This is a genomic window from Moraxella sp. CTOTU49097 (assembly GCF_032064105.1).
Lineage (GTDB): Bacteria > Pseudomonadota > Gammaproteobacteria > Pseudomonadales > Moraxellaceae > Faucicola > Faucicola osloensis_B.
The window spans coordinates 171,635-346,629 of the sequence record NZ_DAMBOA010000001.1 but is presented as its reverse complement, the minus strand read 5'-3'; the positions used below and the strand labels follow the sequence as shown (position 1 = coordinate 346,629).

The window sequence follows — 174,995 nt, the reverse complement described above, 5'->3', positions numbered from 1 at the left end:
TTGTATTATACCAATTTAATGAACTTTTGTGTGTTTATTCGTGCAAAGGTTTCTAAAATAAAATGCGCTAACAAATTTCACGCATGGCTTTACCCGTTTACGTTTTAAAGACTTGGTAACAGATAATAGCAATAATAATTTGGCAAGTGGGTTATTATTGGCGATGATTTCACTGAGTTTTGGTATACTCAGTGCGGCTTGTATCACCTGTTATATCACCTACTGAACACAATAAGGAAATGCTATGTTTAAGTTTCTTACCCCATTATGCTTTTCATTAAGTTTATTTGGTTGCCAAGCTGTTAGCCCAGCTCAACAAAACCCCCAACCTATGCCTCAGCCCATCAAGAAACCTGAGATGATGTGCACCATGCAATATGATCCTGTCTGCGTCAAAACCATCAATAATGGCATCGTCCACTATCAAACCTATGGCAATGCCTGTATGGCAAATAATAGCGTCAATGCTATGGACAAGACTATGAGTATCACCAAGGGTGCTTGTGAGTCAGAGACTAGCAAGTAACTGAGTTAGTAAGTGACTGATCTAGCAAATAACTGGGCTATCATAAGTTAGCCCGCCATAACGTCTGCACTAGCTTGTTTGCCATAGCTTACTGACGACAAAATGAGCGAAGTGTTATAATCCCCTCTAATTACTTTGTGTTAAAGGTTTTGCATCTGTATGGCATTAGCGCTTATTATTGATGATGAAGTAGATTTGTGTCGCTTGATGCAGATGACACTCAAAAAAATGGGCATTGAAACCAAAGTCGCCTATGACTATGCCACTGGCATCAGCCATCTTCAAGCGTATAATTTTGATTTTTGCTTAACCGATCTCAAACTTCCTGATGGCACAGGACTTGATATCGTTAAATTTATCAGTAAAAATTATGCCAAAACCCCCGTGGCAGTGATTACCGCTCACGGTAGCATGGATTTGGCGATTGAAGCGTTAAAATTGGGCGCCTTTGATTTTGTCAATAAGCCACTTGAGCTATCACGGCTGCGCCAGTTGGTCGAAAACGCCTTGAAGGTGGCGGAAAATGCCAACAAACTCAATTGTAAAGAAGTCTATGATCCTTTTAGCAGTCGCCTAATTGGACAATCTAACGCCATTGCCCAGCTCAAAACCACCATCCAAAAATTGGCGCGTAGCCAAGCGCCCGTATTTTTGTGGGGTGAGTCGGGTACCGGTAAAGAAGTCGTTGCCAAGCTGATTCATGATTTAAGCCCGCGCTGCTCTGCCAATTTTGTGCCTGTTAACTGCGGCGCCATCCCATCAGAGTTGATGGAAAGCGAGTTCTTTGGGCACAAAAAAGGCAGCTTTACTGGCGCTACCGCAGACAAAGAAGGGTTATTCCAACAAGCAAATGGCGGCACGCTATTTTTGGATGAAGTAGCGGACTTGCCGATTTCCATGCAAGTCAAATTATTACGCGCGATTCAAGAAAAGAAAATCCGCCCAATTGGGAGCACCCAAGAAATTGCCGTGGATGTGCGGCTTTTATCCGCTACCCATAAAAATTTGGCTAAGCTTGTCGAAACGGGTGAATTTAGACAAGATTTATATTATCGTATCAACGTGATTGAAGTAAAATTACCAAGCCTCAATGAACGGCGTGATGATATTTTACTGTTGGCCAATCATTTTATCGCTTTGATTGCAGACGATTGGGGACTATCGCAGCCACCGACATTATCGAATGAAGCCGCTGTTCAATTGGCAAACCATCACTTCGCAGGCAACGTGCGTGAATTAAGAAATATCTTAGAGCGCGCGATTACCCTAGCTGATGGTAATGTGATTGAAGCCAATCATTTGAATTTGCCATTATCTGCCGCCAACGTATCGCCTGACACTCCTAGAATCCATGAAATCCAAAAAACTCATGAAATCACAGAAACCCCCAATCAATCCGTGTTATCAATACCGAGTCAACCGAGCGCGCCAAAAGTTACGCCCTTAGCCGAGCCTAAGTCCATCGCAAATAGCCCCATCAATACTTTCTATAGCAGCAACTTGTTTGCAAGTGGTTATAAAGTCAAACCCAATATTCAATTTGCGCCCACACCGATCCAATCCACCCATGAAGCGTTAACCTTAAATGCGCCGACAGCGGGTATCAATGCGCCTAATTTAGCCCAGCCCTCTGCTGAAGAAGATCAACTGCCTGAAGAAGGGCTGGAAGAATATTTGATGAATCAAGAACGAAAAGTCATTATCACAGCGCTCAACTGCAGTGGTTGGAATCGCACCCAAGCCGCTAAATTATTAAATACAACGTTTCGCTCACTGCGCTACCGTATGAAAAAATTGGGCATTGATAATGACAGTGATATTCATAGTGATAGTGACAGCGATGAGGATTAAAAACTTCGAATAAAGGACAAATCGATATTTTTTGATAAATCTACTATCCCTACTTGGTCATAACAAGCCAGTGGAAACCGACGGCTGATGCCTAACCACTGGTTTGCTGATTTAGCAAATAGTACGAATCGATTGCCTTTTTCATCAAGGTTTCGGTCGATATTGTCAATTTGATGCAAACATTTTACTGCAATGATATCGATGTCTAACGTAACAGCGGGTTTTTGGTACAGAAGTCTGTCTTGTTGCTGTTCAAACTTCTTGGTGAGTTGTAGCCATTGCCAATAATCTATTGGCTGCGCAAATGCTAAATAAGCCACTTGGTTAAAATAAACCGCTGTATTGGATGTTTGCTTGTTTAAATCGTTGTTTAAATTGTTCTCGATACGGATATCTTCACTACTATGAATCGCGCTGAGGGTCAAAGTGCCAAAGTTTTGCAGCCAGTCTTTGGCTTTTTCTAAATAATAAAGTTGTTTGACATTACTGGCTAACGACAAAACGCAGGCTTCGATGACTATGACATCACGCGGTGGTACACTCATACTCAAATGCTCAAATAAACATATTTTTTGCTTAGGCTAATTAATTTTGCTGAAAACGGGTAATTTTAACCCCCACACTATCGGCTTGTTTGATGGCGGTGGGTTTGTGAATCGTCACTGTGACTTTTTCTGGGGCAAATTCTGCCAAAATCATCTCAGCGACCAATTGCGCTAATCGCTCTAACAGCGCCACTTTGTTGGCAATGCTCACTTCAGCTACGCGCTCACTGACACTTTTATAATTGATGGCATCTTGAATATTATCAGTCTGCGACGCTTGGTATTGACAGCCAACCATTTCAATATCAAAAATCAACGGTTGGGTTATTTGCTGCTCCCACTCATACACACCAATCACGGCATCGACTTTGAGCCCCTTGACAAATACCATATCCGTTGAATTGCCCGTCAGCTTAATTGGCTGACTGTTGGACTTTTCGTTTGCAATCGCATGTAAGGCATCCGCCGCTGAATATAGTGATTCATGCATGGTTTTTTGTGTGGTCGCTTGCGTGGTATTGTGGGGCGTTTCAAGCTTAGTTTGTTGGGTGGTTTCTGGTGTGGTCATTTTTACTCTCGTTAGGTATTTCGTTGTTTGATTAAATCATAACTAAAAAATACCAACCCTGTCCAAATAAAGGCAAAGGTTATCAATTTATAAATGTTAAAAGGCTCATGATACAAGAATATCGCCAATAAAAAAATCATGGATGGGGTCAAATAATTTAAAAAGCTCAATAAGCTAAAATTGACCATTTTGGTGGCTTTATTAAACATGAGCAAAGGTATCAAGGTCACAGGCCCTGCAATCATCAATAAAAAAATTGATGGCGACAGCCAAAAATCTAGCTGACTACTAGCAACATCATGCATAGCAAACCAGCCAATAAAGACCGGCACCAATAATGCCGTTTCGATAAACATCGCAGACAGCGCGTCAAGCGGGGTATGGCGATGCATCAAACCATACACAGAAAAGCTACTCGCCAACAATAACGATACCCACGGCAATTTACCTAGCACGACCAGCTGAATCGCCACACCTATCGCTGCCAAAATCACTGCCATCCATTGCAAAGGACGCAGTTTTTCTTTGATGACCACAAGGGATAGTAAAATACCCATCAACGGACCAATATAATAGCCCAAACTGGCTTCCAAAATCTGATCATGATTGACCGCCCACACGTACACCAGCCAATTGACTGAGATAATCGTCCCCGAGACGGCAGTATAAAGTAGCCATTTTGGGTTGGCTTTAATCACTTTTACCCAGTGCCAGTTTTTGGTCACTGTCATGATTAGTAAAATCGTGACAAACGTCCAAATAATTCGATGCCCAATGATTTCAATCGCATCATAATCTTTGAGTAGCTTAAAATACAGCGGGAAAAACCCCCAAATTAAAAAAGCCGCCAGCGCGGTTAATACCCCTTTGGGGGTGGTCACTATGGTTGGTTTTTCATGGTCAGTAATATTAACGGCACGGGTCGGAATGTCACTATTGATGATATCAATTGTTTGATTTTGGGGGATTTGACTCTTAAGGATTTGATGTTCGGGGATTTGATTTTTCATTAACACAACGATAAATTTTATTTTTTATAAAAAAGTAAAAACTAAGAAAGTCATAGTCTATCTTAGTTTTCATGTCATCCATGTAAAGACTTGCGAAAGTGATACAAGTTTAGCTCACCTAAGATTTAGTTAGTCACCACTTTAACTTGCAATCCTGCACTATTGACCAATTCAGCAAAGTTAGGGAAGCTGGTATTGACCGTTTCAGTACCATGAATGGTAATCGTATCACTTGCGCGCAAACTTGCCACAGTAAAACTCATGGCAATCCGATGGTCATGGTGACATTCAATCTCACCACCGCCAAACACCTGTACCACATCACCGCGACCTTCAATTTCAATGCCATCATCGAGTACAGTACAAGCAATTCCTAAGGTTTTTAGCCCATCTGCCATAACTTGAATACGGTCAGATTCTTTAACGCGCAGTTCAGCTGCGCCATGTAGCACTGTTTTACCCGTGGCACAACTTGCTGCCACAAACAGCACAGGGAACTCATCAATGGCGAGTGGCACTAAGTGCTCAGGAATCTCAATACCTTGCAACTTTGAAGATTTCACCACGATATCGGCAACTGGCTCACCGCCGACGGTGGTTTCATTGGTCAATGCCAAATCAGCACCCATCAGCTTTAAGATATCAATCACGCCGGTGCGCGTGGGATTGATGCCCACTTTGTTGATGGTCACATTGCCTTGTTGGGCGATGGCGCCTGCCACCATAAAAAATGCCGCGGATGAGATATCAGCAGGCACTGCGATATCACACGCCGTTAATTCACCGCCCCCTGTCACACTAATTTGATTGCCATTGTGCACTTTTGACACTGTTACAGGATAACCAAATGCCGTCAGCATGCGCTCGGTGTGATCGCGCGTCACTTCTGGCTCAATCACCGTGGTAGTGCCTTGTGCCCATAGCCCTGCTAGTAGCAAACACGATTTGACCTGCGCTGATGCCATCGGCATTTCATAGCGGATACCTGTTAAAGTTTGATTGCCGGTGATGCTAATCGGCGGTGTGCCCTTTTCGCCCGTGGTTTGGATTTTGGCGCCCATCTCACGCAGGGGCTTGGCGACCCGTTCCATGGGACGTTTGGATAAACTCGGATCGCCCGTCATCACCGAATCAAATTTTTGTGCTGATAAAATACCTGATAACAAGCGCATACTGGTGCCTGAATTACCCATGTATAGCGGATCATGCGAGGGTTTTAACCCATGTAATCCAACCCCATGAATCACTACCCTGCCTTGGTTTGGACCTTCAATCACAACGCCCATATCGCGAAAGGCTTGCAAAGTAGCGAGTGCATCCTCACCTTCCAAAAAACCTGTCACTGTGGTGGTACCTTTGGCTAACGAACCAAACATAATTGAACGGTGGGAAATAGACTTGTCTCCTGCGACGGTGTGACTGCCTTCAAATTGTTGAGCTGGGGCGATAACGTAAGTTTGCTTCATGGCTTGTTTTTCCAAATAAGGCGTTTTATTTAACATATGTCCAAAATGTTGTCGGGCGGCTTGGGCTTGGGTCAATATACCTAGCATCTGCTCAGAATCATTGGTCTCGATAATTGCTTTTAATTGGCTTAGTTGCTCACTAAATTCATCAATGGCATCGAGGAGCGCGGTTTTATTGGCATAAAAAATATCATGCCACATGGTTGGGTCGCTGGCGGCGATACGGGTAAAATCACGAAAGCCACCCGCCGCGAAACGAAAAATATCCATATTGTCGTTGTGCTTGGCTAGTTGCGCGACTAGATTGTAGGCGAGCAAGTGGGGTAAATGACTGGTACGCGCGAGCACCTTATCATGATAATCCGCTGACATGGTCACCACTTCTGCGCCAGTCTGCGCCCATAGTGCAATCACTTTTTTAACGGCTTGTTTGCTAGTGGTATCTAGCGGCGTTAAGATAATTTTATGGTTATCAAATAGTTTGGCATTACGCGCATCAATCCCTGATTTTTCTGCCCCTGCAATCGGATGGGCTGGCACAAAACCTTTGGGCATATCCTCACCAAACACCGCGCTGGCGTCTGCAATGATATTGCCTTTGGTACTGCCCACATCCATGATAATGGTGTTATCGGTAATGAAGGGTTTGATTTGTTCAAAAATCTTTTTGACCGCCTGTACCGGCGTGGCTATCACCACCAAGTCTGACCCTTGCACCGCAAGGGCAGCATCATCAAATCCTGCATCAAGCAGTCCGTAGTTGATACCTTTATCAATGGTTGATTGTGAACGGCTGACCGCCACAATTGATTTGGCCAATTTTTTATCACGCATGGCTTGCGCCAAACTTGCACCAATGAGCCCTAGCCCAATAAAACACACTTTTTCAAACATTTAACTTACCGATTTTTTATAATTTGCTAAAAAGACTGCCAACGCAATCAAAACCCCACCCAAAATAGTGCTGATAGTGATTGTTTCACCCAATAAAACCACGCCCAACAATACCGCAATCAACGGAATAAAATAAATATACAGCGAGGTTTTTACTACGCCCAAATGCTTATTGGCATTGGTCCACAACACAAAACACAAGGCGGAAGCGATACCACCCAAAAACAGCAAATTTGCCAGATTGATGGGCGTAAACACGTGAAGGTTGATAAAGGCTTCACCTGTCACAAGCATATACAGCGACGCGGTGATTATGCCATACAAAAACACTTTACGCATGCGTACCATCGGGTTCAGTTCATCTTTAATGGCACTGTTAGCAAACCCAAACAACGACCATGCCAACCCACTTAATATTGCCAAAATATTACCCAGCATGCCATTGGTTAAATTCATCGGCTGATTCGCCAGTACCAACGCCACGCCAACCAACGCCATCACACAGGCAATCAACAGCAACTTGCTAAAGGCATGGGTTTTAATGATAAAACTGGCAATCAGCACCGTAAACAAAGGGGATGCTGTGACTAGCAGCGCCGCGTTACTGCTATAGGTATATAGCAAGGCGGTGTTTTCTAGCAAAAAATACAAGGTGATACCGCACAGCCCCGACAAAAAATACAACACTTCGTTTTTTACACTGCTAAAGGTTTGCAGTCTAGGTGACATGACAAACAATAACCCATAGGCAAATAACGACCGATACAGCAAAATCTGAATGGGTGACATATCCGCCAGCAACACCTTGGTGCTTGCTAACGTTGTTCCCCAAACGATGACCACAAATAACGCTAAAAAATGCCAAAATACTTCACGATTTTTTTCTAACTTTTTTTCTAACATTGGCTCAGCTCAATACCTGCGCCAACGTATCTAAAAAACGATTAATTTCTTCAGGCAAACCCACACTCACACGTATCCAGGCTGGCAGACCGTAGCCAACCATCGGCCGCACTACCACACCTTGCTCAATCAAAGTTTGGTAGATGTCCATGCCATCACCGACATTGACCATCACAAAGTTGGTCGCTGATTTGACATAGACGACACCTAAGCTATCCAAGCCATCATATAAGGCTTGTCTTTGCTCATGGTTAAACGCCAAATATTGGTTAATAAAATGTTGGTCTTTAATCGCTGCTGTGGCGGCGGCATGCGCCAACGTACTGGTATTAAACGACTGGTGCGTATAATTTAAAATCTCGGCAATGCTTGCGCTGCTTACGGCATAACCAATGCGCAAGGCTGCCAGTCCATAAGCTTTGGAAAAGCTACGTAGCACAATGACATTGTCATACTCTTGGATCAAATCTACACAGCTGAGCGTTGGCACAAATTCGATGTAAGCCTCATCAATCACCACCAACACCTCCGATGGCACTTTTTTGATGAATTTAATCAGGTCATCTTTGACGAGCACGGTGCCTGTGGGGTTGTTGGGATTGGTGATAATCACCATTTTACAATTGGCGGTTTGATTGACCGTCTCAAGCATCGCAGGCAAATCATGAGCAAAATTTTTGGCAGCGACTTGTTGGGTTCGCTCACTAATACCCAAAGATGCCAACTCGTAATCCGAAAACGCGTATTGAGAATACACAATCACATCATCGCCATCGGCAAAGCTTGCGGTAATGTTATTGAGTAACTCATTAGAGCCATTCCCCAACACAATTTGTTTTGTTTCGCAGCCCAAAAAATCGGCTAAGGCTTGTTTAAGCCCTTGCCCTGCGCCATCGGGATAACGCGATAATTCGCCCAGTTTTGACGTGATTGCCAAGGTCACGTGTGGTGAGCAGCCCGTGGGGTTTTCATTGCTCGCCAATTTAACGATGTCACCCAAGCCATACTCACGGGTCAGCTCTTCATTGGACTTATCCATTTCATAAGCTTTTAACTGCTCAATACTGTGATTGACCGATTGGATCGTCATATCAAAACCTTTAGTTGATAATTGATACTGATAAAATTTTATTGCCAAAAACGGTTAAATCACCGCTTTTGGATAAGCGCCTAGTACCCGTAAATCTTTGACTTGCGGGCGAATCTCAGCGAGCGCTGCCTGCATGTTGGCATCGTCAATATGACCGAGCATATCAATAAAGAACACATACGCCCATTTGTTTGGACGCTCTGGGCGGGTTTCGATACTGGTCATCGACACGCCATGTTTTGCGAGTGGCTGCAGTATTTGAATCAGCGCACCCGCCTGATCTTTGGCTGCCACTAAAATCGAGGTTTTATCTTGACCTGACGGCGCTACTGCTTCGCGGCCAATGATTAAAAAACGTGTGGTATTGGACGGGGTATCTTCGATATTTTCAAATAGTTTGTGCAAATTATATTCGCTTGCTGCCACTTCCCCTGCAATGGCGGCTGAGTGCCACTCATTTTTGATACGGCGCGCCGCTTCACCATTGCTAGAGACCGCCACACGCTCGACATTGGGATAATGGGTATCTAACCATTGGCGGCATTGGGCAAGCGCTTGGCTGTGGGCATAAATTTTTGAAATTGCGCCCACTTTGGTATGCTCACCCACCAAAAATTGATGATGCACCGGTAATTCTACCTCACCAATGATTTTCAGATCGGAGGATAAAAAGCCATCAAGGGTATGGTTAACCACGCCTTCTGACGAATTTTCCACAGGGACGACGCCATACATCGCAGAGCCGGCTTCCACTTCACGAAACACATCAGCAATGGTCGATAGCGGCACTGTCGTGGCGGCTTTACCAAAATGCTTCAGCGCTGCCATATGGGTAAAGGTGCCTGCAGGGCCCAAATAAGCAATTTTTTGTGGGGCTTCTAAGTCTAAACATACTGACATGATTTCGCGGAATAAACGTGCCATTTTATCGGCAGGGAGTGGACCCTCATTACGCGCCATCACTTTTTTTAGCACCTGTGCTTCCCGCTCTGGACGATAAAAAATCGGATTGTCCTCTTGCGTCTTTTTGGCTTTGGCTACTTGCACCGCATAGCCTGCTCGCTCGTTGATTAATCGCTGGATTTTTTCATCCACTTCATCGATTTTTTGGCGAAGTCCCATTAATTCATCATTGCTCATCGTTTGTTCATTCATAAAATTACAACTCAACAGTCAACACTGACCTGCGCGATAGGACTGGGGGTCATAAATCACAGGCAGCCTAGCTTAAAATATACCTTGAAATATACAAAGTTACCAAATGGCTTTATAGCAGAAATTGCCTAATACTAGCACAAATCACGCCTGTTAATCGAGTTTCGCTCGGCGCTTTTTCATCACAAATAGTGATATAGACACAATATTTTTGGCATACCCTAAAAAAAGTTGGATTTTTTGGTTTGATGCTTAACAAATACTTGCAAAATAGAAAAAAAACTAGCGATTGTCACAATGTTTGTGATAGCTTTTGACATAGGTTAAACAACATTGAATGAAACCATACCATTTTGTCCCTGATAGGTTATCAGTGACACGCAGCAATTTGACATTTAGGAAAGTACATGACTAGCAGCTTAAACCAACTAAAAATGATGACAACCATTGTGGCAGATACTGGGGATTTGCAAGCGATTGCCCGCTTAAAACCAGTCGATGCGACCACCAACCCAAGCTTGATTACCAAGGCATTGTCAGCGCCACAAATGCAGCCTATTTTAATTGAGACATTAAAAAAACACCCCAATGATATCGATGCGGTGATTGATGAGCTCACCATTTATATCGGTACCGAAATTTTAAAACTGATTGATGGTCGTGTTTCGACCGAAGTGGATGCAAGGTTGTCTTATGATACCGATGGCACCATTGTCAAAGCGCAGCAATTTATCAAAGCGTATGAAGCCGCTGGGATTGATAAAAAACGCGTACTCATCAAAATCGCTGGCACGTGGGAAGGCATCCAAGCTGCCAAAGCACTAGAGCAACAAGGTATCCATTGTAACGTGACGCTGCTATTTGGCTTGCACCAAGCCAAAGCCTGTGCCGATGCCGATGTTACCTTGATTTCGCCATTTGTCGGACGGATTTTGGATTGGCAGAAAAAAGATGAAGGACTCGATAGCATCGAAATCAGCCGTGATAAAGGCGTGAGCTCAGTCAAAACTATCTATCATTACTTCAAACAATATGGCTACACCACCCAAATCATGGGCGCGAGTTTTCGCAGTATTGAGCAAATATTAGCTTTGGCAGGTTGTGATTTATTAACGATTGCGCCTGATTTGCTAGACCAACTTGCCACGATGGACGTCAAAGTCGAGCGTCAGCTATTCCCAGACATGAAATTTATTGACCTCAAAAAAGAAACCCTCGATGAGACCCAATTTGCCGAGCAGCATGCGCTTGATCCTATCAGCCAAGCGTTATTATCTGCTGGTATTGAAGGCTTTATCCAAGCTCGAGAAGCGTTAGAGCAAACCTTGAGAGGCTTGGTTAACTAAGCTTTGTTAATTAAAGCTTTATTCATTAAAACTTTGATGAATAAAGCTTGGTTCATTAAATTTTTGTTAGCGGCTAATCATGTCCTTTAATCATGATTAGCCCCATGCCACCCCACTAACCTTTAGCTTGCAACACAGTATAAAGTGGTATATCTAGCGGTTGATGCAAATTCACCAAATCAAGTAACACAAGTGCGCCTAATACTTGATGTCCTACGGATTCACAAAGTCCCACCGCAGCGCTCAAGGTACCGCCTGTCGCCAATATATCATCCACCAACAACACATTCGCGGGCGTAAGTCCCGCCTGCATTTCTAGCGTATCGGTACCATATTCTAGCGCATAGCTTTTTTTCGCCACAGGCGGTGGCAGCTTGCCTTCTTTGCGTACCAATACCATACCTTTGCCTGTCCGACCCGCCAACAGGCTAGCAAAAATAAACCCCCGCGCTTCAATGGCGCCAAAGCAATCGACCGCATCGAATACTGGCTGTGGTATCGCTGCCAGTAACGCATCAATTACCGCATTGACGTGAGCGCGCAATAATGGCGTGATATCATAAAACGCAATGCCTTGTTTGGGAAAATCAGGTACCACTCTGATGATTTGCCAAAATGGGTGTGGTGAATCAGGGGAGATAGTTGATTGCATAGGATTGACCGAGTTCAGAAAAAATAAGAGTTAAGTAAAATTTAAGTGTGAAGTAATAATTAAGTAAAAATTGCTAAAGCGTGTTTCATTCTAGCAATTTTTTCCTCCTGAGCCAATCAAGGTCATGGATGGCATTAAGTATTTACTTTAGCCATGATTAATAGGCTAGGCTTGGGCGAACTGATTTAAAGATTTGCGATATGGGATTGAATGTTGCCTGTCATTGGCTTGCTTGTTTCAGTGCATACTTGTAAACTATCGCAAGTTAAATTTTTAGGTGATTGCGTGAATTTTGCATTGTTAACATACTGCTCGGCATTGTAATTGCAATTTTTATCCTTATCTTCAATAGCAAAAGTTACCACTAATATAGAGAAAGTTATCAATGAAAAAATATCAATGTATCGTGTGTGGTTGGGTGTATGATGAGGCACTGGGCTGTCCAGAAGAAGGCATCCTTCCGGGTACACGATGGGAAGATATTCCCGAAGATTGGACTTGCCCTGAATGTGGGGTTAGCAAAGTAGACTTTGAAATGATTGAACTATAATAAATATAATAGGGTTTTATCATGCAATCAACTAACAATGTCGATAGTGCGAGTATCGATAGTACCAGTGACAATAGTATAAGCTTAGACAGTATCATTTCAAATGATGCGCCTATTGCGCCACTGTCAAGTACAGAACCACGACCTGTAATCATTATTGGCTCAGGGATGGCGGGTTATACGCTAGCGCGTGAGCTCAGAAAGCTAACGACTAGCTTGCCTATCTTTATGGTGTGTCAAGACAGTGGTGATAGCTATGCTAAGCCCACCTTGTCAAATGCCTATGCGCAAAACAAACTTGCCGATAGCATCGCTAATGCGAGCGCGGCAAAAATGGCAGAAACGTTAAACCTTACCCTATTAAATTTTCATCAAGTCACCGATATTAATGCCGCTGAACAAGTCATTGTGATTCGCTCGTTAGTCAATGAAGCGTCTCAAACAACCCTTGCTTATCGAGATTTGGTATTGGCGACAGGCGCGCATTCTAGACTATTACCCAATCTAGCTGTCAATCACCAAACCATTTTTGCCGTCAATCATTTAGATGAATATAAAAGCTTTCAGCAGCGTCTAAACACCCTAAAATCTCAAAAATCAGCGCCCGTTAAGGTAGCGATTATTGGTGCAGGGTTGATTGGTTGTGAATTTGCCAATGATTTGATTGGTCAAAATACAGCTAACCCGACCGCTGACATCACAGTGGCAGTGTTTGATAAAGCGGCACGCCCACTGGCTCAGCAACTCCCTAGCGAAGCAGGTATCATGTTACAAGACGCTTTGACTCAGTCAAGGGTGACATTTTATTTAGGCACTGATATCACCAGTATCACGACAAACCTTAATACAAGCGATAATGCAACCGTGACCATCTCGTTTGACAAGGATAACCAATCACAAACCTTTGAGGCGGATATTGTTTTGATAGCGATTGGTTTGGTGGCTAATACTGACCTTGCCGTATCAGCGAACATTGCCATAGCATCGTCACAGCACATCAATCCTACAATAACCCATTTACCCAGAACAGTGCAGCAAGGCATCAAGGTCGATGCCTACCTAGCCACATCGGCAAAGCACATTTATGCCATTGGCGATTGTGCCAACGTGATGGGTAGCTATATGCCCTATGTCATGCCATTGATGAACCAAGCCAAAGCCTTGGCAAAAACCCTGGCTGACCCTAACATGGCGCCGACCAAAGTGACGTATCCTGCCATGCCAGTGGCTATCAAAACACCTAGTTTACCTTTGGTGGTATTACCCGTATCGGGGCAGTACAGTGACGATCAACTGTATTGGCAAACGACCCAAACCACTGACGGAATGGTCATGACCGCCCATCCAAAAAATGATACTAATAGCATTTTAGGGTTTGTATTAGCCGGTAAAGAAGCAGCAAAACAGCGCTTAACGTTAACCAAGCAAGTGGCGGATTGGCTGTCTTAGTAACTATCTTAGTTGCCATGCTCGTGCAACGGGTCATCTAATGCGGCAAGTTCATTCAACACCCCACTAGCAGATTGATTTTTTTGGAATAAATTATGGATTTAGCCAAATTTAATTTTGAACCCTCAGTGATTACCGACTTTATGCAAAGTGCCATCATTGACATTGGTGATGAATTACAACTGTGTGTTGAAGTTGGTGGCAATCCTGATCATCCGCCCTTGCTGCTGATCATGGGCTTGGGCTCGCAGTTGGTGTTTTGGCCAGACAGTTTTGTCAAAGGCTTGATTGACGCAGGCTTTTTTGTGATTCGTTTTGACAATCGTGATATCGGGCTATCATCAAAAATCGCCCGACCCTTCCCCCGTTTTCCCATCAACAATGTCAAAATGATGCTGCGTATGCAAGTCGGTTTGACGAACCGTCATTTTCCTGTGGCGTATAACTTATTTGACATGGTCGAAGATACCCGCCGCTTGCTTGATAAGTTAGCCCTGAAAAATGTGTATGTGGTGGGGGCATCTATGGGCGGGATGATTGCGCAAATCTTGGCTGCCAAATACCCAAAACGCGTGTCGACACTGGGTCTCATGTTTACCAGTAACAACAAGCCATTTTTACCACCCACCAAGCCAAAGCAGCTACAAACCCTACTGTCACATCCCAAAACTACCCAAATTGATGACGTGGTCGCATATGGCGTGTGGTGTATGCAGCGTATTGGCTCGCCCAATCATGTGGACGAGCAAGAAGTAGAACGGCTCATTCGTTTGCGGTTTGAACGTAGTTATCACCCACGTGGCGCGCTTCAGCAGCTGCAAGCAATATTAGCCACTGGCTCTATTGTTAAATTCGACCAAAAAATCAAACAGCCAACCATTATCATTCATGGGGAAAAAGATGGGCTGGTGCCATCGGCGCATGGTCGGGCGATTGCCAAGGCGATTGCGCACAGTGAGTTTCATTTGATTAAAGACATGGGACATGATTTGGCAAAACCTTTTGTGCCTTTAATCGTCAAGTTATTGGTTGAGCATTATTTTAATAACAATAATCCCTAAATATTATTTAATCTTAAATTAATAACCATTGATATATAGACCTTTTTTAAATAGCATTACACCTTTGTCAGTTCGATTTTTGGCAAGGTTAATTATATAGGCAACATCATAGCCTTTTAGTCTATAGTCTTGATTATCTATTGTTGAAGTCAATTCACTGCTAACGCCAAAACCGACTTTTTTGCTATTTTTTGCTTTAATTTCAAAAATGTGTGTACCTTTGAAAACATGGGATTTACAGTATTCTAGATTGTCAAAGGTACTATCAAAACATAACTCATTCAAATGAGAATAAATTTCAATTGTGTTTTGGCTAATGTTGGCAAAGACAAACTGTTGCGGTAATTGGGCAAACTTTTTTAAAGATTTTTTCGCCCCTGTTAATGCAAGGTACCCTAACCAAAATACTACCCAAGTAAATGGATTAAATAGTATCCACAACGCAGTTGTTATTAAATCATGGTTAATTTTAAATGCTAACGAGCCGATGACATAACATAAATACAATCCTATGGTGAAACAACTCAAACCAACCAAATACTGAAAATGAAACTCATTTTTACTGAGCCTTTCCTGATAAATGACAATCGGCAATATTAAGGCAGTATGGGGTTGTAAATCTTCTAATGTTTTTACCATTCATAATTACCCCATTAACCGCCACAATACAAACACCACTGCAATCACATAAAAAATCGGTGCAAGCCAGCTACTCACCTGCCAGACGGCATGACTGGCAATCATTTGCGCGATAAACAAAGACCCCACAAACCCAAGCACCGCAAGCCAATCCTGCTGACGACTTTTGAGCATATCTGAGCGAATTTGCTGTATTTCACGCAGCTGCTGGTCTTGGTGCCCGCCCAGATTTGACAGACTTTGCAAACTGTTATCCAGCAATTGTGGCATGTCATTGAGACTCAGTAACAATTCAGGTAATTGCTTGCGTAGCTCGCTAATTTTTTGCATTGGGTCAAATTGCTGCTTCACCCAGCCTGTCAAAATCGGTTTGGCGAGCGACCAGATATCAAGCTCAGGGTATAAATCTCGTCCTAGACCCTCCACATGCACTAGCGTTTTAAGCAGCAACATTAATTGCGGCGGTATATCCAAATGATAGCGACGCGCAATATCGAGCACCGACATGAGCACGCCTGCAAAATCAATGTCGTTGATTGGCTTGCTAATCATCGGTGACACGGTGCGGCGCATATCGCGCATGAGGGCATATTTATCGGTATTGGGTGGAATCCAGCCTGCCCGCGCGATGATATCTACTAGACCGGTAAAGTTATTGTTCATCACCGATAATAAAAGCCTTGCCACAATCATTTGGTCAGCTTTAGACAGCTCGCCCACGATTGAGCAATCAAGGGCGATGTAGCGGGGATTGGGATTTGGGATATCGGCTGGCAGCGTTTCAACAAACACATTGCCTGGGTGCATATCGGCATGAAAGAAATTATCCCGAAACACTTGCGTGAAAAAAATCGTTAATCCTTTTGCCGCAAGTGCCGCCCTATCATATCCAAGCGCATCAAATACTTGGGTTTGCGAAATCGGCACCCCAACAATGCGCTCCATAATCATGATGTTTTTGCTGGCTTGATACACTTCAGGCACATACATCATCGATGAACCCAAAAAGTTGTTACGCATTTGGGTGGTATTGGCAGCTTCAAGGGTTAAATCAAGCTCATTGAGCAAGACTTGCCGATAATCTTCAACGATATCGATAATATGTACGGCACGCGCCGCTTCAATCCGTGCCGATGCCCACCCTGCCAAATCGCGCAATAATTCAAAATCTTCAATAATCTGTTCACGGATGGTTGGGCGAACTATTTTGACTACTACTTCACGCCCATCATGCAGGCGTGCGGTGTGTACTTGGGCGATGGATGCCGCCGCTAACGGTGTGCCATCAAATCTAGCAAATAGCTGATTGATAGGTTGCCCCAAACCGCCTTTTTTTGTCGATTGTTCAATTTGCTCGATAACCGTATCGACACTAAAGGGTTTCACCCTGTCTTGCAGGTGCACCAACTGCTCAATAATCTCAGGGGTGACCAAATCACGACGGGTGGAAAGCAGCTGCCCTAATTTTAAAAACAGCGTGCCCATCTCTTCAAGCGCCAGCCTAACCCCGTCTGGATGGGGTTTTTGAAAATAGCTGGCAGGGTGCATACGGATAAGTTTGGCAATGGGCTCAAGCTGCGGCGTCTCTTCAATAGGCAGATGGGTATCAACACGATAATGAGCGGCAATGCGCCACAGTTGTAAAAGACGTTTGCGATGATTTAGTAACACGTTGGCAACTCGTTAGAAAGCTTATCAATGGTGGGAATTCTAGCATGATATAAGCAATTTTTTAATGGTTAAAAAAAAGACGGGGATTTAACCCGTCATTTTGATTGTGCAAAAGCGAATTTTGCAATAAATTTACTTTTGCAATCTACTTTTGCAATAAAGCCGCTTGCTGTTGCTTGATGGCATCGAGTCTGGCTTGTTCACGTTCAATATCCGCCCGCAGTTTTAGTAGCTGTTGCTTTAACTCATGGCTTACATTGTCATCAGTACTTGCACCGTTGGGTTTCCACTCTCTAATATTGGCAATATCGGCAAACATCTCTTTGGCAGGTGCAGCGATTGTGCCTTTTAGGTTGGCTAATAGATTAGACAGTTGACTTGCCATCGGCAGACCAATCAGAGGTTGCAGTTTACCAATGATATCAGGGTCAAACCCAGCAACTAACTGTTTGACTTGCATCAGCACTTTATAATCGCCCTCAATCGGCAGATTGCCTTGTGGTTCACCCATCAAATTGAGCAAATGCACAGGATTATCCACCTTGACAACACAATCAGGTTTGCTTACCACAGCGCTACCTTTAGGTTCAAAAACATCAACCGTCACAGGTTCAAAGCGGATATGGTCATCATTAAAAATCGTATCAAATTCAATGGCTGGCTCTGCCATCACTAGGCGCAAAACTTTGCCCGATAACGGTTGTAACCCTGCTTGGGTGATGGGGTCAGTGGCAATCGCTAGATTAACCACTTTTTCAATGCCTGCGAGTAGTAATACAGTAAACATCTGATTCTCTTTTAGTATATAAATTTCAGTGAGCTATTATATTTTTCGCCATCAGTTACTTTTTAAACCCACGATGTACCGCCACGATACCGCCTGTTAAGTTGTGATAATCACAATTAACAAAGCCTGCGTCTTCCATCATGCCTTTTAGGGTGCGTTGGTCTGGGTGCATACGGATAGACTCTGCCAAATACTGATAGCTTTCGCTATCATTCGCCACCAATTTACCCATGAGTGGCAATGCGGTAAATGAATACAAATCATAGACTTTACCAAATGGCTCAAACACCGGTTTTGAAAATTCTAAAATCAGCAGACGTCCGCCTTTCTTGAGCACCCGATACATCGAGCGCAGTGCCGCGTCTTTGTCGGTGACGTTGCGTAGCCCAAAGCTGATGGTCACCAAATCAAAACTTTCATCATCAAATGGTGCTAGCGTCTCAGCATTGGCAAGCACAAAATCGACGTTACTACAGCCTGCATTGAGCAGACGCTCCCGACCGACCTCTAGCATCGCTTCATTGATATCGGACAATACCACATGACCTGTGCGACCGACCTCTTTACTAAAGGCTTTTGCCAAGTCACCTGTGCCGCCTGCGATATCTAGTACCCGTTGACCTGCGCGCACGCCCGTTAAGCTTATGGCATAGCGTTTCCACAGACGATGAATACCCAGTGACATTAAATCATTCATGATGTCGTATTTTTTGGCAACAGAGGTAAACACTTCTGCTACTTTTTCTTGTTTTTCAGCTTTTTTAACGGTTTTGTAGCCAAAATGGGTTTCTTCATTGCCATCGGTGGCTTCGGTATGCGGATTGTCAATAGCTGATTTATCGAAACTGCTATGGGATTGCACTGACGACTCATTGGGGATAGCGTCATTTGGGGTAGCGGATGCAGGGCGAGTAAGCTGCTGACCTTGGGGTACGGATTCTGGCAAATCAGCTGTGCCAGTAAATTGACGGTTGATGGTGGTGTCAGCTGTCAGTGATTGTTGTACTTGGCTGTTAAGTTTATCATTGGCTTGGATGCTGTCTTTAACCAAGCTGTCTTGGATTGAATTATGGTTATTGTCGTTCATGTGGTTTCCTAGTGAAGTCATCGCCAATCAAAAATTGGCAAAGTTAAAAGCGCAAAGTTCGTGCAAATTTTTTTTCTATTTTATCACTAAACATCAAAAGGATGTTCTTTGCCAGCATGCACATTGGTAATGATTTGCAACTCTTTTTCACAAAATGGCTCGATAAATGCGCCAATACTTTTAATCGGTTTGATGGCAGCAAAGCCTTCGGCGATAAAGTCATATAATGGCTGAAAGCCTTTTTTGTACGCTGTGCCTTTGGCAAGTGAAAATGCTTTTTGTAAGATAAATGATTTAAGATATTTATCCGTGCGATAGCACATTTGTTTGAGGTCAGCAATCTGCTGGCGTCTTGCCGACTCTGCATTCACGGACCGATAGGCTTTAATCATGGATGGCTCATCCACGGATAAATGATTCTCTTGTAAATACTGCGCAAGCTGTAAATCAAGCTTAATGGCGTTAATCGCTTCGATGATACCGGCTGCCCCTGTGCTCACGGCATTGGAAGGGATAAATTTTTCTAGTTTTTCAGCCTTTTGCACCATGCGCTCTAGCTGTTCAGCGAGCACGTTGAATTTTTCGCCCCCATACAGTTGGTCAATTAAAAATTCCCCCATGGCTTGGTTGTTGGCGCTGGCAAATAAAGCTTGGTGGGTTTTATGAATACGACCGCGTTGCCAGGCTTGTACTTCACTGAGTTTTTGCGCTAACTGGGTATCGCTGTGGTATGGAAGGGCGCGGAATTGTTTTAAATCTTGTTCTAATTGGCTTAAGCTGCTCATAGGGCCTCGATTTTTTGCAAAATTTTTAAATTCAAAACAGAGAAACTGCAGTTTATCCATTGTATAAACCCACAGTAAAATGAAGTTTTGTGCCGCATTACCTTAATGTAAATCCAGCAAAAATACAAATCGTAAATTGTTCAACAATAGCATAACTGCTATCTTTTAGAAAAATGAAGCTGTCATTAGCAAAATTTCGGGTATTTCCCTAAGAAGGTCGTATGCCAACGCAAAATAGCAACAGTTTAAACAATAGCTTAGATAACAACTTAAATAACAACTTGGATAATAACAATACAGCCGCATCTGCATTCACCCATAATGCTGCCAAATCTACCAAAACCGATAACGCTTACAAAACGCCACCTGCGACGCTTGAGGCGCAATTAAGTTTTGACCTGATTACCGAGCAAACCACCCTACGCAAGCAACGGTCTGGCAAAAACTCGCGCGGGCTACTAATCTTGGTCAATGGTATGGAAAATTCGGGCAAAGGCGAAGCGGTCAAAGCGCTAACCGAATGGATGGACGCACGCTATATCAAGGTTCACGCCACCATGGGGCAGCATCCCAGCCACTACCAACCGATTTGGCAGCGTCACACATGGCAACTGCCTAGAAAGGGTGAGATTGCGGTGTATTTTGGCAACTGGTACGCTGACTTGATTCGTTATGTGTTTGACTGTGGCGATGATATAGATGAACAGCGCTTACAGCAAATGATTGAAGACATTGAGGCGTTTGAACAAGATTTGGTCAATAACAACACCGATATCGTCAAATGCTGGTTTTGGGTCGATAACAAAACCCTAAAGAAACGCTTGACTGATGAGGAGCCTGACCCTGAGCAGCTTTATCATTTGGATTGGACGCGCAAAAAAGACGTGAAACGTTTCAAACGCTTTAGCAGCAGACTGATGGGGTTACAATCAAGCTGGCACCACATAGATGGACAGGATATTGATGCCTCAAACATCCAATTTGCGAATGTTGTATTAGCAGCGCTGCAAACCATGAACCAACTAGCTGCAGCCGAGGATGCCCAAGACAACCGAGCAAAAACTGATAAATCGGTTCACCTTAAAACGGACAAAAATCCTGTTAGACCCAACCCACTGCCTTTTAAACCCACCCCTCTGATTGGTGAGTTGGTTAGCGTCGAATCCCACGCATTAGAAAAAGCAGATTATAAAAAACAACTGCATAGCAAACAACATATACTCGCTGAACTGATTCGTGAGCGAGGTCAACGCCATATCATCTTTGTCTTCGAAGGTATGGATGCAGCAGGCAAAGGCGGTGCGATACGCCGCATCATTGCCCCACTCGACCCGCGTGAATTTACCATCCACGCTATCTCTGCACCGACCGAAGATGAATTAAAACACGCCTATCTGTGGCGTTTTTGGACGCGCCTGCCCCATGATGAAATGGCAGATGTGGATATAGTGTATTTATCGCAAAAATTCAAACGCAATAAATGCATCGCCTTACTCAAAAAACGCCTGCATAATAGCCGAGTGACCATTTTTGACCGTAGTTGGTATGGTCGGGTACTCGTTGAGCGTATTGAAGGCTTTGCAAAAGAGGCAGACTGGCAACGTGCTTATGGCGAAATCAATCGCTTTGAAAACGACTTGGTACAGAGCAATGCCATTGTGGTCAAATTTTGGCTGGCTATCAGTGAAGAAGAAGAACTTAAACGCTTTAAAGCGCGTGAAGAGACGCCCAATAAGCAGTTTAAAATTACCGATGACGATTGGCGTAACCGCGCCAAATGGCATGAGTACGTGCAAGCCGCTTCCGACATGATTCATTTAACCCACCATAAAAAACGCCCGTGGTATGTGATTGCCACCGATGATAAATATACCGCAAGACTCAAAATCCTTGACGCTATTATTTCCGAGCTATCTAAAAATTTATAAAGCGCTATCTAAGAATTTATAAACTGTTAATAGTCTGCCTTTTTACTATTTTACTATATCTTAAAACTGTCTACTCAACTTGATGAAAGATAATGATTTTGGTGGACAGTTCCCCTATAATATCGTGTTTGATTTGATTATTTAGCCTGATTAGTTATCCTTAATAAATCCATCTAAACTGCAAGTGAGCAATATGGAATCTTTACGCAATTTTTTGAAAGGTTGGATGGGCAAAGCCTTGCTCGTTCTTTTTTTACTGCCTTTAGCCATCACGGGTTTTGAGTCAATTGTCCGTAGCGGAGATGACCCCAATGCTGTCGCCAAAGTTGCAGAGTTAAATATTGATAATGCTACCTTGCAAACCATGATTAACAATCGCCGCGAAACCTTGCTTGAGCAAGTGAATGGCGATGCAAGCCTACTTAATAGCGATAAATTACGTGAGCAGATGCTGCACAATTTGATTGACCGCTATTTGATTATCAACCAAGCCAACAAGCTTGGTTTTACAGTGTCCGATGCGACTATCACCCAAATGTTGATGGCAGAAAAAACCTTTCAAGACGCCAGCGGAAAATTTTCTAATGAGTTGTTTGCTGACTATTTAACCCGTCGCGGCATGACCAAAGAGCAATTATTTGATTCGGTTCGTCAAGACTTGTTAGTGACTGCCTTTAGCCGCGGTATCATTAATACAGGGATTTTTGCGCAAGGGAGTATTGATAAACTTATGTCAATGCAGTCTGAGTCGCGCCCTGTGCAAGTGCTACGTTTGGACTGGCACAGCTTTGCGCCGCAGGTGCAAGTGACACCGCAAGAGATTGCAAGTTATTATCAAAAAAATCAAGCGACACTTAAATCTAGTGACATGGTGGATTTAACTTATTTAGAACTCAATAAAAATGCCCTGCCTGTTGCTGCCCCAACAGCTCAGGAATTGCAGCAACAGTATCAAAGCTATTTGAAAAATAGCAACAACCAGACCGAATACGAATTGGCAATGATTTTAATGAATGGCGGTCAAGCACAAGCCACCTTAACCTCATTAAAAAGTAAACTTGATGCCAATCAAGCGGATTTTGCGGCGCTTGCCAAACAATACTCGCAAGATGAAGGCAGTAAAAATGATGGCGGTAATATCGGTCCGATTACCCAATCGATGTTCCCCAATGATTATGACACCATCATGACCCAAATCAAGACCTTAAAAGTCGGTCAAGTCACCAGACCCATCAAAACCAACTATGGCTATCATTTATTCAAATTGGTAAAAATCAATGGTCAAACCCCACCAACCATTGAAAGCTTGTCGCCTGTGTTAACCGAACAAGTTATGGCGCAAAAGCGTGAAGCCGCCTATCAAGATTTGATTGGTAAAATCAATAATGACGCAGTTGCTGGCGCTACTATCACCGAGCTTGCCAATCGCTATAAATTAACCGCGAAATCGATTAAAGACTACCCTAAAACCAATAACTCGTCTGCACTCAATCAACCTGCCATTGTAGCGGCGGCATTTGATCCACTGGCGCTGCAAGAAGGCAGTGTATCAGTCGGCATAGATGTCTCTGATAAAGTGGTATGGTTACAATCGACCAATCACCGCACCAGCAAACTCATGACACAAGCCGAAGCCGAACCGGTTATCAAAGCCAAGCTTATTGAAGAGAAAGCAAAAAGTTTAGCCGTGGCAGAGGCCAATGCCATCGCTGCCAAAGTCAAACAAGCCAATTCAATTGCGGCGGCGGGTGCCCCATTCCAAGATTTGGGGATTGTGACTCGTCAAGACAGCAAACTGAGCGATGACGAGCGTGGTGTGGCATTTAGTCAACCTGCTGTTAACAATCAACTAGCGGTCATGACCCGCCCTACTGTATCGGGTGCAAGCGTGATTGTTGGCGGGGTTATCAGCAATGACAACGCCCAAATCACACCGCAAGTCAAACAACAAACTGCCCAAATCGTGCGCGAAAATATCGGTCAGTCTCAGTTTGAGGATTATTTAGCATACCTAAAATCCATCACTAAAGTTACGATTAAACCGCAGACTGCTGCGCCATAATATGCTGTGAATAGATATGCGCTGAATGAGTCAGCGCCTTGTTCTAGCAATAACAAGTGTTTAACAATACGTAGCGCAATAAAAAAAGGCTTACTAACCATGATTAGTAAGCCTTTTTTTATTGGTTGGTATTAATGACTTTCAGAGGCGTGATTGATAGTATATTTTGGAATTTCAATCGTCAAATCTTGATCTTCGATGATGACTTGGCAAGACAATCTTGAATCTGGCTCTAGCCCCCAAGCGCGATCTAGCAAATCAGCTTCGATGTCGTCCATTTCCTCCAAGCTATTAAAGCCTTTTCGCACGATAACATGGCAAGTAGTACAAGCTTTTGACATATCACAAGCATGCTCAATTTTCACGCCTTTTTCTAGCAAACCACGGCATAGATTATCGCCTGCATTGAGTTCAATCTCTGCGCCAGTAGGGCAAATTTGGTGATGCGGTAATACAGTAATTTTTGGCATAGCAATCTCTTAACGATTAATAGTCTTATGTATTCAAAATTAATTTGACCAATCCGCGGTTGAAGTACCTTTCATGGTTTCATTGACCGCTTGGTTCATGATAAGTGCAGCAAAATCATCACTATGAACTTTTAGCTGCGCGCTCGCTGTTTCTAGCTGGGCTTGTTCAGCAGCATCAATCGCCTGTTGAACATCAGCCATCGAGGTTTGCAGTGCATTTTTCTGCGCATCGGTTAATAAAAAGCCAAATTCTGCAAGCGCGGATGCTAGCGCCAACAATTCTCGTTTTGCTTCTACCTGACTTTCAATCAAGCTACGCTGCAGTCGATCTTGCATGGCAAAATCAAAGCCTGCTTTGAGCAGTTTTTCCTGCTCATCTTCTGACAACCCGTAAGACGGCTTGACTTGAATTTGGCTTGCTTTGCCCGTTGTCAACTCTTTAGCCCAGACGGTTAACTGACCATTGGCATCAATTTGAAAAGTGACTTCGATACGCGCTAACCCTGCTTTCATCGCTGGAATATCAGTCAGTTTAAACTGCCCTAACGAGCGATTGTCAGCCACTGTATCACGTTCACCTTGTACCACATGGATAATCATACCATTTTGGTTATCTTGATAGGTTGTGAATACCTGTTTACGCGTCACAGGAATGGGCGTGTTACGCGGAATAATCACTTCGGTGAGACCGCCCATAGTCTCAAGCCCCAAGGATAAAGGCGTGACATCAAGCAGCAACACCGTATCTTGCTGTTGTCCAATTAATTGGTCAGCATATTTGGCTGCGCCTAACGCGACGACTTCATCGGGATTGATGCGTGACAGGGGCGATTGGTTAAACGTTTCTGCTACGATTTGCTGAATCAATGGCATTCGTGTCGAACCACCTACCAATACCACTTCATCAAGCTGGGACGTCTCAAGTCCAGCATCACGTAATACTTGCGCACAAACCGCTAATGTACGGTCAGTCACAGGCTGGATGATTTGACGAAGATTGCTTTGGGTTAACACAATGTCAAAAGCTTGACCGTTGATTGAAAGCTCGGCAGTCACTTGGTCTGCTTTTGACAACTGTTCTTTGAGGGTGCGAGCCTGTACGTTTAGCAGTTGTTTTTGATGGTTATCAATGTTTGATGGATGCAAGCCTGTTTGTTGAATCAGCCAATTAGCAATCAGGCGGTCAATATCATCGCCACCCAGTGCGCTATTGCCGCCCGTTGCCAGTACTTCATACACCCCGTGATTGAGCTTTAACACCGATACATCAAACGTGCCGCCGCCCAAATCATAAATGAGGTGATAAGCTTCGTCTTGTCCTTGGTTCAGCCCATACGCCATCGCGGCAGCCGTCGGCTCGTTTAATAAGCGAATCACATGAATGCCTGCCAATTTAGCCGCATCTTTGGTCGCTTGGCGCTGTGCTTCATCAAAATAAGCCGGCACCGTAATCACCGCACCCACAATACTATTGTCAGGTAACGCCAATTTTGCTCGGTCATACAGATGTTTTAACAGGATACTTGATACTTCAACAGGATTTTTGGCACCTTGTGGGGTTTGGATACTTGGCATGACATCGACATCACCGACTAATTCATAGGGATGATTGAACTTAATATCCTTGATGCTTCGACCCATAAACCGTTTGACCGAGCGTACAGTATGATCTGGTGCTTGTTCTGCCATTGCTTCAGCATGAATACCTACCAAAGTTTCTGGATTGCCATTGTCATCTAAGCCAAAATACACCACCGAGGGTAAAAGCTTTTGGCAATCGATACCTTTTACCTGATTAGCAATTTGACTGTCGTCATTGTCATTGGCGTTATTGTCACTGGATTGACATTCGCTAACTTTATCGCCAATCACTTGTGGCTCGCCTGAACGAACTACCGCTACCAGTGAGCGCGTGGTTCCTAAATCAATTCCTAAAGCAAAACGATGCGCATGGGGCTTGGCACTTTGATTGGGTTCAGCGATTTGTAATAACGACATAAATTGGACCAATTAAAAAATAGAAAAAATAATTTGAAAATAAAACTAGCTTAGTTTATATCTTTAGCTTAGTTTGTATCTTTATAGAAAGTCAAAACGGATGGTATTATAAATTAAAAACATGATAAACCAAATAAAACTTAACCACTGCTACGACAACTTACCCTTTAATCATGATTTACACGTACAGATCGGCATCATTATCAAAATTCTGCTTGGCTAATTCATCGGTGGTTTTTGCCACATCTGCTTGCAGTTTAACCAAAAACTGCAGTTTTTGAATGATATCTATCGCTTGTTTAGTTAAGGCATCATCATTGGCCTCAGCTGCGACTGAGTTATCAATTTTTTGATAAATTTCGTCAAAAGCAAGTTGATAATTATTCAGCCATTCGGTAAGTTTTTTGCTAAGCAAGGTAATACTTTGGCTATCAGCATTGTCTAAATCGATGCGAAATGACATGGCATCGTCTAAAAAGTCCAAATCACGAATCGGCTGATTAATAGATTGTGAAATGCCTTTGAGTGCCAATAAATGTGACGCGCGAGAGTCGGGGTTTTTAAGCGTATTGTAGGCTTCATTAATAATAGCAGACGCTTGCTCAGGCTTTAGTGCGGATAATTTGGCGATTGATTCATGCAAAAAACCATCGGTATTAGCAGATAGCGAAAGGTTTTGCTCAGCTATAGACGCATCAAGATTGTTATCAGGATGGAACTTAGATTGAAGTTGGTGAAGGGTCTGCTGAAGCTTGGCGATATCAATTTGATATTGTTGGGGTACATTCATCAATTCAAAATAATTAACCATCTTCAACTTCCCCTACCGAGCCATCACTATACTGACAAAAAAATATTAAAAACTAAACGGTGAAAGATTCACCACAGCCACACTCACCTTTTTGGTTTGGATTACTAAATTTAAAGCCTTCATTGAGACCTTCTTTGACAAAATCCATTTTCAAACCATTAAGATAAACTAAGCTTTTTGGATCGATAAATACACTAATCCCATTGCTTTCAAAACGTTGGTCGTTAGGATCTGGCTCATCGACAAATTCCAGCACATAAGCTAAGCCAGAACAACCTGCGGTACGGATACCTACACGGATACCTTCCCCATGACCACGGTTTTGCAAAAACTCGCGTACATGTTGAGCTGCATCGTTTGATAATTCAATCACTTTACTACCCCATTTACTCATTTCAATCTGCAATCATTTCAATTTTTAGGCCAGTCACTCTGAGCGACTCACACACAGTCTTATTGAGGATGAATCAATAAGACTGTTACAATCGTGAAATCAATCAAGCTTCAGCTTTGGATTTATAATCTTCAATCGCTGCTTTAATGGCGTCTTCTGCCAGCACTGAGCAGTGCACTTTAACAGGCGGCAGTGCCAACTCTTCAGCAATATCTTTGTTTTTAATCGTGCTAGCTTCATCCAGGGTTTTGCCTTTAAGCCATTCTGTAACCAATGAGCTTGAGGCAATGGCTGAACCGCAGCCATAGGTTTTAAAGCGCGCATCTTCAATGATACCGTTATCACCCACTTGGATTTGCAGGCGCATCACATCACCACACGCTGGCGCGCCAACCATACCGGTACCGACATTTTTGGCATCTTTATCTAAGTTTCCCACATTGCGTGGATTTTCATAATGGTCAAGCACTTTATCACTGTAGGCCATTTCATTTTCCTTTTGGCTGGTTACGTCAAACGTAACTGACTAATCTTTACTTATTAAATTAAATAAATTTCTAATGGAAATTAATTTTTAATACAAATTAATGTTCGTTCCATTCCACACTATTTAAATCAACGCCTTCTTGGTACATATCCCAAAGCGGTGATAAAGCGCGTAATTTTTCAACCGCAGTTCGCATCTCAGCAATTGCATGGTCAACATCTTCTTCGGTGGTATAACGTCCCAAACTAAAACGAATTGAACTGTGAGCAAGCTCATCTGACAATCCAATCGCGCGTAATACGTACGAAGGCTCAAGCGTAGCTGACGTACAAGCAGAACCCGACGACACGGCAAAATCTTTCAATGACATCATCAACGATTCGCCTTCTACAAAGTTAAAGCTGATGTTGACGATATTTGGAATACTGTGATTCATGTCACCATTAAGATAAATTTCATCAAGCTCTTTTAAGCCATCCCAAAGGCGTTGACGCAGTTTTGTCAGTCTGGCTTCATCTTCTGCCATACGTTTGCCCGCAATGGCAAAGGCTTCACCCATTCCCACAATCTGATGCGTTGCCAAAGTACCTGAACGCATACCACGCTCATGACCGCCACCTTGCATTTGTGATTTTAGACGCACACGTGGTTTACGGCGAACATATAAAGCACCAATACCTTTAGGACCATAAATTTTATGGGCAGAAAAACTCATCAAATCAACTTTTAATTGCTCTAAATCAATCGGAGTTTTACCGGCTGCCTGCGCCGCATCGACATGAAAAATAATACCTTTTTCACGTGTGATTTCACCAATCGCCGCAACATCTGTTAAAGTGCCAAGTTCGTTGTTCACCATCATTAGGGTCACTAAAATAGTATCTTCACGAATAGCGTCTTTGACTTGGTCAACCGTGATCAGACCTGTCTTTGGCTGTGGGTCTAGATAGGTAATTTCAAAACCTTCAGTTTCTAATTCACGACAGACGTCTAGCACAGCTTTGTGTTCAATTTTACTGGTAATAATATGTTTGCCTTTACCACTATAAAATTGCGCCGCCCCTTTAATCGCCAAATTGTCTGACTCAGTAGCCCCTGAAGTAAACACGATTTCACGTGAATCGGCGTTGATTAACTCCGCGATTTGCTCACGGGCGGTTTCAACCGCTTCTTCAGCTTGCCAACCAAACCCGTGCGAACGCGAGGCAGGATTACCAAACACACCATCAAAGGTCATGTATTTCATCATCTTTTGGGCGACTTGCTCATCAATTGGTGTGGTCGCGGCATAATCTAAATAGACTAATTTATTCATGCTAACAAATTCTCCCCAGAATTTTGTTTTAAGGTTTTGCTGTTATCAGCTAATGAATGATTATTACTAATATTACTAACTTTAGTGGTGCTATGCTTGGCTCGTTGCGATACGGGTGCCTCTGTCATCGGGTTTACCGCAGATTGATCCTTATGCTGCATATCTTCAACCATCAAAATTTGACGCTCAGAAATTTCACGAATAATTTGACGATTAATAAGTGTATCTAGTGTCACGGTGGACAAATAGTTTTCAATTTGCTCAGACAATCCATTCCATAAATCATGGGTTAAACACATGGCGCCGTCTTGGCAGTTGCCCTTACCTTCGCAAGCTCTAGCATCCACCGACTCATCAACTGCTGAAATAATGGTCATAATCGAGATTTCATTGATGGGCTTGGCAATATGGTAACCACCTGACGCACCGCGAGTGCTCACGACCAACCCTTTTTTACGCAGCTTTGAAAACAACTGCTCAAGATAAGAAATTGAAATCTCTTGACGTTTTGCGATATCAGACAATGACACAGCCAATTCATGTTTTTGCTCTTGCAATGCCAAATCTAGCAGCGCTGTCACTGCATAGCGTCCTCGGGTTGTCAATCGCATAGTAGCCCCACTTAAGTTAAAAATTTAAATCTGTTCAAGCACAGTAAGCTGTGAAAACACGTTTTATGGTTGGTATGGCTATTATATGAAAATCCGAGTCTTTTAGTCAAGATTAATTCTTACTAAAACACTCGGATTTATTTATTTCTCGGATTTATTTACTCAATGATAAGCGATTTTTTATCAAAGCAATTTTTTATCAAAGTAATATAGGAGAATGGGTGTTATTTTACTGCCCAACCAATCGCACAAATGATGAATAATACAAAAAATGCGATTGCCGCGCGTTTCATCCATTTATTTTTACTGTTTAATTCTAAAATTTGTGCTTCAAGCGCTGTTTTTTGTAGATTTGCAGCGTTGACTTGGCTATTGAGTGCCTCGACTTGTTGTTTATAGTCAGCATCGGTTTTGATAGGTTTTTTGACTTTTTGCTTGTCTTTATCGCCTTTGACTGCTTTTGTGATGACTTGTAATAGCTGATTGATACCAATTTGATGTAAAAAAGCCTTCACCTCTGCCATCTTTTGTGCTTCGCCGCGGATTTGTAGCTGCTCGATGGCTTTGGGCTGGTTGGTAAATAAATTCTGGGCGATTTGCCAAGTAAAGCCATTGATGGTCACATCGACCTGCTGAGAAGGCTGTAATTGACTGTCTAACAAAATGCCGTTAACGGTAAAAGTCACATAAAAAGTGACGTTTGGGATATAAGCGTGAATACGAACGACAGTATTGGTCGTGGCTAAAGGATAAACAGTCTTACGAAGATCTGCATCAAAACGTAGCAACAGGGTCAGCAAGGTTTCAATAATCACTAATACAACATTGAGCGCTGTCGTGGCTATATTGGTTGGGGCATTGGTCGAAGTTTGAAAATTATCGTTCATTAAATTTCCACAAAATTAATCAAATATGGGTTTTGTAATTTATCGATAGTGTAACTTTAAAAGGGTATTAATAACATTAATTATTGTAAGTCTGGTACAAAACACTGTCAGGCGCTGAGTATTAGTCAAGAAATCATTGCGAGATTGATTTTTAGCCACTTTTATTCACTATAGCTGTATATATCAATTTTTAGCGGTTTTTGTTGAAATAAAATGTTATCGTTTGGTGTGCCAACCGCTATATTTTGCAAAAACACGTTAATCAATGCTTAATTGCACAGAAATTATGATTAAACTGCTTGTGAAGCCGCTTGAGTTTACTTATAATCGAATCATAATTACTTATGCAGCACTTGATACTCAAGGCTTTGAGCCTAATTACTTGTCAAGCGTATGCTTTGTATATATAACGTTTATTTTCATCCCTAAAAATTTGAAGGATATTCTTATGAATAAGTCAGAATTAGTTGATAGCATTGCTAAAAAAAGTGGTCTTTCTAAAGCCCAATCAACTGAAGCATTAAATGCCTTTATCGCAACGATTGGCGAAGCGATGAAAGCCAATGATACCGTGTCACTGGTTGGCTTTGGTACGTTTAGCGTAAAAGAACGCCAAGCACGTACAGGTCGTAACCCACAGACTAAAGAAGAAATCCAAATCCCAGCAAGCAAAGTCCCAAGCTTTAAAGCAGGTAAAAGTTTAAAAGATATCGTTAATTAATTAACCCTTATCTCTTTATAGCTGAAAAAGCGTATTTTTAATTAAATACGCTTTTTTATTGCCTATTATTTCCTTGCTAAGTATAAAAACTAAACTATAAAAACTGGGCAAAAACTTAAGTAAAAAACCACTATTTTTACATAGTGGTTTTTTATTTTATAAACTATAGTTAACCTATTTTGGCACCGTAATGGTTTGACCCACTTTTAGCGACGCCGTTGGTGACAAGTTATTTAAACTAGCCAACTCTTTAGGGCTGACGCCAAAGCGTCCTGCCAAAGAAATTAAGCCTTCGCCTGCTTTGACTTTATAAGTTGTTGTGGTTTTCGGAATTTTGATATTTTGACCAATCAATAACGACTCATTACCTTTTAAGTTATTTAAAGCGGCAAGTTCACTTTTAGAAACGCCATATTTCGCACTCAAGTTTGTCAGACTATCACCTGATTTTACTTGGTAGCCTTGTGCCTCACCACGACTATATTTACTTACTGGCTTTGACGCTGCCTTGTTATCATCCTCTGATTGGGCGTCTTTGGCTGCTTTGATCTCTTTTTTTGTTTCTTTTTTGCTTTCGGGTTTCGCAGAGTCGCGTTTGACGGTAGGTTCGCGGGTCGCTGTCACACTAGCCACCGTACCCAATCCCGTTTGAGGAATAACCAGTTTTTGCCCTTGAATTAAGTTGGCGGTCGGTTTTAGATAATTGGCTTTGGCCAAGTCTGCTACCGCTAAATCAAAGTTATTGGCGACGCTACCTAAGCTATCACCTGGGCGTACCGTGTAGTTAATCGATTTGCCAGCTAGCGCATATTTGACCTTTTCAACTGTGACAGGCACGATGATGACTTGCCCTTTTTGCACACGATAATTGGTGTTAAAACCGTTGACATCGGCAATGTCTTTGGGCGATACGGACAGTCGATCAGCGATACCCGACAAGGTATCACCCGTCTGAACCGTATAACGACTTGATACCGGTTGCACTTCAGCTCTAGCAGGGGCAGGCTTTTGCGCTGCGGGCTGTGCCACTGGCGGCTCTGGCATTTTGTCTGGAATTAACCACAAGTTTTGGTTGGTACGCACTTGATAAGTGACTGGTAAATTATTGAATTTTGCTAACTCACTGACATTTAGATCAAACTTGTCGGCGATGCCTGTCAAGGTATCCCCCGCTTGCACGATATAGCTATTGGCTTTACGTTTTGGCGATTCTGCTACTTTGGGTTCGATAGGCTTGGCGTTGTATAAGTAAAGTGTTGAACCTGCTAGCAAGGCAGCATTTGGGTCAATTTGGTTCCATTCAGCGATATCTCGCCAATTTACACCCATGCGACTGGCGATATTTGCCAAGGTGTCGCCAGCTTTGACTTGATAGGTGCTGCGTGTGCCACTTGGACGTTTTTTGGCAGCTTGCTTGCTAACTGTGACAGCTTTGCTTTCACTGGTGGTATTGGATTTGCTCGTGGTCGCTTGCGCCGTGCTTGGGACTTTGCCATTTAAGCTCGACGCTTGGGTAATTTTGACCTCTTTTGGCAACACCACTGGCGGTTCTTCGTAACTGAGTTTTTTGGTTTCGCCTTTGGCTTCTAGCACAGATTGCTGAGTCTGAATAGCATTGAGCTTGATATTACCATCGGTAGGGTTAATCGCTTGCTCTACTTGGGGTGCGGTTTTTTCAATTTCTTTAGCAATCAAGTTACGCTCTTGATTGGATAAAGGCGGCTCTTGCACCACGGTGTTGTTGGCAGTAACAACGGCTGAAGTGGTTGGTAATGTATTGGTAGACTGCATTTCAGCGGTCACTATTTTTTGCTCAGTGGCGGTAATCGGTGGTTCTTTGATTACTGTATTGCGGCTTTGGATACTTGACGTACTAGGAATGGGGGCGATATAAGTCGTGGTTTGGTTTTTAACCATACTAGTTGCCATCGCCGCCAAATCGCTGCTAGACGATGGCAAGTTAACTGTTTCTTTTTTGCTATAGGCTTGTTTGGCGGCACTGAGTGAATCACCCTGACTTGTGGTTGTATTTCGGGTTTGGTTGCCAGAGTTTGTGGTCGGTGTGTTATAAGTCGGTGTAACAGTTTTAGGCGTGACATAGCTATTGTTTGCCAAATAACCTTGTTGACTCATATAACCATTACCGCGTAATTGGGTGATTTTACGGTCAACTGACTCATTGAGATCATTGGGAATCAAAATACGGCTTGGGCCCGACATATCTACCGTACCTGCAATCAACGCAGGATTTAGGGCGCGCAGTTCATCGTAGCTTACGCCTGTCAGACTGCCAATTTCATACAAGCTCACGCCAACATTGGCAGGGACACTTCTAAAATGCTGACGGTTCGCAATTGCGGGTAAATACACATTGTAGGTACTCGGATTTTTGACAATTTGCGCCACTGCCAAAAATCGAGGGACATAGTTCATCGTTTCAGTAGGTAACTTAAGCGACCAATAATCCGTTGGTAGACCACGTGCTGCATTATAATTAATCGCGGATTGGACACGGCCTGGACCGGCATTGTACGCTGCCAATGCCAACTCCCAACTCCCAAATTGGTTATACAAGGCGGTCAAAAAGTCATAAGCGGCACGGGTTGACTCAATCACATCACGGCGACCATCAAAGGTGCTGGTTTGATTCAACCCATAAATACGGCCTGTACTTGGAATAAACTGCCATAACCCTGCAGCAGACGCGTTACTATTGGCATTGGGGTCATAAGAGCTTTCAATGACAGGCAATAATGCCAGTTCGGTTGGAATATTGCGACGTTCAGCTTCGCGCACTGTGTAGTATAAATAGCGGCTAGCACGCGCTGTTAATCGGTTTAGATAGTCTTGGCGGCTAATAAACCAACTTTTTTGCGCTTCAATACGCGGATCGTACACATTGGAGTTCATACGAAAATTGACGCGCAGTCTATCCCACAAATTACCATAGCGCTGAACCAACAAAGCGTTATTCTCTACCATGGTCATGTCGGTGGCTTCAAGCAGGCCTTCAAGTTCATCCAAACTATCCATGTCCAGTAGGGCTGCATTTTCTTGCGCGCTATGCACCGTGCTTTTGCTGTGACTGGATGATCCAATCATGGGTTTACCCGCTGGACTGTTGGTGCTGGTTGGCGCACTGCTACAGGCTGCCAAAATAATAGAGGAAATAGCTAAACTTAATGGTTTGATAGTTTTTTTTGATGAATGGCTTATCGAAAGCAACATGATAATTCCTAGCTCTTTTTTGCAATTTAGATGTAGGACATATACCCATCTCATAGCGTAACACTATGAAAGAATATAAGCTAAAATTTGACATTATAAATAAAAAAACGGCTGTGATTTCAAGCCAGTGAAATTAAATATTGGCTGAAATTATACTAGAATCCATAAAAAAAGTGGCACAAAACTTTTGCACCACCCTGTTTAACACCACTTTTAATACCACTAACTTAGTGCTTTTCAATTACAAGCTGGCTAATCGCCCTAGACAATAACACCGAATTACCGCTTTCAGCAAAGGTAATACGTGAAGTTGTTACTAAACGTGTCGTCACGTTATTTTCGACGATGACTTCTGTTGTTATCGCATCTGCTTTGGCACGGTTACCGCTAATTACCACATTGTTTAATTGGATATCATAGCCATATCGCGTTGCTTTTGACCAGTTGTTTTGCAGCAGGTTTAGATAATTGCTTTTATTTAAAGTGGTGGTTTTTCCTTTACGCGACACGGATATCAAGGCATCATCTGCCACTAGGCTTGCAACGCGCGAAATACTTTTAGCATTTGCTGCAGCCGCCATTGCAGTACCGTAATTGTCGATATCACGCTGGGTGATTTCAGCGTTTGCCAGCGTTGGGACGGTTAACGAAGTCGCCATGACTAACCCTAACCATAATTTTGACTTTACTTGCTTTCGGATTTTATCAATCGGTTGAAAATTTAACGTGATACTCATGAGATTTTCCTTCAATTGGTAACACCCAATTGTTTGACCCTAAAAGAAATAATTTGTTACAACTAAGCATAGCATAACCATTAACTTTATTGTTACTTCATTGTTAATAATCAAGCATAAAATAGTGAATAACCCCAATAAAACCCTGTGACCCTCCTATCCAAAACTATCCAAAATCGCTGGATTGCCAAATCAATCATCGTTTTTACAGCGGTGAATTATTTCACCAAACAAGGGTTAATCATTTATTAATTTCGCTAAATCGGTTATCATTACAGGTTGTTTTTACCACCATTTTATGACTAAATCTCAATTGAAGGGTATTTCAACTATGCTACTTACCGCTATTTTAGCATTTATCCAATCTGCCCATGCGGAAGGTGCGGCGGCAGCGCCTACTGGAACGGGTGCTTCCACCATTATGCAAATGCTATTGCCATTGGCTTTTTTTGCTATTTTTTACTTCATTATTATCCGACCACAAAGCCGTCGTAACAAAGAGCATCGCCAAATGATTGATGCCATTAAAGAAGGCAATGAAGTGGTATTTGCCGGTGGCTTGATGGGGAAAATCAAAAAGCTTCAAGGTGAATATGCGGTTGTGGCATTAAACACTACCCAAGAGGTGATGGTGCAACGTGCCTCAATCATTTCGGTATTGCCTGTGGGTACCATTGATAGTCTTAAATAATTGCTGATGCAGCTCACCTGTCAGGTTGGCGACCTAGCATTCTGTTAAGTTGCCAACTGGTTATTATAATATTGTACTGCCTTGTTGATCGCGGTTAATAGCCCTACGGTTAATAGACCTAGTAGAACAACTAGTTACCTAAAAAAAATCAAGTTTAAGAAGTCAAGATTATGCACTACCCTGCTTGGAAATACTTTTTAATCGGCATTGTGCTGCTACTGAGCACCTTGTATGCCCTACCAAACCTTTATCCAGACAAGCCCGCCGTTCAAATCACGGGGGCTTCCGCTAGTACCACATTGACCAATGATGTGCTAAAACAAGCGGAAACCATCCTAAATGCCGCCAACATCCCAACCAAGAACAACAGTTTTGATGGTAAATCAGCCTTGTTAAAAATTGGTGATGAGTCGACTGAAACGCAGCTTAAAGCGCAACAAGTGCTAAAAGAAAAGCTTGGCGACAATTACGTTGTGGCGTTGAACTTGGCGCAAACCACGCCAGCATGGCTACGTAATATTGGTGGTAATCCTATTAAATTAGGGTTGGACTTGCGGGGTGGTGTACGGTTTGTACTAGAAGTCGATATGAGCAAAACCGTCTCTCAGCGTTTGGAAAACCTAACCCGAGATATTCGTACAGAGCTACGCAACCAAAAAATTGCCGTGACCAATTTACAAGCAGGGCAAAATAATCTGACTTTAAACTTTGTCGATAATGCCGCGCGTGATCAAGCCATTAATGTGTTACGTAGTCGCTTTGGAACAAATTACGAATTACAACCGCTCATCAATGCGGGGGGTCCAGCGATTAACATGACCTTGACCCAGTCGACGATTTCACAAATCTCTCAAGATGCGGTCACCCAAAACTTGACGACTTTACGAAACCGTATTAATGAGCTAGGCGTGGCTGAAGCCGTGGTGCAATCACAAGGTGCCAACCGTATTGTGGTGGAATTACCCGGGGTACAAGATACCGCAGAAGCCAAACGGGTCATTGGTCGTACCGCCAATCTCGAATTTCGCATGGTCTCTGACCAAAACAATACCTTCCAAGCCAATCCATCTGGGGTATTGCCTGCAGGCACTGAAGCCTACTCATTTGGTCAAGTCGATAGCCCACAAAAAACCTTATTGGAACGTCAAGCTGTGGTCACCGGTCGAAATGTACAAGACGCCCAAGCAGGGATGGATCAAAACGGTCGCCCCCAAGTGAATATCACGCTGGATAACGCAGGTGGTCGTTTGATGCAAAATACCACAGCAAAATCGGTGGGCAAACAAATGGCGGTGCTGTTTATTGAAAATAAGCAGCGTGTCACCTTCCAGCCAGACCCAGTGACGGGGCAAAATAAAGAAGTAAGAACACCTTACGCAGAAAGCCATATTATCAATCAAGCGACCATTCAAGGCGTCTTTGGCTCAACTTTCCAAATCACGGGCTTAGATAGCAATGCAGAAGCCTCAGAGCTGGCTTTGTTACTTCGTGCAGGTGCGCTGGCGGCGCCCATGTATTTTGTTGAAGAACGTACTATTGGTCCATCATTGGGACAAGACAACATCCAAAAAGGTATGTTCTCTACCCAAGTCGGCTACTTACTCGTGTTCTTATTTATGATTATTTTTTATCGTTTATTTGGTTTGATTGCCAATATTGCGTTGATTTTTAACTTAATGATGATTTTAGCCATCATGTCATTGATTGGTTCTGCGCTAACCTTGCCGGGTATCGCAGGTATCGTGTTAACCATCGGGATGGCGGTGGATGCCAACGTACTGATATTTGAACGCATCCGTGAAGAGCTTGCCAACGGCGCCAGACCCAAATCTGCGATTGTGGCGGGTTTTAATCGCGCATTTACCAGTATTTTTGATGCACAACTGACTACTTTGATTGTCGCATTTATTTTATTTGCGATTGGTACAGGTCCGATTAAAGGTTTTGCTGTCACCTTAGCCATTGGTATTGCCAGCTCTATCTTCACCTCAGTGACCGTCACGCGTGCACTGGTACAGTTAGCTTATGGCTACCGCAAAACTGTCAAACGCCTAAGTATTGGTTAAGGAGCGAATAAATAATGAATGATGACAAGTTAGAGGATCTAGACGGTTTAGACGGCTCAGAACCCATCAACCCCGAGCAAAAACTCTCAGAGCTCGGCGTACGTCGTAGTGATGAAATGGCATCAAATAAACAGCACCGCAAAACGCCGCGCCGTAATGGTAAAGGGGTGAATAAAAATTTGGTCAAGCAGCCTGCTACTCCCACTGATACGACAACCCAAAACGCTGGGTTAGCGGTGGCGAACACTGCCACTGCTGAATTTTCGGCAGACGATTTTGGCGGTGAAAAACTCTTTGCGGGTCGGCGTATTATTGATTTTTTAAAGGTATCTAAACCTTTTGCCATATTTTCCGCCATCCTAACGATTCTTAGTTTGGTCGCTATTTTAACTAAAGGTTTAAATTTAGGCTTGGACTTTACTGGCGGTGTGTCAGCCACGGTTGTTTATGAAAAACCGGTACAACAAGCCCAAGTTCAGTCAGCCTTAGCGAACCATAAAATCAATGACAGTGTGGTGCAATATTTGGGCAGTAACAAAGAAATTTTGGTACGCCTGCCGCCGCAAAAACAAATCGAAGGGTTATCAAACTCTCTTGATACTGCGTTAGATTTACCCAACAACAATGCTACCATCAAGAATATTGACGTGGTTGGCAGTCAAGTAGGTAATGAGATTTATGTCAGCTCCTTGGGGGCAACGGCACTGGCATTACTGTGTATGTTTATTTATGTGATGGTGCGCTTCCAAGCCAAATTAGCCTTAGGCGCGGTGTTGGCGTTATTTCACGATAGTATTATCACTGTGGGTATTTTCGCACTTTTCGGATGGCCATTTGATTTGACCGTGCTTGCCGCGGTGCTATCATTGATTGGTTATTCGATTAACGATACCATCGTCGTCTTTGACCGTATCCGTGAGAATTTCCGCCGTGTCCGTGGTGCAAGCCCAGCGCAAATTGTCAATTTATCGCTCACTGAAACGCTACGTCGTACTATTATGACCATTTCAACGGTGTTGCTGGTGGTTGTCGCGATGCTGCTGCTTGGCGGCGAAAGCTTACATTGGTTCTCTGTAGCATTGCTCATTGGCTTGATTTTAGGTACTTTCTCATCGGTGTATATCGCCAGTGCGATTCCACTGTGGCTAGGTATGTCGCGCAAAGACTTTATTGTCGAAGTCAAACCAGAATTTGTTGAGGATGAAGTGGTTTTTGAAGACCGCAATGCGCCTATGTATGATAACAAAGCATTAGATAATCAATAAATGATTTGAGCTGAAAAATACCCTACTTGCTAGGGTATTTTTATGGCTAAAATTTAAAAAAGAATAGCAATGATGACAAATGAATTAATGAAAAATGGGTTATGGCAACAGGCTTTTAAAGTAAGCTTTCCTGTGGCAATGGGCTATATCCCTGCAGGGATTGCCTTTGGCGTATTGTTTGTGGCAGCAAAACTTCCTATATGGGCGGCGATTTTATCTAGTGTGGTATTATACGCGGGTGCGGCGCAATATGCTTCTATTGCGCTGTTAGCGGGTGGGGTTGGAATCTCAACCATCGCCAGCAATACCTTAGCCATAAATTTGCGTCATGCTTTTTATGCCATTCCTTTGTTAAAACAATTACCAACCAATCATATCCGTCGATTTTATTGCTTGTTTGCGTTAACCGATGAAACTTTCTCCGTGTTAACCACCCTTGATGAAAATGAACGCCAAAGACTCATACTACCGGTGAGTTTTCTTAATCAGTGTTATTGGGTTATCGGTACCATATTGGGCATTTTGCTGGGTGAAGGGCTCAATGATTGGGTGCCCCATTTGGATTTTGCATTAGTGTGCTTATTTGCTATTTTAGCCTACGAGCAGTTTAAAGCGGTCAAGGCTTACTATCCCATATTCATCGCCATCATTGCATTTATAGCGGCGTTTTATTTTATATCCGATTGGTTGCTACTATCAGCGATTTGCGTGAGTTTGGGACTCATTATCATCCATTTTTTGATGGGCAATAAATCCACTCATCAGCAAGCTCTCTGACAGTTCAAACTATCTGACAGCTCAACCGCCAAAAAATTTATCCATTAATCGTTAGAATATTATGAACCCACCACCTGATAACGTTTATTTAGTCGCCGCTACTTTTGCTATGGCTTTGGTGACTTTTCTCACCCGCTTGACCCCGATAATTTTGCCAAAGCGATTATTGGATGCCCCCTTGTTGCTCGCGGTGAATAAAGCATTGCCATTATCCGTGATGACGCTGTTGATTTTAACTTCCTTGCATTGGCAGCAGCCCAACGCTATGCCCAACGCTATGCCCAACGCTATGAGTATGAGTCTGGGCTTATCGCCATTGCTTGTGTCAGAGATATTGGCGCTTTTAGTGGTGTTGCTCAGCTATCATTGGAAAAAGCAATTATTGCTAAGTATGCTGGTGGGGATTGCTAGCCTTAATGGATTTTTATGGCTACTAAATCTGATAGGTTTTCAATAGCCATAAAAAAAGCCCAACTTGGGCTTTTTTTATGCAGGATAACTTATACCTCGGTTTGCACCCCGACGATATCCACAGGCGTATCAGCCACGTCTTGTATCCCAGATTTTTTCTGTTTGGCTTTATCACTGCGTTTACGCTGTAATTCATCCAAGTAATCTTCATCAATACCACCGGCGATGTATTTGCCGTCAAATACCGAACAGTCAAATTTTTTGGCATCGCTGTGTTTGTCTTGTACCGCTTCAATCAAGTCATCCAAATCTTGAAATATCAAACGATCCGCGCCGATAATTTTACCAACTTCTTCCACACTATGACCTGAGGCAATCAGCTCATTGCGCGCTGGCATATCAATACCATACACATTGGGATATTTGACAGGTGGCGCGGCACTGGCAAAATACACATTATTGGCGCCAGCGTCACGTGCCATTTGGATAATTTCGTGGCAAGTCGTGCCACGTACAATTGAATCATCGACCAACAATACGTTTTTATTTCTAAATTCAAACGGCACCGCGCTTAATTTTTGGCGTACCGATTTTTTGCGCTGCTGTTGGCCTGGCATAATAAAGGTGCGACCGATATAACGGTTTTTCATAAAGCCTTCACGGTATTTCACGCCTAGATGCTGGGCAAGCTCCATCGCAGAAGTACGTGAGGTATCAGGAATAGGAATAACCACATCAATCCCATGATCTTCGCCCCATTCTTTGATGATTTTCTGCGCCAAAGTCTCGCCCATACGCATACGGGCTTTATAAACAGAAATATTATCGATAATCGAATCTGGGCGGGCAAAATAGACGTATTCAAAAATACAAGGTCTAAACTCTTTGGCTTCGACACATTGGCGACTAAAGAAGTTATTGTTTTCATCAATAAAAATCGCTTCACCGGGCTTCACATCTCGAACGATATCAAAACCCAATGCAGTTAACGCAACTGACTCAGAGGCCACCACATATTCAAAGCCGCCATTTTCCGCTAATCGTTGTCCAAAAATCAGCGGACGAATGCCATTGGGGTCACGAAATGCCAAAATACCATAGCCTGTAATCATAGCAACTACCGCATACGCGCCTTCGATACGTTTGTAGACAGAGGTCATCGCTTCAAAAATATCGTCGGGACTGGGATGCTGGATACCGAGTTTTTGCATCTCATGCGCTAGCACATTGAGCAAGACTTCGGAATCAGAATCGGTATTAATATGGCGCATATCTTCCATAAACAGTTCTTTGGCAATCTCTTCGGCGTTGGTCAAATTACCATTGTGCGCTAAAGTAATACCATACGGCGAATTGACATAAAAAGGCTGCGCTTCCGCACTGCTAGACGTACCAGCCGTTGGGTAGCGTACATGCCCGATGCCTTGATGACCGACAAGACGCATCATATGACGGGTCATAAACACATCGCGCACCATGCCATTTTCTTTACGCAAAAACAGACGGCCATCTTGACATGTCACAATACCCGCGGCATCTTGCCCACGATGCTGCAGCATAGTCAGCGCATCGTATAGCATTTGATTAACCTCACTGTGAGCGGCTATACCGACAACTCCACACATATTTTACCCCTTTAATTTTTCACCGATGGCTATGAGACCTGATGAAAAGAGACCTGATGAAAATTGAATGAAACTAGCTTTTTTGCCGGCTGACAATTACAATACTTTAGCCGTCAATCAAACTTACCTATGCTATTGACCCATTTGCCCCACTATTGACCCATTTTATCGGCAGCGGTTTTACCCAGCGTGGTAGCAAGCTGTTGGGTGATTTGTGTGGCAAAAGGTGCCAGTGGCAGTAGCGCATTGGCAAACTTAGACTGCTGCCAAAAGTCACGTTGACTGAAAAAAGGCATCAATAAACTGAGCACCATCAACACAATGACCAAATTTTTGACCAAGCCAAACCCTGCGCCCGCCAATTTATCTAAGATACTCAGCCTAAGACCTTGCAAGGTTTTACTCATCACCCATAATACGATTTGCAGTCCCACGATGACAAATAAGCCAATTGCCAAGAATGCCGCAATGATACTAAGGCCGGTTGATCCAGTCAGTGAAACAAAAAACGGCGCTAAAGGTTTTGCCAAATAACTGGCTAGCAGCAGTGCTAATAGCCAACCAAACATGCCTACCAGTGAGCGCATCAAGCCATTATTAAATCCCTGCCACAACCCAATAAACAATACAAACAACACTAGCATATCTAACAAAGTCATCGGGTCAAGCTCGTGTTATGGGATTTACAAAGTAGACGGTGAAAGTTGGCTTAGACGATAACCGTCAATGGCTTCAACACAGGTTTGAATGAGCTCTGGTCCTTCATAAATCAAACCACTATAGAGCTGAATCAAATCCGCACCTGCTTCAATCTTTTTAACCGCACGTTGACCATTGTCAATGCCGCCTACGCCGATAAGCGCAACTGAGTTTGGTAAGCGTTCGGCAAACTGCTCAAGAACTTGGGTGCTACGGTGACTGAGTGGTCGACCTGATAGCCCGCCTGCTTCTTGACTGGTTTTGTAATCTTCTACCCCATTACGGCTTAGGGTGGTATTGGTGGTAATCAGCCCATCAATATCAAAACGCACCAATTCTTTGGCAATATAATCAATTTGGTCTTCTTCCAAATCTGGGGCAACTTTCAGCACTAATGGCACATAATACTGATGTTGGCTAGCCAGTTGGCTGTGGCGTGATTTGATACCATCAAGCAGCGCCGTAAGCGCATCACCACTTTGTAGGTCACGCAGGTTTTTGGTATTGGGAGAGGAAATATTCACTGTAATATAAGACGCGTAAGGATACACGCGCTCTAGACAATAAATATAGTCATCTAGGGCATTTTCAACCGGCGTGCTGGCATTTTTACCAATGTTAATACCTAAAATGCCTTGATATTTTGCACGCTTGACTTGCTCAATGAGATAATCGACGCCTTTATTATTAAATCCCATGCGATTGATAATGGCATGGGCTTCTTTGATACGAAATAGACGGGGTTTGTCATTGCCAGGCTGTGGTTTTGGGGTAATCGTACCAATTTCGATGTAGCCAAAACCCAATGCCGCTAACGCATCGATATATTCGCCGTTTTTATCAAGCCCTGCTGCCAAACCAACCGGATTGGTAAAGGTTAACCCCATACATTCAGTTGTTAGTTCTTGTTTACCGTATAAAAACCCGAGCATGCCAAATTTTTGCGATTTTTCGAGTAACGATAATGTGATTTCGTGGGCTTTTTCAGGATCGGTATTAAATAAGAACGGACGAAGAAAGGCATACATAGTTGAATAAGCACTCACATTGCATGGGTGAATCTAATTGACTCTGCCCTTTATACAAGCAGAACTAACCTATTTAGCTTGAGAGATAGCACCCGTTAACGTGCTGTGTGATGACTATCTCGTCAAAATCAGAAAAGCTATTATATCAGTGTTGACACTAAATAAACACCTGCAATTTTATTTGCCTTAACTGCTATATCGAAGGCTAAGGCACGGCTCGACCATTTGACAAGGCAATCCAACCACGAACAATGCGGTACAGATGCCATAAGACTGTGGCGACGATTATCAAGCCGCCTAAAGCACCGACAATAAAGCTACCACCCATCGTATGATTGCTATCAACGGCGGCGCCAAAAAATAGCCCACCCGTTGCAAAAATCACCATGACAAAACCAATCACCCAAAAAAATATGCTGTACCAAAATGTTTTGATTTGCCAATCAAAGTGACTATAAAGCCACGTGTTCCTAGCCTCATCGCGCTTTAAGTAATTCATCACAATGGGAATAATCCAAGTCAGTCCCGCGGTAAAATAACTAAACAGCGCAAGCGCATAAGTAATGTGGTTATAACTGATTTGGCTTTGGGTCACCGGTAAGTTTTGACTGAGCTGCGTGTATTGCGGTAACGCTGATGGATAACCATTCGCCCCACTACCAAATTGTGGGTTGGCTGGGTCAGGTGTGTGAGAGTCTGTTGGTTTTTCTAGGTTCATTATAATTTTCCATCAATGATTATTACTTTTTTATCGGGTCGTAGTATAGAATTTCAATTGATTGTTATTGACAATTAATAGTTTACCCAAATCGGCTCTCGAATGGTAAATGGTTGGTGGTTGCTATCGGCAAACTGAATCGTCCAGCTAGCAGGTGACTGCTGCAGTGTCAACGTCTCAAAAGTCGGTACTGGGGTGATTTTTATGCGGTTTTTTGCCGAATACAGCAAATAGTTGCCATCGGGCGAAAAGTTGGCAGGTTCAGCCAATCCTTCATTATTGATAGCGATGCTTTTTTTAGTTGCCATATCTGCGAGCCTGCCTTGGCTATTATCGCTGACATAGGTTATCAAACGCCCCGTGGGACTAACCCGAGCGATGGCATTGGTTTTACCAGGCAAGTTTAAAGGCAAAAATTGTTGTTTTGCAAAATAGTACTGATAAAGTTGGGGTTGTAAAAATTTGACTTTATCTGACGTAAATATAAAGGATTGACTATCTGGCAACCACACAGGGGCTAAATCAATCGCTGGTTGATGGGTCAGTTGTTGTTTTATATTGCCGCTGCTATCAGTCAAAAAAATCTCTGGATTGCCCATTTGGCTATTTGCTAGTAACAATTGGCGTCCATCGGGGGAGATTGCCCCGCTAAAATTATGAGTACGTTTGGCAGAAACCCCAGAAACATCAGTAACTTGCAAAGTTGCTCTATCAAGGATAACGACTTGAGGATAACTTTTGCCTGCTTGAACTGTAAAAATCAGTCGGTCGCCTAACCGACTGGCGGATAAGCTCATTATCGTCCCATTGACCTTATACAAAGTCTTTGGGTCGCTGCCATCGATTTGGGTTTCAATCAGCTGCGCTTGGCGATTTTCCCCAAATCCGGTTAAATAAATAAAAATTAACTTGCCTGACAGCTGGCTAGCATCCATGTGCGGCAAATTAGTTGGCGCAGTCGCTATGACTTTGGGCAATGAGGCCGAACTTTGCAAGGAGGTGTTAGATAAGGTTGTTGATGGCGAGCCCATAGTCTGACACCCTGTCATAGCCAAGCTAATTGCCATGACAATTGCCATAACAGCGGCGCACCATAAACGGGGTAATTGATAAACATGCTTCATGGTATTTGAGGTTTCGTTACGGCAAAACATTATTGGCGTCTGGATTGAGCCAAAGTGGTCCATAAATCAAGCCATTGGGTACGCCATTTTGGGAGGGGCTAATGCTGATGGATTTGCCATTGGATACAATGGTAATGACATTTTTATTGGAGTAAATATAATGTTGTCCATTGGGTGAGACACCTGGGGCTTCACTTAACCCAACGTTATTTACAGCAGTTACCGAGCGCGAACCCAGATCCATCACCGCGCCTTGATTGGCACCTGACAAATAGGACATTTTTTTACCATCATTGCTGATGCGCCCCATGCTGCTCAGTCCGCCGCCCGTCAAACGCTGTTCACTACCGGTTGCCAGATTGTAGAGATAAATTTGACCTTTATTACCGCCTTTTTTACCACCGGCTCTATCTGAAGTATAGACAAACGATTGCCCATCAGGCGCCCAACTAGGATAAATAGCCCCGACAGGGTCATTGGTCAAGCGACGAGAATTGCCACCTTGCGCCAAATAAATCTGCGGTATGCCGTTCTCAAAACTGCTACTAAATATCACACGACCATCTTTACTCACGGATGCGCCATAGTTCATGGCTTTAAAATTCGTCAAATTGCTGACTGCCCCGCTAACAATATTGGCAGACATGACCTGCGGATAGCCTAGCTTGTCGGGCTGAACTTGGAAAGTAAAGGTTTGATTGTCAGCAGAGGTGTTTAGGGTTTTAATGGTACCGTTAAACTCATAAATCACTTTTGGGTTAAACCCATCCACGTCAGAAATGACCAAACGTGACACACGGTTTTTAGGCTTGCCTGTTTCCACCACATACGCAATGCGCCCAGAAAAATCGCCTTTGATGCCTGTCAATATCTCATAGATACGGTCAGCAACCTTATGCCCTGCCATACGCAAACTTTGCGAGTTATTTCTTGTGGTGACGGTTTGCAGACCCTGTATCACCTCGCCTGTCGCCACATTAATCACTTCAAAATTGATTTCAACATTGCCACGATTGCTGCGCGTATTGCCGACCACCAGATAAGGGACGGCGTTATGCTGCCAGACAGGCAAAGTGACTTCACTACTGCTATGAGGCCGCTCTGGTAAATTACTATCTAAGGTAAATTGCCCCAAATTGGTCAAATCATTGGTGACAATCCCTGAGATACTCTCTGCGCCAGCAAATGGTACGATGGCGACTTGCAAGTTTGACCGTGGTGCCTGCTTGACTAGGGTAAAGTCAACATTATCAGCAGCGTTCGCTAGAGGTGGCATCGCAGTGGTAGCCAAGGCAACGACTGTCGCTTTAAAAAAAGTCTGGTTCATAATTAGCCTGCAACATTTATAATTATTAAAAAAGTGGTTTTAAAATAATAGCATTGTTTTGATCGCCAAAAAAGATTGGGCAAGACTAAGCGCTACCACACTATTTAGCTTTACTACTTATTTTTACTATTTAGCTTTAAAATTGCCTGTCATGCTTCTTGCCCCATTGGGCGGTGGTGGCAGTGGACTTGATTGGTTGATTGCTTGTTGTAAGCTTGCTTTAAAAGCCGCATCACTACTGCCGCGAATAGTGATATTACTAATTGTACCATCCGCAGCAATGCTAAATGACGCCGTTAATGAATTGCCATTACTATTGGTTGGTACATTCCAGTTTGCATCAATCATCGCCATGACTTGACTGACATAGCCTGCCGAGCTCCCACCCGATGCACCACCACGTTTGCTAGAACCTTGACCGCCAGATGATTGCGATTGCACTGCACCTGTAGATTGACCATCTTTACCCAAATCCAGTGATTTTATATTATTGTCACTTTGCCGCTCGCTATTGGCATTGAGATTTTTATTATAAGCGGCATTGTTCGCGCGTATTTCTTTTTTTACCTCATCAATATTGCTTTCGGCAATTTTATAATCTTGCAGATTTCGCTGCTGGATTTCATTGTGCTGGTTTAATTCATCAATCACGCTCTGTCTTTCGGCTGCTACTTCCCGATCTAACTTTTCAGCAAATAGCGCCTGCTCTTTTTCCCATTGCGCCTGCTTGGCGGCCAAATTATCTTTCACCGTTTCAATTTGATTGGTTGAGGTCGAATGGGGCGTGTTCATTGGCACAGTTGATAGGGTTTGGGAATTTAAAGACGGTGTGGGCGCACCAGCCATCTCGCCAGCCGTGGCTTGGTTTTGCGCAAGCTCGTTTTGTTGGTTGGCTTTGATTTGCCCTTGCATTGCTGACAACTGCTCAGGGGTAATCAAAGAGGTTTCCATGGGCGCTGGTGGGGCGTTATGATAAAAGAAAAACAATAACCCAACCACCAACGCATGGGCAATGGCACTGAGAACAATCGCCCATACCGGGTAATCGGGTGTTTTGACGGGTACATAGACTGAGGTCACTTCAGCATACATCGTCTCAGTATTTCCTTATTCTAGCAAAAATGTTCAATCAAAAATTAAAAGGTCATCGTATTAGAAGGCTGCTTGATTAAAAAGCTGCTTCATTTAAAAGCTGTTTGATTAAAAAGCTACTTGCTGGCTGGTTTTGGCGGTGCCGTTAACAGCCCAACCTTTTGTATGCCCGCTTGCTGCAATTTTGCCATCAATTGGATAATATCACCATATTGGTTATTTTGATCGGCATTAATCATCACATTGACATTGGGCTTACCATCGAACTGGTATTGAGGCTGAGATTGTAAATTATTCAAAGTCGCGATTAGTGCCGCTTCGCTCATTGGCTCATCGGTTTTGTCTTGAGTACTTAAATATAGCTGCCCATCAGATTTTAGTGACACAATCACCGGTAACTGCGTGCCTTGCTGTAGTGATTTGGTTTGCGCTTTTGGCAAATCAATATCCACCCCCGTCGTTAGCATGGGCGCGGTCACCATAAATATAACAAGCAGCACCAACATAACGTCAATATAAGGCACCACATTCATACCCGCATTGAGTTTTTGAGGACGGTTACGGCTGTAAGGGTTTGCTTTCATAGTGTCAAGTTGTTCAATAAAATTTATCTAACATTCATTTAGCATTTAGCGTTTAGCATTTATCTAGCGAGCGAGCGGTGGCATCATAGCAGGTGAATTTAGCCCCGTCGGTAAATTGGTAGTCGTATCCACAGTTTGTCGCAGCAACATGCCCGTCATCTCATCACAGAACAGGCTACGACTTTGATAAACTTTATCGTTTTTTGCGGTAAAATGGTTGAAAGCCAGAGCCGCTGGAATCGCAGCAAATAACCCGAGCGCCGTGGCAATCAAGGCTTCGGCAATACCAGGGGCAACCGCAGCTAGTGTGGCTTGCGCAGAAGTCGATAAGCCCATAAAAGCCGTCATAATTCCCCAGACTGTGCCAAGCAGACCGATATAAGGCGAGACCGAAGCAATACTGGCTAGTAACGGTAATCCTTGCTCTAGCTCGAGTTGTTGACGACCTAAGCCAACGCGAAGTTTGCGCTCGACGCCTTCAATGATTTCGCTACGTGCTTGGGTGTTTTTGAGCAGTTTTAAAAACTCACTAAAGCCAATAAAAAAGATTTGCTCAAGTCCACTTCTATCAGGATTACCTTGAACGCCTTTGTATAGGGTTGGCAATTCAACCCCTGACCAAAAGGTTTGCTCAAAATAATTATCGGCGCGCGTGGCAATTGCCAAACGACTACTTAAACGAAAAATAGTGACCCAACACAACAAAGAAGCAAATAATAAAATGCCCATGATAATTTTGACGAAAATACTGGCATGCGTCACCAAACTAACGAGATCAATCGAGCCTTCCATAAAGTTATGCTTCCCCAACCATCCAAATCACTGAATATAAATTACTAAATATGAATCACTAAATATTTTGATGCCAGCTTGTCAAAAGCCTGCCAGCAATACCCGATTAAAACCAAAAACTAGTGCAATTATAAGGTCGAGCACTAGAATTAACATAAGCATATTGTAACCAATAACATTGGCTAATCGTATAAAAATTTTAGGGCTTTGCTAGTATTGATAATGGCATGACTGGTATGACTAAAAGCTAAGGCTAAAAAGATACGCATAAAAGTCATGGGTCGGCAATAAACTGCTGTGTTTGGGCATAGAATTGCGCTTCTGATTTGATTAGCGCCAACCATTCGTTGGCAATGACAGGATGCGACTGAAAATATGCCATCATCCAATGGGCTAACGGCGCAGGCACGGGCACAAATTGGGTGGAAGGCAAAATGGTTTGGGTGCCATTGGTGTCATCACTGTCATACACAAGCTCAATCTGTGGATTTTTTTGAATAATTTCTACCCCGGTAATCTGCCAATTGCTAAAAGCATTATCAATCGCATAGGGCAAAGCTTCTGTTTGAGATAATTTTGATGAGAGGTAGATAGGCTCAAATGTTTTGCGAGTATTCACCCAATGCAAACGCAATGCAATATCAGGTTGTTGGTAAAACACCACCAATTTGCCAGCAAACTTTATTTGCCAAGGATTGACAACTTGGCTCAGATGAATGCCAAGCATTTGCGCAAATTGTTCTCGCGTCAGCAATCGATCAAAGCTTGCTAGCAATTGACCATTTAACGGATGCTGCAGTTTGAGTAAGTCGGATAAATACTCATAATGGTAAATAAATTTCATAGGCAAATGCTGTGAGATAACCCCGTCCGTCACTTGACATCGATGCACTTTCCACTGCGGCATGGTATCGGTGATAAGTGCCAGCAAATCTATAGCTGTATTATTCTTAGTTTTTGTTTGATTATCGAGCATTGAATCGATAGTTGGCGTATTAGCATCCGTTTGAGTGACTAGCAAGCGATTTCCTTTTAACTGGTTGGTTTATCACAATTACTTCATTATAAAACTTTTTTCATTTATTTGAGCCAAAAAAAATCATCACATGGTGAAATGTAATGATTCATCTAAAAAACTGTTGTAACTAATACTTTTAGCTAATAATAGGCAGCGTTTAGCAATAAACCGACCGCTAAAAAGAACCAAATCATAAAGACGACACTGAGCCATTTACGATGATATCGCCAAGATTCATTATCGATTTTGTTATCGGTTGTTAAATCATTCGTCAAATCATCTATGGCTGATTTTCTTGGTAACTTTGCAGACTTGTTAAAAATATCTTTAAACCGTAAGTCTCTGGTTAATTGATTGTCCTCATCTTTTATGGTAAAAAAATTATATGAGTAATCTGCCAAATAAGTTTGAGAACTAAGCGAATGCGGTAATACCGATTTGACGGTTGCCTGGCGATAATCATGCTCAGCCACGTCAGCAAAAACTAACTGAGACGCCAAACTTTGACTTTTAGATGCTAAGCCACTCCTTATATCGTTATGTGTTTTGTTAATCTTCATGTTAAATACCCCTTCTTGATAGATAACATTATAGGGATATCATGCCGTTATTTAATCATAGGTTTGATTGTGGTTTTGTTATACTTAGCTAACTTGTATTAGCAAATGTGCAGATTTGAAACCGTTTGTAAACCGCTAACAGTTAAACTAATTGACAGTTAATTTATACTTTTATCAGGATTAAACCATTTATTTAACCTTTGCTTTAAACAAATTATCTTCTATCGATAAATATTTGTTGTTCAGAGGCTTTGACAAAGTCTTCATAAGAAACCACCCCTTGACTATTAGTGGCATTCGTTGTTGGATTGCTGCCCGTCTGCGCGCGATCATTTGAACCTTGATTTGGGATATTAAGATTTTGAGTATTGGGATTTGAGCTATTAGAATTAACGGCGTCAGTTGGCACCTCAGGCATCTGATTAGTCCTACTTGGCGTATTGGCAAGCGTGTCTGACACTTGATTGGTGGTTGTAGTGGGATTGACGTTCGCTGGCGCGGGGGGTTGTGGGGTGGAAGCCACGCCGTTCCCTAATTGCTCACCGGTAATTATTACCGCTTCTGTTCTTAAATTCTCTGGTTGAGGGGTCGAGGCGGCAACCGCTGAAGCAGTTGCAGGCAATGTCTGTGCCGATTGGCTAGGGTTTGTTGCCGTCACAATGACATTGTTTTGAGCGTCTCTACTATTTTTCATCACTTGATAACTGTGATAGCTGGGCACGACAACTTGGGTTAACAAACCGATAAGTGAAATGACTAAAAGCGGAATCAATACCATCAGTACCGTTTTTAACTGGGTAGCAGGTCTAGCAGGTAAGCCATAATAATTGGCGCCTGCAGTCCCTTCGACTGCTAGCAAGTAAAGGTAAACTAAGATATTTACCCCAGGCACTAGCATCAATAGCGCAAGACACCCTGTTTTGTTAAGGTCATTAAAGCGGCATTTGCTAACGGCAAGCTGTAGATAAAACAAAACCGCCACACCCACACTACTTGCGCCGAGCAAACTCATCGGCAACTGCTCACTACTGGCATTTACCATGCCTTGAAAGCCACCAATCATCACAAATAAAAAAGCGACCAGCATTAGTGCTATCAACGCATTAAAGGTAGAATACACTAAAAACTGAACACGGCTAACCCGACCGTGCCAATCAAAAAACCGACGATTATTAAAGCCTTCATGTATCTCGGTTAGCGTGACAAAAGACGTACCAGCTTCAGTTTCAATTATTTCATCAACTTGATGCATACTATCGAAACTGGGTTCAATGGGGGGTAAAGACTGGGCTTTTTTTGGCTTGGGTAGACGGATGGCCATAATGAGCAACTTAATCTAGAGGTTTAAACTTTTTTTAGCGTAAGGTTTTTAGCATAATGTTTTTAGCATAGTATTGCCCAAATTTTATAATATATTGGTTAGAATATCTTGAACTTGGGACATAAATTTGACATTTTTTGTAACATTGATTTAGTGACATTGATTTAATGGTTTGGCTTGATAGCAAATTTATTGAATAAGTAAACAGTTTTTAACCCAAATAACACAACGCTTTAATGATCATTGAGTATTGATATGGATATTTCCCAACTCACCTATTTTTTGGTAGTGGCAAAAGCAGGCAGTTTTAGCCAAGCTGCCAAAACCTTGGCTATATCTCAGCCATCGTTAAGCCGCCATGTCCAGCAACTTGAAAGCGAGCTGGGTGTCGAATTGCTGGATCGCTATCACCGCCCAATGACCTTAACTGCAGCAGGGCATTTTTTTTTGGCACAGATTGAGCCAATATTGTTGCAACTTGAGCAAGCCAGTGAGTTGACTCAGCGCTTTGCCCAGCCGCATCGAAGCAATCATCTTACGATTGGATTTGTCGCCTCAGTGCTATACGGTTTGTTGCCTGAGATTATTTCTACAGTCAAACAGCGACACCCCAATTTGGATATCAAGCTAGTCGAAATCAATTCAGAGCAGCAAATGTCAGCACTAAAGTCGGGAGACATCGATGTAGGGTTTGGAAGATTTCGACACAATGACAACTTTGTACAACAGGTATTTTTACGGCATGAACGCTTTGTGGTGGCACTGCCGATGGCGCACCCCTTGGCATCACGCCCCGATGATATCGGCATCGCATTTAAGGAGCTGCTAGAAGATACGCTCATTTTGTATCATCGCACGCCCTTGCCAATCCTGCAAAATCCGCTATTGAATGGCGAAACTGACCAACTCATGTATTTGTTTGCCCGCCATCAGTTGTCACCTCATTTGACCACCAAAGTGCGCGATATCCAAATTGCTTTGGGCTTGGTGGCGGCAGGTGAAGGCATCACCTTAGTGCCTGATAGTTTAAAAACCGTCCGTACCGAGCAAATTCATTATCATCGACTACGTCACGAAGATGCGACAACCCCGATTTTTATGAATGTACTGGCACACCAATCCAATCCGTATATTGATGATTTACTGCAGGCGACTTACCAAGTGTATGAAGCTAAAGGCATTACCTACTCTAATCAATCTTTGAATTAAACACAATTATATTAAAGTCTCTTATATTTAAGCCTCTAGCAAGATTTTGTTTGCTTAGGCTAAATTGACGTTCTTGGTTGACACGGTTGATGAATTGTTGGGTAAATATTTGATAATCCACGTCCGCAAAATCTGCTAGACGCAACATGGTCATGCCGGCATAGCCACAAGGGTTAATCATTTGAAACGGGGTCAAATCATTTTGTACATTGATGGCGATGCCATGATAACTAAAGCCGTGTTTTATTTTAAATCCCAGTGACGCAATTTTACCAAGTTCTAAATCGTCTTGGTTATACACATACACCCCTGGCGCATCCGCACGCGCTTTGGCATAAAAATCTGGCGGCAAATAAGGCGTGATGACATCAATGATGATGGTTTCAGCTTTGCTGACCAAATCGCGCACGCCCCACCCCAACGCATTTAAATCAAATAAAAAATATACCACCAATTGCCCATGACCATGCCAAGTGACTTGACCACCACGATCGGTGTGGATGATGGGGGTATTATCTCTTTGCAAAATATGTTCAGGTTTGCCCGCTTGACCCAGCGTAAACACATTATCATGATCTACAATCCATAACTCATCAGCGCTAAGCTGCGCCTGCTCACTGCTGGCAGATTTTTTTTGCTCGATACGCGATAACACGCGTGCCAGCATCGCTGCATGAGTTGGTTCATATTGAGCGTTTTGCAAATATTTAATTTCTAATGGTAACATCGCATTTCCTTACAGTGGCTTTTTGCGTTTGTGTGACAAACCGCTTATTTGTCGTTTGTAGCAGTAACATTGACTTTATCCAATTGTAAAAGAGATTTTTGCAGCACTGGCTGATAATCAGTCATATCACGCTCTGCGACTGAGCCAAAATTTGTTAATTGACTGGTTAATTGACTGACTGGCATCAGCGTCGCAGGGTTGGCGTTGCCGCCTTTTGCAAAACCGATGGCTAAACTGGCGTTATCGCCGCCCAAATAAAAATCTTTGATGGTAAGTTGATCATCAGTCGCTTTATGGGTTTTCTCATTGTCATTGGGCGAACTAGTTGCAAAATCCAGCGTTAAATCCTGCTTTTCTTGAGTGACTAGGCTCAACTCGTCATAGCCTCTATCCGCAAGATAAAGCGTATCTTTACCACCGCCCACATTGATGATGGTATCATGACCAAATCCTTTGGTGAAATAATATAAATCATTGCCCGTGCCACCCACCAGCACATCATTACCGGCATTGCCGATGAGCACATCATCATCAGCACCGCCTAGCAGCCGATCTTGACCGCTATTACCCACTAGCACATCGTCCCCCTGACTACCCCATAATAAATCCCCTACACCCTGCTGTCCAAGTACAGAACCGTCAATATGGTGATTGATGATGACGTCATTAGCTAAGGTGCCAAAATGCTGGTTAGCTTTATTAGCAAGGGATTTGGCTTCATAACTGTTCCAATCCAGTGGCTTGCCAAATGCTTGCTGATAATCTTGCGATATACGCGAAATAGCAAAACGGTTATTCAAGAACACCAAGGTATTGTATTCATCATAGGTATAAAGTGGCGCATGAAACTGCCCACTGGGCAACATGCTCTGGTTGAGCACTGCCAATTGGGTTATTTTGTCGTTGTCACTGATAGCTTGGCGCATGATTTCATCAACTTCAGTAAACACATCTTTATCTTGCGGTTTTGCCGCGTTATCAAGCCACAAGGGTTTGACAAACCGTTGATAGCCTAATTCTTTTGCCACCAAAAACTCATAATAAGTTGCCTCACCCTCTGCTTTGGCGCGTGCCATTCCATAGGCTTGTGGTGTATCAAATTGATACAAATTGTTTTTATCACGATTGATTTGTTGGTATTGACCGGTTGCGTGCCCTAGCTCATGGGCGATGTTCAAAAAATTTTTGTAACTTTTAGCAATATGAATGGTATTGCCGTAGGCTTTTGCGCCGGCACCAACGGTGGTATCTTGCTCATCAATGAGTAAGTTACCTTGGAATCGATTGAGCAAATTAACCAAGGTAGGCGATTTTTCGATATCTTGGACATTAAAACCCGACTGAACCAAATAGACATTGTTGGGATTGTTCAGATCTAACGTAGGCATGACCTTCCTTTACGCAAGTGGCTTTTTAGGTAGTTTTTTAACTGCTTTTTTAAGCGGATTTTCTATCAAGCAATACTTAATGACAGCAAAAAGTGAGTTTTATAGCGGCATTGCCTCATGCACAGTTATTGCACAGACGCTATCGTCGGATAAAGGTATAGTAAGCAATATAAATTTTCAAAAACGTCAGCAAGCTTAATCAAATTTTCAGCCGGCTGTTAACGCGCTATTATAGCGCAATTAATGACTTAAAACGCCCCAAAACAGCGGGCATTTAACCGCCAGATTAGTCATGCCTATCAAAATGGAAAAATTATGAAAATCGAAAACTCGTATGCCACGCTTGACCCAAGGCTTTATCATAAACAACCCCCCAAACCGCTTACCAACCCGCAGGCAGGACATTTTAACCCGCAAGTCGCCCACCAAATTGGTTGGGCAGATGATGAATTTTTAATACAGCATTGGGTCAAAATCTTGGGCGGTGACATCGTTCCCGACGGCTTTGAACCATTAGCCATGGCGTATGCTGGACACCAATTTGGGCAATGGGCAGGGCAATTAGGCGATGGTCGTGGTCTATTACTCGCGCAGGTAATCGATAAAGACGGACAATTGATCGATTTACATCTGAAAGGGGCAGGATTAACCCCCTACTCGCGCATGGGGGATGGTCGTGCGGTGATTCGAAGCGTCGTGCGAGAGTATTTGGCAGGTCATGCGCTTAATTGCTTGGGTATTCGGTCTAGCAATGCACTGGGTTTTGTGGTTTCAGATACCCCTGTCAACCGTGAGACACGTGAACGCGGCGCGGCGCTACTACGTACCGCAGATTGTCATATTCGCTTCGGGCATTTTGAATGGGTGGCAAATTATGCGCCTGATTTATTGCTGTATTTTACCCGTTATGTCATCAAAACTTATTTCGCCGACTGTTTTGACAGTGACACGCCCATTCAAGATTTTTTAAGACAAGTCGTTGATAAAACTGCCAAAACCTTGGCGGATTGGCAGCTGATTGGCTTTGCCCATGGGGTGATGAATACTGACAATTTATCTATCACGGGCGCGACCATCGATTTTGGTCCTTACGGCTTTATGGAGCGCTTTAATCCGATTTGGATCAACAACCATTCTGATTACAACGGGCGTTATGTTTATCAAAACCAGCCTTCCATTGGACTTTGGAATTTGTCACGTCTGATTACCTTATTTTTACGCCTTAATGGCGAAAAACTGACCGCCAATCATCCGCCAGAAACCTTGTCGCGCGAGCAGTTAACCGACATTTTAGACAGTTTTGGTGAGATTTTTTATCACTACTATCAGCAAGGTCTCTGCCAAAAATTTGGCTTAGCCATCAGTGAAGAAAACTGTGACTTTGCTTTGCAGTACTTAGAGATTATGCAGCAAAACAAACTTGACTTTACCAACAGCTTGCGAGCGCTGGTAGCTATTGTCGCTGACGCCAAGCCCAATGATAAATTAAACCTATTACATGAATTTAATTTACTTAATCAGTTGAAAATTTCAATTAGTAGCAGTAACGGTCAACCTAATGCCACCTTAGCGGACTGGATTGCTATCTACCATACCAAATTACAGCAGGATTCTTTGCAGTTGGTAATGAGCCACAATCCCGTGTATGTCCTAAGAAACAGCATGGCACAGCAAGCCATTGAATTGGCTGAACAAAATGACATGAGCGAGGTGGATAGAGTCTATCAGCTATTGGCTAATCCTTACCAAGTTAGTGCATTAGCCAAGCCAAGTGACACCGAGCCACCGTTGGCAGATGCGCCTGAAATATGCGTCAGCTGCTCATCTTGAGGTGATAGACAAGGTCGGTAGCGCGATTTTTTAGCTAACTAGTTTTATTTTTTGCGGGTACTCAACTAGTCATCAATCTGTCAATAGTGCTAGAATAGCGAACACTACGATTCGAAAACGACTGTCGCAACGAAGGATATTATGGATAAATTATCGCCGACCAACAATGGCTTATCAGACAAAGAATTATTTGAACAAGCCGCCTTGCATTATCATGCCAATCCACGGCCAGGTAAAATTTCTGTTACCCCCATCAAGGCACTTGCCAACCAACGGGATTTGGCACTTGCCTATTCGCCTGGCGTTGCCGTACCTTGTCTAGAAATTGAAAAAGATCCCAAAAAAGCCGCGCTTTATACCGCGCGTAGCAACTTAGTCGGTGTGGTGACCAATGGTACCGCTGTTTTAGGATTGGGCAATATCGGTCCTTTGGCGTCAAAACCTGTGATGGAAGGTAAAGGTGTCCTGTTCAAAAAATTTGCCGGCATTGATGTGTTTGACATTGAAGTGGCACAAAACGATCCGGATAAATTCATCGAAGCAATCGCCTCTTTAGAGCCTACCTTTGGCGGTATCAATCTTGAAGATATCAAAGCCCCTGAGTGTTTTTATATTGAAAAAGAACTGCGTAAACGCATGAATATCCCTGTGTTCCATGATGACCAACATGGCACCGCGATTATTGCGTCGGCCGCGTTATTAAACGCGCTAGAAATTACCGGTAAAAAAATCGAAGACATCAAAATTGTGGTATCTGGTGCAGGTGCCGCAGCAATTTCTTGTTTAGATTTGATTTGTGCATTGGGCGCAAAAAAAGAACACATCTTTGTAGGCGATTCAAAAGGTATTATCACCAGCAACCGCGCAAACCTCGATGAGTCAAAACAGCGTTACGCCCGCGATACTGAAGCCAAAAGCTTATCGGATGTGATTGAAGGCGCAGACATGTTCTTAGGTTTATCTGCCGCTGGCATGCTGACCCAAGATATGGTAAAACGCATGGCGCAAGATCCCATTATCTTTGCCCTAGCCAATCCAAACCCAGAAATTCTACCTGAAGACGCCAAAGCGGTGCGTCCCGATGCGATTATCGCCACAGGCCGCTCTGACTATCCAAACCAAGTAAACAACGCACTGTGTTTCCCGTATATCTTCCGTGGGGCGCTTGACGTGGGTGCCACGACCGTCAACGAAGAAATGAAAATTGCCTGCGTGCGAGCCATTGCTGCTATGGCACATGTGGAAGCCACCCCACAAAAAGGTCAAAAAACGGTGGATGAAACCAAACGTTTTGGTCGTGAATACCTAATCCCGGGACCGCTAGAGCCAAATTTGATTTTGGAGATTGCACCAGCGGTTGCCAAAGCTGCGATGGATTCTGGCGTTGCCACGCTACCCATCGAAAACATGCGTGCTTATCGCGATAAACTCTCAGAGTTTGTTTATAACTCTGCCTTCTTGATGAAACCTATTTTCACCCGTGCCAAACAACAACCAAAACGTATCGTTTACTGTGAAGGTGAGGATGAAAACGTATTACGGGCAGTGCAAGTGGTGGTGGATGAAGGCTTGGCAAAACCTATCTTGGTCGGTCGTCCCACCATTATTGCCAACCAAATCCAACGGTTGGGCTTACGCATGGTGGCGGGTGAAAATTATGACCTAGTCAACATCGAAAGCGACCCACGTTACAAAGACTACTGGCAGTTTTATTATGAGATGAACAAACGCAATGGTGTGACGGTTGAATTGGCACGTCGTGATGTTCGCCGTAAAACTTCTTTGATTGGCGCGCTAATGGTTGAACGTGGCGATGCTGACGGTATGATTTGTGGTACGTTTGGTTCATATCACTTGCACTTAAACTACGTGCAAAACGTCATCAAAAAACAAGCGGATGCTAAAGATTTTTATGCGTTAAATGCCTTATTAATTCAAGGTCGTAACTTGTTCATCGCTGATACTTACGTGCATGAAGACCCAAGCGCTGAACAACTAGCGGAAATGACAGTATTAGCAGCGCAAGAAGTCCGCCGTTTTGGTCTTGAACCGCGTGTGGCATTGTTATCACATTCAAACTTTGGTTCATCTGACTTTGAAAGCGCCAAAAAAATGCGTCAAGTCTATGATTTACTGACCGATATGAATGTTGATTTTGAGTTTGACGGTGAAATGCATGGTGATACCGCGCTTGATGACCGTATCCGCCATGCCTCATTCCCATTTAGCAAATTGACTGGTTCAGCCAACCTACTCATCATGCCAGACTTAGATGCGGCTAACATCGCATTTAACTTGCTAAAAACGGCGACCAATAGTGTCACTGTCGGGCCATTGTTATTGGGCGCGCAAAGACCTGTGCATATCTTGACATCTTCTGCGACAGCACGTCGTATCGTCAATATGACAGCTGTAGCGGTAACGCAAGCGCAGGAATTGGCAAAATAATTTTGTGTTGATTGATAAAACCAGTTTAGTGCTCTAAACTGGTTTTTTTATGGGTTTAATTTAATTAAAACATCGGGGGAGTCATGCAAGTTTATTTGGTCGGTGGTGCGGTACGCGATTATGTATTAGCGCGCGAGGTCACTGAACACGATTATGTGGTGGTCGGCGCAACGCCTGAGCAGATGCTTGAACTGGGATTTTCGCAAGTAGGTGCCGATTTTCCGGTTTTTTTACACCCAAAGACCCACGACGAATATGCACTGGCTCGCACAGAACGCAAAAGCGGTAACGGCTATCTTGGTTTTAACGTACACGCTGACGCCGCTGTCACTTTAGAAGAAGATTTAGCCAGGCGCGATCTCACCATCAATGCCATGGCCATACAAGTCAACGGCTTGTTTGACTGCGGTTTTAAACGGGGCAAATTTGATGCGCGCGATATCATCGACCCGTATGGTGGCTTAGCAGACATTGAGCAAAAAAAATTACGCCATGTGTCCGCCGCGTTTGCAGAAGATCCGGTACGTGTATTGCGCCTTGCCCGTTTTGCCAGTCGTTATGCGCCACTTGGATTTACAGTCGATGAAACAACCGCTAAACTTACCAGTCAAATGAAAGCCGCAGGTGAGCTCAATCATCTTGTCGCTGAGCGGGTATGGTCAGAGACCTCAAAAGCGTTAACGCAGGCTTGGTCGGATATTTATTTTGACACGCTTTATCAGCTCAATGTCCTCGATGTCATTATGCCAAAACTGTATCAAGCATCGAATGATAATCCTAAGCAATGGCAATTAATGCTATCTGCTCTACGAATGGCAGGAGAGCAACAAGCGGACAACGTCATGAAATTCGCCCTTATAGCCACCTGCTTTAAGTCTCACCAGCAACACAATAACCGAACCACTGAGTATTTAGAATTTTGCCAAGGTTTAAAGGTGCCAAAAAACGCTGAGCGATTGGGGTTATTTATTCTTGAGCACTTTGATAAATTAGAAAATTTCGATCACTTAACTGCAGACCCATTGTTTGAACTGTTAAGATTGAGTAATAGCCTTAAAGACACCTCACTTTTAGAGCAAGCCTTACAAGTCATTCATCTTTATCAACAGGTCAAACAAAGCGCGCTGTTAGCCACCATCAAAACGCAATTAACTCAAATTTCTGCCAAAGATGTGGCAAGCGAGCTGACCGGCAAACAGATCGGTGAAGCCATTGATAGGTTAAGGTTGCAAAAACTTGAGGAAATTTTAAATCAGCCACGATAAAGGAAGCATCATCATGACGACAGCAATAGCAACAACGACCCAACTAACCCATGTGTTAGTATTAAATGGTCCCAATCTTAATTTGCTTGGCAAGCGAGAACCAGAAATCTACGGATTTCAAACCCTACAACATATTGAAGATGATATAAGACAACTAGCCAGCAATCATCAAGTTAAACTCACCTGTTTTCAAACAAATCAAGAATCTGCCCTGATTGATAAAATCCATCATCACGGTTTGTTGACCACAGATCCTGATGAGCAGATTGACGCGATTATCATCAATCCCGCTGCCTTTACTCACACATCGGTGGCAATTCGCGATGCGCTACTCGCCGTGAATAAACCTTTTATAGAAGTACATCTTTCCAATATTCACACGCGTGAGCCATTTCGACAGCATTCTTATTTTAGCGACAAAGCTGAAGCCGTCATCTGTGGCATGGGCGCTTTTGGTTATACCGCAGCGTTTAATTATCTGGTTCAAAAATATCAGTAGCAACACAATTTAGCCTAAAATCAATAGCAACATGGCAGCAAATTTTAAGTGTACAAACGTACACAAATATACCCTGCTATATCTATTTATTTTAGAAAAATCTTGTTACAATACGGCAATCTATGAATTAGTTGTCTATGAAGCGTATAATTTTAAGGTAGTTAGGATATGGATATAAGTAAAATCAAGCAACTTATTGACTTAATGGAAGAGCGAACGTTAGCAGAATTAACCGTACAAGATGGTGATAAAAAGGTCTCTATTTCACGCCATTTACCGCAAGCGAATGTTCAACCCGTCACAGCAACTACAGCCACCACGACAACCGCTAATGCTGCCCCTGTAAAATCTGGCATGGTAGAAACATCTCCAATGGTTGGAGTCTATTATGTTGCACCGAGTCCTAATGACGCGCCATTTATTAAGGTGGGTCAACAGATACAAGCAGGCGATAGTTTAGGCATTATTGAAGCCATGAAAATCATGAACCCGCTTGAAGCCACCCAAAGCGGTATCATTGCAGAAATCTTGGTACAAAACGGCGATGTGGTGCAATTTGGTCAACCGATTGTCCGTTACGAGTCTTAATTTTTAACTTTTTTGTATATTTGAAGTTTGATTATCGATAAAAATTAGGGATAGCAATGATAAAAAAATTACTGATCGCCAATCGTGGTGAAATTGCGCTTCGCATTGTTCGCGCTTGTAAGCAGCTTGGCATCCAAACGGTGGGCGTCTACTCAACTGCAGATGACAACTTGATGCACCTTCGATTCGTTGACGAATCCATCTGTATTGGCAAGCCAAATGCCAGTCAAAGCTATCTCAATATCGATACTATCTTAACAGCCGCAGAAATTTCTGGCGCTGATGCCATTCACCCAGGTTATGGATTTTTATCTGAAAATGCCGAATTTGCCGAACGCGTGGAAGAGGCAGGGCTAACCTTTGTAGGTCCTGCACCTGAGCACATTCGCTTAATGGGTAACAAAATATCGGCTATCAACGCCATGAAAAAAGCCGGTGTGCCTACCGTCCCTGGCTCAGTGGGTAGCGTCACTCTGGCTAACGCTGAAGAGCAAGCTAAAGCCATTGGTTTTCCTCTGTTAATCAAAGCAGCAGCTGGCGGTGGTGGTCGTGGTATGCGGGTTGTTGAACGCCTTGAGCAGTTACTATCTCAAGTGCAAGCCGCCAAACAAGAAGCCGAATTGTGGTTTGGGGATGATAGCGTCTATATGGAGCGCTTTTTAAAAAATCCACGTCATGTTGAAGTGCAAGTGTTAGGTGACGGCGAAGGCAATGCCATTCATTTATTTGATCGTGACTGCTCGCTACAACGTCGTCACCAAAAAGTGCTTGAAGAAGCCCCTGCCCCAGAGATTCCTGATGATATTAAAGAGCCTATTTTGCAAGCTTGCGTCCGTGCTTGTGAGCAAATTAACTATCGCGGTGCAGGGACGTTTGAATTTTTATATGAAGACGAGCAATTTTTCTTTATTGAGATGAATACCCGCGTACAGGTTGAGCACCCTGTCACCGAAATGATTACCGGCATTGATGTAGTGGTTGAGCAGCTTAAAATCGCATCTGGCTATGGCTTATCGTATCGTCAAAACGAAATCGAAATTCGTGGTCATGCCATCGAGTGCCGTATCAATGCCGAAGACCCAGTAACTTTCATGCCCTCACCCGGTACGGTGACCCACTTTTTTATGCCAAATGGTAGCGGTGTACGTTTTGACTCGCACCTTTATCCCAACTATGCCATCCCTACCTTTTATGACTCACTGATTGGCAAATTAATCTGTCATGGGCAAACCCGTGAACAAGCGATTGCCAAGCTTCGCCATGCCCTTGACGAGCTGATTATCACCGGCATCAAAACCAATGTGCCATTGCATCGTGATGTGATTTTGCAAGACAAGTCATTTTGTACACAAGCGCAAAACATTCATTATCTAGAAAAAAACTTATTATCTCATCCAGAGACATCAAAAACAGAAAAAGAATAAAGTTAACAGTAAAAAAAAGAGGGTCATTTGAGCCTCTTTTTTTTATGCAATTTTAATTCATCGCCAAATTTTTCAGAGATGCTTTAAGCAGATTTTGGATGGTTAACGGTGAATCAATGGCAGATTTAGCCAGTTTTATCGCAGCTTGGGCTTCTTTATCGCGATAACCTAGCGCAATCAATCCCGCTTCGACTTCAGCAATAATAATGCCTTCATTGCCACTATCGGTCGCTAGTGGCAATGAAGGGGCAAAACCTGACGTATCACCTAAGTGTTTGATTTTGTCTTTTAATTCAACAATCAATCGCTGTGCGGTTTTTTTACCGACCCCTGGAATACGCGTCAATGCCAGCTCATCATTGTTCATCACAAACTGGTGCAATTCCTGCACCGTTACGGTTGACATCATCGCCAAGGCCATCTTTGCCCCAACCCCATTGACTTTAAGCAACAGTCTAAACACTTCCCGATCGCTATGGCTTAAAAACCCAAATAACAACTGAGCATCCTCGCGTACCAAAAAATGTGTCCATAAGGTGACGGACTGATGTAATTGTACTTGGCAAAATGCATTGAGCGGCATCTCAATTTCATACCCAACGCCCGCTGTTGTCATTACCACTACCGTAGGTGCCATTAGATGATGCACTTGCCCTTGAATTAATCCTATCATTGATGACTCACTACAAATAATTTAATCCAATAAAAAAGTGGGCAACCTCAGTCAACCCACTTGAATGTCATGCTTTTTAGTCATTTGCTAAAACTTAGTTATAGTATTTAGTTATAGAAACTAACCATTTTTTCTAGACTAATTGGGCGAATTTTATCCGCATTACCCGCCGTACCAAATGCAGTATAGCGATCGACACAGACAGCTTTCATGGCATCGATGGTTTTGGCAAAATATTTGCGTGGGTCAAATTCTGCTGGGTTTTCAGCGAGGAATTTGCGAATCGCACCCGTTGATGCCAAACGTAAATCGGTGTCGATATTGACTTTACGGACACCATGTTTGATGGCTTCTACGATTTGCTCAACTGGCACACCATAAGTCTCACCGATATTGCCGCCATTTTCGTTAATCACTTTGAGCCATTCTTGTGGCACACTTGAAGAGCCGTGCATTACAAGGTGAGTATTAGGAATGCGGGCATGAATTTCTTTGATGCGTGCAATCGATAAGATATCATCGGTAGGTGGTCGAGTAAATTTATACGCCCCGTGACTAGTGCCGACTGCAATCGCTAGGGCATCGACATTGGTATCTTTGACAAATTGCTCAGCTTCATCGGCGCTGGTTAATAGCTGTGAATGATCAAGTTTACCTTCTGCCCCTACGCCATCTTCTTCGCCAGCCATACCGGTTTCGAGACTACCTAAAACGCCAATTTCACCTTCTACCGATACGCCACAAGCATGAGAGAGTTTTACCACTTCACGCGTCACTGCCACATTATAATCATAATCTGCAGGGGTTTTACCATCACTTTTTAACGAGCCATCCATCATCACCGATGAAAAACCCAACTGGATTGAACGTTGGCAAACCTCTGGACTGGTGCCATGGTCTTGGTGCATAACCACTGGAATATGTGGCCACTCTTCAATGGCAGACAAAATAAGATGGCGTAAAAATGGGGCGCCTGCGTATTTGCGTGCGCCTGCCGATGCTTGCACAATCACAGGTGAGTTAGTTTCATCAGCTGCCATCATAATGGCACGCATTTGCTCTAAGTTATTGACGTTAAATGCAGGAACACCATAGTTGTTTTCTGCTGCATGGTCTAAAAGCTGACGCAAAGAAATCAAAGCCATATTACTTTCTCTTAGTAAAGTTAATAATCAATTGAAAATTTTAGAAAAATTGGGTTTTGCCGTGTTGGACAAGGCTTGAGTATAACAGAAGTGCACTACAATTTAAATTCAAAAAAATAACTTTGAAATGATTGATATTATGAAAAAATAGCTAGCCCAATAAAAAGCCCCAAAATCATTTTGGGGCTTTTTAGCCTGAATGCTAAAATTAGTATTTTTGTTTTTCTGGTACCGTGGTTTGGATATCAGTTTTGCTATTTGCTGCATCGTTTTTAACCGCTTCTGCACCTTGGGCTACATTGGCTGCACCAGTCGCTACAGCAGAGGCTACGTTTGCGGTGGCTTGCGCGGCACCATTGGCAACAGCTTCAGTGGCGTTGATTGCTGCGCCTTGGGCAACCGCGGCACCTGTGGTGGCAGCACTGGCAACTGCGTCACCTGCATTTGCTGTTGCACTAGCGGCACTGGCAGTCGCGTCTTTAATGTCTTGACCCGCTGCGCTTGCTGCGGCTTCAGGCTGACCATTAGCTGCGGCTTCTTCGGTTTTTTTACTACATGCCGTGATTGATAAAGTGGCTAATAAAGTTGCCAATACTAAATTACGTTTTAACATATTCATTCCTTAAACGCCAAACATATGGTTATACATACTTGCATAATATCTTATCGACAATATATTTTTGGTGCAATTAATTACAATGTTTACCATACAAATATTAACTTAACATTACATTAATTCAGCGATGATAAATTTAAATCGCTGAATTAATGATAACGATTGTTAGCATTTAGGCACGTTGGCTCAGTGCGTGCACGGCAGGTAGCGTTTTACCTTCCACAAATTCTAAGAACGCCCCGCCCCCGGTTGATGTGTAGCTTACTTTATCGGCGACCTTGTATTTGTCAATCGCAGCGAGCGTATCACCACCGCCTGCAATGCTAAAGCCTGCACTTGCTGCGACTGCTTCACTAACGATTTTAGTACCTTCACCAAATTTATCGACTTCAAATACGCCGACAGGTCCATTCCATAAGATAGTTTTGGCATTTTTAATCGCATCGGCAAGTTTCGCCGCACTGCTTGCACTAATGTCTAAAATCATTTCATCATCAGCAATGGTATCGACCGATTTGGTTACCGCATCGGCAGATGCTAGCGAGCCCAAAAAATCATCAAAATCAATCTGTGATTTTTTGGCGACGACCACTTCTTCAGGTAATAATACATGGGTTTCTTGCATAATGCTTTTCGCCGTTTCCACCATGTCGGCTTCATATAGCGATGCACCGACATTGGCACCTTTGGCTGCCAAGAATGTATTGGCAATACCACCGCCCACAATGATTTGGTCACAGATTTTTGCCAATGATTTAAGCACATCCAACTTCGTAGAAACTTTCGAGCCGCCAACAATCGCAAGCATGGGCTTGGCTGGGTTATCTAAAGCTTTGGCTAATGCATCAAGCTCTGCCGCCAATAATGGACCTGCACAAGCAGTCTTTGCTTTGGCAATAACGCCTTCTGTTGACGCTTCAGCACGGTGAGCAGTACCAAAAGCATCCATCACAAATACATCACATAAAGCGGCGTAGCGTTCAGATAAAGCGGCATCGTTTTTCTTCTCACCCGCATTAAAACGTACATTTTCCAGTAGCACAACTTTTCCTGGGGCTACTGTCACATTATTTTGGGCATAATCAGTTACTAATTTGACAGGTTTGCCCAAAGCATCGCCCAAATAATCTGCGACGGGCTGCAATGAATATTTGGCTTCAGGGTTTGATGGGTCTGGGCGACCTAGATGCGAACACACGATAACCGCTGCGCCTTTATCTAAAGCCAACTGAATAGTGGGCAAGCTTGCTTTTAAGCGGGCATCATTGGCAATTTTGCCATCTTTTAACGGTACATTTAAATCTTCGCGAATCAAAACTGTTTTGCCAGAAACATCAATATCGTTTAAACGAGCAAATTGCATGGATTAACCTCTAAGTTAACAACAGGATGGTGACCCGTAGGGGTTGATAAAACGTCGTCACATGACAACAAAAATTGAATAAAAAATAAGCGTAGATTAGCATATTTTGAATATTTTTAACATTATTGATGCTATCAACTAACGCCCAATTAATGCCCAATTAACGCTACGCGCGGTGATAACACGGTATTACTACTATATTATTACTTTATTAAGAAGGGTCTTGATGATAAGCTTATAAGAACAAAAACATGAATGCAGCACTGCGTTCAATATTTTATTAGCCAATTGGAGGCTTTATGGTTGACCTTGACAAAGCAAAACAACGATTACTTGACCTAAAACAAGAATACCAAACTCGCGTGCATAAAATCCAACATGATATGCAAAATCCTGATACGGATATGACCCAAGATTGGGACGACCAAGCGGTGATTAATGAGCAAAATGATGTACGTAAAAACTTGCTAGTCGAAGCCCAGCAAAACCTTGAATTGGTGAATAATGCCTTACTTCGTATCGAAAATGGGACTTACGGTATTTGCGCTGTGAGTGGTGAAGAAATCGAGCCCGAGCGCCTGGAAGCAGTACCCTTTGCCACCACCTGTATGAAACACGCTAAATAGCTTACAAAACATACTAAATAGCTGATTTTGGTAGTCTTTCACCCATAAAAAAGCAAGGACAGTTATCCTTGCTTTTTTATCAAAAAATCAGTCAATGAATTGCGAATTGATTAGGTGAATCGGCGCATGCTTAAATTAGCAATAATATTTTCTGCATCGTTCCAGCGGGTTTTTGAGTCATTGGCACCCAATAAAACTACGATGGCTGGACGATTACCGACATTGGTTTCAAATAAAACACAGTTACCCGCTTCACGAATATAACCTGTTTTTGATAGGCCAATATTGTATAAACCATCGCGTACCATGTAATTGGTACTGCGCGCCGCAACCGTACGATAACCTGAGTTGATATTATTTACCCCAAATTGGCGGCTAGGCGTGGTACTAAACTGGCTAATTAAATTATGCTTATAAGCATAGCGCGCCAAAATTGCCAAATCACGCGGTGACGCTACATTCCGAGAATCCAGACCCGATGGGTCATAATAACGGGTTTGCGTCATCCCCAATTCACGCGCTTTTTGGTTCATACGGCTGATAAAATTGTCATAGCCCATAGGGTCAGTACGTGCTAATGCTTTAGCCGCGGGATTTTCTGATTTCATCATCATCATCAGTAGGATTTCAGCACGATTAAGCTGATCGCCAACTTTTAGACGATCACTACCCGATTGTTTTGGGGTTTTGAAATCTAATGGACTAATCGTCAATGTTTCGCTCATGTTAGCGCCTGATTCCGCTACCACCACAGCTGTCATCAATTTACTGATTGAGGCAATCGGACGGGCGATATCAGCATTTTTTTCATAAATGGTATTGCCTGTTAACGCATCCACTACCAAGGCACCTTTGGAATTAGCAAAATAGCTGCCCGAAGCCCGCGTGCTATCTTGAGACCATGCTGGATTGTAGCTATCATCCTCACTGTATGCATTGTTATAGTTATTATAATTACCACTATTAAAACTTGTCGTCTGTGGCGTGCTGTTATACATGATGGCACGGGCTTTGTCTAAACTACCCTGCCCATCCCAACTAACTTTGGCCTGGCTACCTGTCTGCATATTTAATTCAGCATTACTTTGTACGCCAGCCAGTGCAATGACAGCACCTAACAAGGTTTTCCTTAACAATGTTTTCATTTCAACACTCTCAATCAAATCATGGTTAACTTGCTGTTGGATAAAGCATACAGTTACCAAAACTACCAATATATTTACGAAAAACAGATGAACAACGATACCTTAAGCCTAATAGCCATTAAAATCAAGCCATTAAAAGTTACAAAATCTAACAAGAATAACGGATTGATTACGCAAGACTGACTTAAATTTACGATGAGTAGTTTAGCACAGGACAAATGTTACGCATGTAAAAAAATAAAAAAACCATTTAGCTAATACAATAATAAAACCATAAGTAACAATAGGTTAAGATATCCTTTTACAAAAAAAGCTGACATATTGCTACGCCAGCTAATTTATAAGTTAAAGATGATTTATGGTTTGAAACTATCTTTTAAGGTCACAATACGGTTAAACACCAAATGCTCTGGTGAATAATCTTTACTATCTGCCACAAAAAACCCTTCACGTTCAAATTGGAACCGCTCGCCCGCATTGACTTGTGATAAAGAAGGCTCGACAATGGCATCTACTTCACGTAGCGAATTGGGATTAATCTCTGCGGCTAAATTATTGATGTCAATCTTGGCAGGGTCTTCTTGGGTAAACAGCTGCTCATATAGACGCACCTTCGCAGGTACACCTAGACTGGCTGACACCCAATGTATCACACCTTTAACCTTACGTCCTTCTGGATTATTGCCCAACGTTTTTGGGTCAATAGTCGCTGTTAATGCCACCACTTCACCATTGTCATCGGTGATGTGCTCCTCAATCTTTAACACATAACTATTGCGTAAGCGGATTTCTGGGTTTTGCGGTGACAAACGTTTATAGCCTTCAGGTGGCGTGATTTCAAAATCCCCTTTATCAATATAAATTTCCTTGGTAAAGGGAATGTCACGCATACCTTGCCTGTCATCATGGCTATTTTTAGGCTGGGTCAACCATAAAACTCCATTGTCGAGTTTAGTTTTTACACTGTCTTTTTTGAGGGTTTCAACATTGGCGACGGCTTCATCAAAATTGGTAATCGTCACTTTTAGTGGGTTTAGCACCGCCATCGCACGATTCACATGCTCTAATGAGTTACGGATACTAAACTCGAGTAAGCCAAAATCCACCACACCGTCTGACTTGCTCACGCCTACACGGTCACAAAAATCCCGTAACCCTTCAGGGGTATAACCACGGCGTCGCATACCCGCAATTGTCGGCATACGCGGATCGTCCCAACCACTCACCAAGTCATCTTCGACCAGTTTTTTGAGTTTGCGTTTACTGGTCAAAATATGGTTCACGTTTAGGCGGGCAAATTCATATTGGTGTGGTTCTTTGTCAAATCCCACTTTATCTACCACCCAATCATAAAACGGACGGTGGTCTTCAAATTCTAGGGTACAAATCGAATGCGTAATACCTTCGATTGCATCTGACAACGGGTGAGCATAATCGTACATTGGATAAATGCACCAATCATCGCCTGTTTGGTGGTGCGCTTGGTGCATGACACGATACAAAATTGGATCGCGCATATTCATATTGGGGCTTGCCATGTCGATTTTGGCACGAAGCACCGCTTCACCGTTGCCATATTTGCCAAGTTTCATATCGTCAAAGCGTTGCAAATTCTCTTCAACACTGGCATCACGGTATGGTGAATTTTTACCAGCTTGACCAAAATTGCCGCGGTTTTCACGAATATCCTCAGGACTTTGCAAATCAACATAGGCATCGCCTTGTTTGATTAATTTCACCGCCCAATCATATAACTGACCAAAATAACTGGACGCATAGCGCGCCTCGCCTGCCCAGTCAAAGCCAAGCCATTTGACATCATCTTTGATATTATCGACAAACTCCTGATCTTCAGCATCAGGATTGGTGTCATCAAACCGTAGGTTACACAGCCCTGCAAACTCTTTAGCCAGCCCAAAGTTGAGACAAATAGATTTGACATGACCCAAATGTAAATAGCCATTGGGCTCAGGTGGAAAACGGGTCACAATCTGGCTATATTTTTGCGAAGCAAGGTCATCGCGTACGATCGCACGGATAAAGTCATTTTTTTCACTATTGGCTGCTGTATCGTCGGTTTTTGTATTTTTGTCGGTCGTCGCCGTCATTTGGTTGCCCCTTACCTATTACAAAAATGGTGAACTAATCTGCCATTCTAGCAGTTTTTTGACATTGAAAAAACTTAAATGAATTTAATTGAAACATTTAATTTTGCCAACTTTGCAAACTAAATACTGACTTTTTGATTGAAAATCGCTAGGATAGCCACAACAATTGCAAGATACGTTTTTTTAACCATAAAAACCATTAGGAGCACACAATGGATATGCCATACGTAGAATTAGAAACCACCATGGGTAACATCGTTATCGAACTCAATCAAGAAAAAGCCCCCAATACCGTGGCAAACTTCTTAGAATACGTCAAATCAGGTCATTATGATGGCACGATTTTTCACCGCGTCATTGACGGTTTTATGATTCAAGGTGGTGGTATGGACGCCAACATGAAAGAAAAATCTACCAATGCCCCAATCCAAAACGAAGCAGATAATGGCTTAAAAAATGAAGTCGGTACGATTGCGATGGCACGTACTTCTGACCCACATTCAGCGACTGCGCAATTTTTTATCAATGTAAAAGACAATAGTTTCCTAAACTTCTCTGGCAAAAACCCACAAGGCTGGGGCTATGCCGTGTTTGGTAAAGTGACTGAAGGCATGGACATTGTCAATAAAATCAAAGGTGTGCCGACTGGTAAATACGGTTTCCATGCTGATGTACCAACCACGCCTGTGGTGATTACCCATGCAAAAGTCATTGAGAAATAATTTTTTTGTATGCAAATTTTTGCAGATTTGGTCACCGATAATCCCTCTGCCATTGCGCAAGTGCTTATCAGTGACTTACATTTGAGCATGAATGAGCCTGCCACTAATCCTTTAGGACAGGCTTTTTTAGATTTTTTAGATAAATTGGCTTTATTGCCCAATCTAAAACAGTTTTTTATTCTCGGGGATTGGTTTGAAGCTTGGCTAGGGGATGATGTTGCCGATACAGACACCTTAACAGATGCGCTTCAGCCGATTATAGCGAAGCTCAAAACATTATCCGATAAAAACTGCCAGATTTTTGTCATGCATGGTAATCGGGACTTTCTGCTTGGGCAGCAATTTTGCGACAAGTTTGGCGGGCAATTGATTTTTGAGCCGTTTTGTTTGACGTTAAATGGCAGAAAAGTTCGCCTAGAACATGGCGATGCGCTGTGCAGCGATGATAAAGGTTACCAACGCTTTCGCAAAATCATCCAACATCCTATCACTAAAAAAATTTTGCTCGCGCTCCCCATCAAAAAACGCCAACAAATCGCGCAAGATTTACGCCAAAAAAGTAAAACTGATAATGCCAAAAAATCCCTGCAAATCATGGATGTCAATGAACAATCTGTCAAACAAGCCTTGCAAAAAGCCGATATACTGATTCATGGGCATACTCACCGCCCTGCTGTTCATCAAATTGGCGATAAAAAACGGTTAGTGCTCGGCGATTGGCGATTGAATGACAACAGTGTTAGTGCTGTTATTGGCGTTACAATGTCGGGGCAACTAAATTTGGTCGAATTTTTCTATACAGTTAATCGCTAAAATGCTATCAAAGAATTTACTATTATTTGTTGCGGTGGTTTCAATCATAGTTACAGTAATTTTTTCTTTTATTGGCAATTTTAATTATCACAAAGCGGCTCACACTTATCAAACTATCGAGCAACAAGGCATTAGAACCTCAGCCTATTCTACAAAGACTCGTTGCAATAAAGGACGCGGACTATCAGCCACGCGTTTATATCGTTATGTAGTTAATCAAAAACAATATTTTATAGACACTGTACCTGAAGACCCTAGCTTAGATATTTGCGATAAGCAATCTTTAGGTGATAGCATTACCATCTATTATTTACCTAGCAACCCAAATACTAAACTATCAAAAACACAACTTCAGCAAGGTGTGTCGAGCCAAATCAGCTATTATTTTTTGAGTATAATTTTTTCGATAGTGTTTTTAGCTTATTGGATTGGCACCAAGTATTCATCCTATAAAGAATGCCAAAAAACCCGTTTAATTGAGAAATAAAAAAGGCGAGCATTGCCCACCTTTTAGTAAGTCAACAATTAAATTTAAACAACCGCTTTCACGGCTCGAATGACCGCATCAGTGGTGATGTTAAAGTATGGGAATAAGTCTTTGGCAGGGGCAGACTCACCGAAAGTGGTCATACCCACGACTTTACCATCAAGCCCTACAAACTTGTACCAATAATCGATATGGCTGGCTTCAACCGCCACACGCGCACGCACTTGCGGTGGCAACACACTGTCACGGTAGTTGATTTCTTGTTTGGCAAACACTTCAGCACAGGGCATTGATACAACGCGCACGCCCAAACCTTCGGCAGTCAACTCAGTATAAGCATTCATTGCAAGCTCAATCTCTGAACCTGTGGCGATGATGATGGCACGTAGCTCGCCTTGTTCTTTGGCTAGTACATAACCACCTTTGGCAATATTGGCTACTTGCTCAATATCTCGCGCTTGGTGCGGTAGGTTTTGACGGCTAAAAATGAGCGCGGATGGGGTTGATTTTGCTTTCAAGGCTTCTACCCATGCCACAGCTGACTCAACCGTATCACATGGTCGCCAAGTATGTAGATTTGGGGTGGCACGCAGACTTGACAACTGCTCGACAGGTTGGTGAGTGGGTCCATCTTCACCCAGACCGATTGAGTCGTGGGTATAAACGTTAATGACGCGTTGTTTCATCAAGGCTGACATACGCACCGCATTGCGCGCATATTCCATAAACATCAAGAACGTCGCCACATACGGAATAAAGCCGCCATATAAGGCAATACCATTGGCAATTGCCGTCATACCAAATTCACGCACACCGTAGTGGATATAGTTACCTGCCGCGTCATCTTCGAGCGCTTTGGCATTTTTGAACCAAGTTAGATTTGACCCTGCCAAATCAGCAGAACCGCCCAGTAGCTCTGGCAATAATGGCTGTAAGGCATTGATTGAATTTTGGCTGGCTTTACGCGTTGCAATGTTTTCTGGGTTATCTTGACACGCCTTGATAAATTCTTGGGCTTGTGTCTCAAAATTTGCTGGCAAGTCACCATTCACACGGCGAAGTAATTCACTGGCAAGCTCTGGGTAAGCGTCTTTATAAGCATCAAATTCACTTTCCCATGATTGCTGTAGCGCTTGACCTTTAACTTTACAGTCCCACCCTTCATAAATATCGTCTGGAAGTTCAAACGCTTCGTGATCCCACTTGAGGGCTTGACGGGTGAGCAAGATTTCATCCGCGCCAAGGGGTGCGCCATGTGAGGCCTCCAAGCCTTGCTTGTTAGGTGAACCTGCGCCAATCACGGTTTTACAGATGATGAGTGAAGGTTTATTTTTTTCAGCTATGGCATTTTGGGTCGCTTGGGTAATGGCATCGGTATCGTGACCGTCAACTTTTTGCACTTGCCAGCCATAAGCTTCAAAACGTTTTTGGGTGTCATCTGAAAACCAGCCTTCGACGTCACCATCAATCGAAATACCGTTGTCATCATAGTATACAACCAATTTGCCCAGCTGCAGCGTACCGGCTAATGAGCAAACTTCGTGCGAAATACCTTCCATCAAACAGCCATCACCTAAAAAGCAATAGGTTTGGTGGTCGATGACTTGGTGACCGTCTCGGTTAAATTGCGCGGCTAGGGTTTTTTCTGCAATCGCAAAACCTACGGCGTTGGCAATCCCTTGACCCAACGGACCTGTGGTAGTTTCCACACCTGCGGTGTAGCCATATTCAGGGTGACCGGGGGTTTTAGAGTGCAATTGGCGGAAATTTTTGATATCCTCAATGCTAACGTCATACCCTGTCAAGTGCAGCAAAGCGTACTGCAGCATTGAGCCATGACCATTTGATAGCACAAAACGGTCGCGATTTAGCCAATGTGGGTCGGTTGGATTGTGCTTTAAAAACTTACGCCATAACACTTCAGCGATATCTGCCATGCCCATCGGCGCGCCTGGATGTCCAGAATTGGCTTTTTGCACCGCTTCAAAAGCTAGGGTACGGATGGCGTTGGCAAGACGACGTTCAGAAATTGGGGTTGTCATTGGCTTTCCTATATTACAGAATTAATTACAGAATTAATTACAGAATTAAATTTTGTCGTATGTAACATGCTAAAAATAAAACTGTGACAAATTTTATCACAGTTTTGGGTCATTTTTTTAGCTTTAACCGTTTAGTTTGCTTGGCTTTCAGATAAAACCAAAATGGCAAAAGATGAAATTTTCTGTCAAATCACTTGTTAGCCGACAATTTTTGGTTCAAATTTTCTAAACGCTCAAGTGTGCCTACATCGACCCACGCATCGCTCAGCAAATCCCCCATTACCAAACCCGCCTGCATGGCTTGTTTGAGTAGTGGCGCAAGCGGCGCAGTCTCCCCTACCTTGACCGTATCCAATAATCTTGGTGACATAACACTAATCCCTGCAAAGGTATATTTTGGCGTGCCCTCTACATTGACCTTGCCATTTTCTAAGGCAAAATCGCCAGTTGGGTTATGCGTCGCTTGGTCGGTGAGAAGCAAATAAGCCTGCGAATCGTCTAACTGAAGCTGGTTTAGTTGAGCAAAATCAAAAGGCGTCCACACATCCCCATTGACCAAGATAAATGGCTGGTCTTTTAATTTACCAGTAGCCAAAGCCATCTTGATACCGCCGGCTGTCTCAAGCGGTTCTTCTGGTTCAATCGACCAATGAATGGTGACACCGTATTGACTGCCATCCCCGATTGCATTGAGCAGTTTATCAGCAAGCCATGACACATTGATGGTGATATCGGTGATACCTGCTTGTTTGAGTGCTTTGATATGCCACACGATAAGCGGTTGCCCGCCGACTTCGACAAGCGGCTTTGGCGTGGTCAAGGTTAAAGGGCGCAGCCGAGTGCCTTTACCTGCAGATAAAATCATGGCTTGGGTGATGGTGGTTGACATGGGGTTTTATCCTTGGATTTTTTGATGAAAAGCAGGCTCAACGACGGCGGTCATCCAGTCAGCAAACTTATCAAAAGTATGACGCTCATCCCATTGGGTGATAGCTTTTAGACAAGTTAATAAATCATTGAAAACTTTAGGCAGATTGACCAAATAACGGGCTTTGCCATCTCGCTCGAACAAACGTACAAAAATTCCCAACACTTTAAGATGACGCTGCATACTCATGATATTAAAATCCACAGTAAAATCTGCCAAGCTTTTGTCAATTTGCGCCAATTGGTGATAATGAGCCAGATGCGTGTTGACCCATGTTTCATCATAATTGATATAGGCATCTCGCAACAAAGACGCCAAATCATAGGTGTAGGCACCGATGACAGCATCTTGAAAATCAATCACGCCCAACTCATCGCTGTGATTTAATACCATCAAATTACGGCTGTGAAAATCACGGTGCACCACCACTTGAGGCTGCGCGATGACTTGCTGGATAATATCAGACTGCAAATCTTGCCACAGCGTCTCTAAGTCTGGGGTCATCGTCACGCCGATATAGGGTAAAAACCAGTCGCTAAACAAGCCCATTTCTCGGCGCAGCAAGGCATCATCGTAACTTGGGATAACGGCATTGGCGTCATTGATATTAATCTTTTGAATCGCCAAAATTTCCTGCATGGCCTGCTGATAATAGCGCGCAGTTTTTGCCAGCTCGCCTGCATCCGTTAAATCCTTGGCAATGACATCGGCAAAATCCGTGTTTCCCAAATCCTCAAGGACGATAAAACCTTGCTGTTCATCCGTGGCAATCATTTTTGGCACATGCACATGCCCTGCCATTAAGTTGCCCACGGCGATAAATTCTTTCACCGATTCTTTTTCTGGCGGCGCATCCATCACGATATAGTGTTGATTGTCTACGGTTAAGCGATGATAGCTGCGAAAGCTGGCATCGCCAGGTATTTTTTCATGCTGCAATGACTGATTTTGAAAAACTTCGGTCAACCAAGTGTGCAGCTGTTGTTCACGTGACTGTTGTTCACATGGCTCGGTATTTGATGACAAAGCTGCGCTATCGAAAGGGTCTTGGTTGGCAAGTTGTGCGGCAGGATGGTTCATAACGTGGGCTTACTCAATAAAAATAAGTTATGCTACCGAAAATCTGCGTATCTCTCAAGTGGCGTCTATCATGTTTGCAATTTTAAACATCTTTTGCAATAGTATATTGATGACGCTAGTGATATGATGTGAAGGTTTTTATATTGCGTCTTTGGTAAATGTCTAATGAAAATATCTGTGAAATTGTCGCCTATTTCGTCAACTTCTAATCGTTTAACTTCCCATTCGTCTTTGCCAACCCAACCTACATGCTTGCATCAATCATTACACCAAATTTATCGACATACCAACGTTTTAGCGATGACGCTTGGGGCGATGTTTACTACTTTGTATTCAACCTCAGCGCTTGCGGTGTTGCCGACAGCCGCCATTACGGAATCGACTGATACAGCGACAGCACAAAGCACAGAAGCTCAAAACATTGAGTCACAAAGCCCTGAAACACAGAGTATTAAAAAACAAAACCTTGATACCTCAGCTGCCGCGCCCGATACCGATAGTAGTATCGACACCACAGCAGACAGCGTCACTACTGTCGATGTGACGACTAATCAAGGCATCACGCCGATTAGCGCCCCTGATATCAAACCAAACTCTGCGCGTACTCGTCCCAACTTTACCCCAAATCAACAGCAGCAAGCCAGTTTAGATAAGCTCAAAACCTTTTATCAACCCAAAACCCCGCAAACCACGGATGATACTAGCGCCACGGTTGCTAATCCAAATTCCAATCCAAATTTACTGAGCCCGCTCACGCCTAATAGTCAACCGTCAGGTGCTCAAGCAAACACGCAATCAAAAGCAGGGACCCGAAAAGACGCCATGTGTCATGGCAACTGGGTATATCCCACTTCGACCATCTATCAACAACAGGCATTAGCGGCAGCCGCTACCGACCAACCCAATAGCAGCTTCCCAATTTATGCGTCGGCTGACTATGGCTATTATGACAATGAAAATTATGCTGAATTGTCAGGTGATGTGCAAATCAACCAAGGTCGTCAGCAAATCTCTGCCGATAAAGTGGTCGTTAACGTGCAAGATGGCATTGCGGCCGCTCAAGGTAATGTTTTATTGGTCGATGCCGCGCAAAGTACCCAATCGACAGACGGTAACCCACGTGTAAGCCTCAAAGATAGCCCAAAAGGGGGGCTGATTACCGTTGCCGATGAACTGGCGTACCAAACGGATAGCACCAAAGCAACCGCCAAAGACGTGGCGTTTGCCAGCGTACCGCTACAAGCGTATGGTTATGCCAAACGGCTTAATAAAGTCGATGAAAGCCGTGTTGAAATTGACGATGTCATGTTTACCACCTGCGCGCCTGACAATCCGACTTGGCAAATCAATGCCAAAAACATCGATATCAATACCGACACGGGTCGCGGTGAAGCCTATAATGCCACGTTAAAAGTCAAAAATACCCCGGTATTGTACCTGCCGTATTTTAATTTTCCGATTGACGATCGCCGCACCAGTGGTTTTTTGTTACCACGCGGCGGCTTTAGTACGGAAGGGAGTTTCAATGTACAGTTACCTTATTACTTTAATCTAGCGCCAAATTACGATGCCACTGTTACGCCAACCATTTTTACTGACCGCAATCCGATGTTGACGGGTGAATTTCGCTATCTGACAGAAAAATTGGGTTATGGTAGTGTGTTAGGCTCTTATCTGCCAAACGACAAACAATATAATGATGAAGACCGTACCCGCTTTTATTATGATCATCATTGGCAGTCAAAAGATATCCCTAACCTATCCATTGACGCGCTATACCAGTATGTCTCAGATCCTAAATTCTTAAATGATTTTGAGACATTGGGTGACGAAACCGTTCAATTAAATTTACCGCGCCGCATTCAAGCCAATTATTACAATGACTATTTGACTGCGCTTGCCAAGATTGAAACCTTTCAAACACTGGATCGTAATTTAACCAATTCAGACAAAATCTTGGATAAAGACAAACCCTATGACCGTCTGCCGCAGTTATCGGTCAAATATCGTGTGCCTTGGGTGACCCAATTTGATTTGACGGGTATCAGCGATTTTGCCTATTTTAAACGCCCAATCGATGATGGCTCTGCGCCTGAGCAAAGCGGTGGCAGATTGTATAACAAACTCACTGCTGCCTATCCAATGACGCGAACTTGGGGATACGTGACCCCGTCAGTAAGTTTACAGCACCTTTACACCCAATTTGACCAAGAATCAGCCGATGCCAATGGACTGGATAAAAATAGCAAAAGCCAATCTATTTTTGTACCGCAGTTTAGTATTGACAGTGGCTTAAATTTCTTTAAAGCAGGCACCCCGTTTGGTAAATTTGATGACTCACTGGGTGGCTATCAGTTATTAAGCCCGCGCCTAAAATATGTGTACTCGCCTTATAAAGACCAGACTGACGTACCCAACTTTAATACCCGTTTGGCATCGCTCAATTTTTCGCAATTGTATGAAGATTCATGGTTTTTGGGATATGATCGCCTGCCCGACAACAACCATCTAACCCCTTCATTAAATTATCGCTATATTGATGGCAATGGTTTGACTCGCTTGGATGCCAGCGTGGGTAAACAAATTTATTTGAGTGATATTCGGGTACATCTTGACAATACCGATGATGGGTTAAAAATTGACAATACCGGTACCGTCTTTGAAGTAAGCACCCAACCGCGTCAAGATTTTTGGGTAGATTTAGATGGCTCGGTTGATGACAACGCTGATTTAAACTATATCAACACCCAATTTCGTTATGCGCCAACTTTTAATAGCCTTTACAACTTAGGTTATGTCAAACGCAATGAGAGTAGATTTGGACAAAAAGCCCTCTCTGCTTTCACCGGCTCCGCTGTTTTGCCTGTTAATGATAATTGGCAGTTTTTAGGGGCTGTCCAATACGACAATGAGAAAAGTCGTTTTAGTGATGTGTTAGCGGGCTTTACTTATGATAGCTGTTGTTATGGCTTATCGATTTATGCTCGCCGTTATTATGATGAATTAAGTGATAAAGACAGTGCTGACCACGCCATCATGGCAGAAATTAGCTTAAATGGGTTATCCAACAAAGGTGACGGTCGACTGGCTAGCTTGATGCGTAATCGGGTATTGGGTTATGACCCTAGATACTAAATGCCTTTTACGCAAAAAACTGCCTAAAACTTGACGTTTTTTAGGATTTATTATGATACAGACATACGCTAGCAAATATTATTGTATAAAATGACCCAAACTTTACAACATCATTTAGCAACATCTAAGCCACTCGGTCAAAGACCCGTCATTTAAGCTAAATGGTTTTGCCACGATTTTTGAGTGATCAAATTTACTTTTTTTATTTTTTGGTTTTTATTTTAAGGATACATGCCATGAACCATGCTGTCATGCATAATTTACCCAATTTTCCCCGTAATACCCTATCTGCTCTCACTAGCGCTTTGATATATGGCGCACTATTGGTCATGCCAACATTGAACGCGCAAGCCGTGACTGCAGCAGCGGCTGCAACAGCTAAAACTGACACAACTAGCAGCAAAACGACGGTGGCATCTAGCAAAAAATCTAGCACCAAACCTGCAGCGCAAACCACAAGCAAATCAACCAAAGCTGTGACAGCAAACAAAACCACCAACACTGCCAAATCAGTCAAAGCTGACACCAAAGCCAGCGTGTCAAAACCTATCACTCAAAAAACAGCAAAAGCTGTCTCCCAAACTGCGCCCGTAACATCAGAAGTCGCCAATTCATTGGTTGAGCCAACGCCTGTCGTCACTAGTAACTCGCAAGATCAGGTTATTGATGGCGTGATTGCTATTGTCAACGACACCCCTATTTTACGCAGCCAGTTAGATCGCGCGGTTGCTCAAGCTTCTGCACAGCTTCAAGCGCAAAATAAAGCTGTACCACCCGCACAGCAACTTTATCCGCAAGTATTGGATCAGCTAATTACTAAGCAAATCCAACTTGATATCATCAAACGCCAAGGACTGCAAGCTGAAGAGAGCGCAGTGAATGCTGCGTTGACCAATTTGGCGCAACAAAATGGGGTCGCAAGCCTTGCTGAATTCCAGCAAAAACTTGACGCCCAGCGCGCAGGTAGTTACCAAGCATTGCGTCAAAAAGTCAGTGAAGACTTGGCGATACAAACCTTGCAGCAGCAGCAACTTGCTAGCCGCATCAAAATCTCAGATCAAGATGTCGATAACTTCTTAAAATCACCAGAAAGCAACGCTTTAGAAAAATCACAATATCGCACCTTACATATTCGCGTGCCTTTTGAAGCCGATGCCACGGGTAAAACCAGCGACAAACAAAAAAAACAAGCGCTGACCGTAGCCACCCAAATTGCCAAAAATTTGCAAGCTGAGAATGCCAATATTGAGCAAATCATGACTGATGCGCAAACCAACTATAATGCGCAAATTCAAGGGGGCGATATGGGCTATCACGTCGCGGCAGAGTTACCGACAGAACTGTCAAAAAACATCACCGCCCTTGAAGTCGGGCAAGTCACCAACCCCATTGCCACGGCAGAAGGTTATAACGTGATTAAACTGGTCGATAAACGCGGCGGTCAACAAAAAATCATCGATCAATGGCATACCCGCCATATTTTAATCAGCCCATCGACTGCCCTACCGGCTGACATGGCGAAACAGCAGATCGACACTATCTATGAAAAACTGCGTCAAGGTGAGGACTTCGCTACCTTAGCAAGCACCTATTCAAAAGACCCAGGAAGTGCCAGTAACGGCGGCGATTTGGGCTGGGTCAGTGAAGGTGATATGGTACCAAGCTTTGAAGCAATGATGAAAAAAACGTCGGTAAATGACTATTCTGTGCCCTTTCAATCACAATTTGGCTGGCATATTCTTAAAATCGATGAAAAACGTCAAAAAGATGTGAGTGATGTCTATCGTAAAAACATGGCGCGTGAAATCCTATACCAACGTATGGCACCACAAGCGCTAGATGATTGGATGCAGGATTTAAGAGCGCAAGCTTACGTTAAAATCATGCAATAATTTAGCTTTCACAAAAAAGGCCGTAGGATTAACATACTGCCTTTTTTTATAATTAAATTAGTCCATAAAAATCAGCGTTGCCATTCTACCTGTCGCAGGCAATTGATGCTGGGTTTGCCGACGATACGAATAAAATCGTGCATCACCATGGCTATCTAAACCACTTTTATGCACCTGATGAATACCACAAGCCTTGAGCTGTAATTCTGCTATTGCAGGCAAATCGGCAAAATAGTGACCGACCTTATCAGCATTTGGCTGAAACAACTGGGTAGCGACAGCCTCAGATACATTTAACACTGATAACACGGCATCTTTGACACGACTGTCCACTTCATAGCTTGATTGTGCGATGCTAGCGCCTATCCAAGCGTGCCATCTACGAGTGACATTCTGCATTTCGGCAGGCGCATTGTCCCCCGCTGCAAAGTCAAACTGGTGCACCATTTTTTGCACTGTCTTTGCAATAATATTTTTACTAAGACCTTGCCAGCCAGCGTGAATAGCCGCAATTATCTTGTTATCATCTGCTGCATCGGTGGCTATCATGATAGGTACACAATCTGCTGTCATAATCGCTAAGGCAACATTAGGCAAACGAGTAATATGCGCATCAGCAGATATCGCTGCTGTGCCAATTTTATCGGTAACCTGATAAATGTCATTACCATGGATTTGATTAAGCCAATGAATGCTGTTTAATGCGGGATGATATTGTTGCAAGGATTGCAGCAAGTGCGCACGATTTTGATGCACCTGCATGCTATCATCCCCTACATGCAAGCCTAGATTAAATTGACCATACATAGCATTCAAACTAGACTGCCCCACACAATCATTGCTTGACTTGCTTGAATTACTTGACTTTCTTGGCAGGGACTCACAGCCAGATAGGGTTTGAACCACGGTTACCCCTTGGCTTGGTGCGTGCGTCAGTTCAATCCAGTGTGAGTGCTTATCCGTCATTATTGGGCTCTTAGGTATTGGGCTATTAGTTGGCTTGTGAATGATTTATAGATTAAAACGCATCGCCAGGCACATACACCTCACCCACCATTAGACGGCGAGCTGAACGGCTCATAGAGACTTTTTTGGCTTGCCATTTGCCATCCACTTGTGAGGACTCACCCCCGACCAGTAGCGTGCCTGATGGGTGACCAAAGCGTACTTCAGACAACGCTTTGCCACCGGCCGCTTGGTTGACCAGCGTACCTTTAATGGTCGCTGCGGTACCAATTGCAACCGAGGCTGTACCCATCATGGCATGGTGCAGTTGACCCATACTCATCGCGCGGGCAAGCAAATCAATATTGCCTGCCTTGACTGCTTTGCCACTAGAGGCGGTATAATCGGCGGGTGGCGCAACCCAAGCAATTTTTGGGGTATGCTGACGAGTCTGAGCTTCTGTTAGCTCTGCAATCAGTCCCATTTTAACTGCGCCATGGGCACGGATTTTTTCAAGCTTAGCCAAAATTTCTTGGTTGCTGTTGATATCTTTTTGCAGCTCAGCGCCCGTAAAACCCAAGTCTTTGGCATTTAAAAAAATCGTTGGGATACCTGCATTGATCATTGTGACGTCAAATTCACCGATTTCAGGTACAGTAAGTTTGTCAATCAAGTTGCCCGTCGGGAACATATCGCCATCGCTGTCCACAGGGTCGATAAATTCAATTTTGACTTCGGCTGCTGGAAAAGTCACACCATCTAGCTCAAAATCGCCCGTTTCTTGCACTTGACCATCGGTCATTGGTACATGCGCGATGATGGTTTTGCTGATATTTTGCTGCCAAATACGGACTTCACAAATGCCATTTTGGGGCACTTTACTGGCATCCACCAACCCATTGGCAATCGCAAATGAACCGACCGCAGCGGTTAAGTTTCCACAGTTACCTGACCAATCGATCATCGCTTTGTCAATGGCGACTTGACCGAATAAATAATTCACATCATGATCGGCAACGTCTGTTTTTGACAAAATCACCACTTTGGAGGTTGAGGATGAGCCATTTCCCAAACCGTCAATTTGCTTACCATACGGATCGGGACTACCAACTACCCGCAGTAAAAAATTATCTCGGGCTTTCCCTGGGGTTTGGCAGCGTTCAGGTAGGTCATCAAGCTTGAAAAAAGTACCTTTTGATGTACCACCGCGCATATAGGTAGCTTTAGCAGCGATTTGTGGGGCAAAATGGGCCATGTTCATATCCTTATGGTGGCAGGTAGAGAATTGACGCATCAATTTGTTTTATGTTTAGTGAAAGCTAATTACTACATCAAAAACATGCTAAAACAAATTGATGACTGGGTGATATACGTTAAACACGTCATTTAACAGTGGTTAACGTTAGTATTGCTCATTTTTTTCTTCAATGGTTAATTTTACATTGGTGTCGGTTGGGACTTTTTCATGCGATACTGACTTGGTCGATTTGTCTGTACTTGTGCTAGCCGTTGACTTAGTAGCAGTTGATTTGGTATCAGCATTTGAGGTGGTCGACTCAGATTTTTTCACCGACTTTTTATCCGCGCTATCTGATTGGGTGTTTTTCTTGGCTAATGTGGTGGTCAAGTCAGTCTTGATTGTTTCGCTGTCGTTTTTTTCACTGTTGGTTTTTGGTTTTTCTGTGGTTTGTTTCTTGACAGGTTTGGTCGTTGAATTTTGGGTGTTGTTGGCAGCGACACTGGGTCTGCTAGTCACGGGTGGTAGAGCAGGGATAGCGCCTGCCGAAGAACCGGCTAACGGCGTATTAGATGGCTGGGTCAGCGTTTGCGATAATGCCGAATTTGCCATAATCTCACCGACTAGCCCAATCACATCGTCGCCTGTGGTGCTATTGACTTGGTAATTGGTGCCACTGGCTGATAGACCAAACCCAACAGTATTTGCCACTAAAGTGCTATTTTGCAGTTGATAACCACGCGATGCGATTTGCTCGGCGGCGACTGGCATTTTTAGACGGGTATAAATTTTATCCGCGTTATCGAGCTGCGCTTGAGGCATATTAAAAGACACCGTCGCTTGGCATTTACCATTGCTACCATTCACGCTTTCTAGGTTGATTGCCACTTGCGACAAGCCATTTTGCAAGATAGTCATATCAACCATCGTACCTGCTTGCTGCTGGATGATGTCAGACTGTTTTTTGGCTTGCTGGTCGATGCGATTGACCAGATAACTGTGAATGGCACTGGTTGCCTTCTCGTTGTTACAAGCAATATCAGACGTTTCAATTGGCTGTTGCTCACTGCTTGCAACACTGCCAGTTTGCCCATCTTTTTGCTCATTGCGACTACATCCCACGACGGCTAAGGCAAAACACGCCAACAATAACGGCATACGCATTTTTTTTGACAACGTATTTTGTGGGAAAATCATAGACATAAGGCACCTTTCACGCAGAATTTATTACCATGCCATTATAAAGCAAAGTTTTGCAAATTGGCTAGTTGTTCACTATTATTTATAATAAAATTTAGTTGTAATAATTTTTAGTAGTCATAAAATTTTATTGTCTATTGCGAGTCATCGTATGCGCCATCCAAATCAAACCTATTATTTACTCGGTCATCGTGCTGCTCGCGCTGAAATGCTAGAGAACTGTCAAGACGGATTTGCTTACGTGCAGCAATTAGAAAAATATGGTAAACAGCTTGATGGGGTTGAATTTGACGTCCAAATGACCGCCGATGGCAAATTTGTGGTGGTTCATGATGAAACCTTAAATCGGCTTGCAACAAAACAATCGTGGATTGCTGATAAAACATGGGCGGAATTAGACGCCATTGTGCAGTCGGACTATGGGCGTTTTTCCCAATATTTTGAACCCGGGTTTTTAAAACATCACGTATTGTTGCTAGACGATTTACCTCCCTATCTGCAACACTTTCGCCATATTGAACTGGAAATCAAAACTCATGCTAAAACCCAGCCAGCCTTGTTGGTTCAAAATTTACTTAGGCTATTATCACAAGAAATATGGCAAGCTTTACCCATCACTTTGACCAGTTTTGATACTGATATTTTGTACCAAATTCAAAGCCAACAGCAATTTTTAACGTTTCACTTTCCGACAGGCTTGTTACTTGAGCCTAAGAGACTTGAGCCTAAAACACTTGAGCCCAAAGCCACACTGGCAAGCCAAATTGCTTTTTTACCGACGCCTGATGCAGCGGGTAAAAATTTAATATTGCAAACCTTTAATCGTGCTTGTGCATTAGGCTGTAGCCAAGTGGGCATTTATTATCCGCTTATCACCCCAGTCCTGTTGGAAATTGCCAAAACTTATGGCTTAACAGTCACCGCTTGGACAGTAAATGAGGTGGGTGTGGCAAAACGCTTGATTGAGATGGGCGTGGATTGTGTGATTACAGATTATCCTACCCAATTTTTAACCCAATTATATGAGTTTAACGTTTAAATTGACCCACTAAATTGACCAATCAGGAGATAACCATGAAACTTGCAGAAGCTTTGTTACGACGTGCTGATATGCAAAAAAAACTCGCCAGCTTGAAATCGCGCATTGCTGAAAATGTCAAAGTCCAAGACGGCGATACCCCAAGTGAAAACCCGACTGAACTGTTGCTGCAAGCCAATCAAGTCATGAGCGAGCTGTATGCGTTAATCGACCATATCCATCGCACCAATGCTATCGCTGTCATGCCCGATGGCTCAACCATGCTCAGCACTTTAGTCAAGCGTGATGAACTTGCCGAACGCCATCGCCTGCTGCAAACCGCGATTGATAATGCTAAGACGGAAGGCGATCGTTATAGCTATCGAGAAATCAAATGGCAAAAAGTGATTGAACCGGTCAGACTGCAAAAACAAGCCGATGACATAGCGGTCAAACTTAGAAACTTAAATATCCAATTGCAAGCCGCTAATTGGCAGATTGATTTAGTATAAGCTAGTTTGAAAAAAGCCTACAATTTGCTATGATGGATTTGAACATACAGGGCGACTATCAGACCTTGTTTGGCTCGCTGTCCACCGAGAGGTTGAAAACAAATCGGGCACAGCTTGCAGGTCTGCGAGCAAGACCATCTTTTTACTTGTCACGCTCAGCACACTTTACTATTTAAACTCGCTCACAAGGCGACTTTAGACCTGCACTCATTACTACCGGATATTGACTGTATGTTCACCTTTTTTGTCTAAAATCCTCTGTTTGACGGGGGCAAAACTTTTGCGGTGCATGGGCAAAATACCGTAATGCTCTATCGCTTGGATATGGGCGGCGGTGGGATAGCCTTTATGCTGCTCAATGCCATAATCAGGATATAACTTTGACAACGCCACCATATCTCGGTCACGCGTCACTTTGGCAATCACACTGGCGCCACTGATACACGCATGTTTGCCGTCCCCTTTCACAATCGCTTGCTCATGCGTAATTTGCTGATAATTGGGCAAGTCAAACAACACGGGCAGTCTATTGCCATCCACCATGACGCTAAAGGTCGCTGTTGGATATTGCGCTAACATTTGCGCCATCACGCCTGCCACCGCTTGTTTCATCCCTAGCAATGTCGCTTGTAAGATGTTGAGCTGGTCTATTAAGCTGGCAGAAATTTTGACAACCTGATGCGCGCTCGCTGTTTGTTCAATCAAGGAAAATAACGCTTCTCGTTTTTTCTCTGACAGTTTTTTGGAGTCAGTTAGCGCACTTAGGGCATGATTATGGCTAATACCCACACTATCAGCCGTGGGTAAATCAGTGCTTAGGCTATCTTCTTTGATAGATAAAATCGCCTTATCGAAGATGAGCGCACAAACCACCACATCGCCCAATAACGGCCCTCGCCCGACCTCATCTACACCAATAATAAAATGCTTTGTCATTTAATTTAGATCCCAAAATTTGTTACAATGCCTACCATACGGCTATTTTACATTTTTAAGGAAACAATATGAATATTTTAGTAATTGGCACAGGTGGACGTGAGCACGCATTGGCCTGGCAATGCGCCAAAGATAGCAAAGTTAGCACGGTTTTTGTTGCCAATGGTAACGCGGGTACAGCGCTTGAACACAAACTACAAAATGTCGATTTAAACATCAAAGACCATGCGGCGGTGATTCAATTTTGCCAAAACAATGACATTGCCTTTGTGCTAGTTGGTCCTGAAGCGCCACTTGTGGCAGGTATGGTCGATGACTTAACAAAAGCAGGTATCAAAGCTTGGGGACCCACGGCGTATTGCGCGCAGCTTGAAGGGTCAAAAGCCTTTGCCAAAGATTTTATGATCAAACACCATATCCCTACCGCCAAATACCAAACTTTTAGCGATGCTGAGCAAGCGATTGCTTATGTGAAAGCCGAAGGCTCACCGATTGTCATTAAAGCCGATGGTTTAGCCGCAGGTAAAGGCGTGATTGTGGCGATGAACGAACAAGAAGCCGTTGACGCTATCAATGATATGTTATCGGGCAACAAATTTGGCGATGCTGGCAGCCGTGTGGTGATTGAGCAGTTCTTGCAAGGCGAAGAAGCCAGCTTCATCTGTATGATAGATGGCAACCATATCTTACCGATGGCAACCAGCCAAGATCACAAACGTATTGGCGAAGGTGATACTGGTCTTAATACAGGCGGTATGGGTGCCTACTCACCTGCCCCCGTGGTGACACAGCAAGTACATGACAAGGTGATTGCGCGTGTGATTCAGCCAGTGGTCGATGCCATGAACGCTAATGGCACACCTTATACGGGATTTTTGTACGCAGGCTTGATGATTGATGACCACAATGACCCCTATGTGATTGAGTTTAATTGCCGTTTTGGTGACCCAGAAACACAGCCCATTATGATGCGCCTAAAAGGCTCAATGGTCGATTTGATAGCCTCAGGATTGGATGGCAATCTTCCCAAACAAACCGAGTGGGATGAGCGTCCCGCCTTAGGTGTGGTACTGGCTAGCAAAGGCTATCCAGAAAGCGCGAGCAACGGCGATGTCATCCATGGGTTACCAACACTTGAGTCACAATATGGGCAAACAGATATGGATGTTAAAGTTTTCCACGCAGGCACCAAAGCCTTTGACAATGATGAGATTGTCACCAATGGCGGTCGTGTGGTTTGCGTGACGGCGCTCGGTGATGATATTTTGGATGCCCAAACCAAAGCCTTAGCAGTTTGTGGCGCTATTAGCTTCGATGGTATGCAATATCGCCGTGATATCGGTTGGCGCGCTATTCAATCTAGCGCCGAATAACCAGTAACCAATAAGACGGCATTTAGACCTCTAGCCACTGTCTTACGCCAAGTGGTTAGCCAAGTGTTAATCGGCTTTATTAAAAATCGGTAACAACAATCAAAGCAAATCATGTGTTAAAATGATTTGCTTTTTATTTGGCTTTTTCTTTCAAAAACATTAGGCACCCTGTATGGCAAATCCGCAAAATTACGATAACCAACCGCTTGAACAGCTCAAAACCTCGGCGCTTGACCGTCGGTTATCGATTGCCAAAGCATCGCTCAATATCGGCAGACGATGGGCAACCAATAGCGCCTTTGGATTATTTAAGTCAAAAGAAGAAAAAGCGGTACAAAAACAAGCATTTATGCGCGAGCAAGCCCAGTATTTGGTGGATGAGCTGGGTAAACTCAAAGGCTCAGTGGTCAAAATCGGTCAAATGTTAGCTCTGTACGGGGAGCATTTTTTGCCCCCTGAAATCACAGAAGCCTTACAGACATTGAACAGCCAGACGACTGCTTTTTCCTGGTCAATTATCGAATCAGCACTACAAACCGAATTGGGCGATACCATTCATGAGTTTGATATCGACCATACCCCAATTGGCACCGCCTCACTTTCGCAAGTACATAGAGCGGTTCATAAAGCCACGGGCGAGCAAGTGGTGTTTAAGGTGCAGTATCCCAATATTGCTGATGCCGTGGACAGTGATTTGGATTTGTTCCGCCAATTACTTAAAGTGACGAATGTTGTCCCGCAAACCCGCCAACTCGATGCGTGGTTTGAAGAAATTCGTGACCTGCTGCATCATGAAGTCAACTACCTGCTAGAAGCAGATACCACTGAGACGTTTTTTCAGCGTTTTGCTGGGGATAGTCGCTATGTGGTGCCGCGCATCCTCAAAGCTTATAGCACCGATCGGCTGCTATGTATGAGCTATGAAGATGGCGTATCGATTTTGGATGAGCAAGTATTTGCGCTACCGCAAGAAAGACGGAATGCGATTGGGCAGGCTTCGATTGAAATTATGCTGCGTGAGATTTTTGAATGGGGAGATATGCAGACCGACCCCAATTTTGGCAACTATCTGATTCGCCTAGCACAGCAGCCTGAGACACAGCTTGACCAATTGGTGTTATTGGACTTTGGCGCGATTCGTCAGTTTGATGACAATCTGCTACTTATCGCCCGTAATTTGCTGTTGGCAGGGGTTTTTCATGACCGTAGCAAAATGCGCCAAGCAATTGATCAAGCAGGCAAGCATTTTGAATTCTTTGCTAATCTTAGCGATTCGGTAAAAAATGATATGGTCGAGCTATGTTTGCTTGCCAGTGAACCCTTTAGTTTTCCAAGTCGTAATCCGACGATTCCACCGAATGTACTGGATGTACATGGCAATTATATTTGGGCGGAAAGTGATTTACATAACCGTGTCATTAAGCTTGCCAGCAAATCAGCGACCTCAAAAGCCTTTAGCGTGCCGCCTAAAGAGCTGATGTTTATTAGCCGTAAATTCATCGGCGCTTACACGTTTATGACTGTGCTTGATGCAAGAACCAAAGCCCATGACTTGATGGCAACATTCACCTCAGAAGATTAGGTGTAAGTTTGCCATCATTATCACCGTGCCCAACTTGATCAAGCATCAAATTTTGCCTGAGATTTTTACTGTTTTTTCCACGTCAGCCAATTATCAATCACCGCATTGGCGGGATTGATGTTGCTTTGTTCACGCAGCCACTCTGATGTTTGCCGCAAATCTCGCAGCTGCTCGTTATAGTTTTTGACTTTTAATGATTGCTGTACCACACGGCAAATATTGTCTGGGTTGGCGTCTTCTTGTAGCAATTCTGGTACGATTTCTCGACCTGCCAAAATATTAGGCAGTGCCACATATGGCACTTTGACTAGGCGTTTTGCCAGCCAAAAGGTCATTTTATTGAGTGAATATACCACCACCATCGGTTTACCCAGTAGCATGGCTTCAAGCGTTGCGGTACCCGATGCGAGCAGCACCAAATCTGACGCCGCCATCACCCGTTGGCTAAAATCCGCTTGTGTTTCATCACAGCTCACTGTGACATGATGGCGCACCTGCGCTGACTGGGCTTCTAGATATTGCTCTACGATAGTCAGTAGATGTTGGTTGACCGTTGGTACGATAAAGCATAGCTTATCATCCATAATCAACAGTTGATGAATGGCTTTGAGCATTTTTGGAAAAATCGCATCGATTTCACTGCGTCTTGAGCCTGGCATCACTGCAATGAGATGACTCATCTCAAGCTCGCCCATTTTGACAAAAAACTGGTGGTAGGTGGGATTATCCCAAATCAATTCACGGCGCAGCTCATCCATGGGCGTTGTAAACAAATTGTCATCCATGGTTTTGAGGAGTGAATGCCCGACACACACGGCGGGATGATCATGTTTTTGGTACACAGACAACTCAAACGGAAACAAACACAGCACCAAATTGGTCGCGCGTTTGATTTTCTCAATTCGCCCTTCCCGCCATGCCCATATCGATGGGCTGACATATTGCACACAATAAATACCCGCTGATTTTAACCGTTCACCCAATCGTAAATTAAAATCAGGCGCATCAATGCCGACAAAAATATCGATGGCGTTTTGTTTAAACGCTGCCAAAATCTCATCGCGTGCTTTAAACAAATCTGGCAAATGCTTGACCACTTCCACCAAGCCCATCACCGACAAACGAGACATCTCAATGACTGAGTTAAGCCCCTGCGCTTGCATCTGTGCGCCACCCACGCCCACCCACACAATGTCATCACGCAAATTATTCATCTGGCGCATGAAGTCTGCACCCAGCGCATCGCCTGAGACCTCGCCTGCTACAATACCAATGACAATCGGCTGAAATTTATTTTTAGCAACGTTTTGCAGCAAGTTCTCTCCACTGATGTTAGAAAAGCTCGCTTCGCTGACGTTAGAAAAGCTGGCTGCGCTTGGGTTAGCAATATCGGTTGCGAGTGTTGCGTTTGCAGCAAGGTCTGAAATGGTTTGTGCAGGGGCGTTAGCGTACATGAGAATAAACAGCCTTGTTTGGTTATCATTTTAAAAAAATATTTTAGGGGTAAACAGATGAAAAGTAAAACCATCAAAAAATTTAAATGACAGTTTTTTGTTATTTTGTACTAGTATACTGATACAATAGTTGTTATACTGTTGTGGTAGGATATGCAGATATCCAAACAGAGTTTAAACATTGACAAAATATTTTATCAACTGCCAAACTAAAAGTAGGCTTTCCTACTCACGGAAGTAATGACATTATAATTTTTTTGGTTTATAGTGATTTTTTAAATTTTTGCCAACAGCCTGTGAGAATTATGACAACTTTTGCCAAAACTGATATCGCTGATGTAGATAATGTGAATATTGAAGCAATTTTACCGCTAGTGACGCCTGCGGAATTAAAAAACGCACTACCATTGAGCCCCAAAGCTATCGAGACTGTGACCAAAGGTCGCGAAACCGTGCGTAATATTTTAGACGGTAAAGACAAACGTTTATTGATGGTGATTGGCCCCTGCTCGATTCATGACGTCAACGCTGCGCATGAATACGCCGATAAACTGTTGGCTTTATCCAAAGAAATTGAAGACAGTATTTATGTGGTGATGCGTGTGTATTTTGAAAAACCCCGTACCACAGTGGGCTGGAAAGGCTTAATCAATGACCCAGACATGAATGATAGCTTTGATATCAATAAGGGCTTGCGTGTTGCGCGCAAACTGCTGCTTGATTTGAATGAAAAAGGTTTACCTTGTGCAACCGAAGCGCTTGATCCCAATACACCGCAGTATATCCAAGATTTAATTAGTTGGTCAGCCATTGGCGCACGTACTACTGAGAGTCAGACTCACCGCGAGATGTCTTCAGGTCTGTCTTGTCCAGTCGGCTTTAAGAACGGTACTGACGGTGGTATGACAGTGGCGGTCAATGCCATGCAAGCGGTCAAATCTGGTCATAGCTTTTTAGGTCTATCTGCCGATGGTCTGGTGTCTATCATTCAATCAAAAGGTAATCCATACGGTCATGTGGTGCTTCGTGGCGGTAATGGCAAACCCAACTATGATGCAACTGCCGTTGCCCAAGCAGAAAATGAACTTGCCAAAGGTAAAGTCTCAGGCAAAATCATGATCGACTCAAGCCATGCCAATTCAAATAAAGACCCTTACCTGCAACCGATGGTCATTCAAAATATCGCTGAGCAAATCAAACACAGTAATCGCTCGATTATTGGGATGATGGTTGAAAGTCATCTTAAAGGCGGTCGTCAAGATTTGACCGCGGATTTGAGCCAGCTTGAATATGGCAAGTCTATTACCGATGGCTGTATCGATTGGGATACCACGGTCAAAGCGATGCATGATTTACGTGATGCCATTAAAGATGTATTACCCACTCGCGAGTTGAATGAGTAACTGTTATTTTTTTAAGTGATTAGTAATGAGTAAGTGATTATTAATTGTTAATTGACTCTAGTTTTTCAGATAGCTGATTAAAACGCCCTGTGTTACTTGTTTAGTCGCAGGGCGTTTTTTTATTAAAGCTTTAGCTCACTTGTGCTTTGCGTGCCACCTTCCCCGCGTCGGCTTTTAAGTTTGATTTGCAACCGCAGTTCGTTGGCAGAGTCGGCATTGCGAATTGCTTCATCATACGAAATAGCGCCTTCATCGTATAGATCAAATAAGGCTTGGTCAAAGGTTTGCATACCCAACTCCCGAGATTTGGTCATCAGCGCTTTAATTTCATGAAAATTACCCTTTAATATCAAATCCGCCATCAATGGGGTATTAAGCATAATTTCTACCGCTGCCCGACGACCTTTACCATCTTCTGTACGAATCAAACGCTGCGAAATGATAGCTTTCATATTCGATGACAAGTCCATCAGCAATTGGTTACGACGCTCCTCTGGAAAAAAGTTGATAATACGATCTAAGGTTTGATTGGCATTATTGGCATGCAAAGTGCCTAAACATAAGTGACCTGTTTCAGCAAATGCAATGGCGTTTTCCATAGTTTCAGTATCACGAATTTCCCCAATCAAAATCACATCAGGCGCTTGGCGCAAGGTGTTTTTGAGTGCGTTATGCCATGAATGACTATCCACGCCTACTTCACGGTGGGTGATCATGGATTGTTTGTGTTTGTGCACATATTCTACTGGGTCTTCGACGGTGATGATGTGACCTGCGGAGTTTTCATTACGATGGTCAATCATTGCCGCCAGCGATGTTGATTTACCTGACCCCGTTCCCCCTACGACCAGCACTAACCCACGTTTTTCCAAGATAATTTTTTTGAGCTGCTCAGGTAGTAGCAACTGTTTAAAGTTGGGTATTTCTGCCGTAATGGTACGAATCACCATACCGACTTGTAATTGCTGCTGAAACACATTAACCCGAAATCGCGATACATTGGGCACATTTATCGCAAAGTTGCACTCAAGATTGGTTGCAAATTCTTCGCGCTGTTTTTGGTTCATCAAACTATAGGCAAACAGTTTGGTTTTTTCAGCCGTCAGTGGTTGTTTATTGAGCGGCTTCATGAGCCCGTGATATTTAATACTGGGTGGAAAATCCGCTGAGATAAATAAATCAGAACCACCGATTTCTACCACTTTGGACAGCATATTAAACATGACTGTTTTGGCTTCATGTAATGTTTCTTCGGCAACGCTGATTAAAGATTCATTATGATTCATATAGGATATTCCTAACAATAAATGAAAGCAGATTATTTGGTCACAGCACTATGCTTGCTTGCTTGAAATACTTGTGAAACTTATTTGCTATGCTGGTGAAAATTGATAGATACATATACAAAATTTACGTTAAAAAAATGACCCGTTTAGTCTCTCATCCTTGCCTATCTTTGACGGCACGCCTTGATAAAGCATTGATAAAGCAGTTTGCGTTTGATATCTATCAAGGTCAATTTTTGCAGAGTTTGTTGCTGATAGTCAGATGCAACTAGCTACCATTGGTTTTTCCTATTTAGGGCATTGGCAGTCTATAGCGCATAAAACGCTTGCCATGTTGATAAAAATTTCAATTTTTGTCAATAAAATTAGTAATGCGGCGGTTTATCGCTCAACAAATCAAACGGCTGAATTTGTGAGCCTTGCGTTTGAGTTTCCAATTTTTGATAAAGTAGCTGTAATTGCCGTTGTTGGTCAGCAATTAGCTGGCTTTGCTCGGTGACGATATTATCAAGTTTATCCACTGTATCTTCCATAAACAGCACTTGCGTTTGTAAATCAATCAACGCTTGGGTTAATTTTTCTACCATGGTAACCAACCCGTTTTCATCGCTTGCCTGTTTTTGGTGATCTTTTTCGCTCATTTAGAATGCCTCATAACTTTCCCCACAATTTTTTGCCATAAAGTCTGCTACAATAGCCGCATTTTCCTATTATACAAACATTTTTACTAAACTTTGAGAAAGTTATGGCACTGATTCATTTACGAGATATTCATTTGGCATTTGGTATTGCACCGATTTTGGACGGTATTGATTTTAATATCGAACAAGGCGAACGCGTGTGTTTGATTGGGCGCAATGGTGAAGGTAAATCAACTTTGTTTAAGGTCATTAGCGGTCAAGTCAAGGCTGACAGTGGCGAATTCCAAATCAGTGGCAATTTAAAAATTGCCATGCTCGAGCAAGACATTCCAGAAACGTCGGGCAAAGTCAGCGACATCGTTATGGCTGGTGCAGGCGATGTGGCAACATGGCTGACAGCCTACGAGCAAGCCAGTGATAAATGCGCTAGTGGTGATATGAAAGCCTGTGAATTGATGTCAGATTTGCAGCATAAAATTGATGATGCCCATGGTTGGGACTTGACCCGCGAAGTACAGACCATGCTGTCCATGATGAACTTGGACGGCGACGCTGATATTAGTGAATTATCGGGCGGTCGCAAACGCCGTGTGCTGCTTGCCCGTGCGCTGATTACCAAACCTGATGTGCTACTACTTGACGAGCCGACCAACCATTTGGATGTCGAAAGTATCGAATGGCTTGAGCAATTTTTACAAAACGCGCAAGGATTAACCCTGCTGTTTATCTCGCATGACCGCTCGTTTATTGACAAAATCGCCACCCGCATTGTCGAACTTGACCGCGGTATATTGCGCAGTTATGACGTCACTAAACAAGCAGGCAATGTCAATAAAGGCTATGCCCGCTACCAAGAACTTAAAGAACAACAACTGAGTGCCGAAGAAAAAGCCAATGCCAATTTTGATAAAAAACTGGCTGAAGAGGAAGTGTGGATTCGTCAAGGTATCAAAGCGCGCCGGACCCGCAATGAAGGTCGCGTGCGCGCGTTAAAGGCGCTGCGTGAAGAACGTAAATCCCGCCGTGAGCAAGTCGGACAAGTTAACATCAGCATGAACGATGGCGACAACAGCGGCAAATTGGTTGCCAATGTCAAACATCTCAATCTAGGTTATGGTGATAAAACTTTGGTAAAAGATTTCACCACCAGCATCATGCGTGGTGACCGTATTGGTATTATCGGTAAAAACGGTGTCGGTAAATCCACGCTCATTCATGCGATTTTGGATATTCCACAGCCTGATATTACCAAATCTGGCTCAGTAAAATTAGGCACCAATCTACAAATTGCCTTTCTTGACCAACTGCGTGACCAACTTGATCTAGAAGCGACCGTGGTACAAAACGTCGCAGAAGGTTCTGATTTTGTAGAAGTGGCGGGTAAAAAGAAACATATCATTGGCTATTTGCAAGATTTCTTATTTGCCCCAGAACGTGCCAGAACACCGGTCAAAGCCTTGTCAGGCGGTGAGCGTAACCGCGTTTTGCTGGCCAAACAGCTACTAAAACCTGCAAATATCTTGGTACTTGATGAGCCGACCAACGACTTGGATATGGCAACCCTAGAGCTGTTAGAAGAAGCTGTCGATAGCTTTAATGGCACCATCTTACTGATTAGCCATGACCGTACCTTTATGGATAATGTCGTAACATCAACTTGGGTTTTTGATGAAGATAGCGATGGCAATGGCATTGTCAAAGAATATGTCGGCGGCTATCAAGACTATTTGACGCAAAAATCCCGTGAACAAGCGATTAAACCCAAAGCGGACAAATCAGAAAAGACAACAGCAAAGCCCAAAGAAGCCATTAACACTGATGCGCCAAAAACTGATACAGTGAAGAAAAAGCTGAGCTACAAAGAACAGCGTGAATTAGACAGTTTACCCAATGAAATCGCGCTACTGGAGCAAGAGCAAGCTGAACTTCAAGACAAATTAGCTGATGGCAGCTGGTTTGTGAGCGATATGGCAGCCGCTACCCAAGCCAGTGAACGACTCAACGAGATTGATGATTTGCTACTTGAAAAAATGGCACGTTGGTCAGAACTTGATGATTAAGACAAGTAAACAATTTATAAAGGCAAAGTTAGCAATTAACTTTGCCTTTTTTTATCTTTTATATTAGTTAATATTGACAATAACCAATATAATGTAATTTATACTTGAAAATAGCTTTTTTGCTCCTATATTAAAGCTATCAATAAGGAGAAAAATCATGGCCATGCAAAATAGCAAGCAAAATAGCAATAAGACTTACCGACAAGTCGACAAAATTCATGCCGCCCCACGCCCCCATTGGGTGGGTGATGGTTTTCATGTCAACCCGATGTTCAATCACATGGTGGGTGATAAACGCACCGACCCTTTTTTAATGCTCGACTATGCAGCAAAACAATATTTTGAACCCAATGCTCAAGCCCCTCGCGGTGTCGGACAACATCCACACAAAGGGTTTGAAACGGTAACTATCGCCTATGCAGGTGAAGTCTCTCACCGTGATTCTAGTGGCGGTGGCGGTACTATTAAGACAGGTGACGTGCAATGGATGACGGCAGGCAATGGCGTGATTCATGAGGAATTTCACTCCCCTGAATTTAGCCAAGCAGGCGGTGATTTTAGTATGGTACAGCTTTGGGTCAATCTACCTGCCAAAGATAAAGCCACGCCTGCCAAATACCAACATCTTGCCAATGATGACATGGCGGTGGTCAGTCTGCACGATGATGAAGGACTGCATGCAGGACAAGTTAAGGTAATTGCGGGGGAGTTTACCCCTACTATCAATACTCACGCCCCCCAACAGGGTGACAGTAAGGCACGCGGCATTGGCACGACTTTTACCCCCATTAACTTGTGGGATATCAGTATTGAACCCAATCGCTCGATAGAAGTCGCGATTTCTCGCACCCACAATTTGTTGTTATTGTCGATGCAAGGCGATGTGATCATCAACGCTGATCACGACCAGCAAGCACACGCCAATCAATTAATCACTTTTGAGATTGAAAGTGGCGAAACGGGCGAAGATTTTGTACGCTTAACGGCGGGCAAAGCGGGAGCGAAAATCTTGCTGATGAGTGGTGAGCCGATTAATGAGCCTGTGGTGGGTTATGGGCCTTTTGTGATGAATAGCCAAGCCGAAATCCGTCAAGCTATCTTAGATTTTAATGCGGGAAAATTCGGCGATATTCAATAAATTTTTCGGTTAAAAAAAGCGATATCATGGATTTGATATCGCTTTTTTATTACTTACTTTATCTTGATTATTTATCATGATTATTTATCTAGGTAAGTGCAAAGATAAGCCGTTTCTTCGTCAATTTTTACCTTGAATTTTTGGTTGGCATCGACGGTAAAGGTTTCATTGGCTTTAAAAGTTTGCCAGTCAGTTTGGTCTGGCAACAATGCCGAGATAGCCCCGCTAATGACGGTCATGGTTTCAAATTGACTCGTGCCAAACTCGTATTCGCCTACTTTCATCACGCCCACGGTCGCAGGTAAGGTGGCTGTTTGAAAACCGATTGATGCCACATTCCCATCAAAATATTGATTGACTTTTAGCATAGTTATTCCTCAAAATTAGCTGCTATAAACCGATTATCATAAACTTTTTTGCCCAATTATCAATCCTATTTTCCAAAAACACTGGCAAAACTGCCAAAATTTGGCAAATACTTTTACCACAATTTTTGTAGTATTTTTATATCAATTATTCCTTAACAACTAAAACTTCCTATTTTTATGCTATATTCATTTTTTTACCACAGTTGTTATGTTTGCACGCACTTGGCTTGTATTAATTGAGGTTATTGCTCTATGTATGTTAAATATTCGTCGTCTATCGTCGCTTTATCGCTCTGTTTGTCGCATCGTTTGGTTGGTCAAAAACTGGCATTGCCTGTCAGCTTAGCGGCATTGTTGGCAGCCTGTTCATCAGCACCTATTCAGACCCAACCCCAAAAACTACCAGGTACCTTGCCGACTTCCCCTGTGGTGATTACGGCACCCCCGAAAGTCACGCCCGTGCCACCTGTGACTGTTCCCACCAATCAATATAGTAGCTTTTATCAGTGGAAATCGGATTTTATTGAACGCGCCGTGCAAAAAGGTTATCCCCGTGCAGATGTTGAACGCTTGCTATCTAGTGCCAACTACAGCGAGCAAGTGGTATCACTGGATAAAGGACAGCCTGAATTTGCCAAAATGCCTTGGGAATATATCGATGGTGCCGCATCGAGTGGTCGTGTCAGTGGGGGTCAGCGCAATTTTGCCAGCCAAAGCGCCCTACTTGATCGCATTGAAAATCAGTATGGTGTGCCAGCCTCTATTGTGACTGCCATTTGGGGCATGGAATCTTCTTACGGTCAAGGCACAGGCAACTCATCACTGGTCAATAGTTTGGCGACCCTGGCATATGATGGTCGCCGCCGCAGTTTTGCAGAGGATCAGCTGCTCGCGCTGTTGTCGCTGCTTGAGCGTGGTGATATTAATTGGTCGCAACTGCGCGGCTCTTGGGCAGGTGGCATGGGACATACCCAATTTATTCCCAAAACTTGGTTAGATGAAGCAGTAGATGGCAATGGTGATGGTCATCGTAACCCTTGGAATACCGCTGATGCATTAGCTTCTACCGCAAGCTATCTTAAAAATGCCGGCTGGCAACGTGGTATGGGCTCGTACTATGAGGTACGATTACCAAATGGTTTTGATTATCGCCAAGTCAGTACCAAAAAAACCATGGCGGACTGGCAAAATTTAGGCATTCAATTTATCACCCCAAATGCGCCCATGGATGCGATGGCAGAATTGTGGCTCCCTGCGGGTAAAGAGGGTCCTGCGATTTTATTAACCAAAAATTTTGATGCCATTAAGGTATACAATAATTCCTCCAATTACGCCATGGGGGTAAGCTTACTTGCCAAAGCCATTATCGGGCAGCCAGGTTTACAGCAATCTTGGCCGCGCTATGAGCAGCCACTTGCTACTTATGAAGTACGCCAACTTCAACAGCGTTTGACGGCAATGGGCTATGATACTAAAGGGTCAGATGGCGTCGTAGGCACCAATACCAAATTAGCATTTCAGCGCTGGCAAGCCGACCACAACCAAATCCCAGATGGATTTATCTCAAAACGCTCGGCAAGCGGGCTGATTAATTAATGGATTTATTCATAAAAAAGCCACCGAATGATTCAGGTGGCTTTTTTATTTAATTATCCATACTAAATTCTTCAGCGTAGCTATTCCAACCAAGTTTGGTACGGCAAGCTTCAAAAAAATCCACCCCAGGTGGGTGTAATAACGTGAGTTTGTTCGGATGCTTGTGAATCACTAAACGCTGGTTTTGGTTAAGCGGCACCGATGGTTTCCCATCTGCACTCACCATCGGCTGGGTGCGGTTATCTTTATGGATGCGGATTTTGATTTCGCTGTTGCCGCTGACCACAATCGGGCGGCTTGATAAGGTATGTGGATGCATGGGCACCAGACAAATGGCATCCATACTAGGATGAATAATCGGCCCGCCACCTGATAGCGCATAAGCGGTGGAACCCGTCGGTGTGGAGGCAATCAGACCATCACTGTGCTGACGATAGACATTAAGCCCATCAATTTTTAAATGAAAATCTAGCATATGCACTGACTTGCCTGCATGCAGCACAATGTCATTTAGCGCCATATCTTCATAAATCACATGTGCACCTTGACGGATTTCCATCTTTAGCAAGAATCGATCTTCAAGCTGATAATGACCTTGTAAAATACTGGTCAATTTTACGTTTAAATCATCAGGATAAATGTCAGTTAAAAACCCTAAACGTCCGCGGTTCACCCCCACTACTGGCACTTTGTGTTTGACGAGTACTTGCGCCGCATGTAGCAGCGAGCCATCACCACCGACCACAATGACCAAATCACAAGCACCGCCGAGCAAACTACGCTCAATCGTAGCAATCTCGCCTAGGCGTGCAAAATCTAATGCCGGCAACCGTGCCGTTTGATGGTCAATTAATAAAGGCAACCCTTGCTCATGAAAAAAGTCACAAATTTGGTAGATACTTTGAATGACACTTGGCTTGTTGGCACGACCCATAATGCCGATACGCCCAAAGGCAGGATTGGGAATAAGTGTGGACGTCATAGCAGAAAATTAACTGATAAAGATTAAGCTATTTTATCACAGCTTACTGGCTCACGTTATGCCCAATCAGTATTTTATATTACAAAATTGCTAATCTTCGTTGTGCAGTTAATGTATACAAACTCATTGCTATTTGCTAATTTAAGGCGATCGATATATAACTAACTTTTGAAAGTTTTTAACTCTTGGGAGCAAATTTTTATGGCAAATCCGATTATATCTCGTGCTGAACTTGCGGTTAGTACGACACCGATGACGGTCAAAGGGGTCATTCGAAAAACCTCTTTTCTGCTAGGTCTGACGACGTTATCGGGTGTTGGATTTTTTGGCTATTGCCTAGCTAGTGGCGTCACTTCAGGTTTTGTTAGTGTAGCGGCTTTAGCCAGTATCTTGGTGGCTTTTGTATTGAGTATGGTAATTATCTCAAAACCCCACATAGCTAAAACACTGGCAATTCCTTATGCAATTTTAGAGGGCATCGTGATTGGCGCGATTTCTCTCTTTGCTAGCATCAAGTTTCCCACAGTTGCGCCGACGGCGTTGGTCGCAACTTTTGTAACCGCTGCAGTGATGCTGGCGCTTTATCGCAGTGGCGTGATTAAAGTCACCCAAAAATTTCGTTCTGTGATGATGTCTGCTGTGATTGCTATTATGCTGGTGTATCTGGTACAAATCGGGTTTAGCCTATTTGGTAGCTCACTGCCGTATTTGTTTAGCGGTGGCGTGGTGGGTATTGGTTTTAGCTTGCTGGTGATTGTGATTGCATCACTGAGCTTGTTATTAGATTTTGATAGCGTTGAGCGAGCTTATGCTGCAGGGGTGGATGAAAGCTATGAATGGGTACTAAGCGTTGGTATCTTATCAACACTGGTATGGATGTACATTGAATTTGTGCGTTTACTGCGTTCACTGCAAAACTAAGTTTTATCAAATAAAAAACACGGTTTAAAGTACCGTGTTTTTTATGGCTTGTAGTTTAAGGTAATAAGCGTTCCATCACCCATTGCTCGTCAGCTAGCGAATAAACAATGCGGTCGTGCATACGATTGGCTCTACCCTGCCAAAATTCAATTTTTTCTACCGTCAGCAGATAGCCTCCCCAAAATTCTGGTAAAGGAATTGGGTTGTCTCCATACTGCACAGTTAATTGAGCAAATTTGTCTTCCATTACCTCGCGGCTAGCAACCACGCTGCTTTGTGGCTCGCTGACCCAAGCGGCTAATTGGCTATCACGCGGGCGGCTATGAAAATACTGCGCGGATTGTTCACGGCTAACCTTTTGCACAGCGCCGGTAAGACGGATTTGTCTTTCTAGGCTTGGCCAAAAAAATAATGCTTCAGCATTGGGGTTGGTCGCCAAATCACAGCCTTTGGCACTGTCATAATTGGTATAAAACACGAGGCCAATGCCCGCGTTTTCCAATTGGATGATTTCACGCATCAGTAAAGTGCGCACACTTGGCTGCCTATCACGGCCACAAGTCGCCAGTGAAAACGCATACGCTTCCCCTTGCTTGGCATCAATTGCTTGTTGCACCCAAGTTTGTAGTAAGCTAAACGGCTGCTCCGGCAAGTGTGATTCGATAAGCTCGCCTTGCTCATACGATAATCGTTGACTGGTAAAATCAATACTCATGTTTTATCCTTATAAAATGTCAACTTTACGCCATCACTTGGCGTACTTTTTCAGCAAGTTCATTGGCTAGCATATCACACTCAATCTCATCATCGCTTTCGACCATTACCCGAATCAATGGCTCTGTACCTGATTGACGAATCAGTAAACGACCCCGTCCTGTCAATTTTTCTTCGGCATCTTTAAACGCATTTGCCAATTCTGGGAAGGTGTAGGGATCTTGTTTTTGCGCCAATCTGACATTGACCAATTTTTGTGGTAGCTGCGTATAACCCTTCATCAGCTCTGATAATGATTGTTTGCTCTGCGCCATCACCGCAAGCACTTGTAGACCTGCTACAATGGCATCGCCCGTACTGGCTTTATCTAGGGTTAAAATATGACCTGATGACTCACCGCCCAGTACCCAGCCATTTTTTTCAAGCCCTTGCATGACATAGCGGTCGCCGACTTTGGCGCGTTCAAAGGCAATGCCCGCTTTGTCAAACGCCAATTGTAGACCCATGTTGGTCATCAAGGTACCTACCACGCCATCGACTTGTTGCTCTGCTTGGGTGGCTAAAATATATAAAATGCCGTCACCATCAACCAACTCGCCTTTTTCATTGACCATGATGATACGGTCGCCATCGCCATCTAAGGCAATACCCACTTGGGCCTCATGGTCAAGCACCGCTTGTTGCAAGTTTGCCGGATGGGTAGAGCCGACATTGTCGTTGATATTAATGCCATCGGGTTTATCGCCAATGGCAATGACGGTTGCACCTAACTCACGTAATACACGGGGTGCGACGCTGTATCCTGCTCCATTGGCACAGTCAACGACGATTTTTAGGGCATTTAAATTTAGGTTATAGGGGAAAGTACCCTTACAAAACTCGATATAGCGACCTTTGGCATCTTCCACACGATAACTTTTGCCTAGCGCTTCTGGTGCGTCAATGACGACATTGATATCTTTGATTTCATCGATTTTTTCATTGATGGCTTGCTGAATTTCATCTGACAGCTTTTTGCCTTCATTGGAGAAAAATTTGATACCGTTGTCATAAAACGGATTGTGGGATGCGGATATCACCACGCCCGCATCAGCGTGAAAACTTCGGGTCAAATGCGCGATGGCAGGGGTTGGAATAGTGCCTAGCATATGCACATCTACCCCTGCGGCGTTAAATCCTGCTTGCAGACAGGCTTCAATAACATAGCCAGAGAGCCGCGTATCTTTACCAATGACGACATTGGGACGATGATTTTCGTTCGGGGCTGCTTGGTTGGCTAGCAGCACTTTACCCGTGGCATAGCCTAATTTGATTAAAAACTGCGGATGTATCGGAAATTCCCCAAACTTACCACGAATACCATCAGTACCAAAATAACTCATTTAATTCTCCTTTGTCGCCCGTTGTTGTTATCACAATATAAAATTTTAGCATAGCAAAATTTCACGCATGTTGCGATATCTGTTTGTTTTTATGGGTGATGGCGCAACACGTTACTTTAAGCTATAAAAACTTTGGGCGATAAATTGGGCCATAAAAAAAAACTGGGTAGTTAACCCAGTTTTAGCGCAATCAACCTATCACTTAGTTTACACGGTAATTCGGTGCTTCTTTGGTGATTTGCACGTCATGTACGTGAGATTCTTTCATACCGGCCGAAGTCACACGCACAAATTGTGGTTTGCTACGCATTTCTTCAATATTGGCACAGCCTGTATAACCCATTGACGAACGTAAGCCACCGGCTAATTGGTTGATGATACCGTTCATTGGACCTTTGTAAGGGACGCGACCTTCGATACCTTCGGGTACCAATTTTTCTACCCCTTCTTTGGCGTCTTGGAAATAACGATCGGATGAGCCGTTTTGTCCTGACATCGCACCTAGCGAACCCATACCGCGGTAGGCTTTGTAGTAGCGACCTTGGAATAGCTCAACCTCCCCTGGCGCTTCTTCGGTACCTGCAAGTAGAGAACCCACCATGATACAAGAGGCACCCGCTGCTAACGCTTTTGCCATATCGCCTGAAAAACGGATGCCACCATCGGCTATCAGTGGAATGTCATTTTTTAGCGCATCAGCCACGTTGCTAATCGCTGAAATTTGCGGCACGCCAATACCTGCGATAATACGCGTGGTACAGATAGAGCCCGGACCGATACCCACTTTGACAGCATCGGCACCCGCGTCACGCAAAGCGAGTGCCGCATCAGCGGTGGCGATATTACCGCCAATCACTTGGATGTTTGGATGGTTCTTTTTCACCCAAGCCACGCGATCAATGACGCCTTTTGAATGACCATGTGCGGTATCTACGACAATCACGTCCACATCGGCAGCGATGAGCGCTTCAACGCGGGCTTCGGTATCTGCCCCCGTACCCACTGCCGCACCAACACGTAAGCGACCTTTGCTATCGCGGCAAGCATTTGGGTTGTTTTCTGCTTTGGTGAAATCATTGACAGTAATCAAGCCTTTTAATTGAAAATTGTCATCCACAACAATCACTTTTTCGATGCGGTGTTCGTGTAGCAGACGTTTAATATTCTCTGTGGGCTCGCCTTCTTTAACTGTCACCAATTTTTCTTTTGGGGTCATGATATTGCGAACAGGCTGGCTTAGGTTATTTTCAAAACGGATATCACGGTGGGTGACGATACCCACGACTTGGTTACCTTCTACCACAGGCACACCGCTGATTTTGTTTTCTTTGGTGATACGAAGCAATTCGCCAACACTGGTATCGGGTGATACGCTGATAGGGTCAACAACCGTACCGGCTTCAAATTTTTTCACCCGGCGTACTTGCATGGCTTGTAAATCAATGTCCATGTTTTTGTGCAAAATACCCATACCGCCAAGTTGGGCAATGGTAATCGCCATTTGCGATTCAGTCACAGTATCCATCGCAGCAGAAACAATGGGTAAATTTAGCTCAATACCGCGCGTCAAACGGGTTTTTAAATCTACCATCTTAGGCAAGACTTCAGAATAAGCAGGTAGTAGTAGCACATCATCAAAGGTAAGTGCTTCATCAACGATTCGTAACATAAAGACCTCGGAGCAGTTAAAAGTAGTTAAATAGTAATTAAAATTTTGTCGTGGTGAAAAATTTGACAGCCAAAAAACCGCAAAAGGCTGAACAGTTCCCTGCCCAGCCTTTGGATTTAGCGTGTTGTCATTGGTATGTTCAATTGACACCATCGTTTAGTTTTTGATTAACCGTCTATTCTAGCTAAAATCGGTTATTTTATCAAGCGATTTAAACCGTGACGGGTTTAAAGCAGCTTAAACGCGGCGCCACGTTGTGCCATTTTTACCGTCTTCTAGCTCAACACCTTGCGCCTTCAAATCATTACGAATTTGGTCAGCTTTGGCAAAGTCTTTGTCCGCCTTGGCTTGCTTGCGCGCTTCGATGAATACTTCAATCTCGCTATCACTTAATCCGGTCGTTTCGCCTACTTTCGCTTGTAAAAAATCGGTTGGATTAAGCTGTAAAATATTAAGCGGTTGTGCCAAATCTTTTAGCAATGTTGCCAACGCCAGCGCTTGGGCATTGCCCTCGTCGGTTTCAAGATTGACGGCTTTGTTGATTTCACGCGCCAGACTAAATAATACGCTCACCGCCCCGGCACTGTTAAAATCATCGCACATCGCTTGATTAAAGGGGGTTTCAAATGGGGTTTTGTCAATCTCGCCGGCTAGTTCGGTGAGGCTTTCTACAGATTTTAATGCTTGATACAGACGCGTGAGGCTAGTTTGGGCTTCTTTAAGCGCGCTATCTGAGAAATTTACCGGACTGCGATAATGACTCGATAAAATAAAAAAACGAATGGTCTCTGGGTGAAACTGCCCCATCACATCGCGAATGGTAAAGAAATTACCCAGTGATTTTGACATTTTCTCGCCGTCAACATTGATAAAGCCCACGTGCATCCAGTTGTTGGCATAGGTTTTACCGGTTGCGCCTTCAGATTGGGCAATTTCGTTCTCGTGGTGCGGAAACTGCAAATCATGCCCGCCGCCATGGATATCGAATGTGTCGCCCAAGCAGCAGGTACTCATCGCCGAGCATTCGATATGCCAACCTGGGCGACCCACACCCCAAGGCGACTGCCATTTGGTTTCTTGCGGCTCTGTTTGTTTGGCAGCTTTCCACAATACAAAGTCAAACGGATTTTTTTTGTCTGTCTCAACATTCACCCGCTCACTGGCACCCGCTTGCATATCGGCTAGGCGACGCTTTGAGAGCTTGCCATACTCAGCAAAATTTTCAACCGCATAATAGACATCGCCCGTTGCGCCTTGATAGGCTAAATTTTTGCTTTCCAGCGTTTGAATTAAATGCTGCATCTGTGGGATAAAATCCGTGGCTTTTGGCTCACTGTTAGGACGCTCACAGCCCAGATTATCCGCATCTTCATGCATGGCTTTGATAAAGCGGTCTGTCAACTGATAGATACTTTCGCCATTGTCCTTAGCGCGGTTAATAATTTTGTCATCAATATCGGTAATATTACGCACATAGTTGACATCATAGCCAATATGACGCAGCCAGCGCACGACCACATCAAAGCCGACCATGACCCGCGCATGACCAATGTGGCAATAATCATACACCGTCATCCCACAGACATACATGCCAACTCTGCCTGCTTCTAAGGGCATGAATGGGCGTTTTTGTCCACTCATCGAGTCATATATGGTAATCGGCATGGGCTGTGTCAGCTGGGTCATGGGATAGTCACCTGTGCAAGTTGGATAAAAAAGACAATCGGTTATCATACCGAAATTTTGTTAAAAGTGCTATGATTTGGCATATTTCACACTTTAAGGTCTCTACAATGGGCAATCGATTATCAAAGATTTACACCCGAACGGGCGATGACGGCACCACTGGCATGGCGGATGGTTCACGGGTGTCTAAGGCAGACTTACGCTTTGACACCATGGGCAAAATTGACTTATTAAACTCACAAATCGGTTTATTGCGAGGCTATCTTAGTCAAGATAACCATACTCAAAACAGCCAAGCCCAACCTAACCATGTCCAACCCAATCATGCCCTATTTGATGCTAAGCTAAGCCGCTTGCAGCATCAGCTTTTCAATCTAGGCGGCGAACTTGCCATGCCCGAGTACCGCGGGATTTTGGCAGAGTATGTGATAGAACTTGAAAATCAAATTGATGAGTGGAACACCCATTTACCACCCCTCAAAGATTTTATCTTGCCTGCAGGCACCCTTGTGACCAGCCAAGTGCATATCGCTCGCTGTTATTGCCGAGATGCTGAGCGCCTACTTGTGGCATTAAACTCGCGGGATGATAATGTCTCACCAATCAGTCTACAGTTTATCAATCGTCTGTCCGATTGGCTGTTTGTATTGGCGCGCGTCGTTGCTCGGTTGGATGCCGGTCAAGAAGTGCTTTGGGATAAAAACACCCTTTCATAACCCTATCACTGTACTTTAAAAACGCTATCCGTTAAAAACACCATACTTAAAAAGCTATGCTGCAATTTGACCAACTGTCTTACCAAATCGACAATCGAACACTCATCAATCATGTTTCAGGTGAAATCCATGACCATGACTTTATTGTCATCACGGGACAGTCGGGTAGCGGCAAATCGTTACTGCTAAAGCTACTAGCAAGCCTATTACCTATGTCAGCAGGTCACATCACCTTAAACGGCAAAAATTTGACCGATTTGACGCCGGCTATTTGGCGCTCACAGGTTGCCTATATTGCGCAACTAAGTGAGATGATTGAGGGCAGCGTCTTAGACAACTTGAGCCTGCCCTTTAGCTTTGCACTTTATAAAGACAAAAAACTCGATGTATCTTGGCACGAGCAGCACCTAGTTAACCTTGGCAAATCACCGCAGTTTTTACAGCAAGATAGCCGCAGCTTATCGGGTGGCGAAAAACAGCTTGTCAATTTATTACGCACGCTACAGTTGCACCCGACCATTTTATTACTCGACGAACCTACCGCCTCCCTTGATACCACTACTACGCACCAAGTCGAAATATTAATTAATCACTGGTATCAGTCCACCCCCAATGCTACCGTCGTGTGGATCAGCCATGAACCGACCCAAATTCAGCGTTTATTGGCGATTGGCACTAGCCACTGGACGATGGCTAATGGTCAATTGATGAATGACGAGTTAACAATCCATAGCAAAGTACCCGCATCCGTAGCACAAGGCAATCAGCCATGATGATGTTAGCTAGCACCATGCCCGCTATCTCCTACCTACAAGTAGCGCTGGCAAGCCTGGCATTACTACTGGTGATGGCAATCAGTGTTTGGTTAAAACTGGGAATCGTCAAATCCCTGCTCATTGCAAGTTTTCGCACGGTGGTTCAACTAAGTCTCATTGGACTGGTACTTGTGTGGATTTTTGCCAGAGAGCAATGGTATGAAGTGTTAGCGATTCTGACTTTTATGTCGATTGTCGCCACTATCGCTGCCAAAAATCGGGTTCAAAAGCCCTATCAAGGTTTATTTTGGGATACGGCGTTGGCGGTGTTTGTCAGTAGTTGGCTGGTGGCTATATTTGGTGGTGGGTGGGTGCTGTCAGATAACGCGGCTACGTGGTTTCGCCCCCAAGTGATGATACCATTATTGGGGCTGGTTTTAGGTAATTCATTGACTGCTGTCTCACTCTCTATGAACCAACTCGTCAGCAGTTTTCATCGCGAACAAAGTATGATTAATACCTATTTGGCATTGTCCGCCACGCCTTGGGAAACTGCAAAACCCTATGTCATCGCTGCCATTCAAAATGGTATCACACCGACGATTAACAGTATGATGGTGGTGGGGTTAGTGAGCTTACCGGGTATGATGACAGGACAAATTTTGGCAGGCGCAGACCCGCACCAAGCCGTGCTTTATCAAATTATTACCCTGTTTTTAATTGCCACCAGCAGTACTTTAGGGTGTACAATAGCGACTTTGCTGATTTTTCGACGGTTTTTTAACTCGCAATGGCAGTTTGTCATTCCACCCACTGCCAAGACTTCTCATTAACCGTTGCATCGCTATCTTTCACTTATTTACTATAAATTCTAATGACCCTGCAAAATTTCTTATTTTTTTTAATCAGTACTTGCCTTATCTCAGCAGCGCCTGGCTCTAATATGCTGTTAGCGTTCCAATTTGGTGTCAATTATGGTATCAAAAAAACCCTGTGGACGTTAGCAGGGCTGAGCATGGGTTTATTTATATTACTAACAACGTCACTGTTAGGGCTAGGGCTTATCAGTACCAACGCGCCTGTTTTATTGACCATTATCAAAGTCGTGGGTGCGCTGTATTTAGCCTATCTTGGGGTGAAATCTTGGCGCGAAGCTGACAGCGAATTGCACAGTGACCAGTTACAGGTCATACCGACCCCCACGCAACTGTTTAAAACAGGGGTTTGGGTGTCGTTGTCCAACCCCAAGGCAATTTTGTTTTTTGCCGCATTTTTCCCCAAATTTATCAATTTTTCCGCGCCTTTACTGCCGCAATACCTCATACTCACGTTGGGGTTTTTTATGATTGAGATAACATGGCAACTGGTTTATACCATGAGTGGCAAAAAACTGTCGGATTGGCTGCAATTGGGCAATCGCTTGATGTGGCTCAATCGATTATGTGGCTTGATATTTATTCTCATTGCCATCGCGCTTGTTACTGAGGTTTTTTGGCATTAGGTTCAAAAAAAATAGCGACGGGCGATATCGACAATCAATTTGAGCGCTATGAGGGTGAGTAGATACGGCAGGATTTTTTCTAGCCATTCTAAACGGATTTTATGGCGCAGTCGGGTACCAAGCCATGAGCCCACGGTTGCCATGATGACCATCATCACTAGCAACTGCCAATAATCGGCAAACACAAAGCCCATCGCCACATAAACTATCAATTTAGCGGTATGCACCACCGTCATCATCAAGGCGCCCGTGGTGACAACGACATTGTTATCATCATAGTACTTATTGAGCATGGCGATATTGAGCGGACCCGGTGTGCCAACAAACACGCCCAAGCCCGTTTGTGCAAATCCGACCAAAAAGAAACTTTCAAAACGGCGAATCACTCGGTTAAAAGTGCTTGACCAAGTTATTAGTAAGATATAAATGCCGATAAATAACGGAATAAGCTCTAAATGGATAAAGCGTACTAACACGCCAAATACCAACAGTCCCGTCGATGAGCCCGCCAAAAATTGCCAAAAATAGGTAAAGTCTAAGGCATCCCGACCAAACCAAGCGCGCGTGGCATTACTGACAAGTTGGGTCACGCCATGCACTGGCACAATCGCTGCTGCAGGCACAAAAAATGGCATCAGTCCAATGAGTATCATGCCGCCGCCCACCCCTGTGATGGCGGTTAGAGCAGAGGTTAATAAATTGGCTAAGGGGAGTAAACTATCATTCAGCATTTTTTACCCTAAAATAAAAAACCCGACATCACATCGGGTTTTTTGATGAATAAGGGTTAGGCATCGTACGGGTCGCGTAGCACGATGGTTTCGGCACGGTCAGGACCTGTTGAGATAATGTCAACGGGACACTCGATAAGCTGCTCAATGCGTTTGATATAAGCTTTGGCATTTTCAGGTAGCTTGTCATACTCTGTCACACCCACGGTGCTCGTTTTCCAACCTGGCAAAGTTTCGTAGATGGGTTTGACATTCTCATAAAACTCCGCATCGCTAGAGCCGCAAACTTCCCCACTTGGCAACTCATAACCCGTGCAGATATTGAGGTGTTCAAGGTCATCTAACACATCAAGCTTGGTCAAGCAGATACCAGATAGTGAGTTTAGTACCACAGCACGGCGTAGAATCGCCGCATCAAACCAACCACAACGACGAGCGCGGCCCGTGGTAGCACCAAATTCCTGACCCACAGTACCGATGTGCTCACCGATATCATCAAATAGCTCAGTTGGGAAAGGACCAGCGCCCACGCGTGTGGTGTAAGCTTTGGTGATACCCAATACATAGTCAAAGTACAAGGGTCCAAGACCGGTGCCCGTCGCCACGCCGCCAGCGGTGGTATTTGAGCTGGTAACGAAGGGATAAGTGCCGTGGTCAACGTCAAGCAACGTACCTTGCGCGCCCTCAAACATTAAGTTTTTGCCTTCTTTGCATAGCTTGTCAAGCTCGCCTGTCACATCAGCCACCAAGTCTTTTAGCGCATCACGCCATTCTTCTGCCAACTTTAAGGTCGCCTCAAAATCGACTGCGTCCACCCCATAATATTGGGTCAAGGCAAAGTTATGAAACTCAAGGTTAGTTTTTAATTTATCGGCAAAGTCAGCTCGCAACAAGTCAGCAAAACGCAACGCACGGCGCGCTACTTTATCTTCGTAGGCAGGGCCAATACCACGACCGGTCGTGCCAATTTTGTTGTTGCCGCGTTTGATTTCACGGGCTTGGTCAAGCGCTACATGCTGTGGCATGATCAGTGGGCAGTTGGGCGAAATACGGAGGCGCTCACGCACAGGCACGCCTGCTTCAACCAGTGATTGCATTTCTTTTAATAGCGCATCTGGGGCTAGCACCACGCCATTACCGATGTAGCAAGTAACCCCTTCACGTAGAATACCCGATGGAATCAAATGTAATACGGTTTTTTTACCGCCAACGACTAAAGTGTGACCGGCATTATGACCGCCTTGATAGCGCGCCACCGCACTGGCTTTTTCAGTCAATAAGTCAACGATTTTGCCTTTACCCTCATCGCCCCACTGGCTGCCAAGGACAACGACGTTTTTTCCCGTATGTTTCATGATAAGTCACCTTTTATCAAAGTAATTGCTAAAAACAAGTTTACAACAGCTTAAAAATTAATTTTCTACCAAATGCTCTAAGTACCAAACCCCATTCGCTAGTTGCAAGCGATGGGTGGTTTGCTCAGGTTCATCGGTTTCATCCAGCGCAATCATCACCCGATGCCCTTCTTGGCGTAGTGAGTCAATCGCTTGTTTGAGCGCTGGCGCATCAGGATGATTGGGTACATGTAAAATAGTTTGTACATGGCTATAAGGCACCACGGTAAAAGGCTGCTCATGTACTTGGATATGATTTTGCCAACGGTTTAGCTCGCAGCTAAACCCCACGCCCGAACGCACGGCATCAGTATTATCAACTTCATGATGAAAATGATTGCTAAAACGACCACCACGAATCAGCGGCAATGACTCATCTGCCACGTACACATTAAAGACAACACCTGTATGATAGTGATATCCCAATCCTGTAACATCGACACTGACATTGGCATCCCAGTGGTCTTCAAGATAGCTCACCAAATAAGTCAAATCAGACAAGGCTTTGGCAATAATAGCATCGTGTTTGGCTTGACTTGAGAGCCGTTCGCTCAGTTTTTGCAAGTCATTACCTGCCTCGCCAAGCACATAAAAATCGTTGGCAAGTTCGCCAAACTGGCTCATTTTGCTGGTCAAAAGTTTTAGCTCAGGTAACGCTTTATTCGCATAGAGCTCAATGAGTTTTTCTTGCAGATGCGTAGGTACACTGGCAAGCTGGCAAAGCTGCTGAAAAATCGCCACATGTCCAATATCAATATGCGAGTGTTCAATCACATCCGTGCTATCTAACAAGTTAAATAGCACATCTAATAGTTCCACTTCACTGGCTAGTGAATCAGTACCAAAAATCTCAGCCCCCAACTGTAGCGGGGTACGCGAACCAAATAAGCCTTTTGGCATGGTATAGATTACGTGCCCTGCATAACAATAGCGGGAAATTGATTTTGATGGGTTACTAGTGTCTTGATTATTGTGTAGACGCGCATCAATCCGCGCAATTTGTGGGGTGATATCTGCGCGTACCCCCATGAGCCGACCGGTTAGCTGATCAATGATTTTAAAAGTTTGTAATTTAACATCTTCAGACGCATAGCCGAGCAAGCTTTCGGTATATTCAATCATAGGTGGGCTAATAAATTCATAGCCATGGCTGATTAAAATACGGGTCAATTGATAACGCAGGGTTTCTTGCTTTACCGCTTCGGTCGATAGTAAGTCGACAACCCCATCGGGTAATAGCCAAGTATTTTTTGTATTAAGATAAAAAGCAGACTGATTTGCCACATTTGTGGAATTTGATGCTAAATTTGACACAATAAATCCTAAGGATGATTAAATGATATATCACTAGACATGACAACAAGCGGCCATATGAAAACATAGACCATGAATTACCATGTAAAATCATAGAATAATCGATGAGAAGGGCACTTACAAAAATAAAATGCAAAGAATAAAAATAAGGGCACTTTTCCTTTTCATTGTATCATAGCTTCACTGGGCTTAGGCATTTTTTTATTGCCCAATTTTTTATGCTAAACTCCTATAAAATTTTTTGAAACTTATTTATTAAAACTTACAGCCATGCAATCATTATAGGGAAATCCAATTTACTCATGAAACTCTTTGTCTCAACCACTTCCCCTTTCGCCCGTCTTGTGATGGTCGCCTGTTTACGCCAGCAAATCGATGCCGAGCTTATATTTGTCATGCCTTGGGAAAACCCACAAGAATTATTAGCGGTCAACCCTTTTAGCCAAGTACCTGCCCTGCTCACCGATAATCAATTACTCATCACAGAAAGCAGTGTGATTTTGGCACATCTGATGCCGCAAATTTTCGCTGATGAAAAGTCTGCCGCTTTAACCAGCCTGAGCCTCGGCATTATCAACCAAACCGTTCGCGCCTTTGCCACCGAGCGCTTTCAGCCATCAATTGCTACCCCACATCCATTTATTGAGCGCTCAACCAGTCTATTGTCGAATTTACTCCCCAATGCACCACAGCTCGATGCGCAAAGCGATGCGCTCGGCCAAATCTTCTTTGGCATTGCCTTAGCCTATTTAAAATTACGTTTGGCTGGGGTGTTTGACAAGGCAGTCACTGAGGCAAACAAAGTGGCACTCGAGCAATTTTGTCAGCGAGATTTTATGCAAAAAACTCAAAGCACTGCTTTAGAAAAACTACCAACCGCTATCTCTGAACTTTAGCCAATCATTCATCTAACCCATTAAAACATTAAAAGAGCTTATTATGTCCTATCATCCAAAAGCTGAATTAAACCAAACCAATGTACTGGGTACCGCACTAGCGAGTTGCTGTTTCGACCCGTTAACAGGTTATTATCGAAATGGTTTTTGTCATACCGGTGCTGGTGACATCGGCCTACACACGGTTTGCGCTAGAATGACCCGAGAATTCTTGGAGTTTTCTGTTGCCAAAGGCAATGATTTGGTGACCCCTTTACCCGAATTTGGTTTTCCAGGGCTGCAGCCCAATGATTTTTGGTGCGTGTGCGCCCTGCGCTGGGTGGAAGCATTGGATGCAGGGGTTGCGCCGCCGCTAAAGCTTGCCGCATGCCATGAGAGCCTCTTAGAGTTAGTAGATATAGACACGTTGCAGCAGTATGCTATTTAAGGCGATAGTGAAATAATGACCGCTACTAAGTCCATGGTTAACTAGATTCAACTAGGTTTTAGCGGAGTGTCACGTATAATTATCTTGAGATTGTCATTTTTCACTGTTATCATTATCCATCTAATTTTAGCCGTATGATTGCATTGTTAATGCATGACTTCTTTTTTTATTCGTTTAAAAATCACTGAGAGTTACAAAATAGCAAGAACACACAGGCGCATTTGCCTACTTTGATGTTTACTTGCTGTTTTGTGGTTGCTACCTTTTAAGTACTTTGATAACGACTGGACACATTTATTCGATCTGATACAACTCTTTCAAATCGTGATAGCGAGGTTTTTGGTTATGACGCCACCCCACCAAAACAAAAATTTATCTGAACGCAGCGACGATTTATTAGAGCACCCCACTCAGACGACCCAGCGCGTAACGCCGCCTTTAGCCTCAGCGCTTAATCCGCCACATGATATGTCGACGGATTCTTTTACCCTTGCCAACGCGGATGTCATGTATGATGAAATCACTGATGAAGAACTCGATTTGCACGGTGATGATAGTTATATCTATGGCGAAAATTATGACGATGACGGCACTGTCGAAGTCTATGCACCTACCGATGTACCACCCCCTGAGTACAACCCTGAAGCTGAAATCACCGAAGATCGCTTTAAAGGGAAAAATGAGATTGCCAACTGCTTTGCCTACTCTCGTAAATCTGGGGAAAAAATCGGCGAGATTGAACTTGATGATGTGCGCCGCGAATTATCCAACAACAACGTATTTGTTTGGGTAGGACTGCATGACCCAAGTATCGAAACCATTCGAGAAGTCCAAGAGGCATTCGACTTACACGAACTTGCCATTGAAGATGCTTTCGCTGAGCATCAACGCGCCAAAGTTGAAAGCTATGGTAATGATAGCGTGTTCGTGGTGGTACGAACCGCCAAATTGACCGAAAACACCATTCGTTATGGCACTACGGCTATCTTTATGGGCAAGCAATATATCATCACTATTCGTCAAGGTGCCTCTCATAGCTACCAAAGTGTGCGAGATTTTTGCCATCGCCGACCAGAAAAATTACGCCTTGGACCCATCTTTGTGCTGCACGCCATCTTAGACTTTATCGTCGATAACTACTTACCTGTCACTGAAAAATTAGGACGTTATTTGCGCGAGCAAGAACGGGAAATTTTCTCTGAAAACTTTAACAAGCATACGCTGCGGAATTTGTATGAATTAAAATCACAGCTCGTACATATGCGTGCTGTCATCTTACCCGTACAAGATATCTGTAATTTTTTTATCAATCATAAAAAGACTGATTTGATTCCAAGTTTCCCTAGCCAAGCCAAACCGTATTTTCGCGACGTCAATGACCATCTACTGCGTGCGCTTGATGCGGTCAATGGACTCAACGAAATGCTCAGTGTTGCTATGGATACTTACATGGCCGTGGTGAATATGGGTCAGAATGAGGTGGTACGAAAACTTGCCGCTTGGGCAGGTATCCTCGCGGTTCCGACCGCCGTCGCAGGGATTTATGGGATGAATTTTGAAAATATGCCTGAACTAAAAATGCATTATGCCTACTATATTTTGTTGGCATTTATTTTGACCATTTGTTTCACGCTTTATTATCGCTTTAAAAAGGCAGGTTGGTTGTAAATTTTATCTTTAATTATAAAAGCTTAACAGATGATGCTGTTAAGCTTTTTTATTGCGCTATTAATTTATCAATGACAAATAATTGTCTACACATCAATTAAGTTAAACAGCTCATCAATTTCTTCTTTCAAATGGTACATTTCAGTGTCATTCCATTTTTTGGATAAATGGCTGATGGGCAAAATCACACAGTGTAAATCGCGATAAGTAATGGCATTAAAAGTATTTCTCACCAGAATTTTATTGGCTTCTCGCTCAAAATATTTAATTACATCAATATTTTGGGTAATGACTAAAACAGGTTTGAGAATACTATATAGCCAATCAAATATATGTGTGTGTTTATGCTGAGGGCTTAATAAAGTTTTTTTAGGGGTGATAACACTATAAAGATAAGTTTCAATCACAGGATGATTTGAGATTTCATCAATCAAATTTTGCTGAAATATATGGTTGCGATTCCACTGTAAATCATCATTGTAGCTAGCGATGTCATAATGTTCAGCAAACGATTCACGATCAAACCCTATGTCATCATGCCAAATATTTGCATCAAACACGTCTAAATTAACTTCGCGAGCTGGATTGTAGCCGACCATCATGATTTTGCAATTAAGGGGTGACCCTGAACAGATAAAGGGACGTACTTTCACATTGTCTAGTTGCTGCTCGCTAAGCCGCTGCTGCATTTCTGTACGGAATTTTTTTAAATCCATTTTCACGATTTATTTCCAAAAAATTTACTATCAATAAAATCCCACAATTTTTATTATATTACCTAGTCGCTATACAACAATCAATATACTTTTAGCGATAATTAAGTCACTGCTTAGCCTATAAATAGCAAATAAAAAAACCTCAAAAAGCATGAGGTTTTTTTATATTTATCGCCTATATATTTATCGCTTAGTAGCTTATGATAGCGGCAATTACAATTTGCTAGTTAATTCTGGCAAGACTGTAAAAATATCACCTTCTAGGAAATAATCAGCTACTTGAGAGATAGGCGCTTCTGGGTCATTGTTGATGGCAACGATAACTTTTGAATCTTTCATACCTGCCAAATGCTGAATAGCACCTGAGATACCTGCGGCGATATATAGGTTTGGCGCAACAATTTTACCCGTTTGACCCACTTGTAGGTCGTTTGGCACATAACCTGCGTCAACTGCCGCACGTGATGCACCCATCGCAGCACCTAGCTTATCAGCGAGTGGCTCAATATACTTGGTGAAGTTTTCACCGCTGGCTAATGCACGACCACCTGATACAACAATCTCTGCAGCAGTTAATTCTGGACGATCAGATTTTGCTAACTCTTCACCGACAAATTTTGATTTGCCCGCATCTTCGCCTGCGCTTACTTGCTCTATACTGGCTGCGCCGCCTTCTGCTGCCGCTGCATCAAATGCAGTGGTACGAACTGTGATAACTTTTTTGCTTTCAGTATCTTTAACGGTTGCAATGGCGTTACCTGCGTAGATTGGACGCTCAAATGTCTCTGCATCAATCACAGCGGTCACATCAGTTAGCATATTCACGTCTAACAAAGCAGCAACGCGTGGTAAGAAGTTTTTACCTGTGGTTGTTGCTGGTGCAACGATATGGCTATAATCGCCTGCAAGCGATACTACGAGTTTAGCAACGTTTTCAGCCAGTTGATGTTCAAAAGCAGCATTACTTGCGCAAAGCACCTTTGACACCCCCGCTACTTTAGCGGCTTGTTCTGCTACGGCTTCACAGCCAAGACCTGCAACTAATACAACAATATCACCACCGATTTTGCTTGCTGCCGTTACGGTGTTGAGTGTTGCTTTTTTCAGCTCTTTATTATCATGTTCTGCATATACTAAAATTGCCATGAGATTTTCCTTAATATTTGATAATCGCTATCGTTAAATGACGAATTAAATTGAAGGTAGTTAAATGATTAGATAACTTTAGCTTCGTTTCTTAATTTATCGATTAACTCGTCAACCGATTTAACTTTAACACCCGCTTTACGTTCTGCAGGTGGCGTTACTTTTACGATTTGAATGTTACTAGCGGTAGAAACACCATAATCTTCTGGTTTTTTCTCTTCTAATGGTTTTTTCTTCGCTTTCATGATGTTAGGCAGTTTGGCATAACGTGGTTCATTTAACCGTAAATCAGTGGTGATAACCGCAGGTAATGATAACTGAACGGTTTGTAAGCCACCATCGATTTCACGTGTTACAATGACACTGCCCCCGTCGACTTTTACTTGTGATGCAAAGGTTGCTTGACCCACGTCTAGTAATGCCGCTAGCATTTGACCTGTTTGGTTGTTGTCATCATCAATCGCTTGTTTGCCTAGTAAAATGATGTCAGCAGCTTCAGCTTGTGCAATCGCTTTTAAAATTTTTGCGACTTGTAATGGACGTACAGTGTCGGTCGTTTCAACTAAAATACCACGATCTGCACCCAGTGCCATTGCACCACGGATTTGTTCTTGTGCTTCTTTTGGTCCGATAGATACAACAACAATTTCAGAGACGACGCCCGCTTCTTGTAGGCGTACAGCTTCTTCCACAGCAATCTCATCAAATGGGTTTACAGACATTTTAACATTGGTTAAGTCAACACCAGTGTTGTCCGCTTTTACACGAACTTTTACGTTATAGTCAACTACACGTTTAACAGCAACTAATGCTTTCATACGTTCCTCGTTTGTTATATGAATTAAAAAAGGAGGATAAATCCAAGTATCCCCAGTCATGATAAAATGAAAATCCTATTCTTGTTAACTTAAACTAGCTTAGTGAGCTAACTTAGCAAGCTAAAAAGAATAGTTATACTGTGAATACTCACAATACCCATTATCTTCGTTAATAATATATGTTGCGATAACTTACCCAACAAATCAAGAAAATCCTATGAATTTTAAGTCATAAAAAAATGGTTGGAAAACATCAAAAATTCTTGAATTTTTCGAATATATCATAACTAAAATAATTAGGGAAATTTTTAAACTAAATATTCAACATACAATGTCTTGTGCTTGATATAAACATTAAACACAAAACAAACGCGCAAAAAAAAACAACCTATCGTTTGGTTGTTTTTCTTTATTGCAAGCTAATTAAGATAAGCAGTTAATAAACAAACAATTAAGCTTGTAATTATTATTATTGTGCTTCAATTTGTTCGGCTTGTGGGCCTTTTTGACCTTGGCTCAATACGAAGCTCACACGTTGACCTTCTTTAAGTGTTTTAAAACCTGAACCTTGGATTGCACTGTAATGAGCAAAAACGTCTTGACCGCCATTGTCTTGAGCGATGAAGCCGAAGCCTTTGCTCTCATTGAACCATTTTACAGTACCAGTAGCTTTATCTGACATAAAAAATCCTACATTAAAAATTAACTATGTTATCTATAACGCTTGCAATTACTTAGGTAAATACAGGGTGTTATAAATTGTCATCACCAAAAGTTTGTTAAGTGTATTTTAGCGAATAATGACAGTATAGCCTAGTTTTAGCGTTTCACCTACTATTTTTTGAACTTTTTGCCACAAAGTTACAATTAAAAAGGGATTTAAATTGACTTTATTAAGCTAGATTAAAGGCGATAACACCGTTCATCAACATATTGATAAATATCGCAATGCTGGTCACCGTAATCACCAGTGAAAATGATAGGCTATAGTCCATATATTTGATGGGCATACTCATATCATCAACATCTTTAATATCGCCCGCCTGATCTTTGAGTAGATAAAATCCGTAAATCCAACCAAATATGCTATACAAAATATAGGCAAATGGCACGACTTTGGCGATGCTACTAAATCCGCCATAATATACGGCGACCACAGATACCATGAGCCACACGGTTTCTAATATGGAGCTCACACTAAATAACGTCGATTGTGGCAGTTTTCCTAAGTTTTTCTTCAAAACAATGGATTCATACGCAATCAGTAGGGCGACAATTAAGGTACCGACCAGATAAATTGCTTGCCAATTTAACGTATAGCTATCTCCCATCAGGTGATTCAAAGGATTTGCCAATGCAGGCAAAGAACTCATACCGCTAAAAGTGTGTAACAAAGTTGCAGTCGACAACTGCCAAACAGACGCTATATTCAAAACAAATCTCATAAACTTTATATCGATACCCATTATTTTATACTAAAAAACCCTGTCCATGTAACTTTACACAGCGCAGGGTTATTGTCATTTTATTGTTTTTACCAATTGGGTATGATGCCATTGGTAAAACTAACTGGGTGCAAAACTAGTTTTTCTCTTTGTCGATGATTTTGCTTGAGGTAATCCAAGGCATCATACCGCGAAGTTTGGCACCTGTTTTTTCGATTTCGTGCTCAGCGGTTTGACGACGGCGCGCTGTCATTGATGGGTAATTTGACATACCTTCAGCGATAAACATTTTTGCATATTCGCCTGATTGGATACGTTTTAGGGCATTACGCATCGCTTCACGTGATTGGTCATTAATAACTTCTAAACCTGTTACATATTCACCGTATTCTGCGTTGTTACTGATTGAGTAGTTCATATCAGCAATACCGCCTTGGTACATCAAGTCTACAATCAATTTTAATTCGTGTAGACATTCAAAGTAAGCCATTTCTGGGGCATAACCTGCTTCAACCAAGGTTTCAAAGCCCATTTTGACCAGTTCAACCGCACCACCACACAGTACCGCTTGCTCACCAAATAGGTCCGTTTCAGTTTCGTCTTTGAACGTTGTTTCGATGATACCTGAACGACCACCGCCGACGCCCATCGCGTAAGATAACGCCACTTGTTTGGCTTGACCAGAGGCATCTTGGTAAACGGCGATTAAGTCAGGAATACCGCCGCCTGTGGCAAATTCGTTACGCACGGTATGACCCGGTGCTTTTGGCGCAATCATGATGACGTCTAGGTCTTTGCGTGGTACCACTTGGTTATAATGGATTGAGAAACCATGAGCAAACGCAAGCGTTGCACCTTGTTTGATGTTTGGCTCAATCACGTCATTGTAAAGTTGTTTTTGGAATTCATCAGGGGTCAAAATCATGACTAAGTCAGCTTGCTTGACGGCTTCTTCTACTTCAGCCACTTTTAGACCGGCATTTTCTGCTTTTTTCCAAGATGATGAATCTTTGCGAAGCCCTACGGTGACATCAACACCGCTGTCTTTTAGGTTCAATGCGTGGGCGTGACCTTGTGATCCGTAACCGATAATCGCAACTTTTTTGCCTTGGATGATTGATAGATCACAATCTTTATCATAAAAAATGTTCATAACTATTTCCTTGTGTAAAAAACAACTACTATTAAAAGGTTGGTAAATTTAGACGCTGAGGATTTTTTCGCCCCGAGCGATACCAATAACACCAGAACGTACGACCTCTAAAATGCGTTCACGTCCCATCAATTCGATAAAGCCGTCCAATTTTGCGGTGTCACCGACAATTTGAATGGTATAGACATTGGGCGTGATATCAACAATACTTGCACGGAAGATATCCGCACAGCGCTTCACTTCTTCGCGGTTGCTACCCGTGGCACGTACTTTGATCAGCATGAGTTCGCGCTCAATATGTACACTATCGGTCAGCGTGGTTACTTTAACGATTTCAATCAGCTTGTGCAACTGTTTGGTCACTTGCTCAATCTTATTTTGATCGGTATCTGTGGTCAAAGTCAAACGCGATAAAGTTGGGTCATCGGTTGGGGCAACGTTCAGTGTCTCGATGTTGTAGCCACGTTGTGAAAATAAGCCAACCACACGAGACAGTGACCCTGATTCATTTTCCATTAAGACAGAAATTAAATGTTTCATTAGGTACGCTCCCCTTTGGCTAACCACATATCACGCATTGACTGACCTGCTAATTGCATTGGATAAACATGCTCGTTTTTATCGACTAGCACATCGATAAATACCAATCGATCTTTGAGTGATAAGGCATAAGCAAGTTGTTCATCGAGTTTGGCTGGGTCGGTGATTTGGATACCGACATGGCCGTAAGCTTCTGCAAGTTTGACAAAATCTGGCAATGAATCCATATAAGAGTGCGAATGACGACCTTCATAAATCATGTCTTGCCATTGTTTGACCATACCCAACTGGGCGTTGTTAAGATTTAAAATCTTCACTGGTAAGTTATATTGTAGGCAAGTTGATAGCTCTTGGATATTCATCTGAATTGAGCCTTCACCTGTGATACAGACCACATCACGCTCTGGATTAGCAAGTTTGGCTGCCATTGCATAAGGCAACCCTACCCCCATAGTGCCTAAACCCCCTGAATTTAACCATTGACGCGGCTCATCGTATTTATAGTATAGGGCGGCAAACATTTGGTGCTGACCCACATCAGATGTGATGATAGCTTTACCATTGGTTAACTCATATAAGCGCTCAACAACGTGCTGTGGTTTCATGCCATTGCTGTCATCTTTGTCATAGCGTAGACCATGACGTTTACGCCATTCATTGATTTGCGCCCACCAATCATTTAGCGCGGCTTGGTCAAGCTGTGCGTTATTTTCTGTTAATACGGCGAGCATATCGCTTAGCACATTTTTTACATCACCGACAATCGGGATATGTGCGTTGATGGTTTTTGAGATTGATGCAGGGTCGATATCAATATGGATAATTTTAGCGTTTGGACAGAATTTTTGCGTATTGTTGGTCACACGGTCATCAAAACGCGCACCCACAGCCAAAATCACATCTGAATTGTGCATGGTCATATTGGCTTCATACGTACCATGCATCCCAAGCATACCTAAAAACTGTTTATCCGACCCTGGATAAGCGCCCAATCCCATCAAAGTATTAGTCACCGGCAAATTAAGTAAACGGGCTAATGCGGTTAATTCTGCACTGGCGTTTGACGCAATCACGCCACCACCTGAATATAGTACAGGGCGTTTGGCAGCAATTAAGGTTTCGATGGCTTTACGAATTTGTCCTGAATGACCGCGAACCGATGGTTGGTAAGAACGCATACTGACCGACTCAGGGAAATGATAAGGGAATTTTTCGTTAGGCGCAGTTTTGTCTTTGGGTACATCAATCACCACAGGACCTGGGCGACCAGAGCTTGCAATATAAAATGCTTTGCGAACGATTTCTGGGATTTCGCTGGCATGACGTACTTGAAAACTGTGTTTGACGACAGGACGTGACACACCAATCATATCAGTTTCTTGGAATGCATCATCACCGATGAGGCTTGAAGGCACCTGACCTGAAATGATAACCATCGGAATAGAATCCATAAACGCGGTTGCGATGGCAGTAACCGTATTGGTGGCGCCTGGACCTGATGTCGCCAATACCACCCCTGTTTGACCTGTGACACGGGAATAAGCATCTGCCATATGACCCGCTGCTTGTTCGTGACGCACGAGGATGTGCTCAATGCTATCTTGTTTGAACAAAGCATCATAAATATGCAACACGGCGCCGCCTGGATAGCCAAAAATGTATTCAACACCTTCGTCAATTAGCGCTTGCACCAGCATTTCTGCACCAGACAGCATAACAGGTTCACCTGCTGAGGCTTTGGCGGTTTTTTTGTCAAAATTGGGTGCAGCGTGAGCCGTTTGGTTTTCTCCCGTCATATTGGGAGCTTGGGTAGTTTGAGTCACTGTCATCACCTTTTATGGTCGTCTTCAAAAATGATACTGGGAAGTTGTTTTAGATAAAAATTGCTAAATGATTAGCAAGAATCTTCAACACCGTCATAAGTTAACAGTGAACAAATCAGACGAGGGCAAAAAGCATGATAACCAAAAAAGAAAGCACCACGAAAATTACGTAATGAGTAAATTGATGGCTACTTTTTGTCTTTGTTGACCGATAAGTCAGGGTTGTTAGATTCTTTTGTTTAGATTCATGAACAACAACAACGGTAAAAAATGCTCTCATCCAATTGTAGAGCCTAATCAGCGGATAGCGCCAATCAGCTTAGATTTTACCAATTAGTAACCAACGATAATTGTTACTAACGACCAGTAGAGGACTTATGATGTGAGTTTTTTTAACACTTGTCAACAAAAAAAAGTTACTAGAATTTATAACTTTTAGTTATAGGTAAATGAATCGTTTGAGGCTTGATTTTAAGGATTGGTTTTAAGGATTGGTTTTAAGGCTTGATAAACTTTAAAATCTCAGACTGATTGAGCCAGTTGTTTTTAGAAAATTACCTTTAGGAGATTAAACGATTATCTTGTCGAAATTTACTGCTAAAAGTTATCAAGCTGTGATAGGCTATCGCATAATTTTCTCGTTTCTTGCACAGGAAAAACAATGTTAAAGCCACTGTTTTTGTTATCACTCATGTTATCACCATTCGTTATGGCGAGTTCAAATGCAGCAACTTATTACAAGTGGACTGACAAAAATGGTGTGCCGCATTATAGCCAATATGCGCCGACCAATGGCGTTAATTTGCGACAAGTGCAAGTGGTTAATACCCGTGAACTTGGACCTAGTAGTCGTGCACCTGCAACCGCTGGCAATAGCAAAGGTGCTGCATCAGGTGTATCACCAACGTTAACAGCCGATCAAAAACGCGCTGCTGAGCTTGAGGCACAAAATCAGCAACTCAAAAAACAGCAAGATGCGGAGCGCTGTAAAGCCTTACAAAGTACCCTTGCCAATCTAAACCAAGGCGGGCGAGTCTATGAAATGGACAATAAAGGTGAACGTAAATATTTAGATGGTCGTGAAATTGAGCTACGCCGTCAGCAAGTCGCGCAGACAGTGAGCCAATACTGTAAATAACTTTGCATGCTATATAACTTTAGCATTCAATTAAAATTAAAGGTATGTAAAGGTTAAAGGTGAGTGAATTCTCACCGTTTTTCTATTGAACCTTCTTAACCTGCCGTGATTTTAATCTTGCGTGATTTGATGGATGATGTCACCGATTGCCGATGCCATGTGATTGGCCTGCAACGCATATTCACCCATTTTTTCTGCTAACGTATCACCTGCTTTGGCATGTATGAGCACGGAGGTTAGCATGGGTGCGGCAATTGTTTGCCCCAATAAGCCCGCCATCAGACCTGCCAAGCAGTCGCCCATGCCAGCCGTTGCCATACCGGCATTACCCAAGCCGCAAATATCAATGCTGTCTTGTTCAAAACTGTCACGCTCAAGCACAATTGTTTGTGCCCCTTTGATGAGCCAATTGCCCCCATATTGGTGAGCTAATGCCCGAATCGCGCTGATTTTGTTTCGATCGATGTCGGCATAGGGTTGATTGAGCAACCGTCCTGCTTCCGCTGAATGCGGCGTTAGATAAAACCGTTGGTTTGACTGTCCCAATCGTGGTTGAATGGGAGCATTTAAACCGTCACTCGTGCCTGCCCAATCTGCCAAATGGTATAAACCATCGGCGTCAATGACACATAGCTTTTCTGATTGTTTGATGGCCGTAAGATACTGGTTAAATAAATCAAGCGTTGCTTTATCTCTACCCAAACCCATGCCAATGGCAACCACATCCACCGCATTAATCAGCTCGATGATGCTAGCGATATTGTGTAAATCCGCGGTCATAGCATTGGGCAAAGCGGTGACAATGGCTGAATGAGAATCACGATGACAAGCAACGGTGACTTTGCCTGCACCACTGCTCAATGCTGCACTGGCGGCTAATATCGCCGCCCCTGCCATGCCATGCCCATCTTGTAGCCGATTGCCACCGATGATGAGTACATGACCATACGTACCTTTATGGCTCACCTGCTGACGTTGTGGCAAGTTAGGCAGCTGGGTATGCAACAAGATACCTGATTGCTCAACAGGGAGCAAAGGCACATCGATCACAGTGCCAACATAATCTTTACTATCCCCCATATGCAGTCCGACTTTTCGCCCAATTAAACAAAGTGTCTTGTCTGCTTTAATCGCCGTATCATCGTACACTTCGCCCGTAGCGGCATTAAGTCCGCTGGGTACATCGATACTGATGACTTGACAAGCGTGAACTTGCTTGCGGTATTGATTAATCCAATTGATGATTGTCTGATAATCAGCGCTAGGCTTGCCATCAAGTCCAATCCCCAACAACCCATCAATCACCACATCATACTGATAGCTTAAACCAAGCTCATGGAGCGGCTGTAAAAATGCTGTCAATGTTATATATTTTGGCGCATTTGCACAGTTTGACTGGTACAGGTGCTTTGCTGTTTGGCTGTCGAGGGTGCTAGGCGCTGCGACTTGTACTACGGTAACTGACCAATTTGGGCAAAGCTGGTGAACATAATGCGCCACCAACCAAGCATCGCCGCCATTATTACCCGCGCCTGCCACTACCAATACCGATTTTTGAAGGTGACTGCTTTTTTGAAGGTGATTGCTTTTTTGAGGGGGATTGCCTTTTTGATTGCTACTTTCCTGCTTGATGATGTGTGCAAGTTGCCATGCCGCTTGGTGCATTAAGGCAAAACTGTCATTTTTGCTAAACCAGTTTTTTTCAATGTCATAAATTTGTTTGGGGGTATATAAGGCAATGGCGTTTTGCATCACAGTATTTTTATCCGTCTGTGCATTACTTTGCATAAGATGATCCAATGATGTGGTAGGTGTTTATTTTGCTATAATAGCATTTTAATTTTATCTGGTTGTTGGCATGTTGGACACTACAAACGAACTTAATGCTCTCAAGGGCTGGATAAAGGCGCAAGCCAAGGCGTTGGGGTTTGCTGATTGTGGCTTTGTCCATCCCACTAATCCCATCTTTAGCAAACAGCTTGATGCCTTGCAAACCTGGCTAGCACAAGGTAAACATGGCGATATGCTGTTTTTTGAAGACAATCATGATAAACGTGCTAACCCTGCCATGTTAGTTGACAGGACGCAAAGTATCATTAGCGTGCGTTTAGATTATCTGGTCACGCCGCCGCCCAAGCGCAGTGTACCAGACAACGAGCGCCCCAACTCAGCGATTATTGCCCGCTATGCTCGAGGACGTGATTATCATAAAACCATGCGAGGCTTATTAAAAACCCTAGCCAAACTGATTCAAGAAAAATTAACCACCGATTATCCGCAATATGCCAACGACTTTGTATTTCGCCCCTTTAGCGACTCCGCGCCTATATTTGAGCGCGCGTTGGCTGAGCAAGCGGGTTTGGGCTGGACAGGCAAACACACTTTGCTGATTCATCCACAAGCGGGATCATTTTTTGTGTTGGGGGAATTATTTACCAGCTTGCCGTTGGCAGAGGATAACAAGCAAATCGAAACCATATCATCGCATTGTGGCAGTTGCCGTGCTTGTATTCATGTGTGCCCTACCCATGCCATCCGCAAAACAACCACCGGGCATTATGATGTCGATGCACGGCTGTGTATTTCGTATTTAACCATTGAATTAGATGGCAAAATCCCTGTAGAACTTCGCCCCAAAATCGGCAATCGCATTTTTGGCTGTGATGATTGTCAGTTGATTTGTCCTTGGAATAAATTTGCCAGATTAGCGACGATTGAGGATTTTAATCCGCGTCACCGTTTAGATGAGGTGTCACTACTTGAGTTATGGGCGTGGGATGCACAGGATTTTTTGACAAAAACTGAAGGCTCGCCAATTCGCCGCACGGGCTACGACAATTTTATGCGCAATGTGGCGGTAGCCTTGGGCAACGCACCATTTAGCCAAGCAATTATTGACAAATTGCAAGAAAAACGCCCCATGCTAAGCGAGAACACACAAGAACATATTGATTGGGCGATAGAGCAACAACTTAATAAAAGTTAAAATGACGAGTTGGGTTGTTGTAAAAAGGCAATTTCCTCCTCACTGGATTGTCTACCCAAAATCGCATTGCGGTGCGGATAACGCCCAAATCTCTCAATAATGGCTTGATGCTTATATTCAAACGCTAACGTATCGGCACTGGCGTATTTTTTAAACAGGGGCAACGCCTGCTGATGAATGTTTGCCGATTCTGCATGCATAAAAGGCATTAAAGCAAAATTGCGTTCATCTTGATTTAACTTGTCAAAATCTGGCTGTTTGACGATTTCTTGTGCCAATACTAACGCCATGCCATCTTGGGAAAAAGCCTGTGGAGAATCTCGAAAAATATTGCGCGAAAATTGGTCTAATACAATAATTTCTGCCAATCGCCCTTTTGTACTGGCTCGCCAATCCCCTAACTCGCCTCGTTTGGCTTGCTCAAGTGTGGCTAAAAATTTAGCCGTTACAGTTTTATCAAAATCCTCATCTTTGGCAAACCAAAATGGCTTAGTATTTTGCTGCAGCCAAAAATCTAATACCTTTTTAGCGTCCGCTGATAAGGGTTGCGCTGCTACCTGTGTTTGATTGGTCATTTGCTTTCCTTTTGTGTGGTAATTATAGTGACTTGTCGGGTAATGATAGTGACAAATTTTGCTAAACAAGCGCGATTTACCTATAATGTGGCACAAATTTAGATTGAGAACAACCATGTATCCTTTTTTACGACTGGGCACCCATGCCATCAAAAGCGCGATTAAACAAAAGCAAGGTCATTCGCTTCAATTAACCGATACCAGCGAAATCACCTTGACCGCTAATATCAACGACATTGACCATTTTTTTGAAATGAACAACGGACGTATTTTTACGCTGTTTGATTTGGGGCGAAACGATCTTGCCATTCGCTCAGGGCTTGCCAAAAAATTATTCAAGCATCGCTGGGGGCTGGTGGTCGCTGGTAGTACCATCCAATATCGTAAGCGTGTTCGTTTATTTGATAAGGTCACCATCAAAACCCGACTGATAGCCGTTGATGAGCGCTGGTTTTATATTGAACAAAGCATGTGGGTCAAAGGTCAGCCGACTTGCTCTGCGCTGCTGCGCACCGGTATCACCAACATCGTGACAGGCAAGGTTTTGCCGACTGAGCAAGTGCTCAGCGCATTGGATTATAAAGATATCAATATGCCACCTGATGACTGGGTCAAAGCTTGGTCAGACGCCGATAAAATCCGCCCATTTCCTAAAGCCAATGTCCACCTTGCCAAAGATTCTGCTATCAACGAGTAAATAAATGCCTTTAACTTTAGATGATTTTGATTATCAACTGCCCGATGAACTCATTGCCCGCTATCCGTTAGCGGTGCGCTCCGCCTCTCGATTGCTGTATTTGCCTGCCCATGGTCAACCCAAAGACCAACAATTTGTGGATTTGCCAGAGTTGTTAAATAGTGGTGACTTGGTGGTGTTTAATGACACCAAGGTCATGAAAGCAAGGCTGTTTGGACAAAAAGCCAGTGGCGGCGCGGTCGAAGTATTGGTCGAACGTATTTTGCCGGATGATGCTACTAGCAACCAAAAGCACACCGCTTTGTGTCATGTACGCGCCAGCCGCAGCCCAAAAGAGGGGCAAACGTTGAACCTTGCCGATGGTAATATTCATGCCACGGTAATGGGCCGTGAGGACAATCTATTTTTGCTAGCGTTTGACCAGCCGATACTGCCTGTGCTTGAACACTATGGTGAACTGCCGATTCCGCCCTATTTTGAGCGCCATGCCGATGACAATGACGAAACCCGTTATCAAACGGTATTTCATGACCCAACCAAACTTGCCAGCGTAGCCGCACCGACAGCGAGCCTGCATTTTGATGATAACGTATTGGCTGCATTCAAGTCCAAGGGTATCAATACTGCCTTTGTCACGTTGCATGTTGGTGCAGGCACATTTGCCCCTGTCAAGACAGAGGATATTTTGCGCCATAAAATGCACTCAGAATATGCCGAGTTGCCCCAAGCGACTGCCGATTTGATTAACCAAACCAAAGCCCGTGGCGGGCAAGTGATTGCAGTCGGTACCACTGTGACACGGGTATTAGAAACGGCGTTTCAAAAAACCGCCAACTTTGAAAACCCGATGCTATCGGCTTGGTCAGGTGACACCGATATTTTTATTTATCCGTCATTTAGATTTGGGGTGATTGATAAGCTCATCACCAATTTTCATTTGCCGAAATCCACGCTGTTGATGCTGGTGTCAGCGTTTGCAGGCAGTGAGCCCATCAAACAGGCTTATCAGCACGCCATCGAGCAACAATATCGTTTCTTTAGTTACGGTGATGCGATGTTGTTGGATAAAGTGGTATAATTTCAACCTTTTATGATTTTAACCTTTTAAAAAACCTGTTACAGAAACTTTAGATTATGCAATTTACCTTACACAAAACTGCCACTGGCGAAAGCCGTGCTCGCCGTGGTACGGTTCATCTCGCTCATGGCGATGTGCAAACCCCTGCCTTTATGCCTGTCGGTACTTATGGTACCGTCAAAGGCATGCTGCCGCGGGATATCCACGAAATCGGTGCCGAAATCATCTTGGGCAATACCTTTCATCTATGGCTGCGCCCAACGACCGATGTCATTGACAAATTTGGCGGCTTACATGACTTTATCGGTTGGAACAAGCCGATTTTAACTGATTCGGGCGGTTTTCAAGTCTTTAGCCTTGGTGCAATGCGTAAAATTAAAGAAGAAGGTGTGCATTTTCGCTCGCCGATTGATGGCGCAAAGGTGTTTTTATCCCCCGAAATATCGATGCAAATTCAATACTCACTGAACTCAGACATCGTCATGCAGTTTGATGAATGCACGCCTTACCCTGCGACGCCTAGCGAAGCGGATACATCGCTTGAATTATCGCTGCGTTGGGGGGAGCGCTGTAAAAATGAGCATGAAAAACTGGGTAACAAGAATGCTTTGTTTGGTATTATCCAAGGCAGTATGTATCGTAACCTTCGCGAAAAGTCCCTACAAGGTCTGTTAAATATTGGGTTTGATGGCTATGCCATTGGTGGGCTGTCAGTCGGTGAGCCAAAAGAAGAAATGATTGCGGTGCTTGATTACTTACCCGATGATATGCCAGCCGATAAGCCCAGATACTTGATGGGCGTAGGTAAACCAGAAGATATCGTGGAAGCGGTACGCCGCGGTGTTGATATGTTTGATTGCGTGATGCCAACACGTAATGCACGAAACGGTCATTATTTCACCACTTTTGGCGCGGTTAAAATTAAAAATGCGGTGCACCGTTTTGACGAAAGTCCGCTTGATAGCGAATGTGATTGTTATACTTGTCAGAATTTCAGCCGCGCCTATTTGCATCATTTGTTTAAATGCAATGAAATGCTATCGGCACAGTTGGGCACCATACACAATTTGCGCTACTATCAGCGCTTGATGGCAGATATTCGTCAGTCCATTGAAGATGATAAATTTGATGCGTTTGTCGATACTTTTTATCAGCAGCAAAACTTACCAGAACCTGGTTTACATTTGACCTAAAAACCACCTAAAAAAACATAAAAAAAGAGCCGATTTGGCTCTTTTTTACTTTTTATAAGCTGCTTTTGATACGCTAAATAGCAATGCTATCCTTCCTTACTACCTTATCTTACCACGTTATCTGACTAAGCCACGTTCACTATGAATCAGGGAATCCAATAGCAATTGTACCAAAGGTTCTTGGGGTAATAGCTGCTCAGTCACCGCGACAATGGCTTCTTCCTTGGTCAGTCCTGAACGGAAAATCACCCGATAAGCCTGGCGTAGATAATCGATGGTTTGCTTTGACCAACCTTTGCGGCGCATGCCTTCAATATTAAGACCATGGCTTTTGGCAGGGTTACCCGATACCATGTTAAAAGCCGCAACATCTTTTAAAATCAAGCTTGCGCCACCAATCAAACTATAATCATCAATACTACAAAATTGGTGAATACCTGAATTACCACCAACAATCACATGGTTACCAATGCGTACATGACCTGCAATCCCCACATTATTAGCCACAATGTTGTCGCTCCCAATCACGCAATCGTGCGCAATGTGGGTATTGACCATAAACAGATTACGGCTACCAACGCGTGTGATGCCTTTATCTTGTACCGTGCCGCGATGAATACTACAGGCTTCGCGAATGCGATTGTCATCGCCAATTTCTAGCCACGTCTCCTCGCCTTGGTATTTGAGATCTTGGCAGTCTTCGCCGATGCTAGCGAATTGAAAAATCTGGTTACGCTCACCGATACGGGTAAACTTGCTAATGACGACATGGGGGTGAAGCACGGTCTGTGCGCCAATTGTGACATGTTCACCAATAATGCAATACGGCCCTATCTTGACCGACGGGTGTATCGTTGCAGTGGCATCAATAATCGCCGTTGGGTGAATCGTCATGAAAAATCCTTATACCAGCCCACTATTCAAGAAGAACTAAAAATACAGTTTTAGCTGAAACCATAGGCAAAGCTAACTATAAACAGCAGGTTAAAATAAAAACGACATTATAGCATTTTTACTAAAGTATGCCATTTTTATCAAGGATTTTGCTTAACTTATACAGATTTTATCGGTACAACTTACTCAAACGCGCCTTATTCAAGCCATATAAAAATGATGTTAAAGTCATGACTGATGATATTGGGTACGCTGCTCTGCAATGGTGATTTCTGCACTGGCTGCCAACTCATCACCCACGCACGCTGTGCAACTAAATTTATAGATACTGTGACGCTCCATGGTCTTTTTGGCACGTAAAATGAGCTGATCACCTGGGATGACTTGACGTTTAAAACGCACTTTATCGACGCCAGCGAAGAGATAAATATAACCATCTCTTGGTTTGACATTTTTGCTGATAAAACCTAGCACACCCGCTACCTGAGCCATGGCTTCAATCATTAACACACCGGGCATGATAGGCTCTTCAGGAAAATGACCGTTGAAAAAAGGCTCGTTAATGGTGATGTTCTTAAGACCGGTAATCCACTCATTGGGTTTTACCGCAGTGACTCTGTCTAATAGCATAAAAGGATAACGGTGAGGCAGATAATCACGTAATACAACGGCATTGATAGGTAATGTCACCCCAATCTTTGCAAGGCCAGCGATGTCTTCATCAATCAACTTATCAAAATCCATGGATATATCCTTTATACTTTTAAATCATCTTTATCAAAAAAATAGATTTGTGAAAAACAACCATTGTAACGGTTTTAAGATTGAGTTTACAGTTGTTTTCTCAAATTATTTGATGGATAAAGGTAACGATTAACTTTTTGGTTTGCCAAGTTGCTTAAAATTAATATACGCTCTTTTCCATAAACTATTGGGCATCACTGGCATGCCTGAAGAATACACACCCGGTTGGTGAATCGATTTGGTTACCATCGTCATGCCAGTAATCGTGACATCGTCACAAATTTTGATATGACCTGCAAAACCTGATGCGCCACCAATCATGCAGCGTTTACCAATTTCTGTACTGCCAGCAATCCCCACACACGCTGCAATCGCCGTGCCAGCACCAATTTTTACATTGTGGGCAATTTGCACCAAATTATCGATAATGACATGATTACCGATAACCGTATCATTCAGCGCGCCGCGATCGATACAGGTATGGCTGCCTACGCTGACATAATCGCCCAGTATCACTCGCCCTAATTGGTGAATTTTTTGCCAACCTGCTTCATCTGTACTGCCTTTAGGGGCAAAGCCAAAGCCGTCATTGCCAATGCTAGCATGACTGTGCAAGCTGACATATTTACCCAATACACAATCATGCCCGATGTACACGTGCGGCGCAACGAAGCTACCTTCGCCAATCACGACATTGGGCTGAATATTGACTTGGGCATCAATTTTAACGCCATCACCAATGACGCAGTTATCGCCGATTTGGCTATACGCCCCAATACGCACATTGTCGCCCAATTGCAAATTGTTACCCAAAATGGCAGTCGGGTGAATCAAACTGTCCGATAAATTAGGGTTGACTGTCTGATGATACGCTTGGGTGGGTTCAAACAATGCGGTCAGTTTGGCATACGCGGCATAAGGTGATTTGACCACAATGGCAACGCTATGGCTTGGGCATTTTTCCTGCAAAGATGCAGGGACTAGCACGGCGCCAGCGCCCGTGGTTTGCAATTTTGATTCAAATAGAGGATTGGCGATAAACGTGATATCGGTGTCGGTGGCATCCTCAAGGGCGGCGATTTTGGAAATTTGTTTCTGCAAATTTTGGCGGGTTTGCGCATCCCCTTGCCCAATGACGTCACTACCTAAAAAATCCAAAATTTGTGCGATGGTGAACGCCATTTGATTACTCCAATCGTTTGCTTAAAATTTGCCTTAATTTTACACAGAAAATAAAAAACGCAATAGTCGAATATTGCGTTTTTGCTAAAACCTCTGAGCTTAAAAAATATTATTTTACTTGATCGTTAATCGCTTTGGTAAAATCTGCTGTTACATCCCATTCAGGTTTGACATAACTAACCGTTCTATCACGATTATCAATGAGCACATCAATATTTTTTTGACGCACAATATTTTCTTTAATGGCTTGGATTTTGGGGACAATTCGCTGCATCACTTCTGACTCATTGGCATCAATGATGGACTGGATTTGACTGGCAACCTGTTCATAGTTTTGTAGGTTGGTTTGAATTTGCTTACGCAAATCATCCTTTTGTGCTTGGGTCATCTGAGCGTTTTGCGTGGCATATTGTTTTTGCAAACGCTCAATGGTCGCTTTATAGCTGTCAAGCTGCTGCTGCTTTGGTTTGACCGCCGCTTTCACCACGCCAATTTTGGTTTTGGCGATGTTAGTATTGTTAATGGCAACTTGGGAATTCCAAACCGCAACGGTATTGGCAAACACTGGCATTGCCAATACACTCAAAATACTCGCTGTGGCTAACTGAGTCATTATTTTCATATACATAGACCTTTTAGAATGTACGTCCAATTTCGAACTGTACATTGTCGATTTTATCTTTATCTTTATCGTTGAGCGGAACGGCATAGCTTAATGAGATTGGACCAATTGGGGTAATCCAAGTGAAGCCTGCACCCGCGCTAAAACGCATGTCATTGTCTTTTTCATTTAATAGCGATACGGGATTGCCACCCACTGTGACTTTTTGGTCATATTTATTGGTGGTGTCAAACACTTGTGCCCCTTCAACAAATAACACGGGACGGATTTGGTCTGCCCAATCGCCTTTAAACGGCATCGGCAAGATTAATTCAGTACCCACTTGTGCGAGGGCATTACCGCCAATCTCTTCTGGGTAATTATCGACCCCATTATTATTTTTTACTGGATAATAACGATTACTGGTAGGGCCTAAAGTGGCATTCTCATAACCACGCACTGAGCCATAACCCCCTGCAAAGAAGTTTTTCCAGAAAGGTAAATCGTTACCATATCCTAACTTGGTATAACCGCGTAGTACGGTATTTTTTAGGAATGGGCGATAGTAGTTGCCTTGATAGACCAGTTTTTGGTAAGTGGCATCACCAAAAGCCAGTTCCAAATTGACGTTATGTGACATACCTTTGGTTGGAAAACGTCCACGGTCAAGCGTGTTCATATTCCAGCCTAAATTTAGGCTCGCGGTATTAAATGGGTCTGATTCAAATGATTCATTACCATCGGAATCTGAACCTACTTGCAGATTGCCCTCATCTTTTAAGTATTGATAGTTTGATACCGCTAACAAAGCGCCTGCTTTGATTTTGGTACTATCAAGTGTGAGACCAGCACTTAAACTCTTATTTTCATCAATCGGATAGCTAAAACCTAAGGTGCCGCCATACGAATCGGTGACATAGTTTGAAATGTTTTTTCTGTCATATTTGGTTTTGCGTGTATAGATACTGGCACTTTGCGATATCCCATCTGGCGTAAAGTACGGGTTGGTATAGCCCAAATTATAACTATCTAATGTCTCAGAACGCGATAACGAAATATTGACTTGATTACCTGTACCCAAAAAGTTAGATTGACTTAAACCTGCTTGGAAAGTGATACCACCGCTTTGTGAATAACCAGCCGCAATGGTACTGGTACCTGATGGCTGCTCCTCTACTGCGACATTGATATCTACCTGATCGGGGGTATTAGGGACAGGTTTGACATCCATGTTGACAGTTTTGAAGAAGCCTGTACGCATCAAACGCGTGCGCGACAAATCAATTTTTTCATTGGCGGCCAATGTACCTTCCATTTGGCGCATTTCTCGGCGCAATACTTCATCTGCGGTTTTATTGTTACCGGTAAAATTGATACGGCGAACATACACAGGGCGCACAGGGTCAATAAAGAAATCGACATCTACGGTGCGAGTGTCTTCATTAATACGCGGCACTGGGCGGATTTGGGCAAAGTAGTAACCATCGTTACCGTACAATGTGCCAAGATTCTGTAAAGTTGTCGTCATTTGACGTTGTGAATAACGCTCACCTGGCTTAAATGCCACCTGCTTACGAAGCTTATCGGTGTCATAGTTGGGCGTACCCATAAAGTTTACATTGCTAAATTTATATTGCTCACCTTCAGTAAGATTGAGCTCGATAAATACTTTATCTTTTTCTGGACTTAAATTAATGGTGGCATCATTGATGGTGAATTTGACGAAGCCTGCGTTTTGGTACATGGCGGTGACATTTTCTAAACTTGCCGCAAGCTTTTCTTTGGCATAGCGGTCAGATTTGCTAATCACATTGATCCATGAGCTTTCTTTGATGCTCATTGCTTGTCTGATTTCTTTGTCGCTAAAATGTTTGTTACCAATCACCTTGATATCGACAACACGCGCAGCTTTACCTTCAACAAAATTAAATTTAAGCGCGACGCGGTTATTATCTAAAGGCGTTTGGGTCACCGTAACTTCACTATTATAATAACCTTGCTGATTGTATTGCTGTTTTAACTCATTTTGAACCTGCTCGACTGTCGCCTGTTTTAGCACATTGCCTTCTACGATACCAATACGTTTTAGGCCTTCGGTCAATGCTTCTTTTGGAATCAGTTTATTACCGTCATAAGTGACATTTGCGATAATTGGGCGCTCTACCACATCAAATACCAACTTATTGCCTGATTGGGATGCTTTAACGTCTGAGAAATTGCCAGTTTCATAGAGGGCTTTGATACTAGCTGCGATATTGGCATCGTTTGCTACTTCACCGGTATTGACAGCAAGCACGGGATAGAGGTTATCAGCGGATACCCGTGTCAATCCATTAAATTGAATATCGCTCACGGTAAAATTTGCCGCTTGTGCATACGAGGTAACGAGTGCTAACGGTGCAACCAAAAATAACGCTGAATTTCGCATATAACTTGTTTCCGAATTGACGACTGCCCAAAGATAATGCATGAAACCTGTCACTTTTAGGTATCCAAACTTAGTTATCCAAAGGTATTTATCTAGGTTTGGTAATCTAAGTTTAGTCCGCTAAAAATGACAAATGCTATCAAAAAGGGTGACTTGATTAAACTTCTAGTAATAGTTTGTCTTTGATGGGTAACTTGTATTATCAAAGTACAAGAGATCCGTAAATAAATTTTACTGGCATAAGGTAAGCTAAATTTTGCGTAAAGTCTAGCGAAAAAACAAAACTACAAATCAATATTTTAGCCAAATTTGGGTCGATTAAAACAAGCGTGAGATATCGTTACCAATCGCCAACAGCATGAAACCTGCAAGCAAAACTAAACCAATATTCATTCCCATCATTTGTATTTTCTCGGGCATAGGTTTACCAAAAATAGCCTCATAGGCATACATGACAATATGACCGCCATCAAGCACAGGTACAGGTAATAAATTGAGCACAGCAAGGCTTAAACTGATAATCGCCATAAACGACAATACCGCTTCCCAACCGATACTAAAGCTTTGATTGGCGACTTTGGCAATGGTAATGGGACCTGATAGGTTTTCAACCCCAATGGTGCCCGTCAACATTTTACCCATTGATTTGAGGGTCATGGCACTTAAATCGACAGTTTGATGCAAGGATTTTTCGACCGCTTGTATAGGCGTATATTGAATGGTTTTAATATACTCAGGTGGCGGCGTAATCTTAGATGCGGCTGCCGCTGCGCCAATTTGTCCAAATCGATTGCCCATGGTATCTTTTTTTGCTTGTGGCATGACTTTTAAGGGGATGATTTTGCCTTGGCGCTGTACTTCAAGGGTTAATAACTGCTCGGGGCTTGATTTGACAACTTGCGAAAACGCCAGCCAATCGCTCACCGGTTGACCGTTGACACGGGTGATGGTATCACCGACTTGCAGACCTTGACGGGCAGCAGCGCTATTTGGGACAATTTCACCGACCACCGCCGGAATTTTTGGTTGCCACGGAATCGCACCTAGACTATCAATGGGGTTGGTGGCCTTACCCGCTTCTGCTTTCATAAAGCGCTGTATCGGCACGGCAACATTGGTTTGACCTTGCGCGCCATTCACCGTTAAATTAACTAGCCCCGACTCGCCCATGCGATCGGCTAACGCATAGTTAATATCCTGCCAACTTTGGATGGGTTTATTATCGACCGCAACAATTTCGTCACCGACTGTGAGACTGGTTTGACTGACGGGTGAATTGGGCAAAATACTGCCGACTTTGGTCGCCAAGACTTGGGTTGGGGTGATAAATAGCAGCCAATACAAAAAAATCGCAATCAGTAAGTTCATCACCGGACCTGCTGCGACGATGGCGATTTTTTTCCAAGGTTGTTGGGTATTAAAGGCTAAATGACGTTCGGCTGGATTGACTGTGCCTTCGCGCTCATCGAGCATTTTGACATAGCCGCCAAGCGGAATTGCAGAGACAGCATAATTAATCCCCGTTTTTTTACTGGTCCAGCTTACCAGCTTTGGACCAAACCCAATTGAATAGGTCAATACCTTGACACCGCACAGCCGAGCAACAATGTAATGCCCCCACTCATGTAGCGCAACCAAAGGTCCTAGTACCACAATCGCAGCTAAAACGGTCAAGATGAAATTCATGGCTATCCTTTTGACAAAAACACAAGCTAAAAATAATTTAACTATCGGTATCTTAATAAGTTATGTAGTCATTTTTAACGATTATCAACCAGTGTTGCCAACTATTTTTAAGCTTTCTTTAAGCATTGTTTAAGCGTTTAAATCGGCAATACATTGGTGTGCTTGTTCGCGGCTTAGTTTATCGACCGCCAAAATCGCTTGCAATGACCCAATCGGCTGTTTTTCAGCTTGCAATAGCACTTTTTCATTGATATCGGCAATATCGGTTAAACGGATTTCGCCATCCAAAAACGCTTGAACAGCTATCTCATTACTGGCATTTAAGGCGATACACGCATAGCTACCTTGTTGCATGGCTTGATAAGCCAACCCTAGGCACTTAAACTTTTCTAAATCAGGTCGGACAAAATTTAAATTACTCAACTTAAAAATATCTAATCGCTGCACCCCACTGCTGATACGATTGGGGTATGCCATGGCATGGGCAATTGGGGTACGCATATCAGGACTGCCAAGCTGCGCTAAAAAACTACCATCGTTGTATTCAACCATAGAGTGCACGATACTTTGCGGATGAATGACCACTTCAATCTCAGAGACCGGCATATCAAATAAAAAACTTGCTTCAATCAGCTCCAAGCCTTTATTCATCATAGTGGCACTATCTACCGATATTTTTTGCCCCATGGACCAGTTCGGGTGCTTGACAGCTTCTGCAACGCTGGCGCGTTTCATATCATCGAGTGTTTTGTGTAAAAATGGCCCACCTGAGGCAGTTAACCAAAGCTTTTTAATACCATGGTTATCGTCATGAATGGCATTACGCTGTTGTTGCACCGCGGTAGGCAAACATTGAAAAATGGCATTGTGCTCACTATCAATTGGGAGCAATTTGGCATTTGACTGCTTGACGGCTTTAATCATCAGCTCCCCTGCCATCACTAATGCTTCTTTATTGGCGAGCAAAATAGTTTTGCCTGCGTTAGCCGCTGCCAGCGTTGATGGCAAGCCTGCAGCGCCGACGATAGCCGCAACCACCATATCCACTTCTGCTAGCGTGGCAAGCTCAACCAGACCTTGCTCACCAATCAAAATCTTGCAGCTTAGCTGAGCCTCGCTGAGCATCTGCGCAAATGTTGTTTCCTTTTCTTTAGCAACACAAACATACGTTGGCTTAAATTGCTGGCAAATACTCAGCAGTTTATCCAGCCGTGAAAACCCTGTCACCCCGACCACGTTATACAAATCAGGATGCTGGCTAACGACCGATAGCGTACTATCGCCGATAGAGCCTGTTGCGCCCATAATAGCAATGTTTTTTTGCGGTATAGTGTGAGTTGAAGATAGCATTACAAAGACCTAGTAAGTTGCGGGCAGACGGCAGTTAAACCTAACATTTTGCTTTTACAGCGGCAAATTGCCACTGTGATAAGCATATTAACACGCGAGAAGATTTTTAAGCATCAATCGACAAGCAGTTGCGCAAAAAAAGATTGAATGAAACACAAGCTTGCATTGATTAGTGAATTAAACAAATTGATATTGGCTAGATTGGTATTGAACAGATTAATATTAAGCAGATGTGAAAATTTTTGAAAGCTAAACCCAATGTAGCATTAAATTAAGCCGTAAAATTTCATCGCCCAAAATCCCAACGCAAAAATTGGCACGGCTGAAAGCTGCGAATCAATTCGATCAAGAATGCCCCCATGCCCTGGTAATAATGCCCCGGCATCTTTGACGCCTGCATGGCGCTTTAGCATACTTTCAAATAAATCACCGAACACGGACATGATGATAGTGAGCAACGATAACAGCAAAAACAATCCAATAGCCGTCATCGACCAATCGTTTAACAACCCAAACGATACGCCAATCACCACAAGCGTACCCGTGGCAAGTCCACCTAGTAAGCCTTCCACACTTTTATTGGGTGAGACGTGCGGGGACATTTTGCGTCTACCAAGTTTTCGTCCGACAAAGTAAGCGCCGCTATCCGCGCACCACACCAATACAAACACATATAGCAGCCACCAAGCTGAAAGTGACCACAGATAATACATCGCAGTAATGGCGGATGACAGTATAATCATACCGATGACGTATAAATGCTTACCATACCAAGCTTGCGTATTGTTGGGATAACGGCGAATCCAGCCAATCGCTACCGACCAAATCAGCGCCGCAACCAGCCAAAAAAACACCCAACAGGCTATACTGCCAGTTAGCTTTGCCATCACCAATAACACACTGACAATCCCTAGCATCACAAGGGTATACATATAATCAATTGGCTTGGCAGGTTTGGTGGGAATTTGGGTGGTAGGCGGTACATAACTGCCTGAATTTTGTTCAAGTGACGGCATGAGCTTTGACCACTCAAAAGCCCCAAAGCCTGCACCGACTAACAATAGCGGCAACATCAAAATAGGCTCGCGGGTAGCAAACATTGCAACGCCAACAATCACTAACAAAATAATGGCGGTTCTAATGCGTTCCCACATGATAATTCCTATTGATTAATTAAAAGCTCAAACCTAATAATTGCTCGCTGGTCTTACCAAATCGACGCTCACGACCCATGAAAATATCAATCATTTGGTCTAATTCAGCCGCCTTGAAATCTGGCCAAAGCGTTTCGGTAAAAAATAACTCAGCATACGCACATTGCCAAAGTAAAAAATTAGAAATGCGGTAATCACCCCCTGTACGGATTAACATATCAACGGCGGGTAAATCCGATAGCGACAGGTGGCGTGCAAAATCGTCTTGGGTAATGGCATCGGCAGTAAGCGCGCCTTCTTCCACTTGTTTGGCAACTTGGCGGCAGGCATTGACGATGTCCCATTGACCGCCGTAGCTGATAGCAATCACCAAACTCATCTTAGTAAAGTGGGCAGTTTGCTGTTCTGCATCTTGCATAATCGCGCGTAAATGCGGCGTCAATGCACCCCTATCACCGATAAAGCGCAAAGAAATTTGGTGACGCAGCATCCGTGGTAATTGGTCATGGACGGTTTGCTCCAGTAGCTTCATCAATAGCGCCACTTCATTGGCTGGGCGCTGCCAATTTTCGCTAGAAAAAGCAAATACCGTCAACGCACGTATACCAATATCCATACAATGCTCAACCAAAGGGTCTAAATTATCTTTGCCGGCAATATGCCCGCCACCGGTTGGTAGCCCATGTGCTTTGGCATAGCGGTTATTGCCATCCATAATGATGGCAATATGTTGTGGCATTGCTGCCTTTGACTCAACCATGACCTACTTCTTATGAATTGGTTCTTTTATTGGATAAATAACGATTAAACGGCCATTAACTCTGCTTCTTTGCTAGAGAGCATTTTATCAATGCTATCAATGTATTTATCAGTCATTTTTTGGATGTCGTCATTGGCGCGGCGTTCATCGTCTTCTGAGATTTGCTTGTCTTTTACCAAGGCTTTTAAGGCATTGTTGGCATCACGGCGAGCATTACGCACGGATACACGGCGCTCTTCGGCTTCATGACGTGCCAATTTTTGCATATCTTTACGGGTTTCTTCCGTCAATGCGGGTAGTGGTACTCGAATCACTTCTGCGCTCATTGGGTTAAGACCCAAATCTGATTCACGAATTGCTTTGTCCACTGCCTGCACCATGCTACGGTCAAAAGGCTGCACTAACAGGGTACGCGAGTCCTCAACGTTGATGCTCGCCACTTGATTAAGCGGCATCTCAGAGCCATAGTAAGACACCATCACACCCTGCAAAATACCAGGATGGGCACGGCCCGTACGTAATTTGCTAAAGGCATTTTCTAAGGCTTCAATCGCCTTTTTCATTTTGTCTTCGCCTTGTTTTTTAATATCGTTAATCATGTTGTATCCTTTTAAAACTCTGTATATCAAATTTAGAAATTAGTGATTGATAACTTTGGTGCCTTCTGACTCGCCCATCACTACATGAAGCAGCGCATTGGGTTTTGCCATATCAAATACTTGCAGCGGTACGTTATGCTCACGCAGCAAGGCAATCGCAGTCAAATCCATCACCCCCAATTTTTGATCCAGCACTTGGTCAAAGGTGAGTTCGTCGTATTTGACGGCATCGTCATGGGTATTTGGGTCTTTGTTGTACACGCCATCGACTTTGGTGGCTTTTAGGATTAAATTGGCTTCAATCTCGATGCCACGTAAACACGCTGCGGTATCCGTGGTAAAAAACGGATTGCCGGTACCTGCGACAAACACGCACACTTCATTGTTTTGTAAATAGCGAATGGCATTGCGGCTGCTGTAGTTTTCAGTCACTTCGCCAATTGGTAAGGCTGACATCAAACGGCATTTGATATTACGGCGCTCCAAGGCGTCACGCATCGCCAAGCCATTCATCACGGTTGCAAGCATACCCATTTGGTCGCCTGTGACACGACCCACCAAGCCTTGTTTTTGTAGCGCAGCGCCACGATACAAGTTGCCACCACCGACCACGATGCCCACTTGCACACCCAATCCTACCAAGTGTGCAATCGCAAGACTCATGTTGTCTAATACGCCTGAATCAATCCCCATATCATTTTTGCCTGCCAGGGCCTCGCCAGAGAGTTTGAGCAAAATACGTTGGTAACGGGGAGCTTTATCAGACATGGTTGACCTCTTGTTGGCTGTTGGATAACAAATAATGCAAATGGCGAAATTTTAACAAAATTAACGGTTTTTAGATAGTGTAAAGATAATTTCAATAGTCATTTTAATTTTTACCCTGCTCTAACCTTGAAAATTCAATCGGCTTTAGCCATCAAACTATCAAGTCGCTATACTCAAGGCACAATATTAATGCGTGGATTATTAATGCCTGAATTAATGCGTGGCTGAATGAGAAAACAGATTAATCACAATCACACCCAATACAATTAGGCTCATACCCGCGATGGCGGGTAAATCCAGTTTATTACCCAAAATAAAGTACCCAATGATAGCGGTTAACACAATACCCACCCCTGACCAAATGGCATAAGCAATCCCCAGTGGTATGATTTTGATGACTTGTGAAAGAAGATAAAAAGCAATGCCAAAACAAATCACGGTGGTGATAGTGGGCAAGGGTTTGCTAAATCCCTCTGATTTTGCCAAAAAAGTTGAACCAGTAACCTCACTGACAATCGCAATTGCTAAAAGACAATACGCTATCATTGATTGAGACATGACGTTAATCCTTACTCTTATAAGAGTTCACCTGTAAAACTGGCAAAAAGATCATACTCATTGGCTTCATCAATGGTGACGGTTAAAAATTCACCGACTTTAACCGATGCATCAATATTATCTACATACACGTGACCGTCAATTTCTGGCGCATCGGCATAGCTACGGCAAATGGCGATATTTTCTTCTTCATCAATCTCATCAACCAGCACTTTTAAGGTTTTACCGACTTTCTCAGCCAGTTTTTCGGCACTGATTTGTTGCTGTAGCGCCATCAGTCGTTCATAGCGTTGTTGTTTGATAGCTTCTGGCACAGGGTTCGGTAAATCGTTTGCCGCCGCGCCTTCTATTTCTGAATAGGTAAATGCCCCTACTCTGTCTAATCGCGCCTCTTTGAGCCAGTCAAGCAAATATTCAAAATCCTCTTCCGTCTCCCCAGGGAAACCCACCACGAAGGTAGAACGAATGACAATATCAGGGCAAATCGAGCGCCAAGTTTTGATGCGCTCCAGTACGTTTTCGCTATGCGCGGGGCGTTTCATGGCTTTGAGCACATTGGGGCTGGCATGTTGGAATGGGATATCAAGGTATGGCAGTAGCTTGTCTTCACTCATCAGTTTGACGACAGCATCGACATGTGGGTAAGGATAGATGTAATGCAAACGCACCCAAATGCCCAGACGATTTAGTGCCTCGCACATATCATAAAATTTGGATTTGATGGGCATGCCATTCCAAAAACTGGTTTTGTATTTAAGATCTACGCCATAGGCTGAGGTATCTTGCGAGATGATTAATAGCTCTTTGACGCCTGCGTTTTTGAGCGCAGCCGCTTCAGTCATGATACTGTCAATCGGGCGACTAACGAGGTCACCACGAAAGCTTGGGATAATACAAAATGTGCAACGGTGGTTACAACCTTCGGATATTTTGACATAAGCATAATGTTTTGGCGTAAGCTTAATGCCCGCATCATTGATTAGGTCAATTTTTGGGTCGTAAGTTTTTGATGGCGCAGGTTTTGGCACATAATGCGACACGGCATTGACGACTTCTTCATAGGCATGTGCGCCAGTCACCGCAAGCACAGCTGGGTGCATGGTTTTGATTTTTTCGGCATCTTTGCCAAGGCAACCGGTGACAATCACCTTGCCGTTTTTGGTAATCGCCTCACCAATGGCGTCAAGCGATTCTTGCACCGCAGATTCGATAAAGCCGCAGGTATTGACCACCACCAAATCTGCGCCATCATAGTCACTGGCGACTTGGTAGCCATCACGGCTAAGCTCGGTGATAATGCGCTCGCTATCCACCAAGGCTTTAGGGCAGCCAAGCGACACAAAACCAATCTTAGGCGCTTTTGTCGTTACTATATCTTGAGCCAGTTGGTGCGCCGTTTGGCTAGCGCTTTGACCTACAGTACGGTTTTCATTATGATTGGCTTGGTGGTGGGTGGCAGGTTTATTGGTAGATTGGGGATTAAAAACTTGCGGTTGGCTTGGCATGACTTTCACTTTTAAAAAAATTTAATCTGACTATTTTACTAAGTTTTGCCGTTTTTACCAAATCAACTTTTTAATTTTTCATCGGCTCAAATTAACTGTATAGGTAAAAATTTCAAATGCTAAAAAAATCAACCTATTGTTGATAACCTATTGTTCGTAAAAATCCTTACCAACTGCCGCACTCCCTATCATGACTACTCAATATAAGCCATACCCTGCAAAAAACACTATTGGTCATGATTTTAGTTGAAACAAATTTTAGAAAAATTATTTTAAATCAAAATTTTATAAAAAATCCGCCAAATTTTGACGGATTTTTTTATTAACCATTCAACTCATCCCACAATTTTTCTAGGCGTTTATCTGAGACAGGCACGCGGGTTTTCATCGGCTGGGCAAACAGCTGAATCCGAAACTCCTCAACCAACCAACGATACGGCATAATTGTTTCATCGTTACCCTTAACAGATAGCCTTTCCATGTGTTTATCAAGCTGATACACGGCATCAAGATCGGCATCCAAATTGTGCTCAAGCCTATCAAGACGCACCAACAACGCCTGCAAATAACGCGGATATTGCTGCCAATCTTGATAACTCATGCGGTACACAAAGTCCGACAAACTCAAATCATCGAGCTGGTCTTCGATATCTTCGATACTTTCTTCAAAAATATCACGGTCAAGTAGTAGCAGTTTTTGGCGAACTTGCTGCCACTGCTCATACACCGATTTTAGCTGGGCTAGTACACTTTGCCCAACGCTCAAGAAATTGGCAAGCACAACGGCTTTGGCTTGGTTAAATTCATCCAACGTCAAAGGCAACTGATTGATGGCAATCACCAACTCTTTATCATGAATCCCTGCCGTGAATTTTTCATGGTCAAACGCTGCAACAAATTTTTCAAAAGTGGCATCAAGCGTGGCATGAATCAGCAAATCTTTGAGTCTGTCAAGCTCACCAAGCGGTGCAAAGGCAAGTTTAAAGTTTTTATCAATTTGGCTGGTAAGCTGTCTGGCTTTTGCGCCTAATTCATTGCCGATTAAAGCAAGCAAGCCTTGACGATGTTTGTTGAGTGCCACACTGACATCAGTAAATTGCTGAATAGACACAGCCTTTTTATCGCTATAGCTTGGCTGCCCATCAGCAACCAGTGCCGAAAACTGCTTAATCATCACGCCTGCACTGTGGCGGTTTTGCATAAAGTTAAAATGCTCGGGGAACTCGCTATGTACGCCTTTACCACTGGCGACGGCTTGGCTTGTGGTGACCTGATGGCGCAGTTTTAATGCGTCAATATCTCGCCCTTTTTCAATCAGGCGGTTTTTGTCATCGACCAACGCAATTTGTGGTTGCAAATAGGTTTCAACCTCGCTTGGGTTAAAGTCTTTTGGCTCTACAAATTGATTGTTTGCCCCACGCACGCCGCGCTGGTTCAAGGCTTGGCACAGTTGCTTTAGCAGTCCGCCATGGTGGTTTTTTTCAAGTGTGTCAAAAATTTGTTTGGCGGTATCGGGCACGGGTACGATTTGACGGCGAATATCTTTGGGCAACGTCTTTAATAGCTGCAAAACCAGCTCATAGCGCCACCCTGCAATACCCCATAATAATTCAACCGCATCAACCTGTGGTAAGGCAACGAGCGGGACTTTAATGGTCACGCCATCATCGTCGCTGGTAGGGTCAAAAATATACGACAGGGGTAGTTTTAAATTACCCAGTTGCCACGTTTCTGGGAAAGCTTGGGTAGCGGGTGCTTGTTCGTTCAGTACATCTTTATCACTAAAAAATAAAAACTGTGGGTCCGTTTTTTCCACCTCTTTTCGCCAATCTTCAAATACTTTGCGACTAGCGATATGCTCAGGCACTCGCTTGGCGTAAAAGTCGTATAATTGCTCTTCATCAACCAGCAAGTCTCGACGTCGCAGCTTATCTTCAATCAAGGAGACATCAGCGACTTTATCTATATTATGCTGCAAAAATAGCGGCAATTTGCCCTTTTTACCATCCCCTGTGGACGGGGCATTTAGATTGCCCAACACCAAGGCATCTCGCAAAAAGATTTCTCGAGACTCGGTAAGGTTGACCCGCTCATAATTCATCAGTTGTTTGTGTACCACAATCAGACCAAACAAGCTGATTTGGGCGTACGCCTTGACATGCCCCGTTTTAGCTGACCAATGCGGCTCAAAATAATGGTATTTGAGCAAATCCCCTGCCATCACCAAAATCCACTCTGGTTCGATTTTGGCAGCGGTACGCATAAACACCTGCGAGGTCTCAACCACCTCAAACGCCATCACCCATAGCGGATTTTGCTTAAACAAGGTACTGGCAGGAAAAATCTTGGCTTTGTGCTGACGCGCGGTGACATACTCGCCGCGTTTGGCTTTGATTAGCTTACCGCTTTTGTCGACGTCATTGACTTTCTGGGCAATAAACGACAGCAGACCCGTGAGCAATGCTCGGTGAATAGGCACATAACTGGCTGGCTCTTGGTTGATGGTTAATTTTAAGCCATCCACCATTTGCAGCAACTGGCTATGGGTTTGTTGCCATTCACGTAAGCGCGGCGAGCTTAAAAAATGTTTTTTGGCAAAGCTTTTACGTTGGCTGTTGGTTAATTTGTCGTTTTCATACGGGCTTTGCGCGATTGGTGCGGCTTCATCGTCTAGCGTTACATTTTTTTGACGGTCAAGATCACTGCTTTTAAATCCATCGCTTTTAAATCCACTGCTTTTAAATAAAGCCCCATGAATTGCCTGCCAAAGACTGAGATAAAATAAAAAATCGCTGTCGGCTTGGCGAAATAATGCGTGTTTTTGGTCGGCTTGGGTTTGCTTATCGCTCGGGCGTTCTCGAGGGTCTTGCACTGACAAGCCCGATACAATCACCAATAGCTCTTTTAAACAACCGTATTGCTCACCTGCAATCAGCATACGTGCCAAACGAGGGTCAATGGGCATTTTTGCCATCATTTGACCGACTTTGGTAAGTTGATTTGGATGGCGTTTGGATTGACCTTTGCTATTGTTATTAGATGTGCTTAGGCTATTTTCAGGTTTTTTGGTGGCAATCGCACCCAATTCTTCTAATAGTTTACGCCCATCATTAACCAGTCGATTGTCGGGGGGCTGAATAAAGTCAAAGTTTTCTACCTCGCCCAGACCCAAGTTTGCCATTTGCAAAATCACCGACGCCAAGTTAGTACGCAAAATTTCAGGCTCGGTAAATTCGGGGCGGCTGGTAAAGTCTTCTTCTGAATATAAACGGATACACACGCCCGCGGCGATACGTCCACAGCGACCTTTTCGTTGATTGGCAGCAGCTTGGCTAATCGCTTCAATCGGCAGACGTTGTACCCGCGAGCGATAGTCATAGCGTGACATCCGAGCAAATCCCAAATCAATGACGTAGCGAATATTTGGCACAGTCAAGGCGGTTTCGGCAACGTTGGTGGCGATGATAATGCGACGTCCGCCTGTCGGGTGAAAAATCTGCTGCTGCTCGGCAAAACTTTGACGAGCAAATAACGGCAAAATCTGGGTATGACGGGGGGCATATTGGTTTAAAATATCCGCCAAATCATGAATTTGCGCTTCTGTTGCCGCAAAAATCAAAATATCCGCTTGGTCAGCATGCCCTTTGCTGGCAGCGTCTTGGTAGCACTCTTCCACCGCTGCGGTAATCGCTCGCGGTAAGTTATCTTCGACATCATCAAAGCTGTCATCATCCGAACCTGTGACAATCTCCTCCGTCAACGGACGGTAGCGCACTTCCACGGGATAACTGCGACCTTCAACCACAAACACAGGCGCGGGCGTCGCTTGTTTGGTTTTACCATCGATGCTAGAAAAATATTGGCTAAACCTTGCTGTGTCGAGCGTTGCCGATGTGATAATCACCTTTAAATCGGGACGTTTTGGCAATAGACGCTTGAGATAACCCATGATAAAGTCGATGTTAAGACTGCGCTCGTGGGCTTCGTCAATAATAATGGTGTCATAGCGGCTCAAAAACTTGTCATGCGCCATTTCGGCAAGCAAAATACCGTCGGTCATCAGTTTGACAATGGAATCCGATGAGCCTTGCTCAGTAAAACGCACTTTGAAGCTGACTGTCTGTCCGAGCGTTTCCCCTAATTCTTCAGCAATGCGATTTGCTACACTACGCGCCGCTAATCGTCTTGGCTGTGTGTGTCCGATTTGCCCTGTTATCCCTCGCCCGGCAAGCATGGCAATCTTAGGTAATTGGGTGGTTTTGCCTGAGCCTGTCTCCCCTGCCACGATGATGACTTGGTGGTCTTGGATGGCTTTGATGAGTCTATCGGCTTGTTGGCTGACGGGCAAATCTTCGTTTAGATGTATCGTTGGCAGACTGACGATACGGCTTTGCACTCTTTCTTGCGAGTGTTTGAGTTGTTTTTGATAGCGGTCAAATCTTGACGTATAGTCTTCGCTTTCTTTGTCTTTGATTTGTTTTAATTGTTGGGCAAGGCGTGACAGATAATAGCTGTCTTTTGCCATGACCGGTAATTTCACACCTTGGTGCTTGTCTGTTTGATGGCTGTCTAGTTGAGAATCATTTAATGGTACAGCAGTCGATATAAGTTCTTTCATTCACTTAGGCTATTCTTATGGTAAACATTGCCTAGATAATGTGGTATGAATAAGCTAAAATCAAGCGTTATCCCTATTTTTAAGCTATCGGCTAATTATTTTTATGACATTTGTTAGTTTCATATGAAAGGAGAATTTATGAGTTTATTAAAAACCGTTGAAGTCATTCACAATCCCAACAATCTGCCGGTTGATAGAGCGGTGATTTGGCTACATGGACTGGGCGCAAGTGGTCATGACTTTGAACCAATCGTCCCAGACCTAGGGCTAGACGGCAAACATGGCATACGATTTATTTTCCCACACGCCCCCGCCATTCCTGTAACCATCAACCAAGGCTATGTGATGCCAGCGTGGTATGATATTTTGGAAATGTCGCTTGAGCGCAAAATCGACACCGCACAGATTGAACAATCCGCGGCTTGGATTGGAGAGTTAATCGCGCGTGAAGCCGAGCGCGGTGTATCGCCTGAGCATATTGTGATTGCAGGATTTTCGCAAGGTGGCGCCGTCGCTTATCAAACCGCGTTAACCTATGACAAACCATTAGCCGGACTGTTAGCCCTATCGACTTATTTAGCGACCAAAGACAGCCTAGCTTTAAGTGAGGCTAATAAAAATCTAAACATTGCCATTCATCATGGCACACAAGACCCTGTCGTCCCAGTACAGCTTGGGCAAGAAGCCAAAGCATGGCTTGAGTCAAAAGGTTATCAGCCGCAGTTTTACAGCTATCCGATGGCGCACCAAGTGTGTATGCCGCAACTCAAAATTATCGGTAAATGGCTAAATGATGTGTTGGCCTAACGATGTTTTAGCATAATTTTTTAGCATAAAAAGAGCGTACCTGACTTGGGTACGCTCTTTTGGCAATTAGCCATTCATCTTTGGCAGTCGTTTTAACAAAATAAATAGCCAGTAATTGACCCATCCTAACAAAACAAAATCCACCAACCACACAGCCATCAACCCCCAATGCGTTTGATAGCCGTATTTTAGTGCAACCATACCACTGCCCCCCAAATATACAAAAGTGAGCATACTTAGCAGCAATAGCGCGTATGGGCTTTTGCCTTTCACAATATAAGGCGTTGATAAGAGCGCAGGTATCAACCACAAAGCTTGCCAAGCAATCCCGCCGACCATAGCAGGCTTTGCACTTGCCAACCAATGTGTCAATAGCGGTACTGCCAGCAAGCGAAACCCCAGCCAAACCCACCATACTATGGTTAAGCGTCGGTGGATGGGATATATGGGTTTTGGCGCAGATAGTGAATGCGGGTCTTGTTTTCTCATAACGCTTGTTTTCTCATAACGCTTGTTTTCTCATAACGCTTGTAATGCCTTGGCAATTTTGGCTAGACGTTTGCCCTGCGCGATGGCTAACGTTTTTTCGTCTACGCTCATGATGTGGTCATGCTTTGCGCCACTGACATGGCTTGCACCATACGGGCTTCCACCTTGGCTCGTGGTATTGAGCGCAGGCTCACTGTACGAAATTCCCACAATCACCATGCCATGATGCAGTAGCGGCGTCATCATGCTAGTCAACGTCGTCTCCTGCCCACCGTGCATGGTACCCGTACTGGTAAATACAGATGCCGGTTTGTTTTGCAAATCCCCCGCGAGCCAAATTGTGACGCTATTATCCCAAAAATACTTCATCGATGCTGCCATATTGCCAAAATGGGTGGGACTACCCAATGCCAGTCCCACACAGTTTTTTAAGTCATCCATGGTGGCGTACAGGTCACCTTCATCAGGAATACTTGGCGCAACTTTTTCAGTCTCGCTACTGACCTTGGGTACCGTGCGAATCCGAGCGGCTATGCCCGTGCCGCTATCTTCAATGCCTTGTGCGACCAGATACGCCAAATCTTTGGTAGAGCCATTTTGGCTGTAGTACAGGACTAAAATATAAGGTTGACTCATGGTTTTTCTCACATCAATTCTGATAATTGTTACGTCAAGCTAGTTTGGGTGAATAAATTTTGATGGATGAGTTTTGATGGCAGGGTCAAGGCAATCTACTAGCCAGATTGACAATTGCAAAACACCAAAACTGTTCACAGTAATTCAATAAACAATTTTTTTGAATATGATACCATACTGCCATATAATCACTGCCTTTTTCGCCGATTTGATGGTCAAACTTTGAAATTTTTTATCAATAAGAACTACTATGAATGAACTCATTGCCAAACTAAAAAAATTATCCATTTTTAAACATAAATGGGTGCAGTTTTTGATGTACCTTATCAAAAACTTTATCGATGATAATTGTAGCCAAAAAGCTGCGTTATTGACTTATACCACGCTGCTGTCTATTGTGCCGATTTTAACCTTGTTGGTGGTGATTCTCTCCACCATCCCGCAGTTAGCAGAAGCGCGTGAGCAGATTCAAAACTTAATTTTTAGCAATATTTTGCCCAGTACCGGATTACAGGTCACCAAGTATCTTAACCAATTTACCAGTAACTCATCGAACTTAACCATTATCGGTGTGGGTATTTTGTTTTTTACCACCATTTCCACTTTAATGACGATTGAAACCGCGTTTAACCAAATTTGGCGGGTTGAAAAAAAAGAGACCAGTTGGCTCAATCTCGTGCGTTACTGGGTGATTATTACCCTGTTGCCTATTGTGCTTGCCATCGTCATGATTATCTCAAGTACTGTGCAAAGTCTGAGTTTTTTAAATCAAAAGATTGGCGGCTATGGCATTGACTGGGCGATTTGGGTGCAAATCGGCTCCATTGCGATTGTGCTCATGGGGTTGGTGACCATGTATTGGTTTGTACCTCGCTGCCAAGTACGTTTTAAACATGCGTTGGTTGCCGGTGTTGTGGTTGGGATTATCTTTGAAATCTTAAAACTCACCTTTGGCGCAATTGTTGACAACTTTACCAGTTATAAAGCGGTGTATGGGGCGTTTGCGATTTTGCCTTTGTTCTTACTTTGGATTTATATTTCTTGGAATATTATCCTGCTTGGCGTGCAAATCAGCTACTGTTTAACCATTTTTGAGACCAAAGAAATCTTTCCCCGTCATGCCTTGTTTAGCTTGATGGATATGCTAAATGTGTTGTACCGTGAGCATAAAAAAGGCAATGTCGTCACCGAAGCCGGTCTGCGTGATGTGCTAGGTCGCCAAGAGATGCCAAATTGGTACACTTATATTAGTTTTTTACAAGATAACAATCTCATCACCACCAGTGACAAAGATGAATATGTCCTCAAACGCTCGCTCGATGATTATAGTTTTTGGGATTTTTATCAAAATATGCCCTATCCTTTACCGCATGAAAAGGATTTGCGAAAACTTAAAAATAACGCGCCTTGGACTGTGCAATGGATTAATACCTTAGCGCGTGGTGAAGCCATGCTCAAATATAATTTTGATGTGTCGATGGCAAGTATTTTTGACAGTATCGCACCGCGTCAGACCCCAAATGCCGAAGACATCGAGCCAGATACAGGAAAAAAAGATAAAGGTAAAGGCAACAAACTAGCCGGTCAACGTGAAGGTTCAGGTCTATCAGGGGGTCAAGTCAGTGACGTGGTCAATGAAGATAAACGTATCAAAGAAACTGACGCCGAGCAAGCGACTGGCTTTGATGGTACGCTTGATTTTAAAGGTCAGGGTAGCTTATCGAGTCAACCGCGTGATTTTAATGCCTTAAATAACGATGAGTTATCGGATGAATTATCACATGAATCATCAGTTGTTAAGCAAGCTCATGATAATCAGACACGCTTGTCAAATGATAAGGGGTTAGATGACAAACATCCGCTAAAAACGCTTGAAGAAAGTAACAGTGAATACGACAGTAGTAATGGCGAAAATAAAGCGACACCCTCATCCACACAAAGTGGCAATGCGACAGATGAGCATAAATTTGCGATTGATAATTATTTAAATGCCAATAATTTTGACAATATGCATTGGGACATCAGTAATCTGGATGACACGAGTTTTAGCAATGAAATTACCGCCACCCAAACAGTCGAGTCAAAAATCCTAGCGGATGATGACAAACCAAAAGGTGATAATACGGCGGTGATGGCAAAAATTCGTCAGATTATACCGGCTAGCGTACTCGATAGCCCGTACAATCCTTTTAATTTCATCAAATCAAAAATTGCAGCCAATACAAGCAAAAAATCTCCGCGTATCATTACGGAAAAAGATAAACCAGATAGCTAAACCAGACAGCTAGCTTGGTGAATAAAAAAGGGCAGATTCTGCCCTTTTTTATCGCTTTTTTTTATGAATAGCTTAAGCCTGTGTCATCTTTTTACCCAATAACCCTTTGGCATGCATATTGCGATAGACCACCACCACAATGACGATATTCACTAACAGTATCAAAAAGTTAAGCCAATTGAATCGATGGCTAAATAACTCATAAACCTCAAGCGGCAAAAACACGCCGTAGCCCAAAACACTATACCAATACGCCCATATTTTATCTCGATAAAGACCATAGGTTTCCACAAAACGCAGTAGCGCATAGCCCACGACTATCCAAAAGGCTTTTTGCCAATTTTGGTTGGCGACCCATGCATAGTGATTCAGTGCTTCTATTTGGTGGTGCAGTGCCATCCCCATGATACGATGCAGCGCCTGTGAAACCACCCGCGCAATCCATTGCAATTTATCATGCCCTACAAAAATAATAGCCGCCACCCCTAGCGCTACCAATCCTTTTATAAGCTCATAGATAGCGACCATGATGATGGCTTTCTTAGCATGATGCCTATTAGGCACTGGCGGGGCTATCTGCTTAAACGCCTTTGGCATGATTCATTACCCTATCCAATCTTGAAACAAACTTAAAACAAGCCTAAAAATACACTTGCTCGACTTTCCCTGTCAATTCGCTATTGATAAATGGCGTATTTTTGCCCTGCGACATCATTGATTCTTTAGTCACCGTCCAAGTCAGACTGGGGTCAACCAGCACCGCCCCGCCCGTTTGATGATAGTTAGCTTCAATTCCAGCGATTTTGGCAGGGTTTAGTGCGATTTTTTCTACTAGCTGCGCTGGGGTCAAAATACCTTCTTTGACCAGTTGACAAGCGAGCCCCATAAAAGTATCAAAATTGCTAATACCGGGTTTACACTCCGCAAAAGGCGCTTGTTTAGCGGTTTTTGCCAATGGCTCATGGTGGCTACAAATCGCATCGATAGTGCCATCTTGCAAGCCTTCTTGCAGCGCTTTTTTGTCTGTATTGGAACGCAATGGCGGCAACACATATGCCAAAGCATTAAAACCAATCAACGCATCATCGGTTAAATGTAATTGGTGCATCGCCACATCACAGGTCACCGGCAAGCCCCTTTGTTTCGCCCAGCGAATCAAATCAATCGAGGATTTGGTGGTCAGCTGACCAAAATGTGCCGATACGCCTGTTTCTTCGACAATCAACAGCTGCTTGGATAACGCCACCGTTTCAGCAATCCAAGGAATCCCTGCCAAGCCGTGATAAGATGCGATGTAGCCATCATGGGCGACACCATTTTTGGATAAACTGGGTTCATCAGGGTAAAAAAATACTTTGATGTCATAAGTCGCTGCATAATCAAGGGCTTGCAGTAGTACGTCATCATTGGCGAATTTGCGGCGAGCATTGCTGACCCCGATGATGCCACCTTGCTTCAGCCCAAGCATATTGGCGGGTTTTTCACCTTCAAGACCTGCAGTCATCGCCCCTAACACATGCAGATGAATACCGCCATCTTGATAAGCCCGCTCTCGCAAGCCTGCCAGTAATGAGCCGTTCTCAAGCACGGGATTGGTATCGGGTGGTATGACGACATGCAAAAAACCGTTTTTTCGAGCCGCGGCGCCTTCTGATTTTAGTGTACCATGCGACTGGTGCCCAGGTTCACGCAAACGCGCACATAAATCCACCAGCGGCGGTAATAGCCATTTGCCATCGCTGTCGATAGGGTTAAGCTGCGTGGTATCAAATTGCCAGTTGGCAGGTAAAAGATTTTGAAGCGTCATTGTTTTGCCTACTTTGGGTTTGCCTACTTTGGTTTTGCCTACTTTGTCATTTTTTTCGCTAAATTTAAGATGCGCTGCGCGCGGCACGTTGCCCTTGCATGGCCAGTGCCAACACCGCCATACGTACCGCAATGCCGTTATTGACTTGTTTTAAAATCACGGACTGCTCGCCATCGGCAACACTTGATGAGATTTCAACGCCGCGATTCATCGGTCCTGGGTGCATGACAAGCGCGTCAGGTTTGGCAAGGGCAAGGCGTTCGGTGGTAATGCCATACGCTTTAAAATACTCGGATGTCGATGGCAATAAAGGTGAGCCAATACGCTCATTTTGAATACGCAGGCCAATGATGACATCACAGTCAACCACCGCCGCGTCCAAATCGTTATAGACACTGACACCATAACGCTCAATGCCTTTTGGTAATAATGTCTTGGGCGCCACGACGCGAATTTCTTTAACCCCCAAGGTTTTGAGCGCCGCAATGTCCGAACGGGCAACACGGCTATGCTTGATATCGCCGATAATCGCTACCGTTAATTCCTCAAACGGTCTTGGCGCTTCACGATAAATCGTGAGCATATCGAGCATCGCTTGGGTCGGATGTGCGTGCCAGCCGTCACCACCGTTGATGATGGCAATGTTTGGGGTAACTTCGGTTGCCATAAAGTGCGCAGCCCCACTAGATGAATGACGCACCACAAAAATATCCGCTGTCATGGCTTCAAGATTCCACAATGTATCGCGTAAGCTTTCGCCTTTTTGGGTACTGGATTTGGCAATATCGATACTGATGACACTGGCGCCAAGACGTTTGGCAGCTACATCAAAGGTGGTGCGGGTACGGGTAGAGTTTTCAAAGAACAAATTCATCACCGTACAGCCTTCAAGCTCATCACTATTGCGAATGCTGTTGGGGCGACCGACATTGTCAGTTAAGTAACCATTGGCTTTTTCGATGATGGCCATCAGCTGGGCTTTGGATAACCCTTCTACGCCGATAAAATGCCGCAAATCACCTGCTGCGGTCAGTTCTGGCTTTGCCATCGCTTGATCAAGCTTGCTCTGTAACGCTTCGTTGGATAAGGTTTGGGTGTTTAAAATATTCATCAGCCACCTAGATTTGTTGTTATTTGTATAAATTTTGCCTATTTTACCGTAAATCGGCTGGAATAAATACGCCAATATTTTGCGATTATCGCTGATAAGACGGGTCAAAAAGTGCTACAATTTGCGGCAAATTGTCTATATTTTTTTTAATTCATGAGGTCTAAATTCACCCTGCTTAATCGTATGTGATTGGCTTAGGGTGTTAATTTATAATTTTATAATAAGGTCTACTTATGTCAAATCTTGAAACTTATCTTGCCGCGCAAAACGCCCAACCTGCCGTTGCCGACATCATTACTACCATTACCAAAGTTGGTATTCAAATCAGCGACTTGCTCAAACGCGGCGCGCTCGCGGATATTTTGGGCGAAGCGGGTAACCAAAACGTGCAGGGCGAAGAGCAAAAAAAGCTCGATGTCATTGCCAATGATTTGTTGCTAGACGCTTTGAGCAGCAATCCGCATTGCGCGGGTGTGGCCTCTGAAGAATTAGATAATGCCACCCCTGCCAATCAAGATGGCGACGTTTTGGTACTGTTTGACCCGCTTGATGGCTCATCCAATATTGATATTAATATGGCAGTTGGTACAATTTTCTCGATTTTACCCTACAACAACCAAGGTCACCCTGCGACGGATGAGGACTTTTTGCAAAAAGGGACTGCGCAGTTAGCATCGGGTTATATTTTGTATGGCACCTCAACTGTGATGTCAATCACGCTTGGTAACGGTGTGGCAATGTTTAGTCTTGACCCAGACACCAAAGCGTTTGTGCAAATCAAAGACCAAGTGCAAATCAGCCCAGATACCAAAGAGTATGCGATTAATGCCTCTAACTATCGCTATTGGTTGCCACCGATGCAGCGTTATATTGACGAGTTTACGGCGGGTAAAACTGGCGTGCGTGGTAAAGATTTTAATATGCGCTGGGTGGCGGCGATGGTTGGCGACATTCACCGTATTTTGTGCCGTGGGGGGATTTTTAGCTATCCATTTGACACCAAACACCCTGATAAACCGGGTAAACTGCGCCTGATGTATGAAGCCAATCCGATGAGCTTGCTGATTGAGCAAGCAGGTGGCATGAGTACCGATGCCACCAACCGTATTTTGGATATCGAGCCGACCAGTATCCACCAACGGGTGCCTGTGGTACTGGGGGCAAAAAACGAAGTAGCCTACGTCAAAAAGCTGCATGAAGAAGTCAAATAATGCTTATCACTTCAAAAGACAACCCAACCATCAAAACTGCCCATGCGCTACTCACTGGGTCGCGCCAGCGTAAAAAACTAGGCAAAACCGTGATAGAAGGCACGCACCTGCTTGAAGCGTACCTCAACGCCAATCTCACGCCCGACACCGTGATTGTCAGTGAAAGTGGTTTGCACAATGACGAAATCAATGCCCTGCTGGGTCAGCTTAACCAGGTAAAAACGTTAACGGTCAACGATAATCTTTATAAAGAGATGCGCACACTGGGCGAGAGCCTGCCCATCATGGCGATGATTGATATGCCGCATTTAGACTTTAATCAGCCCATCACCAGCGATTGCTTAATCATCAATGGTGTGCAGGACAATGGCAATCTAGGCACACTACTTCGCACCGCATCCGCCGTGGGCATAAAGACGGTGATTTGCACCCAAGGTAGTGCGGCTGCCTATTCACCTAAAACGCTGCGAGCAGGCATGGGGGCGAATTTTAGTTTAACCATTTATGAAGGCATCAGCATAGATGAGGTTTTGATGAAGGTCAAAGTGCCGATGTTTGCCACGAGCTCACATACCGATCATATTATTTATCAGACCGATTTGAGACAACCGTTAGCCTTGATTATGGGACATGAAGGACAAGGCGTGGATGAGAGATTACTTAGTCAATCCAACCCGATTGCGCTACCCCAGCCAAATGGTCAAGAAAGCCTAAACGTGGCGATAGCAGGGTCACTGTGTCTGTATGAAATGTTACGGCAAAGACGCTACGCATGATTGCCATAAATAATTGCCATCAATGCCATCAGTGAATGAGTGTGACATAAATCACTAGACAGCCTATGTTTAGTCTTTTTTGTCCTCACTATCACCTGGTATCACCGCTTTAGCGACGGCTACCGTGCCTTTGACCACCCCTTTGGTGGTCTTATAGGCAACTTTAACAGGGACAGTGACAATTTTATGCACACACCCTTGTAAGATAACAGCGGTGGTCAGCAAAAAAAGCAGGGTAGTTAGTTTTTTCATTCGTTACCTTTAATTGACTTTAAGATTGACTTTAAGAACGATAATCAGCATTAATTTTGACATACTCGTATGATAAATCACAGGTATAGACGGTATCACTCGCCTGCCCACGACCCAGTTCAATATGAATGGTAATTTCAGGACGCTTCATCACCTCGCTGCCACGCGCCTCGGTATAGTCGTGTGCCAAGCCGCCACGCTCGCAGATACGCACATCATCGAGTGATACCGCCACTTTTGACTGGTCAAGCATCACGCCCGCTTTGCCTACCGCTGCCAAAATACGTCCCCAATTTGGGTCACTGGCAAAAAATGCGGTTTTTACCAGCGGTGAATGCGCCACTTCATACGCGATTTTGGCACATTCTTCAGAGGTTTCACCGCCTGTCACTTTGACCGTGATAAATTTGGTTGCCCCTTCACCATCGCGTACAATCAACTGAGCGATTCGAATCATCACATTGTTAATTGCCTCATAAATCGCTTGATAATGCGGGTGATTTTCGCTGTCAATCACATCCCCAACTTGTCCTGTGGCAATCAACGTACAGCAGTCATTGGTCGAGGTATCGCCATCCACCGTGATGCGGTTAAATGACTGATTCACCGTGTCGGTCAAGATATTTTGTAGCAATGTTTTCTCAATGCTGGCATCGGTTGCCACAAAGCCAAGCATGGTCGCCATATTGGGTCGAATCATGCCCGCCCCTTTTGAGATACCTGTCACGGTATAGGTGATGGCATCAATCGTGACTTGTTCGCTATGCCCTTTTGGGGTGGTATCAGTAGTCATGATGCTATGAGCGGCGCCAAGCCAATTATCGTCGGTTAAATTGGCTAAGGCGCTGTCTAACCCCGCGATGATTTTATCCGCCGGCAAGGTTTCCCCAATCACCCCAGTGGAGTAAGGCAGTACTTGCTCGGCTGCGACACCGGTTTTTTCTGCCAATGCCACACACGTTGTTTTGGCACGCTGTTTACCGTCTTCACCCGTGGCAGCGTTGGCGTTGCCTGTGTTGACAATCAAATAACGGGGACTATCTTTGGCGATAAATTCTCGCAGCAACTGCACAGGTGCGGCACAAAATTGGTTTTGCGTGGTGACAACCGCGGTATTTGCGCCCGCTATGATGTCAAAAACCGTTAAGTCTTTGCGCCCTGCATAGCGCACGTGGGCTTCGGTGATGCCAATTTTTATCCCTTTCACTGGGTTTAATTTTACAAGTTCGACATTGCCAACTGGCATAAGAGCGCTCCTTACTGTTGTTTAATTGATTAATCCAAAAAATCTGCCCAAATCGGGGCATGGTCGCTAGGTTTTTCCATGCCGCGCAAATCATAGCTGACGCCTGCGCCGTTGAGCTTATCCGCCAAATCAGGCGTCATCAAAATATGGTCAATGCGCAGCCCCCGCTTTGGCTCATCGTCAAATCCCTTGCTGCGATAATCAAACCAGCTTAGCGCTTGACCGTCGGCATATAATGCCCGATAAGTATCATGCAAATCTGTCGCAAGCAGGGCTTGGTACCACTCTCGCTCCTCTGGCAAAAACGAGCACGTGCCATTTTTTAGCCAACGTTTGACACTATCCTCGCTAATGCCAATATCAAAATCAAGCGGCGCAATATTCATATCCCCCATCAAAATCATACTGCGATTTTCTGCTTTAAGCTGCAAGATATAGTCAGTTAAATCGGCGTAGAATTTGCGCTTCATCGGAAATTTGGTTTCATGCTTGCGATTTTCACCTTGGGGGAAATAGCCATTAAGCACATCAATATATTTGCCATTAAAATCATAGCGTGCATGGATAAATCGTCGCTGCGCATCGTCGCTATCGGTTGGAAAGCCTTTTTGTACAAAAATAGGTTTTTGTCTCGATAATAGCGCCACGCCATAATGAGATTTTTGCCCAAAAAATTCGACATGATAGCCCAATTGCTGCACGCTTTGTAGCGGAAATGCATCATCATGTACTTTGGTTTCTTGTAGCCCAATGACATCGGGCGCGATGATATCGCGAATGGCTTCAAGCTGGTGTGGGCGCGCCCGCAATCCATTGATATTAAAACTGACAAAACGCGGCATGTGTTTTCCCCAAATTGATAAATGTGGCTTGGTTAAGCGTTAAATGCCGACTATATTAGCGGATATTGACCGCAAGCTCAATTTGAAAGCAAATTGGGTCTGCAGCACTGAGGTTATGCATGATGAACCCGCAAATAGCAGGTGAAGTTTAAAAAAATTTTGGTATAATCAAAAAACCTTGCACTTTAATCACTGCCAACCTTGCAAAATATTTTTTTCAATTTTTTCTGGCGACGTGCTGACCTTAGACTTAAAAAGACAATTATAATGGCTCGAGTTTCTTCTATTACCCGTGTTTTAAAAATCATCGAAGCCGTGTCTGCGGCACAGCGTCCTTTATCTCCGCTGGATTTGTCTGAGATTTTGGATATTCCAAAACCAACCATGCACCGACTGATACAGCAGCTGCAAGAAGAAGGCTTTGTGCGGGTCGATATCAATGGTACGATTGTGCCTGCGTCGCGTACGCGGCATATGGCAATTCATCTTTGGCAAAGCCAGCAAGTGGCGATTCAGCGGTTTGCGATTTTGCAAAGACTGGTGGATAAAATCGGTGAAACCTGTGGCATGGCGGTACCTTATTACGTCAACATGGTATATACCGACCGCGTACCTTGTCCTTCTGCCTTACAAGTGTATATGCCCACTGATTCGCAAGCACCCATTTGGTGTACGGCGGCTGGTAAAATCTACTTAAGTACGCTCACAAAAGATGATAGGGTGACGCTACTAAAAAATTTATCGTTAACCGCTATCACCCCTGCCACGATTACCGATAGGGATGCGCTCAATCAAAGTCTTGAACAGGTAGCTAAGCTGCGCTATGCAATTTCTGATGAAGAATATATCGCCCAAGCGGTCTCAATTGCTGTGGCAATCAACGACACCCAAGGTCGCTACATCGGCTCACTGTACACAACCGCACCCAAAACGCGCAAATCCCTCGAGGACTTGATTGGGTTTGTACCTGATATGCAAAAAGCTGCCGATGATATTCGTGATGCGTTTTTTGGGGAAATTTAAAGGTTATCCTTGAAACTTTTGACAAGGTAAAGTTAAAACGCTCCAAGCGATTTTATTGATAGATTTTATATAACATGGCGGGGCTTAATCATTTGATGGCTCATCAATGGGTAACAAACCCAAATGTTGTAAGCCTTGATAGATACCATCTTCCCACGCAGCTGGGCATACATAGTCAGCCGCCGCTTTCACATCGGGATGGGCATTCCCCATCGCCACGCCAAAGCCGACTGTCTGTAACATTTCGATATCATTCACCCCATCGCCAAATGCCATGGCATCTTCAAAATCCAGCCCCAGTTTATTTAGCGCCTGCGCAATGCCGCGTGCCTTCGAGCCTGTCGCATCTAGAATATCGATACCGTTTTTATGCCAGCGCATGATTTTTAAAGTCGGGGGAAATTCAAAATTTACCTGCGTGTTGTCAGGATGAAATGCCACGACTTGATAAATAGGTATCGATAAATCAATGTCATCATGACGGGCAGTACGGTAAGCTATTTTAAGTGAATTCAAAGCGTCTGACAGCGCATCATCTTCCACTAACGCGATAATTTCCGTATCGGTCATGTAGGCATAGGATAAATTATTTGATTCAACATAATCGGTAATCAGTTTAATTTGCGCAGTGCTCATCGGATAATGCGCTAACAATTCACCTTGGTGGTGACTGCATTGACCGTTGATGGTGACCAGCACATCGATACCCACGGTTTCAATGAGCTCATACACAGCTTTGGGAAACACCGCACGACCTCGACCGGTGGCGATAGCGACCATAATGCCTTGCTGCTTTAATTGTTTGAGTGCCTCAATCGCGGATTGCGGCACCCTTTCTTGCTGCTTGATGTACAACGTGTCATCAATATCAAAAAAGACAATTTTTGGTTTTTTGGGGTGTGCTGTTGGCTTAGACATAATAAAACTGATGCGATAAATTTGGATTGACGCTAATTCTACCCTATTTTTGGGTTAACTTTTAAATTAACGACCAGAAAAAAGCCAGAAAAAAAATCCTAGCTTTTTGCTAAATGCCAAAACTTATTGCAGAACGTTCGCATCATAATGCGCCATAATGCTTGAGAAATCTTTATCCCCATGTTGCTCGCTATGTTTGCTATACAGTGCCGTGGCTTGGTCTGCCATTGGTGTCACCACCTTGGTATCATCGGCTGTTTGTTTGGCAAGGTTCATGTCTTTGAGCATGAGTTTACTCATAAATCCACCTGTATAACCACGGCTTGATGGCATGGCATCACCAACATCGGGGTGCGGATTACACACTTCCAGCGCCCAGTTACGACCGGTGCTGGCTGACAAAATACTGGCTAATACTTTTGGGTCTAATCCGTTTTTGGCGCCCAAATTCATGGCTTCGGCTGTCCCTGTCATAATCACGCCAAGCAGCATGTTATTACAGATTTTGGCGACTTGACCTGCACCGACATCCCCCGCGTGAAAGATATTTTTTCCCATGGCCTCAAGCACGGGTTTGACCTGCTCAAATTGCTCAGCTTGCCCACCTACGATAAAACTGAGTGTCCCTGCTGCTGCCCCTGCCGTACCGCCTGATACGGGCGCATCCATAAAACCAATGCCTTTATCTGCAGCAGCTTCGGCAACTTCACGCGCATCACTCGCTGCGATGGTACTACTATCGACTAGCAAGGTATCTTTACCCACCACATCGAGCAAGCCTTGATTACCGTCTTTACCCAGATACACCTCTTTGACATGTTGACCTGCAGGCAACATGGTGATGACCATATCTACCTCTTTGCTTGCGTCCACGGGTGAAGTCGCCACGCTTGCCCCTTGTTTGGCAAGGTCGTCCAGCACGGCGGTGTTTAGGTCAAATACGGTGAGGGCAAAGCCATTTTTGATGAGATTTTCTGCCATCGGTTTGCCCATGTTACCAAGCCCGATAAAAGCAATTTTTTTAATGGCTGTTTGTTGATTATTTGGCATATACAATCCTTGTATGTTGTGGTGTTTGTAAACTTTAGATAGCAAGTTTGGCTAATTTTGCTGAGAGCGAATCACTACCCAACCAAGCCTCAAAGGGATGTTCGCTGTTGGGGAAAGCCGACGTAAGATGTGACTGGATATAGCGGGCATCGCATTCATCAAGTGTTTTACACCATTTTGGCGATTTGTCTTTATCAATCAGTAAGGCGCGTACGCCCTCACGAAAATCAGGGTAATTGACACAATGTAGCGACGCATTCATCTCCATATATAGCACTTGCTCAAGCGATAATTTGCTGGCATGTTTAAACATCTCAACCGTTAATGCCGCACTGACAGGGCAACCGTGCTGATAAGTCTCGACCGCTTTGGTGAGCCATTTATCCGCTTCGCCGTTGACTTTGCTGAAGTTGTCATCGCGCAACGCTGCATCTATATCATGCACTGAGCCTTTGTTTACTAGTGCTTGGATGGTATTAAAATGCTTCATCAAATGACTGTCTGCTAAATGCTCGGTATGATGAATTTTGGCTAAGGCTTGGCTTGCGATATCATGTAAACTGTAGTCAGCTTGCCAATTGGCTTGTTTTAGCGCGTCAACCACTTTGTCGTATTCGCTACTTGCCACCGCATATTCGGCAAGGCTAGAGAAAATCGCATCGTTGGCGTTGCAGTTCGCCCCTGTCAAGCCCAAAAACAGCCCAATTTTGGCAGGCATACGCGTCAAAAACCACGAACCTGTGGCATCAGGGTATAAGCCGATGGTAATCTCCGGCATGGCAAAACGGGTGGTTTCGGTGACGATACGATGGCTACACATCGCCATCAAGCCCATACCACCGCCCATGACAATACCGTTACCCCACAAGACAATCGGTTTTGGGTAAAAGTGCATTTGCCGGTATAGGCTGTACTCGTTTTCGAAGAATTCAACCCCGTACGGATTTGGCTGCTGCATAGGCACTTGGGGCGGAGTGTCAATCATGCTGTCGTACAGTTTGCGGATATTGCCCCCTGCACAGAACGCCTTGTCGCCACTTCCCTTTAGCAAAATAGCGACGATGTTGTCATCAGTTGCCCATTTGCTGAGCTGATTTGCCATCAGTTTGCACATATCGACGCTTAGCGCGTTTAGAGATTTGGGGTCGTTCAATGTCATCGTGCCGATGTGGTGACCGCAGTGGGTGGCTATGGTTTCAAATATTACAGGTTGTTGATTTTCCTCGCTCATTTTTATTTTCCTATTATAGTCCGATATGTACTAAGCATTTATTTGGGTTATTTTCAACAATTTGACAAAACTCAACTAATTGATAAAGTTGCTTTAAAACAGTGGATTTATCAAAAGTTTGAGTTTGGTTAAAACGGTTTAAATCAAATGTTTGGTTTGCATTTTCAAAAAGTACAATCCAAGCCAAAATTAACTTTTTAAAACTAGTGATTTGATTTGGATAAAGCGTATTCACGCCTTCAAAATCTAATCCTTGATAAACCACGTCTTTATCATCAACACTAAAATTAACCCATTCTAAACTATCGGCTAAATATCTAAGTAATTTATCATCAATATAAGTGTAATGATTTTTTATTAGTAATTTATTTTCCCATTCTTCATTTAATGGGTGCTCATATGCAAAAATTAAATTGGTAATATCGGTTATGAAGAATAGTTGAATTTCACTCATAAATAGTTTTTGTTTATTTCCACTGTGGCGGGCGTTTTTCTAAGAACGCATTGACGCCTTCTTGTTGGTTGTCGCCATCAAATAATTTGATAAATAACTCACGTTCCTTTATCCAGTTAAAACTTGGTGGCTGATAACGTGCCGACATAATCAAGGTTTTACTCGACGCAATCGCATCGGGGGATTGCTTCGCCACTTTTTGAGCCAATTCTAAAGCCGATTCTAACCCTTTGCCACTTTCCACGACTTCTTCCACCAAACCAATTTGCAGCGCCTTATCTGCCTTGATACGCTCACCGCATAAAATCATGCGTTTTGCCCAGCCTTCTCCCACCAGCCACGGTAAGTTTTGCGTACCGCCTGCACATGGCAACAAACCAACAGATAGCTCAGGGAGTGCCATTTGGGCATGACTTTCAGCAATGCGGATATCACACGCTAGGGCACACTCAAGACCGCCACCCATCGCATAGCCGTTGATACAAGCTATCGACACGCCACGAAAATTGGACAAGGCTTCAAATGCTTCGCCAAACGCCATTGCCATCTGCGCGGCTTGACCTTTGTCACCACTGGCAAAGCTGTTCAAGTCCGCCCCTGCCGAAAAAAACTTTTCGCCATCGCCATGCACCACCAAGGCGGTAACTTGCTTGTTGTTATTTAATTCGCTAATGAGCTGCTTTAAACTGGCTAAACTCTCTTTGGTCCAAGTGTGTGCAGGCGGATTGTTTAGGGTTAAAACCGCAATGTGATGGTCGATAGTTAATTTTAAATTGGTGTAATTTGACATGGTAAATTCCTTTTAAAATGTCTTTAAATTCATTGCAATCTTGCCAACGCCCCATCTTCCATCATTTTGCGAGACACAATCATCCGCATCACTTCATTGGTGCCTTCTAGGATTTGATGCACGCGCAAATCGCGCACATGACGCTCTAGCGGATATTCTTGTAGATAGCCATAGCCGCCGTGTAGCTGTAGCGCTTGGTTGGCGATATCAAAACTCAAATCCGTGGCAAGGCGTTTTGCCATCGCACAATACGCCGTGGCATCGGGCGATTTGCTATCCAAATGATACGCCGCCAATCGCACCATCTGCCGAGCCGACACCAAATGGGTGAGCATATCGGCAAGTTTAAACTGCACATTTTGGAATTGGTCAAGGGTTTTGCCAAACTGGCTACGCTCCTGTACATACTGCACGGAACGGTCAAGCGCAGCTTGAGCCGTCCCCACCGCACACGTGGCGATATTGATACGCCCACCGTCCAAGCCTTTCATGGCAAAGGTAAAGCCCTGTCCTTCTTCTCCCAGTAGATTTTCGACAGGGACTTTGACATCGGTAAAATGCACCGCGGCGGTCGGTTGGTTTTTCCAGCCCATTTTATGCTCATTTTTGCCATAGCTAATGCCATCGCTGTTGGCATCGACGATAAAGGCAGACACGCCTTTTGCCCCGTTGTCAGAGGTGCGCGCCATCACCACGAGCACATCGGTCGCCCCTGCCCCAGAGATAAACATTTTTTGCCCGGTAATGTGGTAATAGTCGCCTTGTTTCACTGCTTTGGTCTTTAATGAACCGGCATCTGATCCAGCATTGGGCTCTGTCAAACAGTAGCTACCCAATTTTTCGCCTGCTAATAATTCAGGCAAGTATTTTTCGGCAACCTCGGCTTTGGCAAACTCGCCAATCATCCAAGCGACCATGTTGTGAATGGTCATGAATGCGGCGGTTGACGTATCGCCATACGCCAGTTTTTCAAAAATAATCGCCGCATCAAGGCGCGGCAAGCCCAGTCCGCCAAAATCAGGGTTGGTGTAAAGCCCCATAAAGCCCAGTTCACCTGCGGCTTTGAACACCTCTTTGGGAAAATAGCCTGTGGCATCCCATTCGGCAGCGTTGGGGGCAAGCGATTTGGCGGCAAATTGAGCAGCCAAATCGGCAAAGGCTTGTTGGTCTTCGGTAAGGGAAAAATTCATGGTAAATTCCTTTTTGTGGCTAAATTACATCCATGCCATCAGTCGTTGCCAAGCGTTGCTTTAACTTAATGCAAAATCGCGACGCTTGGCTATATTGGCTATAACGTTTTTAACCTGATAGCCAAATTCAATCAGTCTTAATCACGAAATGTTAATTGTTAACGTCTATTTATTTTAATGAAATGGTGGTATTAACGCCTTTACTGGCTTCATCATCAAACCAACGGGCGGTGACGGTTTTGGTTTGGGTATAAAACTGTACCGCTTGTTTGCCATAAGGACCTAAGTCACCCAACTTACTGGCGCGAGAACCGGTGAATGAGAACATCGGTAATGGCACCGGAATGGGTAAATTAATACCGACTTGACCCACATCAATATCTTGTTGGAATTTATGCGCTGCCGCACCTGATTGGGTAAAGATAGCCGTGCCATTACCATTTGGATTGGCATTGATGATGGCAATCGCTTCATCTAGGCTATCGGCGTACATGATGTCAAGCACCGGTCCAAAGATTTCTTCTTTGTAGCAAGTCATATCGGTGGTGACGTTATCTAAAATAGTCGGTCCGACAAAATTACCGTTCTCAAAGCCTTCTACCTTGATACCACGACCATCTAGCAGGACTTGTGCGCCTTCATCTGCGCCCGCTTGGATTAGACGTTCAACACGCGCTTTGGCCGCTTTTGAAATCACAGGTCCTAAGTCTTTGTCATCTTTACCGGCTGCCACCACCAATTTTTTGGCACGTTCCACGATGTCACCCACCCAGTTTTTGGCTTCACCGACTAGAATCACCACGGATAACGCCATACAACGCTGACCGGCCGCACCAAATGCAGCACCGGCTAGTTGGTTTAGGCATTGCTCTTTGTTGGCATCGGGTAGGATGACTGCATGGTTTTTAGCCCCCATCATACATTGCACACGTTTACCTGCTTGACTGGCACGGTTATAGACGTGTGTGCCGACGGCAGTAGAGCCGACAAATGAGATGGCTTTGATATCTGGGTGATCACAAATGGCATCAACGGTGTCTTTGCCGCCATGCACCACGTTTAATACGCCTTTTGGAATGCCCGCCTCGAGCGCCAGCTCTACCAAGCGCATGGTGACCATCGGGTTTTGTTCTGATGGTTTTAATACGAAGGTGTTACCGGTGGCAATCGCCATTGGGAACATCCAAAGTGGAATCATGGCGGGGAAGTTAAACGGGGTGATACCCGCACAAACGCCAAGTGGTTGCTGGATATTATACATATCAACGCCAGTCGCCACGTTCTCGATAAACGCGCCTTGTTGCAGGTTGCCAATGCCTGAGGCGTGTTCGACGACTTCAAGACCACGGAACACATCGCCTTTGGCATCGGCTAGGGTTTTGCCTTGTTCTTCGGTGAGCATGGCGGCAAGCTCGTCCATGTTGTCACGAATCAGTTGTTGGTATTTTAAGAAAATGCGCGAGCGCGTGTTGATTGGGGTTTTGCGCCAGGTTTTGAACGCCTCTGCAGCCGCCGCGACAGCTTGGTTAATTTCATCGGGGGTAGTTTGGGGTACTTTGGCAATCACTTGTTGGGTGGCTGGGTTGGTCAGGTCAATCCACTCACTAGTGGCTGATTCGACAAATTCGCCGTTGATGAGTTGTTTTACAGTTTGGGTAGTCATCGTAACAATCCTTGTTTTTACCGTGTTGGGTGTATAGCGTTTGATAGCGTTAAACGCGTTGCAAAACAGTGTGAATGAGTTGGGGGGTACTGTCAATAATACTTAATTACTTAAGTAGTTTTTCTGGCGTAGTTTTGCTGGAGTAGTTTTGCTGCGCGGCTGCCATAGGGTTAATGACAATAATCTTTGAGGCTAGCTCACCTTTGCTGCGAGCGCCCAGTTTTTTCATTAAGTTAGCTTTATGTACCTCAATGGTTCGGGGAGATAAACCAAGCGACTTACCAATCTCTTTACAGGTATAGCCATTGACCACAAATTGCGCAATTTGGGCTTCACGTGCAGTGAGCTGGGATTCGGACACTACTTGCGGTTTTTTTTCAAAATGCCAAATTGCCAGTTTGAAGGGGTCATCTGGGGTTAAGGTGCGTCCGTGGGTGGTTGCCCAGAATATTTCCCCTGTTTTGTGACGCATAAAGCGCTCATCGCAGTAATGCCTATTGGTTTGTAATCCCAAACCTGTTAATGCTTCTTTGCCAATTTTTTCAAAATCTTCGACACTGGGAAACAATTTTTGCATCGATTGATTGAGTAGCTCATCGTGCGCATAACCGAACAAATTGGCAAAGGCATCGTTGAGTGCTTTGATACGCCGATAGCTTAATACCACTATCGGCGTGGGCGCGTGCTTAAAAGCCAGTAAGGCATAATTTTCCATCACAATCACCCCTGATTTTTAAGCCCTGACAACTTATTGCCTGAAAGCTTTTTGATAGCCATTAATATTCCGCCATCGCTTGTCTGACCGCCTCCATCGCGGTTGGATCATCCAGCGTACTCATGTCGCCTGTTTCTTTGCCTTCCGCCAGTGCCTTGATAGAGCGGCGTAAGATTTTGCCTGAGCGGGTTTTGGGTAAAGCTTTGGGAAAATAAATAGCCGCAGGTTTAGCCAGGGCGCCCAACTGTCTTGCGACCTCGCCCACGATTTGCTGCTCAATGCGGAAACGGTTTTCGGTTTCTGCTACTAAGTCATGATTTTTTAGGATACAAAAGGCAATGGGTAGCTCACCTTTAAGCTCGTCATGGATGCCAACAACCGCCGATTCGGCGACTTCGGGGTGATGACCGATGGCCTCCTCGATTTCCTTGGTACCCAAACGGTGACCTGCCACATTAATGACATCATCGGTTCGCCCTAGAATATAGTAGTAGCCGTATTCATCCATCACCGCATAGTCTGATGTTGCGTATTGTTTGCCATCGAGTAGTGAAAAATAGCCATTGATAAAACGTTCGTCATTTCGCCAAACGGTAGCCAAACAACCGGGTGGTAAAGGTGCGGCTAACACCAACATGCCTTTTTCATTGGCTTGGCAGGGTTCGCCTGTGGTTTCATTGATGACTTTGGCGTCATATCCAAACATCGGATAGCCGGGTGTGCCTTGTTTGTGTGGCTTGTGGTCGGGATTGTCTGCAAATTTTGGGGCATGACTGAGGATGGGCCAGCCCGACTCAGTTTGCCAATAGTGGTCAATGATTGGCACGCCCATGTGACCTGTTAGCCACTGGGCAGTTGGCTCATCGAGTGGCTCACCTGCCAAGAAGAATGATTTTAGGCTTGAGATATCGTGACGGCTCATCCACATTTCGTCTTGTTTACGTAGCATCCGCACGCCTGTCGGTGCGGTTAACAAAATATTGACTTTATTGGCTTCGACAATTCGCCACCAAATCCCCGGGTTTGGCGTGGTTGGCAAGCCTTCATATATGATACTGGTCATGCCTGTCAGTAACGGGGCATAGATGCTAAACGAGTGACCCACTGCCCAACCGATATCCGATATCGCCCAAAACGTCTCGCCCGCTTTACCGTTATAGACAAAATCCATCGCGGTGGCAAGGGCTACCGCATGACCGCCTGTATCACGCTGTACGCCTTTGGGTGTGCCTGTCGTGCCCGAGGTATATAATAGATACGATGGCGCATTGGACTCTAGCCAAACACAATCGACTTTGGCATTGTTGTCGGCACTTATTGCCCGCTCGGTGGCATAGTCGATGTCTTGTGGCTCTGCTGTATATGGCATGATACCCCTATCAATCACCAGCACCTTGGTGTTGACTTTGGCTTCTTCGACTGCTTTATTGACCAAGTTTTTATAATTAATTAGCTTGCCACCGCGCAGCCCTGCATCGACGGTAATCACCATTTTGGCTTCGGCATCATCCATGCGTACGGCGAGATTGTGCGAGGCAAATCCGCCAAATACCACCGAGTGAATCGCCCCGATACGCACACAAGCGAGCATGGCATATGCCGCTTCCAAAATCATCGGCATATAGATGACAACACGGTCGCCTTTGTCGACGCCATGACGTTTTAGCACATCGGCAAAATAGTTCACTTCTTTGTATAAATCGTTGTAAGTTAAACGGCGTTTGGCATAGTCGGTATACAATTCAACAGGGTTGCCCAGTGCCTTAAAAGCTTTCTGAATATTGGGGTAATTATCAATCATTTCAGCATTGATTTCGGTAGACACCCACACAAAGGCATCTTGCTCTGCCCGGTTTTCAAGATGGCGGTCGACCATGTTGTAACACAAATTGGTTTCCCCACCGACAAACCATT

Annotated in this window: 155 protein-coding genes and 1 pseudogene (1 of these 156 cut by a window edge); 53 read left to right on the top strand and 103 right to left on the bottom strand. The window is 43.8% G+C overall.

Going from position 1 to position 174,995, the window contains the following annotated elements:
• The first annotated feature begins 244 nt into the window (after window positions 1–244).
• On the top strand, window positions 245–526 hold the full coding sequence (locus RT064_RS01595; RefSeq protein ID WP_313060590.1) for a subtilase-type protease inhibitor: 282 nt from the start codon (window positions 245–247) through the stop codon (window positions 524–526).
• A gap of 159 nt (window positions 527–685) precedes the next feature.
• A complete protein-coding gene (locus RT064_RS01590; protein WP_313060588.1) occupies window positions 686–2,377 on the top strand; it encodes a sigma-54 dependent transcriptional regulator in 1,692 nt (563 codons plus the stop codon).
• On the opposite strand, the gene RT064_RS01585 is transcribed toward RT064_RS01590, so the two are convergent.
• From RT064_RS01585 to pheA, 7 genes are all read right to left on the bottom strand, one after another.
• Window positions 2,374–2,922 carry a hypothetical protein gene (locus tag RT064_RS01585; protein ID WP_313060585.1) on the bottom strand — a complete coding sequence of 183 codons (549 nt, stop codon included), beginning with the start codon at window positions 2,920–2,922 and terminating at the stop codon, window positions 2,374–2,376. The genes RT064_RS01590 and RT064_RS01585 overlap by 4 nt on opposite strands.
• Before the next feature lie 40 nt (window positions 2,923–2,962).
• A complete protein-coding gene (gene folB / locus RT064_RS01580) occupies window positions 2,963–3,490 on the bottom strand; it encodes a dihydroneopterin aldolase (protein ID WP_313060581.1) in 528 nt (175 codons plus the stop codon).
• 11 nt (window positions 3,491–3,501) lie between these two features.
• Complete coding sequence (rarD, locus tag RT064_RS01575) at window positions 3,502–4,500, bottom strand: EamA family transporter RarD (protein ID WP_313060579.1); 999 nt, start codon at window positions 4,498–4,500, stop codon at window positions 3,502–3,504.
• A 125-nt stretch (window positions 4,501–4,625) separates the two neighbouring features.
• Window positions 4,626–6,860 (bottom strand): bifunctional prephenate dehydrogenase/3-phosphoshikimate 1-carboxyvinyltransferase, encoded by a 2,235-nt coding sequence (locus RT064_RS01570; protein WP_313060576.1) that lies wholly within the window; start codon window positions 6,858–6,860, stop codon window positions 4,626–4,628.
• On the bottom strand, window positions 6,861–7,763 hold the full coding sequence (locus RT064_RS01565) for a DMT family transporter (protein ID WP_313060574.1): 903 nt from the start codon (window positions 7,761–7,763) through the stop codon (window positions 6,861–6,863). It abuts the gene before it with no gap.
• Between the two features lie 4 nt (window positions 7,764–7,767).
• Entirely contained in the window at window positions 7,768–8,853 is a 1,086-nt protein-coding gene (gene hisC / locus RT064_RS01560) for a histidinol-phosphate transaminase (RefSeq protein ID WP_313060571.1), read from the bottom strand.
• Between the two features lie 54 nt (window positions 8,854–8,907).
• A complete protein-coding gene (pheA, locus tag RT064_RS01555) occupies window positions 8,908–10,008 on the bottom strand; it encodes a prephenate dehydratase (protein WP_096488894.1) in 1,101 nt (366 codons plus the stop codon).
• Window positions 10,009–10,415: 407 nt separating this feature from the next.
• Between pheA and RT064_RS01550 the strand changes: the two genes are divergently transcribed.
• Window positions 10,416–11,354, top strand: a complete 939-nt coding sequence (locus tag RT064_RS01550; RefSeq protein ID WP_313060568.1) for a transaldolase — start codon at window positions 10,416–10,418, stop codon at window positions 11,352–11,354.
• Between the two features lie 115 nt (window positions 11,355–11,469).
• Here RT064_RS01550 and RT064_RS01545 read toward each other — a convergent pair whose 3' ends face one another.
• The gene (locus RT064_RS01545) at window positions 11,470–12,006 is read right to left on the bottom strand and encodes an adenine phosphoribosyltransferase (protein ID WP_313060566.1); all 537 of its coding nucleotides are present in this window, start codon (window positions 12,004–12,006) and stop codon (window positions 11,470–11,472) included.
• A gap of 385 nt (window positions 12,007–12,391) precedes the next feature.
• On the opposite strand from RT064_RS01545, the gene rubA reads away from it, so the two are divergent.
• The 3 genes from rubA to RT064_RS01530 all read left to right on the top strand — a co-directional run bounded on the left by rubA (window position 12,392) and on the right by RT064_RS01530 (window position 15,066).
• Window positions 12,392–12,556: a rubredoxin RubA gene (gene rubA, locus RT064_RS01540; RefSeq protein WP_036589380.1), complete on the top strand. Its 165-nt coding sequence runs from the start codon at window positions 12,392–12,394 to the stop codon at window positions 12,554–12,556.
• A 21-nt stretch (window positions 12,557–12,577) separates the two neighbouring features.
• A complete protein-coding gene (locus RT064_RS01535) occupies window positions 12,578–14,005 on the top strand; it encodes an FAD-dependent oxidoreductase (protein ID WP_313060562.1) in 1,428 nt (475 codons plus the stop codon).
• 95 nt (window positions 14,006–14,100) lie between these two features.
• A complete protein-coding gene (locus tag RT064_RS01530; RefSeq protein WP_313060560.1) occupies window positions 14,101–15,066 on the top strand; it encodes an alpha/beta fold hydrolase in 966 nt (321 codons plus the stop codon).
• Between the two features lie 18 nt (window positions 15,067–15,084).
• Here RT064_RS01530 and RT064_RS01525 read toward each other — a convergent pair whose 3' ends face one another.
• The 5 genes from RT064_RS01525 to RT064_RS01505 form a co-directional block, all read right to left on the bottom strand.
• Window positions 15,085–15,705 (bottom strand): hypothetical protein, encoded by a 621-nt coding sequence (locus RT064_RS01525; RefSeq protein WP_313060558.1) that lies wholly within the window; start codon window positions 15,703–15,705, stop codon window positions 15,085–15,087.
• Between the two features lie 6 nt (window positions 15,706–15,711).
• Window positions 15,712–17,376 carry an ABC1 kinase family protein gene (locus RT064_RS01520; RefSeq protein ID WP_313060556.1) on the bottom strand — a complete coding sequence of 555 codons (1,665 nt, stop codon included), beginning with the start codon at window positions 17,374–17,376 and terminating at the stop codon, window positions 15,712–15,714.
• A gap of 145 nt (window positions 17,377–17,521) precedes the next feature.
• Window positions 17,522–18,163 carry a ubiquinone biosynthesis accessory factor UbiJ gene (locus RT064_RS01515; protein WP_313060555.1) on the bottom strand — a complete coding sequence of 214 codons (642 nt, stop codon included), beginning with the start codon at window positions 18,161–18,163 and terminating at the stop codon, window positions 17,522–17,524.
• Between the two features lie 55 nt (window positions 18,164–18,218).
• Entirely contained in the window at window positions 18,219–19,250 is a 1,032-nt protein-coding gene (gene ubiE / locus RT064_RS01510; protein ID WP_313060554.1) for a bifunctional demethylmenaquinone methyltransferase/2-methoxy-6-polyprenyl-1,4-benzoquinol methylase UbiE, read from the bottom strand.
• 86 nt (window positions 19,251–19,336) lie between these two features.
• Complete coding sequence (locus tag RT064_RS01505) at window positions 19,337–20,035, bottom strand: DUF8198 family protein (RefSeq protein WP_313060552.1); 699 nt, start codon at window positions 20,033–20,035, stop codon at window positions 19,337–19,339.
• A gap of 221 nt (window positions 20,036–20,256) precedes the next feature.
• Here RT064_RS01505 and RT064_RS01500 point away from each other — a divergent pair, with 221 nt between their 5' ends.
• Both RT064_RS01500 and RT064_RS01495 read left to right on the top strand, forming a co-directional pair.
• Window positions 20,257–21,963, top strand: a complete 1,707-nt coding sequence (locus tag RT064_RS01500; protein WP_313060549.1) for an ATPase — start codon at window positions 20,257–20,259, stop codon at window positions 21,961–21,963.
• A 193-nt stretch (window positions 21,964–22,156) separates the two neighbouring features.
• Entirely contained in the window at window positions 22,157–24,025 is a 1,869-nt protein-coding gene (locus tag RT064_RS01495; RefSeq protein ID WP_313060547.1) for a SurA N-terminal domain-containing protein, read from the top strand.
• Between the two features lie 131 nt (window positions 24,026–24,156).
• On the opposite strand, the gene fdx is transcribed toward RT064_RS01495, so the two are convergent.
• From fdx to RT064_RS01455, 8 genes and pseudogenes are all read right to left on the bottom strand, one after another.
• The gene (gene fdx, locus RT064_RS01490; RefSeq protein WP_313060545.1) at window positions 24,157–24,495 is read right to left on the bottom strand and encodes an ISC system 2Fe-2S type ferredoxin; all 339 of its coding nucleotides are present in this window, start codon (window positions 24,493–24,495) and stop codon (window positions 24,157–24,159) included.
• A gap of 39 nt (window positions 24,496–24,534) precedes the next feature.
• Window positions 24,535–26,493 (bottom strand): Fe-S protein assembly chaperone HscA, encoded by a 1,959-nt coding sequence (gene hscA / locus RT064_RS01485; protein ID WP_313060542.1) that lies wholly within the window; start codon window positions 26,491–26,493, stop codon window positions 24,535–24,537.
• Between the two features lie 178 nt (window positions 26,494–26,671).
• Window positions 26,672–27,304 carry a Fe-S protein assembly co-chaperone HscB gene (locus RT064_RS01480; protein WP_313060541.1) on the bottom strand — a complete coding sequence of 211 codons (633 nt, stop codon included), beginning with the start codon at window positions 27,302–27,304 and terminating at the stop codon, window positions 26,672–26,674.
• Window positions 27,305–27,356: 52 nt separating this feature from the next.
• Window positions 27,357–27,698: an iron-sulfur cluster assembly protein IscA gene (iscA, locus tag RT064_RS01475; protein ID WP_313060539.1), complete on the bottom strand. Its 342-nt coding sequence runs from the start codon at window positions 27,696–27,698 to the stop codon at window positions 27,357–27,359.
• A gap of 103 nt (window positions 27,699–27,801) precedes the next feature.
• A complete protein-coding gene (gene iscU, locus RT064_RS01470; protein ID WP_100269949.1) occupies window positions 27,802–28,185 on the bottom strand; it encodes a Fe-S cluster assembly scaffold IscU in 384 nt (127 codons plus the stop codon).
• A gap of 97 nt (window positions 28,186–28,282) precedes the next feature.
• Window positions 28,283–29,500, bottom strand: a complete 1,218-nt coding sequence (locus RT064_RS01465; RefSeq protein ID WP_313060536.1) for an IscS subfamily cysteine desulfurase — start codon at window positions 29,498–29,500, stop codon at window positions 28,283–28,285.
• A gap of 179 nt (window positions 29,501–29,679) precedes the next feature.
• Window positions 29,680–30,111: pseudogene (locus RT064_RS01460) on the bottom strand (Rrf2 family transcriptional regulator); the annotation flags it as partial.
• Between the two features lie 224 nt (window positions 30,112–30,335).
• Complete coding sequence (locus RT064_RS01455) at window positions 30,336–30,998, bottom strand: hypothetical protein (protein WP_313060533.1); 663 nt, start codon at window positions 30,996–30,998, stop codon at window positions 30,336–30,338.
• 448 nt (window positions 30,999–31,446) lie between these two features.
• Here RT064_RS01455 and RT064_RS01450 point away from each other — a divergent pair, with 448 nt between their 5' ends.
• Window positions 31,447–31,719 (top strand): HU family DNA-binding protein, encoded by a 273-nt coding sequence (locus RT064_RS01450; RefSeq protein WP_099808014.1) that lies wholly within the window; start codon window positions 31,447–31,449, stop codon window positions 31,717–31,719.
• 174 nt (window positions 31,720–31,893) lie between these two features.
• Here RT064_RS01450 and RT064_RS01445 read toward each other — a convergent pair whose 3' ends face one another.
• Entirely contained in the window at window positions 31,894–34,947 is a 3,054-nt protein-coding gene (locus RT064_RS01445) for a lytic transglycosylase (protein ID WP_313060530.1), read from the bottom strand.
• A gap of 227 nt (window positions 34,948–35,174) precedes the next feature.
• A complete protein-coding gene (locus RT064_RS01440) occupies window positions 35,175–35,684 on the bottom strand; it encodes a hypothetical protein (RefSeq protein ID WP_313060527.1) in 510 nt (169 codons plus the stop codon).
• 346 nt (window positions 35,685–36,030) lie between these two features.
• Between RT064_RS01440 and yajC the strand changes: the two genes are divergently transcribed.
• The 5 genes from yajC (at window position 36,031) to RT064_RS01415 (ending at window position 40,940) form a co-directional block, all read left to right on the top strand.
• Window positions 36,031–36,375 carry a preprotein translocase subunit YajC gene (gene yajC / locus RT064_RS01435; RefSeq protein ID WP_081454568.1) on the top strand — a complete coding sequence of 115 codons (345 nt, stop codon included), beginning with the start codon at window positions 36,031–36,033 and terminating at the stop codon, window positions 36,373–36,375.
• 170 nt (window positions 36,376–36,545) lie between these two features.
• Window positions 36,546–38,441, top strand: coding sequence for a protein translocase subunit SecD (gene secD, locus RT064_RS01430; protein WP_159676258.1), 1,896 nt, complete (start codon window positions 36,546–36,548; stop codon window positions 38,439–38,441).
• A gap of 116 nt (window positions 38,442–38,557) precedes the next feature.
• Window positions 38,558–39,706, top strand: coding sequence for a protein translocase subunit SecF (gene secF, locus RT064_RS01425; RefSeq protein WP_313060629.1), 1,149 nt, complete (start codon window positions 38,558–38,560; stop codon window positions 39,704–39,706).
• Between the two features lie 69 nt (window positions 39,707–39,775).
• Window positions 39,776–40,483 (top strand): AzlC family ABC transporter permease, encoded by a 708-nt coding sequence (locus RT064_RS01420; RefSeq protein WP_313060525.1) that lies wholly within the window; start codon window positions 39,776–39,778, stop codon window positions 40,481–40,483.
• Between the two features lie 61 nt (window positions 40,484–40,544).
• Window positions 40,545–40,940, top strand: coding sequence for an AzlD domain-containing protein (locus RT064_RS01415; protein WP_313060523.1), 396 nt, complete (start codon window positions 40,545–40,547; stop codon window positions 40,938–40,940).
• Between the two features lie 43 nt (window positions 40,941–40,983).
• Here the strand turns inward: RT064_RS01415 and purF are convergent, their stop codons facing one another.
• From purF to RT064_RS01355, 12 genes are all read right to left on the bottom strand, one after another.
• Complete coding sequence (gene purF / locus RT064_RS01410) at window positions 40,984–42,519, bottom strand: amidophosphoribosyltransferase (protein ID WP_313060521.1); 1,536 nt, start codon at window positions 42,517–42,519, stop codon at window positions 40,984–40,986.
• 152 nt (window positions 42,520–42,671) lie between these two features.
• Entirely contained in the window at window positions 42,672–43,178 is a 507-nt protein-coding gene (locus RT064_RS01405; RefSeq protein WP_313060519.1) for a CvpA family protein, read from the bottom strand.
• A 24-nt stretch (window positions 43,179–43,202) separates the two neighbouring features.
• Window positions 43,203–44,246 carry a quinone-dependent dihydroorotate dehydrogenase gene (locus RT064_RS01400; protein WP_313060516.1) on the bottom strand — a complete coding sequence of 348 codons (1,044 nt, stop codon included), beginning with the start codon at window positions 44,244–44,246 and terminating at the stop codon, window positions 43,203–43,205.
• 205 nt (window positions 44,247–44,451) lie between these two features.
• Entirely contained in the window at window positions 44,452–44,964 is a 513-nt protein-coding gene (locus RT064_RS01395) for a DUF4870 family protein (RefSeq protein ID WP_313060514.1), read from the bottom strand.
• Window positions 44,965–45,038: 74 nt separating this feature from the next.
• Window positions 45,039–46,031 (bottom strand): hypothetical protein, encoded by a 993-nt coding sequence (locus tag RT064_RS01390; RefSeq protein ID WP_313060512.1) that lies wholly within the window; start codon window positions 46,029–46,031, stop codon window positions 45,039–45,041.
• Between the two features lie 73 nt (window positions 46,032–46,104).
• Window positions 46,105–47,415 carry a TolB periplasmic receptor gene (locus tag RT064_RS01385; RefSeq protein ID WP_313060509.1) on the bottom strand — a complete coding sequence of 437 codons (1,311 nt, stop codon included), beginning with the start codon at window positions 47,413–47,415 and terminating at the stop codon, window positions 46,105–46,107.
• 126 nt (window positions 47,416–47,541) lie between these two features.
• Window positions 47,542–48,507, bottom strand: coding sequence for a cell envelope integrity protein TolA (tolA, locus tag RT064_RS01380; protein WP_313060506.1), 966 nt, complete (start codon window positions 48,505–48,507; stop codon window positions 47,542–47,544).
• A gap of 116 nt (window positions 48,508–48,623) precedes the next feature.
• Window positions 48,624–49,091, bottom strand: a complete 468-nt coding sequence (gene tolR / locus RT064_RS01375) for a protein TolR (protein WP_099808002.1) — start codon at window positions 49,089–49,091, stop codon at window positions 48,624–48,626.
• Window positions 49,092–49,154: 63 nt separating this feature from the next.
• The gene (tolQ, locus tag RT064_RS01370; RefSeq protein ID WP_313060503.1) at window positions 49,155–49,883 is read right to left on the bottom strand and encodes a protein TolQ; all 729 of its coding nucleotides are present in this window, start codon (window positions 49,881–49,883) and stop codon (window positions 49,155–49,157) included.
• A 274-nt stretch (window positions 49,884–50,157) separates the two neighbouring features.
• Window positions 50,158–50,904 (bottom strand): hypothetical protein, encoded by a 747-nt coding sequence (locus RT064_RS01365; RefSeq protein ID WP_313060499.1) that lies wholly within the window; start codon window positions 50,902–50,904, stop codon window positions 50,158–50,160.
• A 137-nt stretch (window positions 50,905–51,041) separates the two neighbouring features.
• Window positions 51,042–51,461: a hypothetical protein gene (locus RT064_RS01360; RefSeq protein WP_313060496.1), complete on the bottom strand. Its 420-nt coding sequence runs from the start codon at window positions 51,459–51,461 to the stop codon at window positions 51,042–51,044.
• Between the two features lie 214 nt (window positions 51,462–51,675).
• Entirely contained in the window at window positions 51,676–52,782 is a 1,107-nt protein-coding gene (locus RT064_RS01355; protein ID WP_313060493.1) for a DUF805 domain-containing protein, read from the bottom strand.
• Window positions 52,783–53,037: 255 nt separating this feature from the next.
• On the opposite strand from RT064_RS01355, the gene RT064_RS01350 reads away from it, so the two are divergent.
• On the top strand, window positions 53,038–53,991 hold the full coding sequence (locus tag RT064_RS01350) for a LysR family transcriptional regulator (protein ID WP_313060487.1): 954 nt from the start codon (window positions 53,038–53,040) through the stop codon (window positions 53,989–53,991).
• On the opposite strand, the gene lipB is transcribed toward RT064_RS01350, so the two are convergent.
• Window positions 53,972–54,718, bottom strand: coding sequence for a lipoyl(octanoyl) transferase LipB (gene lipB, locus RT064_RS01345; RefSeq protein ID WP_313060480.1), 747 nt, complete (start codon window positions 54,716–54,718; stop codon window positions 53,972–53,974). The genes RT064_RS01350 and lipB overlap by 20 nt on opposite strands.
• 44 nt (window positions 54,719–54,762) lie before the next feature.
• Window positions 54,763–56,106, bottom strand: coding sequence for a calcium-binding protein (locus RT064_RS01340; RefSeq protein ID WP_313060477.1), 1,344 nt, complete (start codon window positions 56,104–56,106; stop codon window positions 54,763–54,765).
• 315 nt (window positions 56,107–56,421) lie between these two features.
• On the opposite strand from RT064_RS01340, the gene RT064_RS01335 reads away from it, so the two are divergent.
• From RT064_RS01335 to accC, 6 genes are all read left to right on the top strand, one after another.
• Window positions 56,422–57,936, top strand: a complete 1,515-nt coding sequence (locus RT064_RS01335) for a protein adenylyltransferase SelO (RefSeq protein ID WP_313060474.1) — start codon at window positions 56,422–56,424, stop codon at window positions 57,934–57,936.
• A 141-nt stretch (window positions 57,937–58,077) separates the two neighbouring features.
• Window positions 58,078–60,384 carry an NADP-dependent malic enzyme gene (locus tag RT064_RS01330; protein ID WP_313060471.1) on the top strand — a complete coding sequence of 769 codons (2,307 nt, stop codon included), beginning with the start codon at window positions 58,078–58,080 and terminating at the stop codon, window positions 60,382–60,384.
• Between the two features lie 83 nt (window positions 60,385–60,467).
• Window positions 60,468–61,649, top strand: a complete 1,182-nt coding sequence (locus RT064_RS01325) for a tRNA nucleotidyltransferase/poly(A) polymerase-related protein (protein ID WP_313060468.1) — start codon at window positions 60,468–60,470, stop codon at window positions 61,647–61,649.
• A 13-nt stretch (window positions 61,650–61,662) separates the two neighbouring features.
• The gene (gene aroQ, locus RT064_RS01320) at window positions 61,663–62,148 is read left to right on the top strand and encodes a type II 3-dehydroquinate dehydratase (protein WP_313060466.1); all 486 of its coding nucleotides are present in this window, start codon (window positions 61,663–61,665) and stop codon (window positions 62,146–62,148) included.
• Between the two features lie 168 nt (window positions 62,149–62,316).
• Window positions 62,317–62,736 (top strand): acetyl-CoA carboxylase biotin carboxyl carrier protein, encoded by a 420-nt coding sequence (locus RT064_RS01315; protein WP_100269924.1) that lies wholly within the window; start codon window positions 62,317–62,319, stop codon window positions 62,734–62,736.
• Window positions 62,737–62,792: 56 nt separating this feature from the next.
• The gene (accC, locus tag RT064_RS01310) at window positions 62,793–64,160 is read left to right on the top strand and encodes an acetyl-CoA carboxylase biotin carboxylase subunit (protein WP_313060461.1); all 1,368 of its coding nucleotides are present in this window, start codon (window positions 62,793–62,795) and stop codon (window positions 64,158–64,160) included.
• A gap of 52 nt (window positions 64,161–64,212) precedes the next feature.
• On the opposite strand, the gene ruvA is transcribed toward accC, so the two are convergent.
• The 4 genes from ruvA to RT064_RS01290 form a co-directional block, all read right to left on the bottom strand.
• A complete protein-coding gene (gene ruvA, locus RT064_RS01305; protein ID WP_313060459.1) occupies window positions 64,213–64,833 on the bottom strand; it encodes a Holliday junction branch migration protein RuvA in 621 nt (206 codons plus the stop codon).
• A 107-nt stretch (window positions 64,834–64,940) separates the two neighbouring features.
• Window positions 64,941–65,978: a class II fructose-bisphosphate aldolase gene (fba, locus tag RT064_RS01300; RefSeq protein WP_313060456.1), complete on the bottom strand. Its 1,038-nt coding sequence runs from the start codon at window positions 65,976–65,978 to the stop codon at window positions 64,941–64,943.
• A gap of 208 nt (window positions 65,979–66,186) precedes the next feature.
• Window positions 66,187–66,591 (bottom strand): hypothetical protein, encoded by a 405-nt coding sequence (locus tag RT064_RS01295; protein WP_135888019.1) that lies wholly within the window; start codon window positions 66,589–66,591, stop codon window positions 66,187–66,189.
• Between the two features lie 175 nt (window positions 66,592–66,766).
• Window positions 66,767–67,957, bottom strand: a complete 1,191-nt coding sequence (locus RT064_RS01290; protein WP_313060452.1) for a phosphoglycerate kinase — start codon at window positions 67,955–67,957, stop codon at window positions 66,767–66,769.
• Between the two features lie 299 nt (window positions 67,958–68,256).
• On the opposite strand from RT064_RS01290, the gene RT064_RS01285 reads away from it, so the two are divergent.
• Window positions 68,257–68,583, top strand: a complete 327-nt coding sequence (locus RT064_RS01285) for a TraR/DksA family transcriptional regulator (RefSeq protein ID WP_135888176.1) — start codon at window positions 68,257–68,259, stop codon at window positions 68,581–68,583.
• A gap of 110 nt (window positions 68,584–68,693) precedes the next feature.
• Here the strand turns inward: RT064_RS01285 and RT064_RS01280 are convergent, their stop codons facing one another.
• Both RT064_RS01280 and RT064_RS01275 read right to left on the bottom strand, forming a co-directional pair.
• Complete coding sequence (locus RT064_RS01280) at window positions 68,694–69,728, bottom strand: D-alanyl-D-alanine carboxypeptidase family protein (RefSeq protein ID WP_313060449.1); 1,035 nt, start codon at window positions 69,726–69,728, stop codon at window positions 68,694–68,696.
• A gap of 356 nt (window positions 69,729–70,084) precedes the next feature.
• The gene (locus RT064_RS01275) at window positions 70,085–71,836 is read right to left on the bottom strand and encodes a glutamine--tRNA ligase/YqeY domain fusion protein (protein WP_313060446.1); all 1,752 of its coding nucleotides are present in this window, start codon (window positions 71,834–71,836) and stop codon (window positions 70,085–70,087) included.
• Between the two features lie 212 nt (window positions 71,837–72,048).
• Here RT064_RS01275 and RT064_RS01270 point away from each other — a divergent pair, with 212 nt between their 5' ends.
• The 3 genes from RT064_RS01270 to RT064_RS01260 are packed head-to-tail and all read left to right on the top strand — an operon-like array spanning window position 72,049 to window position 73,858.
• Window positions 72,049–72,558: a peptidylprolyl isomerase gene (locus RT064_RS01270; RefSeq protein WP_036593522.1), complete on the top strand. Its 510-nt coding sequence runs from the start codon at window positions 72,049–72,051 to the stop codon at window positions 72,556–72,558.
• Window positions 72,559–72,567: 9 nt separating this feature from the next.
• Complete coding sequence (locus RT064_RS01265; protein WP_313060444.1) at window positions 72,568–73,371, top strand: UDP-2,3-diacylglucosamine diphosphatase; 804 nt, start codon at window positions 72,568–72,570, stop codon at window positions 73,369–73,371.
• Window position 73,372: 1 nt separating this feature from the next.
• Window positions 73,373–73,858 carry a DUF3592 domain-containing protein gene (locus RT064_RS01260; RefSeq protein WP_101963688.1) on the top strand — a complete coding sequence of 162 codons (486 nt, stop codon included), beginning with the start codon at window positions 73,373–73,375 and terminating at the stop codon, window positions 73,856–73,858.
• A 44-nt stretch (window positions 73,859–73,902) separates the two neighbouring features.
• Here RT064_RS01260 and tkt read toward each other — a convergent pair whose 3' ends face one another.
• From tkt to RT064_RS01245, 3 genes are all read right to left on the bottom strand, one after another.
• On the bottom strand, window positions 73,903–75,900 hold the full coding sequence (gene tkt, locus RT064_RS01255) for a transketolase (RefSeq protein ID WP_313060439.1): 1,998 nt from the start codon (window positions 75,898–75,900) through the stop codon (window positions 73,903–73,905).
• Between the two features lie 190 nt (window positions 75,901–76,090).
• Window positions 76,091–76,789 (bottom strand): N-acetylmuramate alpha-1-phosphate uridylyltransferase MurU, encoded by a 699-nt coding sequence (murU, locus tag RT064_RS01250; RefSeq protein WP_313060437.1) that lies wholly within the window; start codon window positions 76,787–76,789, stop codon window positions 76,091–76,093.
• 6 nt (window positions 76,790–76,795) lie between these two features.
• The gene (locus tag RT064_RS01245; protein WP_313060435.1) at window positions 76,796–77,908 is read right to left on the bottom strand and encodes an aminoglycoside phosphotransferase family protein; all 1,113 of its coding nucleotides are present in this window, start codon (window positions 77,906–77,908) and stop codon (window positions 76,796–76,798) included.
• A gap of 165 nt (window positions 77,909–78,073) precedes the next feature.
• On the opposite strand from RT064_RS01245, the gene RT064_RS01240 reads away from it, so the two are divergent.
• The gene (locus RT064_RS01240) at window positions 78,074–81,043 is read left to right on the top strand and encodes an LPS-assembly protein LptD (RefSeq protein WP_313060433.1); all 2,970 of its coding nucleotides are present in this window, start codon (window positions 78,074–78,076) and stop codon (window positions 81,041–81,043) included.
• Between the two features lie 236 nt (window positions 81,044–81,279).
• On the top strand, window positions 81,280–82,935 hold the full coding sequence (locus tag RT064_RS01235) for a peptidylprolyl isomerase (RefSeq protein ID WP_313060429.1): 1,656 nt from the start codon (window positions 81,280–81,282) through the stop codon (window positions 82,933–82,935).
• A gap of 57 nt (window positions 82,936–82,992) precedes the next feature.
• Here the strand turns inward: RT064_RS01235 and pgeF are convergent, their stop codons facing one another.
• The 3 genes from pgeF to RT064_RS01220 all read right to left on the bottom strand — a co-directional run bounded on the left by pgeF (window position 82,993) and on the right by RT064_RS01220 (window position 86,320).
• Window positions 82,993–83,901 (bottom strand): peptidoglycan editing factor PgeF, encoded by a 909-nt coding sequence (gene pgeF, locus RT064_RS01230; RefSeq protein WP_313060428.1) that lies wholly within the window; start codon window positions 83,899–83,901, stop codon window positions 82,993–82,995.
• A gap of 52 nt (window positions 83,902–83,953) precedes the next feature.
• Window positions 83,954–85,135, bottom strand: coding sequence for a 2-methylaconitate cis-trans isomerase PrpF (prpF, locus tag RT064_RS01225; RefSeq protein ID WP_313060426.1), 1,182 nt, complete (start codon window positions 85,133–85,135; stop codon window positions 83,954–83,956).
• 147 nt (window positions 85,136–85,282) lie between these two features.
• Window positions 85,283–86,320, bottom strand: a complete 1,038-nt coding sequence (locus tag RT064_RS01220; RefSeq protein ID WP_313060425.1) for a hypothetical protein — start codon at window positions 86,318–86,320, stop codon at window positions 85,283–85,285.
• 148 nt (window positions 86,321–86,468) lie between these two features.
• Here RT064_RS01220 and RT064_RS01215 point away from each other — a divergent pair, with 148 nt between their 5' ends.
• Both RT064_RS01215 and RT064_RS01210 read left to right on the top strand, forming a co-directional pair.
• Window positions 86,469–87,356 (top strand): glycerophosphodiester phosphodiesterase, encoded by an 888-nt coding sequence (locus RT064_RS01215; RefSeq protein ID WP_313060423.1) that lies wholly within the window; start codon window positions 86,469–86,471, stop codon window positions 87,354–87,356.
• Window positions 87,357–87,391: 35 nt separating this feature from the next.
• Window positions 87,392–87,847, top strand: a complete 456-nt coding sequence (locus tag RT064_RS01210; RefSeq protein ID WP_313060421.1) for a DIP1984 family protein — start codon at window positions 87,392–87,394, stop codon at window positions 87,845–87,847.
• A 213-nt stretch (window positions 87,848–88,060) separates the two neighbouring features.
• Here the strand turns inward: RT064_RS01210 and RT064_RS01205 are convergent, their stop codons facing one another.
• The gene (locus RT064_RS01205) at window positions 88,061–88,783 is read right to left on the bottom strand and encodes a ribonuclease HII (protein WP_313060419.1); all 723 of its coding nucleotides are present in this window, start codon (window positions 88,781–88,783) and stop codon (window positions 88,061–88,063) included.
• A gap of 68 nt (window positions 88,784–88,851) precedes the next feature.
• Here RT064_RS01205 and purD point away from each other — a divergent pair, with 68 nt between their 5' ends.
• Complete coding sequence (gene purD, locus RT064_RS01200; protein ID WP_313060417.1) at window positions 88,852–90,156, top strand: phosphoribosylamine--glycine ligase; 1,305 nt, start codon at window positions 88,852–88,854, stop codon at window positions 90,154–90,156.
• A 172-nt stretch (window positions 90,157–90,328) separates the two neighbouring features.
• Complete coding sequence (locus RT064_RS01195) at window positions 90,329–91,738, top strand: ABC1 kinase family protein (RefSeq protein WP_313060414.1); 1,410 nt, start codon at window positions 90,329–90,331, stop codon at window positions 91,736–91,738.
• Window positions 91,739–91,803: 65 nt separating this feature from the next.
• On the opposite strand, the gene lpxB is transcribed toward RT064_RS01195, so the two are convergent.
• Window positions 91,804–93,192, bottom strand: coding sequence for a lipid-A-disaccharide synthase (gene lpxB / locus RT064_RS01190; RefSeq protein ID WP_313060412.1), 1,389 nt, complete (start codon window positions 93,190–93,192; stop codon window positions 91,804–91,806).
• A 305-nt stretch (window positions 93,193–93,497) separates the two neighbouring features.
• Between lpxB and RT064_RS01185 the strand changes: the two genes are divergently transcribed.
• Complete coding sequence (locus RT064_RS01185) at window positions 93,498–94,595, top strand: 3-deoxy-7-phosphoheptulonate synthase (RefSeq protein WP_313060410.1); 1,098 nt, start codon at window positions 93,498–93,500, stop codon at window positions 94,593–94,595.
• Window positions 94,596–94,717: 122 nt separating this feature from the next.
• On the opposite strand, the gene RT064_RS01180 is transcribed toward RT064_RS01185, so the two are convergent.
• Together RT064_RS01180 and RT064_RS01175 are read right to left on the bottom strand one after the other, a co-directional pair.
• The gene (locus RT064_RS01180; protein WP_309592932.1) at window positions 94,718–95,881 is read right to left on the bottom strand and encodes a PilT/PilU family type 4a pilus ATPase; all 1,164 of its coding nucleotides are present in this window, start codon (window positions 95,879–95,881) and stop codon (window positions 94,718–94,720) included.
• Window positions 95,882–96,246: 365 nt separating this feature from the next.
• Window positions 96,247–96,522: a SlyX family protein gene (locus RT064_RS01175; protein ID WP_096488841.1), complete on the bottom strand. Its 276-nt coding sequence runs from the start codon at window positions 96,520–96,522 to the stop codon at window positions 96,247–96,249.
• 104 nt (window positions 96,523–96,626) lie between these two features.
• On the opposite strand from RT064_RS01175, the gene RT064_RS01170 reads away from it, so the two are divergent.
• Both RT064_RS01170 and RT064_RS01165 read left to right on the top strand, forming a co-directional pair.
• Window positions 96,627–98,582 (top strand): ATP-binding cassette domain-containing protein, encoded by a 1,956-nt coding sequence (locus RT064_RS01170; protein ID WP_313060406.1) that lies wholly within the window; start codon window positions 96,627–96,629, stop codon window positions 98,580–98,582.
• 157 nt (window positions 98,583–98,739) lie between these two features.
• Window positions 98,740–99,720: a pirin family protein gene (locus RT064_RS01165; protein WP_203171816.1), complete on the top strand. Its 981-nt coding sequence runs from the start codon at window positions 98,740–98,742 to the stop codon at window positions 99,718–99,720.
• A gap of 80 nt (window positions 99,721–99,800) precedes the next feature.
• Here the strand turns inward: RT064_RS01165 and ppnP are convergent, their stop codons facing one another.
• Window positions 99,801–100,088 carry a pyrimidine/purine nucleoside phosphorylase gene (ppnP, locus tag RT064_RS01160; RefSeq protein WP_313060402.1) on the bottom strand — a complete coding sequence of 96 codons (288 nt, stop codon included), beginning with the start codon at window positions 100,086–100,088 and terminating at the stop codon, window positions 99,801–99,803.
• 252 nt (window positions 100,089–100,340) lie between these two features.
• On the opposite strand from ppnP, the gene RT064_RS01155 reads away from it, so the two are divergent.
• Window positions 100,341–101,684 carry a lytic murein transglycosylase gene (locus tag RT064_RS01155; protein WP_313060400.1) on the top strand — a complete coding sequence of 448 codons (1,344 nt, stop codon included), beginning with the start codon at window positions 100,341–100,343 and terminating at the stop codon, window positions 101,682–101,684.
• A gap of 49 nt (window positions 101,685–101,733) precedes the next feature.
• Here RT064_RS01155 and RT064_RS01150 read toward each other — a convergent pair whose 3' ends face one another.
• A complete protein-coding gene (locus RT064_RS01150) occupies window positions 101,734–102,666 on the bottom strand; it encodes an NAD(+) kinase (protein ID WP_050324375.1) in 933 nt (310 codons plus the stop codon).
• 201 nt (window positions 102,667–102,867) lie between these two features.
• Here RT064_RS01150 and RT064_RS01145 point away from each other — a divergent pair, with 201 nt between their 5' ends.
• Complete coding sequence (locus RT064_RS01145) at window positions 102,868–103,587, top strand: Bax inhibitor-1/YccA family protein (RefSeq protein WP_007116760.1); 720 nt, start codon at window positions 102,868–102,870, stop codon at window positions 103,585–103,587.
• A gap of 55 nt (window positions 103,588–103,642) precedes the next feature.
• Here RT064_RS01145 and pdxH read toward each other — a convergent pair whose 3' ends face one another.
• From pdxH to cysS, 4 genes are all read right to left on the bottom strand, one after another.
• Window positions 103,643–104,302: a pyridoxamine 5'-phosphate oxidase gene (gene pdxH, locus RT064_RS01140; RefSeq protein WP_313060398.1), complete on the bottom strand. Its 660-nt coding sequence runs from the start codon at window positions 104,300–104,302 to the stop codon at window positions 103,643–103,645.
• Between the two features lie 25 nt (window positions 104,303–104,327).
• On the bottom strand, window positions 104,328–105,683 hold the full coding sequence (gene glmM / locus RT064_RS01135; protein WP_095355507.1) for a phosphoglucosamine mutase: 1,356 nt from the start codon (window positions 105,681–105,683) through the stop codon (window positions 104,328–104,330).
• A gap of 202 nt (window positions 105,684–105,885) precedes the next feature.
• Window positions 105,886–107,352 (bottom strand): IMP dehydrogenase, encoded by a 1,467-nt coding sequence (gene guaB, locus RT064_RS01130; protein WP_099833918.1) that lies wholly within the window; start codon window positions 107,350–107,352, stop codon window positions 105,886–105,888.
• A 237-nt stretch (window positions 107,353–107,589) separates the two neighbouring features.
• Window positions 107,590–109,038: a cysteine--tRNA ligase gene (cysS, locus tag RT064_RS01125; protein WP_313060389.1), complete on the bottom strand. Its 1,449-nt coding sequence runs from the start codon at window positions 109,036–109,038 to the stop codon at window positions 107,590–107,592.
• A 107-nt stretch (window positions 109,039–109,145) separates the two neighbouring features.
• On the opposite strand from cysS, the gene RT064_RS01120 reads away from it, so the two are divergent.
• From RT064_RS01120 to RT064_RS01105, 4 genes are read left to right on the top strand one after another with little or no spacing between them, the layout of a single operon-like run.
• Window positions 109,146–109,754: a cob(I)yrinic acid a,c-diamide adenosyltransferase gene (locus tag RT064_RS01120; RefSeq protein WP_313060386.1), complete on the top strand. Its 609-nt coding sequence runs from the start codon at window positions 109,146–109,148 to the stop codon at window positions 109,752–109,754.
• 56 nt (window positions 109,755–109,810) lie between these two features.
• Window positions 109,811–110,527 (top strand): ABC transporter ATP-binding protein, encoded by a 717-nt coding sequence (locus tag RT064_RS01115; RefSeq protein WP_313060384.1) that lies wholly within the window; start codon window positions 109,811–109,813, stop codon window positions 110,525–110,527.
• Entirely contained in the window at window positions 110,524–111,342 is an 819-nt protein-coding gene (locus tag RT064_RS01110; RefSeq protein WP_313060381.1) for an ABC transporter permease, read from the top strand. Before RT064_RS01115 ends, RT064_RS01110 begins: the two co-directional genes overlap by 4 nt.
• A 41-nt stretch (window positions 111,343–111,383) precedes the next feature.
• Window positions 111,384–112,010, top strand: a complete 627-nt coding sequence (locus RT064_RS01105) for a LysE family translocator (protein WP_313060379.1) — start codon at window positions 111,384–111,386, stop codon at window positions 112,008–112,010.
• A 2-nt stretch (window positions 112,011–112,012) separates the two neighbouring features.
• Here RT064_RS01105 and RT064_RS01100 read toward each other — a convergent pair whose 3' ends face one another.
• From RT064_RS01100 to RT064_RS01090, 3 genes are read right to left on the bottom strand one after another with little or no spacing between them, the layout of a single operon-like run.
• A complete protein-coding gene (locus RT064_RS01100; protein ID WP_313060377.1) occupies window positions 112,013–112,741 on the bottom strand; it encodes a sulfite exporter TauE/SafE family protein in 729 nt (242 codons plus the stop codon).
• Window positions 112,742–112,797: 56 nt separating this feature from the next.
• A complete protein-coding gene (locus RT064_RS01095) occupies window positions 112,798–114,096 on the bottom strand; it encodes an adenylosuccinate synthase (RefSeq protein ID WP_313060374.1) in 1,299 nt (432 codons plus the stop codon).
• 57 nt (window positions 114,097–114,153) lie between these two features.
• The gene (locus tag RT064_RS01090) at window positions 114,154–115,449 is read right to left on the bottom strand and encodes an ATP phosphoribosyltransferase regulatory subunit (protein WP_313060372.1); all 1,296 of its coding nucleotides are present in this window, start codon (window positions 115,447–115,449) and stop codon (window positions 114,154–114,156) included.
• A 302-nt stretch (window positions 115,450–115,751) separates the two neighbouring features.
• Here RT064_RS01090 and RT064_RS01085 point away from each other — a divergent pair, with 302 nt between their 5' ends.
• The 3 genes from RT064_RS01085 to corA all read left to right on the top strand — a co-directional run bounded on the left by RT064_RS01085 (window position 115,752) and on the right by corA (window position 118,440).
• Entirely contained in the window at window positions 115,752–116,345 is a 594-nt protein-coding gene (locus RT064_RS01085) for a glutathione S-transferase N-terminal domain-containing protein (protein ID WP_313060368.1), read from the top strand.
• Between the two features lie 43 nt (window positions 116,346–116,388).
• On the top strand, window positions 116,389–116,772 hold the full coding sequence (locus RT064_RS01080; protein ID WP_203171806.1) for a DUF2237 family protein: 384 nt from the start codon (window positions 116,389–116,391) through the stop codon (window positions 116,770–116,772).
• A gap of 507 nt (window positions 116,773–117,279) precedes the next feature.
• Window positions 117,280–118,440, top strand: coding sequence for a magnesium/cobalt transporter CorA (corA, locus tag RT064_RS01075; protein WP_313060626.1), 1,161 nt, complete (start codon window positions 117,280–117,282; stop codon window positions 118,438–118,440).
• Window positions 118,441–118,526: 86 nt separating this feature from the next.
• On the opposite strand, the gene RT064_RS01070 is transcribed toward corA, so the two are convergent.
• From RT064_RS01070 to RT064_RS01035, 8 genes are all read right to left on the bottom strand, one after another.
• Window positions 118,527–119,162 (bottom strand): hypothetical protein, encoded by a 636-nt coding sequence (locus RT064_RS01070; RefSeq protein WP_313060364.1) that lies wholly within the window; start codon window positions 119,160–119,162, stop codon window positions 118,527–118,529.
• Window positions 119,163–119,369: 207 nt separating this feature from the next.
• Window positions 119,370–120,302: an electron transfer flavoprotein subunit alpha/FixB family protein gene (locus RT064_RS01065; protein ID WP_060994967.1), complete on the bottom strand. Its 933-nt coding sequence runs from the start codon at window positions 120,300–120,302 to the stop codon at window positions 119,370–119,372.
• Window positions 120,303–120,370: 68 nt separating this feature from the next.
• On the bottom strand, window positions 120,371–121,120 hold the full coding sequence (locus tag RT064_RS01060) for an electron transfer flavoprotein subunit beta/FixA family protein (RefSeq protein ID WP_313060360.1): 750 nt from the start codon (window positions 121,118–121,120) through the stop codon (window positions 120,371–120,373).
• 469 nt (window positions 121,121–121,589) lie between these two features.
• On the bottom strand, window positions 121,590–121,802 hold the full coding sequence (locus tag RT064_RS01055) for a cold-shock protein (RefSeq protein WP_007116781.1): 213 nt from the start codon (window positions 121,800–121,802) through the stop codon (window positions 121,590–121,592).
• 211 nt (window positions 121,803–122,013) lie between these two features.
• Entirely contained in the window at window positions 122,014–122,553 is a 540-nt protein-coding gene (locus RT064_RS01050; RefSeq protein WP_313060359.1) for a hypothetical protein, read from the bottom strand.
• A gap of 148 nt (window positions 122,554–122,701) precedes the next feature.
• Window positions 122,702–123,718, bottom strand: a complete 1,017-nt coding sequence (gene ilvC, locus RT064_RS01045; protein ID WP_065252581.1) for a ketol-acid reductoisomerase — start codon at window positions 123,716–123,718, stop codon at window positions 122,702–122,704.
• Between the two features lie 48 nt (window positions 123,719–123,766).
• A complete protein-coding gene (ilvN, locus tag RT064_RS01040) occupies window positions 123,767–124,258 on the bottom strand; it encodes an acetolactate synthase small subunit (protein ID WP_007116784.1) in 492 nt (163 codons plus the stop codon).
• On the bottom strand, window positions 124,258–125,973 hold the full coding sequence (locus tag RT064_RS01035; RefSeq protein WP_313060623.1) for an acetolactate synthase 3 large subunit: 1,716 nt from the start codon (window positions 125,971–125,973) through the stop codon (window positions 124,258–124,260). The genes ilvN and RT064_RS01035 overlap by 1 nt, the downstream gene beginning before the upstream one ends.
• Window positions 125,974–126,742: 769 nt before the next feature.
• Here RT064_RS01035 and RT064_RS01030 point away from each other — a divergent pair.
• Window positions 126,743–127,219 carry a DUF4124 domain-containing protein gene (locus tag RT064_RS01030; protein WP_313060356.1) on the top strand — a complete coding sequence of 159 codons (477 nt, stop codon included), beginning with the start codon at window positions 126,743–126,745 and terminating at the stop codon, window positions 127,217–127,219.
• A 111-nt stretch (window positions 127,220–127,330) separates the two neighbouring features.
• Here the strand turns inward: RT064_RS01030 and RT064_RS01025 are convergent, their stop codons facing one another.
• The gene (locus tag RT064_RS01025) at window positions 127,331–129,007 is read right to left on the bottom strand and encodes an NAD(P)H-hydrate dehydratase (protein WP_313060355.1); all 1,677 of its coding nucleotides are present in this window, start codon (window positions 129,005–129,007) and stop codon (window positions 127,331–127,333) included.
• A 70-nt stretch (window positions 129,008–129,077) separates the two neighbouring features.
• On the opposite strand from RT064_RS01025, the gene queG reads away from it, so the two are divergent.
• The gene (gene queG / locus RT064_RS01020) at window positions 129,078–130,205 is read left to right on the top strand and encodes a tRNA epoxyqueuosine(34) reductase QueG (protein ID WP_313060352.1); all 1,128 of its coding nucleotides are present in this window, start codon (window positions 129,078–129,080) and stop codon (window positions 130,203–130,205) included.
• Here queG and RT064_RS01015 read toward each other — a convergent pair.
• Window positions 130,202–130,780, bottom strand: coding sequence for a DUF924 family protein (locus RT064_RS01015; protein WP_313060350.1), 579 nt, complete (start codon window positions 130,778–130,780; stop codon window positions 130,202–130,204). The genes queG and RT064_RS01015 overlap by 4 nt on opposite strands.
• Before the next feature lie 115 nt (window positions 130,781–130,895).
• On the opposite strand from RT064_RS01015, the gene RT064_RS01010 reads away from it, so the two are divergent.
• The 3 genes from RT064_RS01010 to tgt are packed head-to-tail and all read left to right on the top strand — an operon-like array spanning window position 130,896 to window position 133,748.
• Window positions 130,896–131,477 (top strand): acyl-CoA thioesterase, encoded by a 582-nt coding sequence (locus RT064_RS01010; protein WP_313060348.1) that lies wholly within the window; start codon window positions 130,896–130,898, stop codon window positions 131,475–131,477.
• A 4-nt stretch (window positions 131,478–131,481) separates the two neighbouring features.
• Window positions 131,482–132,555 (top strand): tRNA preQ1(34) S-adenosylmethionine ribosyltransferase-isomerase QueA, encoded by a 1,074-nt coding sequence (queA, locus tag RT064_RS01005; RefSeq protein ID WP_313060346.1) that lies wholly within the window; start codon window positions 131,482–131,484, stop codon window positions 132,553–132,555.
• A 56-nt stretch (window positions 132,556–132,611) separates the two neighbouring features.
• Window positions 132,612–133,748: a tRNA guanosine(34) transglycosylase Tgt gene (gene tgt, locus RT064_RS01000; RefSeq protein WP_313060344.1), complete on the top strand. Its 1,137-nt coding sequence runs from the start codon at window positions 132,612–132,614 to the stop codon at window positions 133,746–133,748.
• Window positions 133,749–133,865: 117 nt separating this feature from the next.
• On the opposite strand, the gene lpxA is transcribed toward tgt, so the two are convergent.
• The 14 genes from lpxA to hrpA all read right to left on the bottom strand — a co-directional run bounded on the left by lpxA (window position 133,866) and on the right by hrpA (window position 152,502).
• Window positions 133,866–134,642 (bottom strand): acyl-ACP--UDP-N-acetylglucosamine O-acyltransferase, encoded by a 777-nt coding sequence (lpxA, locus tag RT064_RS00995; RefSeq protein ID WP_065252572.1) that lies wholly within the window; start codon window positions 134,640–134,642, stop codon window positions 133,866–133,868.
• A 228-nt stretch (window positions 134,643–134,870) separates the two neighbouring features.
• A complete protein-coding gene (gene fabZ / locus RT064_RS00990; protein WP_313060341.1) occupies window positions 134,871–135,386 on the bottom strand; it encodes a 3-hydroxyacyl-ACP dehydratase FabZ in 516 nt (171 codons plus the stop codon).
• 129 nt (window positions 135,387–135,515) lie between these two features.
• Window positions 135,516–136,568 carry a UDP-3-O-(3-hydroxymyristoyl)glucosamine N-acyltransferase gene (gene lpxD, locus RT064_RS00985; protein WP_313060337.1) on the bottom strand — a complete coding sequence of 351 codons (1,053 nt, stop codon included), beginning with the start codon at window positions 136,566–136,568 and terminating at the stop codon, window positions 135,516–135,518.
• A 109-nt stretch (window positions 136,569–136,677) separates the two neighbouring features.
• A complete protein-coding gene (locus RT064_RS00980) occupies window positions 136,678–137,190 on the bottom strand; it encodes an OmpH/Skp family outer membrane protein (protein WP_312538782.1) in 513 nt (170 codons plus the stop codon).
• 13 nt (window positions 137,191–137,203) lie between these two features.
• The gene (bamA, locus tag RT064_RS00975; RefSeq protein ID WP_313060334.1) at window positions 137,204–139,597 is read right to left on the bottom strand and encodes an outer membrane protein assembly factor BamA; all 2,394 of its coding nucleotides are present in this window, start codon (window positions 139,595–139,597) and stop codon (window positions 137,204–137,206) included.
• A 318-nt stretch (window positions 139,598–139,915) separates the two neighbouring features.
• Entirely contained in the window at window positions 139,916–141,283 is a 1,368-nt protein-coding gene (gene rseP / locus RT064_RS00970) for an RIP metalloprotease RseP (RefSeq protein WP_313060330.1), read from the bottom strand.
• A gap of 129 nt (window positions 141,284–141,412) precedes the next feature.
• A complete protein-coding gene (ispC, locus tag RT064_RS00965; protein WP_313060326.1) occupies window positions 141,413–142,633 on the bottom strand; it encodes a 1-deoxy-D-xylulose-5-phosphate reductoisomerase in 1,221 nt (406 codons plus the stop codon).
• Between the two features lie 266 nt (window positions 142,634–142,899).
• Window positions 142,900–143,787, bottom strand: a complete 888-nt coding sequence (locus RT064_RS00960) for a phosphatidate cytidylyltransferase (protein WP_313060323.1) — start codon at window positions 143,785–143,787, stop codon at window positions 142,900–142,902.
• Between the two features lie 19 nt (window positions 143,788–143,806).
• Complete coding sequence (gene uppS / locus RT064_RS00955) at window positions 143,807–144,547, bottom strand: polyprenyl diphosphate synthase (protein WP_313060320.1); 741 nt, start codon at window positions 144,545–144,547, stop codon at window positions 143,807–143,809.
• 44 nt (window positions 144,548–144,591) lie between these two features.
• On the bottom strand, window positions 144,592–145,146 hold the full coding sequence (gene frr / locus RT064_RS00950; RefSeq protein ID WP_007116803.1) for a ribosome recycling factor: 555 nt from the start codon (window positions 145,144–145,146) through the stop codon (window positions 144,592–144,594).
• 39 nt (window positions 145,147–145,185) lie between these two features.
• Window positions 145,186–145,914 carry a UMP kinase gene (gene pyrH / locus RT064_RS00945; RefSeq protein WP_219298637.1) on the bottom strand — a complete coding sequence of 243 codons (729 nt, stop codon included), beginning with the start codon at window positions 145,912–145,914 and terminating at the stop codon, window positions 145,186–145,188.
• A 213-nt stretch (window positions 145,915–146,127) separates the two neighbouring features.
• Window positions 146,128–146,472 (bottom strand): SMR family transporter, encoded by a 345-nt coding sequence (locus RT064_RS00940; protein WP_313060314.1) that lies wholly within the window; start codon window positions 146,470–146,472, stop codon window positions 146,128–146,130.
• Window positions 146,473–146,489: 17 nt separating this feature from the next.
• Window positions 146,490–147,977, bottom strand: a complete 1,488-nt coding sequence (gene rimO, locus RT064_RS00935) for a 30S ribosomal protein S12 methylthiotransferase RimO (protein WP_198510998.1) — start codon at window positions 147,975–147,977, stop codon at window positions 146,490–146,492.
• Between the two features lie 322 nt (window positions 147,978–148,299).
• Window positions 148,300–152,502, bottom strand: coding sequence for an ATP-dependent RNA helicase HrpA (gene hrpA, locus RT064_RS00930; protein WP_313060621.1), 4,203 nt, complete (start codon window positions 152,500–152,502; stop codon window positions 148,300–148,302).
• A gap of 231 nt (window positions 152,503–152,733) precedes the next feature.
• Here hrpA and RT064_RS00925 point away from each other — a divergent pair, with 231 nt between their 5' ends.
• Window positions 152,734–153,402 (top strand): alpha/beta hydrolase, encoded by a 669-nt coding sequence (locus tag RT064_RS00925; protein WP_313060311.1) that lies wholly within the window; start codon window positions 152,734–152,736, stop codon window positions 153,400–153,402.
• 66 nt (window positions 153,403–153,468) lie between these two features.
• On the opposite strand, the gene RT064_RS00920 is transcribed toward RT064_RS00925, so the two are convergent.
• Window positions 153,469–153,891, bottom strand: a complete 423-nt coding sequence (locus RT064_RS00920) for a hypothetical protein (RefSeq protein WP_313060308.1) — start codon at window positions 153,889–153,891, stop codon at window positions 153,469–153,471.
• A gap of 30 nt (window positions 153,892–153,921) precedes the next feature.
• On the bottom strand, window positions 153,922–154,527 hold the full coding sequence (wrbA, locus tag RT064_RS00915) for an NAD(P)H:quinone oxidoreductase (RefSeq protein WP_007116811.1): 606 nt from the start codon (window positions 154,525–154,527) through the stop codon (window positions 153,922–153,924).
• 250 nt (window positions 154,528–154,777) lie between these two features.
• On the opposite strand from wrbA, the gene RT064_RS00910 reads away from it, so the two are divergent.
• Window positions 154,778–156,802 carry a YihY/virulence factor BrkB family protein gene (locus RT064_RS00910; protein ID WP_313060305.1) on the top strand — a complete coding sequence of 675 codons (2,025 nt, stop codon included), beginning with the start codon at window positions 154,778–154,780 and terminating at the stop codon, window positions 156,800–156,802.
• Window positions 156,803–156,874: 72 nt separating this feature from the next.
• Here RT064_RS00910 and RT064_RS00905 read toward each other — a convergent pair whose 3' ends face one another.
• From RT064_RS00905 to RT064_RS00895, 3 genes are all read right to left on the bottom strand, one after another.
• Entirely contained in the window at window positions 156,875–157,399 is a 525-nt protein-coding gene (locus tag RT064_RS00905; protein WP_313060303.1) for a DUF2127 domain-containing protein, read from the bottom strand.
• 43 nt (window positions 157,400–157,442) lie between these two features.
• Window positions 157,443–158,609, bottom strand: coding sequence for a dihydroorotase (locus RT064_RS00900; RefSeq protein ID WP_313060301.1), 1,167 nt, complete (start codon window positions 158,607–158,609; stop codon window positions 157,443–157,445).
• Between the two features lie 64 nt (window positions 158,610–158,673).
• Complete coding sequence (locus RT064_RS00895) at window positions 158,674–159,657, bottom strand: aspartate carbamoyltransferase catalytic subunit (RefSeq protein WP_409519513.1); 984 nt, start codon at window positions 159,655–159,657, stop codon at window positions 158,674–158,676.
• 296 nt (window positions 159,658–159,953) lie between these two features.
• Between RT064_RS00895 and RT064_RS00890 the strand changes: the two genes are divergently transcribed.
• The gene (locus RT064_RS00890; RefSeq protein ID WP_313060296.1) at window positions 159,954–160,931 is read left to right on the top strand and encodes a class 1 fructose-bisphosphatase; all 978 of its coding nucleotides are present in this window, start codon (window positions 159,954–159,956) and stop codon (window positions 160,929–160,931) included.
• Window positions 160,931–161,707, top strand: a complete 777-nt coding sequence (locus RT064_RS00885) for a TrmH family RNA methyltransferase (protein WP_313060293.1) — start codon at window positions 160,931–160,933, stop codon at window positions 161,705–161,707. Before RT064_RS00890 ends, RT064_RS00885 begins: the two co-directional genes overlap by 1 nt.
• A 69-nt stretch (window positions 161,708–161,776) precedes the next feature.
• On the opposite strand, the gene RT064_RS00880 is transcribed toward RT064_RS00885, so the two are convergent.
• From RT064_RS00880 to xthA, 3 genes are read right to left on the bottom strand one after another with little or no spacing between them, the layout of a single operon-like run.
• Window positions 161,777–161,959 carry an NF038104 family lipoprotein gene (locus RT064_RS00880; protein WP_159374575.1) on the bottom strand — a complete coding sequence of 61 codons (183 nt, stop codon included), beginning with the start codon at window positions 161,957–161,959 and terminating at the stop codon, window positions 161,777–161,779.
• A gap of 31 nt (window positions 161,960–161,990) precedes the next feature.
• The gene (gene argJ / locus RT064_RS00875) at window positions 161,991–163,205 is read right to left on the bottom strand and encodes a bifunctional glutamate N-acetyltransferase/amino-acid acetyltransferase ArgJ (RefSeq protein WP_313060290.1); all 1,215 of its coding nucleotides are present in this window, start codon (window positions 163,203–163,205) and stop codon (window positions 161,991–161,993) included.
• 29 nt (window positions 163,206–163,234) lie between these two features.
• A complete protein-coding gene (gene xthA, locus RT064_RS00870) occupies window positions 163,235–164,047 on the bottom strand; it encodes an exodeoxyribonuclease III (RefSeq protein WP_313060287.1) in 813 nt (270 codons plus the stop codon).
• Between the two features lie 267 nt (window positions 164,048–164,314).
• On the opposite strand from xthA, the gene RT064_RS00865 reads away from it, so the two are divergent.
• Window positions 164,315–165,070, top strand: a complete 756-nt coding sequence (locus RT064_RS00865) for an IclR family transcriptional regulator (protein WP_062330228.1) — start codon at window positions 164,315–164,317, stop codon at window positions 165,068–165,070.
• 84 nt (window positions 165,071–165,154) lie between these two features.
• On the opposite strand, the gene RT064_RS00860 is transcribed toward RT064_RS00865, so the two are convergent.
• The 9 genes from RT064_RS00860 to RT064_RS00820 form a co-directional block, all read right to left on the bottom strand.
• Window positions 165,155–165,988 (bottom strand): Cof-type HAD-IIB family hydrolase, encoded by an 834-nt coding sequence (locus RT064_RS00860; RefSeq protein ID WP_313060283.1) that lies wholly within the window; start codon window positions 165,986–165,988, stop codon window positions 165,155–165,157.
• Window positions 165,989–166,111: 123 nt separating this feature from the next.
• Window positions 166,112–167,038, bottom strand: a complete 927-nt coding sequence (gene mmsB / locus RT064_RS00855; RefSeq protein WP_313060281.1) for a 3-hydroxyisobutyrate dehydrogenase — start codon at window positions 167,036–167,038, stop codon at window positions 166,112–166,114.
• Between the two features lie 34 nt (window positions 167,039–167,072).
• Window positions 167,073–168,269, bottom strand: a complete 1,197-nt coding sequence (locus RT064_RS00850) for an enoyl-CoA hydratase/isomerase family protein (RefSeq protein WP_313060277.1) — start codon at window positions 168,267–168,269, stop codon at window positions 167,073–167,075.
• A gap of 13 nt (window positions 168,270–168,282) precedes the next feature.
• Entirely contained in the window at window positions 168,283–168,723 is a 441-nt protein-coding gene (locus tag RT064_RS00845; protein WP_313060274.1) for a hypothetical protein, read from the bottom strand.
• Between the two features lie 13 nt (window positions 168,724–168,736).
• The gene (locus RT064_RS00840) at window positions 168,737–169,513 is read right to left on the bottom strand and encodes an enoyl-CoA hydratase (protein WP_313060272.1); all 777 of its coding nucleotides are present in this window, start codon (window positions 169,511–169,513) and stop codon (window positions 168,737–168,739) included.
• A gap of 29 nt (window positions 169,514–169,542) precedes the next feature.
• The gene (locus RT064_RS00835) at window positions 169,543–170,703 is read right to left on the bottom strand and encodes an acyl-CoA dehydrogenase family protein (RefSeq protein ID WP_313060269.1); all 1,161 of its coding nucleotides are present in this window, start codon (window positions 170,701–170,703) and stop codon (window positions 169,543–169,545) included.
• A gap of 169 nt (window positions 170,704–170,872) precedes the next feature.
• Window positions 170,873–172,366: a CoA-acylating methylmalonate-semialdehyde dehydrogenase gene (locus tag RT064_RS00830; RefSeq protein ID WP_313060265.1), complete on the bottom strand. Its 1,494-nt coding sequence runs from the start codon at window positions 172,364–172,366 to the stop codon at window positions 170,873–170,875.
• A 106-nt stretch (window positions 172,367–172,472) separates the two neighbouring features.
• Window positions 172,473–173,081: a LuxR C-terminal-related transcriptional regulator gene (locus RT064_RS00825; RefSeq protein ID WP_313060263.1), complete on the bottom strand. Its 609-nt coding sequence runs from the start codon at window positions 173,079–173,081 to the stop codon at window positions 172,473–172,475.
• 61 nt (window positions 173,082–173,142) lie between these two features.
• Window positions 173,143–174,995, bottom strand: the 3' portion of a protein-coding gene (locus RT064_RS00820) for a propionate--CoA ligase (RefSeq protein WP_313060259.1). It continues 130 nt past the right edge of the window; the window shows 1,853 of its 1,983 coding nt (coding positions 131–1,983); its start codon lies beyond the right edge, outside the window — the gene reads right to left on this strand; its stop codon occupies window positions 173,143–173,145.

What these genes read in the sequence shown, in the direction of transcription:
- tolR (WP_099808002.1), bottom strand. Translation starts at nt 49,091, where the DNA reads ATGAAAGCAAACCCTTACAGCCGTAACCGTCCTCAAAAACTCAATGCG.
- RT064_RS01210 (WP_313060421.1), top strand. Translation starts at nt 87,392, where the DNA reads ATGAAACTTGCAGAAGCTTTGTTACGACGTGCTGATATGCAAAAAAAA.
- RT064_RS01270 (WP_036593522.1), top strand. Translation starts at nt 72,049, where the DNA reads ATGGATATGCCATACGTAGAATTAGAAACCACCATGGGTAACATCGTT.
- RT064_RS01100 (WP_313060377.1), bottom strand. Translation starts at nt 112,741, where the DNA reads ATGCTGAATGATAGTTTACTCCCCTTAGCCAATTTATTAACCTCTGCT.
- lpxB (WP_313060412.1), bottom strand. Translation starts at nt 93,192, where the DNA reads ATGTACGCTAACGCCCCTGCACAAACCATTTCAGACCTTGCTGCAAAC.
- RT064_RS01175 (WP_096488841.1), bottom strand. Translation starts at nt 96,522, where the DNA reads ATGAGCGAAAAAGATCACCAAAAACAGGCAAGCGATGAAAACGGGTTG.
- RT064_RS01060 (WP_313060360.1), bottom strand. Translation starts at nt 121,120, where the DNA reads ATGAAAGCATTAGTTGCTGTTAAACGTGTAGTTGACTATAACGTAAAA.
- hisC (WP_313060571.1), bottom strand. Translation starts at nt 8,853, where the DNA reads ATGACGATCCAATCGGTCAATCACAGTATTGAGCAGTTAAAAGCTTAT.
- RT064_RS00910 (WP_313060305.1), top strand. Translation starts at nt 154,778, where the DNA reads ATGAATGAACTCATTGCCAAACTAAAAAAATTATCCATTTTTAAACAT.
- RT064_RS00905 (WP_313060303.1), bottom strand. Translation starts at nt 157,399, where the DNA reads ATGCCAAAGGCGTTTAAGCAGATAGCCCCGCCAGTGCCTAATAGGCAT.
- RT064_RS01455 (WP_313060533.1), bottom strand. Translation starts at nt 30,998, where the DNA reads ATGAACGATAATTTTCAAACTTCGACCAATGCCCCAACCAATATAGCC.
- RT064_RS01185 (WP_313060410.1), top strand. Translation starts at nt 93,498, where the DNA reads ATGACAACTTTTGCCAAAACTGATATCGCTGATGTAGATAATGTGAAT.
- RT064_RS01390 (WP_313060512.1), bottom strand. Translation starts at nt 46,031, where the DNA reads ATGGCAATTAGCTTGGCTATGACAGGGTGTCAGACTATGGGCTCGCCA.
- RT064_RS01350 (WP_313060487.1), top strand. Translation starts at nt 53,038, where the DNA reads ATGGATATTTCCCAACTCACCTATTTTTTGGTAGTGGCAAAAGCAGGC.
- RT064_RS01325 (WP_313060468.1), top strand. Translation starts at nt 60,468, where the DNA reads ATGCAAGTTTATTTGGTCGGTGGTGCGGTACGCGATTATGTATTAGCG.
- aroQ (WP_313060466.1), top strand. Translation starts at nt 61,663, where the DNA reads ATGACGACAGCAATAGCAACAACGACCCAACTAACCCATGTGTTAGTA.
- RT064_RS01505 (WP_313060552.1), bottom strand. Translation starts at nt 20,035, where the DNA reads ATGAGCAGCTTAAGCCAATTAGAACAAGATTTAAAACAATTCCGCGCC.
- RT064_RS01515 (WP_313060555.1), bottom strand. Translation starts at nt 18,163, where the DNA reads ATGTTTACTGTATTACTACTCGCAGGCATTGAAAAAGTGGTTAATCTA.
- RT064_RS01245 (WP_313060435.1), bottom strand. Translation starts at nt 77,908, where the DNA reads ATGAACCATCCTGCCGCACAACTTGCCAACCAAGACCCTTTCGATAGC.
- purF (WP_313060521.1), bottom strand. Translation starts at nt 42,519, where the DNA reads ATGTGTGGAGTTGTCGGTATAGCCGCTCACAGTGAGGTTAATCAAATG.
- prpF (WP_313060426.1), bottom strand. Translation starts at nt 85,135, where the DNA reads ATGGCCCATTTTGCCCCACAAATCGCTGCTAAAGCTACCTATATGCGC.
- RT064_RS01170 (WP_313060406.1), top strand. Translation starts at nt 96,627, where the DNA reads ATGGCACTGATTCATTTACGAGATATTCATTTGGCATTTGGTATTGCA.
- RT064_RS00920 (WP_313060308.1), bottom strand. Translation starts at nt 153,891, where the DNA reads ATGAGAAAACAAGACCCGCATTCACTATCTGCGCCAAAACCCATATAT.
- RT064_RS01145 (WP_007116760.1), top strand. Translation starts at nt 102,868, where the DNA reads ATGGCAAATCCGATTATATCTCGTGCTGAACTTGCGGTTAGTACGACA.
- RT064_RS00840 (WP_313060272.1), bottom strand. Translation starts at nt 169,513, where the DNA reads ATGTCAAATTACACCAATTTAAAATTAACTATCGACCATCACATTGCG.
- RT064_RS01105 (WP_313060379.1), top strand. Translation starts at nt 111,384, where the DNA reads ATGACCCTGCAAAATTTCTTATTTTTTTTAATCAGTACTTGCCTTATC.
- RT064_RS00860 (WP_313060283.1), bottom strand. Translation starts at nt 165,988, where the DNA reads ATGTCTAAGCCAACAGCACACCCCAAAAAACCAAAAATTGTCTTTTTT.
- RT064_RS00895 (WP_409519513.1), bottom strand. Translation starts at nt 159,657, where the DNA reads ATGGCAAAGCCAGAACTGACCGCAGCAGGTGATTTGCGGCATTTTATC.
- RT064_RS01085 (WP_313060368.1), top strand. Translation starts at nt 115,752, where the DNA reads ATGAAACTCTTTGTCTCAACCACTTCCCCTTTCGCCCGTCTTGTGATG.
- uppS (WP_313060320.1), bottom strand. Translation starts at nt 144,547, where the DNA reads ATGGTTGAGTCAAAGGCAGCAATGCCACAACATATTGCCATCATTATG.
- pyrH (WP_219298637.1), bottom strand. Translation starts at nt 145,914, where the DNA reads ATGTCTGATAAAGCTCCCCGTTACCAACGTATTTTGCTCAAACTCTCT.
- RT064_RS01400 (WP_313060516.1), bottom strand. Translation starts at nt 44,246, where the DNA reads ATGTATGCCTTTCTTCGTCCGTTCTTATTTAATACCGATCCTGAAAAA.
- fabZ (WP_313060341.1), bottom strand. Translation starts at nt 135,386, where the DNA reads ATGGATTTTGATAAGTTGATTGATGAAGACATCGCTGGCCTTGCAAAG.
- RT064_RS01450 (WP_099808014.1), top strand. Translation starts at nt 31,447, where the DNA reads ATGAATAAGTCAGAATTAGTTGATAGCATTGCTAAAAAAAGTGGTCTT.
- RT064_RS01265 (WP_313060444.1), top strand. Translation starts at nt 72,568, where the DNA reads ATGCAAATTTTTGCAGATTTGGTCACCGATAATCCCTCTGCCATTGCG.
- RT064_RS01295 (WP_135888019.1), bottom strand. Translation starts at nt 66,591, where the DNA reads ATGTTAAAACGTAATTTAGTATTGGCAACTTTATTAGCCACTTTATCA.
- RT064_RS01340 (WP_313060477.1), bottom strand. Translation starts at nt 56,106, where the DNA reads ATGCCTACGTTAGATCTGAACAATCCCAACAATGTCTATTTGGTTCAG.
- RT064_RS00880 (WP_159374575.1), bottom strand. Translation starts at nt 161,959, where the DNA reads ATGAAAAAACTAACTACCCTGCTTTTTTTGCTGACCACCGCTGTTATC.
- queG (WP_313060352.1), top strand. Translation starts at nt 129,078, where the DNA reads ATGTTGGACACTACAAACGAACTTAATGCTCTCAAGGGCTGGATAAAG.
- RT064_RS00845 (WP_313060274.1), bottom strand. Translation starts at nt 168,723, where the DNA reads ATGAGTGAAATTCAACTATTCTTCATAACCGATATTACCAATTTAATT.
- RT064_RS01360 (WP_313060496.1), bottom strand. Translation starts at nt 51,461, where the DNA reads ATGAAGATTAACAAAACACATAACGATATAAGGAGTGGCTTAGCATCT.
- queA (WP_313060346.1), top strand. Translation starts at nt 131,482, where the DNA reads ATGCCTTTAACTTTAGATGATTTTGATTATCAACTGCCCGATGAACTC.
- RT064_RS01215 (WP_313060423.1), top strand. Translation starts at nt 86,469, where the DNA reads ATGCGCCATCCAAATCAAACCTATTATTTACTCGGTCATCGTGCTGCT.
- rimO (WP_198510998.1), bottom strand. Translation starts at nt 147,977, where the DNA reads ATGCCAAGCCAACCGCAAGTTTTTAATCCCCAATCTACCAATAAACCT.
- RT064_RS01465 (WP_313060536.1), bottom strand. Translation starts at nt 29,500, where the DNA reads ATGAATAAATTAGTCTATTTAGATTATGCCGCGACCACACCAATTGAT.
- RT064_RS00885 (WP_313060293.1), top strand. Translation starts at nt 160,931, where the DNA reads ATGCTTATCACTTCAAAAGACAACCCAACCATCAAAACTGCCCATGCG.
- fba (WP_313060456.1), bottom strand. Translation starts at nt 65,978, where the DNA reads ATGGCTTTGATTTCTTTGCGTCAGCTTTTAGACCATGCAGCAGAAAAC.
- cysS (WP_313060389.1), bottom strand. Translation starts at nt 109,038, where the DNA reads ATGACCCAGCTGACACAGCCCATGCCGATTACCATATATGACTCGATG.
- RT064_RS01495 (WP_313060547.1), top strand. Translation starts at nt 22,157, where the DNA reads ATGGAATCTTTACGCAATTTTTTGAAAGGTTGGATGGGCAAAGCCTTG.
- RT064_RS00835 (WP_313060269.1), bottom strand. Translation starts at nt 170,703, where the DNA reads ATGAATTTTTCCCTTACCGAAGACCAACAAGCCTTTGCCGATTTGGCT.
- rarD (WP_313060579.1), bottom strand. Translation starts at nt 4,500, where the DNA reads ATGAAAAATCAAATCCCCGAACATCAAATCCTTAAGAGTCAAATCCCC.
- purD (WP_313060417.1), top strand. Translation starts at nt 88,852, where the DNA reads ATGAATATTTTAGTAATTGGCACAGGTGGACGTGAGCACGCATTGGCC.
- lpxA (WP_065252572.1), bottom strand. Translation starts at nt 134,642, where the DNA reads ATGACGATTCACCCAACGGCGATTATTGATGCCACTGCAACGATACAC.
- RT064_RS01025 (WP_313060355.1), bottom strand. Translation starts at nt 129,007, where the DNA reads ATGCAAAGTAATGCACAGACGGATAAAAATACTGTGATGCAAAACGCC.
- RT064_RS00825 (WP_313060263.1), bottom strand. Translation starts at nt 173,081, where the DNA reads ATGGAAAATTATGCCTTACTGGCTTTTAAGCACGCGCCCACGCCGATA.
- RT064_RS01595 (WP_313060590.1), top strand. Translation starts at nt 245, where the DNA reads ATGTTTAAGTTTCTTACCCCATTATGCTTTTCATTAAGTTTATTTGGT.
- RT064_RS01205 (WP_313060419.1), bottom strand. Translation starts at nt 88,783, where the DNA reads ATGACAAAGCATTTTATTATTGGTGTAGATGAGGTCGGGCGAGGGCCG.
- tolA (WP_313060506.1), bottom strand. Translation starts at nt 48,507, where the DNA reads ATGTATGCTGAAGTGACCTCAGTCTATGTACCCGTCAAAACACCCGAT.
- RT064_RS01420 (WP_313060525.1), top strand. Translation starts at nt 39,776, where the DNA reads ATGATGACAAATGAATTAATGAAAAATGGGTTATGGCAACAGGCTTTT.
- RT064_RS01285 (WP_135888176.1), top strand. Translation starts at nt 68,257, where the DNA reads ATGGTTGACCTTGACAAAGCAAAACAACGATTACTTGACCTAAAACAA.
- argJ (WP_313060290.1), bottom strand. Translation starts at nt 163,205, where the DNA reads ATGCCAGTTGGCAATGTCGAACTTGTAAAATTAAACCCAGTGAAAGGG.
- RT064_RS01165 (WP_203171816.1), top strand. Translation starts at nt 98,740, where the DNA reads ATGGCCATGCAAAATAGCAAGCAAAATAGCAATAAGACTTACCGACAA.
- RT064_RS01590 (WP_313060588.1), top strand. Translation starts at nt 686, where the DNA reads ATGGCATTAGCGCTTATTATTGATGATGAAGTAGATTTGTGTCGCTTG.
- rubA (WP_036589380.1), top strand. Translation starts at nt 12,392, where the DNA reads ATGAAAAAATATCAATGTATCGTGTGTGGTTGGGTGTATGATGAGGCA.
- corA (WP_313060626.1), top strand. Translation starts at nt 117,280, where the DNA reads ATGTATGATGAAATCACTGATGAAGAACTCGATTTGCACGGTGATGAT.
- RT064_RS01195 (WP_313060414.1), top strand. Translation starts at nt 90,329, where the DNA reads ATGGCAAATCCGCAAAATTACGATAACCAACCGCTTGAACAGCTCAAA.
- RT064_RS01480 (WP_313060541.1), bottom strand. Translation starts at nt 27,304, where the DNA reads ATGGTTAATTATTTTGAATTGATGAATGTACCCCAACAATATCAAATT.
- glmM (WP_095355507.1), bottom strand. Translation starts at nt 105,683, where the DNA reads ATGAGTTATTTTGGTACTGATGGTATTCGTGGTAAGTTTGGGGAATTT.
- folB (WP_313060581.1), bottom strand. Translation starts at nt 3,490, where the DNA reads ATGACCACACCAGAAACCACCCAACAAACTAAGCTTGAAACGCCCCAC.
- RT064_RS01355 (WP_313060493.1), bottom strand. Translation starts at nt 52,782, where the DNA reads ATGGCCATCCGTCTACCCAAGCCAAAAAAAGCCCAGTCTTTACCCCCC.
- RT064_RS01570 (WP_313060576.1), bottom strand. Translation starts at nt 6,860, where the DNA reads ATGTTTGAAAAAGTGTGTTTTATTGGGCTAGGGCTCATTGGTGCAAGT.
- ilvN (WP_007116784.1), bottom strand. Translation starts at nt 124,258, where the DNA reads ATGAAACATTTAATTTCTGTCTTAATGGAAAATGAATCAGGGTCACTG.
- ispC (WP_313060326.1), bottom strand. Translation starts at nt 142,633, where the DNA reads ATGCTATCTTCAACTCACACTATACCGCAAAAAAACATTGCTATTATG.
- hrpA (WP_313060621.1), bottom strand. Translation starts at nt 152,502, where the DNA reads ATGGCAAAAGACAGCTATTATCTGTCACGCCTTGCCCAACAATTAAAA.
- secF (WP_313060629.1), top strand. Translation starts at nt 38,558, where the DNA reads ATGGCATCAAATAAACAGCACCGCAAAACGCCGCGCCGTAATGGTAAA.
- RT064_RS01030 (WP_313060356.1), top strand. Translation starts at nt 126,743, where the DNA reads ATGTTAAAGCCACTGTTTTTGTTATCACTCATGTTATCACCATTCGTT.
- RT064_RS01015 (WP_313060350.1), bottom strand. Translation starts at nt 130,780, where the DNA reads ATGACCAATCAAACACAGGTAGCAGCGCAACCCTTATCAGCGGACGCT.
- RT064_RS01440 (WP_313060527.1), bottom strand. Translation starts at nt 35,684, where the DNA reads ATGAGTATCACGTTAAATTTTCAACCGATTGATAAAATCCGAAAGCAA.
- RT064_RS00865 (WP_062330228.1), top strand. Translation starts at nt 164,315, where the DNA reads ATGGCTCGAGTTTCTTCTATTACCCGTGTTTTAAAAATCATCGAAGCC.
- iscA (WP_313060539.1), bottom strand. Translation starts at nt 27,698, where the DNA reads ATGAGTAAATGGGGTAGTAAAGTGATTGAATTATCAAACGATGCAGCT.
- pheA (WP_096488894.1), bottom strand. Translation starts at nt 10,008, where the DNA reads ATGAATGAACAAACGATGAGCAATGATGAATTAATGGGACTTCGCCAA.
- RT064_RS01550 (WP_313060568.1), top strand. Translation starts at nt 10,416, where the DNA reads ATGACTAGCAGCTTAAACCAACTAAAAATGATGACAACCATTGTGGCA.
- RT064_RS00900 (WP_313060301.1), bottom strand. Translation starts at nt 158,609, where the DNA reads ATGACGCTTCAAAATCTTTTACCTGCCAACTGGCAATTTGATACCACG.
- RT064_RS00980 (WP_312538782.1), bottom strand. Translation starts at nt 137,190, where the DNA reads ATGAAAATAATGACTCAGTTAGCCACAGCGAGTATTTTGAGTGTATTG.
- RT064_RS01565 (WP_313060574.1), bottom strand. Translation starts at nt 7,763, where the DNA reads ATGTTAGAAAAAAAGTTAGAAAAAAATCGTGAAGTATTTTGGCATTTT.
- RT064_RS01240 (WP_313060433.1), top strand. Translation starts at nt 78,074, where the DNA reads ATGAAAATATCTGTGAAATTGTCGCCTATTTCGTCAACTTCTAATCGT.
- RT064_RS01120 (WP_313060386.1), top strand. Translation starts at nt 109,146, where the DNA reads ATGGGCAATCGATTATCAAAGATTTACACCCGAACGGGCGATGACGGC.
- RT064_RS01415 (WP_313060523.1), top strand. Translation starts at nt 40,545, where the DNA reads ATGAACCCACCACCTGATAACGTTTATTTAGTCGCCGCTACTTTTGCT.
- xthA (WP_313060287.1), bottom strand. Translation starts at nt 164,047, where the DNA reads ATGCCGCGTTTTGTCAGTTTTAATATCAATGGATTGCGGGCGCGCCCA.
- RT064_RS01395 (WP_313060514.1), bottom strand. Translation starts at nt 44,964, where the DNA reads ATGAACCTAGAAAAACCAACAGACTCTCACACACCTGACCCAGCCAAC.
- RT064_RS00890 (WP_313060296.1), top strand. Translation starts at nt 159,954, where the DNA reads ATGTCAAATCTTGAAACTTATCTTGCCGCGCAAAACGCCCAACCTGCC.
- RT064_RS01155 (WP_313060400.1), top strand. Translation starts at nt 100,341, where the DNA reads ATGTATGTTAAATATTCGTCGTCTATCGTCGCTTTATCGCTCTGTTTG.
- iscU (WP_100269949.1), bottom strand. Translation starts at nt 28,185, where the DNA reads ATGGCCTACAGTGATAAAGTGCTTGACCATTATGAAAATCCACGCAAT.
- RT064_RS01500 (WP_313060549.1), top strand. Translation starts at nt 20,257, where the DNA reads ATGCCAACGCAAAATAGCAACAGTTTAAACAATAGCTTAGATAACAAC.
- RT064_RS00925 (WP_313060311.1), top strand. Translation starts at nt 152,734, where the DNA reads ATGAGTTTATTAAAAACCGTTGAAGTCATTCACAATCCCAACAATCTG.
- secD (WP_159676258.1), top strand. Translation starts at nt 36,546, where the DNA reads ATGCACTACCCTGCTTGGAAATACTTTTTAATCGGCATTGTGCTGCTA.
- ruvA (WP_313060459.1), bottom strand. Translation starts at nt 64,833, where the DNA reads ATGATAGGATTAATTCAAGGGCAAGTGCATCATCTAATGGCACCTACG.
- fdx (WP_313060545.1), bottom strand. Translation starts at nt 24,495, where the DNA reads ATGCCAAAAATTACTGTATTACCGCATCACCAAATTTGCCCTACTGGC.
- RT064_RS01095 (WP_313060374.1), bottom strand. Translation starts at nt 114,096, where the DNA reads ATGAAACATACGGGAAAAAACGTCGTTGTCCTTGGCAGCCAGTGGGGC.
- pdxH (WP_313060398.1), bottom strand. Translation starts at nt 104,302, where the DNA reads ATGAGTATTGATTTTACCAGTCAACGATTATCGTATGAGCAAGGCGAG.
- bamA (WP_313060334.1), bottom strand. Translation starts at nt 139,597, where the DNA reads ATGCGAAATTCAGCGTTATTTTTGGTTGCACCGTTAGCACTCGTTACC.
- RT064_RS00940 (WP_313060314.1), bottom strand. Translation starts at nt 146,472, where the DNA reads ATGTCTCAATCAATGATAGCGTATTGTCTTTTAGCAATTGCGATTGTC.
- RT064_RS00830 (WP_313060265.1), bottom strand. Translation starts at nt 172,366, where the DNA reads ATGACTACCCAAACTGTAAAACAACTCATCAACGGCGAATTTGTCGAA.
- RT064_RS01115 (WP_313060384.1), top strand. Translation starts at nt 109,811, where the DNA reads ATGCTGCAATTTGACCAACTGTCTTACCAAATCGACAATCGAACACTC.
- RT064_RS01280 (WP_313060449.1), bottom strand. Translation starts at nt 69,728, where the DNA reads ATGAAAACATTGTTAAGGAAAACCTTGTTAGGTGCTGTCATTGCACTG.
- RT064_RS01445 (WP_313060530.1), bottom strand. Translation starts at nt 34,947, where the DNA reads ATGTTGCTTTCGATAAGCCATTCATCAAAAAAAACTATCAAACCATTA.
- RT064_RS01235 (WP_313060429.1), top strand. Translation starts at nt 81,280, where the DNA reads ATGAACCATGCTGTCATGCATAATTTACCCAATTTTCCCCGTAATACC.
- RT064_RS01585 (WP_313060585.1), bottom strand. Translation starts at nt 2,922, where the DNA reads ATGAGTGTACCACCGCGTGATGTCATAGTCATCGAAGCCTGCGTTTTG.
- accC (WP_313060461.1), top strand. Translation starts at nt 62,793, where the DNA reads ATGATAAAAAAATTACTGATCGCCAATCGTGGTGAAATTGCGCTTCGC.
- RT064_RS01315 (WP_100269924.1), top strand. Translation starts at nt 62,317, where the DNA reads ATGGATATAAGTAAAATCAAGCAACTTATTGACTTAATGGAAGAGCGA.
- rseP (WP_313060330.1), bottom strand. Translation starts at nt 141,283, where the DNA reads ATGAATTTCATCTTGACCGTTTTAGCTGCGATTGTGGTACTAGGACCT.
- RT064_RS01290 (WP_313060452.1), bottom strand. Translation starts at nt 67,957, where the DNA reads ATGCAATTTGCTCGTTTAAACGATATTGATGTTTCTGGCAAAACAGTT.
- RT064_RS01035 (WP_313060623.1), bottom strand. Translation starts at nt 125,973, where the DNA reads ATGCTGTCTGGTGCAGAAATGCTGGTGCAAGCGCTAATTGACGAAGGT.
- RT064_RS01055 (WP_007116781.1), bottom strand. Translation starts at nt 121,802, where the DNA reads ATGTCAGATAAAGCTACTGGTACTGTAAAATGGTTCAATGAGAGCAAA.
- RT064_RS01010 (WP_313060348.1), top strand. Translation starts at nt 130,896, where the DNA reads ATGTATCCTTTTTTACGACTGGGCACCCATGCCATCAAAAGCGCGATT.
- mmsB (WP_313060281.1), bottom strand. Translation starts at nt 167,038, where the DNA reads ATGCCAAATAATCAACAAACAGCCATTAAAAAAATTGCTTTTATCGGG.
- RT064_RS01535 (WP_313060562.1), top strand. Translation starts at nt 12,578, where the DNA reads ATGCAATCAACTAACAATGTCGATAGTGCGAGTATCGATAGTACCAGT.
- RT064_RS01150 (WP_050324375.1), bottom strand. Translation starts at nt 102,666, where the DNA reads ATGACGTCCACACTTATTCCCAATCCTGCCTTTGGGCGTATCGGCATT.
- tkt (WP_313060439.1), bottom strand. Translation starts at nt 75,900, where the DNA reads ATGACAACCCCAATTTCTGAACGTCGTCTTGCCAACGCCATCCGTACC.
- lipB (WP_313060480.1), bottom strand. Translation starts at nt 54,718, where the DNA reads ATGTTACCATTAGAAATTAAATATTTGCAAAACGCTCAATATGAACCA.
- tolQ (WP_313060503.1), bottom strand. Translation starts at nt 49,883, where the DNA reads ATGGAAGGCTCGATTGATCTCGTTAGTTTGGTGACGCATGCCAGTATT.
- RT064_RS01110 (WP_313060381.1), top strand. Translation starts at nt 110,524, where the DNA reads ATGATGATGTTAGCTAGCACCATGCCCGCTATCTCCTACCTACAAGTA.
- ubiE (WP_313060554.1), bottom strand. Translation starts at nt 19,250, where the DNA reads ATGAACGACAATAACCATAATTCAATCCAAGACAGCTTGGTTAAAGAC.
- wrbA (WP_007116811.1), bottom strand. Translation starts at nt 154,527, where the DNA reads ATGAGTCAACCTTATATTTTAGTCCTGTACTACAGCCAAAATGGCTCT.
- RT064_RS01545 (WP_313060566.1), bottom strand. Translation starts at nt 12,006, where the DNA reads ATGCAATCAACTATCTCCCCTGATTCACCACACCCATTTTGGCAAATC.
- hscA (WP_313060542.1), bottom strand. Translation starts at nt 26,493, where the DNA reads ATGTCGTTATTACAAATCGCTGAACCCAATCAAAGTGCCAAGCCCCAT.
- RT064_RS01065 (WP_060994967.1), bottom strand. Translation starts at nt 120,302, where the DNA reads ATGGCAATTTTAGTATATGCAGAACATGATAATAAAGAGCTGAAAAAA.
- RT064_RS01405 (WP_313060519.1), bottom strand. Translation starts at nt 43,178, where the DNA reads ATGACTTTGTTAGATATGCTAGTGTTGTTTGTATTGTTTATTGGGTTG.
- murU (WP_313060437.1), bottom strand. Translation starts at nt 76,789, where the DNA reads ATGTCAACCACCATCACCCAAGCCATGATTTTATCTGCAGGTAAAGGC.
- RT064_RS00960 (WP_313060323.1), bottom strand. Translation starts at nt 143,787, where the DNA reads ATGTGGGAACGCATTAGAACCGCCATTATTTTGTTAGTGATTGTTGGC.
- RT064_RS00850 (WP_313060277.1), bottom strand. Translation starts at nt 168,269, where the DNA reads ATGAGCGAGGAAAATCAACAACCTGTAATATTTGAAACCATAGCCACC.
- lpxD (WP_313060337.1), bottom strand. Translation starts at nt 136,568, where the DNA reads ATGGCGTTCACCATCGCACAAATTTTGGATTTTTTAGGTAGTGACGTC.
- RT064_RS01220 (WP_313060425.1), bottom strand. Translation starts at nt 86,320, where the DNA reads ATGTCTATGATTTTCCCACAAAATACGTTGTCAAAAAAAATGCGTATG.
- ppnP (WP_313060402.1), bottom strand. Translation starts at nt 100,088, where the DNA reads ATGCTAAAAGTCAATCAATATTTTGATGGGAATGTGGCATCAATCGGT.
- ilvC (WP_065252581.1), bottom strand. Translation starts at nt 123,718, where the DNA reads ATGAACATTTTTTATGATAAAGATTGTGATCTATCAATCATCCAAGGC.
- RT064_RS01385 (WP_313060509.1), bottom strand. Translation starts at nt 47,415, where the DNA reads ATGAACCAGACTTTTTTTAAAGCGACAGTCGTTGCCTTGGCTACCACT.
- RT064_RS01260 (WP_101963688.1), top strand. Translation starts at nt 73,373, where the DNA reads ATGCTATCAAAGAATTTACTATTATTTGTTGCGGTGGTTTCAATCATA.
- RT064_RS01525 (WP_313060558.1), bottom strand. Translation starts at nt 15,705, where the DNA reads ATGGTAAAAACATTAGAAGATTTACAACCCCATACTGCCTTAATATTG.
- RT064_RS01275 (WP_313060446.1), bottom strand. Translation starts at nt 71,836, where the DNA reads ATGACGGCGACGACCGACAAAAATACAAAAACCGACGATACAGCAGCC.
- RT064_RS01080 (WP_203171806.1), top strand. Translation starts at nt 116,389, where the DNA reads ATGTCCTATCATCCAAAAGCTGAATTAAACCAAACCAATGTACTGGGT.
- frr (WP_007116803.1), bottom strand. Translation starts at nt 145,146, where the DNA reads ATGATTAACGATATTAAAAAACAAGGCGAAGACAAAATGAAAAAGGCG.
- guaB (WP_099833918.1), bottom strand. Translation starts at nt 107,352, where the DNA reads ATGTTACGAATCGTTGATGAAGCACTTACCTTTGATGATGTGCTACTA.
- RT064_RS01180 (WP_309592932.1), bottom strand. Translation starts at nt 95,881, where the DNA reads ATGAATCATAATGAATCTTTAATCAGCGTTGCCGAAGAAACATTACAT.
- pgeF (WP_313060428.1), bottom strand. Translation starts at nt 83,901, where the DNA reads ATGACGGATAAGCACTCACACTGGATTGAACTGACGCACGCACCAAGC.
- RT064_RS01335 (WP_313060474.1), top strand. Translation starts at nt 56,422, where the DNA reads ATGAAAATCGAAAACTCGTATGCCACGCTTGACCCAAGGCTTTATCAT.
- RT064_RS01530 (WP_313060560.1), top strand. Translation starts at nt 14,101, where the DNA reads ATGGATTTAGCCAAATTTAATTTTGAACCCTCAGTGATTACCGACTTT.
- RT064_RS01330 (WP_313060471.1), top strand. Translation starts at nt 58,078, where the DNA reads ATGGATAAATTATCGCCGACCAACAATGGCTTATCAGACAAAGAATTA.
- tgt (WP_313060344.1), top strand. Translation starts at nt 132,612, where the DNA reads ATGCAATTTACCTTACACAAAACTGCCACTGGCGAAAGCCGTGCTCGC.